The organism is Streptomyces sp. So13.3, assembly GCF_005860785.2.
Lineage (GTDB): Bacteria > Actinomycetota > Actinomycetes > Streptomycetales > Streptomycetaceae > Actinacidiphila > Actinacidiphila fildesensis.
In genome coordinates, this window is record NZ_CP048835.1 from 4,862,769 (window position 1) to 5,093,454 (window position 230,686).

Genomic DNA, 230,686 nt, shown 5'->3' on the forward strand with positions numbered 1-230,686 from the left:
CTTCACCGAGAACGCGAACGTCATGGGCTTCAGCGGGCTGCGCGCCGTCGGCGACATGGCCTGGGCACTGGAGCCCGGCGTCGACCACGAGGAGCTCATCGACTACGAGACGGGGCTCACCCCGCTCTTCGCCGACATCGGCTTCACCGCGATCTGCGAGTACGACCGCCGACTGTTCCCGCCCGAGCTGATGTGCCGGGTCGGCGCCTCCCACCCCACCGAGGTCCTGCAGTCCCTCGACGCCCTGCACATCACCAGGACCGGCACCATCCTGCACCTCGCGGGAAACGCCGACCTCGCCACCCGGGAGCAGTTCGACACGGAGCTGCGCCGGTCGCTGGGCGGGCCGGGCCCGCCGCCGCGCCTCGTCGACCTGACGGCGCTGTCGTTCATCGACGCCCACTGCGCCACCACCCTCATCCGGCTCGCCGCGGGCCTGCCCCCCACCGCCAGGCTCGCCGTCCACTGCCCGGCCACCCATGCCCGCGTACTGCGGCTGTGCGGCGCGGGCGAGGTCCGCCAACTGACGCTCTACGTCGAGGCGGGCTGGTAGCCGGGCCGGTGGGCGTTCTGGTGGGTGGGACGGTGGTCGGGACGGTACCGGTTCAGCGCGAGTCGTAGGTGAGCCGGACGGCGCGCGGCAGCGACGCCACCACCAGGTCGTAGGAGTCCTCGATCATCTCCCGCACCATCCGGACCGGCAGCGACCCGTCGACCGTCACGGTGTTCCAGTGCCGCTTGTTGAGGTGGTAGCCGGGAATGACCGCCGGGTACTCCGCCCGCAGCTGTTCGGCGATCTCCGGATCGCATTTGAGGCTCACTTTGAGCGGTTGGGCCTCCAGCACGCTCAACGCGAAGATCTTCCCGGCCACCTTGAACACCGACAGATCCGGGTTCCGCGGAAACGGGAACTCCTCCTCGGCGCCCGGCATCGCCAGACACGCCGCCTTCAGCCCCCGCGCAGTCATCGCCACCATCCGGCCGACACTAGCGCCTGCCCACGACAGACCCATGGGACGGAACACAGGACGGGAAACACCAGAGGCCCGACACTTTCGTGTCGGGCCTCTGGTCGTAGTAGCGGGGACAGGATTTGAACCTGCGACCTCTGGGTTATGAGCCCAGCGAGCTACCGAGCTGCTCCACCCCGCGCCGTTGAACCGAACACTACGCCATCCGCGGGACCCTCAACTACCAGTCCCGCTCGACGCGGTTTTTCCGGATTGCTCCGAAAAGCAAACCAGGACCCCCTCAGACGATCTCCTCGGGGGCCCTGACCTGAGTGCACTCGGCAGGATTCGAACCTGCAACCTTCTGATCCGTAGTCAGATGCTCTATCCGTTGAGCTACGAGTGCTTGTGCTTTCCGGCGTTTTCTCACCGGTTGGCGTTGCGGGAACAACATTACATGACCTGCGGCTTCAGGTGAAATCCATTGCCCGCACCCCACCTGAGCTGCGAAAACAGCTTCTGACGAGGTACCGGCGAGGGACTTCAGGAGCCCGGGACACGCAACGGAGCCCCGGTCGTCCTGGGACGACCGGGGCTCCGGAAACGAGCGGAGGCTCGGGGATTTGAACCCCGGATGGGATTGAAGTCCCAAACCGCATTAGCAGTGCGGCGCCATAGACCAGACTAGGCGAAGCCTCCAGACACACCCGCGCGAGCGAGGGCGTGTGCAGATGATGGCACAGCCCGGCAGGCTGTCACCAATCGCAGACCAGGGTACAAGCCCGTCGGCGTGCAGGGCAAAGAGGATGCGCGCCCTCCAGCGGTGGCTCGCCCACGTTCGGGTGGGTTGCGGGGAAAGCGGCGCGCGGGACGGTAGGGACTGGGGCATGCGACTCAACGGCCCCGGCCCCCTCGACCGTCCCCTCTCCCGCCCCGTGCCCCACCTCGTGCCCCGTCCCGCGGCCCGCCGCCTACCGGGAGCGCGGCTGCCGCTCGCCGCCGTCCTCGGTGTCGTGCTCGCCGCCGGGCTGCCGCTGCTCCTGGCGACCGACGCCGGCGCGACGCCCTTCGCGCCCGCCGCTTCCGCACTCCTCGCGCCCCCGTCTCCCCCGGAGAACAACCAGCTGACCATCACCGTCGACGACGGAACGGGGAAGGTCACCACGACCAGGCTGGACTGCGGACCCGACCAGGACACGCCGGCCGGGCCCGCGACCTCCGGCGGACCGGTGGCCGCACCGGAGCCCCTCGCCCCTTCCACGCTCCCCGCTCCTCTTCCCGCCCCTTCCACGCTGCCCGCTCCGATCGGGCCGGCCAGGTCCGTGACGGACTCCTGCGATCAGCTGGAGCGGCTGGGCGGTCCCGTGGGTCCCGTTCCGGCCGGGCAGATGTGCTCGATGATCTACGGCGGATCGCAGACCGCGCAGGTCACAGGGACCTGGCACGGAGCGGCCGTCACGGAGAAGTACAGCCGGGCCAACGGCTGCGAGGTCGCCCGGTGGAACCGGATGGCACCGGTTCTGCCCGCCGCCACCGGGGGTGCGTGACGCACGCCACACCAGGGACGATCTCGCACCGCACACGCTCGAACACCGAATCCCACAGGGGTACATGGGCATCCGCGGCCGCTCGGCCAACCGCTGCACGTACACTCGCTCTAGTGACATGCCATGGCGTCAGCGGCAAGATGGGCCGCCGGTGAGAGCCGATCGCGCGGGTTGCGCGGGGCCACCGCAGGAAGTGCGGTAAGTGCGGTAACAGGGAGGACGCGTCTCGTGAGCAGCAGGCCATCCAGAGGCGCTGCTCGCCTCGCCTCAATACTCGACGCCCTCCCCGACGCACTCTTGCTGGTCAACGGCAACGGCACGGTCGTCAACGCCAATGCCATAGCGATCGAGACCTTCGAGTCACCGGGGACGGCGTTGGTCGGGCGGGGCCTGTTCGACCTGCTGCCCGCGTTCGACTCCAAGCGGATCCCCGGATCGATGCGCAGCGCGCAGGACACCGGCGACGACAACGGCCGCACCAAGCCGACCCGGATGGTCGCGCGGCGCACCGACGGCTCGGAGTTCCCCGTCGAGGTGACCAGCGCCAACCTCGAGGACGGCCGCACCCCGTACGACGAGCCGCAGAGCTACACCGGTGACGAGCTGCTGATGCTGGTCGTGCGGGACCTCAGCGGCACGATGGACACCGAGGCGGAACTCGCCCGCCAGCAGCGCCAGACGGAGATGATCCTGCGCGCCGCGGCCGAGGGCGTCGTCGGCGTCGACACCGAGGGCAAGGTCGTCCTCGTCAATCCGTCCGCCGCGCAGATCCTCGGCTACCGGGCGACCGACCTCGGCGGCCAGGAACTGCACCCGCTCGCGCACCACACGCGCGCCGACGGCACACCGCTGCCGTACGAGGAGACCCCGCTCGCCGACACGCTGCGGTCCGGCCGCAAGCACCGGGTCCGCGGCCAGGTGCTGTGGCGCAAGGACGGCCGCGCGGTGCCCGTCGACCTGACGACCGCTCCCGTACGGGACGGCGAGCAGCTGGTCGGCGCGGTCATGACGTTCACCGACCGGACCGCGTTCGACGCCGCCGTCGCCCGCGGCGAGCAGCTGCAGGCCGTGCTGGACGAGGCGCTGCGCGGCCCGCTGGCCGAGCTGCGCGGTGAGCTGTCCGGCCTGGCCGCCGACCCCGCCGGGCAGTTGTGGCCCGAGGCGAACCAGATCCTGCACCACCTGGTGGCCGGCTACGCCCGCATCACCACCCTGATCGACAACGTGCTGGCCTTCCAGCGCCTCGACCGCGGCGAGGACCGGCTGCGGCGCGAGCCCGTCGGGCTCGACAAGGTCGTCGCGGCGGCCGTCGAGGGCGCCATCGAGCTGATCGGCCCGGGGCGCGCGCAGTACGCCGTGCACGCGCCGCCGATCGAGGCGGCGATCGACGGCGAGCGGATGTCCCAGGCGCTCGCGCACCTGATCGCGGACGTCGCGGGTGTGGACGCGGCGGGCAACGCCACCGTCATCACCGGCGGCGGCGACTCGACGATCGTGGTGGCGGCGGCCCAGCGCGGCGACGTCATAAGGATCGACGTGCGGGGCCCGCACGCCGGCGGCAACGCGGTGCACCTGCCGATCGCCCGCGGCATCGTCGAACGGCACGGCGGCGTCCTGCAGACGCACGAAGTGCCGGGCCAGGGCAGCGCGTACGTCCTCGAGGTGCCGCTGGGCTCGGCCGCCATCGCGGCCGCGGGCCGTGCGGCGGCCGCCGCGGCGAAGGACGGGGCTCGCGAGTCCGAGACGACCGTCATGCCGATGCCCGCGAAGCCCGCCCGGGGTACGGGCGGCGCGGCCGGCAACGGCACGGGCGCCAAGGCTCCGGCGCGCGGCGCGGCGACACCTCCCCCGGGCACCGACGGTACGAACGGCCAGGGAGGCCAGGGCGCTCCCGCGGCCGGAACGCCCGCCGGTGGCACGCCCGCGACGGGCTGGGCCGGAAGCGGCGAGCCCGGAGTCGCCGGCACCGAACGTGCGGCGCGGCCGCGCCGGGCCGGGGACGACGGCGGCACCGTGGTCGCGCCGTGGGCGATCCCCACCGCGGGACCGGACGAGCAGCAGGACGGCCGCGGCCGGAACGAGGGACACGGCCAGGCGCAGCCGGGCGAGCACGAGACCCCGACCGGTCGCCGGCGCGCGCTGCGCCGCCCGCTGCCGGACGAGGCGAGCGCGGGGGACACCGCGGGCGGCGCGGCGGCCGACCTGGCGCCGGCCGAGCAGCCGGACCAGCAGAACCACCCGGTGCAGCAGAGCCAGCAGCCCGGCGGTCGCCGGGCCCGCCGGACGCTGTCCGACGGCCAGCAGCCCGCACCCGAACTTCCCGCGGCACCCGTCCAGCACGCCCTTCCGGCGGCCGGCGAGCAGGCCGTGCCGCAGGGACCGCACGAACCGCAGCAGGGGAGCGACGGCAACGGCGCCTCCCTCGCCGGGCAGGAGCCCGGGGCAGGCCGTCGCGCCCGCCGGATCGCACCCCAGCCGGGGGAGTCGGACGGGAACGGCAACGGGAACGGCAGTGGCCCCATCGCCCTGCCCGCACAGCACTCCCACGATGTGCCGGCCCCGATGCCGGCGGAGGAGCGTGCGCCCGGCCGGCCGGTGCCCCCGGTCCCGCCGGTTCCGCACCAGGGCGGGCCGCAGGATCAGAACGGCGCGCCGCAGCCGGTGAGTCCGCAGTGGCCGGACGCCGGCCGGCCGGTGGCGCCCGCGGCCGAACCGGGCGCGCAGCCCCAGGGCCCGGCCCAGGGACAGCACCAGAACCAGAACCAGAACCAGAACCAGAGTCCGTCCCAGGTGATCCCGGGACAGGGCCAGCGCACCCCGATGCCGCCCTCGGGCGGCGTGCCCCAGCCCTACGCCCAGAACCAGGGCCAGAACCAGCACCAGGGCCAGCAGCAGGGCCAGAGCCACGGCCGGGCCATCAGCGTGCGCACGCTCGGCCAGGGCGTCGCCTTCGTCCAGCCGGTCCCGACGCAGGCCCAGCCGCAACCTCAGCCGCAGCCCGAGCCGTTCCCCCAGCAGAACCCCTCCGGGTCCGGCCGCCGGCGCAAGCTCAACGGACCGCAGCAGGACGACGGCCATGACGTGGAGGCCCGCCCGCACCCGCAGGCGGATCCCGACAGCGGCCAGCTCCCGATCGCCCGGCCGCCCGCCACCGACGACCGGAGCGACGGCCAGGGCGTCGAGCACCAGGACACCGACCACCAGACGGCACTGCTCCGTACGGTCGTTCCGGGCCGGGCGTTCGCCATAGGGGCACCCGCCGAGGGCGACGAGGGCCCCGAGCCGCTGGACGGTCCGAACGGCGCCGTCGAGGTCATCGAGGAACTGGCGGGCGAGCCCGGCCAGCTGCTGGCCGAGCCGCGCAGGCTGCTGGTCTGGCCGGAGCCGGATGTCTCGACGCGCCAGGCGCTGACCGACCGCGGCTACCGCCCGGTCATCGTCCGGTCCCGCGCCGAGGTGGACGCGCAGGTCGCCGAGCCGCCCGCCGCGCTCTTCGTCGACCCGCTGACCGGTCCGATCACCCGGACGGCGCTGCAGTCGCTCCGCCAGGCGGCCGCGGAGGCCGAGGTGCCGGTCCTGGTGACCGCCGGGCTCGGACAGGCCACACGCGAGGCCGCCTACGGCGCCGACCCGGCCGTCCTGCTCAAGGCGCTCGCGCCGCGCGACAGCGAGCAGCATCCGCCGCGGGTGCTGCTGATCGAGAGCCACCAGGACATCGCCCAGGCGTTCACCGCGACGCTGGAGCGGCGCGGCATGCAGGTCGCGCACGCCTCCTCCGAGGTCGAGGCGATGACGACGGCCGCGCAGATCAGGCCGAACCTGGTGGTAATGGATCTGATGCTGGTGCGCCACCGCCGGCAGGGGATCATCGACTGGCTGCGCAGCAACGGCCAGTTGAACCGCACCCCGATGGTCGTCTACACGTCCGCGGACATCGACCCGGCGGAACTGCCGCGGCTGGCCTCCGGCGAGACGGTGCTGTTCCTCGCGGAGCGGTCGACGAGTACGGACGTGCAGTCACGCATCGTGGACCTGCTCGGCAAGATCGGGTCCTGGCCGGCGGCCTAGGACCCGACCCGCCGCGGCGATCAGTCCTTCGCCGCCCCGGCGACGTACGTCACGTCGATCTGCTCCAGCCGGTACTGCTCGCGGATCACCTTCTTGTCGAACTTGCCGACCGAGGTCTTCGGCACGGCCGGGATGATCGCCCAGCGCTCCGGCAGCTGCCAGCGCGCGATGCGTCCGGCGAGGAACTCCCGCAGCTCCTCGTACGAGACGGTGGCGCCCTCCTTCAGCACGACGGTGGCCAGCGGCCGCTCGCCCCAGCGCTCGTCGGGCACGGCGACGACCGCGGCCTCGGCGACGTCCGGATGGGCCATGAGCTGGTTCTCCAGGTCGACGGAGGAGATCCATTCGCCGCCGGACTTGATGACGTCCTTGGCCCGGTCGGTGAGGGTGAGGTAGCCGTCCTGCGTGATGACGCCGACGTCGCCGGTGCGCAGCCAGCCGTCCGGGCTGAACTTGTCCTCGGGGCGCAGCGGCTCGGCTCCGGCGCCGCCGAAGTAGGAGTTGGCGATCCAGGGGCCGCGTACCTCCAGCTCGCCCGCGGACTCGCCGTCCCAGGGCATGATCTCGCCCGCCGGGCCGACCAGCCGGGCCTCGACGGAGGCGGGGAAGCGGCCCTGGCTGATGCGGTACGGCCACTCCTGCTCGGCGGTGAGGCCGGCCGGCGGGTGGGCCATGGTGCCGAGCGGGGAGGTCTCCGTCATGCCCCAGGCGTGGCACAGCCGCACGCCGTGCTCCTCGTACGCCTTCATGAGGGAGGGCGGGCAGGCGGAGCCGCCGATGGTGACGGTCGCCATGGAGGAGATGTCGCGCGGCTTGGCCGCGAGCTCGGCGAGCAGGCCCTGCCAGATGGTCGGGACGGCCGCGGCGTGGCTGGGGCGCTCGCTCTCGATCATCTCGGCGAGCGGGGCGGGCTGCAGGAAGCGGTCCGGCATGAGCATGTTGATGCCGGTCATGAAGGTGGCGTGCGGCAGTCCCCAGGCGTTGACGTGGAACATCGGGACGACGACGAGGGTCGTGTCGCGGTCCGTGAGACCCATCGACTCGGTCATGTTGACCTGCATCGAGTGCAGGTAGATCGAGCGGTGGGAGAAGAGGACGCCCTTGGGGTCGCCGGTGGTGCCCGAGGTGTAACACATGGCGGCGGCGTCCCGCTCGTCCAGCTCCGGCCAGTCGTACGTGGTCGGGCGGCCGGCCAGCAGTTCCTCGTAGTCGTGCACGGCGGGGCGACAGCCGTCCAGGAGCGAGCGGTCCCCGGGGCCGACGACCACGATGTGCTCGACGGACTCCAGGGCGGGCAGCAGCGGCGCCAGGAGCGGCAGCAGCGAGCCGTTGACGAGGATGACGCGGTCGGCGGCGTGGTTGACGATGAACGTCAGCTGCTCGGTGGGCAGCCGCAGGTTCAGGGTGTGCAGCACCGAACCCATGGACGGGATCGCGAGGTAGGCCTCGACGTGCTCGGCGTTGTTCCACATGAGGGTCGCGACCCGCTCGTCCCGGGCCACCCCCAGCTCGTCGCGGAGGGCGTTCGCGAGCTGGATCGCCCGGACCCCGATCTCGCGGAAGGAGCGGCGGTGCGGCTCGGCGTCCCCGGTCCAGGTGGTCACCTGGGACCGGCCGTGCACCAGAGCACCATGGACCAGGATGCGGGTGACGGTCAGCGGTACGTCCTGCATCGTGCTCAGCACCGGAAGCCTCCACGGGTTACGTGCGGGTAAGGTCCCGGTGATTCTGCTTCCATACCAGTCGGTATGTCACTACCTGGCGCGCAATTCAGGGTCATCGCGCAATTTCCCGAGGGCCCGGGAGACCGCGCTCTTGACCGTGCCGACCGAGACACCGAGGGCTTCGGCCGTCTGTATCTCGCTCATGTCCTCGTAGTAGCGGAGTACCACCATGGCCCGCTGCCGGGCGGGAAGCCGGGAGATGGCACGCAGCAGCGCGTCGCGCTGGGCCTGCTGCTCGGTGTGGTCGGGGGCGGTGGACAGCGGCTCGGGGACGTCCTCGGTCGCGAATTCGTCGATGCGGCGCTTGCGCCACTGCGAGGTGCGCGTGTTGACCAGCGTGCGGCGGACGTAGCCGTCCAGCGCGCGGTGGTCGTCGATGCGGTCCCATGCCAGGTACGTCTTGGTCAGCGCGGTCTGCAGCAGGTCCTCTGCGTCGCACGGGTTCGCGGTGAGCGAGCGCGCGGTCCGCAGCAGCGTCGGGCCCTTGGCCCGTACGTAGCTGGAGAACTGCATCGTGCTGGTGCTGGTGCACACAGGCGTGGTCATGCACTCAACGCTATGAGCGCCGCCCGCCCGGCGGATCCGCCGGAGGTGCCGAAGCGGGATCACCCTGAAGTCGTAGGACGGGGGCTGTCCCCACCTCCCGTAGGCGGACCCACCCCTGAGGAAGACAGGCCTGTGGGTGGGGTCAGGAGGTGGGGTCAGGGGCGGGGTCGGGGGCGGGGTCCGGGCTTCCGGAGGAACGCGGCCGCGCTAACCGATCACGGCGACCGGGGCGTCGATGAGGTCGCGGTCGATGTTGATCGTCCGGCCCCCGTACTGCTCGGTGACGTTCCCCGTGTACTGGTGGATGCGGCTGTGCGGCGTCCAGGCGTCGCGGGGGAGTACCGGCTCGGACTCCAGGGTGGGCGTGACGTTCCAGCGGGCGTACCAGAGGACGCTCGGCAGGTCGGCGGCGCCGGCGGCGCGGGCCTGCTCCATGTGCATGATGCCGGAGTCCGCGCTGCTGTAGAAGCCCGGGATGTAGCCGAGCCGGCGCACCTCCTTGTCCCAGGCCTGGACGAAGGCGAGCGTCGGCGCCGTGCAGGACGCGGTGCGGATGTCGTACGACTCCATGTCCAGGTACAGGGCGCTGTTCTCGACGAAGCCGAGGTCCTGGGCGCGCTGGACGGCATCCCTGGCCTCGGTCGCACCGCTCCCGCCCGGATTGGCCGTGTCGATCGTGTACGCCTTCTTCGTGCTGCTCGTCGTGCAGGGCGACTGCGAGCCCACATAGATCGGCAGGATGCTCCAGCCCCCGGTGTTCACGGTCCGCACCCAGGAGGGGGTGAGGTTCGGCTGCTGCGCGCAGGCGCGGGCCCGGCCGCCGAAGTAGACGCCGACGGCGCCGTACGGGGAGGTGCCGTGCCAGGCCTGCAACGTGTCGGCGGTCGGGGTCTCGCAGGTCTCGAAGCCGGTGCCCTGGAAGAACCGGGCCCCCTGCAGCGATTCGGCGGAGGGATCGGCCGCCGCGACGCCGCCGCTGACCAGGCAGGCCAGCGTCGCCACCGCCGTCAGGACCGAAAGGACATATCGGGTAATCTGCTTGGTTCCACGCATGGCGCGAGTCAACGCGCCCGTCGGGGCGACCCCGGGCAGACACGCCCGCCCCACCACCCGTTCAGCCGTCTGCCGAGAGCACCAGCCCCGACGTCGGAACGCCTGTTCCGGCGGTGACCAGCACGTTCGAAGCGCCCGCCACCTGGTTGACGCTGCTCCCGCGCAACTGGCGGACGCCCTCGGCGATGCCGTTCATCCCGTGCAGATACGCCTCGCCGAGCTGACCGCCGTGGGTGTTCACCGGCAGCCGGCCGTCGATCTCCAGACCACCGCCGGCGGCGAAGTCCGCCGCCTCCCCCGGTCCGCAGAAGCCGAACTCCTCCAGCTGCATCAGCACGAACGGGGTGAAGTGGTCGTAGAGCACCGCCGTGTCGATGTCGGCCGGCGTCAGCCCGGAGGTCCGCCACAGCTGGCGGGCGACCACCCCCATCTCCGGCAGCCCGGTCAGATCGTCGCGGTAGAAGCTCGTCATCTGCTCCTGCGCGCGGCCGGCGCCCTGCGCGGCGGCGGCGATCACCGCGGGCGCGTGCCGCAGATCGCGGGCCCGCTCCGGCGACGTCACGACGATCGCCTGGCCGCCGTCCGTCTCCTGGCAGCAGTCCAGCAGCCGCAGCGGCTCGACGATCCAGCGCGAGGCGGCATGGTCGGCGAGGGTGATCGGCTTGCCGTGGAAGTACGCGGCGGGGTTGTTCGCGGCATGGCGGCGGTCGGCGACCGCGACCGGGCCGAAAGCCGACGGATCGAGCCGGAAGGCGTGCAGATACCGCTGCGCCGCCATCGCGACCCACGACGCGGGGGTGAGGAGACCGGACGGCAGATTGGCGCCGAGCGCCACCCCTTCGGCGGAGGGGTCCCGCTGCTGCACCCCCGATCCGAACCGCCGGCCCGACCGCTCGTTGAACGCGCGGTAGCAGACGACCACGTCGGCCACCCCGGTCGCCACCGCCATGGCCGCCTGCTGCACGGTCGCGCAGGCCGCCCCGCCGCCGTAGTGGATCCGCGAGAAGAACGACAGCTCACCGATGCCGGCCGCCTGGGCGACCGTGATCTCCGGGCTGGTGTCCATGGTGAACGTGACCATGCCGTCGACGTCGGCGGGCGTCAGCCCGGCATCGTCCAGCGCCGCCTGTACGGCCTCCACGGCGAGCTTCAGCTCGCTGCGGCCCGAGTCCTTGGAGAACTCCGTCGCCCCGATCCCGGCGATCGCGGCACGGCCGCCGAGGCTGTCGCGGTTGCGGACGCTCATACGGCTGCCTCCGGGGTGGGGCTCGGGACCGGGGTCGGGAGCATGACGGTGGCTGTTCCGGTGACGTGATGGCCGAGCTTGTTGACGCCGAGGACGGCGATCTCGACGTTCTCTCCTGACGTGTCGGCTTCGACGGACGTCACCTTGCCGGTCAACACCATCTCGTCACCCGGATAGTTGGGCGCGCCCAGCCGGATCCGCACCGCCCGCAGCACCGCCCCGGGCCCGGCCCATTCGGTGATGTAGCGGCCGACCAGGCCGTTCGTGGTGAGGATGTTCATGAAGATGTCCGGCGAGCCCTTCTCCCGGGCGAGCTCCACGTCGTGGTGCACGTCCTGGAAGTCCCGCGAGGCGATGGCACCCGCGACGATCAGCGTGCGGGTCACCGGGACGCGCAGCGGCGGCAGTCCGTCACCCGCCCGCACGGAGCCGGCCGGCGTCCGGACCGGGGACTGCGTCATACGGCCTCCTCGGTGTCGGGTGCGCCCAGCAGCACACCGAGTTCGGCGAGCACTTCCGCGCCGCCGCCCAGATACGCGTCCAGCTGCCGTCCCCACAGGAAGTGCCGGTGGACGGGGTGTTCGAGGTCCGCGCCGATTCCGCCGTGCAGATGCTGACCGGCGTGGACGACGCGTTTGCCGCCCTCGGACGCCCACCAGGCGGCGGTCAGGGCGTGGGAGGCAGCGGGCAAGTGGTTATCGAGGCGCCAGGCCGCCTCGTAGGCGGTGACGCGGATCGCCTCGGTGTCCATGTGCGCGTCGGCGGCGCGCAGCAGCACGCCCTGGTTCGTGGAGAGCGGACGCCCGAACTGCTCGCGTACGGAGGTGTACGCGACGGCCCGCGCCAGCGACCCGGCGCAGACCCCGGCCTGCAGCCCCGCGAAGGCGGTACGGGCCCGTGCGAGGACCTCCCCGTAGGCGGACGCGTCACCGAGCGGCTCGGCGGGCGTGCCGTCCAGTACGAGCCGGGCGGCCGCCCAGGGGGCGGTGGTGTCGACGGGCTCCGCGCCGGCCGGGACCGGCAGCCAGAACAGCCGCGTCCCGGTACCCGTCGCGGCGGGGACGAGGACGTGCGTGGCCTCGCGCAGCCACGGCACGACGGGGAAGGTGCCGGTCAGGCGCCAGCCGTCACCGCTCGCGACGGCCCGCGCGGACCGGTGCGGGAAGGCGCCCGTGGCGATGTACGAGCCGTCGCGCAGACCGGGCAGCAGCCGGGCGCGCTGCTCGTCCGTACCGTACGCGGCGACCGGCAGCAGACCGTAGGCGCAGGTCGCGGCGAGCGGGATCCCGGCGGTCCTGCGGCCCGCCTCCTCCAGCAGCAGCACCAGGCCCAGCAGCCCGATCTCCTCGACGGCGGCCACCAGCCCGGCCTCGCACAGCGCCTTCCACGGCTCGGCGCTGCGGTCGAGAATCCCGGCCGCCAGATCGCGGGCCGCCTGCTGCTCCTCGGTGGGTGCGAAGTCCATGTCAGTCCTCCACCGACCGGAAGACGGGCAGCGTGAACTCGCCGTCGACCGTCAGGAATTCGAGCGTCACGGGCAGACCCGCGCGCACCTTGTCGTACGGAATTCCCGTGACGTTGCCGAGGATCCGCACACCCTCCGCCAGCTCGACGAGGGCGACGGCGTACGGCGGGTCGAAGGCGGGGAACGGCGGATGGTGCATGACGACATAGCTGAAGACGGTGCCCTCGCCCGCGGCCCGGACGGTGTCCCAGTCCGGTGAGCCGCACGCGTTGCAGCCCGGCAGCCACGGCAGCCGCAGCGTGCCGCAGCCGGAGCAGCGCTGGATGAGCAGCTCGTGCCGCTCCAGGCCCTCCCAGTAAGCGGCGTTGTCGCGGTTGATCACCGGTCGGGGGCGCCGCGCGGCGGGCTTGGCGGTCTTCGCGGTGGTTGCGGTGTTGGAGGTCTTCGCGGTGGTTGCGGTGTTGGAGGTCTTCGCGGTGGTTGCGGGCGCGTACTTGAGGATGCGGAAGCGGTGGGTGCCGGACAGCTCGCCGTTCGCCTGGACGTCCATCCGCGTCGTGACGAAGTGGCCGGTGCCGAGCTTCGTGGTCTTGCGCGGCGAGATGGACTCGATGACGGCGTCGAACGTGATCCGGTCGCCGGGACGCAGCGGCCGGAGGTACTCCTGCTCGCAGTCGGTCGCGACGACCGAGGTGCAGCCGGCCTCGTCGAGGAGCGCGAAGACATCGTCGTAGGCGCTGGAGCGCGCGGTGCCCGCGGTGTGGCCGGAGAGCCCGCCCATGGTCCACACCTGGAGCATGGTGGCGGGCGCGGATCCGTCGGCGGGGACGGGGTGGCCCATCGCCTCGCACCAGTGGCGGATCATCGGCTCGTTGACCGGGTCCTTGCCCTCGCCGCCGGCCGCGGCGGTCCGCCCCACGTAGACCTTGAGCCGCTCGTACAGATCCCCGGCCACTGCCTCGTCCGTCACCGCTTGCTCCTCTTCATCCCGAGCCGCATCGTCGCGACGATCTCCCGCTGGACCTCGCTGACGCCGCCGCCGAAGGTGTTGATCTGCGCGGCCCGGTTCATCCGTTCCAGTTCGCCGTTCTCCCCGCCTCTGACGAGAGCGGTCTCCCCGACCGCTTCCTGGAGCGCGCGGTAGACCTCGATCGCGCTCTCGGTACCGGCGAACTTCACGCCCGACGCGTCGCCCGGGGTGAGGGTGCCGGCGCCGACGTCCTGGACCAGGCGCCAGTTGAGCAGCCGGGTCGCGGAGAGCCGGGCGTGGGCCTCGGCCAGCCGGGACGCGACCCAAGGGGTGTCGATCCGGCGGGTGCCGTCCTCGTCGGGCGTACGGGCGCTCGCGAGGGCCGCGTCGTAGAAGTCCTCGGCCTGCATGCCGATGGCCGCCAGCGCGACCCGCTCGTGGTTGAGCTGGTTGGTGATCAGCGACCAGCCGGCGTTCTCCTCGCCGACGAGGTTCCCGTACGGGACGCGGATCGCGTCGTAGTAGGTGGCGCTGGTGGTCTGGCCGCCGACGGTGTGGATCGGGGTCCAGGAGAAGCCGGGGGCGTCGGTCGGGACGAGGATGATCGAGATGCCCTTGTGCTTGGGGGCCTCGGGGTCGGTGCGGCAGGCGAGCCAGATCCAGTCGGCGCCCTGGGCGTTGCTGGTGAAGGTCTTGCTGCCGTCGATCAGCCACTCACCGGCTCCGCCGGGACCGTCGCTGTCGGCCTTGTCGGGTCCGGTTCTGACGGCGCGGGTGCGGAGGGAGGCGAGGTCGGTGCCGGCGTCCGGTTCGGTGTAACCGATCGCGAAGACGCAGTCGCCGGAGAGGATCCGCGGGAGGAAGTACTCCTTCTGCGCGGGCGTCCCGAACTTCATCAGGGTCGGGCCGACGGTGTTGAGCGTGACCATCGACACGGGAGCACCGGCCCGGTAGGACTCGTCGAAGAACACGAACTGCTCGTCGGGGCCGCGGCCCTGTCCGCCGTACTCGGTGGGCCAGCCGAGGCCCAGCAGGCCGTCGGCGGCGATCCGGCGGAGGAGACCTCGGGCGAGCGGGCCGCCGGGCGGCTCGGCCCGGAGGGCTTCGCGGGTCTCCTCGGGTATCAGACGGCCGAAGTACTCGCGCAGCTCGGCCCGTAGCCGGTGCTGGCGCGGGGTGGGGGCGAGGTGCACGGCGACGGCCTCCACGGGTTCGCAGATTTTCTGACTGACCGTCAGATTCTCCGCCCCGCCCCACCCCTGTCAAGGCATGAGAAGTTGTCCACAGGCTGTGGATGAACGTTCGCGCCCGCCGACAGGCCGGAGGAGCAGCCACCGAGCCATCCTCCCGGGAGAACGCGACCGCGCGACGGCACTGAGCGTGCCGCCGCGCGGTCGTGTCACTGATCCCGGTCGTACGGGCCCGTCACCACCACAGCGGGGTGAAGTGCACGTTCACGTTGCTCTGCTCGATCGCGGTGAACCCGGAACCGTTCACGCTCGCGGTGTTGTTCTGGTTCGAAGCGCCCGATCCGCTCGCGCCCTGCTGGGTGGTGGTCACATTCCCGTGGTTCGAACCACCCACGTTCCCACCGGAGTTGCTCACGATGGTCGCGTTCGAGTGGTCGCCGGCGAAGGCGCCGTTGTCAGCAGCTGCCGATCCCGCGAAGAGCACCGCGGCGAGGGGAAGTGCCGCCACCGCAGCGAGGACGCGGAAGGTACGGATGCTTGCCATGTTGTTCCTCCAGGGAACCGAGAACGGGGGTGTGCGGGACGGTTGGCCGACCGCTCCGCCGACTGACTGGTACGACGTCGCCGGAATCAGAGTTGCCCACACAATCCCCGGCGAACCAGACCGGACGGGCTATTTAGCTCGCAAGCGTGACGATCTGTCGACAAACATTCAAAGTGCCATCGAAATACCCTTCATCGTCTTTTCTCCACCTCCGCCACCACCCCCGCAAGCGCGGAAACGTTCAGGCAGATTTTCGGCCAACCTTCGCGCCGCCCGCCCGCGCCGGGCAATCTCCCACCTGCGCCCTCTCCCTTTTTTCGAACGTGAGTACGAAACTGGATCCATGGCCCCTTCCGTCCTGCACGCCGCCGCGCTCGCCAACGCCCTGGCCGCCGCTTCCCGGCACCTGGCGGTCATCCCGCTGTCCCGCACCAAGCTCCCCGCCGTGCGCTCCCCGCACCGCGGCGAATCCCCGCCCAGCCCACCGCCCGCTTCCTCACCCGGCTCCTCACCCGGCTCCCCGCCCACCTCCCCGCCCGTTCGCTGCCTGGGCGAATGCGGCCGGATCGGCCACGGGGTGCACGACGCCACGACCGAACCCGCCGCCGTCCGCGCGCTGTTCGCCGCCGCCCCTGGGCCACCGGCTACGGCATCGCCTGCGGACGCGCCCCGCACCACCTCATCGGCCTCGACCTGGACGTCAAGCACGGCCTGGACGGCGTCGCAGCCCTCGGCGCCCTGGCGCAAGAGCACGGCTTCGCCGTCCCGGACACCGTCACCGTCCTCACCCCCAGCGGCGGCCGCCACCTGTGGTTCACCGGCCCCGCCGGGACCGCCGTCCCCAACTCCGTCGGCAGGCCCGGCACCGCGCCGGGGCCCGGCATCGACGTCCGGGGCCACGGCGGCTACCTCGTCGGCCCCGGCTCGATCACCAACGCTTACCGCTATCTGCTGGCGCCGCGCTCCCCGGCCTCCCGGCGGCCCCGGTCCCCCGCCCGGCTGCTCCGCCTCCTCACCCCGCCCCCACCGCCCTTACCCCGCCGCACCGCCCCCCGCCACGCGCTCGCCCTCGTCCAGTTCGTCCGCGACTCCCCGCGCGGCCAGCGCAACACGCGCCTCTACTGGGCCGCCTGCCGCGCCTACGAATCCGGCCACGGCGACTCCCTCGCCCCCGCCCTCATCGACGCCGCCACCAGGACCGGTCTCCCCCGCCAGGAAGCCGCCGCCACCATCGCCTCCGCCGCCCGCCAGGCTGCGCCATAATTCGAACACGTGCTTGAATTGCCGAGCCATGACGCGTTCGGGCTCGCGCCCGCAGCTCGCACGGCCCTGCGCCGGCTCGCCGCTCCACGGAGTCCGCCGAGAGATGACCACCCGGGCCACGGCACCGGACCCCACGAGTAGCGTGACGAACGAGAGGGCGCGGCCATGAGCGCGGACGGGCCCCGGTACCTGACCGATCGCCAGGAGCAGATCGCGAAGGTCATCGTCGAGTGGACGGACCTCTACGGCTATCCGCCGACCGTCCGGGAGATCGGCGCGGCCGTCGGCCTGCGCAGCCCCGCGACGGTCGCCCACCATCTGCAGATCATGGAGAGCAAGGGCGTCCTCTCCCGCGTCCCGGGCCGCCACCGCTCCTACCAGGTGCACCGGCTCTGAGAGTTGCTCCCGAGAGACGACGAAGGGGCGCCCGCACCTGCGGACGCCCCTTCGTACTGCGGAGGATGTGAGATTCGAACTCACGGTGACATCGCTGCCACGACGGTTTTCAAGACCGTTCCCTTAGGCCGCTCGGGCAATCCTCCCGTGCCCCGCCCACCTGCGGTGGAGCGGCTACAGCCTAGCGTCTGACGCGCTCCGGGAGGGCCGGTGGCCGGCACCTGGCCCGCTCGCTCCCCGAAAGGGCGGTCGGAGCACCCGCCGACGGGCCCGTCCGGTGAATCTCCACCCGTGGTTCCACCCATGGGTCCAGGTGCGAAAAGCCGTGCGGCAGCAGGCTTGGGGCATGACAACAACCGAGTGGATCACCGACATCGCCCTCGTCCTCGTCGTCTTCCGGCAGCTGCGGGAAGGCCGCCTGGACCTCCGGTCCTTCCTGATTCCGCTGGGGATCGTGAGCTTCGTGGCCTACACGTACCTCGACTCGATCCCCACCGCGGGCAACGACCTGGTGCTGATCGGCGCCCTCGTGGGCGCGGGCGCCGTCCTCGGCATCGCCGGCGGGGTCTACACCCGGATCCGTTCTGTGGGCGGGCACCTCCTGATCAAGGCCGGTCTGGTCTCGGCGGCTCTGTGGGTGCTCGGCATGGGAGCCCGGATGGGCTTCCAGCTGTGGGTCAGTCACGGCGGATCCGACGACGTGGCCCGGTTCAGCATCACCCACCACATCACCAGCGACCAGGCCTGGGTCGCGGCGTTCGTCCTGATGGCACTGACCGAGGTGGTCACCCGCCTCGCCACGATCTTCATACGGAGCCGGATCACGGCCCACCTGAAGCCGGCCCGGACCATGAACCGCGGCAGGTCCACCCTCGAACGCGCCGCCTGACCGTGGGCTATCGTCACGCCGTGCCCATACCCGACAACGCCCCCGGCCCCGGGTCGGCGCCCCACCAGGCGCCGGCCCGCCGGCCGTTTCCCGCGCGGGACCCCTGGGGGCTCTGGCTGGTGGCCGTCGGGGTCATCGTCGCCGGAGTCGTGACGATCCGGCCCATGGGTTTCAGCGGGCGCGGCCTGGCGGTCGCCGTCCTCTTCGTGATCAACTGCGCGGTGCTGCTGGCCCGGACGCTGCCCGAGACCGACGTGCCGCCGCGCTTCGCCCTGTACTGGCTGACGTTCGGCATCATCGCGGCGGCCGCGCTGATCGGCGTCAGCAGCAGCGGATCGGGTTACCTCTTCGCCTTCTTCCTGGCCGGCCACATCGGCTACCGCCTCGAGGCCCGGCCGGCCCTCGTTCTCGCGCTGCTGTGCAGCCTGTTGTGCGCCGGCGCCCTCTACTTCCGCCTCGGTCCGGGCTACCACGTCCTGCCCTGGACCGTCGGCCTGGCCACCGGCATCCCGGTCCTGCCCGGTATCGTCCGCCGCGGCCGGCAGCGGGCGCTCCAGGCGGTGCTCGAGGCGGCGGAGTCCGCCGAGCGTGCTGCCCGGGCCGAGGCCAGGACCGCCGTGCTGACCGAGCGCAGCCGCATCGCCCGCGACGTGCACGACGTCCTGGCGCACTCGCTGGCCGGGATCAACATGCAGCTGGAGCTGGCCGACGCGCTGCTCGACACCGGTGACCTGGCGAAGGTCCGGGAGGCCAACGACAAGGCGCACAGCCTCGTCAAGGAGAGCCTGAAACAGGCGCAGTGGACCGTGCATGCCCTGCGCGAGGACGCGTTGCCGCTGCTGGAGAGCCTGACCGCGATGCTCGCATCGTCCGGGCACCACGACGCCCTCACCGTCACCGGGACCGAGCGGGAGGTGCCGGCCCAGGTGGGCCAGAACCTGCTGCGAATCGCCCAGGAGTCGCTGACCAACGCGGCCCGGCACGCGCCCGGCGGGGAGGTCGCGGTGGAGCTGGCGTTCGCCGTCTCGACGGAGCTGCGGATCCGGAACCGGCCCGCCACCCGTACGGCGCCCGTGAGCGCCGGCAGCGGCATGGGACTGATCGGAATGCGCGAACGCGTCGCCCTGTTGGGTGGCACCATCACCGCGGGGCCGGTCACCGAGGGACCGGACCAGGGCGGCTGGCAGGTGGAGGCAGTGATCCCGTATGAGTGAACGGACCGAGGAACACCAGCCGTTGAGGGTGGTCGTCGCCGACGACCAGGCCGCCGTCCGGGAACCGCTGGCCGCGGTCCTCGCGCTGGCCGAGGACATCGACGTCGTCGCTGCTGCGGCGGACGGCACCGAGGTGCTGACCGCGGTCGCCGCCGGGCCGGTCGACGTGGTGCTGATGGATCTGCGCATGCCGCGCATGGACGGCATCGAGACGACCCGCCGGCTGACCGAGGACCACCCCGAGGTGGCCGTCGTCGTGCTGACCACCTTCGCCGACGACGACTCGATCCTGGCCGCGCTGAGCGCCGGAGCCCGCGGCTATCTGACCAAGAACGCCGGTCGCCAGGACATCGTCCGGGCCATCCGGGCGGCGGCCGCCGGCCAGTCCGTGCTCGACCGCGAGGTCCAGAACCGGCTCCTCGCCTCCGTTCGCACCCAGCCGCCCGCGCCGGAGCAGCCGCTGCCGGCGGACCTCACCCGCCGCGAGCGCGAGGTGCTCACCCTCATCGGCCAGGGCCTGCCGAACCGGGCCATCGCCGAGAATCTGTTCATCAGCGAGGCCACCGTCAAGACCCACATCAACAACCTGTTCGCCAAGGCGGGCATCCGCGACCGGGCCGACGCCGTGCGCCGCGCCATCGCGGGGGGACTCGCCTGAGCGCACGGGAAACGACAGGAGGTGAGGTGCCGGGTCGCCCGGCACCTCACCTCCTGTCGTTCCTGACCGCCAGGGTCAGTTCTTCTCGTCCCCGTCGCGCTTGCCGAGGGTGAGGGTGGCGGTGGAGGTCTTGCCGCCGCGGGTGTAGGTGATGGTGACCTTGTCGCCGGGCTGGCGCTGCCAGATGGCGCCGATCAGGGTCTGGCCGCTGTCGATGACGGTGTCGTCGAACTTGGTGATGATGTCGCCGGCCTTCAGGCCCGCCTTGTCACCGGGGCCGCCGGGGACGATCGCCGGGTTGCCGCTGTTGCCGTTCTCGGTGACCTTGGCGCCCTCGCCGCGGTACTGGGTGTCGAGGGAGACGCCGATCACCGGGTAGACGGGCTGGCCGGTCGCGATGAGGTTGGTGGCGACGCGCTTGGCCTGGTTGATCGGGATGGCGAAGCCGAGGCCGACGCTGCCGGCCTGCGTCTGGCCGTCGCCGCTGCCACCGGCGGACTGGATGGCCGAGTTGATGCCTATCACCGCGCCGTTGGCGTTCAGCAGCGGGCCGCCGGAGTTGCCGGGGTTGATCGAGGCGTCGGTCTGGATGGCGCTCATGTACGAGGCACTGGCGCCCTGGCCGTCGCTGGACGCGACCGGACGGTGCATGGCGCTGACGATGCCGGTGGTGACGGTGCCGGAGAGGCCGAAGGGGGCACCGATGGCGATGGTGGCGTCGCCGACCTTGGTGCTGTCGGAGTCGCCGAGCGGGATCGGGTCGAGCTTGGCGTCGCCGGCGTTCTTCAGCTTGATGACGGCGACGTCGTAGCCCTGGGCTCGGCCCACGACCTCGGCGTCGTACTTCTTGCCGTTGGAGAACGTCGCGGTCAGCTTGCCGCCGTCGGCGGCCGGGGCCACCACGTGGTTGTTGGTGAGGATGTGGCCCTGCTTGTCGAAGACGAAGCCGGTGCCGGTGCCGCTCTCGCTGCCGCCCGACGCCTCGATCGTCACGACGCTCGGCAGCGCCTTCGCGGCGATGCCGGCCACGGAGTTCGGCGCGCGGTCCAGGACCTTCGGGTCCGAGGACGAGCTGACGGTGGTGGAGTTGGAGTTGTCCTCGTGCCGTGCGGCCCAGTAGCCGACGCCACCGCCGACACCACCGGCGACCAGCGCGGCCACCAGCACGGCGGCGACCATCGAACCCATGCCGCGCGGCTTGCGCTCACCGGGCGGCGGTACGGGGACGTGAGTGCCCCACACCGGGCCGCCGGGACCGCCCGGCTGGCCGGGCTGCGGGACGGCACCGGCGTACTGCGGGAACTGCGCCGTCTGCGGGGCGCCCGGGTACGGCTGCTGGGCGTGCGCCTGCGACGGGTCGGGCTGCGACTGGCCGGGCGCCGCGGTCAGCACGGCGGCGGGCGTGGCGTACGGGTCCGCGGCAGGCGTGGCGTACGGGTCCGCGGCGGGCTCGCTGTAGGACGCGGCGGCCTCGGTGTAGGACGCGGCGACCTCGCGGTACGACGCGGGCGCGGCGGTCTCCCCGTAGGACGGGACGGGCTCGCGGTACGACGTGTCGGGCTCGCTGTACGCCGCGGGCGGCGTGGGATCCCCGTGCGACACGGAGGCCGGCACCGGTGCGGGCAGGTCGTCGGCCACCGGCGCGGCGGGCGCGGGGACCTCGGCCGGGGTTACGGGCACCACCGGCAGGACGGCGGTCGGCGGCTCGGCCGGAGGCGCGGGCGGGGCGGCGGGAGCGGCGGGTTCGGCCGGGAGGGGCGCCTTCGAGAGCTCGCCGCGCTCCGGCGCGACCGACTCCGCGCCGGACTCGGGCGCAGCCGGGACCTGGCCGGCCTCGTTCTCGGTGCTCACAGCGGTTCTCCTATGGTCAGAGCGCGGGTGTCGGACTGGACACAGCATTTCCCACTGGGTGTCGGACCGCCGTAAGCGGTAGCTGTGTATGGCCCGCGTATGGAGTCGGGGATTATGGCCCGCGTATGGAGCCGGGGGTGTGGCGGTGCCCAGGCGCGGGCGGTCTGCTTTCCACCGCGACGCGCAGCGATGGCACCATAGCCCGGTGACTTCTGCGCATGCGGTCCGGGATGCGTTCCCGGACGGGAACCCGATCCAGGTCGTCGCCCACCGAGGGGCGTCCGAGGACGTACCCGAACATACGCTCGCGGCCTACCGCAGGGCCATCGAGGACGGTGCCGACGCCCTGGAATGCGACATCCGGCTGACGGCCGACGGCGAACTGGTCTGTGTCCACGACTGGCGCGTGAACCGTACGTCCAACGGCCGCGGCGCCGTCTCGTCGATGGAGCTGGCCGACCTCGCCACGCTCGACTTCGGTTCGTGGAAGGGGCAGCACACCGACGGTGAGGCCCCGGACACCACCGACGACGAGCGCAGCAGCGTGCTGACCCTGGAGCGGCTGCTGGAACTGGTGGCGGACACCGAACGGCGGGTCGAGCTGGCGATCGAGACCAAGCACCCCACCCGCTGGGCCGGCCAGGTCGAGGAGCGGCTGCTGGAACTGCTGCGCCGCTTCGGCCTCGACGCGCCGCCGCCGGGGGAGCGCTCCGCGGTGCGCGTCATGAGCTTCTCGTCCCGTTCGCTGCGCCGCGTGCACACGGCGGCGCCGGCGCTGCCGACCGTCTATCTGATGCAGTACGTCTCGCCGCGGCACCGCGACGGCAGGCTGCCCGCCGGGGTGCGCATCGCCGGTCCGAGCATGCGGATCCTGCGGGCGAATCCGGGGTACGTCGCACGGCTGCACCGGGCCGGGCACCGGGTCCATGTGTGGACGGTGAACGAGCCGGCGGACGTCGACCTGTGTGTGCGGCTCGGGGTCGATGCGATCATCACCAATCGGCCGAAGCTGGTGCTGTCCCAATTGGGGCGGTAAATAACGGTATTACGGGGAGTGCACCGGCGCGTTCGGACCGTGTTCGACCGATGTGAGTGCCCCAATAGATCGCAGTTGGCTTGTTTCCGGTCCAGTCCAAGGGGGCATTCATCCCGTGGCGTGGGGTGAAGGAGGTCTCGGGGGTGGCGTTGGTGGTGGCCCAAGAGGTGCCGACGTCCTCGACCATGGCCCTGTCGCATGGTCCGATGGGCGTGGCGGAGGCACGGCGCAGGCTCCGTAGTGAGCTGTGTGCGCACGAGGTGCCGGAGCCGGTGGTGGACGACGCGGTGCTGATCCTGTCGGAGTTGCTGAGCAACTCCTACCGGCACGCGCGTCCCCTCTGCGACGGCCCGGACGAACGACCCGGCGAGGCGGACGACGCGGCCGACCCCTGCGGCATCCGCGCCGCGTGGCGGATCGGTGACGACGGCCTGCTCAGCGTGGAAGTGACCGACGGCGGCGGCCCGACCCGCCCGCTGCCGGCCAGCCCGTCGCTCACCGCACGGGGCGGCCGCGGACTGGGCATCGTCAGCAACCTGTCGCTGCGCTGGGGCGTGCGGGACGGGCCCGGCGAGGTCACCGTATGGGCCCTGCTGCCGGTCAGAAGCCGCCACGCGCGGCGCGACGACCTGGTGCCGCGGCTGGACATCCCCATCGATTTCGCGGACCCGTTCGACGATCTTCCGTAGCGGTCCCGGGGCGGAGCCCGTCCCGGACAAGGCCGCGAGGCAGCGTTCTGACGGCGATTGTTCGCCGCTCTTTCCCGGATCCGTCGAAGGTTTCCCCCGCGCGTTTCCGGCTGGGGGCCCGGCGAGCGCTAGGCTCACGGCCGAAACGTAGCCGTACCGGGAGAGATCGAGCCATGGCCAAGAAGCGCCCGACGAAGACGAATGCCCCGCAGATCGTCGACGGGGAGATCCCAGTAGTCGGCGCGCGGGAGCCGTGCCCCTGCAACTCCGGCCGCCGGTACAAGGCGTGCCACGGCCGCGAGGCCTCGCACGCGGTGACCGAGCTGGTCCTGCGGCCCTTCGAGGGGCTGCCCGGCGAATGCGACTGGGTGGCGCTCCGCGAGCTGGTGCCGGCCGCCACCGTCGAGCTGACGCTCAAGGGCGGGCTGCCCGCCGACGTGCCGTCGCTGACGCTGGCGACCGTGCTGCCGATGGCGTGGCCGGGGCTGCGCCGCGACAGCGGCAAGGTCCTGCTGGGCCTGCAGAACGACACGGCCTCCGGCGACCTCAGCCGCGGTCTCGCCGACATCCTGCAGCGCGCGCTGACCGCCGAGCCGGGCTCGCCCGTCGAGGGCGCGCGCACCGACGGCGACGGCCCGCGCATGCAGGACCTGCTGGACCTGGACGCGCCGTTCGAGCCCGTGGTGCACACCGGCTTCGAGTTCTGGCTGGAGAACGCCGGTGACGCCTCCGGCGACATCGCGGCCTCGCTGGAACGCGCCAACGCCGCGGCGATCCCGACCGTCCGGCTGTCCGGTGTGGACGCCGCGTACTGGTGCGAGACGCCGGACAAGAACCACCTGCGCTGGGTGATGTCGCACCCGGAGGAGCAGCTCCTCGACGCCATGGCGCGGCTGCACGCCGCCGGGGCGTCCTCGCTCGGCGACAACACCCGCCTGGTCGGCTCGTTCCGTGCGCACGGGCTGGTCGTGCCGGTGTGGGACCTGCCGGTGGGCATGGGCGCGGACGAGGTCGAGAAGCCGGCCGCCGCGTTCGGCGAGCGGCTCCTGGAGGCGCTCGGTGCGACCGCGCCGCTGACCGGGGACGAGCGCCGCGCCCGCAGCGGCTTCATGAACCGGCAGATCACGCTCAGCTGAGCCGGGCGGAACGGAGGCGGCCCGCACTGCGGCGGGCCGCCGCGGAACGAGTGACTCCGGTCACAACTCCGCCTGCCCACCGGCAATTACGGCTTCCGGCTCCTTCTCGCGAATTTGCGTACGGAAGAATTCTTGTTACCGTTTAAACAGCCCGGTCGCTGGTGCATCCCCCGTCGCCAGCGACCGGGTTTTGCCATGCCCGGATCCGCCCCTCACCAGGCGATGTCCGGAAGTTGATCTACATTGGCTGATTTTCTGTTCAGCTATTGCTACCGATTGCTACCGGCCCGTAGCAGCATTCGCTCACTTCCCGCCGAAGCGAACTCCGCAACAGCGCTGTAGATCTCCGCCGTGCCGTCATCCGGCGAAACCGCTTTCACCGTCCGCTCGCGCGGCGTCTCGCACGAACCGGGACCGTTCCCCGCCCCGACGGAGCACTCCACCCGTACCGTCCGGCCGTCGGGGCGCATCAGGGTCAGCACTCCGCCGAGCGGGCCGCCGGTCCCGTTCCGGTAGTACGTACGGGCCCAGGTGTCGCCGCCTACGGCGATGGTGCAGGTCTGCGCCTGGACGCCCTCGGGCGAGGTGAGTTGGGGCCCGCAGGCCGCGACCGGCCGCAGCGCGCCGGAGCCGGCGCCCGGACCCGCAGCCGAGCCCCCGGACGGCCCTGGAGCGTTACCTGCGGCCGAAGAACCGCCGGAGGCCGGCCCGAGCCCCGGGAGCAGGCCGTCGACGGTCCCCGCGCCGGTACCGTCCGCCACCCCTGGCACGGACTGCGGCCTGTCGCTCCGTGCGGCGCGGGCCGGCGGACCCGCGGGGCCGGAGGGACCCGCCGTGGCGGCGGCCAACGGCAGCACCACCGCCAGCGCGATCACACTGGTGAGGGCGATCATGCGCAGATTCGGAGCGCGCTCCATCGGGTTCCACCTGTCAAGGATTGCGGCTGGTGCGGTGCGCCGAACATATCGGGCCCATCACGCAGAAAAGAGGGCCATTGCCCCGTATACCGGGCAACGGCCCCCTGCTGCTACCCGAACGAGTGACGCCGCCGAGAGCCCGCCGGACCGGGCCGACGAGCGCCTCTCCCCGGCCCCCTCATCACGTGGAGGCGTGTCCCGTCAGTACGTGAGGTGCGTTCAGTACGTGAGGTGCGTTCCGTCCGGTGCCGTCCGGCCCGCGCGGACGAGGGTGTCCACGATGAGCGCCACGCTCGGCAGCCACGGCGACGTGGCGCCGTCGTCGACCACCGGCGGCCGGATCCACCGCAGTTGTCCCCCGCTGCTGCTCGACGGCGGCAGCGCCACGTAGCCGCCCTCCCCGTGATAGCGCAATGAGCTGGGCACCCATTCGTGGGAATCGAGCAACTCGCCCAACTCCTCCAGGGAGTACGGGGCGACGAGCAGAACGAAGCGCGTCGGGGTGGCCACCACCGGGCCGAGCCGGACGCCCAGCCGGTCGAGGGTGTCCAGGGCCCGCGCACCGGCCACGGCCGGCAGGCTGACCGCCGAGACGCGGTCGCCCGTCGCGAGCACCACGGGCGCGTCGGGGCGGGCCGTCCACCACCAGCGCACCATGCGCGGGTCGCGGGTGGCCGCCATGAGTCCGGGATCGTGCGGGTGCACGCCGGGGACGGGGCAGTCCGGGCGTGGGCAGGCGCATGGCTGCGCCCCCGCCGCCCGCCAGGAACCGCGGCGGTCGTGCCCGACACCGGGCACCACCGGCCATTTCCACTGTTCCGTGTAGGTGAGAACCGCGCTGAGCAGCGCGGACTGGCCTCTCCACCGGAACGAGAGCTTGCGTCGCCTTCCGAGGATCTCGCGCATAGCGCAAAGTTCCTTTCCGTTAACGCTCAGAGGATCTGCCCATGACACAACGTAATCTCGAGCACACCGCTTACAAGGCAGCGCATCACGCTGCTAGCCGAGCGTGGAACGTGGCGAGGGGTGGCGCACGCATGGCGCTTGCTGTTCTGTCTGCTCTGTATGCCGCGCTGTGCGGTTCCGCTGGGGGTGGGAACACCCCGCCACTCGGGGGTAGGCCGGCCGTCATCTACTAGTAGGACGCTGGAGCCAGACACCGGGTTCCTACCCACCACCGTGAATATGACGCGCTGTTGGACGGCATCAGTCGACCGTCAATTGTCTTCGGGTGTGGTCATTTTCGGCCAAGCTTTCGGAGTACGACACCACTCCTTCTACCAGCACAATCCTGGACATGCCCACGATCAGGCGTGTACAAGTGGAAACCTGGTAGCGGCGCAGCACGATATGGGGGTTTGCGATGCTATTGACGCAATTGACCTGCTTCATCAAGCCCCGCACGCGAGTCGGCAAAAATCCTGAATCGCCGACAAATAGCACTGTTCGTCGCGCAGGCCGTGATCTCACGGGAAGCCGTCGGCCATGAGCACCACCCGGGTGCCAAAAGTGGCCGGAACCAAGCCACCCATTCCCGCCGCGCCACACACTTCCGCCCCTGCGGCCGAATGCCGCCCCGTGGATCGGCTCGCCGCCGTCCAGGACCGGCTGGCCTGTTGGATCTCCGATCTCACCACACTCCATGAGCTCACCGAACGCCTCGCGCGCACCACCGGCCTCGACGAAGCGCTGCGGGAAGTGCTGCGGGCCGGCGCCGCGTTGGTCGGTGCGCGCCGCGGTCTGCTCGTGCTGGAACCCGCCGACCGGCTGGGTCCCGACACCACCGTCGGCCTCGGCCTCGGCCACGCCGACCTGGGCACCATCGAGACCGTGCCGCACGGCGCCGCCTCCTACGGGATCCTGCTCGACGGCACCGACGAGAGCACCGACAGCACCGGCAGCACCGCCGGCGCGGCCATCCCCGGCGGCCCCACCGGCACCGGGGACGGCCCGGACGGGACCGCGCCCGCGGACACCTCGGCGCCCACGACAACGCCCGTGACGACACCCACGACCGCTGCCGCGAACGCGTCCGGCGCCACGGAGAGCGACCGTCCCGCGGGCCGCGACGAGATCATCCACCCCGATCTGCCCCACGAGCCCGGCCTCGACCCGCGGCACCGCGAGGTCGCCGCGCACCTCGGCTTCGACGCCAGCTACGCGCTGCGGCTCACCACCGAGCGGACCGGCCACCTCGGCGCGGCCGTCTGGCTGTACGACGAACCCGCCGCGCCGGTCGAACGCCAGCGCCATCTCGTCGGTCTCTACGGCCGGTACGCCGCCGAACACATCGCCCGCCAGCTGGAACTGAGCCGCGCCCGCGGCACCCTCGCCACCCTCGCCGAGGAGCTGCTGCCCGCCCGGCTGCCGCGGGTCGCCGGCGTACGGATGGCCGTACGCCACGACACCGGGCCGCGGGGCGGCGGCGACTGGTACGACGCGCTGCCACTCCCCGAAGGCGCGCTCGGCCTCGCGGTCGGCGGCGTCACCGGCTCCGGTCCCAGCGCGGTCGCCGCGATGGGCCGGCTGCGGGCGTCGCTGCGGGCCTACGCCGTCATGGAGGGCGAGGACCCGGTCGCCGTCCTGTCCGACCTGGAGCTGCTGCTGCGGCTCACCGAGCCCGCCCGTTCGGCGACCGCGCTGTTCGCGTACGCGGAACCCGATCAGCACAAGCTCGTCCTGGCCGGCGCGGGACACTGCCCGCCGCTGATCATCGGCGACCACCGGATCGAGTACGTCGAGACCTCGCTGTCGGCCCCGCTGGGCATGCTGAGCTGCTGGGAGGCTCCCAGCGTCGAGGTCCGGCCGGAGCCCGGAGAAACGCTGCTGCTCTACACCGACGGCCTGCTGCACCGCACCGGCGAACCGATGGACCGCGCGCTCGCCCGGCTGCACGCCGCCGCCCAGAGCGCGCCGCGCGCCACCCGCGACGACCCGGACCTGCTCGCCGACCACGTGCTGCGCACCGTGCTGCCGGACGGGCTCGACACCCTCGACAGCGCGGAGGACGTCGTCCTGCTCGTCGTCCGCTTCGACTGAGCCCCCCATCCCCCCGAACCCGCTGGACCCCCCTGGACCCGCCAGAACCCGCCAGGTCCGCTTTGCCGCACTTCGTGACCTAAGCCCTCTGTAACCGGCCTTCCGTACGCACATACGATGGATCGGTCTATTGCGAGGAGGCAGGACGTGTCCGAAGAGGTCGAAGCGGCCGAAGAGCAGCCGATCAAGCAGCGTAAGAACGGTCTCTACCCCGAGGTCTCCGACGAGCTCGCCGAGCTGATGAAGTCCGAGTGGGCCGACACCGAACTGCACGACCTGCGGCCGATCGCCCAGGCGCCCCACGCCGCCCGCCGCCGGGCCGCGCTGTCCGCCCGTTTCCCGGGCGAGCGGCTGGTCATCCCGGCGGGCAACCTCAAGACGCGCTCCAACGACACGGAATACCCCTTCCGCGCGTCCAGTGAGTACGTCCACCTCACCGGTGACCAGACGCAGGACGCCGTCCTGGTCCTGGAGCCCGCCAAGGGCGGCCAGGGGCACGACGCGACCGCGTACCTGCTCCCCCGCTCCAGCCGCGAGAACGGCGAGTTCTGGCTCGACGGCCAGGGCGAGCTGTGGACCGGCCGCCGCAACAGCCTCGCCGAGGGCGCCCAGCTGCTCGGCCTGCCGTGCTCGGACGTCCGCGAGGTCGTCGCGAAGCTGGCCGTGGCGACCGGACCCGTACGGGTGGTGCGCGGCTACGACGCGGGCGTCGAGGGCGCGCTGACCGACAAGGTCACCGCCGAGCGCGACGCCGAGCTGAAGGAGTTCCTCTCCGAGCTCCGGCTGGTCAAGGACGAGTGGGAGATCGGCGAGCTGCAGGCGGCGGTCGACTCCACCGCCCGCGGCTTCGAGGACGTCGTCAAGGTGCTGGACAAGGCCGAGGCGACCTCCGAGCGCTACATCGAGGGGACGTTCTTCCTCCGGGCCCGCGTCGAGGGCAACGACATCGGCTACGGCTCGATCTGCGCGGCAGGACCGCACGCCACCACCCTGCACTGGGTGCGCAACGACGGCCCGGTCCGCTCCGGCGAGCTGCTGCTCCTGGACGCCGGTGTGGAGACCCACAGCCTCTACACCGCCGATGTCACCCGGACCCTGCCGATCAACGGCCGGTTCAGCGACATCCAGCGCAAGATCTACGACGCGGTCTACGCGTCGCAGTCGGCGGGCATCGCGGCGGTCAAGCCCGGCGCCGCCTACCGCGACTTCCACGACGCCTCGCAGCGCGTGCTCGCCGAGAAGCTCGTCGAGTGGGGCCTCGTCGAGGGCCCGGTCGAGCGGGTCCTGGAGCTCGCCCTGCAGCGCCGCTGGACCCTGCACGGCACCGGCCACATGCTCGGCCTGGACGTCCACGACTGCGCGCACGCGCGGACCGAGACGTACGTGGACTGCGTGCTGGAGCCCGGCATGGTGCTGACCGTCGAGCCCGGTCTGTACTTCCAGGCGGACGACCTGTCGGTGCCGGCCGAGTACCGCGGCATCGGCGTCCGCATCGAGGACGACATCCTCGTGACCGCCGACGGCAACCGGAACCTGTCGGAAGGGCTGCCGCGCCGCTCCGACGAGGTCGAGGCGTGGATGGCCGGCCTCAAGGGCTGACACGCAGAGCTCGGCATGCGTGACCTGTGTGAACCGCCTCGGGCGCCGCGATACGGCACCCGGGGCGGTTTACTGGCCGCCGTGACGACAACCGACCCCGCGCTGCGCGCCCTGGCCCATCCGGTACGGCTGCGCATGCTGTCGCTGATGTGGGCCGCCCCGCTCTCCGCGGCGGAGCTCTCCCGGGAGCTGGGCATCTCGCACGCGCTGGCCAGCCAGCATCTGCGCCGGCTGGACGCCGCAGGACTCGTCGAGCTCACCGAGGTCCGCTCCCACCGGGGCGGCAGGGAACGGCGCTACCGCACCGTGCACGGCACCCCGCTGTCCAACCGGCAGGACGGCGCCCCGCTGCTCGCCGAGGCGCTCGCGCACAACCTGCGCGACCGGGCCGCCCGCCGGGCACCCGGGCAGGACGGTGTGACCTCCGACGCGGAACTGTGGGTCGCGCCCGAGGCCTGGGACACCTTCCGCACGCGCATGGCGGAGCTCCTCGCCGACCTGCACGAGGCCGCCCGCGCCCCGCACACCCCCGGTTCGGTCCTGCTCGGCGCCACGGTGATGGCGTTCCTCGTGCAGGCCGATGAGGAGGCCGGAGAGCAGGCCGAGGAAGACCCCGCCGCCCCTTAGCGCCGGAGGATCTCCCTCAGCTCAGGACGCCTTGAGCAGCGAGTCGTCCCGCCACTTGAGGACCTTGTCGATCGTCACCACGGCGCCGTGGCCCGGCCGGTTGTGGAAGTGGACGTGGTCCACCAGCGCCTCGATGAGGAACAGTCCCCGTCCGTCCTCGGCATGCCGGCCCTTCAGGGCCAGCGGCCGGGCGAGTTGGTGACGTGGCCGGTCGGGCGCGAAGCCCGGGCCGGAGTCGGCGACCTCGATACGGCAGCGGTCGCCGTCGATGCGCGCCGTCACGCTGTAGTCACCCTCGCCCGCGTGTTCCACCGCGTTCGCACAGGCCTCGGACAGTGCCACCGACAGGTCGTAACAGATCTCCGGGTCCACACCGGCGGTCTGCATCGTCCCCAGCAGCAGTCGTCGGGCGAGCGGAACGCTCGCGGCCTCGCGCCGCAAGTGGAGAGACCACCAGATGCTCATGCTCCAGCCTCCAGGCCGCGGCTCGACTTACGGATACCTATAGCCACGAATTGCGCCCCGTAAGCGTCCTCTTGACGTGATGCCGCTCATTCGGCGGATGTGGGACCCCGGCGTACAGGTGTAAAAGGGCGACTCGCCCGCACCCCCGCAAGCCGGACACCCCCCGTATGCGCCGGTTCCCGGCGGTGAGAGGATGACGCCCGTCATGGCATCCCCATCCTCCGTTTCCCCCGTGCGCGCGGGCGCCGGGCTGCGACTGCTGCGGGCCGCGGTGTTCACCGCGGTCTGTGTCGTGCTGTCCGCGGCCGGGCACGGACTGGCGTCCCGTCACGGGGTGCCGGCCGGCGCGCTGGTGGTGGGGTCCCTCGTGGTCTTCGCCGTGGCCGCGCCGCTGGCCGGGCGGGAACGGTCGCTCCGGGGGATCGCCACGACGCTCACTCTGGGGCAGCTCGCGCTGCACGCCGTGTTCGGCGCCGGACAGGCCTGCACGGACCCCGCGACGGGCCGGGACGGCTCCGCCGGTGTCCTGGCGCTGGCCGGCCGGCTGCTGTGCGGCAGCCACACCTCGTCGGCGGCCCTCACGCAGCAGAGCGCGGAACGGATCGTCCGCGACGCCGGCATCGACCCGGCGTCGGCGATGTCCATGAGCCCCGTCACTCGAACGGGTGACACCGGGATCACCGGAATGCACGCGGCGATGGCGTACTCGCTGCCGATGCTGCTCGCGCACCTGTTCGCCGCGCTGGCCGTCGGATGGCTGCTGCGGCGCGGCGAGGCCGCCCTGTGGCGGCTGGTGAGCCTGTCGGCCGACGTGCTGCGCGGCGTACTCGTCGCGCTGGTGCGCGTCCTGGTAGCCGGAGCGGCCGACGACCGGCTCGCCGCGCTCCGGCCCCGCCGGTTCGCCACCGGGCGGGGATCGGCGCGCAGCGTACGGCTGCGCCACAGCCTGCCGCGGCGCGGGCCACCGGCCTACGCCCTGGCGGTCTGACGCGAGCGGTCTCCACCGGTCCGGTTCCCACCGGTCCACGGGGACGGCGGTCTCGCGCGTTCCGCATACGCGCCGGCCCTTCCCTCACCACTCACCGTGGAGTCCTCTCATGAACAGTTCCCGCATGCGCCGCCTGACCACCGTCGGCGCGCTCACCGGTTCCGCGCTGCTGATGGCCGTCGTTCCGGCCTTCGCCCATGTCTCCGTCACGCCCAGCAGCGCCCCCAAGGGCGGCTACAGCACCGTCGCGTTCAAGGTCCCGAACGAGCGGGACAACGCCTCGACGATCAAGGTCGAAGTGAACCTGCCGGCGGACCACCCGATCGCGTCCGTCTCCACCCAGGCCGTGCCCGGCTGGAAGGTGGAGGTCACCAAGACCAAGCTCGCCAAGCCCATGACCATGCACGGCAAGACGGTGACCGAGGCCGTCACGAAGATCACCTGGAGCGGCGGCACGATCGAGCCCGGCCAGTTCCAGCAGTTCCCCGTCTCGTTCGGGCCGCTGCCCGACGACACGGACCAGCTGGTCTTCAAGGCCCTCCAGACGTACTCGAACAACGAGGTCGTCCGCTGGATCGAGGAGGAGAAGGCCGGCGCGGCCGAGCCGGCCAACCCGGCGCCCGCGCTGAAGCTGACCGCGGCGGCGACGGACGCCCACGGTGCCGCGGCCCCCGCCGCCGACGCCAAGGCGAAGGACACCACGACCGCCGCGGCCGCCGACTCCGACAGCAGTGACTCGACCGCGCGGATCCTGGGCATCACCGGAATCGTCATCGGCGTCATCGGCGTCGCGTTCGGTGTCCTGGCCGGACGCCGCCGCACCTCCGCCTGACGCACCGGCCGGGCGGCCGTAAGGCACGTCGTCGGCACGTCCGATGCTCCGTACGTGGTGCCGGGACCCCGCGAGTCCCGGTACGCCGTCGCATCGGTACGCCGCCGGCCCGTACGGCCGCCCGGCCCCGCCATCGCACTCCCCGGGAAACTTCATGCGTACAACGATCAAGATCGGCGTGGCCCTGGCGGCCGTCGCGGCCCTCGCCGGATGCGGGGCCTCCAGCGGCGACTCCAAGGAACCGCTCGCGGTCGTCTCCGGAGCGGCGTCCAAGCCGGGCACCCTCCTCGACGCCCCCTTCAACAAGCCGCAACTGACCCTCACCGACACCCACGGCAAGCCGTACGACCTGGTCAAGGAGACGGCGGGCCGGCCCGTTCTGCTCTTCTTCGGCTACACCCACTGCCCGGACGTGTGCCCGACGACGATGAGCGACCTCGCCATCGCCAAGTCGCGGATGTCCAAGCCCGACCAGGAGAAACTGCGGGTCGTGTTCGTCAGCACCGACCCCGCACGCGACACCCCGCAGCGCCTCGGCTCGTGGCTGGCCGCCCAGGACAAGGACTTCATCGGCCTGACCGGTGACTTCGGCACGATCCAGAAGGCCGCGAAATCCGTCGGCGTCGGCATCGAGAAGCCGGTGACGGAGAAGGACGGCAGCATCACCGTCACCCACGGCGCCGAGGTCCTGGCCTTCTGGCCGAAGGACGACAAGGGACATGTGCTCTACATGTCGGGCACCACCTCGGACGAGTTCGCCGCCGACCTGCCGAAGCTCATCAGGAGCGAGGCACCGTGAGGCGCCCCAGGCCCGCCCATGCCCTGATCGCCACCGTCGCCCTCGGCGGCTGCCTCGCGCTCGCCGGCTGTTCCTCGGCGTCCGACGCCTCGGCACACGCCGGGACGAAGGGGCCGAAGCTCGCGGTGAGCGGGGCGTACATACCGCAGCCGGTGATGGCCGACATGGCCGCCGGGTATTTCACGGTCACCAACACCGGCGACACCGACGCGGAACTCACCTCGGTCAGCAGCGACCTGGCCGCCGACATCACCCTGCACACCACCACCGACAACCGGATGCGCAAGGTGAACTCCCTGACCGTCCCGGCGGGCGGGCGGCTTACGCTCAGCAGCGGCGGAAATCATCTGATGCTGAGGGAACTCACGCACAAGCCGGTGGCCGGCGACAAGGTGTCCATGGAACTGCACTTCGCCGAGGCGGGCCCGATCGGCGTCACCGTGCCGGTCGAGCCGACCGGCTACCGGCCGAAGGACTGAGGGGAGCAACGATGACCATCAGGCGTGCGCTGGTCGTACTGGGCGCCCTGCTCGCCGTCGTGCTCGGGGCCGCCGCCCCGGCTTCGGCGCATGCCGCGCTGGTGAACACCAACCCCGGGGAGGACTCCGTCGTCAAGACGGCGCCGCAGCAGGTGCTGCTCACCTTCTCCGAAGGCGTGCTGCTGTCCGCCGACTCGCTGCGGGTCCTCGACCCGGCCGGCGGCCGGGTGGACAGCGGCACGCCACAGCACGCCAACGGCAACAGCTCCACCGCCGTGGTCGCGCTGCGCGCCGGACTCGGCGACGGGACCTACACCGTCGCCTGGAAGGCCGTCTCGGAGGACAGCCACCCGGTCGCGGGCGCCTTCACGTTCTCCGTCGGCGCCCCCTCCAAGACCACCGTCGTCCTCGCCGACCAGGACCAGGCCGTCGGCGGCGGCGCCGCGGGCGTCCTCTACGGCATCGGGCGCTACATCGCCTACGCCGGGTACGCGCTGCTCGTCGGCTCCTCCGTCTTCCTCGCCGTGTGCTGGCCGCGCGGCGCGCTGCTGCGCCCCATGCAGCGGATCGCGGTCGGCGGCTGGGTCGCGCTCGTCGCGTCCACCATCGCGCTGCTGATGCTGCGCGGGCCATATGTGAACGGCAGCGGGCTCGGTGACGCGTTCGACCTCGGCGTGATGCGCGACGTCCTCAACACCCGGCCGGGCGCCGCCCTGCTGTCCCGACTGCTGCTGCTCGCCGCCGCCGCCGTCTTCCTGGCGGTCCTGTTCGGCTCGTACGCCAAACGCGGAACGCCCGCCAACGAGAGCGAGCGGGCCGAGCGCGCCGACCTCGCCTGGGGGCTGGGCATCGGCGGCGGCGTCATCGCGACGGGTATCGCCGCGACCTGGGCGATGGCGGAACACGCCTCCGTCGGCATCCAGTCCGCCCTGGCCATGCCGGTCGACGTCGTGCACCTGCTGTCGATGGCGGTGTGGCTGGGCGGCCTGACCGCCCTGCTGACCTCCCTGGTGGCGGGGCTCGGCATCGAACGCGAAGCCGTCCAGCGGTTCTCCCGCATCGGCTTCGCGGCGGTCACGACGCTGGTCGCGACCGGCATCTACCAGTCCTGGCGGCAGCTCGGCTCGTGGGACGCCTTTGTCTCCACCTCCTACGGGCAGCTGCTGCTCGTCAAGATCGGCCTGGTCGTCCTGCTCGTCGAGCTGGCCTGGCTGTCGCGCCGCTGGACCGCGCGGCTCGGCGCGCCCGCCGTCCCCGTCACCGCCGCGGCGGCCGTCAAGCGGCCGGAACGCGTCGTGGCCGGCTCGTCCACCGACCCCGCCCGCCAGGCGCAACTGCGGCTCCAGCGCACCGCGCGGGACAGGACCCAGGCCAAGCGCACCCGCGAGGCCGACCTCGAACGCAGCGGGCTGCGCAAGTCCGTGCTGGCCGAGGTCGTGGTCGCGGTGGTCGTCCTCGCCGTGACGACGCTGCTCACCGGCACCCAGCCGGGCCGCGCGGCGCAGGCGAAGACCGGCTCGGCGCCCGCCCCCGCCACCTCCTCCTCCGGGCTGCCGCTCAGCGTGCGCATCCCGTACGACACGGGCGGCCCCAAGGGGAAGGGCCAGGCCCTGATCACCATCGATCCGGGCCGGGTCGGCCAGAACGAGGTGCACGTCCTGATCTCCGGCGCGGATCCGGTGCCGGTCGACGTGCCCGAGGTGAAGCTCGAATTCACCCTCAAGGCCAAGAACATCGGCCCGCTGCCCGTACCGCTGCAGCACCTCGACGTCGGCCACTGGACCGCGGCCTCGGTGCAGCTGCCGATGGCCGGAACGTGGGAGGTGTCCGTCACCGTGCGGACCTCCGAGATCGACCAGGTGACCGAGACCAAGAACGTAGAGATCACGTCATGACCGAGCAGCGGACGACCGAACACCGGACCACGGACGAGCGCGCCGCCGACGAGCTCCCCGCCGGGCGGCACCTCACCCGGCGACGGCTGCTCGGCACCGCAGGAGCCGCGGGCGCGGCGGGTCTGGTCGTCGGCGGCGCGGGCGGGGCCTTCGGCGCCGCCGCCCTGCGGGACGAGCCGGCGACGCCGGCCTCGGTCGGCGCGACCGGCGTCCCTTTCCGGGACGGCGCGCACCAGGCCGGCATCACCACCCCGCAGCAGGCCCGGGGCCATCTGGTGGCCTTCGATCTCACCGCGGGGCAGACCCGCAAGAACGTCGCGGCGCTGCTCAGGCGCTGGTCGGCGACGGCCGAGCAGCTGATCGGCGGCCGACTGGAGACCGGCGACGACCAGATCGCCTACGACGCGGGCCCGAACTCGCTGACCGTCACCTTCGGGTTCGGCGGTTCGCTGTTCCCGAAGACCGGTCTGGAGGACCGGGCGCCGCAGGCCCTCGCGCCGCTCCCGCCGTTCTCCGCGGACGCGCTGGACCCGGCCCGCAGCAACGGCGACCTGTGGGTGCAGATCGGTTCCGACGACGCGCTCGTCGCCTTCCACGCCCTGCGCGTGCTGCAGAAGGCCGCGGGGGACACCGCCCGGGTGCGCTGGCAGATGAACGGCTTCAACCGCACACCCGGCGCGACCCCGCGGCCGATGACGTCCCGCAATCTCATGGGCCAGGTGGACGGCACCAACAACCCCAAGCCCACCGACCCGGACTTCGACCGCCGGATCTTCGTTCCGGCCGGCGGCACGGCCCGCTCACCGCAGTGGATGGCGGGCGGCTCGTACGCGGTGGTGCGCAGGATCCGGATGCTGCTCGACTCCTGGGACCATCTGTCCGTGGAGCGGCAGGAGAAGGTGATCGGCCGCCGCAAGTCGGACGGCTCACCGCTGTCCGGCGGTACCGGGACGACCCCGGTGGACCTGGACAAGCGGGACGCCCAGGGGGCGCCGGCCATCGCGGGCGACGCGCACATCCGGGTCGCGGCGCCTGCCTCGAACGGCGGAGCGGCGATGCTCCGCCGGCCGTTCTCGTACCACGACGGCATCGGCTCCGACGGGACCCCGGACGCCGGTCTGCTCTTCGTCTGCTGGCAGGCCGATCCGCAGCGGGGATTCGTCCCCGTACAGCGGAAACTGGACCGCGGGGACGGGCTGTCCCGCTTTCTGCGCCATGAGTCGAGCGCCCTGTTCGCGGTCCCCGGCGCGCCGGGCCCCGGTGAGTACGTGGGGCAGCGGCTGCTGGAGTCGTGAACCCGTCCGGCGCATTAGGGTGACGGTATGTCGGCTAGCCGCTACACCTATCTGGGTCCTGAAGGCACTTTCACCGAGGCCGCGCTCAGAACGCTGCCCGAGGCGGCGACCCGGGAGCTGGTCCCGATGGTGTCGGTGCCGGCCGTGCTGGACGCCGTGCGCAACGGCGAGGCCGGCGGGGCGCTGGTGCCCATCGAGAACTCGGTGGAGGGCGGCGTGACCGCCACCCTGGACGAGCTGGCGACCGGCGTGCCGCTGATGATCTACCGCGAGGTCCTGCTGCCGATCGCGTTCGCGCTGCTGGTGCGGCCGGGCACGAAGCTCAAGGACGTGAAGACGGTGACCGGCCACCCGGTCGCCCAGCCGCAGGTGCGCAAGTGGCTGCGGGCCCAGCTGCCGGACGCGCTGTGGGAGTCGTCGGCGTCGAACGCGGACGGGGCGCGGCTGGTGCAGGAGGGCCGGTTCGACGGCGCGTTCGCGGGCGAGTTCGCGGCGTCCACGTACGGTCTCGAACCGCTCGTCACCGAGATCCATGACGCGAAGAACGCGGCGACGCGCTTCGTCCTGGTCGGCCGCCCGGCCCGCCCGGCGGCGCCGACCGGCGCGGACAAGACCTCGGCCGTCTTCTGGCTGGGCGACGACCACCCGGGCGCGCTGCTGGAGCTCCTGCAGGAGTACGCGGTGCGCGGTGTGAACCTGGTGCGCATCGAGTCCCGGCCGACCGGCGAGGGCATCGGCCGGTACTGCTTCTCGGTGGACTGCGAGGGGCACATCACCGACCGGCGGGTCAGCGAGGCGCTGATGGGGCTCAAGCGGATCTGCCCGCAGGTCCGGTTCCTGGGCTCGTACCCGCGGGCCGACGAGGTCCGTCCCCAGGTACGCCCCGGCACGACCGACAGCGAGTTCACCGACGCCGCCGACTGGCTGGGCCGGGCGCTGGACGGGCGGGGCTGAGCTGCCCTCCAAGGCGGCCCGCCGGTGTCCCCGTAGTTGTCCACTGAGTTATCCACAGGCCCGAGGTCCAGCCTGGGGATAACTGGGGATAAGTCGACAGACCAATCTGACCTAGTCGACAAATCGGTACACAGGCACCGAGCCCGTCCACAGTGGCCCAGGTCACCCTTCGTCAGCCCAATTCCTCTGATCAACTCTATAGGGGGAACACTTCTCACTCGAAAGTGAGTGTTAAGAGGGTTTGGACCGGGAATCCTTCGCCGAGCACCGGGCGTCCGGAACGATCAACTCCGTCTTCCACAGTTCGCACACACAACCTGTGGACAAAGGAAAAGAATCCCCATCCACCTGTGGATAACTCGGGTCCGCACCCCCTCCCAACTCCCGTTCTCCACAAGGGCGGTGCCCCGATGGAGGGATGCGGTGAATTCGGTTGACGGCACCCTTTTGTCCGTTATTGCATTTCGCTCCCCTTTTCCCAGAAACGGACATAACGCCACCAAAAGCCCTTAACTTGTCGCGTCGGACCCCGCCGCCCCGGTAGCCTGTAGCCGTGATTGACCTTCGCCTGCTTCGTGAGGACCCCGACCGTGTGCGCGCCTCCCAGCGCGCCCGTGGAGAGGACGTCGCGCTCGTCGACGCCCTCCTCTCCGCCGACGAGCGGCGCAGGTCGTCCAGTCATCGCTTCGACGAACTGCGCGCCGAGCAGCGCCAGCTCGGCAAGCTCATCCCCAAGGCCCAGGGGGACGAGAAGGCCGAACTCCTGAAGAAGACCGGCGTGCTCTCGGCCGCGGTCAAGGCCGCGGACGCGGAGCAGAACGAGGCCGCGCAGGAGGCCCAGAGCCTGCTGCTCAAGCTCGGCAACCTCGTGCACCCGGACGCGCCGATCGGCGGCGAGGAGGACTTCGTCGTCCTCGAGCAGCTCGGTGCGCCGCGCGACTTCGCCGCCGAGGGCTTCGAGCCCAAGGACCACCTGGAACTGGGCGAGATCCTCGGCGCCATCGACGTGGACCGCGGCGCCAAGGTCTCCGGCTCGCGCTTCTACTACCTGACGGGCGTCGGCGCGCTGCTGGAGCTGGCCCTGGTCAACGCGGCGATCGCGCAGGCCACCGCGGCCGGCTTCGTCCCGATCCTGACCCCGACCCTCGTCAAGCCCGCGGCCATGGCCGGCACCGGCTACCTCGGCCAGGTCGACGACGACGTGTACTACCTGGAGAAGGACGACCTGTACCTGGTCGGCACCTCCGAGGTCCCGCTCGCCGCGTACCACATGGACGAGATCATCGACGCGGCCAAGCTGCCGCTGCGGTACGCGGGCTTCTCGCCCTGCTACCGCCGCGAGGCCGGGTCGTACGGCAAGGACACCCGCGGCATCATCCGGGTGCACCAGTTCGACAAGGTCGAGATGTTCGTCTACACCACGCCGGAGGACGCCGAGGCCGAGCACCAGCGGCTCCTGGAGTGGGAGAAGCAGTGGCTCACCGCCCTGGAACTGCCGTTCCAGGTGATCGAGCTGGCCTCGGGCGACCTGGGCTCCTCGGCGTCGCGCAAGTTCGACTGCGAGGCGTGGATCCCGACCCAGGGCAAGTACCGCGAGCTGACCTCGACGTCGAACACCACCGAGTTCCAGTCCCGCAGGCTGTCGATCCGGCTGCGTGACGAGAACGGCACCCGCCCGCTCGCCACGCTCAACGGCACGCTGTGCGCCGTACCGCGCACCATCGTGGCGATCCTGGAGAACCACCAGCAGGCCGACGGCTCGGTCCGGGTCCCGGAGATCCTGCGCCCGTACCTGGGCGGCCGTGAGTTCCTGGAGCCGGTCAGCAAGTGAGCTCCTCCGCGCCCCTCCCGTACCGGCTGATCGCCACCGACCTGGACGGCACGCTGCTGCGCAGCGACCACACCGTCTCGGAACGGTCGCGGACGGCGCTCGCCGCGGCCACCGCGGCGGGCGCCGCGCACATCGTCGTCACCGGCCGTTCCGTGCCCTGGGCCCGGCACATCCTGGACGACCTGGGCTACGAGGGCCTGGCGGTGTGCGGGCAGGGCGCGCAGGTCTACCACGCGGGTGAACACCGGCTGCTGACGTCCGTGACGCTGGACCGCCAGCTCGCCGGACTCGCGCTGGCCAAGATCGAGGCCGAGATCGGCCCGCTCTTCCTGGCCGCGAGCCGGGACGGCCTGGACGGCGAGGTCCTGATCGGCGCGGGGTACCAGCACAACCCCGAGCTGCCGGTCATCCACATGCAGGACGACAGCGAGCTGTGGAGCGCCCCGCTCAACAAGCTCTACCTCCAGCACCCGGGCCTGGGTGACGACGGTCTGGCCCGGGTCGCACGCGAGGTCGCGGGCGATCTGGTCGGGGTGACGATGGCCGGCGAGGGCATCGTCGAACTGCTGCCGCTCGGCCTCAGCAAGGCCACCGGCCTCTCCATCGCCGCCCGCCGGCTGGGCCTGACGGCCGCCGACACCATCGCCTTCGGCGACATGCCGAACGATCTGCCGATGTTCGCGTGGGCCGCGCACGGCGTCGCGATGGCCAACGCGCACGACGAACTGAAGGCCGTCGCGGACGAGGTCACCACCTCGAACGACGAGGACGGCATCGCGGTCGTCCTGGAACGGCTCTTCGCCATCACCTCCTAGGGCGACCGGGAGTAGCGTGCGTTCCCATGACGGTTCGCAGGGTCAATCCGGCGGGTGGGGATGCGCGTGCGGCTGACGGTGCGGGGCCGGGTCCCGACGGGTCCATCGGCAGCGATCTCCATCTGGAGCTGACCGGCCCCGGCGGCCGGCGCGCCTCGCTGATGCGGGCGCTACGCGAGGCGATCCGCACCGGCCGGCTCACCCCCGGCACCCGGCTGCCGCCCTACCGCTCGCTCTCCGCCGACCTCGGCATCGCCCGCAACACCGTGGCGGAGGCGTACGCCGAACTCGTCGCCGAGGGGTGGCTCACCGCCCGCCAGGGCTCCGGCACCCGCGTCGCGCCGCGCACCGCGCCACCGAAGCCGAACCCGGCCCCCGCCGTCGCCGCACCCTCCCCGCGCACCGCGCGGCCCGCGTACAACCTGCTGCAGGGCCAGCCCGACGCCGGCAGCTTCCCCCGCGCCGCCTGGCTCACCTCCGCCCGCCGCGCGCTGACCGCCGCGCCCACCGAGGCGTTCGGTCCCGGTGACCCGCACGGCCGCCCCGAGCTGCGCGAGGCGCTGGCCGAGTACCTCGCCCGCGCCCGCGGGGTGCGTACCGACCCCGCCAGGGTCGTCGTCTGCTCGGGCTTCGCCCATGGTCTGCGGCTGCTGGTCCAGGTGCTGCGCGGCCCGATGGCCGTCGAGGCGTACGGGCTGGCCTTCCACCGCGGCATCCTGGCGGCGGCCCGGATGCGTACGGTGCCGCTGGCCGTCGACGCGGAGGGCGCACGGACCAGGGATCTGGCGGCGAGCGGCGCGAAGTCCGTGCTGCTCACCCCCGCCCATCAGTTCCCGACCGGCGGTCCGCTCGGCCCGGATCGGCGGGCGGCCGTCGTCGACTGGGCCAGGACGACGGGCGGCATCGTCCTGGAGGACGACTACGACGGGGAATTCCGTTACGACCGGCAGCCGGTCGGCGCGGTGCAGGGCCTCGAACCCGAACGCGTCGTCTACCTCGGATCGGTCAGCAAGAGCCTGTCACCGGCGGTGCGGCTGGGCTGGATGGTGCTTCCGGGACCGCTCGTGGAACAGGTGGTGGCGGCCAAGGGCGAGCGGGAGGCCACGGCCGGCGCCCTGGACCAGCTGACCCTCGCGGATTTCATCGCCTCCGGCGCGTACGACCGCCATGTTCGCCGGATGCGGCAGCACTACCGCCTGCGGCGCGACCAGCTCGTCGCCGCGCTGGCCGAGCGCGCCCCGCACATCGGCGTCTCCGGCGTCGCGGCCGGGCTGCACGCCGTGCTGGAACTTCCGCCCGGCACCGAGAGCGCCGCGGTCCGTGCCGCGGCGCGGCACGGTCTCGTCCTGGACGGCCTGGCCGGATACCGGCATCCCGACAGCGCGATGGATGTGCAGGACGGGCTGGTCGTCGGCTACGGCACGCCGTCCGACCATGCGTTCAGCGGCGCTCTGGAAGCGCTGTGCCGGGCGCTTCCGCCGGCCGGCGGTCGCTGACCGGCCGACGGCCGTTACGGGGCTCCGGCCGGTGCGGGCCGTCCGGCTTCCGCGCGGTCGGCGTCAGCCCGTAGCAGGCCAGGCCGATGAGAACGGCCGTGAGATGCCCGAGGTCGGTGAAGGTGCGGCTGGTGAGGACGGGCACGGTGAAGAACGTCAGGATCCCCAGCAGATAGCCCCACCGCCAGGGACGCGGCACCAGGTACGTCAGCACGCCGACGACACCGGCCATCCCGTAGCTGACCCCGACGTCGACGGTGTGGGCGAGGGAACGCGGCAGCCGGTCGTAATGGATGCCGAACAGTACGGCCTTCTGGCTGACGAGCGTGGCCCCGATGTGCGCGGTGGCGACGACGACGAGCCAGCGCCAGGTGCCCATCCAGCGTTCGGCGGGCGCGTGGATCAGCTCGTAGAAGACGAAGTAGATGGCGAAGCCGGACGGGGTCGCCACCCACAGGGCACTGGCGAGCAGCACCCGGACCGGGTGCTGCCGCAGTTCGATGAGGTTGGTGCTGACGTGGTGCAGCAGGTACGCCCGCACGTGGGGTGACACGACGGCGACCACACAGGTCGTGATCGTCAGGATCAGCAGCCAGATGTGGGTCCCGGGGGAGGAACGCACCCAGGAAGCGCCAAAGCGCCCCACACCCTGGAGGGTGATGCGGCGGCGCTCGACGGGGATCGGGGTGTCCTGCTCTGCGGCCATCCCCCACATCATCTGTCAGGGCCGGCTGACCCGGCCAATCGCGTTTCGGACGTTCTTGATCGCGCACACCCGGCAGGGGGTGTCAGGCGCCCTTGATGGCGGAGATGTCGAAGCGCAGCTTGACCTGCTCGCCGATGAGGACGCCACCGGTCTCCAGGGCGGCGTTGTAGTTCAGGCCCCAGTCGGTGCGGTCGATCTTCGCGGTGCCCTCGAAGCCGACGCGCTCGTTGCCGTACAGGTCCTTGGCGGAGCCGTTGTAGGCGAGGTCGAGCGTGACCGGGCGGGTGGTGCCCTTGATGGTGAGGTCGCCCGTCATGCGGTACGAGTCCTCGCCGAGGCGCTCGGCGTCGGTGGAGCGGAAGGTGATCTCCGGGAAGGCCGGGGCGTCGAAGAAGTCACCGGTGCGCAGGTGCTCGTCGCGCTGGGCCTGGTTGGTGTCGATGCTGGCGACCTTGATGACCAGCTCGGCGGTGGACAGGTGCGGGTTGCTGCCGTCGAGGTGCAGCGCGCCCTCGTACTCGGCGAACTGGCCGCGGACGGTGGTGACCATCGCGTGCCGGACGGAGAAGCCGATCTCGCTGTGGGTCGGGTCGACGGTGTACTCGCCGGTGAGGTGCGAGAGGTCGCCGGCGGCGGGGCCGGTCGCCACGGCGACGCCCGCGGTGCTGCCCGTGGTGGTCTTGGTGCGGTTGAAGAGTCCCATGATGTGCTCCTTACGAGTAGTTCAACGTTCAACTTCATTCACCATAACTCCATTCCATTTAACTTTCAACAACCTCACTCGAATGAGTCACGGATGCAGTTGTAGGATGACCGGATGACACTCCACGCAGCCGACCGCAGATCCCTGGTCGACACCGTCGTCGAGCAGCTCCGCGAGCAGCTCGCCGCCGGTACCTGGCAGGTCGGGATGCGCATTCCGACCGAGCACGAGCTCGCCGACCTGCTCGGCGTGGGCCGCAACACGGTCCGCGAGGCGGTCCGGGTGCTCGCGCACGCCGGCCAGCTGGAGTCACGGCAGGGCCAGGGCACCTACGTGATCTCCCGGGCCGACCCCGCCGCCGTGCTCCTGGGCATGCGCAGGGCCGGTATCCGCGACGTGCTGGAGCTGCGGATCGCGATGGAGGCGGAAGGCGCCCGGCTGGCCGCCGCCCGGCGGACGCCGGAGGACCTGGAGCGGATGCGCTCCGCGCTCGGCAGCGTGCACGACCACGGCGCGGAACTGACCGGTGGGGCGCAGGCCGACGACGACGTCCGCTTCCACCAGTACGTCGTGGAGGCCGCGCACAATGCCGCGCTGACCGAGGTCTACCGCTACTTCAGCTCCTCGGTCCGCGAGACACTCCTCGCCGCGGTCGGCGACAGCGACATGCCGCCGATCGACCTGGCGGCGCACACCGCGCTGGTCGACGCCATCGAGGCAGGGGACCCGCAGGCCGCCGACAGCGCCGCGCGGGCGCTGCTGCGGGAGCCGCTGCGTGCGGTCGAAGCCCTCCTCGCCGCGGCACCGGACCACCCGACCAGCTGAATCACCTCGCCACCACCCTTGGAAAGGGGCCCGCCTTGGCACGTCCGACCGCCACCGTCCCGCTCGTCGACGCGGAGCCCGGCCACCCGTCCGGGTCGCCCCGGCTGCTCTCCCACCCCGTACTGCTGCTGGCCGGCATCGTGCTGGCCTCGCTCAACATGCGGGGCGCGCTGGCCAGCATGGCGCCGCTGGTCGGCGACGTCAGCGCGCACTACGGGCTCTCCTCGACGGTGAGCAGCCTGGTCACGTCGGTGCCGGTGCTCTTCCTGGGGCTCGGCTCGATGGTCGCGCCCCGGCTGTCGCAGCGGTTCGGCACCGAACAGGTGCTGTTCGCCGCGCTGGCGGCGCTGGCTGCCGGGATCGTGGTGCGGTCGCTGTCCTCGGTCGTGGCACTGTTCGCCGGCAGCATCCTGCTGGGAACGGCGATAGCCCTGCTGAACGTGCTGATGCCCGGCCTGATCAAGCGCGACTTCCCGCACCGGGCCGCGAGCATGACCTCGCTCTACACCTGCGCGATGGTCATCGGCGCGTCGACGGCCGCCGGGGTGTCCGTCCCCCTGGAGAAGTCGTTCGGCGGCAGCTGGCAGGCCGCCCTGGCGTTCTGGGCCCTCCCGGCGGCCGTCGCCGCGGCGGTCTGGTTCCCGCAGGTGGTGCTGTCCCGCAGGACCCGTTTCGCCGCGGCCGCCGCTCCCCGGACGAACAGCCCGGTTCCGGTCCGGGACGCCGGGCTCCGGCGGGTGCCGCTGGCCTGGCAGGTCACCTGCTTCATGGGCCTGCAGTCGCTGCTCGTCTACGTCGTCATCGCGTGGATGCCGACGATCCTCACCGACCACGGAATGAGCAAGGGCACCGCGGGGGTCGTCTTCGCCGTCAGCAACCTGATCCAGGTGGTGGGCGCGTTCGTCTTCCCGCTGCTCGCGGGCCGGATGCGCAACCAGGGTCCGCTGGTGGCCGTCGCCGTGAGTCTGACCGCCGCCGGATACGTCGGGCTCCTGGTGGACCCGGTCGGCGGCGCCTGGGCGTGGGCCGCCCTGCTCGGCGTCGGCCAGGGCGGCGCCGTCGGGCTGGCGCTGACGATGATCGTGCTCCGCAGCCGGGACGCGTTCACCGCCGCACGGCTGTCGGGCATGGCCCAGGGCGTCGGCTATCTGCTCGCCGCCGCCGGACCGCTGGCGGCCGGCGCGCTCTACCAGAGCAGCGGCGGCTGGACCGCCCCGATCGTGCTGATGCTGCTGCTGTGCGGCGCGCAGCTCGCCGCGGGACTGGGCGCGGGCAGGGACCGCAAGGTCTGACCCCCGGCCCCCGCCCCTCCCGTCCGTCGATGCCCGGCTACTCCTCGCCCGCCAGGGTCAGCGAGCGCAGCCGCTGCGCGGCGAACCAGGTGGCGGCGACGGTCACCGCGACGAGCAGGACGATCGCGACCGGGAGCCCGACGTCGGACTGCACGATGTCGCCGCCCCCGATCTTCTGCGCCAGTGCCAGCGACCACTGCTGGACGCTGAGGGTGCGGGCGCCCGGGACGAGGTTGCCGATGAGGGATTCCCAGACCAGCGCGTAGACGAGCCCCGCCACCACGGCGTGCCGGGTGACGACGCCCAGCAGCAGGAAGACCGCGGCGTAGGCGATCGACGCGACGGCCGCGGCGATGCCGTAGGCGACCGCGAGCTGCTGGCTGTTGCCGTTCAGGATGTAACCGGCGATGAAGGTCGGGATGGCCGAGAACGCCATGGCGACGCCGATCGCGACGGTCAGTTTCGTCAGGATGATCGACGGCCGCTTCAGCGGCTTGGCCAGCAGATAGACGATCGAGCCGTCGTCGATCTCCGGCGCGATGGCGCCGGTACCGGCGATGACGCCGATCAGCGGCACCATCGTCGCGAGCGCGAAGCCGCCCAGCAGGTCGCTGGTGACGTTGTCGTCCACACCGGCCAGGGCGCGCACGGCGACGGAGATGACGATCAGCAGCGCGGGCAGCGCGAAGAGGATGAGTGCGCGGCGCCTGCCGAGCAGCGCCCGGAAGGTGAGCCGGGCCACGGTGGGGTTGTACATCGCTGTGGGCTCCTTAAGGCCGTTGGGCCGCTTACGCCGTGACCAGGTAGGAGAAGACGCTCTCCAGGGACTCGTCGGACGGCGAGACCGTGTACAGCCGGATGCCGTGTTCGCGGGCGACGCGCGGCAGCAGTTCCGTGAAGCCGGAGAAGTCGATCGCCTGGATGCGCAGCGCCTTCTCGGACCAGTCGAGTTCGATCGCGGCCGTCGACGCGTCCGCGATGAGCGCGGCGGCCAGCTGCCGGTCGTCGCTGGACCGTACGAGGTAGCGGTGCGGGCGGTCCGTCATCAGGCGGCGGATCTTGCGGAAGTCACCGGAGGCGGCATGCCGGCCGGCCACCACGACCTCGATGTGGCTCGCGAGCTGCTCGACCTCCTCCAGGATGTGCGAGGAGAACAGCACGGTGCGGCCGTCGGCGCCCATCTGCCGGAGCAGGTCCATGAGATGGAGCCGCTGGCGCGGGTCCATGCCGTTGAAGGGCTCGTCGAGCAGGAGCACCGACGGGTCGTGGACGAGAGCCGAGGCCATCTTCACGCGCTGCCGCATGCCCTTGGAGTACGTGTCGATCTTGCGGTCCTGCGCGTACGCCATCTCGACGGTCGCCAGCGCCCGGTGGGCGGCGGCGCCGGGGTCCGGCAGTCCGTGCAGCTCGGCGTTGGCGAGGACGAACTCCGCGCCGGTGAGGAAGTCGTACATCCCCTCCCGCTCGGGCACGATCCCGATGTGGTGGTACACCTCCTCGTTCCGCCAGATCCGCGTGCCGTCGAGGGTGACGGAGCCGGTGGACGGGGCGAGGAAGCCGGCCATCATGTTGATGAGCGTGGACTTTCCCGCGCCGTTCGGGCCGAGCAGGCCCGTCACGCCGGGGCCGATCGACATGGTGACGTCGTTGACCGCCACCACGTTGCCGAACCAGCGCGAGACGTTGTCGATGGTGATCGTCGTCACGAGAGTCCGACCTTCCGGTAGCGGCGCATCAGCAGGCCGAAGCAGCCGGCGATCACGGCGAGGAGCACGAGCAGGTAGACGATGCCCGCGAAGGCATTGGGCGGGCCGTAGTTGCCCGGGTTCGAGACGGTGGCGCCGAGCCACCAGGACTGTGCGCCGTCCAGCAGGCTGATCGGGGAGAAGAGGCCGAACCAGCCCTCCGCGTCGAAGTTGCCCTGGCTGTAGGCGACGCCCTGGACCGCGCTGACCGCGCCGTACGAGATGGCGATGACCGCGATGATCGCGGCGACGCCGAAGCCGCGGCGCGGCGTGATGGCGGCGATGACCATGCCGATGCCCGCCAGCAGCAGGGAGAGCAGGAGAGCGGCCACGATTCCCTTCCCGAATCCGGCTGTCTGGGAGGCGAAGCCGAACTTCGCCAGCAGCCCGCCGACGTAGAGGATGACCAGCGGCACCGCGGTGAGGATGAACAGCGCGGCCGTCATCGCCGCGAACTTGGCGGCGACGTAGTCGATGCGCTCGATGGGGCGCGAGAAGTACAGCGGTGTCGTCTTGAACCGCAGGTCGCGGGAGACGGACTGCGGGGCCTGGGCCGCGACGAAGAGCGCGATGACCATCTGCAGGAAGATCGTGTACTGCATGTACTGCATGGGCAGCTTGGTCATCTTCGTGCCGATGGCGACCGCGACGATGATCAGCGCCGGAGCGCACATCGCGGCGAACAGCAGCATCGGCAGCACCTTGGACTTCGCCGACCGGCCGAGGCCGTAGGCGCCGCGCAGGCTCTGCGAGAAGAGCGAGACGCGGGCGTAGCCGCGGCCGAGGCGCGGGCCGTCGTAGTGCCGGTAGCCGATGTTGTGGATGACATCGGCGCTGCGCTGGGCCTCCGGCGATGCGGGGGCGGGTACGGGTGCGGGAACGGTGTCAGGCTGCATCTCGGCTGCCTCCCTTCTTCGGTCGGCTGCCGGTGGCGCCTGCGGTCTCGAGGACGTCGGAGTCGTCGTCCGTCGCGTCGTCCGTCGCGTCGTCCGTGCTGAAGACTTCCGCGATCCGGTGCCGTCGCTGTTCCATCCGGACCAGGCCCAGGCCGAGTTCGGCGACCGCGTCCCGGATGAGGTCGTAGGTGGCCTCGCCGTCCATCTCGACCAGCAGGATGTGCCCGATGTTCGCGCCGCCGGATCCAGGGCCTTCGCCCTGCACCGAGACCCCGAGTGCGGTCAGCGCCACGCGCAGCGCGTCGGTGCCGTGCGGGTGCCGGTCGGTGTCGGTGACCTCGACCGCGAGCGAGGCGGTGGCCTGCGTGAAGTCGCTGGTGGAGGAGGAGCGCAGCAGCTTTCCGCCGTCGATGACGACGACGTGGTCGCTGATGCGTTCCAGCTCGCCGAGAAGGTGCGAGGTGACCAGGACGGAGATGCCGAAGTCGCTGTGGACCCGGCGGATCAGTCCGAGCATCTCGTCGCGGCCCGCCGGGTCCAGGCCGTTGGTCGGCTCGTCGAGGAGGACCAGCTTCGGATCGTGCACGAGTGCCTGCGCCAGCTTGACGCGCTGCTTCATGCCCGTGGAGTAGCCGCCCATGGCGCGGTACCGCTCCTCGTACAGCCCGACGTGGCGCAGGGTGTCGGCGGTGCGCTCGCGGGCCGCGGCGGGCGGCAGCCCGGACATCCGCGCCATGTGGACGACGAACTCGGTCGCCGACACATCGGGCGGCAGGCAGTCGTGTTCGGGCATGTACCCGACGAGACTGCGGATGGCCGCGCCTTCGGTGGCCACATCGAGTCCGAGCACGGCGGCACGGCCCTCGGTGGCCGGGGACAGACCCAGCAGAATCTTGATCAGGGTCGACTTGCCGGCCCCGTTGGCACCAACCAGCCCGGTCACGCCGGGGGTGATGTCCACGGAGAGCCGGTCCAGGGCGGTCACCCTTGGGTACCGCTTGCTCAGGCTTTCGGTCACGATCACAGTCACGTTGTCGACGGTAGTGGCGCGGACCACATCGGAGCGTCCCCCTCCGGGGCCCCATCGGGGTAGTCCTGCGGGCTGACCTCCCGTAGGGGATGTCCTCCGAGCGCGGGACGGATGTCAGGGTCATGGCGGTCCGGGACAGCGGTGGCCCGGAGTTTTCCACAGGCGGTGCGGGCACTCTTGACCCTGCCATGAAGTGATGTCACATTCATCGATGTCAGGGTTGGCGCATGCCGTGCTGGGTGCCGTACTGAGGGGTGGGCGGTAGTGATGAGTCATCCATCGGACGGGTCGGACGTACTGGACGGTTCGGACGGGCGGGGCGGGAATCCGGACGGGCTGGACGGGTTCCGGGAGGTGCAGCGGCTGGCGTACGCGTGCGCCGAGGCGGTCGCGGCGCAGCTGAAACCGGGCGTGACCGAGCGGGAGGCCGCCCGCATGATGCGGGAGTGGCTGCGCGAGCGGGGCGTGCGGGACTGGTTCCATCTGCCGTTCGCCTGGTTCGGGGACCGGACGGCCTTCACCGGCTTCAAGATGCCGCTGCAGTTCTTCCCCACGCAGCGCCGGCTGGAGCCGGGGATGCCCTTCATCCTGGACACCGCCCCGATCTACAAGGGGTACACCGCCGACATCGGGTACTCCGGCTGCCTCGGCCTCAACCCGGTCCATGACCGGCTGCTGGCTGATCTGCGCGAGCACCGTGAGCTGATCCTGCGTGAGGTGCGCGAGCGCCGCTCGCTGCGGGCGATCTACGAGGACGTGGACCAGCTGATGGCGAAGCAGGGGTACGCCAACCGCCACCGCGCCTATCCGTTCGGCGTCATAGCGCACAAGGTCGACCGCGTGCGGGAGCGGCGCTGGTCCCCGCAGATCGCCGGCTTCGGCATCCAGAGCCTCAAGGGGCTGGCGAAGGACGCGCTGCACGGCCACCGGGACGGCTGGTCCCCGCTGTGGAGCCCGTACCGGATGTCCGACCACCCGCCGCAGCCCGGACTGTGGGCGGTCGAGCCCCATCTCGGATTCCGCGGGACCGGGGCGAAGTTCGAGGAGATCCTCGTGGTCACCGCGACGGACGCGTACTGGCTGGACGACGAACTGCCGCATGTGAAGCGGTGGAAGGAAGCGGGGCTGGCCGTATGAGCCGGGACGGCGCGGGAGACGGGACCGGGAACGGCAGCGGGCCGGGGGCGGCGCGCGAACGCCGGGTGGCGGGGGACGGGGTGGAGCTGTGCGTCGCCGAGTACGGGGACGCGTCGCTGCCCACCGTGGTGCTGCTGCACGGCTACCCCGACAGCAAGGAGGTCTGGTCCCAGGTCGCCGACCGGCTCGCGGACCGCTTCCATGTGGTGCTCTACGACGTGCGCGGCCACGGCCGCTCGACGGCGCCGGAACCGCTGCGCGGCGGCTTCCGGCTGGAGAAGCTGACCGACGACTTCCTGGCCGTCGCGGACGCCGTCAGCCCGGAACGGCCGGTCCACCTCGTCGGCCACGACTGGGGCTCGGTCCAGGGCTGGGAGTTCGCCACGGTGGGGCGGACCGAGGGCCGGATCGCCACCTTCACCTCCATCTCCGGCCCCTCCCTCGACCACTTCGGCCACTGGATCAAGCAGCGCGTCGCACGGCCCACCCCGCGCCGGCTCGCCCAGCTCCTCGGCCAGGGCGCCAAGTCCTGGTACGTGTACGCCCTGCACACCCCCGTGCTGCCGGAGCTGGCCTGGCGCGGAGTGCTCGGCAGGCAGTGGCCCAAGCTGCTCGCCCGCGCCGAGAAGATCTCCTCGGCGGACTACCCGACGGCCTCGCTGCCCGAGGACGCCGCGCACGGCGCGTGGCTCTACCGGGACAACGTCAGGGACCGGCTGCGCGCGCCGCGCGCGGACGCCTACGCCCATGTGCCGGTGCAGCTGATCACCCCGACCGGTGACCCGTTCCTGTCGGAGAAGCTCTACGACGAGCTGGAGCAGTGGGTCCCCGACCTGCGGCGCCGCACCATTCCGACCAAGCACTGGGTGCCGCGTACCCGCCCGGATCAGATCGCCCAGTGGATCGGTGAGTTCGTGACGTCCAACGAAGAGGGCCGTCCGGCCCGGAAGACCCCGGAGAAGCCCGGCCCGGCCGGTGAGCGGTTCGCAGGCCAGCTGGTGCTGGTGACCGGCGCCGGCAGCGGCATCGGACGAGCCACCGCCTTCGCCTTCGCCGAGGCGGGGGCACGGATCATCGCGGTGGACCGGGACGCGGAGTCCGCGGCCCGCACCGCGGAACTGGCCCGGCTGATCGGCGCGCCGAGCGCCTGGGCCGAGACCGTGGACGTCTCCGACGAGCAGGCCATGGAGAAGCTCGCGGAGAAGACCGCCACCGAGTACGGCGTGCCCGACGTCGTCGTCAACAACGCCGGTATCGGTCTGGCCGGTTCCTTCCTCGACACCACCACCGAGGACTGGAAGCGGGTGCTGGCCGTGAACCTGTGGGGTGTCATCCACGGCTGCCGGCTCTTCGCCCGGCAGATGGTCGACCGCGGCCAGGGCGGCCATATCGTCAACACCGCCTCGGCCGCCGCCTTCCAGCCGTCGCGCGCGCTGCCCGCGTACAGCACCTCCAAAGCGGCCGTGCTGATGCTCAGCGAATGCCTGCGCGCCGAACTGGCCCCGCACGACATCGGGGTGAGCGCCATCTGCCCCGGCATCGTCAACACCAACATCACCTCGACCACCCGCTTCGCCGGGGTCACCGACGCGGAGCAGGAGCGGCGCCGCGCCAGGTCGTCCCGGCTGTACGGGCTGCGCAACTACCCGCCGGAGAAGGTCGCCGAGGCGATCGTGCGCGCGGTGATGCGCAACTCCGCCGTCGTCCCCGTCACCCCTGAGGCGCGCGGCGCCCGGCTGCTGGGCCGACTGTCCCCCAGGGCGCTGCGCGGCCTGGCCCGTCTCGACCCGCCGCTGTAAGCCCCGGCGAGTCGCCGCACACCTCGGTAAGCCCCCGTTAAGCCCCGGTAGGCCCTGTAAGGAGGTCACGACACCATGAGCTACGCGATCAAACCGCGCCGGGTCTCGTTCGACTGGAAGCGGACGCCGCTGCACTGGATCCCGGACGAGCCGACCGCGACCCATGTCATCAATGTGCTGCACCTGCTGCTCCCCGCCGGGGAGAGGTGGTTCGTCAAGGTCTTCAAGGAAGCCCTGCCCCTGGTCACGGACGAGGAACTGCTCAAGGACGTCAAGGGGTTCATGGGCCAGGAGGCCACCCACAGCGTGCAGCACGCCTACGTCCTGGAGCATCTGGCCGAGCAGAACCTCGACACCGACCGCTACACCCGGCATGTGGAGTGGATGTTCGACGTCCTCCTAGGGGAGAAGCCGCCGTTCGGCTCACCGATACCGAGGGCCGAGTGGCTGAAGTTCCGGCTCTCGCTCATCGCCGCGATCGAGCACTTCACGGCGGTGCTCGGGGACTGGATCCTGGCCGCCGAAGCGCTGGACGATGCCGGCACCGACGAGGTGATGCTGGATCTGCTGCGCTGGCACGGCGCCGAGGAGGTCGAGCACCGGGCCGTCGCCTTCGACATGTACCAGCACGTCGCCGGGGAGGGGCTGCCCCGCTATCTGCGCCGCGCGGAGGGCATGGTCATCGCCTGGCCGGCGCTCGCCTATCTCTGGGTGACCGGGGCCCGCTACCTGATGCGGCACGATCCGCAGCTGCCGCACGGCAGGTACCGCTTCCGCGACCACCGCGCGGCGGCCGCCAAGGGGCTGCTGCCCTCCTGGGCCGCGCTGAACATGGCCATGCCCAGATACCTCCGGCGGTCGTACCATCCGTCACAGGAGGGGTCTCTGCGCAGGGCTGTCGAGTACCTGGCGAGTTCCCCGGCGGCACGGATCGCGGCGGGCGCGATAGGCCGCGCGGCCGCCTCGTGAGTCCAGGGAGGACCGTTTGACCGTCTCCGCCGAGCATCGCGCCTACCGGATCGAGGACCTGGCCCACTTCAGCGGCGCCACGGTCCGGACGATCCGGGGCTACCAGGACCGCGGGCTGCTGCCGAAACCTGAACGCCGGGGCCGGGCCAATGTGTACGACGACACGCACCTGGCCCGGCTGCGGCAGATCGCCGACCTCCTGGAGCGCGGCTACACGCTGGCCAGCATCAAGGAGTTGCTGGAGGCGTGGGACGCGGGCACCGGGCTCGGCGGGGTCCTCGGCCTGGTCAACGAGGTGGACCGGCCCTGGTCCGACGAGACTCCGGCGCGGATCACCCGCGCCGAGCTGACCGAGGCGTTCGGCGGGGTCCCCGACCAGGCCGCGATCATCGACGCCCTGGACCTGGGGGTGCTGGAGACGGTCCCCGGCAGCGAGGACGAGTTCCTCGTCCCCAGTCCCCAGGAACTGGCGGTCGCCGCCGAGCTCTACGCGGCGGGCGTCCCGCTGACCGCGATCACCGGTCATCTGCGGGAGCTGCGGATCCAGGTCGAGTACATCTCGGAGCGGTTTCTGCAGTTCACCACCGAGCATGTCTTCCAGCGCTATCTGGACCATCCGCCCACCGACGCGGAGGCCGCGGAGGCGGCGTCCCTCGTCCGGCGGCTGCGGCCGCTCGCCCAGCAGACCATCGACGCGGAACTGGCCCGCGCGATGCGCATGATGGCCACCGAGCAGGTCAGACGGCACCTCGGCGATCTCGCGGCGGACGTGCCGCCCCCGGCGGAGCCGGCCCACGTCCCGGTCTCGCTGCCGACGGACACGGTGGGCGCCGTCCGCGAGCTGGTCGGCCGCCGCAACGTCCCGGCCTTCATCGCCGCCGCCGCCGAACGGGAAGTGCGGGCCCGCACCATGGACACCCTGGCCGGCCTCCCCTCCGAGGACGGCCCGCGGACGGACGGCCCGCAGACCGGCGGCCCGAACGGCCAGGGATGATCATTTCCATGAGCCACCAGCAGCTGCCCACCACCCAGGCCGCCGTCACCGCCGTACGCGAGATCGCGCGGCGGGAGAACCTGGAGATCAGGGTCACCGACGACATCGGCGCCGACCGGTCCGCACGCCGCAGCGGGGCGGGCGCGTTCTCCGTCGCCGATCCGGACGGTTCGCTGCCGCACGAGGCCTACGTCGAACTCGGTGGATCACCCGCGGTGGAGATCGAGCTGTACTCCGAGGGCGACGCAAAGATCATCGTCGACGGGGTGGAGTTCCACGATGTGCCGCGTGACAGCGTCCCCGCGTTCCTGGACTCGGTGTACCGCGGCCTGGTGCGGGTGAAGACCCGGTTTCTGCAGCGCTGGCTGATCGTGTCGCTTCCCGGCGACGAGACCTATCGGGAGCTGGTCCCCGGCACGAACTTCTCACCGTGGCTGGCCCGCCAGGTCGGCCGCTGACCGGACCGCACGAGCCGCTCGTGCCATGGGGGGCCTGCCGCGGCCGTCCGCGGGCGCGGCGCGCCCGTACCTGTGTACGGGTGTCGTGGCCGTATACGGGAGGATGGGGGGTGTGACCTCAGCCCCCGAGCATCCCCAGTCCCCGGACGCCCGCCCGTCGGCCCGCACGCCCCGGCTGATCGCCACCGACCTCGACGGCACGCTGCTGCGTGACGACAAGACGGTCTCGGCCCGGACGATCGCCGCGCTCGCGGACGCCGAAGCGGCCGGTATCGAGGTCTTCTTCGTCACCGGGCGGCCGGCCCGCTGGATGAACGTCGTCGCCGAGCACACCGCCCGGCACGGGATGGCGATCTGCGCGAACGGCGCCGCCGTCTACGACCTGCACCGCAGCACGCTGCTCGCCGCGTACCCGCTCGACACGAAGGACGCTCTCACGGTCGTGGACGCGCTGCGCGCGGCCGTCCCCGGCACGACCTTCGCCGTGGAACGGACGAACGGCTTCTCGTACGAGCCCGCGTACCCGCCGTACGCCCCGATGCCCGACGCGGTGATCGCGCCCGCCGAGGAACTGCTCGCCGACAACGGCGCACCGGTACTGAAACTGCTGGCCAAGCACCCGGACGCCGACCCGGACGCGTTCCTCGCCATGGCGCTGAGCGCCGCCGGGGAGCACGGCGAGATCACCCGCTCCAGCGCGTCCGCGCTGCTGGAGATCAGCGGCCCGGGGGTCAGCAAGGCCACCACCCTCGCCCGGTGCTGCGCGGAGCGCGGTGTGTCGGCCGATGAGGTCGTCGCGTTCGGCGACATGCCGAACGACCTGGCGATGCTCAGCTGGGCGGGCACCTCGTACGCGGTCGCGAACGCGCACCCCGCGGTCCTGGCCGCCACCACACACCGCACCACCGCCAACGAGGACGACGGCGTCGCCCGGATCATCGAGCGGATCCTGGCGGCCCGCAGCAACTGAACCGGCAGGACGGACCCGACGGCACGGAACTCACGGGACAGCCGCCGTTACAGCGGCGCCTCCCAGACGACCGTCGTCCCCACGCCGTCCGGCCCCGGCCCGAAACGGCTCGACCCGCCGAGGGCCTCCGCCCGGCGCGCCAGATTGCTCAGTCCGCTGCGGCGGCCGTCCTCCGGGATGCCCACCCCGTCGTCGGTGACCGTCAGCCGCACTCCGGTCACACCGTCCCCGTCCGCGTCGCCGTCACCGCCGCCCCCGGCGTCGCCCGGAAGGGTGACCGTCGCGTCGATCACCACGTCGATCCGGCTCGCGCCCGCGTGCCGGAAGGCGTTCGACAGCACCTCCCGCAGTGCGGCGATCAGGTTCTTCACGGTCAGCTCACCGACCAGCGCGTCCACCGCCCCGACGAACCGCACGGACGGCTGGAAGCCCAGCGGTACGGCCGCCGTGCCGATCTCCCGCAGCACCCGCGTCCGCAGGCCGGCCGGCGCGTCGGCGGGGGCCTGCTGGAGCGCGAAGATCGCGGTGCGCACCTCCTGGATAGTGGCGTCCAGTTCGTCGACGGCCTTGCCGATCCCGTCCCGCACCTGCGGGACCACCGAGCGGCGCTGGGCGCCCTGCAGCATCAGACCGGTCGCGAACAGCCGCTGGATGACGAGGTCGTGCAGGTCACGGGCGATCCGGTCGCGGTCCTCGTAGACCGCCAGCCGCTCCCGGTCGCGCTGAACGTCGGCCAGCAGCAGCGCCAGCGCGGCCTGCGCGGCGAACTGGGTGGCCAGCGTGCGCTCCACCTCGGTGAAAAGCTTGCCGCCGCGTTCGCGCGGCAGCGCGAGCGTGCCGATCACCCGGCCGTTGCTCTTGAGCGGAAGCATCATGCTGGGCCCGAACCGGGGCGCCAGATGCGTGGTCATCCGCACGTCCATGGAGGAGTCGTCGACGAAGACCGGCTCCCCGTTCAGCAGCAGTTCGGCGACCGGGCTCGCCGCCTCGATGACGGTGCCGAGCATCCCGGCCGGTTCGTCCGCGGAGACCGCGACGACCTCCAGACCGCCCTCCGCGGTCGGCAGCAGCACCAGCCCGGCGGCGGCCTCGGCCAGCTTGCGGGCCTGCTCGGCGACGACGTCCAGCGCGTCCTCGGCCGCGTCGCCCGTCAGCAGTGCGGTGGTGAGGGCGGCCGAGCCGTTGATCCAGCGCTCGCGCTGACGGGTCGCCTCGTACAGCCGCGCGTTGCCGAGCGCGATCCCCGCCTCGGTGGCCAGGATCCGCACCACATGCAGATCCTCCTCGGTGAACTCACCGCCACCGCGCTTCTCGGTCAGGTACAGGTTTCCGAAGACCTCGGTGTGGACGCGGATCGGCACCCCGAGAAAGGCGTGCATCGGGGGGTGGTCCGGCGGGGCCCCCGACGACCGCGGGTCCTTCGTCAGGTCGGCCAGCCGCAACGGCACCGGATGGCGGATGAGCTCGCCGAGCAACCCCGTACGGCCGTCCGGGAGGGCGCCGATGCGGTCGGCGTCCTCCTCGGCGATGCCGTGGGTGACGAAGTCGGCGAGGCCGGTGCCGTCGGCGTTGAGCACACCGAGCGCCGCGTAGCGGGCGGAGGCCAGTTCGGCGGCCGTCTCGACGATCCTGCGCAGCGTCGTGTGCAGCTCGAGGCCGGTACCGACGGAGACGACGGCCTCCAGCAGCTCGGGCAGGCGCACGGTGATCTGGGAGGCCATGCCCTGGAAGCTGAGAGTGGTCGGCGCACTGTCGTCTGCCATGTCCCTCAGCGTATTTGGTCCGCTTTGTCCCCGCCGGTCAGACCGTTACCAGGCCCACCGCGTCCGTCGTTCCGGCCGCGTCCGCCGCCAGGTCCGCGGCGCGCTCCCGTTCGAGGGTGCGGCGGAACGGTCCTTCGACGGCGGCCAGCTCCGCGTACGTACCGCGCTGCACGACGCGGCCCCGGTCGAGGACGACGATCTCGTCGACGGCGTCCCCGGCCAGGCCCGCCAGCCGGTGCGTGATCAGCACGGTCGTACGGCCCCGGGTGGCGTCGAGCAGATCCGCGGTGAGCGCGTCCGCGGTCGGCAGGTCCAGGTGCTCGGCCGGCTCGTCGAGCACCAGGACGGGGAAGTCGGCGAGCAGCGCGCGGGCCAGCGCGAGGCGCTGGCGTTGCCCGCCGGACAGCCGGGCCCCGTGCTCGCCGACGAGCGTGTCCAGGTCCGCGTCCAGCCGGGCCGCGGCAAGGGCCGCGCGCAGCGCGTCGTCATCGGCGGCCGGGCGCGCCAGCCGCAGGTTCTCGCGGACCGAGCTGTCGAAGACATGCGCGTCCTGCGCGCACAGACCGACCAGCCGGCGTACCTCGTCGCCGTCCAGCGCGGCCGCTTCGGTACCGGCGAGAGCGTACGAACCGCTCTCCGCGTCGAGGAAGCGCAGCAGCACCTGCGCCAGGGTCGTCTTGCCCGCACCCGACGGGCCGACCACCGCGATCCTGCGGCCCTGCGTCAGTTCGAGGTCCAGCCCGGCCAGCGCGGGCCGGTCCTGGCCCGGGTAGCGGGCCGTCAGATCCCGGACGACCAGCGGGAACGGCAGCGCCGGCGGCTCGGCCGGCCGCTCCGGCTCCCGGACCGGATCCGGCGCGTCCAGCACCTCGTGCACCCGCAGCGCCGCCGCCCGGCTGCGCTGCCGGTACTGCGCCGCGAGCGGCATCCCCGTGACCGCTTCGAACGCGGCGAGCGGGGTGAGCACCACGACCGCCAGGGCGACCCCGTCGAGCCGGCCGTCCCGTACCGCCTGGATCCCGGCGTAAGCACAGGCCACCACCGTCAGACCGCACACCAGTGCGGCCAGTCCGGCGCCCAGCGCGGTCGTCGCGGCGGACCGGGCGGCGATCCGGGTGAGGATGCGGTCGGAGCGCGCGGCGCGCTCCCGCCGGCCCGGCAGCGCGCCCGCCACGGTCAGCTCGGCGGTACCGGTCAGGAGGTCCACGACCTGCGTCGACAGCTCGCCCTTCGCCGGCGCGAGCCGCCGCTCGGCCCGCCGCGACAGGACGGCGGACAGCGCCGGGACACCCGCGCCCGCGATCAGCAGACCGGCCGCCAGCGCCACGCCCGCCTCGGGCAGCAGCCAGCCGGTGAACGCCGCCGACGCGACACAGACACCCGCCGCAGCACCGGCGGGCAGCAGCCAGCGCAGGAAGTAGTCCTGCAGTCCGTCGACGTCCGCGACCAGCCGGGAGAGCAGATCGCCCCGCCGCGTCTCCCGCAGGCCCGCCGGCGCGAGCCGTTCGATCCGCCGGTAGACGGCCACCCGCAGATCCGCGAGCGAACGGAAGACCGCGTCGTGCGACACCAGCCGCTCCGCGTAGCGGAACACCGCCCGCCCGATCCCGAACGTCCGCGTCGCCGTGACCGCGACCATCAGATACAGCACCGGCGGCTGCTGCGACGCCCGGCTGATCAGCCATCCGGACGTCGCCATCAGACCCACCGCGGACCCGAGCGCCAGCGCCCCCAACAGCAGCGCCAGCGCGAAGCGTCCGCGCAACGGCCCCGCCATCCGGCGCACCCGCCGCAGCGGACGTCCCCCATCGGCGGCGGGCGACGCGTCCACGGGCAGGACGGGCGACGTGGTCGACGTGCCGGCCGACAGCGGTCCCTGACGGGCTGCCAGGGGACTCCGGTCTCTGACGGCGGTCACCTCGACCGCCGCGGGCCGCAGCCGGATCGTGCGGTCGGCCACCGCGAGCAGGGCCGGCCGGTGGACGACGAGCAGGACAGTGCGGCCCACCGCCAGCTGGCGGACGGCGGCCACCACGGCCGCCTCGGTGTCACCGTCGAGGTTGGCGGTCGGCTCGTCGAGCAGCAGCAGCGGACGGTCGGCCAGGAAGGCGCGGGCGAGGGCGAGCCGTTGGCGCTGCCCTGCGGAGATTCCGGAGCCGCCCTCACCGAGCGGAGTGTCCAGGCCGGCGAAGTCGAGGGCGCCCGCGTCACGGAGGGCGGCCCGCACCTGCTCGTCGGTGGCATCCGGCCGGGCCAGGCGGACGTTCTCGGCGACGGTCCCGGCGAAGAGATGCGGCCGCTGCGGGACCCAGGCGATCTGCCGGTGCCAGCTCCTGGGGTCGAGAGACGCCAGATCGGTGCCGTCGACCAGGATCCGGCCGCCGGACGGCTGCGCGAAGCCGAGCAGCGCGGCCAGCAGCGTGGTCTTGCCGACACCGCTGGGACCGACGACGGCGACCGTCTCACCGGGGGAGACAGTGAAGGAGACCTCGGAGAGCGAGGGCCGCTCGCGGCCTTCGTGGTGCACCGTCAGACCGTCCACGGTGATGACCGCGTGCCGCAGATCGGGGGCGGGCAGCGTCCCGGCGGTGGCCGGAGCCGTCTCCAGGACGGCGAAGACCTCGTCCGCGGCGGCCAGCCCCTCGGCGGCCGCGTGGTACTGCGCGCCCACCTGCCGCAGCGGCAGATACGCCTCGGGCGCGAGCACCAGGACGACGAGCCCGGTGTAGAGGTCCAGATCCCCGTGGACCAGCCGCATGCCGATGCCCACGGCGACCAGCGCCACGGAGATCGTCGCGAGGAGTTCCAGGGCGAACGACGACAGGAACGCGATCCGCAGCGTCCGCATGGTCGCGCGCCGGTACTCGTCGGTGATGGTGCGGATGGACTCGGCCTGCGCCTTGGCCCGGCCGAAGACCTTCAGGGTGGGAAGGCCGCCGACGACGTCCAGGAAGTGCCCGGACAGCCGTGCGAGCAGCCGCCACTGACGGTTCATCCGGTCCTGGGTGGCCCAGCCGATCAGCGCCATGAACAGCGGGATGAGGGGGAGGGTCAGCGCGATGGTGAGCGCCGAGACCCAGTCCGAGGTGACGATCCGGGCCAGCACCACGACCGGTACGACCACGGCCAGTCCGAGCTGCGGCACATAGCGGGCGAAGTAGTCGTCGAGCGCGTCGACCCCGCGGGTGGCGAGCGTGGTGAGTTCGCCGGTGCGCTGGGTGGAGAGCCAGGACGGGCCCAGGGCGGTGGCCCGTTCCAGCAGCCGGCCGCGCAGTTCCGACTTGACGGCCGCGCTGGCGCGGTGCGCGCACAGCTCGGTCAGCCAGGCGACGATCCCGCGGCCGGCCGCGACGGCGGCGAGCAGCAGCAGCGGAGTGCGCAGCTCGCCGGCGTCGAGACCGTGCTGGAATCCGCCGACCACGATCTCGGCGATGAGCATCGCCTGGGCGACGACCAGCCCCGCCCCGGCCAGGCCGAGGGCCACGGACGCCACGAGGAAGACGCGGCTGGCGCGGGCGTACCGGAGCAGACGCGGATCGACTGGTTTCACGTGGAACATTCCCTTCGGCGAAGAGCTCGGCCGGCCGCAACGGGCCCCGGACCCTGTCTGACCGTGGCTAGTGGACTTCGGCGATGTGCTGGGTGCCGATCCGCTTGCGGAACACCCAGTACGTCCACCCCTGGTAGATCAGCACGACCGGCGTCGCGACCGCGGCGCACCACGTCATGATCCTCAGCGTGTACGGCGTCGCCGAGGCGTTGGTGACGGTGAGGTTCCACGCGGCGTTCAGCGAGGACGGCATGACGTTCGGGAAGAGCGCCAGGAAGAGCATCGCCACCGACGCCGCGATCGTGATGCCGGAGAAGACGAACGACCATCCCTCACGGCCGATCCAGATCATCCGGACCGCCGCGACCAGCGCCACCACCGCGACGATCAGCGCGCCGAGCGTCGTGCCGTCACCGCTGTCCTTCTGGGTCCAGCCCAGGAAGAGCACCGCGAGCACCGCGGCCGTGATGCCCAGCCGGAAGGCGAGCCTGCGAGCCCGGGTCCGGATGTCGCCGACCGTCTTGAGCGCGGCGAACACCGCGCCGTGGAAGGTGAAGAGCGTGAGGGTGACGAGCCCGCCGAGGATCGAGTAGACGTTCAGCAGATCCCAGAAGGTGCCGACGTACTCCCTGTTCGCGTCGATCTTCACACCGCGCACCATGTTGGCGAACGCGACGCCCCACAGCACGGACGGCAGCAGCGAGGACCAGAAGATCACCTGTTCCCAGCTGGTCTGCCAGCGGTCCTCCGACCGCTTGGAGCGGTACTCGAAGGCGACGACGCGGACGATCAGACAGAGCAGGATGATCAGCAGCGGCAGATAGAAGCCGGAGAAGAGCGTGGCGTACCACTCGGGGAACGCGGCGAACGTCGCGCCGCCCGCGGTGAGCAGCCACACCTCGTTCCCGTCCCAGACCGGGCCGATGGTGTTGATCAGTACGCGGCGCTCGGGGCGGTCGCGGGCCAGCAGCTTGGTGAGGATCCCGATCCCGAAGTCGAAGCCCTCCAGGAAGAAGTAGCCGGTCCACAGGACGGCGATGAGTACGAACCAGACGTCGTGCAGGTGCATGTCGCGCTCCTTCCTCTCAGTACGAGAAGGCCATGGGCCGGTCGGCGTCGGTGGAGTCGCCGCCGATCTTCGTGGGCGGATTCCGGTCGGAATCGGTCAGCTCGGGCGGTCCGGCCTTGGCGTACTTCAGCAGCAGCTTGATCTCGACGACCGCGAGCACCGCGTAGAGCAGGGTGAAGGCGATCAGCGAGCCGAACACCTCGCCGGTGGAGACATTGGGGGAGACCGCGTCGGAGGTGCGGAGCAGCCCGTAGACGGCCCAGGGCTGGCGGCCGGTCTCGGTGAAGATCCAGCCCCACGAGTTGGCCAGCAGCGGGAAGACCATCGTCCACAGCGCGATCCGCCAGTACCAGGCGGCGAACCGGTCGCCGAACGGTGTGTTCCTGGTGAGCATCAGCTTCGGCGCCTCGTCCTCGCCGGTGCGGTGCTCCTCGGCGACCCAGAGCTTGCGGCGGGTGAGCCACAGTCCCGCCAGGCCGACCGCGAAGGATGTCATCCCGAAGCCGATCATCCAGCGGAAGCCCCAGTAGGCGGTGGGGATGTTCGGCCGGTAGTCACCGGGGCCGTACTTCTGCTGCTCGGCCTTGTTGATGTCGTTGATGCCGGGCACGTACGAGGAGAAGTTGCCGTCGGCGAGGAAGGACAGTATCCCGGGGATCTCGACGGCGACCTTGTTGTGGCCCTTGTCGACATCGCCGACGGCGAAGATCGAGAACGGGGCCGGCCCCTCGCCGTCCCACAGCGCCTCGGCGGCGGCCATCTTCATCGGCTGCTGCTTGAACATGACCTTGCCGAGCGAGTCACCGCTGATCGCGGTGAGCAGCCCCGCGACGACGGCGACGGCCAGGCCGAGCCGCAGTGAGGTGCGCATCACGGCGATGTGCTTCTTGCGCGCCAGGTGGTAGGCGGAGATGCCGATCATGAACGCGGCGCCGGTGAGGAAGGCCGCGGTGATGGTGTGGAAGACCACGACCAGGGTGGTGTCCTGGGTGATGACCTTCCAGAAGTCGGTGAGCTCGGCGCGGCCGGTCACCTTGTTGTAGGTGTAGCCGACCGGGTGCTGCATCCAGGAGTTCGCGGCCAGGATGAAGTACGCGGAGAGGATCGTGCCGATCGAGACGATCCAGATGCAGGCGAGGTGGATGCGCTGCGGCAGCTTGTCCCAGCCGAAGATCCACAGCCCGATGAACGTGGACTCGAAGAAGAACGCGATCAGTGCCTCGAAGGCGAGCGGGGCTCCGAAGATGTCCCCGACGAACCGGGAGTAGTCCGACCAGTTCATCCCGAACTGGAACTCCTGGACGATCCCGGTGGCCACGCCCATGGCGATGTTGATCAAGAAGAGCTTGCCCCAGAACTTGGTGGCCCTGAGGTACTTCTCGTTCTTGCTGCGGACCCATGCGGTCTGCAGGACCGCGGTGAGCGCGGAGAGGCTGATCGTCAGCGGGACGAAGAGGAAGTGGTAGACGGTGGTGATGCCGAACTGCCATCGCGCGACGTCGACGGTTTCCAGCGAGAGCTGCACGTCACGACTCCTTACCTGTACCGGTTCACCTGCACCGGTCCAAACTCGAACTTTTCCCCCCAACCCTCGCGTGGAACCCATAGGAAAGGGGGCAAACACGTCCGCTTGTGAAAGTGAACGCATTCACAAGCTAAGTATCGCGCACAGCAGTTCGCCCCCTCCCACCGGGGGGTGGAAGGGGGCGAAAACGGCAGGTGGTAAAGGGAGCTACAGCTCCTTGCGGAACGCGTCCGCCGTGCTCAGCAGCAGGTCGTTGGCCTCGGTCTCGCCGATGGTGATCCGCACGCCCTCGCCCGGGAACGGCCGTACCGCCACCCCGGCCCGCTCGCACGCCGCGGCGAAGTCCAGGGTGCGCTCCCCCAGCCGCAGCCAGACGAAGTTCGCCTGCGTCTCCGCCAGCGCCCAGCCCTGCGCGGCCAGTGCCCCGACGACCCGGTCCCGCTCGGTGACCAGGCCGGCCACCCGCTCCAGCAGGGCCTCCTCGGAGCGCAGCGACGCGACCGCCGCGTCCTGCGCGAGCTGGCTCACACCGAACGGCATCGCGGTCTTGCGCAGCGCGGCCGCGACCGGCTCGTGCGCGATGGCGAAGCCTACCCGCAGACCGGCCAGGCCGTACGCCTTGGAGAAGGTGCGCAGCACCGCGACGTTCGGGCGGTCGCGGTAGATCTCGACACCGTCCGGCACGTCGGCGTCCCGGATGAACTCGCGGTACGCCTCGTCGAGGACCACGAGCACATCGGACGGCACCCGGTCGAGGAAGCGTTCCAGCGCCGCACGGCGTACCGCGGTGCCCGTGGGGTTGTTGGGGTTGCAGATGAAGATCAGCCGGGTCCGGTCGGTGATGGCGTCCGCCATCGCGTCCAGGTCGTGGTCCTCGCCGTCGGTGAGCGGTACCTCCACCGGCGTCGCGCCGCTGATCCGCGTGATGATCGGGTACGCCTCGAAGGAACGCCAGGCGTAGATGACCTCGTCACCCGGCCCCGCGGTCGACTGCAGCAGCTGCTGCGCGACGCCGACCGAGCCGGTGCCGGTCGCGATGTGCGTCTGCGGCACTCCGAAGCGGTGCGCCAGCTCGGCGATCAGCTCGGTGCACGCGGCGTCGGGATAACGGTTGAACGAACCCGCGGCGGCGGTGGCCGCCTCCAGCACGCCGGGCAGCGGCGGGAAGGGGTTCTCGTTGGAGGACAACTTGTAGGCCGGAGCACCCTCGTCCGAGACCGGGGGTCGCCCGGGCTTGTAGGTGGGGATGCCGTCCAGTTCCGCGCGCAGCTTCGGGGTCATGACCACACCATACGAGGGGGCGTGAGGGAGTGGGAAAGTGCCGTGCGCCACACCGTGCGCCGGTGGCGCACGCGGTGGTGCGCATCCCTCGTAGGAGTGAGTTGATACCTCCCCGCAATACGAACCAATGGGCAGGAGATCGTCCCCGCGACGCCGGTACTCACGCGAAGAAAGCGCTTGCGAGCTGCACATTACACCCCACAAGGCACTCTTGATCTTGCAGAAACGTACCGTCTGAATGCCTTTTCGGGGCCCCAGCGGACGGACCAACCCCGCCCTACTATCGGGTCGCCATGACAGCAGCAGGGAACCACCAGGCGAGCCGGCCCATCGGACGCCGGCTCGAGCGGGCAGGCATCAGAGATGTCGCCGCTGCCGCCGGTGTCTCGATCACGACTGTCTCCGACGCACTCAACGGCAAGGGCCGACTGCCCGACGCCACCCGCCGCCATGTCCGGGAGGTCGCCGAACGGCTGGGTTACCGCCCGTCCGCGGCAGCCCGCACACTGCGCACCGGCCGATCGGGCTTAATCGGCCTGACGGTCACCACCTACGGCGAAGAACCGTTCACTTTTACCGAGTTCGCGTACTTCGCCGAAATGGCGAGAGCCGCGACCTCGGCCGCCCTCGCCCGGGGCTACGCCCTGGTCATCCTCCCCGCCTCCTCACGCCATGACGTGTGGAGCAACGTCGCACTCGACGGCACCGTGGTCATCGACCCCTCCGACCACGATCCCGTCGTCATGGAACTCGTCCGCCAGGGCGTACCGGTGGTCAGCGACGGCCGGCCCGCCGGCAGCCTCCCCGTCCACGCCTGGGTCGACAACGACCACGAGGAAGCCGTCCTCGGCATCCTCGACCACCTCGCCGCCGCCGGAGCCCGCCGGATCGGCCTGCTCACCGGTACCAGCACCGACACCTACACCCGGCTCTCCACCACCGCGTACCTGCAATGGTGCGAGCGGGTGGGCCAGGAGCCGGTCTACGAGTCCTACCCCGCCCACGACCCGTGCGCGAGCGCCGTCGCCGCCGACCGGCTGCTCGCCCGTCCCGACCGGCCCGACGCCGTCTACGGTCTCTTCGACCCCAACGGCACCGATCTGCTGGCCGCCGCCCGCCGCTACGGGCTGCGGGTGCCGGACGATCTGCTGCTGGTCTGCTGCAGCGAGAGCAGCGTCTACGCGAGCACCGAACCGCCGATCACCACGCTGTCCCTCAAACCGGGGAAGATCGGCACCGCGGTGGTCCAGCTCCTCATCGACGCGATCGAAGGGGTGGGTGCCACCCATCCCGTCCAGCAGATCATGCAGACCGACCTCATCGTCCGCACCTCGTCCCAGCGCCGTACGCACCGCACCACGGTGAGTCCCCCGCGCAGTCCGGCCGGGGGCTGACGCCTGGCCCGGGAAACCCGAACCGCACCACCGCGCACGAGCCGCCGGGAAGTCCGCGCGGGGATCCGGAACCGGAACCCCGCGCGGAAGTTCGCACCGGACTCCGTGCGGAAACCTGTTCAGGAGTCGGCACAGGAGTCCGAGCAGGAACCCGAATCGGCCGCCGGACCGCCCCAGGACGCCGATTTAGGGGGTGTTTGTCGGCACCGGCCGAAAACCCGGCACCCAGGTATGTCACACCACGACAGCGTCATTCCTATGATGGGCGGATGGCGGCGCGATGGTGGAGGGGTCGATGACACAGGGGGCAGGTCACGGGCCCGTGCTCAAGGCGATGGTGAGCTGGCGTCCGGCAGGTCCGGACGCGGGTCCGGAGGCCGGACCGGAAGGCGGTCGGCAGACCGGTCAGGCAGCCGCGCCCGGCAACGGGTCGTACGGGTTCGCCGACGCTTCCGGTGCTCCCGTCTTGCCAGGCACACCAGGCGTTCTCGGTGCGCCCGGTACCGGTGCCGCGATCGGTGCGGACGGGCCGGCAGGTGCGCCCGCGTCCTTCGCCGCGCCGGCGGCCCCGGTCCAGGTGCCGGCCGCCGCGCCCCCGGCCGGGTACGAGGCGACCCAGCTCGACACCCGTCTGGTGCCGGAGGACTACACCCCCACCGCGCACGACCTCCCGGTGATAGCTCCCGTCGACGCGGACCAGCCCGGTCCGCTCTACGTCGTCGGCGACGTCCACGGGTACATCGACGAGCTGCGTACGGCGCTCCACGCCCAGGGCCTCATCGACGCCGAAGGCCACTGGTCGGCGGGCACCGCCCGGCTGTGGTTCCTCGGTGACTTCACCGACCGCGGTCCGGACGGCATCGGCGTCATCGAGCTCGTCATGCAGCTCTCCGCCGAGGCGGCCGCCGCGGGCGGCTACGCCAAGGCCATCATGGGCAACCATGAGCTGCTGCTGCTCGGCGCCCACCGCTTCGGCGACACCCCCGTCAACTCCACCGGTGGCACCGCGTCGTTCCTCGCCGCCTGGCGGCTCAACGGAGGCCAGCCCTCCGACATGGACCGGCTGGAGGACCGCCATCTGACGTGGATGTCCCGGCTCGACGCGGCGCACCTGACCGACGGTCATCTGCTGCTGCACTCCGACACCACGGCGTACCTCGACTACGGCACCACCATCGACGCGATGAACGACGCCGTCACCGGCATCCTCCAGCGCGGCGACGCGGACGAGTGCTGGGACCTGTTCCGCAAGCTCACCAAGCGCTTCGCCTTCCGCGGCGACAACGGCCCGCAGGCCGCCCGGGAACTCCTCGACACCTACGGCGGCCACCAGGTCGTCCACGGCCACAGCCCCATCCCGTACCTGCTCGGCGAGGTCGGCGGCGAATACACCGCGGACGGGGAGGAACGCACCCCGGTCGTCAATGGCCCGATGGCATATGCCGAGAACTTGGCATTGGCAATGGACGGTGGCGTAACCATGGACGGCCGACTGCTCGTTGCCGAACTCCCACCCCTTTCCTGATCGGCAGATTTCCGGGAAGCACTCTGTCACCCCCTCATCCCGCGCTCTACCATCGCTATATCCGTAAGGCACGCTCTCCTCCGCTTCACCGGCCGACCGGCTCCACATTCAGCGGGGAGGTCCGGAGACGGAGCATCGGGGGATGCACATGAACAGCGCTCCACACCTGCTCAACGAAGACCGCCCGGACTTCGAACGAGTCCTCGACGACGCACTGCACTCCGCGGACACCGGGCACGACGAGCACGGCGGGCACGAAGGCGTGCTCAATAGCGAACAGCTGCGCACCATGGCGCTGAGCGCCGCGGAGGTCATCTCCGCCTGCGCCGCACCGGAGTACCAGCAGTACCTGAAGGTTCGCGAGCAGATCCGCGAGGCCCTCGAGGAGTCCGCGGTCATCCGCCGGACGGAGCCCGTGACGGCCGCGGACAACCGGGCGTTCAGCTACGCCGCCATGGGCGTAGCGGACTCCGCGGGCTCCGGCGCCGGGCTGTTCGCGGTGGTCGCCGTGCTGACACCCCTCCTGGCGGGCACCGCCGCGCTGATCTTCCTGCTGATCGGCTACGTCCTGCACGCGATGACGCCGGAACCCGCCATCGCCGCACCGCTGCGCACCGCCGGCTGGCTCTTCGCGGGCGTCACCGGGTGCGGGATCCTGGTCGGGATGGTCGGCCTGCTCCTCACCGCCCTGCGCGACAGCGCGAGCGCCATCCATGACGACGACTCCGACTCGCTGCCGCCCGAGGTCGCCGCCGCCCGCGAGGCGTGGCGGCGCGCCCTGCGCGACCGCGGCGTCCTGCCCTTCCTCGCCGAGGCCAGAACGAACGCCGCCCTGGCGCCGCATCCGGACTTCGAGCCTCCGCGCTCCAACGGCAGCCAGCCCTCACGAATGCCCCGACTCGGCTATTCCCGCCCGGACTTCACCAGTCCCGGCCCCGAGGAATCCCCAGGACCGGGCCATCGATTCTCCAGCCCCGATTTCTCCAGTCCGGACTTTTCGAGCCCCGACTTCACGGGCCCGGACGAGGGTTCGAGATAGCGCACCCGGTTGTGAGTATGGGCGGAATGCGGAAGTCCGCACCTATAGTGCGAATTTGATGCCATCCGCCCCCATGTGACGCATGAACGCACCTACGGTGCGCGCCGGAGGCGGTACGGCGTAGCCCGTCTCACCCCGGTGTCGAGCGCGTCAGGCACCGGGCCCGGGCGGCGTCCCCGACTACGCGGACAGCGGAAGGGACCTGAAGCCGCGCGAGAAAGCTGCGGCTCCACGCCCAACTGGTTGAAACGTTAACGCAATGCCGCCGCCGGCCCACAAAGTCCAATCCGTGGACAACTTCGCCTTCGAGAGTGTTTCGAATGGGCGCGCCCCCAACGGGACTTCCCGCAGAACCGCAGGTCAGCGGCGCGCCATCGCTCCCGTGGTATTCGATCCGGAGAGTGCCGACGGGACGTTCCCACCTGTCCGCGCATATGCCATGTGCATACTTCGGCGCACACTGCTCGACAACCCGGACGGCCGGAGTCGAACCGCGCGGATCGGGCCCGACTGCATTGCCGCAGACGGCAATTGGCGTGGAACGAGTTGCTCCGGACGACTGGTTTCGATACGAGTTGATGATGAGTAGGGTGTGACCCGCTGCCGATGGATCTACGGAAGGTGCCTGGCTGAATTCAGAGGGTCTGGCTGAATTCAGCATGACCGGAATGTGCGGGTGCGGGTGGTGTCGTCTGCAGGATCTGGAGGGGGATAGTGACTGCTGGCTCGTTCGAGGGGCAGTACGTGTGGCATCCGGCGGCCGATGATCGTCAGTTGGCCCGAGCGTGCATGGATGTGAAGGCCGGGCGGTACCTCAGCGCCAGCGAGATCCTGAAGGAGACCCGCGGGGATTTCGAAGTGCGGGCCCACCGGTCCCTCGTACTGGCCTCCGAGGCAGCGGATTCCGACCTGGCCGAACGCTGGCTGGCCGAGGAACCCAGCGCCGAGTCCGCGCTGCTGTGGGCGCGGGTGGCGATGCTCCGGGCGTTACGGATGGCCGACGCCGGCGATCTCCGCGAGGGCGCGCTGGTCCGCATAGCGCAGGGCGCGTGCGAACGGGCCTCGGAGATGCTGCCGACCGACCCGACTCCCTGGGTGACCCAACTGGCGCTCACCCGGCTCCAGCGACCCCGCGATCCCGCGCCGCGCGGACTGCTGACCGAGCCGACCGGTCCCTGGTACCTCTTCGCCCACATCCTCCGGCTCGACCCCTGGCACCGTGAGGCGCACCACCGGTTCCTGGCCTTCTTCTTCACCCGCAACGGCGGCTCGGCGAGCGCGCGATGGGACGTCGCCTCGTTCCTGAGCCACCGGGCACCGACCTCCTCGCCGCTGCGGCTGCTGCCTCTGGTGGCGCTGGTCGAGGACTACGACCCCTCCGCACTGCTGGCGGACCGCACCTGGGAACAGCCCCAGTGGAAAGCGACCACGATGGGGATCTACACCCATTGGTTTCCCGAGACGGCCAAGTACCGGTTCACCCCGGTGCTCGACCTGGCCTATCTGGCGCATGCCCTGGTCATGGCGAAGCTCGAATTCGAGGCGCGGGAAGTGCTCACGGCGTCAGGACCCTATGCGTCCCGTATGCCCTGGAGTGCGTTCGGAGCGCCCGAGGAACAACTGACCAGGGCCAGAAAGCTGTGCGGACTGCCGATTCCGAGTGCCGCCTGATCCCTATTCCGCTCCACATCGCACGACGAAGTCCTCCCGTCCTCCATGTCTCAGAAAGGCTGCGGTTGTGACCGAGCACAGATCTCTTTCACACTCGAAAACCCTTCGTCCTCCAGCGCCCGTCGCCGCCCTCGACGACGACGCGACGCTGCATGCCATGGGCTATCCGCGGAAACTTACCCGGCGATTTCGCGCGTTTGACAACTTCGCGATCTCTTTCACCATCATCAACATCATCGCCGGTATCTTCTCCTCGTTCGGTTTCGGCATGGCGGCCGGCGGTCCGCGGATTCTCATATTCGGCTGGATAGGCGTGTCCATCATGGTGCTGTTCGTCGGCGCCTCGATGGGAGAGATCGCCTCCGCCTATCCGACCAGCGGCGCGCTGTACTTCTCCGCGGGCAAGCTCGCCAAGCGGCACCGCGGCGCCTGGTCCTGGTACACCGGCTGGCTGAACTTCGTCGGCCAGGTGGGCGGGACGGCCGCCACCGGCTACGCCGCCGCCACGTTCATCCAGGCCTTCATCGCGATGCAGTGGACCGACTACGAGGTGACGGCGCAGCGCACCGTGGGCATCACGGCGGTGATCCTGCTGCTGCAGGCGCTCGCCAACACCTACACGGTGCAGCTGATCGCCCTGCTGAACCGCATATCCGTGTGGTGGCTGTTCATCGGCATGGTCGTGATCGTCGTCTGTCTGACCGTCATACCCGACCACCACCAGTCGGTTTCCTTCGTCACGCATTTCGAGAACAACACCGGCTTCTCCAACGGGATTTACGGCGCGATGCTCGGTCTGCTCGTCACGAGCTGGACCTTCACCGGCTTCGACGGCAGTTTCCACATGTCGGAAGAGACCGTGCAGGCAACGGTCAACGCGCCCAAGGGCATCATGCGGTCGATCGCCTACTCCGCCGGCATCGGCCTGATTCTCATGCTCGCCCTGGTGTACGCGATTCGTGATTACGCCGCCGAGGCGAGCTCCGCCGCACCGCCCGTGCAGATTCTCATCGACGCGCTCGGCATGGGCACCGCCAAGCTGCTGCTGCTGATCGTCATCGGCGCCATGCTGTTCTGCGGTCTGGCCAACATGACCAGCAATACCCGGCAGATCTTCGCGTTCTCCCGTGACGGTGCGATGCCCGGTTCGCGTTGGTGGCATTCCGTGTCCCCGCGCACCCGTACGCCCGTCAAGGCGGTATGGCTCGCGGCGGCCTGCTCCATCGTTCTGGTACTGCCCGGCTGGTGGTCCCACACCGCCTTCACCGCCATTGTGAGCGTCAATGTCGTCGGGCTGTTCCTCGCCTACGGCGTGCCCATCTTCCTGCGGCTGCGCCTGGGCGACGAGTTCGAGTCCGGCCCCTGGAACCTCGGGCGCTACGGCAAGGTCGTCGGATCGGTCGCCGTGACCTGGATCGTCCTCAGCAGCGTGCTGTTCATGCTGCCCCAGGTCTCCCCGATCACCACGACCTCGTTCAACTACGCCCCGATCGCCCTGGGTGTGGTGCTGCTCATCGCCACCGTCTGGTGGTTCGCCACCGCGCGGAAGCGCTTCCAGGGACCGGTCAGCTACGGCCGTCCCGACGAAGTGGCCGCCATGGACCTGATCTGACCCGGCGGTACCCGATCGACCCGATTGACGCGCACGACCCGACGTCGGTGCACCGCAGAGGTCCCGGTGGGATTCCCACCGGGACCTCACGCATGTGCGGTGGTCAGCGGGCCGTCGTCAGTCCGCCAGCGGCAGGTAGACCCGGTTACCGCTCGCCGCGAACTCCTCGGACTTCTGCCGCATCCCGGCCTCCGGGTCCAGCAGCAGGTCCCCGCCGTGCTCCTTGCGGATGTCCTGACTGATCTTCATCGAGCAGAACTTGGGACCGCACATGGAGCAGAAGTGCGCGGTCTTGGCGCCGTCCGCCGGCAGCGTCTCGTCGTGGAAGTCACGCGCGGTGTCCGGGTCCATGGCGAGGTTGAACTGGTCCTCCCAGCGGAACTCGAAGCGGGCGTCGGACAGGGCGTCGTCCCAGTCCTGCGCCCCCGGGTGGCCCTTGGCCAGGTCCGCCGCGTGGGCCGCGATCTTGTACGTGATGACGCCGGTCTTGACGTCGTCGCGGTTGGGCAGGCCCAGGTGCTCCTTGGGCGTGACGTAGCAGAGCATCGCGGTGCCCCACCAGGCGATCATCGCGGCGCCGATGCCCGAGGTGATGTGGTCGTAGGCGGGCGCGACATCGGTGGTGAGCGGGCCGAGCGTGTAGAACGGCGCCTCCTCGCAGATCTCCTGCTGGAGGTCGATGTTCTCCTTGATCTTGTGCATCGGGACGTGCCCGGGGCCCTCGATCATGGTCTGCACGTTGTGCCGCTTGGCGATGGTGTTCAGCTCGCCCAGCGTCCGCAGCTCCGCGAACTGCGCCTCGTCGTTGGCGTCCGCGATGGAGCCGGGGCGCAGGCCGTCGCCGAGCGAGTACGTGACGTCGTAGGAGGCGAGGATGTCGCAGAGCTCCTCGAAGTTCTCGTAGAGGAACGACTCCTTGTGGTGCGCGAGGCACCAGGCCGCCATGATCGAGCCGCCGCGCGAGACGATGCCGGTCTTGCGGCGGGCGGTCATCGGGACGTACCGCAGCAGCACGCCGGCGTGGACCGTCATGTAGTCGACGCCCTGCTCGGCCTGCTCAATGACGGTGTCCTTGTAGACCTCCCAGGTGAGCTCCTCGGCCTTGCCGTCGACCTTCTCCAGTGCCTGGTAGAGGGGGACGGTGCCGATCGGCACGGGGGAGTTGCGCAGCACCCATTCACGGGTGGTGTGGATGTTGCGGCCGGTGGACAGGTCCATGACCGTGTCGGCGCCCCACTTGGTGGCCCAGGTCATCTTGTCCACCTCCTCCTCGATGGAGGACGTGACCGCGGAGTTGCCGATGTTGGCGTTGACCTTCACCAGGAACCGCTTGCCGATGATCATCGGCTCGATCTCGGGATGGTTCACGTTCATCGGCATGACGGCCCGGCCGGCCGCGATCTCCTCGCGCACCACCTCGGGGGAGACATTCTCGCGGATCGCGATGTACTCCATCTCCGGGGTGATGTCGCCGCGGCGGGCGTACGCGAGCTGCGTCACCGCCTGGCCGTCCCGGCCCCTGCGGGGAATCCGGGGGCGGCCGGGGAAGACCGCGTCGAGGTTCCGCAGACCGCCGCGGGGGGAGGTGTGCTTGATCCCGTCGTCCTCGGGGCGGACCGGGCGGCCCGAGTACTCCTCGGTGTCGCCGCGGCCGATGATCCAGTTCTCCCGCAGCGGCGCCAGGCCGCGGCGGACGTCGGTGGTGACGTTCGGATCGGTGTACGGCCCCGACGTGTCGTACAGCGTCACGTCACGGCCGGTGGTGAGGTGCACCTGGCGCACGGGGACCTGGATGTCCGGCCTGGTGCCGGTCAGGTAGCCCTTGTGCCAGCCGGGCTCGCGCTTCTCCGGAGCGACGGACGGCTCCGCCGAAACGGGCTTATCCGTCGAAACGGGCTGAACGGAGACAGGCATGCGTGCATCCTGCGTGGTCATGAGACCCAACTCCCTACGCCGGCATTACCCGGTAACAGGTTCAGCGGTCGGCGCAGTTCTTCAGCGCCCTCTCAGCCCGGTGCTCCGAGCTCCCGCGATTGCAAAGGTGCCCCCACGGTAGCGGGTGCGGACGAACGCACACCAGGGGGTCTTGCGATGATCGGTCCGTGGACACTCCCCAGGCGTCGCCCCACGCGCACTCGCACACCCACGGTCACGGTCCGGTGCCGCCGGTCTCCAAGCATCTCCGCAAGGTCATCGCGGTGGTTCTGGTGCCCTTCACCGCGGCGGTGCTCGCCGGGCTGATCGTGCTGTGGCCGGGTGGGGCGCCCCCGCACGCACGCACCGGGGTCGGTTTCGACCAGCAGACCCAGCAGGCGCGCGTCACCAGGATCGACGACGTCGCCTGCGCCGAGGCGAACACACAGTCACCGGCACAGTCCACGCCCGGCGCCGCCGCCTCCGCGCCGGAACGCTGCGAGAAGGCGACCATCGAGGTCACCACGGGCAAGGACAAGGGCCGGACGTTCACCGAGATCGTGCATCCCGACCAGACCCGCCGCTACACGGCGGGCCAGGGCGTGGTGGTGGCGTACGCACCCGACGCTCCGAAGGAGCTGCAGTACGCGGTGACGGATGTCGACCGCGGCTTCCCGCTCGCACTGCTGGCCGTGATCTTCGCGCTCGCGGTGATCGCCGTCGGCCGGCTGCGCGGTCTGATGGCACTGATCGCGCTGGTCATCAGCTTCGCGATCCTGACGCTCTTCATCCTCCCGGCGATCCTGCACGGCCACGATCCACTGCTGGTGGCGGTGATCGGCGGCAGCGCGATCATGCTGATCGCGCTCTACATGTGCCACGGGCTCAACGCCCGCACGTCGGTGGCGGTGATCGGCACGCTGTGCTCGCTCTTCCTGATCGGGATCCTCGGCTCGGTCTTCATCTCCTGGGCGCATCTGACGGGCAACACCTCGGACGAGACCGGGCTGGTCCACACCCTCTACCCCGGCATCGAGATCAAGGGCCTGCTGCTGGCCGGCATCATCATCGGCTCGCTGGGCGTCCTGGACGATGTGACGGTCACCCAGACCTCGGCGGTGTGGGAGCTCAAGGACGCCGACCCCGGCGCGAGTTGGCGCAAGCTCTACGGCTCCGGCATGCGGATCGGCCGGGACCACATCGCGTCGGTGGTGAACACCCTGGTGATGGCGTACGCGGGTGCGGCGCTGCCGCTCCTGCTGCTGTTCTCGGTGGCGCGCAGCGGGGTGCTGCGGGTCGCCAGCAGCGAACTGGTGGCGGAGGAGATCGTCCGGACGCTGGTCGGCAGCATCGGCCTGGTCGCGTCGGTTCCCCTGACAACGCTGCTGGCGGCGCTCGTTGTCAGTGCCGACCGGCACAATACGAGGACGGGCGGACCGAAGGCGGGGGACACTCTCCCCGCGAGGACCGGCGGCGGCCACCGGCGCCGGGGGAAGTAGCGGCAGGCCGCACCCGCGGGGGCGGGTGGCGGCGGTGAACGGGGGGACGATGGCCGGGATGATCGGGCTGCAGGGCAGGGTGACGGGGCGGATCGGCCCGGGGCTGGTCGGCGAGGTGATCGTCCAAGTACGGGGCGGCGCCGAGGCGTTCCTGGCGTATCCGGTCACACCGGGCGAGCGGATAGAGACCGGGACGCAGATCGTGGTCGTGGAATACCAGGCTCCGCGGACGGTCTACGTGGCCGCGGCCTTCGGCTGAGCGGGCTTCAGACCTCGGCCGGGTGAGCTTCCGGCGGCAGCTGATGTGAGCTTCCGGCTTCGGCCGAGCGGGCTTCGTATCAAGACTGCGCCAAGGTTCCGTCAGGGTGTTCACCGCGGCCTTGCGCGGGAGCACACTCGCGTTCGTCAGGCCCCGCATGGGGGCCGCTGTGAGGGGGGCGTATGCCGATGATCATCGGCGTCGTGGCGGGACTCGTTCTCGCCGCAATCATCATCGTGATCGGGCTGTTCAAGCTGATGTGGCGGGTCGCGGAGCCGAACGAGGCGCTTGTCATCTCCGGTTCCCGGCACCGGACCGAGGGCATCGAGGAGGGCCTGGGATTCCGTATCGTCACGGGGCGCGGGACGTTCGTGGTCCCCGGTGTCCAGGCCGTGCGCAAGCTCTCGCTCGATCTCAACGAGACCGAGCTGCTGGTGGACTGTGTGACGCAGCAGGGCATTCCGCTGAAGGTGCGCGGAGTCGTCATCTTCAAGGTCGGCGACGACTTCGTGTCGATAGCCAACGCCGCCCGCCGTTTCCTGGACCAGCAGAAGTTCATGGGCGACCGGGTGCACAACGTCTTCGCCGGTCATCTTCGGTCGATCGTCGGCGGGTTGACGGTCGAGGACATGATCCGTGACCGCGAGAAGCTCACTGGGCAGACCCGGGCCGCCTCCGGCTCGGAGATGGAGAAGCTCGGCCTGATCATCGACTCGCTGCAGATCCACGAGATCGAGGACCCTACCGGGTACATCAAGAACCTGGCCGCGCCGCACGCCGCGGCCGTCCACCGGGACGCGCGGATCGCCCAGGCCGAGGCGGACCGGCTGGCCACCGAGGCGGAGCAGAAGGCCGCCGCCCGGATGTCTGAGGCGACCCGGGACAGCGAGATCCTGCAGGCCGGCTACCAGGCCGAACGGGACAAGGCGGCCGCGACGTCACGGCAGGCAGGACCGCTGTCGGAGGCCGCGGCCAAGCAGGAGGTCGTGGTCCAGGAGACCCGCGTCGCGGAGCTGGAGGCGCAGCGGCGCGAGCAGCAGCTCCAGGTCGACGTCAGAAAGCCGGCGGACGCGAAGGCGTACGAGAAGCGGACGCTGGCCGAGGCCGAACGCGATGTGCGCATCTCCGCGGCACAGGCCAAGGCGAAGGAGACCGAGCTGGCGGCCATCGCCGAAGCCAACCGGGTCAAGATAGCCGCGGCCGCGCAGGCCGAGATGACGAAGGTCAGCGGGCTGGCCCAGGCGGCGGCCACCCGGGCGACCGGTGAGGCCGAGGCGGCGGCGACGCAGGCCCGCGGGCTCGCGGAGGCCGAGGCGGCGAAGGCCAAGGGCCTGGCCGAGGCCGCGTCGATCCAGGCGCGCGCGGAGGCACTGGCCACCAACCAGGAGGCCGTGGTCGCTCAGCAGCTGGCCGAGAACTGGCCGGAGATCGTGAAGGCGGGCGCCTCGGCGTTCGGCAACGTGGAGCACATGGTGCTGCTCAACGGCGCGGACGGTATGTCCGACATGTTCGCGAAGGCACTCACCATGGGCGGCACCGGGCTCGGACTGGCCCGCCAGCTGCTCGCGTCGATGGGCACGGAGAACGGCGCCGGCACCGTGCCGCCGCCGGCGTCCCCCAACGGATCGACGCCCCGCAGCCATCTGATACCGCTGCAGGACGACGACCAGGTCTGATCCGCGAAGCACGTGTGAGGGCGGGGGCGGGGCGCGTCATCGCGCCGCGCCGCCCCCGCCCGGCGCGGCGGGTGCCGCCTGCGGACGGGATGTACGGGTTCCGGCCCCCCGGGGGATTACCAGTCACGATGCGAGGACGAGGATCCCGAGGTGAACTTCTTCACCAGGAAGATCAGCCCGCCGACCAGCGCCGCGAAGACCAGCACCTTGAACAGCAGCCCGATGACGAAGCCGACCAGGCTCATGATCAAGCCGCCGAAGACGACGAGAGCGATCACCGGGATCGCAACCCACTTGATCCACCAGGGCAGACCCTTGACCAGCTCTTCCATGACTGTTTCCCTCCAGATTCCTTCGTTGTCCCCGTGCTTCGACTCTAGAGCCGACAAGGGGGCCGGCGGAGGGGTCGGAGACCCGATCCTTCCCTGACCGTTCCCCTACGGAACCCCAGGGTCCGACCCTCAGTCGCCGGGGTTCAGGCCTCCGGCGGCGAGAAGACGACCATGACCCGCAGGTCCTCCGTCACGTGGTGGAAGCGGTGCGGCACCCCGGCCGGCACATAGACGACGCTGCCCCGGGCCACCGTGGTCGTCTCCTCCCCCACGGTGATCGCCGCCCGGCCGCTCACCACCAGATAGATCTCGTCCTGCTGGTGCGGGGTCTGCGGATCGAGCTCCCCGGCCTGGAGCGCGTACAGCCCCGCCGACATGTTCCGTTCGCGCAGAAAGCTGAGATAAGCCCCGTTGTTGGCGGCCCGCTCCGCCTCCAGATCGTCCAGCCGGAACACCTTCATCGCAGCTCTCCCTCGTCGCATCTCTTGCCCGGGCGATCAGTTCTGCCACGATCACACCATGAAGAATTTCGTCGTCAAGACACTCGCCAACGCCGGGGCCCTCGGTGTGGCCATCTGGCTGGTCAAGGACATCACCCTCACCGGTGACGACACCTGGCACAAGGTCCTCACCGTCATCCTGGTCGCCGTGGTCTTCGGACTGGTGAACTGGCTGGTCAAGCCGGTCGTCAAACTCCTGTCCTTCCCCCTGTTCATCCTCACCCTGGGCCTCATCACGCTGGTCGTGAACGCTCTGATGCTGCTGCTCACCTCCTGGCTCGCCGGAAAGCTCAGCCTCGACTTCCACGTCGAGGGCTTCTGGGCGGCGCTGATCGGCGGCCTGATCATCAGCATCGTGTCCTGGGCCCTCAACATGCTCCTGCCGGACGAGGACTGAGCACCGAGGAGGACGGCCCGATGCCGTTACGAGCGCCGGAGGTGACCGGGACCGTAGGGGTGGGGGTCCGAAATGCTGCCGTGTATTTGTGGGCCGCCAGGCACGTAAATATACGATTTCGGACCCCCGCCCCGGAGGGCCCGGGCACCGACCCGGGATCGGGTTGACTGAACCCGCGCGCACACGCGCATCAGGTGCGACCCCCAGGTCCCAGGAGGCAGCGATGGCCGAGTACGACAGCCCGAGCGGCAGCGGTGAAAGTACCCGCAGCGTCCACGCCGGACGCCCGCCCGCCCAGCCGTACGAGCCCTCCCTCCCCGGCCCCACCTTCGTCTCACACTTCCACCTGCCCGGCGACGCGACCGGCCCGTACACCTACGGCCGGGAGCAGAACCCGACCTGGACCCTGCTCGAAGACGCGATCTCCGAGCTGGAGTCCCCCGCCGACCCGACCGCCAGGACGACCGTCTTCGCCTCGGGGATGGCCGCGGTCTCCGCCGTGCTCCTGTCGCAGATGCGCGCGGGCGACACCGTCGTCCTGCCCTCCGACTGCTACCAGACGACCCGGGCCCTCCAACAGCGGCTGGAGTCGTACGGAGTCACCGTGCGCCTCGCACCGACCCGCGACGACGCGCAGCGGGCCCTGCTGGACGGCGCGCGCCTGCTGTGGCTGGAGACCCCGTCCAACCCCGTCCTGGACGTCTGTGACATCCGCCGGCTCGCCGACGCCGCGCACGCGGCGGGCGCCCTGGTCGCCGTCGACAACAGCCTGGCCACCCCGCTCGGCCAGCGCCCGCTCGACCTCGGCGCCGACTTCTCGGTCGCCAGCGGCACCAAGGCCCTGACCGGCCACGGCGACCTGCTGCTCGGCTACGTGACCACCCGCGATCCCGAGCTCGCCGAACAGGCCCGGATGTGGCGCGCAACCGTCGGTGCGATCCCCGGCCCGATGGAGGCCTGGCTCGCACACCGTTCGCTGGCCACCCTCTCGCTGCGCGTGGACCGGCAGGCCGCCAACGCCCTGGAGCTGGCCACGGCGCTCGCCGACCGCCCGGAGGTGACCGGGCTGCGCCACCCCGGCCTGTCCACCGACCCGGCGCACGCACTCGCCGCCCGCCAGATGCGCCGTTTCGGCAGCGTCGTCTCCTTCACGCTGCCCGACAAGGAGCACGCCGAGCGCTTCCTCTCCGCGCTCCGGATCACCATCGAGGCGACGAGCTTCGGCAGCGTCCAGTGCACGGCCGAGCGCCGGGCCCGCTGGGGCGGCGACGCGGTTCCGCCCGGCTTCATCCGCTTCTCGGTGGGCGTGGAGGACGCGGGTGACATCGTCGCCGATGTCACCCGCGCCCTGGACGCCGCAAAGTAGGGCCCCTACGCATATATGCAGGGAGCCCTACGCAGAATGGGCGGTTCGAGCCTCCCCCCTCGTGGCTCGAACCGCCCTGGCGCAACGCGCGAAGACGCGCTCGAACAAGGCTAGTTGACTCTGCGTCAGTGTCCAATCACAGTACCTGGTACGACCTATCGATAAATTTATACTTGACGATGCGTCAGGTTCTGTCTGTGAGGAGACCATGGTGGATCTGGCCCTCCTGCGTACCTTCGTCACCGTGCACCGGGCTGGTTCCTTCACCCGGGCCGCCCAGCTCCTGGGCCTGTCCCAGCCCGCCGTCACCGGCCAGATACGCACGCTGGAGCGGCAGGTCGGCCGCCCGCTCTTCCTGCGGCTGCCCCGCGGCGTCGCCCCCACCACCGTGGGCGACGAGCTCGCGCACAAGGTCGCCCCGCACCTCGACGCGCTGCTGGAGATCACCGCCGCGGCTCCCGACGACGACGGCCCCGGCACCCACAGCCTGCATCTGGCGGGCCCGGCCGAGTTCACCGCGCTGCGCATCCTGCCCGCCCTGGCGCCGCTGGTCACCGACGGGCTGCACCTGCGGGTCTCGCTCAGCGGCGACGACGAGGCGCTGGCCGGGCTCGCCGCCGGCCACCACGACCTGGCCGTCGTCAGCGTGCAACCCCGCGACCGGCTGATAGCGGCCGTACCCCTGTGGGACGAGGAGTACGCCCTGGTCGCCGCGCCCGCCTGGCGGGAACGGGCCGGCGGCCCGCACGGAGTGCGCGACCACGGCCCGCAGCTGCTCGACGACCTGCCCGTCGTCACCTCCGACGAGGAATGCCGGTTGCTGTCCCAGTACTGGTCGGCCGTCTTCGACGCCAAGCCCACCCGGGATCCCGCGGTCGTCGTCCCCGACCTGCGCGCCGTCCTGGACTGCGTACGCGACGGCGCCGGGCTGGCCGTCCTGCCCCGCTATCTGTGCGCCGCCGCGCTCGCCGCCGGTGAGATCACGCTGCTGCTGGAGCCTCCCGTGCCACCGCTGCGGACCTACTTCCTGGCCACCCGGGTCGGCACCCTCGCACTGCCCCACCTCGCGCGGGCGCACGATCGGCTGCTGACCGCCGCACAGGGCTGGTAGGCCGCCGGACCACCGGCCATGCCAAGGCTGCCAGGGCCGCCGAGGCCGGATCGAGCGGCCTCGGCACGTGGCCGACGGCGCTCGGCGAGCGCCGGTGACGCGCCAACGGGAATCGAATGCTCCGATTCACTGCTCCCGGTGCGTTTGTCGATCCTTGTGTCGCGGCAGATCTCAACCATGCCCCTGGAGAACGCAACTCCGGCCGAAGCCCCTGCCACCCGCCCGGTGGTCAAGCGCACCGCCCGCGCGATCCTGCTCGACGGCGACTGCATGGTCCTCATCAAGCGCACCAAGCCCGGCCTCGCCCCGTACTGGATCACTCCGGGCGGCGGCGTGGAGGACGACGACCCCTCGGTCGTCGACGCCCTGCACCGTGAGGTGGACGAGGAGCTGGGAGCCAAGATCACCGACGTCGTCCCGGCCTTCGTCGACACCGTCGAGCACATCGCGGAGAACGGCGCCCACGGCGTGAAGGTGCAGTACTTCTTCGTGTGCCGGCTCGCCTCGATGGACCCGGCCCGCCGGCACGGCCCCGAGGTGGACGATCCGTGCGGGACGTACGACGTCGTCCGTGTGCCGTTCAGCCGGGTCGGGCTGGCCTCCGTCGAGGTGGTGCCGCTGACGCTGCGGCACTACCTCGACGCGAACATCGAAGGCGTACTGGGACTGGTCGGCCCCGACCTGGGCTGATCCGGCCGGCGGACCGGCGCCCCGGAAGTCCTCGGTGGGTCAGCCCGCCTGCCGGAGGAACCAGCCGCGGAGCCGCCGCCCGCGCCGGGCGCGCCGCCGCTCCGCAGGACCGGGCGGCGCGGCCGCCACCCGCGCCACGGGCACGGGCACGGGTACGGGTACGGGTTCGGGTACGGACACAGGTACGGGCACGGGCACAGGAGCCTCCGGCACGGACGCCGGCACAGGCTGTACCGGCCTGCGTTCCGCCGCCGCCCCGAAGTGGTCACCGCCCTTGCGGCGTGCGTCGTCGGTCCCCCACGACCGCCCGCCGCCGGTGCCGGAACCTTTCTGCAGCGGCGCGGGGACCAGCCGCGGAATGTGTTTCGAGCAGTGGATGTAGGCCTCCTCGACCTCCACCTCGACCCACATCTGCGGGCGGCGGCCGGGCACCGGATCCTCCGGCAGGTCCGGGTGCTCGGCGCGCATCCGCTCGTCCGGGACCAGCAGCGCGCGGCCGTTGATGTGCAGCCCGATCCGGTCCCGGGCGAAGTCGATCAGCAGGATCCCGACATGCGGGTTCTCGCGGATGTTGCCGAGCGACGCCATGACCCCGTTGCCCCGGTACTCGGGATACGTGAGCGTCCTGTCGTCCAGAATCCGCACGAAACCGGGCGGCCCGGCCCGGAAGGTGCTGTCGCACTCCCCGCGCCGGTCCGCCGTGGACAGGAAGAACATCTCCTGCCGGGCGACGAACTCCCGCATCCGCGGATTGAGCCGGTCCCGCACCTGGTCGTCGTAGAACCGGTCCGCGCGCACACCGGTGCCCAGCTCCGTCTGGAGCAGGTGCTCGCCGTCGCTGCCCGGTCGTTCCACCGGGCTAGTCACCCGCCGCCACCAGTTCCTCCAGAGCGTCGTGCCGTATGCGGTGCGAGGGCATACCCCCGCCGACCAGCGCGTCCATACTGCTGCGGATCATCCCGGGCGGGCCCGAGAGGTAGGCGTCGTACGCCTCCCAGGGGCCGTACTGCCGCACGATGTCCGGCAGCGGACCCGACAGGCTGCTGCTCGGGGTGTCGGCGACCACCGGTCGCACGGAGAGCCAGGAGTGCTCCTCCTGCATACGGAGCATCGTGTCGAGGTCGTACAGGTCGTGGTCGTGGCGCGCACCGTAGAAGACCTCGACCGAGCGCTTGCGGCCGTGCTCGACGACGTCCTCGACCAGCGCCTTGATCGGCGCGATGCCGGTACCGCCCCCGACGCACAGCAGTCCGCTGTCCGTGGTGTGGTCGACGACCATGGAGCCGGCCGGCGGGCCGAGCCGGATGACGTCGCCCGGCCGCGCGCGGTGCACCAGCGCGTTGCTGACCCAGCCGGCCGGGACCGCCTTGACGTGGAAGGACAGCAGACCGTCCGAGCGGGGCGCCGAGGCGAAGGAGTAGTGCCGCCACACCCGCGGCCACCAGGGGGTTTCGAGCGACGTGTACTGGCCGGCCAGGAACGGGTACGGCTGGTCGGGCCGCACGGTCACCACGGCGATGTCCTGGGTGCGGGGCTCGTGCGAGACGATCTCGGCCTGCCACCACGGCGGCGCGTGCCGCTCGTCGGCGGCGGCCGCGTCGATCATCACCTGCGAGATCACCGTGTAGGCGCGTACCCAGGCGGCCTCGGTCAGCGGGTCCCAGACCGCCGCTGCGTACCGGCTGAGCGCCCCGATCAGGGCCTCGCCGACGGCGGGGTAGTGCTCCGGCTGCGTCCCGTACTTGCGGTGGCCGCGGCCGAGGTTGGTCAGGTACTCGACGAGGGTCTCGGTGTTGTCGATGTGCTCGGCCGCGGTGAGCAGGGCCTTCAGGATCCGGTCGCGCTGGGCGTCCATGGCCGCCGGGAAGAGCTCGCGCAGTTCCGGGTGCCGGATGAACAGCAGGGCGTAGAAGTAGCCGGTGGTCCGGTCGGCGACCGGACCGATCTCCGCCATGGTCCGCCGGATCAGCAGCGCGTCCGGCGAGGCCGCGGACGCGGGTGCGGCCTCAAAGGTGGAGCGGGACGGCGCCGCTGCGGGCGCGGGGTCCGCGATGCGGGCCGGGGCGGGTTCCGGGGCGGATATCGGCGCGGCCGCCGGCGGAGGTGTCTGCCGGTCCGGCGGCTGATCCGCCCGGTGGTCCGCCTGCTCCTGCGCTCGTTCCTGTGCCTGCTCCTGCTCCTGCTGGTCCGCCTGTTGCTGGGCCCGCTGCTTGCGGGCTGCGGCCCTGCCGACGGGTCTTATGGCGGCCGGGGATCTGCTGGGTATTTCGGATTCACCGCCGTCCGCCGTGCGTTGATGCGAGTCGGTTTCCCGTTCGGGCGGAGTGAACCAGCCCCGGTTCGGATCCGTCTCGGCCGAGTTGGTGGTCAGAGCGTCCATCGTGAACTTCGCCTCGAACTTCCCCGGTCGATTTCCCGACGTGCGTCACGCGTGGTGAGGTGCGAGCGTGTCACGCTGGGGCGGCGCATCGGACAAATAGCCGGAAGCACAGGAAACGGGGCTGCATTCAGGTTAGGATCCGTCGGCTTGCGGCGGCCCGAGGCGCTCGAACGCAGTCGACCATACCCGGAACGCGCTGTTCGACAACCCCCGTTGGCCGATTCACCGGAGCACGTTGGCCAAATCCCGTGACCCTTCCCACAAAGTCACGGAATTCGGTTTGGACAACGTCAGCCGGGTATCAGTTGTGGCCTCATTCGGTCATTCGCGATCAAATTGATTCACCAGGGCAAAGGCCTCACGCAAGTCGCGACCCGAATAGGCATGAGTGGCCAGATCCCGTACATAGTGGTCACCATTCACCGCCACCGACGTCGGCACCACCCCGAACAGCGCCGCGTCCGACAGCGAGTCCCCGTAGGCCACACAGTCCGCCCGCGTCACCCCGTACTGCGCGCAGAGTTCATCGGCGATGCCCACCTTCGACTCCGGCACCAGGATCCCCGCCAGATCGAGTACCGCCTCGGGCGCGAAGGGCACCGGCGGGAAGACCGACGAGCGCGCCTCGTGCACGCCCCACTCGCGCAGCCGCCCCACGAAGAAGTCCGGCGACAGGGAGATCACCGCGCAGTGGTCACCGCGATCGGCGATCTCCGTCCAGACCTCGCGTATCCCGTCCAGCCACGGCGCACCCTCGAAGGCGGCCTTCAGCCGCTCCTCCGTCAGCGTCGCCCACAGGGCGTACACCCGTTCCGCGAACCCCGGCGGGTCCAGCGTGCCCCGGATCAGGCCGCCTTCCAGTTCCCGGATCTCCTCGACCATGTCCAGCTCCCTGGCCAGCTCCAGGCTCGCCGAGGAGCCGTGCATCAAGGTGCCGTCCATGTCGAAAATGTGCAGCCGTGCCACGCGAGCGTCTCCCTGCTTCGTACCGATCCCGCCTACGCGGAGATACTCCCAGCGTGCGACGGGATCGACCGATCGGGCCACTCGTTTTGTGCGGCGGACCCGCCGCTCCGGCGGCCCCCGCCCTGGCCGCCCAGACACCGCCGCCCGCCGGACCGCACCACGGCTGCGGCCGCGATGTTCCACGTGGAACATCGCGGCTGTGGAACATCATCAGGTGCCGCGGGTGCTGAACGTCATCGGCCCTGGAGCGCCCTCAGCGACGGCTCAGGGCCCCACTCGGCTGACCGTGACATCGCCGGAGCCCGTCTTCGCCTGGATGCGCGCGGTGGCCGACGGGTCGGTCGGCACCGACACGGTCCTGTCGCCGGAACCCGTGCTGACATCGATCGCGTACGGTCCCCCGGGCACCTGGACGGTGACATCGCCCGACGACGCCTTCGTCAGGACCTTCTGCGGCGGTTTGGCGAACGTGAGCCGGATGTTGCCCGACGACGCGGTCGCGCTGACGTCGGCTCCACCGAGTCCGGTGGCGGTCAGATCGCCGGAGCTCGCCGAGGTGGTCAGCGCCCCCGCGATCCCGGAGACGTCGATATCGCCCGAGTGCGTCGTCAGGTCCGCCGACGCGACCCCCTGCACCTCCACCTCCCCGCTGCCCGTGCTCACCTTCACGCTCACCCCGGCGGGCACGGTCAGCTCGTAGTCGATCGAACAGTCGTCGCAGCCGTTGGTGAACGTCAGCCGGCCGTTCTCGACCTTCTGCCCGGGAGTCGGCTTGTCGTCCCCGTGATAGCGCACCGTCCGGTGGATGGTGACCCCGTCACCCGTGCCCGGCCGGATGCGGACATCCCCGCTTCCGGTGCCCACCTCGACGGCACTGACCGGGCCCGCGGCCTTCGCGTCATCGACGGCCTTGTGCTCCGGGCTGCTGTGGATGCTCACCCCGTCGCAGCCCGTGAGCGCGGCCCCCAGGACGAGCGCGGACACGATCAGTACGGCGGAACGCTTGGCTGTCATCACAGTCTCCCCGATCGCCGGAACCCTCGTCCGACGCTCCGCAACCAACCTAAGGTCCGCCACCATCCGGTCCCATGCGGTCTTCAGGTCTCTTGGTACGGGTGCTAGCACTACCTCCAGCCCTCCGGGTCCACACCTCCCGGCACCCCGGCGGCCTCGTCGTACGGCTCCCGGGCGAACACGAAGGACCCCAGGTCGAGATGGCGCACCTCGCCGTCGTCGCCGTGCACCACGCGCAGCGTCTCGCCGGCGTAGTAGCCGTCGAGACCGGTCCAGGTACCGTCCGGCTCCGCCCTGAACCGGGCACCACGGCCCCGCCCGTCCAGTGCCGTCAGCTCCACGTCGCGCTCCGCGCGCAGCCGCAGCACGAACGGGGTGGTGCCCCAGTACCAGGGGCCGGTGAGGGCCAGCAGCGCTGGATCCGCCGCCGACCGCGGGCGCCACGGCTCGGGGAAGCGCGGCTCGTTGTCCGCCACGATCGCCAGCAGGTCGGCCGCGATGGAGGCGACCCGCGGCCCGGAGGTGGCGTTGGTCAGCACCAGTGCTCCCACGCCGTCCTCGACGCTCACCCACAGCGTCGCCAGGAAGCCCGGCATGGACCCGGTGTGTCCCGCCAGCAGCCGGCCGTCACGGCGCAGCAGCTGCATGCCCAGCCCGTAGCCGGCGTCCTGGTCCTCCCCGGCCGGCGCCGCCGCCGGGGTACGCATCTCGGCGACGGTCGCGGCGCTCAGCACCCGCTCGTCGCCCCCGGCCAGGAACACCGCCCAGCGGCACAGATCGTCCGCCGTGGACCAGAGCTGGCCGGCCGGCGCCATCAGCCCCGTGTCGTGCAGCGGTTCCGGCTGCATCACATCGGCCCACGGATGCACCGCCCAGCCACCCGCGTGCGGTGCCTGCGGCAGCAGCGTCGTCCGGGTCATGCCCAGCGGTTCCAGCACCTCCGCCTGCAGCACGTCGCCCCACGGCTTCCCCCGCAGCTTCTCCACGAGCGCGCCCAGCAGGGCGAACCCCGGGTTGGAGTAGTGATGGACGCGGCCGGCCGGATGCTTCATCGGTTCCGCGCCGAGCAGGTCGGCCAGCTCCGGGCGCAGATCGCCGGAGGTGCGCTCCCACCACGGACCGGGCGTCTCGGCCGCCAGTCCTGAGGTGTGCGCGAGGAGTTGGGCGATCGTCGCACGGCCCGGCTCGGTGTCGGGCAGGTGCAGACCGAGCGGGTCCGCCAGGTCCAGCAGGCCCTCGTCCCGCAGCCGCATCACCAGCACCGCCACGAAGGTCTTGGTCAGCGACCCGATCCGGTACTGGGTGTCCCCATCGGGGCCGTGCCCCTCCATCATGCTGCGGCCACTCGTCCAGACCGTGGCCCCGTCCCGCACCACCGCCCCCACCATCGACGGCGTACGGCCCTCGGCCTGTCCTCGGGCGAGCCGGTGCAGCAGGGCACGACGGGTGGTGGGCAGCAGTTCCTCGGCCGCAGGTGCGGCGGGCGGCACTTCAGGTGTCTCGGACATACGGGTCAGCCTCGCAGAAACGGCGCCGGTCGCTCCAAGGGTTTCCGGCGGTCGCGCTTGACTCTGACACTGTGTGAGGGCCTGCACTAGGAGACGTCATGTTCACCATCGGAGACTTCGCCAAGCACGGACGGGTATCGGTCCGCATGCTGCACCACTACGACGCGATCGGGCTGCTGCGGCCCGCCCGCGTCGACCCCGCCAGCGGCTACCGCTTCTACGAAGCCGGCCAGCTGTCCCGGCTCCATCGCGTCATCGCTCTGAAGGACCTCGGCTTCAGCCTCGAACAGGTCCGGTCGATCCTGGACGAGCAGGTGAGCGCCGAGCAGTTGCGCGGCATGCTGCGGCTGCGCCGGGCGGAGCTGGAGGAGGCGATGGCGGCCACCGCCACGCGGCTGACGCATGTCGAGGCGAGGCTCCGGTCGATCGAAAGTGAGGGACGCATGGCTGCCGACGACGTCGTGGTCAAGCGCATTCCAGCGGTCCGGGTGGCCGAGCTGACCGGCACCGCCATCGGGTTCGGCCCCGAGCACATCGGACCGGTCATCGGCCCGCTCTACGACGAGCTGTGCCGCCGGCTGGAGGCCGCGGGTGTGGCCGTCACCGGACCGGGGGTCGCCTACTACGAGGACGCCCCGGAAGGCGACGGTGCGATCACCGTCCACGCCGGACTGACCGTCACCGCCGACCCGGCGGCCGGCCACGACTTCACGATCGTGGACCTGCCGGCGATCGGGAGCGCCGCCACGGTCGTGCACCACGGTTCCATGGACGACATCGTGTCGACGGCCCAGACCCTGGCCCGGTGGATCGACTCCACCGGCGCCCGCTCCACCGGCTATCCCCGCGAGCTCTACCTCGAATGCCCGGAGGACCACGACAAGTGGGTCACCGAGCTCCAGGAACCGATCGCCCAGTCCTGACCCGACGGCACCGGACACGAGGGGATACGGCCGGGGCCCCGGAGCGGCGTGGATCGCCGCCCCGGGGCCCCGGCCCTGGGTCACCTACTGGTGGGTCCTAGTCGTTCTGGTAGTACCCGAAGGCGTCGATGACGAGGTTGACGCTCCCGGTGCCCGAATTCCAGAAGTCGATGATGCCGTACGGGCCGGGGCTCGCCTGGACCAGGTTCGGAACGGTCTGTCCGCGCAGCCAGTTCAGCGTGGACACGCCGGGCCGGGTCGGCCAGCCCGCGCTGCCGCTCTCGTACTGGTACTCCGAGTACGGGTCGGGGGAGACCGTCAGGAAACCGGCCCCCTTGGTGTCCGTCACGGTGGTGTTGAGCGCGAACGCCGTGATGTCGGGCTCGTCAGCGCCGAGGGGGGTGTAGATGTAGCCCCCGGGGTACATCGGGCCGCTGTGCCAGTACGAGGCGCGGGTGTCGAGCACCCGGACCGGATCGACCGGCAGGTAGGCGCTCTTGCTCGCGGCGCTGTAGTAGCCGACGACGTCGACGAGGACGTCGGTGGACCGGGTGCTGCCGTTGAAGACCCGGATCTTGCCGTCGGCACCGACCGGCACGATCACCGCGTTGGCGATGGTCTGGTTCGTGCCGTAGTTGATGTTGGACGCGAGCGGCGTCTTCCCGCCGTCCGGGTAGACGGTGAGGAAGCCGGAGCCCTTGGAGCCGGTCACGGTCACGTTGAGCGCGACCGCGGTGACGCCGGAGGCCGGCAGGTGGCCCTTGCTGTTCCCGGCGATCTGGGCGGCGAACGATCCGTTGGCGCCGATCTGCCCCTTGGCCACCCCGGTGCCGTTCCGGGTGTCGACGAGACGGGCGGGCGACACCGGTGTGTAGCCGCTGGACGCGGACTGGGTGAAGTACCCGGCGACATCGGCGATCAGGTCGACGGTGGCGGAGGCGCCGTTGTACAGATCGACGTAGCCGTTGGCGCCCACCGGGACGATCACCAGGTTCGGAACGGTCTGGCCCGCGGTGAAGTTGACGTTCGAGGTGCTCGGCCGCGCGTCACCGTCGCCGTACGCCGTGATGTAGCCGAAGCCGTCGGCGCGGGTGACCGTGACGTTCAGGACCACCGCGGTCACTCCGGCCGGAATGCCGCCGTTGCCGCCGATCTGCACCTTGGTCACCGCGTGGGCCTTCGCCTTGGCCTTCGGCGCGCCGGTACCGGTCCGGGTGTCGAGCACCCGGGTCGGCCCGTAGGCCGTGTAGGCCGAACCCGCCGTCCTCGCCGTGACGGTGTTGGACACCGTGTTCCCGACGTTGTCGGCGACCGTGACGGTGATCGTGTATGTCCCCAGCTTCGCGTACCGGTGCGGCAGGGTCACCCGCCCGGAACCGTAGACGTCCGGGTTGCTCGTGGTCCCGTCACCCCAGCTGACCTTGGCGGTGATCGGCACGAGCGCGGTCGTGACGTCCGCGTTGAGCGAGATCGCGTACGCGCTCGTGTGCGTCCCGGACAGGGCCACCGCGAGTTGGGCGTTGGGGTTGACGTACTGGACGGCTCCCCGGCTGGTGTACGGGCTCACGCCGTAGAAGTCCGAGCCGAGCCGGCCGGGCGCGTTCGGGTCCGCGGAGTTGATCGCGGCCGAACCCGGCACCAGGAGCATGTCGACGTTGGCGGACTTGTTCGCCCTGAGATAGGCCCCGTTCGCCTTCTTGGTGTCGATCACGTCGTGTGCGCCCTGGGCCGCGCCGGCCTGGAAGGCGGCGAGCGTCGGGTACGTCGTTCCGGACCAGCTGTAGGGCGCGGTCGCGTCATCGCCGTGGATGTAGAAGGCGTTGTAGTCGGCCGTGGTGCCGGCGCTCGACCCTTCGGAGACGGTGATGTCCGGCGCCCAGGTCTGCTGGGCCGCCGTGCACTGCGACTTGAAGCCGCCGAACATGTAGTCCGTGTTCGGGTTGGTGTCCTCCAGCAGGTTGTTCTCCAGGTGAACGCCGGTCGAGGCGCCCTGGATGTCGATGGCGGACGCGCACGCCCGCTGGATCGTGTTGCCGGTGACGTCCAGGCCGGCCACTCCGGTGGCGGTGATGCCGGTCGCCGCCAGGACGTTGCCGGCGAGCGTGATGTCGCTCGCGCCGGAGGCCACGGAAATCCCGCTGGCCGCGGGCCCGGCACCCCAGAAGCCCGCGTCGACATACGTCCGGCTCACGGTCACGTTGCTGGACGCGCCGTCGATGGTGAGAGCGTCCACCCCGTGGGTGTTGGGGTTGAGGTCGACATAGTCGCCGTCCAGCTTGATGTTGGACGAGCCCTTGATCACAACCGCGGGCGTGCCGTACGACTCCAGCATCATGTTGCTGACCGTCACATCGGTGACGCCGTCCAGTTCGAGGGCCGGCCGCTGTCCTGACGAGTTGATCCACGCCTGGCCGCCGATTCCGACGATCCTGATTCCGGAGGTCTTGACCGTCACCGACTCCTGGGAGAAATACCCCGTGCTGCCGGTTATCTGGACGGTGTCACCCCGGACCGCCGCATTCACCGCGTTCTGAATCAGGCAATAGGGGGCATCCTGTGCGCCCGTCCCGGTATCGACATCGCAGGAGATCGCCGATACTGCGTAAATCGTCCTACCAGTGCCCTCGTCCCGCGGCTGCACTCCGCGGGCCAGCGGCCTGCGCTCCCGGACCTGCTTCGCCGCGGGGCTGGAGAAGGTGGTGAAATTCGAGGACGCTGCCCTGGTCAGAGCGGCAGCGGCACTCGGTCCACTGCTATGGGGAACGGCATGCGGTGAATTGTCCGCATAAGCCAATCCCGGTATAAGGGCAACGCCGGCTGCAAGTGCGGCAGCCGTCGTTGCAAGACGACGATGAGACACTGGCCCCCCAGTTTCTCTCAGGCAAATCTCAAAATAGTACCCGGTAAGAATACAGATCCGGATGCCCTCAAGAACACCCGTTTTATCGCCCGCTCATACCCTTTTCAGGACTCAGGTCTGCGCCATGTCCACAAAGCGTGAATAGTGGCCCTGGAAAGCAACGGTGATCGTCGCGGTGGGGCCGTTACGGTGCTTGGCGACGATGAGGTCGGCCTCGCCCGCGCGCGGGGACTCCTTCTCGTAGGCGTCCTCGCGGTGCAGCAGGATGACCATGTCGGCGTCCTGCTCGATGGAGCCGGACTCACGGAGGTCGGAGACCATCGGCTTCTTGTCCGTGCGCTGTTCGGGGCCACGGTTCAGCTGCGAGAGCGCGATGACGGGGACTTCCAGCTCCTTGGCCAGCAGCTTGAGGTTTCGGGACATGTCCGAGACCTCCTGCTGACGGCTCTCGGGACGCCGGGATCCACCGGACTGCATCAGCTGCAGATAGTCGATGACGACCAGCCGCAGATCGTTGCGCTGCTTGAGGCGCCGGCACTTGGCGCGGATCTCCATCATCGACAGGTTCGGCGAATCGTCGATGAAGAGGGGCGCCGCCGACACGTCCGGCATCCGCCGGGCGAGCCGCGTCCAGTCCTCGTCGGTCATGCTGCCGGACCGCATGTGGTGCAGCGCGACCCGTGCCTCCGCCGACAGCAGGCGCATCGCGATCTCGTTGCGGCCCATTTCGAGGGAGAACACGACGCTGGGCATACCGCTGCCGATCGAGCAGGCGCGGGCGAAGTCCAGCGCCAGGGTCGACTTGCCCATGGCGGGGCGGGCCGCGATGACGATCATCTGGCCCGGGTGGAGGCCGTTCGTCAGTGAGTCGAGGTCCGTGAACCCGGTGGGAACGCCGGACATCCCGCCGCTGCGGGACCCGATCGCCTCGATCTCGTCGAGGGCGCCCTCCATGATCTCGGAGAGCGGGAGGTAGTCCTCGGACGTGCGCTGCTCGGTGACCGCGTAGATCTCCGCCTGGGCGGAGTTGACGATCTCGTCCACGTCGCCGTCGGCCGCGTATCCCATCTGGGTGATGCGGGTGCCGGCTTCGACGAGGCGGCGCAGGACGGCGCGCTCGTGCACGATCTCGGCGTAGTACTCGGCGTTGGCCGCGGTGGGGACCGCGTTGACCAGGGTGTGGAGGTACGGGGCGCCGCCGACGCGGGTGATCTCACCGCGCTTGACCAGTTCGGCGGCGGTGGTGATGGGGTCGGCCGGCTCACCCCGGGCGTACAGGTCGAGGATCGCGGTGTAGATGGTCTCGTGGGCCGGACGGTAGAAGTCCTGGCCCTTGAGCACCTCGACGACATCGGCGATGGCGTCCTTGGACAGCAGCATGCCGCCGAGGACGGACTGCTCGGCGTCGAGGTCCTGCGGCGGTACGCGTTCGAAACCGCCGCCGCCCTCGGACCAGTTGCTGCGGTCCTCGCCGTCGTCCTTCTTGTTGCGCTTGCCGCCCTGTCCGGAACGGAAGTGGGTGACCGGCAGCCGGTCACCAGGACCGCTGTCGGGGGGGAACGGCGGTTCGTCCCCCCAGTGGTCGTCCGCGGGTTCGGGTTGGGTCACCCCGCCACCTCCTCCGTCCGACCTGGCGCCATACCGTGCGTCTCTTTCTTACGCCACGGCTCTGACAATTGAGACACCCGGCTCCTCGTACGGCGCGTCGGGCAGGGGGCTCACGGTAGGGCCCAGGAGACCGTTGGCCAAGACGGTTATCCACAGGCCCTGTGGACGGAGGCATCCAACCTGTGGAGAAGCCGCCTCAACCTGTGCACAGGCCTTGGGAAACCGCTGTGGACAAACACACAATCAGCCGACCCGAACTGCCCTGACCTGGCGTTTTATCATCCGCGGGCTGTGCAGAAGAAAAACTTTCGCCCTCGGGCCAAGATCGCGACAAACCACGCGGAGGAGATCACTCTACGCAGTCGCCCGTAATAGCTGATCAGGCCTTGCAGGTATTACTTGTGGATGATTATCCTGAGCGGGTGAACCCGGTCGCCGAGCCTCCCCAGAAGAGCCGCCCCAGCCATCTCTCCAAGGAGACCCGGCGGCGGCACGACCGGGAGATCATCGCACTCGCCGTGCCCGCCTTCGGCGCCCTCGTCGCCGAGCCGCTCTTCGTCATGGTCGACAGCGCGGTCGTGGGCCACCTCGGCACCCCGCAGCTCGCCGGGCTCGGCGTCGCGGCCGCCCTGCTGACCACCGCCGTCAACATCTTCGTCTTCCTCGCCTACGCCACCACCGCCGCCGTGGCCCGCCGGGTCGGCGCGGGCGACCTGCCGGGCGCGATCCGCCAGGGCATGGACGGCATCTGGCTCGCCCTGCTGCTCGGCGTTGCCGTCATCGCGCTCGTCGTCCCCACCGCTCCGGCACTCGTCGGCCTCTTCGGAGCGTCCGACACCGCCGCACCGTTCGCCGTCACCTACCTGCGGATCAGCGCGTTCGGCATCCCCGCCATGCTCGCCGTCCTCGCCGCCACCGGCGTGCTGCGCGGCCTCCAGGACACCAGGACGCCGCTCTACGTGGCGCTCGGCGGCTTCACGGCCAACGCGGGGCTCAACGCGGCCCTGGTCTACGGCGCGGGACTGGGCATCGCCGGCTCGGCCTGGGGAACGGTCATCGCCCAGAACGCCATGGCCGTGGTGTACCTGTACGTCGTCGTCCGCGGAGCGCGCCGGCACGGCGCGTCGCTGCGCCCGGACGCCGCCGGCATCCGGGCCTGCGCCCAGGCGGGCGTTCCACTGCTGATCCGCACACTGAGCCTGCGGGCGGTCCTTCTGATCGCCACCGCGGTCGCCGCAGGCCTGGGCGACACCGAGATCGCCGCCCACCAGATCACGCTCACCCTCTGGTCGCTGCTGGCCTTCGCACTCGATGCCATCGCCATCGCGGGGCAGGCCATCATCGGCCGCTATCTGGGCGCCGACGACCCTGCGGGCGCCCGGGCCGCCTGCCGCCGGATGGTGCAGTGGGGCATCGCCTCCGGCGTGCTGCTGGGCCTGCTGGTGGTCGCGAGCCGCCCGCTGATCGCGACGCTCTTCACCTCCGACCCGTCCGTGCGGAGTGCCCTCATGCCGGTCCTGCTGGTGGTCGCCGTCAGCCAGCCGGTCTCCGGCATCGTCTTCATCCTCGACGGTGTCCTGATGGGCGCCGGCGACGGGCCCTATCTCGCCTGGTCCATGCTCGCCACGCTGGCCGTCTTCGCCCCCGTCGCGCTCGCCGTCCCGGCCCTCGGAGGCGGCCTCACCGCCCTGTGGTGGGCCATGACGCTGATGATGCTGACCCGGCTCGTCGCGCTCCAGCTGCGGGCGCGGTCCGGCCGCTGGATCGTCACCGGTGCGGTGCGGGCGTAGCCGTCCTCTTCCCTGCCGCGGGGGACGCGGCGGTGGTCCGGGACCGGTTCCCCGTTCCGCCGATCCGTGCCGACCGTACCGATGGTCCGGCCGCCCGGCCCGCCCGGAAGACGGCGAGCGGCCGTTCACGGCCTCCCAGGTGCCGCGCCAGCTCCCGTTCCGTCCGCGGGCAGTCGAGGATCTGGCTCAGCGGATGCACGGCGATCCCCCGCTCCGCGAGGCCGTACCAGACCCGCACGAGCTCCTGTCCGGCCTGGACCAGGGCGGCCGGGGGCCCGGCCGCCGCACCGGCGCCGGACGCGGCGGGTCCGGCCGGCGCGGTGAGGACCAGGACGCTGCCCTCGTAGCGCAGCAGCCCGCTCTGCGAAGCGGCCAGCAGCCGGGCCAGCCCGAGGCGCCGCAGCACCCCGTAGACGCCCGGTATGAGCACCACCCGCAGCCCCGCAGCCTCCACGCGAGACATGGCCAGCGCCTCGTACGTCAGACCGTCGGCCGCGTACCGCGGATGGCTCCGGTTCAGCCGTAGCCAGGTGCGCAGTTCCCGCACCACCGGGGCACTGCCGAAGAGCCACCGGTCGGCGCGTACCGCGAGGCCCGCGAGTTCGCGCGCGGGCACTTCCACCAGGCTCGTCCGTTCCAGCCCGGTCCTGGCGGCGCCGAGGTCCGCCGCGGTGAGCCGTCCCCCGGTGTGGACGCCCCTCGCGCAGCCGCGCAGCCCGACGGTCCGCGCGCTGAAAGGCGTCGCGTACAGATCGGGCGCCGGCAACAGCCGGGCGGCCGTTCGCCGTTCCTCGTCGACGGTGATCTCGGCGCGTATCGCGAGGCCGGCGTCCGCCGCGACGATCAGACAGGTCTCCACGAAGGCGCCCAGGGACAGGAACAGATCGCGGCGGCCGGGGTCGCCGTCGGGCAGCTCCCGGGCCGGGTCCCAGCCCACTTCGACGGCGTCGTTGTCGTAGCGCAGCACCCAGGGCTGCGTGTTGTGCGCGCTCGGCGCGCGGCGGCACAGCTCCTCGCGCTCCCGCAGCACCGCCGTCCAGTGGACCGAGTCCCGGTTGCTCACCGCATTGCCCTCTCGTAGAAGGTGTAGCCGTGCAGCGGTCGGCCGCCGACGCGCCGGTACTGCGCGGCCGACGCGGCGTTCCCGTGCTCGACGAAGGTGCTGCGCAACGTCCGGTAGCCGCCGCTGCGCAGATCGCGGTGCAGTTCCCGGGCGAGGAGCGTCAGATAGCCCTTCCCCTGGTGACCCGGCACCGTCCCCTTGATGATCAGTACCGCTTCGCTGCGGTACCGGCCGCGGGTGGCCAGCAGCCGCAGTTGCTGCGGGAGCCCCAGCCGGCCACGGGTCGCCATGACGAATTCCGAGATGTCGGGGACGGCGAGCACGAACGCGACCGGCTCGCCCTCCGCCGTCAGATAGAGCAGCAGCTGCTCGTCGAGGAGATGGGCCAGCCCGTCCGTCTGGGCCGCCAGCTCGGCGGCGGAGATCTCGGTGTAGTAGCCGAGTTGGGCGAAGGAGGCGTTGAGCATGCCGCGCAGCAGCGGCAGTTGCTCCGCCAGCTTCCGCCGCGAGCCGTGGTGGATCCGCAGCCCCTCAGCGGCGATGCGGCTGTCGTCGAACAGGAACGCCTGGCCGGGGTCGACGGCGCCGGGACCGTCGAGGTTCTCGCAGACCCAGGTGTCGGCGCCGAACCGCCGGGTGAAGCCGTGCTGTTCGTAGGCAGCCGGGTAGTACGCCGGGTTCCAGGCGGAGTCGATGAACCCGCGGTCCCCGAACCCCGACGTGATGACACCGCCCGACTGGTTGGGCAGCAGACTGACCGGCCCGAACGCCACCTCCGTTCCCGCACCGGCCCGCTCGGTCAGATCGAAGAGCTCCTTGGCGACGTCCTCCCCGACGTCCTGCGGATCGGCGAACTCGGTGAGCCCGAAGAGCTGGGCGCGCTTGCCGATCCTGCTGTCGAACCCGGGGTAGCGGTGCAGACAGATCCGGCCCACGGGAGTGCCGGCCGTATCGCGCGCGACATGGAGCTCGACGGTCCGTTCCCGGTACCACGTGCGGATCTGGGGCTCCAGGGTCGGCACGTAGCGGTCGCGCGGGTGGAGCCGCAGCGGGAGTTCGCAGAACTCCCGCAGCTCGCTCCGTCCGCCGACCTTGGTGACGGTGATGGTCACGGCCTGCCGTCCAGGTGCTCCGGGCAGCGCGCCGCCGGCGCTGCGCCGCCCGCCGCCGCACGCGGCTCCGCACTGCGCTGCGCACGCCGTTTCTCGTGCCGCACATGCTTGACGGGGCGCGGTGCGCGCCCTGCGGAGAGCTCCGTGCTCAGCGGCTCGAAGGTGTCGACGTGGGACAGCGCACCGTCCTCGGCCCGCCAGACGCCGTTGGTGTACCCGGCCGCGTCCGCCGTGTAGATGCGGATCCAGCCGCCGGTCGCGCGGCCCTTGCCTTCGTCCGTCAGCCAGCACATGAGCTCGTGATGGGCCTTGCCCCGGGCGAACTTCAGCAGTTCGTCGCGGTCGGCGAAGAAGGCGATCGTGCCCAGGGTGAAGGGGAAGCGCCAGTACACCTTGTGCCAGACATAGCCCTTCATCCGCTTCATCTCGCGGACCATCCGCACATAGCCGGGGCCCAGCGTGATGATCGCGCGCAGCCCCGAGTAGCGGGTGGCGCCGACGAACATGGCACCGGCCTGTCCTGGCGCCGGGGTGAGGGAGAAGTCGGTACTGCGCATGGTTCAGGCACCGCCCTTCGCGGTCGCACCGAGCAGGTACTTGTTCTTGATGCCGCGACTGCTGCCACCGGCCGCGGTCCCCGTTCCACCCGCGAACGGCCCCGAGCCGTACGGGTGCACCCGCGCCGCCACCTCGCCGGCCGAGGAGTCCTCCGTCAGCGACTGGGCGAAGTCCCGGCTGCAGGCGGCGAGATGCCGCAGCACGCCCGCCCGGCACACCTCCGCGAGCTTCACGGTCCCGTCGGCGTCCAGCACCGTCCCCTCCCGCAGCTGCACATGGACGACGGGCCGCGCCTCCAGGTCGTCGCCCTCCTCCAGCGCCAGACAGAAGCTCTCGATCCGGTCCGCCATCGGATTGCCCTCGTACAGGCCGTACTCGACGTCCTGCGGGTAGATGTTGGCGCCCATGTAGGAGACGGTCGAGTCGGCCCGCCCGTACAGGAACAGCAGGGGCAGCCGCATCTTCTCGCGCAGGGCGGCGGCCTCCGCGCGCTGCAGCAGGACCGGGCGGTCCGCGAAGAGCTCCCGCAGGATGTCCCAGACCTGGGGGAAGGACATCAACGTGCCCTCATCGCCGATGTTGTAGCGGAGCTTGGCAGCCATGACGGCGGTGGAGTTGATGGTGCAGAGCACCTCGCCGGTCCGGTCGTCGCCGGCGGTCTCCAGATAGGTCTCCAGGGGGTTGTACTGGAAGACCATCGGCAACCGCTGCTCGTCCGGGCCCAGGAAGGCCGCCCTGACGGTGGCGTCCTCGCGCATCATCCGGCGCAGCCAGACACTGAAGGTGGTCTCGCCGCCCATCCCGATGGTGAGGTCGGACGCGCCGTAGCCGGAGCGGACCTTGCCGAACACATCGCCGACGTAGTCGCGCAGCGCCTCGGTCATCCCTTCGCCGCCGACCATCGCCGCGAGCCGGTAGCCCTTCTCCTCGAACCAGGACTCACCAGCCAGCCGGTCCCGCAGATGCTTGAGGAACGGCGGGTAGGCGGTGACCAGGTAGTCGTAGCGCGGCCCGAAGTGCCGCAGCGTGTCGACGATCTTCTCCAGATCGGGCCCGGTGTTCTTCACGGTGGCGATCCGGGCCATGGCGATGCCGGTGTTGGTGCCGGTGGCCCAGGCGCCCATCGAGTAGGCGTTGATCACGAAGAGCCGCTTGGAGGGGAAGACGAGGCTGGTGTAGCCGGCCACATTGCGGTGCACGGTGTTCAACTCGCGGCGGCTGCGCACCCAGTTGTACGGAGTGCCGGACGAGCCCGAGGACTCGTCGACCACGCTGCCGGCGATCTCCACCCGCCCCTTCCAGCAGCGCATCTCCTCCGGGTACGCCTTGACGTACGACTCCTTGTCGGTGGCCGGGTAGGAGTCGAGCCGGAACCAGCGGAACCGCCAGCCGCCGTTCTCCAGGTGCGCGGCGTACGCCGGTACGTCCAGCGCCGCGAACTGGCAGGTCATCCATGCGTGGAGGCGGGCGAAACCGCTCATCCACGGGCGGTAGTTGCGGGCCATCACCCGCCATACGAAGGGGTGCACCCGGTAGAGCCGGTACAGAGCGGTGAGCCCGAAGCTGATGATTCTCAGCAGCCACTGCCGCGCGAAGCTTCCCATTGCCATGCCCACATGGTGGCCGCGCGGCCCCGTCCTCTGTATGGGCTGCGCTACTCACTCCGGGCCCCGTACCTACCTGAGTACGCGCGGCATCCACGAGGGCACTCGGGTGCGATGTTTCACGTGGAACATCCGCCGGCCGATGGGATGTTCCACGTGAAACATCCCGGAACGAACGAAGGACCGGCACCCCCTGCGGGGTACCGGTCCTTCGCGCTGCGCCGAAGCGCGGCAGATCAGGCAGCAACGACCTCAAGGTCGAGCTTGACCTCGACCTCGGGGTGCAGACGCACCGAGATCTTGTGGGCGCCGAGGGTCTTGATCGGCGTACCGACCTCGACACGACGCTTGTCCACGTCCGGGCCACCGGCGGCCTTGATCGCCGCAGCGATGTCGGCCGGCGTGATGGAACCGAACAGTCGGCCGCTGTCACCCGCGCGGGTGGTCAGCTGCACCTTGACGGACTGCAGCTTCGCCTTGACGGCGTTCGCGTCCTCAAGGGTGTGAATCTCACGGATCCGACGCGCACGACGGATCTGCTCTACGTCCTTCTCGCCACCCTTGGTCCAGGCGATCGCGAAACCGCGCGGGACCAGGTAGTTGCGGGCGTAGCCGGACTTGACCTCTACGACATCGCCTGCGGCGCCGAGGCCGGAGACCTCGTTGGTGAGGATGATCTTCATGTTTCGGTCACCCTTCCTTAGCGAGCGGTCGACGTGTAGGGCAGCAGTGCCATCTCACGGCTGTTCTTCACGGCCGTGGCGACGTCACGCTGGTGCTGCGTGCAGTTGCCGGTCACGCGGCGGGCACGGATCTTGCCACGGTCGGAAATGAACTTCCGCAGCATGTTCGTGTCCTTGTAGTCCACGTAAACGGTCTTGTCCTTGCAGAACGCGCAGACCTTCTTCTTAGGCTTGCGCGGAGGCGGCTTCGCCATGATGTCTCTCCTGTTTGATCAAGAAGTTGGTGTCGTGACGCCCTTAGAAGGGCGGCTCGTCCGAGAAGCCGCCGCCGGAGGAGGAACCGGAGTTCCCTCCCCAGCTTCCGCCGCCGCCCTGCTGGGCACCGCCGGCCGGAGCACTGGTCGCCCAGGGGTCGTCGGTAGCAGCACCGCCGCCGCCCTGCTGGCCGCCGCCGGAGCTTCCGCCCCAGTTGCCGCCACCCTGGCCGCCCTGTGCGCCACCGCCACCGCTGTAACCGCCCTGCTGGCCGCTACGGCCGCCGCCGGTCGTCTTGGTGACCTTGGCGGTCGCGGTCTTCAGGCTGGCGCCGACTTCCTCGACGTCCAGTTCGTAGACCGTCCGCTTGACGCCCTCGCGGTCCTCGTAGGACCGCTGCTTCAGCCGGCCCTGCACGATGACGCGCATGCCTCGCTGCAGCGACTCCGCTACGTTCTCCGCCGCCTGACGCCAGACCGAGCACGTGAGGAAGAGGCCATCGCCGTCCTTCCACTCGTTGGTCTGCTTGTCGAAGATGCGGGGTGTGGACGCGACACGGAACTTCGCGACCGCCGCACCGGACGGGGTGAAGCGCAGCTCGGGGTCGTCGACGAGATTGCCGACGACCGTGATGACGGTCTCGCCTGCCATGGTGGTGACCTCTCGGCGGTGTGCTGGCTGCTTCTCGGAACCGGTACTGCTCTAAGCCCGCAGGCTCAGTGCAGTTCCGGGCGGAGGACCTTGGTCCGGAGAACCGACTCGTTCAGGTTGAGCTGACGGTCGAGCTCCTTGACGACCTCGGGCGAAGCCTTGAGGTCGACGACCGAGTAGATACCCTCGGCCTTCTTCTTGATCTCGTACGAGAGGCGACGACGGCCCCAGGTGTCGACCTTCTCCACGCTGCCGCCGCCGTTGCGGACGACAGTGAGGAAGTTCTCGATCAGCGGGGAGACAGCGCGCTCCTCGAGATCGGGGTCGAGAATGAGCATGAGCTCGTAGTGACGCATTGTGGAACCCACCTCCTTTGGACTCAGCGGCCACGGCATTTCCGTGGCAGGAGGGTTTGCATTGCGTCGCAACGGTAGCGCCGACCACTGACAATCACGGTGGATCGTTGTGGACCAGCGCAGACACCGGTGCAGACCGTACAGACTACCCGGACAACCGCCTCCGGTTGAAATCCGGCCGCTAATGCCCTCAATCTGTACACATCGGGTAGGAACGGCGCTACGATGCGCTACGGCTCCGTTACGGAGGTCTCCCATGGCACAGCAAGCGGCTCGGACCCATCGCCTCAGGTTCAACACCGACGGCCAGGCCCATCCCCTGGAGAACACGCTGGTCGCGGTCAGCCTGGTCCTCGGTGGCATCGCCATCGTCACGTCGATCTTCGACAGCCTGCATCTGCTCAGTTCCCTGACCGGCCTGGCCGGGATCATCACCGGGGGATACGGGCAATTCATCTCGGTCACCACCGCCGAACGCTTCGCGCTGATCATCGGGCTCGGCGCGGCCGCGGTCGGCTTCTACCTGGGTATGGCACACGGAGGGTTCTTCGGCGGCTGACCGGAGACTTGTCCACAGGGCTGGCGGGGCGGTTCCCCGATCGCAGTAGGCTTCGGCGCAGATAAGACCGCAGTCGTAGCGATGGGGAGCGCCCCGCATGAGCTTGACCCTGAGGACCATCAGCCGTGAGCAGCATCTGGCATTCATCCAGAGCCTGCCCTCGGCCAGTCACTGCCAGGTTCCGGCATGGGCGGATGTCAAGAACGAATGGCGCTCCGAGAACCTCGGCTGGTTCGACGACAAAACCGGCCAGATCGTCGGCGCCGGCCTGGTGCTGTACCGGCAGATCCCCAAGCTCAAGCGGTACCTCGCGTACCTGCCCGAGGGCCCGGTCATCAACTGGTACGCCCCGAACCTGGACGAGTGGCTCCAGCCGATGCTGGCGCACCTCAAGCAGCAGGGCGCCTTCACGGTGAAGATGGGCCCGCCCGTCGTCATCCGCCGCTGGGACGCGCCCGCCATCAAGGCCGGCATCTCCGACCCGGACGTGAAGCGGCTGCGGGACGTCGAGGCGACGTTCATCGAGCCCCGCGCCTTCGAGGTGGCCGACCGGCTGCGCCGGATGGGCTGGCAGCAGAACGAGGACGGCGGCGCAGGCTTCGGTGATGTGCAGCCGCGCTACGTCTACCAGGTGCCGCTGGAGAACCGTTCGCTGGACGACATCCTCAAGGGCTTCAACCAGCTGTGGCGCCGCAACATCAAGAAGGCCGAGAAGGCCGGCGTCGAGGTCGTGCAGGGCGGCTACGACGACCTCCCGGTCTGGCAGAAGCTGTACGAGGTGACGGCCGAGCGCGACCACTTCCGGCCCCGCCCGCTGTCGTACTTCCAGCGGATGTGGACCTCGCTCAACAACGAGGACCCCAACCGGATGCGGCTGTACCTGGCCGTGCACGAGGGCGAGGCGGTGGCCGCGGCCACCATGCTGATCGTCGGCGGGCACGTCTGGTACTCCTACGGCGCCTCCGCGAACCACAAGCGGGAGGTCCGGCCGTCCAACGCGATGCAGTGGCGGATGCTCAGGGACGCGTACGCCCTCGGGGCGAGCGTGTACGACCTGCGCGGCATCAGTGACTCCCTCGACGAGACGGACCACCTGTTCGGCCTGATCCAGTTCAAGGTGGGCACGGGCGGCCAGGCCGCCGAATACTTGGGCGAGTGGGATTTCCCCCTCAACAAACTGCTCCACAAGGCACTCGACATCTACATGTCCCGCCGCTGACCGGCGAGCAGACGAAGGAAAGGTCCTGACCAGGCCATGGCGCTCACCCTGTATGTCGACACCGCACGCTGGCGTGCGCACCAGCAGTCCGTGGCCGAGCAGTTCCCCGGCATAGTCCCGGTCTGCAAGGGCAACGGCTACGGCTTCGGACACGAGCGGCTCGCCGACGAGGCGACCCGGCTCGGCAGCGACATGCTCGCGGTCGGTACGACCTACGAAGCCGCCAGGATCAAGGACTGGTTCGGCGGCGACCTCCTGGTCCTCACCCCGTACCGGCTCGGCGAGGAGCCGGTACCGCTGCCGGACCGTGCGATCCGGTCGGTGTCCTCCGTCGAGGGCGTGCGCGGGCTGGTGGGCGCGCGGGTCGTCATCGAGGTCATGAGCAGCATGAAGCGCCACGGCGTCGCCGAGGACGACCTGGTCAAGCTGCACGCCGCCATCGACGACGTACGGCTGGAGGGCTTCGCCATCCATCTGCCGCTGGACCGCACCGACGGTTCCGACGCGGTGGAGGAGGTCTTCGGCTGGATGGAGCGGCTGCGCGCCGCCCGGCTGCCGCTGCACACGATGTTCGTCAGCCACCTCAAGGCGCATGAGCTCGGCCAGCTGCAGCAGCAGTTCCCGCAGACCAAGTTCCGTGCCCGGATCGGCACCCGGATGTGGCTCGGCGACCACGAGGCCACCGAGTACCGCGGTGCGGTCCTGGACGTCACGCGCATCGCCAAGGGCGAGCGCTACGGGTACCGCCAGCAGAAGGCCTCCGACGACGGCCACCTGATCGTGGTCGCGGGCGGGACCTCCCACGGGGTCGGGCTCGAAGCGCCCAAGGCCCTGCACGGCCTGATGCCCCGCGCCAAGGGTGTCGCGCGGGCCGGCCTGGCCACCGTCAACCGCAACCTGTCGCCGTTCGTGTGGGCGGGCAAGCAGCGGTGGTTCGCGGAGCCCCCGCACATGCAGGTCTCCATCCTCTTCCTGCCCAACGACGTGGCCCCGCCGGCGGTCGGTGACGAGCTGGTGGCGCACCTGCGGCACACCACCACCCAGTTCGACCGCGTCCTGGACCGCTGAGCCGCAGCAGGACGCCTCTCAGCCGGTCTCAGCCGCTGTCGCGGCACCGCCGCCCTCCACGGGCCGCTGTCCCGCCGGTGCGTGCCGTTCCACGCCCCACTCCACCGGCATCCCGGTGAAGGGGGCCGCGTGCCGCGGTTCATGGGCCCTGCCGAGCACGAACACGTCCGGCGCGCCGTCCAGCACGCCGCCGGACGGGTCGTCCTCGCCGTCCCAGCGCACCACGTCGCGTTCCGGCAGCAGGATGTCCCGCACCACCACGCCGCACAGGTACAGCGTGCCGAGGAGGTGGATGACGATCGCCAGGTGGTAGCCGTCCTGGGGCAGCCCGTGGTGCTTGTTGCCGCCCGTCACATAGGCGAGCTGCATCCAGATGCCCAGGAAGTACAGGACCTGGGAGCCCTGCCACACCAGGAAGTCCCGCCAGCGCGGCCTGGCGAGCACGGCCAGCGGCAGCAGCCACAGCACGTACTGGGGCGAGTAGACCTTGTTGGCGACCACTATGGCGGCCACGACGAGGAAGGCGAGCTGCGCGAAGCGGGGACGCCGGGGCGCGTAGAGCGCGAGGCCCGCGATGGCCGCGCAGAGCAGCAGCATCAGGGCGACGGCGTAGGAGTTGACGCCGTCGAGCGGCTTGCCGGTCTGCTGGCTGATGACGAGCCAGATGGAGCCGTAGTCGATCCGGCGTTCCTGGCTGAACGAGTAGAACTTCGCCCAGCCGTCGCGCGCCAGCAGGATCACCGGCAGGTTCACCACCAGCCACGCGCCCACCGCACCCGCCACGGCCGTCCAGAAGGCCCTCAGCCGGCCCGCCCGCAGGCAGAGCACGAACAGCGCCCCCAGCAGCAGTAGCGGATAGAGCTTGGCGGCAGTGGCCAGGCCGAGCAGGACGCCGGCCGCCAGCGGGCGGCTGCGGGACCACATCAGCATGGCTCCCGCGGTGAGCGCCACCGCGAACAGGTCCCAGTTGATGGTGGCGCTCAGCGCCAGCGCGGGGGAGAGCGCGACGAGCAGGGCGTCCCAGGGCCGGCGCCGGTGGGTGCGCGCGACGCACACCACGAGGGCCACCGCGCAGACCATCAGCATGCCCGCGTTGACCAGCCAGTAGATCTGCTCCCGGTGCTGCTCCGAGCCGCCGTCCGGGGTGAACCAGGACGCGACCTCCATGAAGAGGCCGGTCAGGACCGGGTACTCCAGATAGTGGAAGTCGGTGGAGACCTCGTCCGGGATCCGGTCGAAGTACGGCACGATCCCCGTGGAGAAACCGCGGCCGCCGAACAGGTGCGGGATGTCGGAGTAGCAGGCGTGGATGTACTGCGCGTCACCCGGCTGGAACCAGCCGCTGTTGTAGCAGGGCAGCTTCTGCACCATCCCGAGCGCGAACATGCCGATGACCAGGATCACCAGGACCCGCAGCGGGTTCCACCAGCGGTGGGTGCTGATCTCCGCCCGGCGTCCCAGCGGCCCGCCGATGACCTCGCTGGCGGATGCGGCCAGCGGATCCTCGTCGGTCGGCGGCACGAGGGCCTCCAGCTGGTCGTCTTCGCGCACGCTCGTCATGCCGGACATCCTGCCGCATGGCCCCGGAAGGCAGGAGGCCGCGGAGGGCATTGGCCCTCCGCGGCCCCGGCCGCACTGCTGACGGCTCATCCGTCAGTCGGAGAAACCGTTGTTGTTCCCACCGCCGCCGTTGTTGCGGGGCGGGGTGGTCGAGGGCGTCGGCGAGGTGCTGCCGCCACCACCGGGTGTGTGGTTGCACGGCGGCCAGTCGAGCGGCCCGCAGGACGTCGGCGGCGTACCGCTCGGCGTGTTCGACGGCGACGTGGGCGGCGTCGTCGTGGGCGTCGTCGGAGGCTTGGTCGTCGACGGGGTCTGGCTGGGCGTCGTCTGCGACGGCGTGGGCGTCGGGCTGGTGCCCGGCGCGTACATCACCTCGCCGGGATCGCTCGACGGCTCGTTGAAGGTCTGCTTCGGGGTGCCCTTGAGGGCCTCGGTCATGTAGTCGTGCCAGATCTGCGCCGGGAACGAATTACCGTGCATCTTCGCCTTGCCGGCGGTCCCGTACATCGACAGGAAGGTCTTCTTGCTGGCCTCGGCCTTGTCGTCCAGTCGCCACATACCGATCGAGGTCGACAGCGCCGGCGTGTAGCCGATGAACCAGGCCGACTTGTTGTCGTCGGTGGTACCGGTCTTGCCCGCGGCCTCGCGGCCGTCGTCGAGCTTCGCCGGCTCGCCGGTGCCCTTTTGGACCACGCCCTGCAGCACGTTGGTGACGGTGTCGGCCACGTTCGTCTCGAAGGCGACCTTCGACTTCTTCTCGTGCTTGTAGATCTGTCCGCTCTTGTCCGACACGCTGGTGACCGAGTACGGGTCGTTCTGCGTGCCGTTCGCGGCGAACGTCGCGTACGCCCCGGCCATCCGGATCGCGCTGGGCGACGAGGTGCCGATCGAGTACGTGACGCTGTTCTTGTAGTCGTTCAGACCGTTCGACGAGGAGGGCCGCAGACCCGCCGCGATCGCGGCGTCATGCACCTTGTCGGTGCCCACGTTCATACCGAGCTGGACGTAGGGGGAGTTCATCGACTTTTCCATGGCCTCGCGCAGCGTGACCTTCGCCTCGGACTCGCCGTCGTCGTTCGGCTGGGTCCACTCGTCGCCCTTGTTGTCGTGCCAGGGCTTGCCGTCGTAGGTGTTGATCTTCAGGTCGTTCTTACCGCTGAAGATGCTCTTCGGCGAGACCTTGGTGCGCTCGTCGTCACCCTGCTCCGGCCCCCCCTTGGGGTCACGCGATCCGTGCGTCATCGCGGCCGCCAGGACGAACGGCTTGAAGGTGGACCCGACCTGCGCGCCGGTCTCGTCGGCGTTGTTGGTGAAGTGCTGCGTCGCGTCGGTACCGCCGTAGATGGCGATGATCGCGCCGTCCTTGGGGTTGATCGAGGCGCCACCGAACTGCACGAACTTGTCGACGAACCCGCCGTCCTTGTCCAGGGTGGTGTTCTTCCCCGAGGTGTCCTTACGGGTGTCCGGCTTCAGGTTCTTGTCGCGGACCGCCTTGATCGACGCCTCCAGCTCCGCCACCTTCTTCTTGTTGAAGGTGGTGTGGATCTGGTAGCCGCCCTTGGTCAGCATGTCGGCCGTGACGTTGGTGTTGCTGGTGACGTAGGACTTGGCCAGCCCCACCAGATAGCCGATCTGCCCGGCCATCTGCGCGTTCTTCTTCACCGGGCCCGGCATCGGGTACGCCGTGTACTTCGCGCGATCCGCGGGCTCCAGGCGGCCGTCCTTGACCTCCTCGTCAAGGATCCACTTCCAGCGGTCCATGGACCGTGCCTTGTTGGCCTCGGGGGTGGCGTGCTGGTCGATGTCCACCGCACCGGCCGGGTCGAAGTACGTCGGGCCCTTGAGCAGCGCGGCAAGGAACGCGCACTGGCTCGGGTTGAGCTTGTCGGAGTCGACCCCGAAGTACGTCCGGGCCGCGGCCTGGATCCCGTAGGCACCCCGCCCGTAGTAGGAGGTGTTGAGGTAGCCGGCCATGATGTCCGGCTTCCTCACACTGGCGCCGACCTTTATCGAGATGAACAGTTCCTTGAACTTACGAGTGATCGTCTGCGACTGGTCGAGCCGGGAGTTCTTGACGTACTGCTGGGTGATCGTCGAACCACCCTGCACCTCACCGCCGGTGGCCATGTTCTTCAGGGCTCGCGCGATACCCATGGGGTCGACGCCGCTGTCGCCCTCGAAGCTCTTGTTCTCCGCGGAGATGACCGCGTTCTGCATCGCCTTCGGGATCGACTCGATGGGCACGATCTGGCGGTTGATCTCCCCGCCGGTCGCGATCATCGGGGTGTTGTCGTCCCAGTAGTAGACGTTGTTCTGCGCGGTGGCGGCCAGGTTCACGTTCGGGACCTTCACCATCGCGTACGCGATGCCCGCGATACCGACCAGCGTGCCGAGGAACGCGATGGTCAGCGACGTGACCTGCTTCCAGGACGGCATCCAGTGGCGCCAGCCGGTCTTGCCCCAGCGCGGATAGTCGATGAAGCGCTTCTTCGGGGGACGGCCGGGACCACTGCCACTGCCGCTGCCGCTGCCGCTGCCACCACCGCCGGTCCTGCGGCGCCCGCCGCCACCGGAACCGCCCGCGCCTTCCGCGACACCCGCGCCCTCGGCAGCGTTCGCCGCACGGCGGCGACCGCCCTGCGAAGCACGGCGAGCAGCCGCGCGGCCGGGATAGGAAGGCCCGTCACCGGCGGATCCGCCCGATGACGGTCCCTGGGACGGCGGGTTTGCGGCGCGCCGGCCACCGGACGACGGCGGCGGTTGCTGCTGCGCTCCGCGCCGGGCGGCTGCGCGGCCGCCGCCGGGCGACTGCGGCGGCTTGCGACGGTGATCGCTCATGAACAGCTACTCCTAGAACAGGCGGGATCGCCTGAAGGCGGCAATGAATATCCGTGGGTCCCCCTGAGTGCGGCAGTGTCAGGCCGCACTGCACCCAGGACCAAGACGCTCACGCGCGTCACAGGGTTCCCGGTGCTCTGCATGGCGAACAGAGTACGCAGGCTCAAAAGCCCTGTGACACCAACCTTCGTCACATAACGGGCGGCTGGGCCTTCACAGGTTTCCCGATGTGACACCGGTCACCGCGGGCCGCCTTGCCAGATAGATCAAGCCGTTCTATCGTCGCGATGTATCGAGTCGATACATCGAGTCGGCACAAGCACCACCACACACCGGGGCGGACCCGGGTTCAGCGGTGGCCAGGACGGAGAGGCGGGGGCAGTGAGCAAGCGCTCCGGGATCCTCGAATTCGCTGTTCTCGGCCTGCTGCGCGAATCCCCGATGCACGGTTACGAGCTGCGCAAGCGGCTCAACACCTCGCTCGGTGTGTTCCGCGCGTTCAGCTACGGCAGCCTTTATCCCTGCCTGAAGACGCTGGTCGCCCAGGGCTGGTTGATCGAGGAGACGGTTCCGGACGTGGATCCGCTGGCCGCTCCCCTCGTCGGCCGCCGGGCGAAGATCGTCTACCGGCTGACCACGGCGGGCAAGGAGCACTTCGAGGAGCTCCTCGCCCACTCAGGGCCGGACGCATGGGAGGACGAGCACTTCGCGGCTCGTTTCGCCTTCTTCGGCCAGACGTCACGGGACGTTCGGATGCGCGTCCTCGAGGGGCGGCGCAGCCGCCTCGAGGAACGCCTGGACAAGATGCGCGCCTCGTTGGTGCGCACCCGTGAGCGGCTCGACGACTACACGCTCGAGCTGCAACGGCACGGCATGGAATCGGTGGAGCGCGAGGTCCGCTGGCTCAACGAGCTGATCGAGACCGAGCGCAACGGGCGCACCACGCGCCCGTCGGCCAAGCAGGACGACAACACACAAGACCGCAACACTCAAGAACATGGCGGCCAACCCGGAGACCGGGGAACCGCGTGACGATTACACAGGGAGCAACCGTGGGTTCGGTTCGCGTAGCCATTGTTGGCGTGGGCAACTGCGCCGCGTCGCTGGTGCAGGGTGTCGAGTACTACAAGGACGCCGACCCGAACGGCCGCGTGCCTGGCCTCATGCACGTGCAGTTCGGTGACTACCACGTGCGTGACGTCGAGTTCGTGGCCGCCTTCGATGTCGACGCGAAGAAGGTCGGCCTCGACCTCGCGGACGCCATCGGCGCCAGCGAGAACAACACGATCAAGATCTGCGACGTTCCGCAGAGCGGTGTCACCGTCGAGCGCGGTCACACCCACGACGGTCTCGGCAAGTACTACCGCGAGACCATCGAGGAGTCGGACGCGGCCCCGGTCGACATCGTCAAGATCCTCAAGGACCGTCAGGTCGACGTTCTCGTCTGCTACCTGCCCGTCGGCTCCGAGGTCGCTGCGAAGTTCTACGCGCAGTGCGCCATCGACGCCAAGGTCGCGTTCGTCAACGCCCTCCCGGTCTTCATCGCCGGCACCAAGGAGTGGGCGGACAAGTTCACCGAGGCCGGTGTGCCGATCGTCGGTGACGACATCAAGTCGCAGGTCGGCGCCACGATCACGCACCGTGTGATGGCGAAGCTCTTCGAGGACCGCGGTGTCCTGCTGGAGCGCACCATGCAGCTGAACGTCGGCGGCAACATGGACTTCAAGAACATGCTGGAGCGCGACCGCCTCGAGTCGAAGAAGATCTCGAAGACGCAGGCCGTCACCTCGCAGATCGACCGCGACCTGGGTGCCGACAACGTGCACATCGGCCCGTCGGACTACGTGGCGTGGCTCGACGACCGCAAGTGGGCGTTCGTCCGCCTCGAGGGCCGCGCCTTCGGTGACGTCCCGCTGAGCCTGGAGTACAAGCTCGAGGTCTGGGACTCCCCGAACTCGGCCGGCGTCATCATCGACGCGGTGCGTGCCGCGAAGATCGCCCTGGACCGCGGCATCGGTGGCCCGATCCTCTCGGCGTCCTCGTACTTCATGAAGTCCCCGCCGGTGCAGTACTTCGACGACGAGGCCCGCGACAACGTCGAGAAGTTCATCAAGGGCGAGGTCGAGCGCTGAGCCCAGCCGGCTCTGGCTCACCGGTCGATCGGCACGTAACCGCCGATCGCCATTGATCGCCGCTGAACCGCCGATCACGCACGACGCGTAACCGTCAGGCCCCGGGTGGTGCACCCGGGGCCTGACGCGTCATGTGAGGCTGTGCCCATGGCTGTTGTGCGCGATCTCCGCGTACTGCTGCGGCTGCGCGACTTCCGGCGGCTGCTCGCGGTGCGCCTGCTGTCCCAACTGTCCGACGGCGTCTTCCAGGTCGCGCTCGCCACGTACGTCGTGTTCTCGCCCGAGAAGCAGGCGTCCCCCGCCGCCATCGCCTCAGCGATGGCCGTGCTCCTGCTGCCGTACTCGCTGCTGGGGCCGTTCACCGGGGTGCTGCTGGACCGCTGGCGGCGCCGCCAGGTCCTGCTGTACTGCAACCTGCTGCGCGCGGTGCTGTCCTGCGGCACGGCCGCGCTGATCCTGGCGCATGTCCCGGACTGGCTGTTCTATCTGTCGGCGCTGTCCGTCACCGCCGTCAACCGCTTCGTCCTGGCCGGGCTGTCGGCCGCGCTGCCGCGCGTCGTGGACCGGGAGCGGCTCGTGATGGCCAACTCGCTGTCGCCGACAGCGGGAACGCTGGCCGCGACGGCCGGCGGCGGCCTCGCCTTCCTCGTCCACCTCGGCCTCGCCAAGGGCGCCGGAGCCGACGCGACCGTGGTGCTGCTCGCCGCGTTCGTCTACCTCTGCGCGGGCCTGGCCGCCCTCGCCCTGGACCGCGACCTCCTCGGCCCCGACCCGGACCTCGTCCAACCACGCCTCGGCACAGCGCTGACCGGCACCGTGCACGGCCTCGCGGAGGGGCTGCGCCATCTGCGCAGCCGCCCGGCCGCGGTGCGGGCCATGGCCGCCATGACCGCCCTGCGCTTCTGTTACGGCGCACTCACCGTCGTCCTGCTGATGCTGTGCCGCTACGCCTGGAACACCGCGTCGGACCGGCCGGGCGACGACGGCAGCGGTGGGCTGGCCCTGCTCGGACTCGCGGTGGGGGTCTCGGGTGCGGGCTTCTTCGCCGCCGCCGTCGTCACGCCCTGGGCCACCGCCCGCTTCGGCACCGCCGGCTGGATCACGGTCTGCGCCGGGTCCGCCGCCGTGCTTCTCCCGCCGCTGGCCCTGCCGTTCGACCCCGCGCCCATGCTGGTGGCCGCCTTCGCCCTGGGCATCTGCACCCAGGGCGCCAAGATCGCCACCGACACCGTCGTCCAGTCCTCGGTCGACGACGCGTACCGGGGACGGGTCTTCTCGCTCTACGACGTGGCCTTCAACGTCGCCTTCGTCGGCGCCGCGGCGGTCGCCGCCCTGATGCTTCCGCCGGACGGCCGGTCCGCTCTGCTGATCGCCCTACTGGCCCTGCTGTACGCGGTGGTGGCCCTGGCGATGCTCCGTGTCAGGGGTCTCCAGTAGTGTTCGCCCGTTCTTACGTCGCTCATACATCCCATTCGGGGGACACCCATGACCACTTCACCGCCACCGCAGTACCAGCAGGGCGGCAACCCGTACGGGCAGCCGCAGCCGCCCCAGGGCGGGAACCCGTACGGCCAGCCGCAACCGCCGCAGGGCGGCAACCCGTTCGGGCAGCAGGGAACGCAGCCGTATCCCCAGCAGGGAGCCCAGCCCGGCGCGTGCACCTTCTGCGGTGGCTACCCCGCAGTCCACGCCACGGTCCGCGGTCACCAGGGCTTCCTGGTCATCATGCGATTCCTCAAGCTGAAGGCCAACTACTGCCGCTCCTGCGGCATAGCCACGCACCGCGACATGACCACCAAGACCCTGTGGCAGGGCTGGTGGGGCATCGCCTCGTTCGTCATCACGCCGGTCACCCTGCTCATCAACCTGGGCGCACGCGGCAAGTTCAACAAGCTCCCCGCGCCCACCGGTGGCTGGGGGCCGCCCCGCGAGCCCGGAAAGCCGATCTTCGGGCGGGTGGGTGCCTACGGCATCCTGGTCCCGCTCATCGTGATCGCCGCGATCATCGGGGTGAACGCGCTCGACAAGAGCGCCAGCACGGCCGCCGTCGGCGACTGCATGCACCGCGGTAGCACCAGCAACACCAACCCGGACCTGGAGGTCGTCTCCTGCACGGACGCCAAGGCGCAGTACAAGGTGCTGGCGGTGATTAGTGGCACGTACGGCAGCACCGAGGCCGGAGAGAAGTGCTCGGCGGCAGCACCGGACTTCCGCTACCAGTACACCGAGTCCGGTAGCGGCAGCGACTTCCTGCTCTGCCTGAAGGACAAGTAGTCCCACCTGGTCCCACCCGGTTCACGGACGCACGCAGGGGCGATGTTCCACGTGGAACATCGCCCCTCGCGCCGTCCGGGCCTGTCCGGGCCGTGCCATGTTCCACGTGGAACATCGCATCCGCCGGAGCGGTCAGCCCTGCGTCGCCCACCACTCCTTGAGTGCGGCGATCGCGTCCTCCTCGGCCATCGGGCCGTTCTCCAGCCGCAGCTCCAGCAGGAACTGGTAGGCCTTGCCGATCACCGGACCGGGCGGGACATCCAGGATCTGCATGATCTGGTTGCCGTCCAGGTCCGGGCGGATCGAATCGAGCTCCTCCCGCTCCTGGAGCTCGCCGATCCGCTCCTCCAGCCCGTCATAGGTACGGGAGAGCGCCGCCGCCTTGCGCTTGTTCCGTGTCGTGCAATCGGACCGGGTGAGCTTGTGCAGCCGGCCCAGCAGCGGGCCCGCGTCCCGCACGTAACGCCGGACGGCGGAGTCCGTCCACTCCCCGGTGCCGTACCCGTGGAACCGCAGATGCAGCTCGACGAGCCTCGCGACGTCCTTGATCATGTCGTTGGGGTACTTGAGCTTGGCCATCCTGGACTTGGTCATCTTCGCGCCCACCACCTCGTGGTGGTGGAAGGAGACCCGGCCGTCGGACTCGAAGCGCCGGGTCCGCGGCTTTCCGATGTCGTGCAGCAGCGCGGCCAGCCGCAGCACCAGGTCGGGGCCGTCCGTCTCCAGGTCGATGGCCTGCTCCAGGACGGTCAGCGAGTGCTCGTAGACGTCCTTGTGCCGGTGGTGCTCGTCACGCTCCAGGCGCAGCGCCGAGAGCTCCGGCAGTACCCGCTCCGCCAGCCCGGTGTCGACCAGCAGCCGCAGACCCTTGCGCGGGTTGTCCGAGAGGATGAGCTTGTTCAGTTCGTCCCGGACCCGCTCCGCCGAGACGATCTCGATACGGTCCGCCATCGCCGTCATCGCGGCGACGACCTCGGGAGCGACCTCGAAGTCCAGCTGGGCCGCGAAGCGCGCGGCGCGCATCATCCGCAGCGGGTCGTCGGAGAAGGAGTCCTCCGGCGTACCGGGAGTGCGCAGCAGCCGTCCGGCCAGGTCGTCGAGGCCGCCGTACGGGTCGACGAAGACGCTTCCCGGCAGCGCGACGGCCATCGCGTTGACCGTGAAATCGCGGCGGACCAGATCCTCCTCGATGGTGTCGCCGTAGGAGACCTCGGGCTTGCGGGAGGTCCGGTCGTAAGCCTCGGACCGGTAGGTGGTGACTTCGACCTGGAAGCCGTCCTTCATGCACCCGACGGTGCCGAAGGCGATACCGACCTCCCACACGGCCTCCGCCCAGGGCCGGATGATCTTCAGCACCTGTTCCGGGCGGGCGTCGGTCGTAAAGTCCAGGTCGTTGCCGAGCCTGCCGAGCAGGGTGTCACGGACCGAGCCGCCGACGAGGGCGAGCTTGAAGCCGGCTTCCTGGAAGCGGCGGCCGAGGTCTTCGGCGACCGGCGCGACCGTGTGAGGGGCCTGCTGGATCTGGGGGTCATTGTTGGCATTCGGCACAACGTAAAAGGGTACGTGGCCGCGAGCCTCCTGGCCTCCGCGTTATGTCCCCGGTCCACATGGAGCAGTCCGCAGCACTTTGCCTCTCGCCCGATCGTTAACATGCCAGGACGCACATCCGATTGACGACAGGACGGGCAAACGAGTGGGCGAGGCGGCACAGTCACCCGGTACACCCACGGCTCGTCCGCGGCGGCTACGCCGCGCGGCCGCGCTGATCGCCGGGGCGTCGCTCTTCGCGGGCCTGCTGCAGGTGCACGCCGCACCCGCCTCCTACGCCGCCTCGGCCGGTACCGGATCACGGACCGCCCAGGTGTCCCTGGAATCCGTGGACCCGGTCACCCCGGCCAAGGACGGCACGATCACCGTCGAGGGCACCGTCACCAACACCGGACGGGCCACGATCACCCATGCCGAGGCCGGACTGCGGGTCTCCTCCAGCAGCCCGCTGACCAGCCGCAGCGCGATCAGCTCCGCCGCCGCACGCACCGGGAGCACCGGAGACGACGGCAGCCTGATCACCGAGCACACGGCCAAGCTGGCGGACATCCCGTCCGGCGCGAGCAGCGCCTTCTCCCTGAAGGTGCCCGTGAGCGCCCTGGAGCTGGGTGCTGACGGCGTCTACCAGCTGGGAGTCACCCTCAACGGCCAGACCGCCGACGAGGCCTACAACCACGTCCTGGGGATCCAGCGGACGTTTCTCCCCTGGTATGCGAAGGGTGAGGCCAAGCCGACCCAGTTCACTTTCCTGTGGCCGCTGGCCGACCGGCCGCATCTGGCGGTGCGCAGCGACACCGACGACCAGCAGAGCCCGATCTTCCTGGACGACGACCTCGCGGCGGATCTCGCCCCCGGCGGCCGGCTGCAGGAGCTGGTGGAGCTGGGCAAGACCCTGCCGATCACCTGGGTCGTCGATCCGGACCTGCTCGCCACCGTCGACTTCATGACCCGCAGCTACCGGGTACTGGGTCCGGACGGGGACGTCGCGCACACCACGCCGGGTACGGGCACCGAGAACGCCAAGCAGTGGCTCAACGACCTGAAGTCCGCGACCGCCGGCCATGAGGTGGTGTCGCTGCCCTTCGGTGACACCGACATCGCCTCGATCGCCCATCACGGCAAGGACGTCCCCGCGACCCTCGGCCACCTCAAGACGGCCACGGATCTGGGGGTCAGGACCGTCGACACGATCCTCGGCCTGGAACCGACCTCCAATGTGGCCTGGCCGGCCGACGGCGCCGTCGATCCGTCGATCGTGGACATCGCCACCGCCGGCGGCGCCGACAAGCTGATCGCGCGCAGCGACAGCTTCGGAGAGACCGGCTCGCTCGCCTACACCCCGACGTCCGCCCGGCCGATCAGCGGCGGCACCACGGCGGTGGTCAGCGACGCCGTGCTCTCCAAGGCGTTCACGGGCGACATGACGAGCGCCTCGGCGTCGACCCTCGCGGTCCAGGAGTTCCTCTCCCAGACCCTGATGATCACCATGCAGGCGCCGACCAAGCAGCGCAGCATCGTCGTCGCGCCGCAGCGCATGCCCACCGCGTCCCAGGCCCAGGAGATGGCCCAGGGCATCGCCGCGGTCGGCCACAGCCCCTGGGCGCAGACCATCAGCTTCGACGCGGCCACCAAGGCGCCCGCGGACCCGGCCGCCAACCACAAGGTGCCCGGCACCTCCGCGTACCCCGACTACCTGCGCAAGCAGGAGATCAGCACCAGCGCGTTCCAGGACATCCAGCGGACGCAGGGCCAGCTCAACGGATTCACGGTGATCCTCAGCCGCAAGGACCGGGTCACCGTCCCCTTCACCGCGGCGGTCCTGCGCTCGATGTCCAACGCCTGGCGCGGCGACCCCATCGGCGCCTCGCTGTTCCGTAACTCCATCGGGTCCTACCTCACCGACCTCATGGGCTCGGTGCACATCCTGGACAAGACCAACCTGACGCTGTCCGGGCGCAGTGCCACGATCCCGGTCACCGTGAAGAACGAACTCGGGCAGGCCGTCACCGGTCTGGAACTGCGGCTCACCTCCAGCGCGCAGATCCGGCTGGACGTCGGCGACCCCCAGCCGGTCACCGTCGAGGGCGGCCACACCCGCTCGCTGAAGTTCCCCACCAAGGCGGGCGCGAACGGCCTGGCACAGGTGACCGCCCAGCTCTACACCAAGGACGGCGTCAAGTACGGCGATCCGATCTCGTTCAACGTCAAGGTCACCTCGATCACCGACACCGTGATGCTGGTGATCGCCGGCGGCCTGCTGCTCCTCGCGCTGGCCGGCGTGAAGATGTACAACCAGCGCAAGCGCAAGGCGGCCGCCGGAGCGGGTGGCACCGATGCCGACGGGGACGACGACGGCGACGCGGCCGGTGACGGCGACGACGGCACTGACGGTGCCGATGGTGCGGACGGTACGGGCGGTGCGGACGGCTTGGAAGAGAGCGACGGTGCGGTCGGCGCCGAAGCCGGGCAGCCGGGTGACCCGGCTCCGGACACCGCCCCGGAAAACACGGACCCGTCCCCGCCGGGTGAGAAGGTGGACCGATAGCCAGGCCGGGTCTCGACAGCGGACAATCAATAAGGTGGGGCAGATGAACGCGCCGTACGACGGTGACCGCGACCGGGAGACTCCGGCCGGAGATCCGCGCGCACAGGTACCGCCGCCACCCCCGGGCTCCCACCCGGTCCCGCCGGACCCCTATCTGCAGAACACCTACGCCCACGATCCGTACCAGCAGCAGGATCCGACCGCGCAGGACCCCGTCGGCGAGGCGCTCTACGACCGCGCCGCGCACCCTCCGCCGCCGCCCCCGCCCTACGGGCAGCCGTGGCCCCCGCAGCAACAGCAGTACCAGATGCCGTACGGCGACGACGCCACCACGCAGTACGTCGGGGTGGACGACCTGGTGACCCACGCGGCCGAGGAGCCGCCCCCCTACGACGCGTTCGCGCACCTGTACCGCGACCAGCAGCCCACCGCGGCGCCCGTCGGGCCGCCCGTGGAGCCTGTTGTGCCCGAGCCGGAGCAGCAGGCGGCCCCGGTCCCCGCGCCGCGCTCCGCCGGCCGTGGCGGCAGCATCCTGAAGTCCAGCGCCCTGATGGCGGCCGGCACCCTGGTCTCCCGCCTCACCGGCTTCGTCCGCACCCTGGTCATCGCCGCGGCGATCGGTGTCGCCACCCTCGGCGACTCCTACGCGGTCGCGATGGTCCTGCCCACGATGATCTACATCCTCACCGTCGGCGGCGGCCTCAACTCCGTCTTCGTCCCGCTGCTGGTCCGCGCGATGAAGGACGACGAGGACGGCGGCACCGCGTTCGCGAACCGGCTGCTGACCCTCGTCATGGTCATTCTCGGCGGCATCGTCACGCTCACCGTGATCGCGGCCCCGCTGCTGGTCCGCATGATGTCCACGAAGATCGCGGACAACCCGGCCACCTTCGACGTCGCGGTGACCTTCGCCCGCTACTGCCTGCCCACGATCTTCTTCATGGGTGTGCACGTCGTGATGGGGCAGATCCTCAACGCCCGAGGCAAGTTCGGCGCGATGATGTGGACCCCGGTCCTCAACAACATCGTCGTCATCTTCACCTTCGGCATGTTCATCTGGGTCTACGGCTCCTACGGCACGACCAAGATGGACGCCACCACGATCTCCCCCGAGGGCATCCAGCTGCTCGGCATCGGCACCCTGCTCGGCCTGGCCGTGCAGTCCATCGCGATGCTGCCCTATCTGCGCGAGGCGGGCTTCAAGTTCCGGCTGCGCTTCGACTGGCGCGGCCACGGACTCGGCCACGCCGCGAAGCTGGCCAAGTGGACGTTCTTCTTCGTCCTCGCCAACCAGGCCGGCCTCATCGTCGTCACCCAGCTCGCCACCTGGGCCGGGTCCGAGGCCGACAAGCTCGGTTTCCAGGGCACCGGCATCACCGCCTACAACAACGCACTGCTGATCTGGCAGATGCCGCAGGCGATCATCACGGTCTCCGTCATGGCCGCCGTGCTGCCCCGGATCTCCCGCGCCGCCCACGACGGGGACTCACCTGCGGTCCGCGACGACATCTCCTACGGCCTGCGCACCTCGGCCGTGGCCATCGTCCCGGCCGCCTTCGCCTTCCTCGCCCTCGGCGTCCCGATGTGCAGCCTGCTGTACGCCGGCACCGGAACGGACTCCGCGCGCAACATCGGATTCATCCTGATGGCCTTCGGGATCGGACTGATCCCGTTCTCCGTGCAGTACGTCGTGCTGCGCGGCTTCTACGCCTTCGAGGACACCCGCACCCCCTTCTACAACACGGTGATCGTCGCCGCGGTGAACGCCGTCGCGTCCGCGGTCTGCTTCGTCGTGCTCCCCTCCCGCTGGGCCGTGGTCGGTATGGCCTTCTCCTACGGGCTGGCCTACGCGGTCGGCGTCGGCGTCGCCGTCAGGCGGCTGCGCACCCGGCTGGGCGGCGACCTCGACGGCAAGCGCATCACCCGGACGTACGCACGCCTCACCGGCGCCTGCGTCCCCGCCGCCCTGGCCGCCGGGGTCGCGGTCTACGGCATCACCCGGACCCTGGGCAGCGGGGCTTCCGGCTCGCTGGTCTCCCTGATCGTCGGCGGCGCACTGCTGATCGGCGTCTTCTACATCGCCGCCAAGCGTATGAGGATCGAGGAAATGACCGCGATGGTCGGAATGGTGCGCGGCAGACTCGGCCGCTGATCGAAAGAACACGGCGGGCAACCATCGGCTCCCGCCGTGTGTCGTGCATAGAGCCGGACTGTGGGCACAATTGGCCTTGGCTCTGAAGTGGGATCGCGCAACGGATGGGGAGGCAGGAACGACGGTGGCGGATCGGAGTACGGCTGCCGTCGGAGTGGCCAACGAGAGCGGCGAACCGCCGCCCACCGTCCAGCAGGACGGGGCCACACCCGACGAGACGACGGATCAGGACAACCCCCAGGACGCGCGGGACGAACCGCAGGACGAGGCAGCGGAGCAGCACAAGGGCAAGAGCAAGCCGCCGGAACTCCACAGCGGCCACAAGCTGGCCCGCCGCTACCAGTTGGAGGAGTGCGTCACCCGCCTCGACGGCTTCAGCAGCTGGCGGGCGGTCGACGAGAAGCTACGGCGTGCCGTGGGCATCCATCTCCTGCCCGCCGACCACTCCAGGGCCCGTCAGGTGCTCGCGGCCGCCCGTTCGGCCGCACTCCTGGGTGATCCCCGTTTCGTCCAGGTCCTCGACGCGGTCGAGGAGAACGACCTCGTCTACGTCATCCACGAATGGCTCCCCGACGCCGCCGCGCTCAGTGACAGCCTGGCCGCCGGACCGCTGGAGCCGCACGACGCCTACCAGATGGTCAGCCAGGTCTCCCAGGCCATGGCCGCCGCCCACCGCGAGGGACTGGCGCATCTGCGGCTCAGCCCGGGCTCCGTACTGCGCACCGGTTCCGGGCAGTACCGCATCCGCGGCCTCGCCGTCACCGCCGCGCTGCGCGGCCTGAAGTCCGAGCGCCCGCAGCGCGAGGACACCGAGGCGATCGGCGCGCTGCTCTACGCCTCGCTCACCCGGCGCTGGCCCTACGAGGAGGACGCGTACGGCCTCACCGGCCTGCCCAAGGCCGTCGGGCTCGTCGCCCCCGACCAGGTGCGCGCGGGGGTCCACCGCGGGCTGTCCGAGATCGCTATGCGCGCGCTCGTCAACGAGGGCGCCACCGCCTCCCGCGAGGAATCGCCGTGCACCACTCCGGAGGAGCTGGCTCGAGCGGTCGCCGGCCTGCCCCGGATCAAGCCCCCTGAGCCGGACATCTCGCCGTACCAGCGCACCACGTACCAGCAGGGCCCCTACCGCCAGACGCCCGCCACGCCCCGGCCGGCACCGGCGTCCCCCGCTCCGCCGCCGGCCCTTCCCGGCCGCACCGGCAAGGTACTCAAGTGGGCCGTTTCCGCGCTGCTGATCGCCGCGCTGGGATTGGGCAGCTGGCAGCTCGCGGACACCCTCATGGGCCGCGAGGAACAGAGCAAGGAAGACACCGGCAACTCCCAGCGGGCCGGCCAGGACCCCAGCAGCGCCGCTCCCGGCACACCGCTGGCCATCTCCTCGGCCAGTGAGTTCTCGCCGCTGGCCGCCCCGATAGCGCCCGACAAGGTCGCGTTCGCCGTCGACGGCAAGGCCGACACCTCCTGGATCACCAGCAACTACAAGGGCCAGTCGAACTTCGGCAACCTGCCCAACCGCATCCAGGGCAGTGGCATCATCGTCGACCTGGGCAGCCGGCGTAAGGTCACCGGCATCGACCTCACGATGTGGGTACCCGGCCAGACCGTGGAGGTTCTGGCCGCGGCACCGGACGCTTCCCAGCCCACCACCCTGGCGGCCTTCCCGCAGCGGCTCGCCCCGGCGGCCAAGGCCGGGAGCACCGTTCAGGTGACCGCCGGCCAGCAGGTGGAAACGCGCTACATCCTGATCCACATCACCGACCTGCCGCCCGAGTCCGGTGGTGGCTTCCGTGGCGGCATCACGGAAATAAAGGTCCTCGGCAACAGCTGAGCAGCGGACGGGGAGGCGCTTGTGGACGACGGCAGCAAGCCGGGGGAGGAGGCCAGCGACGCTGATCTCCTCGCCCGGCACGTCGCGGGAGACCCCGACGCCTTCGGGGAGATCGTCCGGCGCCACCGCGACCGCCTCTGGGCGGTCGCTCTGCGCACTCTGGGGGACCGCGAGGAAGCCGCCGACGCCGTCCAGGACGCTCTGGTGTCCGCCTTCCGTGCCGCCCACACCTTCCGGGGCCAGTCCGCGGTGACCACCTGGCTGCACCGGATAACCGTGAACGCGTGCCTGGACCGGGCGCGCAAAACCGTCTCCCGGCGCACTTCCCCCGTCGTCGACGAGGACCGCTTCGAGACGCTCCTCGAACCGCATGAATCCGCCGCCGCCCCCGCCGAGCGCGGCGAGCTCCACCGCGAACTGATCACCGCCCTGGCCACCCTGCCTCCCGATCAGCGCGCCGCCCTTGTCCTGGTGGACATGCAGGGCTACCCCGTCGCCGAGGCCGCCGCCGTACTCGATGTGCCGACCGGCACCGTGAAGAGCAGATGCGCGCGCGGCCGGGCACGGCTCCTTCCACTCCTCACTCATCTGCGCGCCGACCAGGGGAGTAACGCGGACCCAGGCCGGGGAAGGAACCGGACGGAGGGGACATCCGTCCCAGAGACGGCAACGGAAAAGGGCGGAGGTGGCCACCAGTGACTTCGACGACGGGGATGGACGCACACCCCGAGGTCTCGGAGATCTCGGACCTGGCCGAAGGCCTCCTTCCGCCGGGCCGCTCCGCGGACGTACGCGGCCATCTCGACGGCTGCGCGCTCTGCTCCGACGTGCGCACCTCGCTGGACGAGATCCGCAACCTGCTAGGCACACTCCCCGGCCCCCCGCGCATGCCCGCCGACATCGCCGGCCGCATCGATGCCGCACTCGCCGCCGAAGCACTGCTCGACTCGACGGCGCCCCCGGCTGTTCCACGTGAAACAGCCGACGCATCGGTTCCACGTGGAACAGCGGCGGCGGCCGATCGGCCCACCGGCCACTCTCCGGCCTCCACGGGACCCGGACGCGGCCACGCCCGCCCCCGGCGCCGCTGGGCCAGGACACTGCTCGTCACGGCCTCCACGGTCGCGGTCCTGGGTCTCGGCGGCGTCCTGCTGCACTCCGTCGACCTGACGTCGAACAAGACCAACGATTCGGCCAGAAAGGACGCGGGCGTTCACGCCACCGCGCGGCAGCCCGGCGAATCGCCGAATGTCGCCGAGGCCGGCAGCGCCCTGAAAGCGCGCGTCCATGAGCTCCTGGGTCTCCCGGCGCACGTCGTCAGCGGCAAGGATCCGCAGTCCCCGGCGCTCGGCTCCGACACCCCCGCCACCACGCCGCTGCGCACCCAGTCCGTCCCCCTGCCGCCGTGTGTGCAGAACGGCATCCACCGCTCCGAGCAGCCGCTCGCCTCCGCACACGAACCGTACGAGGGCACCGACGCGTATCTGGTGGTCCTTCCGCATCCCGGCGACCCGGCCCATGTCGATCTGTATGTCGTGGACGCCGGCTGCTCCACCAAGCCGGGCCGGGTACTTCGCCAGGACACGTACGCGCGCTGACGGCGTACCACTGCGGGAATGCTGGACCCTTAGGATCCGTTAGGCAGGACGAGAGTCCCGCCAGGGCCCCGCAGTAGTCGGTAGAGACGAGGAAGACACCCGTGAGCGACGTCCGTAACGTGATCATCATCGGATCCGGGCCTGCGGGCTACACCGCCGCGCTGTACACAGCGCGCGCCGCCCTGAAGCCGCTGGTCTTCGAGGGATCGGTCACCGCAGGCGGTGCGCTGATGAACACCACCGAGGTGGAGAACTTCCCCGGCTTCCGCGAGGGCATCCTCGGCCCGGACCTCATGGACAACATGCGCGCCCAGGCCGAGCGCTTCGGCGCCGAGCTCATCCCCGACGACGTGGTCGCGGTGGACCTCAGCGGTGACATCAAGACCGTCACCGACACCGAGGGCACCGTCCACCGGGCGAAGGCCGTCATCGTCACCACCGGCTCCCAGCACCGCAAGCTGAACCTCCCCAACGAGGACCAGCTCTCCGGCCGCGGGGTCTCCTGGTGTGCCACCTGTGACGGCTTCTTCTTCAAGGACCAGGACATCGCCGTCATCGGCGGCGGCGACACGGCGATCGAGGAAGCGACGTTCCTCTCCCGCTTCGCCAAGTCCGTGACGATCGTCCACCGCCGCGACAGCCTGCGTGCCTCGAAGGCCATGCAGGAGCGCGCCTTCGCCGACCCGAAGATCTCGTTCGTGTGGGACAGCGAAGTCGCTGAGATCCACGGCGAGAACAAGCTGTCCGGCCTCACGCTGCGCAGCACCAAGAACGGTGAGAGCTCGGAGCTGCCCGTCACCGGGCTGTTCATCGCCATCGGCCACGACCCGCGCACCGAGCTGTTCAAGGGTGTGCTGGAACTGGACGGCGAGGGATACCTCACGGTCGACGCGCCCAGCACCCGTACCAACATCTCCGGTGTCTTCGCCGCCGGTGACGTCGTGGACCACACCTACCGTCAGGCGATCACGGCGGCCGGCACCGGCTGCTCGGCCGCGCTGGACGCCGAACGCTTCCTCGCCGCCCTCGCGGACGCCGAGAAGACCGCCTGACCCTCACCAACCCTCTCCCCCACACGTATCAAGCCTGAGGAGACTGCCGTGGCCGGCAAGACCAAGATTGTGACCGACGCGACCTTCGCCGAGGAGGTCCTCGCCAGCGACAAGCCCGTGCTGGTCGACTTCTGGGCCGAGTGGTGCGGCCCGTGCCGGCAGATCGCCCCCTCCCTGGAGGCGATCGCCGAGGAGCACGCCGAGGACATCACCATCGTCAAGCTCAACATCGACGAGAACCCGGTCACCGCTGCCAAGTACGGCGTGATGTCGATCCCGACGCTCAACGTCTACAAGGGCGGCGAGGTCGTGAAGACCATCGTCGGCGCCAAGCCGAAGGCCGCCATCAAGCGCGATCTGGCGGACTTCATCGGCGACGCCGTCTGAGACGACGTCGTCCGGTTCCACCGTTCGACCGTTCCACGTGAAACAGGCCCGCTCCTCGAAGGAGCGGGCCTGTTCGCGTTCCGGGGTGTCCACACCTCACAGTGGCCTGAGGACCGGCTCCTTCTGGACGGCTCCCAGCAGCCGGTCGATCGCCATCTCGACGTCTTCCTTCCAGGAGATCGTCGATCGCAGCTCCAGCCGCAGCCGGGGATAACGCGGATGGGCGCGTACCGTCTTGAAGCCCACCGCGAGTAGGTGGTCGGCCGGCAGGACACAGCCCGGCTCGGCCCACTTGGCGTCGCCGAACGCCTCGACCGCTTTGACTCCACGGCGTACCAGGTCCTTGGCGACCGTCTGCACCAATACCCGCCCGATGCCCTGCCCCTGGTACCCGGGCATGATCCTGGCGGTCATCAGCTGCACGGCGTCCGGTGACACCGGACTGGTGGGAAAGGCCATGGAGCGCGGGACATACGCCGGCGGCGCGTAGAGGACGAAGCCGGCCGGGACGTCGTCGACGTACACCACCCGGCCGCACGAGCCCCACTCCAGCAGGACCGCGGAGATCCAGGCCTCCTTCTCCAGCTCCGGCTTGCCCGCCTGCACGGCGGCCTCACCGCTTACCGGATCGAGTTCCCAGAAGACGCACGATCTGCAGCGCTTGGGGAGATCCGAGAGGTTGTCCAACGTGAGCGGAACGAGCCGACGCCCCATACGGCCAGGCCCTCATTTCTGTCGCGAACCAAACTGCCCACGAATCCCCCCACCGCCCCCAAGCCCAGTCCCGCTGCTACGAGAGCGGCCATGTGCCGCTCGTGCTCCAGTCCGACCTTCGACGCACGCATGGGCTTCCCTCCCCAGAGAGGCTCCCTACCCCTACGCATCGTAGTCTCGCCCCCTGTCCCAGGACACTGAGGACAAGCAAAGAGCGGGTGGTGTTCCGGCCGGAACACCACCCGCTCCCCTGAACGGCGGACTCATTCGACGTCGTCGTCGGACTCCTCGTCGAGCCTGCTCTCCAGGACCTTGCCTTCACCGGGGGCCATCGTCCCCAGGATCCGCTCCAGATCCTCTATCGAGGCGAACTCCACCACGATCTTTCCGCGCTTCTGCCCCAGGTCGACCTTCACCCGGGTGTCGAACCGGTCCGACAGCCGGGTGGCGAGATTGGTCAGCGCCGGGGAGACCCGCCGTCCGGCCCTCGGGCCCACCGCCTTCTTCGCGCTCTGCGGCTCGGCGTTCATCAGGGTGACGATCTCTTCGACCGCCCGCACCGACAGCCCCTCGGCCACGATGCGGTGCGCCAGCAGATCCTGATCCTCCCCGTCCTCCAGGGAGAGCAGAGCGCGCGCGTGTCCGAAGGAGATCACTCCGGCCGCGACCCGTCGCTGCACGGGTGCAGAGAGCTTCAGCAGGCGCAGCGTGTTGGAGACCTGGGAGCGTGAGCGCCCGATCCGGTCGGCCAACTGCTCATGCGTGCAGGCGAAGTCGCGCAGCAGCTGGTCGTAGGCCGCCGCCTCTTCCAGCGGGTTCAGCTGGGCGCGGTGCAGGTTCTCCAGGAGCGCGTCCAGGAGAAGCTTCTCGTCCTCGGTCGCCCGGACGATGGCCGGGATGTTCTCCAGACCGGCCTCCCGGCAGGCCCGCCACCGGCGCTCGCCCATGATGAGCTCATAGCGCTCCGGCCCCGCCTGTCGCACGACGACCGGCTGGAGCAGGCCCACTTCCTTGATGGAGGTGATGAGCTCGTTCAGCGCCTCTTCGTCGAACACCTCACGGGGCTGACGCGAGTTCGGCGTGATCGAGTCGATCGGCAGCTCGGCGAAGTAGGCGCTCGGCGCCGGGGGCGCTTCGGCTGCCGGCGGATCCGGCTCTGTTTCACGTGAAACCGGGATGTCCACCGTCGGCGGAGCATCCTGGGCTCTGGAGTTCAGACCGGCGACCTTGGTGGCCGCCAGCAAGCTCCGGTCCGCGGTCAGCAGCGGTACCGCTGACGGCGATGTACCCGCCGATGACGGTGCCGCCGGGATCAGCGCGCCTAGACCACGGCCGAGCCCTCTGCGTCGATCACTCACTGGATCCCCTCCGACATGCTGTGCTGATCATGCTCATTGGTGCCCTCGGCGCCGCGCAACGCCATCTCACGCGCCGCTTCGAGGTAGGACAGTGCCCCGCTGGAGCCCGGGTCGTAGGTCAGCACGGTCTGGCCGTAGCTGGGTGCCTCCGAGATCCGGACCGAGCGCGGGATGCTCGTGCGCAGCACTTCCTTGCCGAAGTGGGTACGCACCTCATCCGCGACCTGCGCGGCGAGCCGGGTCCGGCCGTCGTACATGGTCAACAGGATGGTTGATACATGCAGCTTGGGGTTGAGATGAGCGCGGACCAGATCCACGTTCTTCAGCAGCTGCCCCAGGCCTTCCAGCGCGTAATACTCGCACTGGATCGGGATGACCACCTCGGCGCCGGCCACCAGAGCGTTGACGGTGAGCAGGCCGAGCGACGGCGGGCAGTCGATGAGGACATAGTCCAGCGGCTGCTCATAGGCCTCGATGGCCCGCTGCAGCCGGCTCTCCCGTGCCACCAGGGACACGAGCTCGATCTCGGCACCGGCGAGGTCGATCGTGGCCGGCGCACAGAACAGCCCCTCGACATCGAGGACCGGCTGTACGACCTCGGAGAGCGGTCGGCTCTCCACCAGGACGTCATAGATCGACGGCACATCGGCATGGTGGTCGATGCCCAGCGCCGTGGAGGCGTTGCCCTGGGGATCGAGGTCGATCACCAGCACCCGCGCCCCGTGCAGGGCGAGCGATGCGGCAAGGTTGACCGTGGTCGTGGTCTTCCCGACCCCGCCCTTCTGATTGGCCACCACCATCACTCGGGTCTGAGCCGGCCGAGGGAGCCCCTCGCCGGCCCGACCGAGCGCTTCGACCGCCAACTGGGCGGCGCGACCGATGGGGGTGTCGTCCATCGGGGGCAATGTTTCACGTGAAACATCACCCCCGAATGATTCCGAACGGGGACCGGGGACCGGATCGGTCATCGGCCCCGCGATGTTGGCGTCGGACCGCAAGGATTCACTCTCCTCGACTACAGGCTCGCAATGCACAGAGCCTGCCATGCTTTCGGGGTCGTGAACCAGCGAGGCCCGACTGCCTGTGGATGAATCCACCTCATGGGCCGACTTTGAGGGCTTCTTGGCGCGCGCCTCAGCCGCGGCACGACCGCGGCTGAGGACTCCTGGGAGCAGGGAGCGACGTTTCACGTGGAACACGATGCACAGCGATGTGCCCGTTATCCCGGAGACACTCCGGATTATGTCGTTTTGGCCGTTTGTATGGAGTAGAACGCGCCTCAGTACCGGCGCCGGCCCGAGTTCTTCGCCGCCCGGCTGGCTCGCGCCGCCTTCGCCCTGCGCGTCGCCGCCCGCACGCCGCCGGGGCTCTCCCCGACCACGACCCGCACCACCGTCGACAGCGGATCCACCACGCCCTCGCCGACCTGCACCACCGAGCTCTCCACGGCACCGAGCCGGCCGAGCGCGGCCCGCGCCGCCTTCAGCTCCTCCTCGGCCGTGTCCCCCTTCAGAACGGCCATCTCGCCGTGCGGACGCAGCAGCGGAAGCCCCCAGCCGGCCAGCCGCTCCAGCGGGGCCACCGCGCGGGCCGTCACCACATCCACCGCCGGGAGCTTGCCCACCATCTCCTCGGCACGCCCCCGAACCACGGTCACATTGGACAGCGCCAGTAGCTTGACCACCTCGTCGAGGAACGTGGTCCGCCGCAGCAGCGGCTCCAGCAGGGTGATCTGCAGATCAGGGCGGGCCAGCGCCAGCGGAATCCCGGGCAGTCCCGCCCCGGAGCCCACATCGCACACCGTCATGTCCTGCGGGATCACCTCGGAGAGCACCGCACAGTTCAGCAGATGCCGCTCCCACAGCCGGGGCACCTCACGAGGACCGATCAGCCCCCGGCGCACCCCCGCGTCGGCCAGCAGCTCCGCATAGCGGACCGCATCGGCGAAACGCTCGCCGAACACTGCCTGCGCCTGCTCGGGCGGTGCGGGAAGTTCCGCCGCCGCCTCCGCCGCTGCCTCCGTCACGAGGACTGTCCTTTCCATCGATCCCGTTGCCGCACACCGCGACTTCCAGGCTTACAAGGATCGGCCCCGTCCGCGAGCAGACGGGGCCGACTGAGCCGTACCGGGCCGTGCTCGGCCCGATCAGACCGGAAGCACGACCACCCGGCGCTCGGGCTCCTCGCCCTCGGACTCGCTGCGCAGCCCCGCGGCGGCGACCGCGTCATGCACGACCTTGCGCTCGAACGGCGTCATCGGGTCCAGCTTGACCGGCTGCCCGGTGTCCTTCGCCTCGTCCGCCGCCTTGGCGCCCAGCAGCGCCAGCTCGGTCCGCTTACGGGCCCGGAAGCCACCGATGTCCAGCATCAGCCGACTGCGGTCGCCGGTCTCCCGGTGCACCGCGAGACGCGTCAGCTCCTGCAGTGCCTCAAGCACCTCGCCGTCCCGCCCGACCAGCTTGTTCAGGTCACGGCTGGAGGAGTCGCCGACGATCGAGACAGCAGCTCGCTCGCCCTCGACATCCATGTCGATGTCCCCGTCGAGGTCCGCGATGTCGAGCAGACCCTCCAGGTAGTCGGCTGCGATCTCGCCTTCCTGCTCAAGGCGGGACAGGCGATCGGCGGAGCCGCCGTCGGTCACAGTGGTGCTGTTGCCTTCCGTCACGGATGGGCTCCTCATCAGGTTCTGCACTACTTCTTGGACGGGTGCTTGGGGCGCTGCTGACCCTTGCGCTGTCCGCCCTTGGACGTTCTGGGGGAGCCGGACGCGGTGGAGCCGCCGGACGGCTTGGCGTCCTCGGGCTCCTTCTTCGTCAGGCTCGGCTTGTCACCGGTCTTGTCCGAAGCGGCCGAGGCCGACGATCCGGACGCGGAACCCTGAGCGGCGCCGGCGGCCGTCGTACGGCGCGCCTTGGTCTGCCGCTTCGGCTGCTGGCGGTTGGCGCGGGCGACCTCGACGGCCTCCTTGGCCGCGATCTCCTCGGGCGGCTCCACCAGCTTGCCCTTGGCCCGCAGCCGGTCCTGGCGCTGCTTGAAGGCCAGGCTGCCCGGCGTCGGGTTCCGGCGGATGACGAACATCTGCTGGCCCATGGTCCACAGGTTGGTGGTCAGCCAGTAGACGAGGACACCCACGGGGAAGTTGATACCCATCACGGCGAACATGACGGGGAAGACGTACATCAGCATCTTCTGCTGCTGCATGAACGGCGTCTTGACCGTCATGTCGACGTTCTTCGTCATCAGCTGGCGCTGCGTGTAGAACTGCGACGCCGACATCATGACGATCATGATCGCGGTGACGACCCGGACGTCGGTGATGGAGGCACCCAGCGCCGCGACCTTGTCGGAACTCTCGGTGAACTTGGCCGCCAGCGGAGCACCGAAGATGTGCGCCTTCTTGGCGCTGTCCAGCAGCGGCTGGTTGATCGCACCGATCGTGTCGCCGTTGGCGATGCTGCTCAGCACGCGGTACAGGGCGAAGAAGAACGGCGACTGGGCGATGATCGGCAGGCACGAGGAGAGCGGGTTGGTACCCGTCTCCTTGTACAGCTTCATCATCTCTTCGGACTGTCGCTGCTTGTCGCTCTTGTAGCGCTCCTGGATCGCCTTCATCTTCGGCTGGAGCGCCTGCATGTTGCGGGTCGACTTGATCTGCTTCACGAACAGCGGGATCAGACAGATCCGGATCAGGACCACGAGCGACACGATGGACAGGCCCCAGGCCCAGCCACTGTCGGCGCCGAAGATCTTCCCGTACACCGAGTGGAACTGGACGATGATCCAGGAGACCGGCGTGGTGATAAAACTGAACAGATTCGAGATCGTGTCCACTAATCAGGCTCCTTGAGCATGGGGCGAGGTCTCTGCGGCCGGGCTGGTCTCAGCGACGGCGGAGGGACCGCCCTTGCTGTTGCGCAACAAGTTGCGCAGCCGATCGTGCCACGGGGGGCGTTTACGTGGCGGAACATGATCGACACCACCGGGCGACCACGGATTGCACCGCAGGATGCGCCAGGCGGTCAGTGCCGACCCCTTTACCGCTCCATGCACGTCGATGGCCGTGTACCCGTAGTGCGAGCAGGAGGGGTAGTACCGGCAGACCGGGCCCAGCAAGGGGCTGATGGTCCACTGGTACACCTTGATCAGCGCCAGCAGTGGGTACTTCATCGCGCAACCCCTCCCAGCAGCCGCTGCAGGGCGGCGTCCAGGTCGCGGGCCAGCTGTGCATGGTCAGCACCACCCGCTCCGGGCAGCGCTCGTACGACTACCAGGCTACCGGGGGGCAGCAGGGCCAGCCGCTCGCGTACCAGGTGCCGCAGCCGGCGCTTCACAAGGTTGCGCTGCACGGCTCCGCCGACTGCTTTGCTCACGACGAAACCCGCACGTGCCGGGGGAGTGATCCCCCCCGATACGTGCGGGTCCATGGTCTCTGCCTGCAGATGGACAACCAGAAGCGGGCGACCCGCTCGGCGTCCTCGGCGTACCGCTGCCGCGAAGTCCTGGCGCCGCCTCAGCCGATTCTCGGTGGGCAGCACGGCATGTGACCTGTTGCGATCAGGCGGACAGGCGGGCGCGGCCCTTGACGCGGCGCGTCGCCAGGATGGCGCGGCCTGCACGCGTGCGCATCCGCAGACGGAAGCCGTGGGTCTTGGCGCGGCGGCGGTTGTTCGGCTGGAAGGTGCGCTTGCTCACTCGGGGGCTCCAGGGAAAATCGGATGAGGCGGGACGTCGCCTGGCTGTCACCGTGCGCCCACGAAAAACTCGCGGACCATTTAGGTGCACCGCTTGACGATCTTCCAGGGGGTCCCGGTAGATCCTCGCCCATCGGTAGGCAGGCGGCAGCAGCCATCGACAACTCGACCTCGATACGGTACGTGCGGTTGACCCATCCGGTCAAACCGGGGTCACCTGGGGCTCCGTTTGTGCACAGCCTGTGGACAACGACTTGAACCACTGGGCCTGCGCTGACTACCGTGGCCGAACTCGGGCATCTACCGCACACCCGACCCGACATCCTTCCCGTCCGTCCCAAGAACCACACCTTCGTGGGATTCCTCGGCACCACCAGCGACTGAGAGAGCGTGCACTGTGGCTGACGTATCTGCCGATCTAGCCGCAGTGTGGCCCCGCGTACTCCAGAAGATCCTGGTGGAGAGCGAGGACCTCAAGCCGAAGGACGCGGAGTGGCTCAAGCGCACCCAGCCGCTCGCCCTCGTCGCGGGCACCGCGGTGCTGTCCGCCCCGAACGAGTTCGCCAAGAGCGTCCTCGAAGGGCGCCTGCTGCCACTGATCACCGAAGTCCTCAGCCGTGAGTTCGGACACCCGGTCGGCATCGCCATCGCCGTCGCGTCCGGCGGCGACCAGGACGGTCCGGCGCCGGCCCCGCAGGAGCCGGTCCAGGAGCCCGCTCCGTACGGCCAGCACCGGCGGGAGTACGACGAGTCCTACGACCGGCCGCAGTCCGACCGCCCGTCCCACGACGACGGCCCCCGGATGCGCCGGGCCTACCCCGACCACCCGCCAGGACGCCCGGGCACCGACGAGTGGCCGCCCCGGCCCGCCGCCGACGACCCCTGGCAGCAGCCGCGGCTCGGCGGCTTCCAGGAGCGCGACAGCTACCAGAGCGACCGGGACCGCTACCCGGCGGACCGCGACCGTGAGTCCTATCCGCCGGCGCCGCAGTCCGGCTACCGGTCGCAGCCGCCGGAGCGCGACCGGCACGACTCGGGGCGCCACGACTCCGGACCCCGGGACGGACACCGCGACCAGCAGGGCCGCCACGACCAGGCGCCCCCCGGCCGCAGCAGCCAGGGCAGTGCCCCGAACGAGCCGACCGCCCGGCTGAACCCGAAGTACCTCTTCGACACCTTCGTCATCGGCTCGTCGAACCGGTTCGCGCACGCGGCGGCCGTGGCGGTCGCCGAGGCGCCGGCCAAGGCCTACAACCCGCTCTTCATCTACGGGGAGTCCGGGCTCGGCAAGACCCACCTGCTGCACGCCATCGGGCACTACGCGCGGAGCCTCTACCCCGGCACCCGGGTGCGGTACGTGAGCTCGGAGGAGTTCACCAACGAGTTCATCAACTCCATCCGCGACGGGAAGGGCGACACCTTCCGCAAGCGGTACCGGGAGATGGACATCCTGCTGGTCGACGACATCCAGTTCCTCGCGAGCAAGGAGTCGACGCAGGAGGAGTTCTTCCACACCTTCAACACCCTGCACAACGCGAACAAGCAGATCGTGCTCTCCTCCGACCGGCCGCCCAAGCAGCTGGTCACCCTCGAGGACCGGCTGCGCAACCGCTTCGAGTGGGGCCTGATCACGGACGTCCAGCCGCCCGAGCTGGAGACCCGGATCGCGATCCTGCGCAAGAAAGCGGTGCAGGAGCAGCTCAACGCCCCGCCCGAGGTGCTGGAGTTCATCGCCTCGCGTATCTCGCGGAACATCCGCGAGCTGGAGGGCGCGCTGATCCGCGTCACCGCGTTCGCGAGCCTGAACCGGCAGCCGGTGGACCTGCAGCTCACCGAGATCGTCCTCAAGGACCTGATCCCGGGCGGCGAGGACTCGGTGCCGGACATCACCGGGCCCGCGATCATGGCGGAGACCGCGGCGTACTTCGGTCTGGCCGTGGACGACCTGTGCGGATCCTCGCGCAGCCGGGTGCTGGTCACCGCCCGTCAGATCGCGATGTACCTGTGCCGTGAGCTGACGGACCTGTCGCTGCCGAAGATCGGCGCGCTGTTCGGCGGCCGCGACCACACGACGGTGATGCACGCGGACCGCAAGATCCGGGCGCTGATGGCCGAACGGCGGTCCATCTACAACCAGGTGACCGAGCTGACGAACCGCATCAAGAGCTGATCCTGAGCGCGTCCAGGGCCCGTCCAGGGCTCGGACAACGGCCTCAATCACGGCCTCAATGACAGCTGAAGCACGGTGGAAACGTTCAGCGCCCCGGGAGTCGAACTCCCGGGGCGCTTCTTTTTGTTCGAATCCCGGGTCCTGACCGGGGCTTCTCCACAGGTTGGGCCGGAAACGGCCGTCCACACCCTGGGGACTGGGAAGTTGTCCCAACTGCCTCCACAGGCAGGCCCGCTGCATACTCATCAGGCGAGGTCAGTGGGTTGTGGATTTGTGGGAAACCTTCGTCCACAGCCTGTGGACAGAGATTGTGGTTACCGGTCGGTCCGGAGGTTGTCCACCGGCCGCCCACAGCCTGAAGGGGGTTGTACACAGCTTCTCCACACGTTTGTCCACTGTTCGGCAACAAAACGGCGTCTGTCCCCGGGGAGAGTGAACCGCGTCACACCAAGGGGGTGGATTGGGCTGGGGAGAACCCGGGTATTTCTGGGGACAGTGCTGGGGAGAAGTGGGGGTCCCCTGTGTATGCGGTGTGCACAACTTCTGGCTGTCCACAGAAGCGGGTGGTTATGCACCGCCTCCGCCCACAGGCGCGGTGGATAAAAAACGTGCTCTGACCTGCGCAGGAACCACTTATCCACGGTATCCACAACACCTATTACTACGACTACGTATAGATAACTGGGAACCTGCTTGGAAGCATGGGCTGTGAACAACTCGGGCCGGAGCCGCCCGACACCGCCCTGCCCGGCTTGACCTCAACCCGCACCGACTGTCGGCGGCGGCTGTCAGACTGTTCACCGACAGCCAGCAACAAGCAGGAGGCGGTTCCGGTGAAGATCCGGGTGGAGCGCGACGTACTCGCCGAGGCAGTGGCTTGGGCAGCCCGCAGCCTTCCGGCCCGTCCCCCGGTACCGGTCCTCGCCGGACTGCTGCTGAAGGCGGAGGAGGGCAGGCTCAGCCTCTCCGGCTTCGACTACGAGGTCTCGGCCCGGGTCGCGGTCGACGCGGAGGTCGAGGAGGACGGCACGGTCCTCGTTTCCGGCCGCCTGCTCGCCGACATCACGCGGGCACTTCCCAACAGGCCTGTGGAGATCTCCACCGAGGGCTCCCGGGTCACCGTGGTCTGCGGCAGCTCGCGATTCACACTCCACACCCTGCCTGTGGAGGAGTACCCGGCACTGCCCGCGATGCCGGTCGCCTCCGGCACGGTGCCCGGTGAGGTCTTCGCCGCCGCGGCCGCCCAGGTGGCCATCGCCGCCGGCCGTGACGACACCCTCCCGGTGCTGACCGGTGTGCGGATCGAGATCGAGGGCGACACGGTCACCCTCGCCGCCACCGACCGCTACCGCTTCGCGGTCCGCGAGTTCATGTGGAAGCCCGAGCAGGCGGACATCTCCGCGGTCGCCCTGGTGCCCGCCAAGACCCTGCTGGACACCGCCAAGTCCCTGACCAGCGGAGACACCGTCTCCATCGCGCTGGCGGGCTCCGGCGCCGGTGAGGGCCTGATCGGCTTCGAGGGCGCCGGGCGCCGCACCACCACCCGGTTGCTCGAAGGCGACCTGCCCAAATACCGCACGCTCTTCCCGACCGAGTTCGCCTCGGTCGCCGTCATCGAGACCGCGCCCTTCGTCGAGGCCGTCAAGCGCGTCGCGCTGGTCGCCGAGCGGAACACCCCGGTGCGGCTGAGCTTCGAGCAGGGCGTCCTCACCCTGGAAGCCGGCTCCAGCGACGATGCACAGGCTGTGGAGCGGGTCGACTCCAAGCTCGACGGCGACGACATCTCGATCGCCTTCAACCCGACGTTCCTGCTGGACGGGCTCAGCGCGATCGACTCGCCGGTCGCCCAGCTCTCCTTCACCACCTCCACCAAGCCCGCGCTGCTCAGCGGCCGCCCGGCGGTGGACGCGGAGGCGGACGACGCGTACAAGTACCTGATCATGCCGGTGCGCCTCTCCGGCTGAGCCGGTCGCGCGGGGCCGTCGTAGGCTCGGTCTAGGTCAGGCACGCTTCGAACGAAGGATCTGTGATGGAGCTCGGTCTCATCGGTCTCGGCAAGATGGGCGGCAACATGCGCGAGCGCATCCGCCGCGCGGGCCACACCGTCATCGGCTACGACCGGAACCCGGACGTCGCCGATGTCCACAGCCTCAAGGAGCTTGTGGACACCCTCAAGGGTCCGCGGGTCGTGTGGGTGATGGTCCCGTCCGGTGCGGCCACCCAGTCGACCATCGACGAGCTGGCCGGCCTGCTCTCCCCCGGCGACATCGTCGTCGACGGCGGGAACTCCCGCTGGACCGACGACGAGAAGCACGGCGAGGAGCTGAAGGCCAAGGGCGTCGGCTTCGTCGACTGCGGCGTCTCCGGCGGTGTCTGGGGCCTGGAGAACGGCTACGCGCTGATGTACGGCGGCTCCGCCGAGGACGTCGCCAAGGTGCAGCCGATCTTCGACGCGCTCAAGCCCGAGGGTGAGTTCGGCTCGGTCCACGCGGGCAAGATCGGCGCCGGCCACTTCGCGAAGATGGTTCACAACGGCATCGAGTACGCGATGATGCAGGCCTACGCCGAGGGCTGGGAGCTGCTGGAGGCCGTGGACTCCGTCACCGACGTCCGCGAGGTCTTCCGCTCCTGGCAGGAGGGCACCGTCATCCGCTCCTGGCTGCTCGATCTGGCGGTCAACGCGCTGGACGACGACGAGCACCTGGAGAAACTGCGCGGCTTCGCGCAGGACTCGGGCGAGGGCCGCTGGACGGTGGAGGCCGCGATCGACAACGCGGTGCCGCTGCCGGCGATCACCGCATCGCTGTTCGCCCGTTTCGCGTCCCGCCAGGACGACTCCCCGCAGATGAAGATGATCGCGGCGCTGCGTAACCAGTTCGGCGGCCACGCGGTCGAGAACAAGTAGTAGTCATTACCGGGGAGGCCGGCGCACAGCCATGCACGTAGCGCACCTGTCGCTAGCCGACTTCCGTTCTTACGCCCGGGTCGAGGTACCGCTCGACCCGGGCGTCACCGCTTTCGTGGGCCCCAACGGGCAGGGCAAGACGAACCTCGTCGAGGCGGTCGGGTACCTGGCCACGCTGGGCAGCCACCGGGTGGCCTCCGACGCGCCGCTGGTGCGGTCGGGGGCGGAGCGCGCGGTGGTCAGGGCCCAGGTGGTGCAGGGCGACCGCCAGCAGCTCATCGAGCTGGAGATCAATCCGGGCCGGGCGAACCGGGCCCGGATCAACCGTTCGAACCAGGTCCGGCCGCGCGATGTGCTGGGCATTCTGCGGTCCGTGCTGTTCGCGCCCGAGGACCTCGCCCTGGTGAAGGGCGACCCCGGAGAGCGCCGCCGGTTCCTCGACGAACTGCTCACGACCCGCACCCCGCGGCTGGCGGGTACCCGTTCGGACTACGAGCGGGTGCTGAAACAGCGCAACACGCTGCTGAAGAGCGCGGCGATGGCCCGCAGGCACGGCGGCAAGGGCGGGGACCTGTCGACGCTGGACGTCTGGGACCAGCATCTGGCGGGCGTCGGCGCGGAGCTGCTCGCGCAGCGCCTGGACCTGACGGCCGCGCTGCAGCCGCTGGCCGACAAGGCGTACGAGCAGCTGGCTCCCGGGGGCGGTCCTGTCGCGTTGGAGTACCGCAGTTCGATCGGCGAACGACTCGCCGGAGCGAGCGGCCGGGAGGAGTTGTCCGGGCTGCTGCTGGAGGCACTGGGCGAGTCCCGCAAGCAGGAGATCGAGCGGGGGGTGACGCTCGTCGGCCCGCACCGTGACGATCTGCTGCTGAACCTTGGCCGGCTGCCGGCGAAGGGCTACGCGAGCCACGGCGAGTCCTGGTCGTACGCGCTGGCGCTGCGGCTGGCGTCGTACGAGCTGCTGAGCGCGGACGGCAGGGAGCCGGTGCTGATCCTGGACGACGTCTTCGCCGAGCTCGACGCCAAGCGCCGCCGGCGGCTGGCCGAGCTGGTGGCGCCGGGCGAACAGGTACTGGTCACCGCGGCTGTGGAGGACGATGTGCCGGATCTGCTGGTAGGGGCGCGATTCGCCGTCGAGCAGGGCGCAGCGGAGCGTGTGTCATGAGCGGGCAGCTGCCGGCGGACGGCCGGGACGCGGGAAAACCGGCCGCACCAGGAGCACCGGACGCGGACACCCCGGGCGACGGGCTGTCCGGCGTCGACCTGGCGCGGGTCGCGCTGCGCGCCGCCAAGGAGCAGGCGCGGGCGCGGGGCGCGGCGACGCAGCAGAAGAAGCAGGCGCGCCGCGGGGGCCTGCGCAGCGGTGCGCGCGCCGACGGCCGGGATCCGCTGCCGCTGGGTGCCGCGATCAGCCGGTTGATCACCGAGCGCGGCTGGGAGGCGCCGGCCGCGGTGGGCGGGGTGATGGGCCGCTGGCCGCAGATCGTCGGTGAGGACATCGCGCAGCACTGCGAGCCGGCGAAGTACGACGAGGAGGAGTGTGTCCTGACGGTGCAGTGCGACTCGACGGCGTGGGCGACGCAGCTGCGGCTGCTGGCTCCGACGCTGGTGGCGCGGCTGAACAGCGATCTGGGCCATGGCACGGTGAAGTTGATCAAGGTGCTGGGCCCGATGGGGCCGCCGCGTACCTACGGCCGGCTGCGCGCGCCGGGCAGCAAGGGCCCGGGCGACACATACGGGTGAGAGCCGTGGGTCCGCTGAGACCCTGCTCACCGTAGTCGAGGGTTGACAGCCGGAAGCCCTGGACGCCTGCGTGAGCCGTTTCTGGCCCTGGTCCACGTGTAGGGAGTCGGGTGAGTGCGGTTCAGGACGGCACGTGGGAACTCAGGTACCGGCAAACACCCATTCATGTCGGCGCTACCGGTAGACTGATACGTAAGCCGCCCAGTCGCGGTACATGTCGAACGACGCAGCCGATCCCGCTCGGCGGGAGACGGCTCGTGCTGTGCCAGAAAGGGCGCTTCGTGGCCGATTCCGGCAACCCCAACGAGAACTCCAGTCCGGTCTACGACGGCAGCGCGATCACCGTGCTCGAGGGCCTCGACGCGGTCCGTAAGCGTCCGGGCATGTACATCGGCTCCACCGGTGAGCGCGGCCTGCACCACCTCGTCCAAGAGGTGGTCGACAACTCGGTCGACGAGGCCCTCGCCGGGCACGCGGACACCATCGACGTGACGATCCTGGCGGACGGCGGCGTGCGCTGCGTCGACAACGGCCGCGGTATCCCCGTGGACATCGTCGCGTCCGAGGGCAAGCCCGCCATCGAGGTCGTCATGACCGTGCTGCACGCGGGCGGCAAGTTCGGCGGCGGCGGCTACGCCGTCTCCGGCGGTCTGCACGGCGTCGGCGTCTCGGTCGTCAACGCGCTGTCGACGAAGGTCACCGTCGAGGTCAACCGCGACGGCTTCCGCTGGACGCAGGACTACAAGCTGGGTGTTCCGACCGCTCCGCTGGCGAAGAACGAGCCGTCGTCCACCACGGGCACCACGGTGACGTTCTGGGCCGACCCGGACATCTTCGAGACCACCGAGTACTCCTTCGAGACGCTGTCCCGGCGGCTGCAGGAGATGGCCTTCCTCAACAAGGGCCTGACGATCACGCTGACCGACGAGCGGGAGTCGGCGAAGGCCACCGTCGGCGCCGAGACGGTCGAGGAGCCGGAGGACGCGCCCCGGGTGCGTGCGGTGAAGTACTACTACCCCGGCGGCATCGTCGACTTCGTGAATCACCTCAACTCCCGCAAGGGCGAGCTGATCCACCCGACCGTGATCGACATCGAGGCGGAGGACAAGGAGCGGCTGCTCTCCGTCGAGGTGGCGATGCAGTGGAACACCCAGTACACCGAGGGTGTCTACAGCTTCGCGAACACGATCCACACCCATGAGGGCGGTACGCACGAGGAGGGCTTCCGTGCGGCGCTCACCGGGCTGGTCAACCGCTACGCGCGCGAGAAGAAGTTCCTTCGCGAGAAGGACGACAACCTCGCCGGCGAGGACATCCGCGAGGGTCTGACGGCGATCATCTCGGTCAAGCTGGGCGAACCCCAGTTCGAGGGCCAGACGAAGACCAAGCTGGGCAACACCGAGGCGAAGACCTTCGTGCAGAAGGCCGTGCACGAGCACCTCACGGACTGGCTGGACCGCAACCCGAACGAGGCCGCGGACATCATCCGCAAGTCGATCAACGCGGCCACCGCGCGGGTCGCGGCCCGCAAGGCGCGTGACCTGACCCGTCGCAAGGGGCTGCTGGAGAGCGCGTCGCTGCCGGGCAAGCTGAGCGACTGCCAGTCGAACGACCCGACGAAGTGCGAGATCTTCATCGTCGAGGGTGACTCGGCCGGTGGTTCCGCGAAGTCGGGCCGTAACCCGCAGTACCAGGCGATCCTCCCGATCCGCGGCAAGATCCTCAACGTCGAGAAGGCGCGGATCGACAAGATCCTGCAGAACACCGAGGTCCAGGCGCTGATCTCGGCGTTCGGCACCGGTGTGCACGAGGACTTCGACATCTCGAAGCTCCGCTATCACAAGATCATCCTGATGGCGGACGCCGACGTCGACGGTCAGCACATCAACACCCTGCTGCTGACGTTCCTCTTCCGCTTCATGCGCCCGCTGGTCGAGGCCGGCCATGTGTACCTGTCGCGCCCGCCGCTCTACAAGATCAAGTGGAGCCGGGACGACTTCGGGTACGCGTACTCGGACCGCGAGCGCGACGCGATGATGGAGATCGGCCGCCAGCAGGGCAAGCGGGTCCGGGAAGACGCGATCCAGCGCTTCAAGGGCCTCGGCGAGATGAACGCCGAGGAGCTGCGGATCACCACCATGGACATCGACCACCGTGTGCTCGGCCAGGTCACCCTGGACGACGCCGCGCAGGCCGACGACCTGTTCTCGGTGCTGATGGGTGAGGACGTCGAGGCGCGGCGCTCGTTCATCCAGCGCAACGCCAAGGACGTCCGCTTCCTCGACATCTGAGTCGGCCCCACCGCCGCCGCCCGAAAGGACTTTGACCAGCAATGGCCGACGAGAATCCCCCTGTGACGCCCGACGACGAGGCGGCCGTGCCCGCCGATGCCGAGATCTCCACCGTGCGCATCGAGCCGGTGGGCCTCGAAACGGAGATGCAGCGCAGCTACCTCGACTACGCGATGTCCGTCATCGTGTCGCGTGCGCTGCCCGACGTCCGTGACGGCCTCAAGCCGGTGCACCGCCGGGTGCTGTACGCGATGTACGACGGCGGCTACCGGCCCGAGAAGGGCTTCTACAAGTGCGCCCGTGTCGTCGGTGACGTCATGGGTACGTACCACCCGCACGGCGACTCCTCGATCTACGACGCCCTGGTCCGCCTCGCCCAGCACTGGTCGATGCGCATGCCGCTCGTGGACTCCAACGGCAACTTCGGTTCCCCGGGCAACGACCCGGCCGCCGCCATGCGGTACACCGAGTGCAAGATGATGCCGCTGTCGATGGAGATGGTCCGCGACATTGACGAGGACACCGTCAATTTCCAGGACAACTACGACGGCCGTAACCAGGAGCCGACCGTCCTCCCGGCGCGCTTCCCGAACCTGCTGGTCAACGGCTCCGCGGGCATCGCGGTCGGCATGGCCACCAACATCCCGCCGCACAACCTCCGCGAGGTCGCGGCCGGTGCGCAGTGGTACCTGGAGAACCCCGAGGCCTCGCACGAGGAGCTGCTGGACGCGCTCCTGGAGCGGATCAAGGGCCCGGACTTCCCGACCGGCGCGCTGGTCGTGGGCCGCAGCGGCATCGAGGACGCGTACCGCACGGGCCGCGGCTCGATCACGATGCGCGCCATCGTCAATGTCGAGGAGATCCAGGGCCGCCAGTGCCTGGTGGTCACGGAGCTTCCGTACCAGGTCAACCCGGACAACCTCGCGCAGAAGATCGCCGACCTGGTGAAGGACGGCAAGGTCGCCGGCATCGCCGACGTCCGCGACGAGACGAGCTCGCGCACCGGGCAGCGCCTGGTCGTGGTGCTCAAGCGCGACGCGGTCGCCAAGGTCGTGCTGAACAACCTGTACAAGCACACCGACCTGCAGACCAACTTCGGCGCGAACATGCTGGCGCTGGTCGACGGCGTGCCGCGCACCCTGTCGATCGACGCGTTCATCCGGCACTGGGTGACGCACCAGGTCGAGGTCATCGTCCGCCGTACGCGTTTCCGGCTGCGGAAGGCCGAGGAGCGGGCGCACATCCTGCGCGGTCTGCTCAAGGCGCTGGACGCGATCGACGAGGTCATCGCGCTGATCCGGCGCAGCAACACGGTCGAGATCGCCCGTGAGGGCCTGATGGGCCTGCTGTCGATCGACGAGATCCAGGCCAACGCGATCCTGGAGATGCAGCTGCGGCGCCTCGCGGCCCTGGAGCGGCAGAAGATCGTCGCGGAGCACGACGAGCTGCAGGCCAAGATCAACGAGTACAACGCGATCCTGGCCTCGCCCGAGCGGCAGCGGCAGATCATCAGCGAGGAGCTGGCGGTCATCGTCGACAAGTTCGGCGACGACCGGCGCAGCAAGCTGATCCCCTTCGACGGTGACATGTCCATCGAGGACCTGATCGCCGAAGAGGACATCGTCGTCACGATCACGCACGGCGGTTACGTCAAGCGCACCAAGACCGAGGACTACCGGTCGCAGAAGCGCGGCGGCAAGGGCGTACGCGGCGCGAAGCTGAAGCAGGACGACATCGTCGACCACTTCTTCGTCTCCACCACGCACCACTGGCTGCTGTTCTTCACCAACAAGGGCCGCGTCTACCGGGCGAAGGCGTACGAGCTGCCGGACGCCGGGCGGGACGCCCGCGGCCAGCACGTCGCGAACCTGCTGGCGTTCCAGCCGGACGAGAAGATCGCCCAGATCCTCGCGATCCGGGACTACGCGGCCGTGCCGTACCTGGTGCTCGCCACCAAGGCGGGCCTGGTCAAGAAGACCGCGCTCAAGGACTACGACTCCCCGCGGGCCGGCGGCGTCATCGCCATCAACCTGCGCGAGGCCGCGGACGGTTCGGACGACGAGCTGATCGGTGCCGAGCTGGTGTCGGCGGAGGACGATCTGCTGCTGGTGAGCCGCAAGGCCCAGTGCATCCGGTTCACCGCGACGGACGACGCGCTGCGCCCGATGGGCCGTGCCACGTCGGGCGTGAAGGGCATGAGTTTCCGAGAGGGCGACGAACTGCTCTCGATGAATGTGGTCCGGCCGGGTACGTTCGTCTTCACCGCCACGGACGGCGGGTACGCCAAGCGCACCAAGGTGGACGAATACCGCGTCCAGGGGCGTGGCGGACTCGGTATCAAGGCGGCGAAGATCGTCGAGGACCGCGGTTCCCTCGTCGGGGCGCTGGTGGTCGAGGAGACGGATGAGATCCTCGCCATCAGCCTCAGCGGTGGAGTGATTCGTACGCGGGTCAACGAGGTCAGGGAGACGGGCCGTGACACCATGGGCGTCCAACTGATCAACCTTGGCAAGCGGGATGCCGTCGTCGGTATCGCCCGCAATGCCGAGGCTGGGGCAGAGGCCGATGAGGTCGACGCCGAAGAGGCCGAGGGCGACCAGCCCGTGGCCGCTGAAATCGAGGAGTAGGCCGTGAGTGGAGCCACGGGCGCCGCTGCTGGTGGGACGACAGGCCCGGACCGGCCGCAGGCGGCCGCCCAGGCCGGTGCCGGCGGTGCCCCTGGCTCCTCCACGGACAGCGGCCCGCATCAGGGGGGATCCACCGTGACCGACACACGTCCGCCGCACCATGCGGGCCCGCTTCAAACGTATGGCGCGGGGGTGCCCGGTGCGCCGGAGCAGCCTCCGCACCAGCCCGCGCAGGCGTACGCGCCGCCGGCCGCTCAGGGGGCCGGCGTGGGGGCGCCGGCCGCCGCGGGCGTCCGCAGGCCGCGTCCCGCCGCCCGTACCGTCCCGCGGACGCGCAAGGCGCGGCTGCGGGTCGCCAGGGCCGACCCCTGGTCGGTGATGAAGGTCAGTTTCCTGCTCTCCATCGCGCTGGGCATCTGCACGATCGTGGCCGTGGCGGTGCTGTGGATGGTGCTGGACGCGATCGGCGTCTTCAGCACCGTCGGCAGCACGATCAGCGACGCGACGACGGCGGAGGGCGGTGGCAGTGGCAGCGGTGGTTTCGACCTGGTGTCCTTCCTGTCGCTGTCCCGCGTCCTGGTCATCACCACGGTCATCGCGGTGATCGATGTGGTCCTCGCGACGGCGCTGGCCACCCTCGGTGCCTTCATCTACAACATGTCCGCGGGCTTCGTCGGGGGCGTCGAGCTGACCCTCGCCGAGGACGAGTAGCCGGGCGCCGGATTCCGATTTTGGGACATGGCCTGTGGTGCGCTAATCTTTCGTTGCAGCGCGGGCCTATAGCTCAGACGGTTAGAGCGCTTCCCTGATAAGGAAGAGGCCACAGGTTCAAGTCCTGTTAGGCCCACCGCGTTGAACGGCCCGTACGGATCCTGATCCGTACGGGCCGTTTGCTGTCTCCGGCGGGCTGTCCGGCTGCTGTCCGGTACGGCAGTTGGAGCGGGTGCAGGTCACCGTTCGGTATCGGCCGGTGTGTATAGTCGGGCGCGTCAGGGCTCTCCCAATCCAAGAAGGACGAGGTCGCGCGGTGAAGAAGTTTCTCCTGGTGGCACTGGCCGCCATCGGCGGGCTCCTCGTGTACCGCCAGATCCAGGCGGACCGCGCCGAGCAGGATCTGTGGACGGAAGCGACCGACTCCGTACCGGCAGGTTCCGGCGCGAGCGTCTGAGACGCCGAAGTGCTCCGAGGCCCCGACCGCACAGCGGTCGGGGCCTCTTGCTGTGCCGGCCGCCCGCTCCGTGAGGGGTCGCCCGCTGTTGCGGGACCGTGACGGGAAACATCTTGAGTTTGCTCACGCAAATCAATACCTTCGCGGTAGCAAACAAAGCCGGGTCCGGTCGAGGGGGAGCACAGCATGCAACGACCACAGTGGCGCGTGGCTGCCGGGGCGGTGAGCGGCGGACTGCTGATCTCCGTCCTCGCGGTGCTCGGCGGGCCGGCGGCCGCGCAGGCCGCCGTACCGGCCGCGGACGACAGCCTGATCATGGTGTTGGACTCGTCCGGATCGATGGCGGGGCCCGACGGCTCGGGCGGCACCCGGATCGAGTCGGCCCGCAAGGCCGTCAACACCGTCGTGGACACCCTGCCGGACGGTCACAGGACCGGGCTGCGGGTCTACGGCGCCGGAAAGCCGCACGGCTGCGACGACACCCAGCTCGCCGAGCCCGTCGTCCCGCTGGACCGGGACGCGATGAAGCGGGCCGTGGCGGCCGTCCAGCCCAAGGGGGACACCCCGACCGCCCTGGCGCTGACCCGGGCCGCGGGCGACCTGCCCAAGGACGGCCGGCGCACGATCCTGCTGATCTCCGACGGCGAGTCCAACTGCGGGGCGCCCAAGCCCTGCGAGGTGGCGGCCCAGTTGGCCGGGGACGGGATCGGTCTGCGGATCGACACCATCGGCTTCCAGGTGAAGGGCGCCGCCCGCGAGGAGCTGGAGTGCGTCGCCCGGGCCGGACACGGCGCCTACTACGACGCCCCCGACGCCGCGGCGCTCGCCCGGCAGCTGGTGCGCGCGTCCCAGCTCAGCGCCGACGCGTACCGCTTCGACGGCACCCGCATCACGGGCGGCGCGACGGCGGCGTGGGCGGCCGCCATCGGGCCGGGGCAGTACCTGGACACCATCGGGCCGGGAGAGACCCGCTGGTACGCGGCAGGCCTGGACGCCACCGCCACCGCGGACCTCGCGGTGACCGCGGTTCCGCAACCGGGCGTGAAGGTCGGCTACGGCGACGGCATCGAGCTGAAGGCGGCGTCGGCCGGCCAGTACGCGTTCACCTGCGACACCGGATCCGCGCACTTCGGGCAGGACGAGGGCGCGATGATCGTCACGGCGGCGGTGAGCCGGGTGCCCACCGCCAAGGGCGACGGCAGCTGCGACAAGGCCGGTCAGTACCTGCTCTCGGTGCACCGGACGAGCGCCCCTGGCTCCGACCAGGGCCGGTGGCCGATCGAGATCCGGTACGGGAGCGAGGCACCGCTCAAGGCCGGGACCACGCCCGCGGCCGCCGAGACCGAGTACGGCGACAAGCCCGCGCCGCTCGCCGGCGCCCCGAAGGACATCACGGGCGGCACCGGCTTCAACGACGCGGCCGCGCTCACCAAGGGCGTCTGGCGCGACAAGCTGCTGCCCGCGCAGACGCGCTTCTACAAGGTGCGGCTGGGCTGGGGACAACAGCTCAGCTATGCGGCCGAGTTCGCCAACGAACCGGTGCTGGACGACGCGTCCGCGGCCTCCGTCTGGAGCTACGTCGAGACGGGGACGTACGGGCCGGGCCGGCAGCCGGTGCGCGACGCCTCCGGCGGCGACGACCACCGCAGCTACACCGGCAAACCCCTGTCCGTGGGGCTCGGGACGGTGCCGGTGACCTGGACCAACCGCTGGGTCGTCGGCGGCTCGGCCGCCGCGGTGCACAGCGCCGGGGACTACTACATCGCCGTGTCGCTCGGCCCGAAGGCCGCGCGGCTGGCGAGGAACGCGGCGGTCGGCGTCGTCCTGCGGGTCAATGTGACGGGCGACGAACTGGCCGGGCCGCAGTACCAGGCACCGGCGCTGGCCAAGGGCCAGGCCAAGGACGATGCCGCAGCTTCCGACAAGGGCGGCGATTCGGCCGCGGGCCGCGACAGCGGCGGCTCGGACGGGGGAGGATTCATGACCGGATTCATGACCGGCAAGGACATGATCGCGGCAGCAGCGGGCGGGGCGGTCGCGCTCGCGGCCGTCGGCGGGGTGGCGCTGGTGCGCCGGACGAAGAAGGGCGGAGCGTAATGCGCGGACGCGGACTGTGGGTGGCGGTGGCGGTGGCCGGCGTGACGCTCGCCGGGCTGCAGGGCACGGCACTGGCGGACGCCGCCGTGCCCGTGTGGCAGCCGCAGGGCACGGCGGTGAAGGGCGCGGCCACGACGGCCGAGGCCCAGGCGCTCACCCCGGGCGGCACCTACAAGGACACCCTCAAGGTGGGTGACACCAAGTACTACGGCGTGGACCTGGACGCGAAGTCCTCGGCGTACCTGTCGGCGTTCGCCATTCCGAAGCCGGGCGCCAAGGTCGCCTACGGCGACGGCATCGACCTCAAGCTGCAGAGCGCCGACGGCACCGACTGCGACAGTTTCGACGCGCACTTCGACAACGACGGGGCTGCGCGGCCGGTCGGCGGCTACACGGCGCGGACCATCGAGAAGGACGGGCGGTGCCAGGAGGCCAACCGCTACACCCTGGAGATCAAGCGGGAGAGCGCCGGGACGTCGGACCCGGCCGAGTGGCCCGTCGAGATCCGTTTCATGTCGGAGCCGGCCCTCAAGGCCGACGCCAAGCCCGCGCCCGCCTCCAGCGCCACGGAGGCGTCTCCGACGCCGGTGACCGGTACCCCCAAGCCGGCGCAGGGCGGCACGAGCTTCGACAATGCGGCGGCCATCAAGAGCGGCATCTGGAACGACAAGGTGCTGCCCGGCGAGACCCGCTTCTACAAGGTGCCGGTGGACTGGGGCCAGCACGCGGTGCTCTTCGCCGACTTCGCGAACGCGCCCGCGGCCAAGGAGAACGGCTTCCAGAGCGCCGGAGTGCGGGTCGACGCGTACAACCCCGCCCGCGGCCACATCGACGACGACACGGAGTCCTACGCCGGCAAGCAGACGTCGATCACCGGCCAGACCGTACCGGTCTCGTACGCCAACCGGTTCGAGAGCGGCAGCAAGGTCTCGGCCACCCGGTTCGCCGGCTGGTACTACTTCGCGGTCAGCGTGCACCCGGGCGTCAAGGACGCCGTGAACGGGCCGATCGGCGTCACCCTGCGGCTGGACGTCAAGGGCGCGGTGGCCCCTTCGCCGGGGTACGACGGGGACGCGGCCAAGGCCGGGTTCGGCATCGGCGGGGACGACCTGGCGAAGGCCGACGGGACGGCGACGGGTGGCGGTTCGAGCTCCTCCACGATGCGGCTGGTGGCGTTCGCGGCGCTCGGGGCGGGCACGGTGCTTCTGCTGAGTCTGGCGGTGTGGGTGGTGGCGGCGCGGCGGCGGCCGCGCGTTGCGGCTGCGGCTCAGTCGCCGCAGCCGCCGCAGTCGGGGTACGGGCCGCCGCCTGCTTGGTAGCTGAACTCAGGCCGCTGTCAGCGCCCAGATGCCGACCGCGAAGCAGAGCGCGGCGACGATGAGGATCGGGATCACCAGCTTTGCCGGTGGTCCCGGTCGGCGTGTCTGCGGAACCGGGTGCAAAGCGGCGGGCGGGGTGGGGTGTGCTGCCGCTGTGTACGGGCGGGTGGGCTCCGATAGCTGGGGTGCGCCTGTGGGGGCCTCTGCTGGGGGCTGGGACAGGCCGTCTGTGTGGGGCTGGGTCTGGGGTGCTACTGCCGTCGTGTACGGGTTGTGGACGGGGGGCGGCGGGGTCTGGGGGGCCGGGAGGTGGAAGCTGCTGGTTTCCTCGGGGCGTGCCCGACGCCGCTTCCGGTGCGGGCCCTGGGCGTCGAAGCCCTCGGGCAGCGGGCCGATCTGGTCGAAGACCTCGACCGGCTCGTCGTCCAGGCCGGGTACCGACAGGAGTTCGACCGCGGCGGAGAGCGCCTTGCGGGCGCCGGTGGCGGTGCGGAAGCGGGCGTCCGGGTCGGGTTGCAGCAGATTGCCGATGACCTGCCACATCGGCTCGGGCACACCCTGCGGGGCGCGCGGGACGCCCTCGTTCAGGTAGCGCTCGTAGATCGCCTGGGCGTCCGGCTTCTGCCCGCTGAGCAGGTAGAGAGCGACCAGGCCGACCGCGTACAGATCGGCCGGGAAGTCCGGTTCCGCGCCCATCATCTGCTCGGGCGCGAAGTATCCCGGGGTGCCGACGACGTAGTTGACCTCGGTCAGCCGCGGCTCGCCCTTGCGCATGGCGATGCCGAAGTCCGACAGCCGCAGGTGCGGCTGTCCGGTGCCGGTGGCCTCCAGCAGGATGTTGGCGGGCTTGATGTCCCGGTGCACGACGCCTTCGGCGTGGACGGCCGTCAGCCCGGAGAGCAGCTGGTCGAGCAGGGCGCACACGAAGTGCGGGGGCAGCGGCCCGTAGTCGCCGATCAGGTGCGAGAGCGATCCGCCCCGGACCAGGTCCATGGTGAACAGGACCTTGTCGTCGTCGGCGGCCCAACTGGCGGGTGCCAGGACGTGCGGATGGTCGATCCGCATCGCCTGCTCGCGGACGAAGCGCAGCAGGGCGTGCGCGTCGCTCTGCTGGAGCACCTTCGCCGCCACATAGCGTCCCCGCCGGTGGTCCCAGGAGCGCCAGACCGCGCCCGAGCCGCCGCGTCCGATCGGGTCGACCAGCTCGTACCGGCCTGCGAAGACCTCACCCATGGTCTGCGACCCGCCCCCTGCTATTCCGGTCAGCCCTGGTGCGCCTCGTAGTGGGCGATCGCTTCCGCGGTCCGCCCGGCGCCGTACACATGGAGGAACTCTGCCAGTTGTGGATGGCTGGAGGCGAGGGTGTTCGCCGCTTCCGCAATCTCCTCGGCGGACGCGACGGCCCGCAGCAGCGACTGGATGTCCCGTACGACATGCCGGGCGGCGCCGGCGGCGGAGCCCGAGGAGGAGCTGTGGGTGGTGCCGGTGAGGACGGAGGAGCCGGACGACTGCCGGATGTCGTCCATCCGCGAGGTCGCCTCGGAGGACGTGACGCTGCCGTCCGCGACATGCCCGGCGAGATCCTGGAGTGCCTGCAGCCGCTGGACGACGGCCGGGTTGCCGATCTTCGCGCGCTGACCGCTCATCAGCTGCGAGAGCATCGGTGCTGAGAGCCCCAGCACGCCCGCCAGCCGCGCCTGGTTCAGCCCGAGATCGCCGATGAGGCGGCGGAAGAGGTCGCCCAGCGGTTCGCCGTACCAATTGCGCTGCAGCTCCTGCGCGCGGCTGGCGGCGTCGTGCGGAGAGGGGTCCATACGCACTCCTGTTTGCGGCCGTGAATCCTGCAAAGCATCCTACGGACCGGGATACTGGGTCGGGGTCGCGTCCCGGAACAGGTACGCTGTTCTGCGAAGAGGGGCCTTAGCTCAGTTGGTAGAGCGCTGCCTTTGCAAGGCAGATGTCAGGAGTTCGAATCTCCTAGGCTCCACAGTGTTGATCAGCGCGGGACCGTCAGCGGTCCCGCGCTGATTTGCGTATCGGATCATCAGCCGGTGCTGCACAATCGGGGGCGTGATGTTCGGCATCCTTGGCGCGACGCAGGTCTGGAACGCGGACGGCAGCGCGGTCGCGCTGGGTGGGCCGCGGCGCCGGGCGCTGCTGGCGCTGCTGTTGCTCGACGCGGGCCGGGTGGTGACGCCCGAACGGCTGATCGACGGCCTGTACGGGGAGGATCCGCCGGCCGGGGTCGCGAACGCCCTCCAGTCGCAGGTGTCCCGGCTGCGCCAGGTGCTGCCGCAGAAGATCGAGTTCCATCCGGCGGGCTACCGGCTCGCGATCGACCCCGACGACGTCGACTCGCACCGTTTCCAGCGGCTCAGCGCGGAGGGCCGGGAGGCGCTGGCGGCGGGCGATCCCGCGCGTGCCGCTGTTCTGCTGCGGGAGGCGCTGGAGCTGTGGCGCGGGCCCGCGCTGGCCGATGTGGACGGCGCCCCGTTCGCGCAGGTGCAGGTGACGCGGCTGGAGGAGCTGCGGATCTCGGCCGCCGAGGACCGGATGGAGGCCGAACTGGCGCTCGGCGGGCACCGGGAGCTGGTCGCCGGGCTGCGGGAGCTCGTCGACGCGCATCCGTTGCGTGAGCGGCTGCGTGGCCAGCTGATGCGGGCGCTGTACGGCAGCGGGCGGCAGAGCGAGGCGCTGGAGGCGTACGAGGCGGCTCGCAGCGAGCTCGCCGACACGCTGGGGGCGGACCCGGGACCGGAGCTGGCCGCCGTTCACCTGGCGGTGCTGCGCGGGGATCCGGAGCTGACGCCCGCCGCGCACGCGCATGTTCCACGTGGAACATCGCCCACGACGCCCACGGCTTCCGCATCGCCGACGGTCTCCGAGCCGGCCCGACCGCGCTTCGTGCTGCCCACGCAGCTCACCAGTTTCGTCGGCCGTGACGAGGAGCTGGACCGGATCGGTGCCCAGCTGTCCGAAGGCCGGCTCGTCACCCTCATCGGCCCGGGTGGTGCGGGTAAGACCCGGATCGCGATCGAGGCGGCCGGGCGGTACGGCGGTGAGGCCTGTTTCGTCGAGCTCGCCGGCCTCGCCGATGCCGCCGAGGTGCCGCACGCGATCCAGGGCGCGCTCGGACTGCGCGAGGCCGGGGTGATGCCTGGTGCCGGTCCGGCGCCCGATCCGGTCGACCGGGTCACCGCGGCCCTGGCCGACCGCCCGCTGCTGCTCGTGCTGGACAACTGCGAACATGTCGTCGGCGAGATCGCCAAGATCGTCGGCCGGCTGCTCGGGGACTGCGGAGAGCTGCGGGTGCTGGCCACCACCCGCGAACCGCTGGGGATCCCCGGCGAGACGCTCTGCCCGATCCCCCCGCTGCGGCTGCCGCCGCCCGGCACGGACCATGTCCGCGCGCTCGCGTTCCCGGCGGTGCGACTGTTCACCGAGCGGGCCGTCGCCGTGCAGCCCGATTTCGAGCTGGCCGCCGATCTCGATGCCGTCCTGCGGGTGTGCACGGCGCTCGACGGACTGCCGCTGGCCATCGAACTGGCCGCCGCCCGGCTGCGCTCGATGTCCGCGTCCGAGATCGCCTCCCGGCTCGGCGTGGTCTCCGCGGCGCCGGAGCAGAGTGAGTACGGGCCCGGGATCCGGCCCGACGAACGGTTCCGGCTGCTGTCCCGCGGCAGCCGGACCGCCCAGCCCCGTCAGAAGACGCTGCGCGGGGTCGTCGACTGGAGCTGGGACCTGCTCACGGAGCCCGAACGCGCCGTCCTGCGCCGGGTCTCGGTCTTCGCCGGTGGCTGGACGCTGGAGGCGGCCGAGGCCGTCTGCGCGGACCGCACGACGGACGACGACGTGGCGGACGGCGGCGGTACGGACGGCGGCGGGACGCGGGAGGCCGGGGTCGACGCGTTCGACGTGCTCGATCTGATCGACTCGCTCGTCGACAAGTCCCTGGTCGTCGCCCATCGTCCCGAGGGCGCCGACGGCGTCCGCTACCGGATGCTGGAGACGATCCGCGCCTATGGCGCCGAGCGGCTCGCGGAAGCCGGTGAGACGGCGGCCCTGCGCCGCGCCCACGCCCGGTACTTCCTCGCTTTGGTCGGCGAGGCGGAGCCCCGTCTGCGGCGCGCGGAGCAGCTCGACTGGCTGCGGCGGCTCTCCGTCGACCAGGACAACCTGCACACCGCGCTCCGCCGGCGGGTGGAGGACGGCGACACCGGGACGGCGTTGCGGCTGCTGGCCCCGCTGTCCACGTACTGGCTGCTGCGCGGCGTGCGGCTGGAGGGCGCGGGCCCGGCCCGCGAGCTGCTGGACCTCATCGGGCCGCAGGCGCCCGAGGGGCTCGACGAGGAGTACGTGCTGTGCGTGCTCGCGGCGGCCAACGGCGTCTCCGACAACCGGGAACTGGGCGCGCATACCGCGGCCGCCGACGCGGTCATGGCCTCCCTCGGCTACATTCCGCAGCGCTTCCCCAGCCTCACCGTCATCTGGGCGATGGCCATGGGCGCGCCCACCGCTGACGCCGCCGAGCTGATCTCGCTCACCCTGGACGATCCGGGCCGTGACCCCTGGGCCGTGGCGCTGCTGCATCTGGGCCAGGGCTACGCGCACTGGATGGTGCGGGGCGACACCGCCCTCGCGGAGCGGGAGTTCAGCGCCGGGCTGGCCGGCTTCCGGGTGCTCGGCGACCGCTGGGCGATGGCCAACGCGCTCGACGTACTGGCGCAGCTCGCCGACTGGCAGGGCGACAACGAGCGGGCCGCGGCGCTGGCCGACGAGGCGCTCGGCTATGTCGAACCGCTCGGCGCGATCGAGGACATGGCGCAACTGCTGTGCCGACGGGCCGAACGCAGCGCGCGGGACGGAGACACCGAGGCGGCCCGCGCCGACTACGAGCGGGTGGTCGAGCTGTCCGGCCGGGCCGGTGCGCCCGACTGCATGGCGATGGCCCACCTCGGCCTGGGCGAGGTCGCCCGGGCGCGTGGTGAGCTGGCCGGGGCCCGCGCCCTCTGCGAGCTGGCCCTCGGCGAGAGCGGTACCGGGTGGGCCGGTCTCGACATGAACCGATCGCTGATCCTGATCGGGCTGGCCAGGATCGCCGAGGCCGAGGGGGACCCGGAGCGGGCCCGCGGCTACTACCGCCAGGTTCCCGAGGCCGAGTTGGTGAGCCGCAACGGCCCGGTCGCCGCGAGCTTCGCCGAGGCGCTGGCCGGCCTGGCGCTGCTGGAGGGCGGCCCGGAGCGGGCCGCGCTGCTGCTCGGCGTCGCCCGGACGCTGCGCGGCGCCGAGGTGCCGCCCGACCGGGACACCGCCCGGGTCGGCGCCGCCGCCCGCGCCGCGCTCGGCGAAGCGGCCTTCGCCGCGGCGCACGCCCGCGGTGTCGCGCTCTCCCGTGAACAGACGGTCGTGGCGCTGACGGACTTCGACGCTGCGCGGTAAGCGAACGGTCAGTGACCGGTCAGAACGCTCTGACACAGTCACCGGCATGACGAAGAATCAGCAGGTGGCGCCGAGTGCGCAGACCTCCACGACCCCCTCGGACCCCCGGCGTTGGGCCGTACTGGCGATCTGCTGCGTGGCGGCGGCGCTGCTCGGTATCGACACCAGCGTGCTCAACTACGCGATCCCCTCGCTCGTCACCGACCTGAAGCCGTCGGGCACCGAGATCCTGTGGATCGCGGACATCTACGGGTTCGCCCTCGGCGGCCTGCTGGTGGTGATGGGCAACCTCGGTGACCGGATAGGCCGCAAGAAGCTGCTGCTGCTGGGCGCCGGCGCCTTCGGGGTGGCCTCGGTCCTCACCGCGTACGCCACCAGCCCGGAGATGCTCATCGGTGCCCGCGCGCTGCTGGGTGTGGCCGGCGCGACGATCATGCCGTCGACGTTGTCGATCGTCCGCAACGTGTTCACCGACCCCCGCGAGCGCACCACGGCCGTGGGCATCTCCGGCGGCGTCGGGGCGGGCAGCTTCGCGCTCGGCCCGGTCGTCGGCGGCGCGCTGCTGGACCACTTCTGGTGGGGTTCGGTCTTCCTGATCAACGTCCCGGTCCTGCTGGCGGTCGTGATCGCCGGTGCGATCGTGCTCCCTGAGTCCCGTAACCCCGACCCGGGACGGCTGGACTGGATCAGCGTCCCGCTCTCGATCGCCGGTCTGCTGGGTGTCATCTTCGCCATCAAGACGGCCACCCGTGACGGTGTGCACGAGCCGTCGGTGTGGATGGCCGCCGCGATCGGTGTCGGCTGCCTGATCGTCTTCGTCCGGCGCCAGACCCGCATCGCCTCACCGCTGCTGGACATCAGGCTCTTCCGCAACCCGGCCTTCACCGGCTCCATCAGCGCCAACCTGGTCGCGATCTTCGCCTCGGCCTCGCTCTCGCTGGCCTTCTCGCTCTACTTCCAGGTCGTCCGCGGCTGGTCCCCGCTGATGGCGGGCCTGGCGCTGCTCCCCGGCCCGCTGTCGGCCGCCTTCGCCGCGCCGCTGTCCTCCGCCCTGGTGCCCAGGATCGGCCGGGCCAAGGTGGTGGCCCTGGGCCTGGTCCTGATGTCGGTCAGCATGGTCGGTCTCGGCCTGGTCACCCCGGACTCCAGCTACTGGCTGCTGCTGCCCGCTCTGATCGTCAACGGTGCGGGCATCACGCTGACGTTCACCGTCACCTTCGACACGGCGATGGCGAGCGTGCCGAAGGAGCGGGCGGGCGCCGCGGCGGCGATCTCCGAGACGGCGATGGAGCTCGGCGGGGCGCTGGGCATCGCGGTCCTCGGCTCGGTACTGACCGGCGTCTACCGCAACGGTCTCGACCTGCCGGCGGGCGTTCCGGCCGGTGCGGCCCAGGCCGCCAGGGAATCGGTCGGCGGGGCGGTCGGGCCCGGCGCGCAGCTGTCAGGCCCGATGGGGCGGCAGGTCGCCGAGACGGCGAGCCAGGCCTTCACCCACAGCATGCACGTCACCACCCTGGCGGGCGCCGTCCTGATCGCCGTCGCGGCGGTGATCGCGTTCCACACCCTGCGGGGCGTCCCGGCGGTGATCGACGAACCGACCGACGAGAAGGACGGCGGGAAGGACGGCGGGACGGCCGACGACGTGGCCGACGTGGCCGACGGGACCGACGGCACCGACGGCACCGACGGCATCAGGGAACTGGTCGGACGCTGACCCGTATCCCCGCGCATGCCGGAGGGCGGGAGACCGTACTGGTCCCCCGCCCTCCGGCATGTGGTGCGTACGCGCTGTATCGATAGGAGGTCCAGGACCCCGGCGCCACTGGTTGCCGAGTCGGACCGAGCTCAGGGCCGGACCGTGGGTCAGGGGCGGTGCGAGGTCAGGATTCGTCGCCGTGATCCGGGCGATCGACCCGGTCCGCCTCGGCCTGCTTCGCCTGTACCTCGGGGTCGAGGGGCTCCACGGGCGAGCCGTCGACCTTGTCGAGCGGGTCGGCCTTGTCCGTACGGTCCATGCCGACGAGGGTCGGGCCGCTGCCGTTGAGCGTGGCCCGGTCCGCGACCTCGGTCGGCGGGGCGGGCTCGACCAGCCAGTCCGGGTTGGTCTGCTTGCTCCACCACTTCCACGCGGCGTAACCGGCCCCGCTGATCATGCCGAGCACCACAAGGCGCTTGAAGGCCTTGCCCGCCTTGGCACGACGACGGTGCTGCCGGCCCAGCTTGTCGATCTCGGCGACGGACACCCTGCCCTGCAGTGCGGCCAGGGCGGCCGCGCCACGTGCCAGGGCCTCGTCACGGGCGGGGCCCGCGGCGGCACGGGTGACCTCCACCGCGTGTCCGACCCGGGGGGCCGCGTACTCATTGGCCTGGCGTGCGGTCAGCGCGGCCTTCACGGCCGCGGTGTCCACAGCCGAAGCGACCTTGGGCGGTAGTGCGGCGTGTGCCTTCTGCGCGGCGGTCGCCACTCGGGGCGTCAGCCAGATCTTCGCCTCGTCCGCGTAGTGCGCGGCGTTGTCCTTGGCGGTGACGGCGTATGGAGCGACCACCTCAGCGGCGTGCTGCATGCTGTCCTTGGTCTGCCCGGCTGCGTTGCGCACGCTGTCGATGCGGGTCACAGGAACCTCCTCCTCGGTGGCGTACGGTTTTCGCCTATCCACCCGATTTGAAATCATGCCTGTTTAGGGCCGGTCCGGCATGTGCGACCGGGCATATGGGTCAAGGCGGGGCACACGGAGAGCTCCCACAGACGATGCCACGATGCGCGCCGGTACGCGATAGAGCCGGGGAAGCCGACGGCCACTCCCCGTCCGTGCGAGGATTTGTCCCTGTCAGCGAAGACTATGGAAGGTAGATCGTGGCCGAGCAGCTCTATGCGACCCTGAAGACCAACCACGGGGACATCGAGGTCCGGCTCCTGCCGAACCACGCACCGAAGACGGTGAAGAACTTCGTCGAGCTCGCCGAGGGCACGCGTGAGTGGACCGACCCGAAGACCGGCAAGCCGACCAACGCGAAGCTGTACGACGGCACGGTGTTCCACCGTGTGATCACCGGCTTCATGATCCAGGGCGGCGACCCGCTGGGCAACGGCACCGGCGGTCCGGGCTACGAGTTCGCGGACGAGTTCCACCCCGACCTCGGGTTCGACAAGCCCTACCTGCTGGCGATGGCCAACGCCGGCCCGGGCACCAACGGCTCCCAGTTCTTCATCACGGTCTCCCCGACCACGTGGCTGACCCGCAAGCACAGCATCTTCGGCGAGGTCGCCGACGTGGCCAGCCAGAAGGTCGTGGACGCGATCATCGCCACCCCGACCAACCCGCGCACCGACCGCCCGGTGCAGGACGTCGTGATCGAGTCGGTCGTGATCGAGACCCGCGAGGGCTGATCGCGCCGTACTCTTCGGGAACACTGCGCCCTGCCCGTCCGTATGGAGGGGCAGGGCGACGCGCGTCCCCAGGAAGAGGACCTCATGGACCAGGCGGTCTGCTGCTACCGGCACCCCGATCGCGAGACCGGCATCCGCTGCACCCGTTGCGAGCGGCCGATCTGCCCGGAGTGCATGGTCAGCGCCTCGGTGGGCTTCCAGTGCCCGGAGTGCCTGGGCGAGGCCCGGCGGACGACACCCGCGCCGCGTACGGTCGTGGGCGGCACGGTGGCCGCCGACCCGCACCTGGTCACGAAGATCCTCATCGGGCTGAACCTGGCGGTCTTCGTGCTGGTGCAGGCGCTCGGCGACCGGCTCGCCGGTGACCTGTCGCTGTACGCGTACTGCGACCCCGTGGTGCGGCAGTACTGCATCGGCGTGTCCGAGGGCCCCGACCAGTGGTACCGCCTGATCAGCTCGGTCTTCGCGCACCAGGAGTACTGGCACATCGGCTTCAACATGCTGACGCTGTGGTGGATCGGTGCGCCGCTGGAGGCCACGCTCGGCCGGGCCCGCTATCTGGCGCTGTATCTGATCTCGGGGCTCGGCGGCAGCGCTCTGGTCCTGCTGCTCGCCCCGTACCCGGGCGCGCTGGGGGCCTCCGGGGCGATCTTCGGCCTCTTCGGGGCCACCGCCGTCTTCATGCGGCGCAGCCGGATGGACATGCGGCCGATCCTGATCCTGCTCGGGCTGAACCTGTTCTTCAGTTTCACCTGGTCGAACGTCAGCTGGCAGGGCCACCTCGGCGGCCTCGCGGCCGGCACGGTGATCGCGATCGGGATGGCGTACGCACCGCGCGAGCGGCGCGATCTGGTGCAGTGGGGGACCTGTGCGGCGGTGCTGGCGGCCACCCTCGTGGCCAGCTGGATCGCCGTGGCTCAGATCACCGCCTGAAGGGCGTTACCACTGGCGTTGATCAGACGTTATCCACAACGAGTACCCGATCCTGTGCACCCTGTGGGGAACGTGTGTGCGTGCGGTCACCGCATCGTGTTTTCCCTGCAAGATCAACGAAAGACCGGTGGCCGACACATCGGCCACCGGTCACACCGGCGTCAACCTCGTAGAGGTTATCCACAGATCTTCCGACCTTTTCCCCACTGTGGATAACCGTGTGGACAACTCTGGGGAGAACCGTCCGGGCCAGCTCGGGAGCCGGCTACTTCCACTGCGTGGAGACCACGAATCCGCCCGCGATGAAGCCGAAGCCCACCACGATGTTCCAGTTCCCCAGCGCGTCGACCGGCAGGCTGCCCTGCGTGACGTAGAAGAGGACGATCCAGGCCAGGCCGATGACGAAGAGCGCCAGCATCAGGGGCGCGACCCAGTTGAAGCCGGACTTGAGCTTTATCGACTGCGTCTTCTCCGGCGGCGGAGTGAAGTCGGCCTTCTTGCGGATCCGTGACTTCGGCACGAGGGACTCTCCTGTCGATGCGCTGCGTAACCGCGCGGGGATGTCGGGGATGTGAGGCTGGCCGGGCGGGTGGGGGCACCACCGCGGACGGGCGTCCGTTAGCGTAGTGCTTCCTCGGGTGTGAAGGAGACAAGGGTACGGTGACCGATTCCGGCGACGCGCCCTCCTCCCGTCCTTCTCCCGCTCGTCCTTCCACCCGCACCGTAGTACTGCGGACGCTCAGTGCGGGAGTCTTCGCGCTCGCCGGACTGATCTTCTGGATGAGCTTCGACACGGCCAAGGGCGTCAACATCCGCAGCGACGACCCGCTGCCCAAGCTCTCGGACAACGTGCGCAAGCAGAGCAGCCGGAACCAGGAGCTGGAGAAGCAGCTCACCGCGGTCCGGAACGATGTCGACACCCTCACCCGCCAGGGCATCGGCGCCACCGACGCGAACCGCAAGCAGCTCGATGCGCTCGAAGAGGAAGCCGGCACGAAGGCGCTGACCGGCCCGGCGCTGAACGTCACCCTCAACGACGCCCCGCCGAACGCCACCGCGCTCGTCCCCGGCGTGCCCGACCCGGAGCCCAACGACCTGGTCATCCACCAGCAGGACCTGCAGGCCGTGGTCAACGCGCTGTGGGAGGGCGGAGCGGTGGGCATCCGGGTCATGGACCAGCGGCTGATCTCCACCAGCGCGGTCCGCTGCGTCGGCAACACCCTGATCCTCCAGGGCCGCGTCTACTCCCCGCCGTACAGAATCACCGCTGTGGGTGACCAGAAGAAGCTGCGCGCCGCCATCGACCGGAACGCGACCATCCAGAACTACCTCCAGTACGTCAACGCCTACGGGCTCGGCTGGAAAGTGGGGGCGGACAACCGGGTGACTCTTCCCGGCTACTCCGGCACAGTGGATCTCCACTACGCGAAGCCCGTCTCCTGACCGGATTCGCGACCGGCGGCGGGGCGAGGGGGCGGGGGCGCCGATGGCGATCCGGCTGGTGGTGCGGACGCTGAGCGAACTGTGCGTCACCGCGGGTGCGTTGATCGTCCTCTTCGTCGTCTACATCCTGTTCTGGACCGGCGTGCGCGCGGACAGCGCGATGAACGGCGAGCTCGACCGGCTGCAGAACACCTGGGCCACCGGATCCCTGGCCCCCGCGGAACCCACCCCCGCCCCGACCGCGACGGGCGGCACACCGTCCGCCGCCCCGCCTGCGGCGGCCCCGGCGCCGTACCGGAACGGCACGTCGTTCGCCGTCATGTACATACCCCGGCTCGGCTCCGGCTGGCACAAGCCCGTCCTGCAGGGCACCGGCTCCGGCGTGCTGAAGAAGGGGCTGGGGCACTACACGGACACCGCGCGGCTCGGGGAGACCGGCAACTTCTCGGTGGCCGGCCACCGGCGCACCTACGGCGATCCCTTCAAGGACTTCCCCAAGCTGCGCAAGGGCGACCGCGTCTACCTCTTCGACGGCACGTCCTGGTACACGTACGTCCTGGACCGCGACCCCTTCCGTACCGTCCCCACCGACGTCGGCGTCATCGACCCGGTGCCGAGGGAGTCCGGCTGGACCGCGCCGGGCCGCTATCTGACGCTGACGACCTGCGACCCCGAGTGGGGCCACAGCCACCGGCTCATCGCCTGGGCGCACCTGGAGACGGTGAGCCCCGCCGAGCAGGGCCGGCCGAAGGGTTTGTCCGGGTAGGCCACCGGTCCCGCCGATCTCCCCTTACTCTGTTCCGGGGAACCGGGAAGGAAGGCAGCGCATGTACGGCTGGATCTGGCGGCATCTGCCGGGCAACGTGTGGCTCAGAGCGCTGATCTCGCTCGTGCTGGCCCTGGCTGTCGTGTACGTCCTGTTCCAGTACGTCTTCCCGTGGGCCGAACCGCTGCTGCCGTTCAACGATGTGACCGTGGACAACGGTATGAACGCGACGAACGGGATGGCCGCCGTCCGATGACCGCTCGCATCCTCGTCGTGGACAACTACGACAGCTTCGTCTTCAACCTGGTCCAGTACCTCTACCAGCTCGGTGCCGAGTGCGAGGTGCTGCGCAACGACGAGGTCGAGCTCGCGCACGCGCAGGACGGCTTCGACGGGGTGCTGCTCTCCCCCGGCCCCGGCGCGCCGGAGCAGGCCGGGGTCTGTATCGACATGGTCCGGCACTGCGCGGAGACCGGGGTACCGGTCTTCGGCGTCTGCCTGGGCCTGCAGTCCATGGCCGTCGCCTACGGCGGCGTGGTCGACCGGGCGCCCGAGCTGCTGCACGGCAAGACCTCGGCCGTGACGCACACCGGGACCGGGGTGTTCGCCGGGCTGCCGTCGCCCTTCACCGCGACGCGCTACCACTCACTGGCGGTCGAACGGGACACCGTGCCGCCGGAGTTCGAGGTCACGGCCTGGACCGACAGCGGCATCATCATGGGGCTGCGGCACCGTGACGCGGCTGTCGAGGGCGTCCAGTTCCACCCCGAGTCGGTGCTCACCGAATGGGGCCATCTGATGCTCGCCAACTGGCTGGTGGCGTGCGGAGACGAAGGCGCCCCCGACCGTTCGACGGGACTGGCGCCCGTGGTCGGCAGGGCCGGGGCGTGACCGGGCTCCGCCCGGACGAGCCCCCGTCCTACGAGGACACGGGGCAGTTCGCGGTGGCGGTCGGACAGCTCGCGGACCCGCTCAGCGACCCCCTTCCGGGCCGCGGGCCGCTTCGGGCGCCGGCCGAAGCGGCGGAACCCCCTCCCACACCCGCAGCACCGTCAACACCCGCACCACCGGCACCTGCCGACGCCTCCGACGCGGGCCAGGAGGTCATCGGCTCCCCCTGGTTCCGCCCGCACGAGATGCCGCACCAGGCGTCCCACCAGGCGTCCCAGCAGGCGCCGCAGCAGACGTCCGTATCGCCGGAGCAGCAGGCGCCCGCGCCGCCGCCCGCGTACGACGAGGCGCCCGCCGCGTACGACGAGGGATACGGCAGGACGTACGAGGGCGGGTACGCCAGCGGTTACGACGCGGGGCCCGCCGTATCCACTCCGGCGCCCGCGCCGGTACCGGCGCCCACCCCCGCGCCCGCGCCCCCCAGGGTCCGGCGCAGGGGCGTGCCCGGCGAGACGGAGCAGTTCCCGGCCGTGCGCCCGGACGGAACGCCGGACGAGCCGGCCGGGACCGGAGCACCCGGCGCGACCGGCGCCGCGGAGGAAACCGCGGCCACGCCGACGGGCACTCCCACGACGGGTGCTCCGGCGCCCGGCGGCCGTGCCGAGCGCCGTAAGGCGGCCAAGCAGGGCGCTGGGCACCGCGCCAGGGGCCGGGCGGCTTCCGGGGCCTCCACCGCCTCCACGGCCTCCGAGAGCGCCCAGGCGGCTCCGGCGGTCCCCATGACCCGCCTGGAGGCCCGACGGGCGGAGCGGGCGGCCAAGGACAGCGCCGCGGTGATCCTCAGCCGGGTGATCGGCGAGGTGTTCATCTCGGTCGGCGTGCTGATGCTGCTCTTCGTGACGTACCAGCTCTGGTGGACCAACATCCGCGCCCATCAGCAGGCCAGCGGTGCGACCAGCGCGCTGCAGAACCAGTGGAACAACGACAAGAGCGCGAAGAAGAACGACGACCGCAAGGCCGACGCCTTCTCCCCCGGCCAGGGCTTCGCGATCATGTACATACCCAAACTGGATGTGAAGGCCCCGATCGCCGAGGGCGTCTCCAAGCACAGTGTCCTGGACAAGGGCATGATCGGCCACTACACGGGTGCGCTGAAGACGGCGATGCCGTGGGACAAGCAGGGCAACTTCGCGCTCGCGGCCCACCGCAACACCCATGGAGAACCGTTCCGTTACATCAACAAGCTGGTGCCGGGCGACAAGATCGTGGTCGAGACCGAGAGCACGTACTACACGTACGAGATGACGAGTGTGCTGCCGAGCACCTCCCCCTCGAACGTCAAGGTGATCCAGCCGGTCCCGCAGGGCTCCGGATTCACCAAGCCGGGCCGCTACATCACCCTGACCACCTGCACCCCGGAGTTCACCAGCACCTACCGGATGATCGTCTGGGGCAAGATGGTCGAGGAACGGCCGCGCAGTCAGGGCAAGCCTGCCGCGCTGCCCGACTGACCGGCCCCGGCCGGACAACGGACTGCCACAGAACGGAACAGCGGTGACGACGACCAATCGCGGCGGGCGGGGCCCGGTCGCGGCCATCATCAGTGTGATCGGTGAACTGCTGATCACCGCAGGGCTGGTGCTCGCCCTGTTCGTCGTCTACTCGCTGTGGTGGACGAACGTGATAGCCGATCGCCACGCGAAGCGGGACGGCGACAAGGTCCGGCAGGGCTGGGCCGCCCCCGGCCCCCGCGGCCTCGACACCAAGGACGGCATCGGGTTCCTCCATGTCCCCGCGATGGGCAGGAACTTCGAGGTCCTGGTCAAGAAGGGCACCGACACCGACATCCTCAACGAGGGCGTCGCCGGCTACTACGACCAGCCCGTCAAGTCGGCCATGCCGTGGGACAAGCAGGGCAACTTCACCCTCGCCGCCCACCGGGACGGCCACGGCGCCAAGTTCCACAACATCGACAAGCTCAGGAACGGCGATCCGGTCGTCTTCGAGGACAAGGACACCTGGTACGTCTACAAGGTCTACTCGGTCCTCGACGAGACCTCGAAGTACAACGTCGGCGTCATCGACCAGATCCCGGCGGACTCCGGCAGGAAGAAGCCGGGCCGCTACATCACCCTGACCACCTGCACCCCCGTCTACACCTCCCGGTACCGCTACGTGGTCTGGGCCGAACTGGTCCGCACCGACAAGGTCGACGCGAACCGCACCCCGCCCGCCGAACTGGGCTGACAGACGGAGCAGCAGCACGAAGGGGCCACGGACGCGGTGTCCGTGGCCCCCTCGTTGTGCTCGTGCTCCGGTTGCTGCCCGGTCCGGCGCTGTCAGTTGCCGAACAGGCCGCCGTTGTCCCCGCCGCCGGTTCCACCGGTGGTGAAGAGCTGGACCGTGCCGCCCTGCTGGACGGGCTGGTTCGCCTGCGGGAAGGACTGGGCGACGACCGCGTCGTCCTTCTTGGGGCCGAGGACCTGGACCTTCAGGCCCATGCCCTCCAGCTGGTTCTTGGCGTCCTTCAGCGTCTTGCCGACCAGGTCACCGGGGACGGTGAGGTTCTGCTGCTGCGGCGCCTTGGCGATGAACAGGGTGACCGTCTGGTCCGGTTGGGCCGTGCTGCCGCCCGCCGGGTCCTGCCGGATGATGGAGCCCACCGGCTTGTCGGCCGACTCCTCGTCCTGGGTCCGCACCTTCAGACCCTGGTCGATGAGCGTCTGCTTCGCCTGGGCGAGGGGCATCTGCGTGACGTCCTTGACCGTGATCTCCTCGGGCTTCTTGGCGACGGTCAGCGTGACGACCGTGTCCTTCGGCTTGAGGGTGCCGCCCGCGGGGTCCTGCTTGGTGACCGTGCCGTCGTCCTTGGTGTTGGACGTCTCGGTCACCTCCTTGACCTGGAATCCCTTGTCCTCAAGGGTCTTCTTGGCGTCCTCGAACTTGTCGTTGACGACGTCCGGGACGGAGGTCGGGGCGACGCCCTTGGAGATGGAGACCGTGATCGTCTTGTCGGCCGCGAGCGGGTCGTTGGCCTTCGGCAGCTGGTCGCAGACCGAGTTCGCCGGCTGGGCGTCGCAGAACTTGGTCTCGCCCTTGACGACCTTGATGGCCGGGTCGAGGTTGGCGGCCGCGCTCTGGGCGTCGGCGAAGGACTTGCCGACGAGGTTCGGGGCCGTCAGGGAATCCGGCGCGCCCTTCTTGTTGAACAGCGCCTGGCCCAGGAAGATCGCGCCGACCAGGACGAGGATGCCGGCCAGCACCAGCAGCACGGTCGAGGTGTGGTTCTTCTTCTGCCGGCGGCGGTCGGGACGGTCGTCGTAGCCGTAGCCCCCGTCGTCGTCGCGGACCGGGGGAAGCATGGAGGTCGCGGGGTTCTGCGAGGGCAGCGCCGTGGTCGCCGCGCCGTCCCCGTACCCGCCGTAGCCGACGGATCCCATGGCGGCGGTCGCCCCCACGGGCTGGCCGTCGAGGTACGACTCGATGTCCGCGCGCATCTCGTCGGCGGACTGGTACCGGTAGTCCGGGTCCTTCGCCAGCGCCTTGAGGACGATGGCGTCCATCTCGGGGGTGATCTCGGGATCCCAGACCGACGGGGGCTGCGGGTCCTCGCGCACGTGCTGGTACGCCACGGCCACCGGGGAGTCGCCGACGAACGGCGGGCGCACGGTCAGCAGCTCGTACAGCAGGCAGCCGGCCGAGTAGAGGTCGGAGCGGGCGTCGACCTGCTCGCCCTTGGCCTGCTCGGGAGAGAGGTACTGGGCGGTGCCGATGACGGCGGAGGTCTGCGTCATCGTCATGCCGGAGTCGCCCATGGCGCGGGCGATGCCGAAGTCCATGACCTTGACCTGGCCGTTGCGGGTGAGCATCACGTTCGCGGGCTTGATGTCACGGTGCACGATGCCGGCGCGGTGCGAGTACTCCAGGGCCTGCAGGATGCCGACGGTCATCTCCAGCGAGCGCTCGGGCAGCAGCTTGCGCCCGGAGTGCAGCAGTTCGCGGAGGGTGGAGCCGTCGACGTACTCCATGACGATGTAAGGGATCGAGATACCGTCGACGTAGTCCTCGCCGGTGTCGTACACGGCGACGATCGACGGATGGTTCAGGGAGGCGGCCGACTGGGCCTCACGGCGGAACCGGGCCTGGAAGGACGGGTCGCGGGCGAGATCCACCCGGAGCGTCTTCACAGCGACGGAGCGGCCGAGCCGGGTGTCGTGGGCGAGGTACACCTCGGCCATACCACCGCGGCCGAGCACCGAACCCAGCTCGTACCGGCCGCCGAGGCGACGCGGCTCTTCCATAGCTCTTGCCCTTCCCTAACCGTGCCCTGTGGATGCTCGGGCATACGGTACCCGGCACGCTCGATGGATCCGGGACGTGACCGGGTCCCGATATCCGACCGGTATCGCCACGTGCGGCGATGGGGTGGTTATGGGGTGGAAACTGCCCGGTGGGTGACGTGCGTCACGTTCCCCGCGTCACTTGTTCAGTACGGCCTCCATGACCTTCTTGGCGATCGGCGCGGCCAGGCCGCCACCGGAGATGTCGCCACGGGAGGCGTCGGAGTCCTCAACGACGACGGCGACGGCGACCGGGGAGCCGTCGGCGGTCTTGGCGTACGAGATGAACCAGGCGTACGGGTTCTTGCTGTTGCCGACACCGTTCTGCGCGGTGCCGGTCTTGCCGCCGACGGTGACGCCGTCGATCTGGGCGTTCGTGCCGGTGCCCTCCTTGACCACGGTCTCCATCATCTGCTGGAGCTTCTGGGCGTTGGCGGCCGACACCGGCTGCGAGTACGTCTCGGGCTTCGTCTGCTCGATCACGTTCAGGTTCGGCGCCTGCAGCTTGTCCACCATGTACGGCTGCATGAGCTTGCCGTCGTTGGCGATGGCGGCGGCGACCATGGCCATCTGCAGCGGGGTGGCCGCGGTGTTGTACTGGCCGATCGCGGAGAGCACGTTGGACGGCTCGTCCATGTTCTTGGAGTAGACGCTGGCGTCGGCGCGGACCGGGGTCAGGATCTCCTTGTTGAAGCCGAACTTCTCGGCCTCCTCGCGCATCTTGTCCTTACCGAGGTCCTGACCGATGCGGCCGAAGACGGTGTTGCAGGACACCTTCAGGGCCACCCGCAGCGAGGCGTTCTTGCACGGCAGGTCGCCCTCGTTCTCCAGGTTCCGCGAGCTCTGCGGCAGCTTGTAGGGCAGTGGCGACCTGGTCTCGGCGTCGACGTCGGTGTAGAGGCCGTTCTCCAGCGCCGCGGCGGCGGTGACGACCTTGAACGTCGAGCCGGGCGGGTAGACCTGGCGCAGCGCCCGGTTGAGCATCGGGTCGTCGGGGTTGTTGGCCTTCTGCAGGGCCAGCCAGTTCTTCTCGTCGGTCTTCTTGGAGGTGCCGGCGATGGACGACGGGTCGTACGAGGGCGTGCTGGCCAGCGCCAGGATCGCGCCGGTACGGGGGTCGAGCGCGGCGACCGCGCCCTTCTTGTTGCCGAGGCCGGTGAACGCGGCGAGCTGGGCCTTGGCGTTCAGGGTCGTGATGACCTTGCCGCCCTGCTTCTCCTTGCCGGTCAGCATGTCGATGGTGCGGTTGAAGAAGAGCCGGTCGTCGTTGCCGGTGAGGAACTTGTCGTAGACGCCTTCGAGGAACGACGTCTGGTAGGCCTGCGAGGCGTAGCCGGTGACGGGGGCCCACATGGGGCCGTCCTTGAAGGTCGCCTTGTACTTGAAGTCGCTGCCGGGCGTCTCGACGCTGCCGGTGAGCGACTTGTCGCCGACGACGATGTCGCCGCGCGGCTGGGCGAACTGGTTGATGCTCACGCGCCGGTTGTGCTTGTCGTTCGCCAGTTCGTCACCCGTGACGAACTGCACATAGTTGACGCGGATCAGCAGGGCGAGGACGAGCAGGCCGCAGAAGACTGCGACCCGTCGCAGGGGCTTGTTCACTGGGTGCGCACCACCTGGGTCGGTTCGGCATCGGTTGACGGGGCGGGGCTGGGTGCCGGGCGTCGCGCGGTGTCGCTGATGCGCAGCAGGATGGCCACGAGGGCCCAGTTCGCGATGACGGACGAACCGCCCTGGGCGAGGAACGGCATGGTCATACCGGTCAGCGGGATGAGGCCGGTGACGCCGCCGGCGACCACGAAGACCTGCAGCGCGAAGGCGCCCGACAGGCCGATCGCGAGCAGCTTGCCGAACGGGTCGCGGGCCGCGAGGGCGGTGCGGACACCGCGCTCGATGAGCAGCCCGTAGAGCAGCAGGACGCCCATCAGGCCGGCCAGGCCGAGCTCCTCGCCGACGGTGGCGAGGATGTAGTCGCTCTTCGGGGCGATACCGCCGATGAGCCGGGAGTACCCCTGGCCCAGTCCTGAGCCGAACATGCCGCCGGAGCCGAACGCGTACATCGTCTGGGCGGTCTCGGTGACCCCGCCGTTGACCAGCGCGAGCGGGTTCAGCCAGTTGTCGACGCGGTCCTTGACGTGGTGCTCGAAGGTGGAGACGAAGACCGCGCCGGCGGCCGACAGCACCAGGCCGAAGACGATCCAGCTGGTGCGCTCGGTGGCGACGTACAGCATGATCACGAACAGGCCGAAGAAGAGCAGCGAGGTGCCGAGGTCGGTCTCGAAGACCAGGATCAGCAGGCTGAGCACCCACAGCACCAGGATCGGGCCGAGGTCGCGGCCGCGCGGCAGGTACAGGCCCATGAAGCGGCGGCTGGCGAGCGCCAGCGCGTCCCGCTTGACCATCAGGTAGCCGGCGAAGAAGACGGTGATGATGATCTTCGCGAACTCACCGGGCTGCAGCGAACCCACACCCGGGATGGTGACCCAGATCTTGGCGCCGTTGATGCCGGGGAAGAACACCGGCATGATCAGCAGGACCAGCGCCACCACCATGGAGATGTAGGTGTAGCGCTGCAGGATCCGGTGGTCCTTGAGCACGACCAGCACGGCGACGAAGAGCGCGACGCCGAGCGTGGACCACATCAGCTGGGTCGGCGCCATCGCCTTGCCCAGCGAGGGCTCCAGGTCCAGCCGCCAGATGAACACCAGACCCATGCCGTTGAGCAGCGTCGCGATCGGCAGCATCAGCGGGTCCGCGTACGGCGCGAACTTCCGCACGATGAGGTGCGCGATGCCCGCGAGCAGGCCGAGGCCGAGGCCGTAGGCGAGCAGGCCGGCGGGCAGCGAGCCGTCCTTGGCCAGGCCGACGTTGGCGTACGCGAAGACCGGGATCAGAACGGCGAAGACGAGCAGTGCGAGCTCGGTGTTGCGCCGGCTGGGTGCGCCGACGGAAGAGATGGTGCTGGTGTTGCTGGCACTCATGAAGAGCTGCCCCCTCCTCGTACTACTGCTGGGTGCCGCACTGCGGGGCCAGCTTCTGTTCGTCGGGCGAGAGGGTGGGGCCAGTGGGGCCAGGTGTCGGGACGGTGCCGGTCGGCTTGTTCAGCTTGTCCTGAGCCGCCTTCGCGGCGGCCTTGGCCTTCGCGGCGTTGGTCTTGCTCGTTTCGACCTTCTTGCAGACGTCGGCCTGCTTGGCCAGCTCGTCGGCCTTGTCGGTGGCCTGGCCGAGGCTGCTCAGCGCGATCGTGGCCTCGACCTGGTCGCGCTGGTAGGCCGGCAGGTACTTGAGTTCGATCTCGGGGCGGTCCTGATGGACCTTCGACAGGCTGATCCACGCCAGCTTCTGGTCGATGCCCTGGTAGACGGCGACGTGCTGGTCCTTGGCGCCGACGTAGTACTGGGTCTGCGTCCAGCGGTAGCCGGCGTACAGGCCGCCGCCGATGACGCCGAGGATGACGACCAGGATCACCGAGCGCTTCAGCCACTTGCGCTTCTTGACCGGCTTGTCGAGGTCCGCGTCGTCGAACGAGCCGAAGGAGCCCATCGGCGCCGCGCCGGCCATCGTCGGATCGCCGCTGCCGGGCGGGCCGAAGGAGCCCGCGGGGCCCGTCTGCTGCGGCGGGGGCGTGCGGCCCAGCTCCGAGGCGCGGCCGGCCGGGGTCTGCAGATGCCGCGGGTCGGAGAGCGGCAGCTGGCTGTCGGCGACGGCGCCCACGACCACCGGGGTGTCGTTCAGTTGTCCGGCCAGCGTGTCGCTGTCGTCCACGTCCAGGACGTCGGCGACGATGCAGGTGATGTTGTCGGGGCCGCCACCGCGCAGCGCGAGCTGGATCAGCTCCTGCACGGTCTCGTTGGGTGCCTGGTACCCCGCGAGGGTGTCCTCGAGCGTCTGGTGGCTGACGACACCCGAGAGCCCGTCGGAGCAGATCAGATACCGGTCGCCGACCCGCACCTCGCGGATCGACAGGTCCGGCTCCACGTGCTCGCCACTGCCCAGCGCGCGCATCAGCAGGGAGCGCTGCGGGTGGGTGGTGGCCTCCTCCTCGGTGATCCGGCCCTCGTCGACGAGCCGCTGCACCCAGGTGTGGTCCTGCGTGATCTGCGTGAGCAGACCGTCGCGGAGCAGGTACGCGCGGGAGTCGCCGACGTGGACGAGACCGAGCCGCTGCCCGGTCCACAGCAGAGCGGTGAGCGTGGTGCCCATGCCCTCCAGCTGTGGGTCCTCCTCGACCATGACGCGCAGCTGGTCGTTGGCGCGCCGCACGGCGGTGCCGAGCGACGTCAGGATGTCGGAACCGGGAATGTCGTCGTCGAGCGTGACGATGGTGGAGATCACCTCGGACGAGGCGACCTCACCGGCCGCCTGGCCGCCCATGCCGTCGGCGATCGCGAGCAGGCGCGGACCGGCATAGCCGGAGTCCTCGTTGCCCTCCCGGATCATGCCCTTGTGCGAACCGGCGGCGAAACGCAGGCTCAGAGTCATGCGCACCTCGCCCGTCGGCTCCGGGTACATCCGCACGCTGCCCACCCTCTCGCTCGCTGGCTCCGCTCGCCCATTGTGCGACTACTTCCGCAGCTCGATGACGGTCTTCCCGATGCGGATCGGCGCGCCGATCGGCACCGGGGTCGGCGTGGTCAGCCGATTCCGGTCCAGATAAGTGCCGTTGGTGGATCCGAGGTCCTCGACGATCCACTGGCCGTCCCGGTCCGGGTAGATCCTGGCATGCCGACTGGACGCGTAGTCGTCGTCGAGCACGATTGTTGAGTCGTGCGCCCGGCCGAGCGTGATGGTCTGGCCCTGCAACGCGACCGTGGTACCCGTCAGCGAGCCCTCGGCGACGACCAGCTTGGTCGGGGCGCCACGGCGCTGTCGGTTGTTCTGCGGCTGTTGCCGCTGGTTCTGCGCCTGTTGTTGGCGCTGCTGCGGCGGGCGGGACTGGTCGGCCCCGCGCCGTGCCGCGCGCTGGGTCACCCGGGTCCCGAACAGGTCACTTCTGATGACCTGTACCGCGACGATGACGAACAGCCACAGTACGGCGAGGAAACCCAACCGCATGACCGTCAGGGTCAGCTCTGACATTGCCCCCGCTTCACCCTTCGGCTTGCCGGTACACGATGGTGGTGCTCCCGACGACGATGCGAGAGCCGTCGCGGAGCGTAGCGCGCTGGGTGTGCTGCCCGTCCACCACAATGCCGTTTGTTGATCCGAGGTCTTGGACCACGGAAGGCGATCCGACCCTGATTTCGCAGTGCCGGCGCGAGACGCCGGGGTCGTCGACCCTGACATCAGCCTCGGTGCTGCGGCCGAGAACGAGCGTCGGCCGGGAAATCTGGTGCCGGTTGCCGTTGATCTCGATCCAGCGCCGCACCGCGCCGCCGCCGGGACCGCCCGAGGGCGATCCGGCGCCGGGCAGCCGCGTCACGGGTGCCGGTCCGCCGGCACGTCCGCCCGGAGGCGGTCCCGCCGGCATCGGGGGCGGTCCCGAGGGACGATACGGCGCCGCGGTGCGCGGCGGCTCGTGCCGCTGCATCGGCTGCGGCTGCTGTTGCTGGTGGGGCTGCGGTTGCTGGGACTCGCTGGACGCGAGCGTGCGGCTGCGCACCCGGTACAGGCCGGTGTCGAGGTCGTCGGCCTTCTCCAGGTGGACCTTGATGCCGCCCATGAAGGTGTAGCGCTGCTGCTTGGCGTAGTCCTTCACCATGCCGGCGAGTTCCTCGCCGAGCTGCACGGAGTACGGACTGAGTCGCTCGAAGTCGGGCGTGCTCAGCTCGACGATGAAGTCGTTGGGCACCACAGTGCGGTCGCGGTTCCAGATCGTGGCGTTGTTGTCGCACTCACGCTGGAGCGCGCCCGCGATCTCGACCGGTTGGACCTCGCTCTTGAACACCTTGGCGAAGGTGCCGTTCACAAAGCCCTCGAGACGCTGCTCGAAGCGCTTCATTACTCCCATGGGGCACCTCCCTCCTCGGGCTCTTCCGATACTGCTTACTGATCGTATCCACGCGCCGGGAAAACGGCTGGTTCCCCGATCCCGTGGGACGGAGCAGTGTCAACCCTCACACGGTCCACTCGGATGGTAGATGCGGCTCCTGTCCAGTGTCCCGCAACCGGGGGCGCGGCCGTACAGCGCGGTGCTCTCCGGACAACCCTGCCCGGTGGGAGCCGGGGTACACGGCGCGGACGCCTTCGGAGCCCGACACCCGGACGGGCTCCGGCCCCGGGCCGTGTCCGCCCCGGTGGGCGGGCGGAAACGGGTGTGATTCCACCCCTGCCGCCGTGCTAATCTTCTCGAGTCGGAAGGCGCTCCCGCACTGCCCGGACCACGGTCCGGAGAGTGAAGGAGCATCGACCGGCGCCACTTATTGCGCGAGTGGCGGAACGGCAGACGCGCTGGCTTCAGGTGCCAGTGTCCTTCGGGACGTGGGGGTTCAAATCCCCCCTCGCGCACAGAGTAGAACCGTTGAACGGTCTCTCCGGAGTGACGAAAGTCGCTCGGAGGGGCCGTTTTTCGTTGTCCGGGTGGTTCGGTGTCCTGTGCTCCGGCCGGTGTGCGGCGGGTCGGTGTGATGTGCGGCACTTGTTCGTGCCGCACATCACCGTCGGCGGGTCGTCAGATGGTGTCGAAGTCGCCGTGGCGGCCGAGGCCGGAGGTGAAGCGGTGGGCGCCTTCGGTGATTCCGGCGAGGGCGGCGGAGGCGTTGTGGAGTTCTTGGCGGAGGGCTTCGGGTTCGGGGAGGCCGGCTTGGGTGCGGGTGGACTCTCGGTCGGCGCGCATGCAGGCGGCGGGGTAGCGGGCGATGTCGGCGGCGAGTTCGCGGGCGGCCCGCAGGGCTTCGCCGGGGGGTACCAGGCGGTTGACGAGGCCGATGGCGTGGGCCTCGGGGGCGGGTACCGGGCGGCCGGTGAGGATCAGGTCCGTCGCCCGGCTCTCGCCGATGAGGCGGGGCAGCCGGACGGTGCCGCCGTCGATCAGCGGAACGCCCCAGCGGCGGCAGAAGACGCCGAGGACGGCGTCCTCCTCGGCGACCCGCAGATCGCACCACAGGGCGAGTTCCAGTCCGCCCGCGACGGCGTGGCCGCTGATCGCGGCGATGACGGGTTTGGAGAGCCGCAGCCGGGTGGGTCCCATCGGGCCGTCGCCGTCCTCGGCGACCCGGTTGCCGCGGGCGGTGCCGACGGCCTTGAGGTCCGCGCCGGCGCAGAACGTGCCGCCCCGGCCCCACAGGACGGCGACGGCGGCGTCGGGGTCGGCGTCGAAGTCCCGGAAGGCTGCGGCGAGGGCGGCGGCGGTGGGGCCGTCGACGGCGTTGCGCGCCCCGGGGCGGTTCAGGACGACGGTGGTGACGGGGCCGTCGCGCTCGACCTGGACCGGGGCGTCGGCGGGGTCTTCCGGCGCGTCGTCGGGGGCGGTCACAGGAGGTGGCGGGCGCGGTCGATGAGGGGTGCGGTGTCGGTGCCGGCGGGGAGGGTGCCGAAGGCGCGGCCGTGGTCGCCGCCGAGCCGGGAGGCGCAGAAGGCGTCGGCCGCGGGGCTGCCGTACCGGACGAGCAGCGAGCCCTGCAGGACCAGCGCCATCGACTCCACGATGCGGCGGGTGCGGAATTCGAGGTCGGTGAGGTCGCCGAGCTCCTTCTTGAGCTCCGCCACGGACGCGTCCAGCCGCCGGTCGGCGCCCGCCGCCAGGTCGATCTCGGCGAAGAACGCCTCGACGGAGTCGGGCTGACGGGCCATCGCGCGCAGTGCGTCGAGCGCGGAGACGTTGCCCGAGCCCTCCCAGACCGACAGCAGCGGTGCCTCGCGGTAGAGGCGGGGCATGCCCGATTCCTCGATGTAGCCGTTGCCGCCGAGGCATTCGAGGGCTTCCGCGGCGTGCACAGGGCCGCGTTTGCACACCCAGTACTTGGTGACGGCGAGCGCCAGCCGGCGGAAGGACTCCTCGGCGGCGTCGCCGCGCGCCGCGCGGTCGGTGGCGCCGGCCAGCCGGAACGCCACGGTGGTGGCGGCCTCGGACTCGACGGCGAGGTCCGACAGGACGTTGCGCATCAGCGGCTGGTCGATGAGCGGGGCACCGAACGCCGAGCGGTGCGCGGTGTGGTGGACGGCCCGGATCAGCCCGGCACGCATGGCGGTGGCGGTGCCCAGGACGCAGTCCAGACGGGTCAGGTTGACCATGTCGATGATGGTGCGGACCCCGCGGCCCTCCTCGCCGACGAGATACCCGAGGGCGCCGTCGTACTCGATCTCGGCGGAGGCGTTGGAGCGGTTGCCGAGCTTGTCCTTGAGGCGCTGCAGCTGGATGCGGTTGCGGGTGCCGTCGGGGAGGACGCGCGGCAGCAGGAAGCAGGAGAGGCCGCCGGGGGCCTGCGCGAGGGTCAGGAACAGGTCCGACATGGGCGCGGACGTGAACCACTTGTGGCCGGTCAGCGTGTACGTGCCGGCCTCGCCACCGGCCGGAACGGCCCGGGTGGTGTTGCTGCGGACGTCCGAGCCGCCCTGCTTCTCGGTCATCGACATACCGGCGATGAGACCGCGCTTGCCGGCCGGGGCGCGGAGCCCGAAGTCGTACTCGCGGGCGGCGAGCAGCGGCTCGTACGCGGCGGCGAGCGTGGGGTTGGCGCGCAGGGCGGGGACGACGGCGTACGTCATGGAGACCGGGCAGATGTGGCCGGCTTCGACCTGGCCCCAGACGTAGAGCTTGGCGGCGCGGGCGACATGGGCGCCGGGCCGGTCGTCGCGCCAGGGGGCCGCGTGCAGGCCGTGGCTGACGGCGGTGTCCATCAGTTCGTGCCACGCGGGGTGGAACTCGACCTCGTCGATGCGGTTGCCGTACCGGTCGTGGGTGCGCAGCACCGGTTCGTTCTCGTTGGCCAACCGGCCCAGTTCCTGGGCGTGTTCGGTGCCGGCGAGCGTTCCCAGGGTGTGCAGCGAGTCCTCGGACCAGCCGGCGCCCTGGCGGTGCAGGCCCTCGATGAGGGTGGCGTCGGCGGCGACATCGTGGCCGGTCAGGGGCGGTGCTTGGTTGGTGACCTCATGAGTCTGCGGCATTGCGTCCTCCCAGAGCGCGTAGGGCGAAGGAGACGAGGGCGGGGATCAGGTCGTCGGGTGCGCCGCCGTCGGCGAGCGGGCCGACGAGGGCTTCTCCGACGGCCCCCACCAGGGCGGCGGCGGTGAGCTGGGGGTCCTGGGCCGGCAGTCGTCCGGAGGCGACTCCGGCGGCGATCTGTTCCGCGATCACATCGCGGAACGCGCGGCGGAAGACGAGCCGTTCGGCGTCGACGGCGGCGTCGACCGGCTCGGCGAGCAGGGCGTAGGCCAGCCGCGGTGACTTCAGGGCCCGTCCGGCGAAGGTCTCGATGATCGCGGCGACCCGGTCGGGCAGGTCGGCGGGCCGGTTGGCGGCGGCCCGGACGGCCTCGACCTCCCGGCTGCAGACCACCCGGAACAGCTCCGCGACGAGCTCGGCCTTGCTGGGGAACGAGCGGTACACGCTGCCGGCCGCGATACCCGCCCGTTCGGCGACCGCGGCCACCGAGCAGGCGGCGTATCCGCGTTCGGCGAGCAGCTCGACCGCTCCGTGGAGTACGGCGTCGCGCTGGGCGTCGAGGCGCGCCTGGATGGTGGGGGTCCTGCGGTAGGGCATGCGTAGAAGTGAAGCAGTGATTCAGTTCTTCATCAAGACCCGGTCCTGGCTGCCACGGGGGCTCCCTCAGGGCTTCTTCGGGGTGAAGAGCGCGGTGGCCAGGGCCAGTCCGAGGACGGCTCCGGTCAGCTGGGCGGCGATGAAGCCGGGCAGTGATCCGGGGGCGATGCCGGTGAATGTGTCGCTGAAGGAGCGGCCGACGGTGGCGGCGGGGTTGGCGAACGAGCTGGAGGAGGTGAACCAGCAGGCGGCGCCGATATAGGTCGCGACGGCGACGGGTGCCAGCTGCGTACGGCCGCTGCGGACCAGGCCGGTGACGAGCAGGACGAGTCCGGTGGTGGCGACGACTTCGCCCAGCAGCAGATGCCCGGCCGACAGGTCGTGGGTGGACCAGCTGATCAGCGGGCGGTCGAACATGGCGTCCGCGAGCACCGATCCGGCGATGGCGCCAGTGGTCTGCGCGAGGACGTAGAGGGCCACGGTCCGGGCGCCGTACGCGGTCGGGCCGCCGCGTGCGGTCCACCAGTCGGCGAGGGTGACCACGGGGTTGAGATGCGCGCCGGAGACCGGGGCGAGGAGGGTGATCAGCACCCAGAGTCCCAGGGCGGTGGCCAGCACATTGGCCAGCAGCTGCACCCCGACGTCGTGGCTGAGGCGGGTGGCCTGGATGCCGGAGCCGACCACGACGGCCACCAGGGCGGCGGTGCCGACCAGTTCGGCGGCGGCTTTCCTGAGCGGCGGGACAGCTGGCGGGGTGGCTTCCCGCGCCGGCACGGCCTGTGTCTGCATACCCAGATTCTGCGGCCTATTTCGGAATATTGTTTCCGTATCTTGGAAATGAGACAGGTTCGGTATCGCCATCGGCCGGTTCCAGAGGGCCGCTCACTGGTCGGGAAGCCAGTTGCCATGGAATCCGTAGGGCACCCGCTGGGGCAGGTGGATGGTCGCGACCGGCGGGGCGGCGAGGTGCTCGGCGTCCAGAATCACCAGGTCACTGGTACCGGTGCCGGCGTCGTACACATAGGTGAGCAGCCAGCCGGGGCCGCCCGCGAGGTCGTCCGCCGGGGCGAAGGCGGCTTCGCCGGGGGTGCGGCCGGGCGCGAACTCATGGCTGGTGACGCCGCCGGTCCGCAGGTCGTAGCGGACCAGGGCGCCGGCCACCGGCCCGCGTCCCAGACCCTCGGCCGTGGTGACATGGCCGAACCGGGCCGGCTGTCCGGCGAGCCGGTCGTCGACCCGGGGGAACTCGCACGGCCGGTCGTCGATCTGCTCCTCGGCGACGGTGCCCGTCACGAGGTCCAGCGTCCAGCGCCACAAGGTGGCGGGCCGGTGGACCAGATCCGGCGCGTAGTGGTGCGGATAGCGCGTGACGTGCAGGACGATCCGGTCACCGTCGCCCTCGTCGTACGCGTTGAGCCCGTGGAAGACGTAGCAGGGGTCGATCGGGAACCAGCGGACGACGCCGTACGGATCGTCCCTGCGCAGCACGCCGAGCCGGGCGCCGTAGGCCGGGTCCCACTGGTACGGCATGCCGCCGCCGGGGCGCATGGCCTCCTGGAGGTTGAAGACCACGGGCAGATCCATGAACACCACGTGGGAGGCGGTGAGATGGAAGTCGTGCATCATCGTGTGCGCCGGGACGTCCACGGGGCGGCTGACGACCAACTCGCCGGAGGCGTCGGCCCGGTGGTACGTGAGGTACGGCGCGGTGAGCCCGCCGTAACCGAAGAAGTGCAGCTCCCCGGTGGTCGGGCAGGTCTTGGGGTGGGCGGTCATCGGGGTCTCGAGCCGGCCGCCGAAGTCGTGCGGTCCGACGGTCTCCAGCTCATGCCCCGGGCGGCAGTCGATCTCGTACGGGAACGAGGCCTCGACCAGGGCGAGGGTGCGGCCCGCGTGCCGGACGATGTGGGTGTTGGCGGGGCCGGCCGTGAGATCCAGATTGCCCTGGTCGTCATAGATCCGGGCGCCGTGGGTGAAGGTCGAGGTACGGACCCAGCGGTTGCGGTACGAGGTGGCGCGGCCGCCTTCCAGACGGACGCCGTGCACCATCCCGGCGCCGAAGAACCAGTGCGGGGAGGCGGCGTCCTGCGGGTTGGGGCCGTTGCGCAAGTACCAGCCGGTCAGCTCGGGTGGGATCGATCCGGTGACCGGCAGGTCGTAGGCGGTCAGTTCCTCCGCGACGGGGGCGAAGTTGCCGGACAGGTGCGGGGCGACGGCGGGCTGCTGGGTCATGCGGGGTCAGCCTTCCTGCGTGCCGGGCTCGGAGAGGCGGGCCCGGACGCGGTCCGGGTAACGGGCGGTGAAGAGCGCGGGGACCACGAAGCCGGCGACCTGGACCGGGATCGAGACACCGCTGCCCAGGTCCGCGGCGTAGATGGGGATCAGTACGGCGGCGGTCACGGTGAAGGCGGCGGCCCAGGCGGCGGTGATCACCACGTTGATCCGGCGGAAGACCGGGGTGTTCCACACCTCGGGCGGCGCCTGGCGCTTGGCGATGCCGGTGGTGAAGGGGCGGCGGACGGCGAGGGTGGCCCAGGCGGTGACGGCCAGCCAGCCGAGCGAGAGCGCCCCGCTGTAGTCCTCCAGGCCGGAGTCCGGACGGGAGAAGGCGACCACGCTGAGGACCGCGAAGAACGCGATCGTGCTGAACTCCAGGATCTGGGACTCGGCGGCGATGCCCGCCTTGCGGTCCTGGATCAGCAGCCAGATGCCGAGGACAAGACCGGTGAGGGCTCCCCACTGCCAGCCGGCCGAGGAGACGGCGGCGAAGGCGATCCAGGGGATGAAGCCGCGCAGGTAGTTCATGACAAGCCTTCCAGTGGTCCGGTCTGGTGTCCGGGTTTCCGGTATTCCATTTCCGACGTGTCAAAAGTAGAACGTCCAGCATTGACGTGTCAAGAGTGGAAGGTAGGATGGACCACATGAGCCTCCGCCACGCACTGCTGGGCCTCTTGGTCGAACGTCCGGCCAGCGGCTACGACCTGATGAAACTGTTCGAGACCTCCCTCGCCAATGTCTGGCCCGCGACCCAGAGCCAGGTCTACGGCGAGCTGGGGCGTCTCGCCGATACGGGCCTGCTGGAAGTGGCCGCGGAAGGACCGCGCGGCCGCAAGGAGTACGCCCTCACCGACGAAGGCCTCGCCGAGCTGCGGCACTGGCTCACCGAGACGGAACCCGACCGGGTGCGCCGCAGCGAAACGTTGCTGCGGGTCTTCTTCCTGGGCGTGCTCACTCCGGTGGAGGCGTGCGCGTACCTCGGGAACGAGGCCTCCCGCGCGGCCGATCACCGGGCCTCGCTGAAGGAGCTGGAGGCGGCGGTGGACTGGGGCGACGACCAGCCGTCCGTCTACGGCCGGCTGGCCCTGGAGTACGGGCTGCGCTTCACCGCCATGCAGGAGGAATGGGCCCGCTGGGCCGCCGACCAGGTCGCGGGCCGCGCGCGCTGAACCGCGTGCCGGTGCCGGGTGCCCGGCGCCGGCACGCGGAGCCGCTGGATCGGCACCGATCGGCCGAGTGGCGGAGCGGCCGGTGCGGACCGGCCGCGCAAGGGTGGCAGGCCGGCGGGAACCGGGGCAGGGTGGTGTCCGTTGGAGCTATTGGGCAAAGGAATCGTCAAGCGGCGCGGCCCGCGCCGGATTGAGCAGGGAGTCCATCATGGGTGTCAGCCTCTCCAAAGGCGGCAATGTCTCGCTGACGAAGGAGGCCCCCGGACTGACGGCGGTCACCGTCGGCCTGGGCTGGGACGTGCGCACGACGACCGGCACCGACTTCGACCTGGACGCGAGTGCGCTGCTGGTCGATACGACCGGCAAGGTTGTCTCGGACAAGCACTTCATCTTCTTCAACAACCTCAAGAGCCCGGACGGTTCTGTCGAGCACACCGGCGACAACCTCACGGGTGAGGGCGAGGGCGACGACGAGGCCGTCAAGGTCAGCCTCGCGACCGTTCCGCCCGAGGTCGACAAGATCGTGTTCCCGGTCTCGATCTATGAGGGCGAGAGCCGTCAGCAGAGCTTCGGCCAGGTCCGCAACGCGTTCATCCGTGTGGTGAACCAGGCGGACAACAACGAACTGGCTCGTTACGACCTCACCGAGGACGCCTCCACCGAGACCGCGATGGTCTTCGGCGAGCTGTACCGCAACGGCGCGGAGTGGAAGTTCCGGGCCGTCGGCCAGGGCTACGCCTCGGGGCTGCGCGGTATCGCGCAGGACTTCGGCGTCAACCTCTGACCTCGGCGTCACCTGCGGAAGGGCCGCGCGACGACTGTCGCGCGGCCCTTCTGTGTCTGCCGTGTCTTCGGCGTCTGCTCCGTCTGCAGCGTTCGCCGTGTCCGCGGTGTTCGCCGGTGGACTCCTAGGCGGGCTGGTCGGCGGGCGCGTTGACCGTGGCCGGGCCGGAAGCCGCGAGCTGCGGCCGGGTGTGGCGGGCCGGGATGAAGGCCGCGATCAGCAGGGCGGCGAGGCCGGCCCCGCAGGCGATCGCGAACGCGACGCGGAAACCGTTCAGCGTGGGCAGCGGCATGCCGCCGAACGGATGCGTCATATGGGCGAGCACCACACCGACGACCGCGCTGGAGACCGAGGTGCCGATCGACCGCATCAGGGTGTTGAGGCCGTTGGCGGCCGCGGTCTCCGACAGCGGCACGGCGCCCATGATCAGTGCGGGCATGGCGGCGTAGGCGAGCGCGATGCCGGTGCCGATCACCGCCGATACCAGGATGACCTCCCAGACGGTGTCCATCAGGAACAGCCCCATGGCGTAACCGGCGGCGACCACCGTCACGCCCAGCATCAGCGAGGTCTTCGGGCCGCGGGCGGCCGAGATCCGCGCCGACAGCGGGGAGATCACGATCATCACCAGCCCGGCGGGCGCCAGGCACAGCCCGGCCGCGACCATCGACTGGCCGAGACCGTAACCGGTCGCCTTGGGCAACTGCAGGAGCTGCGGAAGCACGATCGACATCGCGAAGAGGGCGAACCCGACCAGGACCGACGCGAGGTTGGTGAGCAGCACCTGGGGGCGGGCGGTGGTCCGCAGATCCACCAGCGGCGCGGTGGTCCGCAGCTCGAAGGTGCCCCAGCCGAGCAGGATCAGCACGGCGGCGCCGAGCAGTCCGAGGGTGGTGCCGCTGCCCCAGCCCCAGTCGCCGCCCTTGGACACCGCCAGCAGCAGGCAGACCAGCCCCGCCGAGAGCCCGACCGCACCGGGGAAGTCGAACCGTGCGGGGGTGCGCACCGTCGACTCGGGGACCAGGAAGAAGATGAGCGCGGCGGCCGCCGCCCCGAGCCCGGCCGAGCACAGGAACAGCGAGTGCCAGTCGAAGTGCTGGGCGATCGCCGCGGCACCCGGCATGCCGAGCGCCCCGCCGATGCCGAGCGAGGAGCTCATCAGGGCCATCGCGGAGCCCATCCGCTCCTTGGGCAGCTCGTCACGCATGATGCTGATGCCGAGCGGGATGACGCCCATCGCGCCGCCCTGGAAGGCCCGGCCGACCACCATCGGGAGCAGCGAGGTGGTGAAGGCGCAGATCAGCGAGCCGATGATCAGCAGGCCGAGGCTGAAGAGCAGGATCCGCCGCTTGCCGTACATGTCGCCGAGCCGGCCCATGACGGGGGTGGCGACCGCGCCGGCCAGCAGGGTGGCGGTGATCACCCATGAGGCGTCGGAGGCGGAGGCGTGCAGCAGCTTGGGGAGTTCGGGGATCAGCGGGACCACGAGGGTCTGCATGACCGCCACGACGATGCCCGCGAACGCGAGCACCACGACGATGGAGCTGCCCCGGTCGCGGGCCACTGGATCGGATATCTGGGGCACGTGTACCGCCTCCGGGTGAAGTTGTTGATGTGCACGATACACAGGCTGTGTATCGTGCACATTGCGTCCCTCGTGGGTACGCGCGGCGCGCAGGACGCGGTGACATAGGAGGCAGTGTGCTGGAGCGACTCGAACGGGAGTTGATGCTTGTCGCCCGGCACCAGGTGATGGCCCGCCGGGACCCGGCGGGCGGGCGGCTGGAGAAGTCCGCCTATCTGCTGCTGACCAGGATCGAAGCGGACGGCGCGATGTCCATCGGACAGCTCGCGGAGGCCTTCGGCCTCGACACCTCGACGGTCAACCGGCAGACGGCGGCGCTGCTGCGGGCCGGGCTGGCGGAGCGCGTCGCGGATCCGGACGGCGGAATGGCGCGGAAGCTGCGGATCACCAGTGCCGGCAAGGACCGGCTGACAGCCGACCGGGCGGTCCATCTGGAAGGCCTGGGCTGGGTGCTCGCGGACTGGACGCCGCGGGAGATCGGGCAGTTCGAGGACGTACTCACCCGGTTCAACCGCAGCATCGAGGCGCTGGAGGGACGCGAATGGCCCCGCCCGGAATCGGGCGGGGCCAGCGGCGCGTAACGGGTGACACGTAACGCAGACGGCAGGGCGAGGGGCCTCAGGCTGCCAGGCGGACGGCGAGTGCCTTGGCCTTGGAGACCGCTTCCTCGTGGGCGCGGGTGCGCGACGCGTCGGCCAGGTCCCGGAGGTCGGCCATCTCCGGCTTCACATGAGCGAGCGTCAGCTCAGGGACGATGAAGTCGACTTCGAGGCCGAGCATGCCGGTGAGGACCTTCTCCAGGTAGTTCGAGGCGAACTCGAAGCTCTCCCGCGGGGTGCCGGCGGCGTACGAACCGCCGCGGGCGGTCACGACCGTGACCGGGGTGCCGGCCACCGTGGACCCCTCGCCGCCGGTGCGGCCGATGATGATCACCTGGTCCAGCCATGCCTTGAGGCTGGAGGGGATCGTGAAGTTGTACATCGGGGTGCCGATCAGCACCGCGTCGGCCCGCTCCAGCTCCTCGGCGAGGGTCTCCCGCAGAGCGTGGGCGGCCCGCTGCTCGGGGGTGTGGTCGGCCGCCGGGACGAAGGACGCCGTGATGGCGTCGGCGGTGAGATGGGGGAGCGGATCGGCCGCGAGGTCGCGGTAGATCACGGTGCCGTCCGGGTGCTGCGCCTCCCATTCCTTGCGGAAGGTCGCGGCGACCTCGCGGGAGACGGAGCCCTCGTGGAAGGCGGAGGAGTCGATGTGCAGCAAGGTGGGCATGGGAATGCCTCCACTCTCGGAAGACGGGGCGAACGTCGCGCCACCGTGGGCGTCTGCGTTCTTTCGTATGTAGCTATTGATATCACAGTAGCTTACTTTTCTGCAGTAGCAAGTGGGACGGCAGTACGCTGTACCCATGCAACGGGGACAGCAGGCGCAGGCAGAGCTCGGGGCCGAGGTGTGTACGGGCGTCGACATCGCGCTCACGCGCGTCTTCGAGCTGCTGGGAAAACGGTGGACCGGGCTGATCGTGGCCGTCCTCACCCAGCGGGCGGCGTACTACGCCGACCTGCGGAGAGCCCTCCCCAAGATCAGCGAGCGCATGCTGTCGGACCGGTTGAGCGAGCTGGTCGACGCCGGACTGGTCGTCCGTGAGGTCGACGAAGGCCCGCCGCTGCGCGTGACCTACCGGCTCACCGAGGCCGGCCTCGGTCTCGGCCCGGCCCTGCACGAGCTGGGCCAGTGGGCCGAGACGTATCTGCTGGGCGGCATCGACGCAGCGGGCGACCCGGCCGGGCCGTGCGCGGGCGCGCACGCCAGCCCCTCCCGGCCCCAGCAGCCCGAGATCTGCTGAACGACCCGGCGCGGTCGCACCGGTCCGGGAGTCGAAGTCCCGTCCCGAAGCCGAAGTTCTAGCCCGGCAGCGGGAGTTCGAACCAGACGACCTTGCCGACCGCCTTGCGGCTCGTACCCCAGCGCCGCGACAGATGCGAGACGAGCGCGAGGCCGCGCCCCTCCTCGTCGTCCGCGTCGGCCCGCCGCAACTGCGGCAGGTTGTGATCGTCGTCGCTGACCTCGACCAGCAGCTTGCCGACGTTCATCAGCCGCAGCTGGACGTCGTGCGACGCCACCCGCAGCGCATTGGTGACCAGCTCGCTGACCAGCAGTTCCGTGACGTCCATGAGCCGGTCGAGACCCCAGATGCCGAGCTGCTGCCGGGTGAGCTCACGCGCGGTGCGGACCTCCGCGTCGTCCATGCGCAGCGTCCACTGGGCGACGTCCTTGGAGGCGATGCCCTCGAACCGGGCGACGAGCAGGGCGACATCGTCCCGCCGGTCCTCGGAGTGCAGCCGGCTGAGGATCTGCGCGCACACGTCCTCGGGGGTCTGCTGCGGCTCGATGACATTGGCACACAGGGCGGCAAGACCCGCGTCTATCCCCTGGCCGCGGACCTCGACCAGGCCGTCCGTGCACAGCACCAGCCAACTGCCGTCCGGCACCGGGATCTCGACCGTCTCGAACGGCACGCCCCCGACGCCGATCGGCGCTCCCTTGGGGATCTGCAGCAGCTCGCTGACCCCGTCGTGGCGGGCCAGGACGGGCGGGATGTGACCGGCGTTGGCGAGGGTCAGATTGCGGTGGATCGGGTCGTAGACCGCGTAGACGCAGGTGGCGAGGTGTTCGGGGCCCAGCCGGTGCGCGAGGTTGTCGAGGTGCCGCAGCAGCTGCGCCGGCGGCAGGTCGAGGGCGGCCATGGTGATGACGGACGTGCGGAACTGGCCCATGACGGCGGCGCTGATCAGGCCGTGCCCCATCACATCGCCGACGATGAGCGCGACACGGCCGCCCGGGAGCTGGATCGCGTCGAACCAGTCGCCGCCGACCTGCGCCTGGCGGTCGCCCGGCATGTAGTGGTGCGCGATGCGCACGCCGGGGATCTTGGGCGGCCGGGTCGGCATCATGCTGCGCTGCAGCGTCGCGGCGGCCCGGGACTCGAAGCGGTGCAGCCGGGCGTTGTCGAGGTGGACGGCGCCGCGGGTGACGATCTCGCCGGCGGTCGCGGCGTCCTTGGCGTCGAACGGGCGCCGGTTCGGCTGGCGCAGGAAGCACATCCGGCCGAGGACCGTACCGCGCGCGGTGAGCGGGACCACGACCATGGAACGGCCGGGCAGCAGCGGGCCGAGGGCCGGCACGCCCAGGTCGAGCGCGAGGTCCTGGGCGAGCCCCGGTTCGATGACGGGGACGAGCAGCGGCTCGCTCAGGCGGGGGGTGATGTCGTCGGCGGAGAGGGTGATCAACTCGCCCTCCGGGACGGCGCTGTCCCAGGCGCCGGGCGGCCCGTGCAGGGCGACGGCGACCCGGCGGAGCAGGACGGTGTCGGACGGCCGGTCGTCCTTCGGCAGCTCGGTGTCGGAGAACAGCTGGTCGACGATGAGGATCGCCGCGAAGTCCGCGAAGCGCGGGACGGTCACGGCGCACAGCTCGCGTGCGGTGGTGTCGAGATCGAGGGTGCTGCCGACCTTGGTGCCGGTCTCACGGAGTAACGCGAGCTGTTCGTCCAGCACATGGCCGGGAGCGGGCGTCGCGAAGACCGGTACGGCGGGGAGGGCGGTCAGGCCGTCGGCGCCGGTGCGTACCCCGGTGGTCCGGCCCATGGCGGAGTTGCCGGCCGAGTTCCCGGCGGCCGGTGCGACTGTCGTCTCGACGGACGTTCCGGAGCCCGAACGGGGTGCGGGGAGCAGCTCCCGGCGGTTGGTGCGGGCCGGGCGCAACGTTCCGCCATCGGCCTCGTACTCCCTGGGCAGGACCGGGAGTTCCGTGCTGCCGTCCACCCGCAGGACGGGGTAGCCGAGCGGGACGACCTGCCGCATGATCCGTTCGAGGCGGCCGGCGCTCACCCGGGGCAGCACGATGCCGAGCCGGTTGGTCAGCTGCCGGGCGTGCGCCAGGTCGGGGACGGGCGCGAGCTGGGCGGAGACCGAGATGCCCTCGCGGGCCTCGCGCGCCGGCTCCTCCGCGGCGTACGGCAGCAGGCGGTCGCCGAGGGCGATCCGCAGCGAACCAGCGCGCAGTGGCTTGGCGTTGGCGGCGATGGCCAGCAGGCTGCGGCCGGCGGGTTCCATGATCCGGTACGTCCACCACAGCACGTCGCGAACGGTGCCGTCCCGGTCGGTGGTGGCGAGCGAACCGGCCCAGGCGGGGTGGGTGAGGTCGTCCAGCAGATCGAGGGTGTCCTCGTGCGGAGCGCCGGAGGCGGTCAGCAGCCCGGAGGCACGATGGCCGAAAACGCCTTCCCAGCGGTGGCCGAAGAGCTCCTCGGAGCCGCGGTTCCAGTAGGAGACGCGGCCGTCGGGATCCACGCAGATGACGGCGAGCCGCAGGAGCGCGGCCACCCCGGTGGTGGCCAGCGGCGCCGCGGCGGAGCCGTTGCCGGCCGCGGTGCCGGCTGTGCTGCCGCTGCCGTTTCCGGAGGCAGAGTCGACGGACACGTCCATCTCCGTCTTCGCTTCCGCGCCGGCGGCCGAACCCTTGGACGGGCTTTTGGCCGTATCGGCGGACTGGGAAAGCCGGGTCATCTCGTTCAACGTCGTGCACCTGCGGTTCGGCGCTGAGTAGGGTCCTGGCTCAAGGCAAGCACGAAACTTCGGGCGGGGTCGACCAAATGGCCAGATTGCCCCCAGTGGTGGGGTAAGTGGCATCGGGGCGTCCGCTCGCTGACGGGGAGAGCGCATGAGCGAGTTGAGGGTGCCGCGGACCACGGGGTTCGCGCGCTGGCCGCACGAGGCCACGGCGAGGACCGCGGGCAAGGCGCTGCGGGGCCGGGTGCCCCGGTCGGCACACGACCAGCTGCCGGCCGGCGGTGACCGGCCGGGCCCGCTGGGGGCGCTGGAGGCGTCGAATTCCGGCCGGATCGAAGCGCTGATACCGCTCCGCGTCGGACGGATGGCGGCGAGCCCGTTCTCCTTCCTGCGCGGTTCCGCGGGGCTGATGGCGGCCGATCTCGTCGACACCCCGGTGACCGGTGTCGGCGCCCAGATCTGCGGTGACGCGCACGCCGCGAACTTCGGCCTCTACGGCGACGCCCGCGGCCGGCTGGTCATGGACATCAACGATTTCGACGAGACGCTGCTCGGCCCGTGGGAATGGGATGTGAAGCGGCTCGCGGCCTCGCTGGTGCTCGCCGGGCGGGAGGCGGGCGCGTCCGAGGACATCTGCCGGTCGGCGGCGTACGACGCGGTCGGCGCGTACCGGCGCACCATGCGGCTGCTGGCCAAGCTGCCGGTGCTGGACGCGTGGAACGCCATCGCGCACGAGGAGCTGGTCGCGCACGCGGACGCGCGCGATCTGCTGGGCACGCTGGAACAGGTGTCGGCCAAGGCGCGGAAGAACACCAGCGCGAAGTTCGTCGCGCGGTCGACCGAGCTGCTGGAAGACGGCGGACGGCGCTTCGTCGACGCGCTGCCCGTGCTGCGGCGGGTGCCGGACGCGGAGGCCGCGGCGGTCGCCGGAGCGCTGGACGGCTATCTGCGGACGGTGTCGGAGGACCGGCTGCCGCTGCTCGCGCGCTACGCGGTGCACGATGTGGCGTTCCGGGTGGTGGGGACCGGCAGCGTGGGGACCAGGTCGTACGTGGTGCTGCTGCTCGACCACCTCGGGGAGCCGCTGGTGCTCCAGGTGAAGGAGGCGCGGGCGTCCGCGCTGCGGCCGTACGTGGCGAAGGCCGGATTCGACACCGCGGAGGCGGATGCCGCCTCCAGCTCCGCGCGCGGCTCGCACGATGCGCACGGCTCGCACGGTGCGCACGAGGGCCGGCGGGTGGTGCTCGGGCAGAAGCGGATGCAGGTGGTCAGCGACATCCTGCTGGGGTGGACGTCCGTGGACGGGCTGCCCTACCAGGTGCGCCAGTTCCGGAACCGGAAGGGGAGCGTGGATCCGGCGTCGCTGGAGGCGGGGCTGATCGACGACTACGCGCGCATGACCGGGGCGCTGCTCGCGCGGGCGCACTCGCACAGCGCGGATCCGCGGCTGATCGCCGGGTACTGCGGCAAGAACGAGGAGCTGGACACGGCGATCACGTCCTTCGCGGTGGCGTACGCGGACCGCACGGAGGCCGATCACGCGGAGCTGCTCGGCGCGATCAGGACGGGGAAGGTCGCGGCGGAACTCGGAATCTAGGGCGTCGGTCCTGGCTCGGTCCTGGCTCGGACCTGCCTCGGTTGCGGTCCGATCCGGTCCGAGCCGGTCTTGATCCGGTGCGAAACGGAATCTTTCGGGGGCGCGGAAGGGGTGTGGGGCCCGGCGGTACGGCTCCGGGGCATGGCTTCGGTGCCGGGCCCCGGGACGGGGGGCCGCCGGAATCCGTACGCTGTGCGGGTGACGAACCCGGAAGCGGAACAGGTGGATCAAGCGGCCTCCCAGCGGTTGGCGAAGGCGGTGCGCGCCGCTGAGCAGGCGCTCATCGAGTTCGAGATCGCGGTGGAGACCTTCCGGGTCGAGGTGGACAACTTCTCCCGGCTGCATCACCAGCGGCTCGGCCCGATGTATGCCCGGCTGGACGAGCTGGACGCCCTGATCGCGGAGGCGGTGGCGGCGAACAGCGGCGACCGTGAGGACATCGAGCGGGCCTGGGAGGCCCGCGCCCTCGTCATGCCCATGCCGGGCATAGAGGAGCTCTTCGAGGGGATGCTCGGCCAGGACGGTGTGCGGCCGGTCGAGGACCCCAATCCGCCGCGCCGGGTGCGGCCGGGCAAGGAGGCGCAGCGGCTCTACCGCGAGCTCGCCCGCAAGGCGCACCCGGACCTGGCGCAGGACGAGGCGGAGAAGGAGCGGCGCAGCGTCTTCATCGCACGGGTCAACGAGGCCTACGCGGACGCCGACGAGGACCGGCTGCGCGAGCTGGGGGCGGAGTGGGAGGCCGGGCCGGTGCTCGAGGAGGAGCTGCCGACCGAGGCGGAGGTGCTCTACGCCCGGCTGGAGTGGCTGGCCGAACGCAAGGAGGCGCTGTCCGTGATCGCCACGGATCTGGACGGCAGCGCGATCGGGCAGATGATGAAGCTGTCCCCCGACGATCCTGACGGGCTGCTCAACGAGATCGCCGAGCAGCTGCTGGAACAGGTCGGGGCGCGGGAGGCACGGCTCGCCGAGCTGGTCCGGCCCGCTGAGGGCTGAGGTAGTTTTCTCAGGTCCGCTGTGTGTGTCGTGCGCGCTGAGCCCGCTGAACGCGAGCTGAGCCCGCGCCGAGCCCGTGCTGAGCTCGTTGTGCCGAGGAGGCCCTTCCCATGTTCAACTCCCAGCTGCCCGCCGTCGACGCCGCCGGTGTTCCGGCCGATGGCATCCTGCTGGACGTCCGGGAGAACGACGAGTGGGCGGCCGGGCACGCGCAGCACGCCCTCCACATCCCCATGGGCGAGGTCGTGAGCCGGATCGCCGAGGTGCCGGACGGCGGCACGGTGCATGTGGTCTGCCGGGTCGGCGGACGGTCGGCGCAGGTCGCCCAGTACCTGATCGCCCAGGGCGTCGACGCGGTGAACGTGGACGGCGGGATGCTCGGCTGGGAAGCGGCCGGGCGGCCGCTGGTGTCGGACGGCGGCGGCCCGGCCTTCGTCCTGTAGCAGGCCCCCAGGCCTCAGCCGAGCGGGTGGGCGGCGATCAGGTCGCCCAGGACCTCCTCGTGGGCGGCGGCGGGACCGAGCGACAGCTCCAGCTGCTTGGCCCAGGCGTGGTAGCGGTGCAGCGCGTAGTCGGTGTCCGCGCCGAAGCCGCCGTGCAGGTGCTGCGCGGTCTGCACGACCCGCCGTACGCCCTCCGACGCCCAGATCTTCGCGACCGCGACATCGCCGGTGAAGGGCAGCGCGCCGGGGGTGTCGATGCTCAGCCGCCAGGCGGCCTGCCAGAGGGTGGCCTCCATCGCCCGCAGGTCGATGTAGCGGTCGGCGGCCTGCACCGCGACCGCCTGGAAGGTCGCGATGGGGTACCCGAACTGCTCACGCTTGCCGGCGTAGGAGCTGGTCATGCCGAGGACCGCCTCGCCGAGGCCCAGAGCCAGGGCGCAGGTGCCGGTGGCGAGCACATTGCGCAGCCACTCCCAGCTGCCGTCCGCGGTGATGACGTCATCGGCCGGGATCCGTACCCCGTCGAACGTGATCTCGGCGAACCGCTCACCGCTGGTGGAGACCTGCTCGGCGAGCGTGACGCCCTCGTGGAGCCGGGGGACCACCGCGATGACCGGCCGGCCCTCGGTGGTGTGGGCCGGCACCAGGATGTGATCGGCCTGCTGCGCCCATGGGACGGCCGTCTGCACCCCGTCGAGCAGCCACTGGCCCGGCTCCTCGGTCCCGTCGTCCTGGTGCTGCCGCGCCTGAACGGAGAGCTCGGCCCCGTCATGGCCGGTGCGGCCGTTGGCGGCGACGGTGAGGACGACCCCGCCGCTGCCCGCCGCCGGAAGCAGCCGGGCGCGCAGCGCCGCGGAGCCGTAGGTCTGTACGGCGAGCCCGGCGGCGTAGGTCTCCAGCAGCGGCACCCGGGCGAGCACCTTGCCGGCCTCACGCAGCACGAGGCACAGCGCCATCGGGTCGAGACCGGCGCCGCCGTAGGTGCCGGCCAGGGCGAGGCTCAGCAGATCGCTGTCCGCGAGCTTGCGCCAGAGGGCGCGGTCGAAGTCCTCGGCGACGGCCCCCTGGGTCAGCGCGGGGCTGGGGACCGAGTCCGGCGCGACTCCCGAGAACACGGCCCGCGCCGCCTCGACCGCCGCCAGTTGCTCCTCGGTGAAGCTGAAGTCCACTGCTAGCCCCTCCCACCGCTACGGTCCCTGACAGTGCGTCAGGTTAGAACACGTTCTAGTGAGAGGGAATAGCGGGGGACCACCGTTACGCGTCGAAGTCCAGCTCCACCCGGTCGGTGAGCGGATGCGACTGACAGGCCAGCACATAGCCGGCCTCGGTCTCGTCGGGCTCCAGCGCGAAGTTCCGGTCCATCCGCACCTCGCCCGACACCAGCCGGGCCCGGCAGGTCCCGCACACCCCGCCCTTGCAGGCGTACGGGGCGTCCGAGCGGTTGCGCAGCACCGTCTCCAGGACGGACTCGCCGCCCTCGGACGGCCAGCTCCCGCCGCGCCCGTCGAGCGTCGCGGCGACCACACTGCCGACCGCGGCCGGGGTCCGGGCGGGGCCGGTCACCGGGCCGTCGTCCACATGGAAGATCTCCTGGTGGATCCGGGACCGGTCCACCCCGAGTCCGCGCAGCGCCTGCTCGGCTCCCCGCACCAGCCCGAAGGGGCCGCACAGGTACCACCCGTCCACCGTCTCCACCGACAGCAGCGCGGGCAGCAGGGCGGTCAGCCGCTCCTGGTCCAGCCGGCCGGACGGCAGCCCGGCCTGCTGGTCCTCGCGGGACAGCACGTTCACCAGCTGGAGCCGGTCCGGATAGCGGTCCTTGAGGTCGGCGATCTCCTCCAGGAACATCGTCGAAGCGGCCGTCCGGTCGCTGCGCACCAGACAGAAGCGGGCCGACGGCTCCCGCCCGAGCACGGTGGCGATGTGGGAGAGCACCGGCGTGATGCCGCTGCCGCCGACCACGGCCGCGAAGTAGCCGGGGCGCGGATCGAGGATGAACCGGCCCATCGGCGGCATGACGTCCACCAGGTCGCCCACCGCCAGCTCCTTGTGGGCGTACACCGAGAACTCACCGTCCTCGACCAGCCGCACGCCGACCCGCAGGCTCTCCGGCCCCCCGGGCCCGGGAGCCGGGTCGCAGACCGAGTACGTCCGCCGGATCTCGGAGCCGTCCACGAACCGGCGCACCGCGAGGTGCTGGCCTGCCGCGAAGCGGTACGTCTCGCGCAGGGGGGCCGGCACGTCGAAGGTCACGGTCACCGAATCGTCCGTGAGCCGCTCGATCCCGGTGACCCGGAGCGGATGGAACATTCACAACTCCTTGAAGTGGTCGAACGGTTCGCGGCAGCTCTCGCAACGGCGCAGGGACTTGCACGCGGTGGAGGAGAACCGGCTCAGCACGGTGGTGTCCACCGAGCCGCAGTGCGGGCAGCGCACCGACAGCTCGAGCGGCACCGGGCCGCCGCTGCCGACCGGGCGCGGCGGCGCTATGCCGTGCTCGGCGAGCTTGCGGCGCCCCTCGGCGCTGATCGCGTCGGTCGACCAGGCAGGCGACAGCACCGTACGGACGGACACCTCGGCCATACCGTGCTCGCGCAGGACCTGGGTGATGTCGGTGACCATCGTGTCGATGGCCGGGCAGCCGGTGTAGGTCGGCGTCAGCTGCACCTCGACGCGGCCGGGGCCGACCAGCTGCAGACCGCGCAGCACTCCCAGCTCGGCGAGGGAGAGCACCGGCAGCTCCGGGTCCGGGACCGAGCCCGCGAGCCGCAGCAGCTCCGCCTCCAGCACGCCGTCCGGCGTGCCCGCGGCTATCTCGTCGGCCGGAGCGCCGCCCGGAGCGCCGTCGGTCACTGTGCCGCCGCCGGTCACCATGTCGCACCCGGGTGGGCACGGTGCAGGTGCTGCATCTCGGCGAGCATCCGGCCGAACGACTCGGTGTGGATGCCCTGTCTGCCGGCGCCCGCCGACCAGGACGTCACGTCCGGTCCTTCCGGCATCGTCAGCGTGGCCTGCCGGACGACGGCCGATACCCGCTCCAGCCAGGGCTCGCGCAGCGCGCCGAGGTCGGTGCCCAGCCCCTCCACGGGCTGGAACAGTTCGCCGGTGAACCGCCACAGGGCGTCCAGCCCGCGCTGCATGCGCTCATGGCTCTCGGCCGTGCCGTCGCCGAGCCGCAGCGTCCACTGCCGGGCGTGATCATGGTGGTAGGCGACCTCCTTCACCGCCTTCGCGGCCAGCGGCGCCAGCTCGCTGTCGCCCTGGGCCAGCTCCGTGTAGAGCAGCTCCTGGTACGTCGAGAAGTACAGCTGGCGGGCGATGGTGTGCGCGAAGTCGCCGTTCGGCTGCTCGACGAGCTGGACGTTGCGGAAGGCGCGTTCCTCCCGGCCGAAGGCCAGCTCGTCCTCGTCGCCGACGAGGGAGAGCAGCACCCGGGCCTGGCCCAGCAGGTCCAGCGCGATGTTGGCGAGCGCGACGTCCTCCTCGAGGACCGGTGCGTGTCCGGCCCACTCCCCCAGTCGCTGGGCGAGCACCAGGGCGTCGTCACCGAGAGGCAGCGCCGTGCTGACGAGTACCGGGTTCACAGGTGCCGCACCCCTTCCGGGATCTTGTAGAAGGTCGGGTGCCGGTACGGCTTGTCCCCCGCCGGCTCGAAGAACGAGTCCTTCTCGTCCGGCGACGAGGCGGTGATCTGCGTGGACGGGACCACCCAGATCGACACGCCTTCGGCACGCCGGGTGTAGAGGTCTCGTGCGTTGCGCAGCGCCATCTCCGCGTCGGGCGCGTGGAGGCTGCCCGCGTGGCTGTGGCTGAGCCCGCGCCGGCTGCGGACGAAGACCTCCCACAGCGGCCAGTCGTTGGCAGTCATCAGCGCACCTCTCCGTGCTCGGTTCCCTGCTTGGCCGCGTATGCCGTGGCCGCTTCCCTGACCCAGGCGCCCTGCTCATGGGCGGTGCGGCGCTGGGTTATCCGCTGTTCGTTGCACGGCCCGTTGCCGCGCAGCACCTCGTGGAACTCGGTCCAGTCGATGTCCCCGAAGTCATGGGCGCCGCGCTCCTCGTTCCACCGCAGGTCGGGGTCGGGGAGGGTGAGCCCGAGCACCTCGGCCTGCGGGACGCAGATGTCGACGAAGCGCTGCCGCAGCTCATCGTTGGAGTGCCGCTTGATCTTCCAGGCCATGGACTGCTCGGAGTGCCCGGACTCGGTGTCCGGCGGGCCGAACATCATCAGCGACGGCCACCACCAGCGGTCCACCGCGTCCTGCGCCATGGCGTGCTGCGCTTCGGTGCCCCGGCTGAGCGCCAGCAGCAGCTCGTACCCCTGCCGCTGGTGGAAGGACTCCTCCTTGCAGATCCGCACCATGGCCCGTGCGTAGGGCCCGTACGAGCAGCGGCACAGCGGCACCTGGTTGGTGATCGCGGCGCCGTCCACGAGCCAGCCGACCGCTCCGACATCGGCCCAGGTCAAGGTGGGGTAGTTGAAGATCGACGAGTACCGCTGGCGGCCGGCGTGCAGTTTGTCGAGCAGCTCGTCACGGCCGACGCCGAGGGTTTCCGCGGCGCTGTAGAGATACAGCCCGTGCCCGGCCTCGTCCTGCACCTTGGCCATCAGGATCGCCTTGCGGCGCAGCGAGGGCGCGCGGCTTATCCAGTTCGCCTCGGGCTGCATTCCGATGATCTCGGAATGGGCGTGCTGCGCCATTTGGCGGATAAGCGTGGCGCGGTACGCGTCGGGCATCCAGTCACGCGGCTCGATCCGCGAGTCTTCGGCGAGTGCCGACTCGAAAGCGGCGAGAAGACCGGCCTGCGGTGCCGCCTCCTCGACCGTGGCTGCCGTGGTCATGTGTGCCCCCTACGTTGTCCCGCTCCGGCTCAACCGACCGACCGATCGTTCGGTTCAATGGTCGGTCGAGCGCCTTAGGGTGTCAAGGCCATCCCGGCGGCTGTGGATAACCCAGTACGGTCACCGGTGGCGCGAGGGCATGAGTAGCGTTCCGTGCGGAAGCGGAGCGCGGTGAGGAACGGGGAGACCATGGAGCCACCTGAGAGGCCGGAACCGGGGACGGGACCGGGCACGGATCCGGGAGCGGGCGCCGGTCCGGTGGCGGCGGCCGGGGCCGGCGACAGGGCCGTCGACAGCTCCGGAGACGCGGCCGGGACCCGGACGGACGGCGAGGCCGGAGCGGACGCGGGTACGGACGCGGAAGAGGCCTCCGACGAGGCTGCCGAAACGGGGCAGCTGCCGTCCTTGTCCACCGGATCCTGGGTCGTGGTCTCGCTCGCCGTCGCGGCTGTCGCGGTCGGCGTCGTCTTCCACCTCGCCATGGTGTTCCTGCACGTCGCGCCGTCGAACACGGCCAGCAAGGAGTACCAGTCCACGGTCGACTCGTACATCTACCCCGAGTTCGAGCAGAACTGGAAGCTCTTCGCGCCCGACCCGCTGCAGCAGAACATCCACGTGCAGGCGCGCGCCGAGGTGCGCAGCCCCGGCGGCCGGCTGCAGACGACCGGCTGGGTCGACCTCACCGCGGTCGATCTGACCGGCATCCGGCACACCGTCGCCCCCAGCCACACCCGGCAGAACGAGCTGCGCCGCGCCTGGAGCTTCTACACCTCCTCGCACGGCGCCAACAACACACCCACCGGTGTGCGCGGCCAGCTCAGCCAGGAGTACGTGCAGCGGATCGTGGAGAACCGGTTCGGTCCCCAGCTGAACGGCGGTGACGTCGTCCGCGTGCAGGCCCGCTCCGCGACCGTGTGGGTCGCTCCGCCGTCGTGGACCGACGCGAAGCCCAACAACGAGACGCAGTACCAGGAGACGCTCTGGTGGTCGGTGGCCACCTCCGGACAGGAGAAGGCCTCGTGAGCGCTCGCAAGGATCTGCCGCCCTCCCCCTTCGCGGGGCTCGGCGGCACGCTCGACACCGGGCTGACCCGTGGTCTGGCCCGGATCACCAATACCGCTGTGGGGCCGTACCAGAGCGCGGTCGTCCGGATCGGCTTCTCGCTGACCTGGCTGCTCTTCCTGCTGCGTGAGTGGCCGCACCGGGCGGAGCTGTACGGCCCCGACGGCGTGTGGACCTGGGGCATGGCCCAGCGGCTGATGGCCGACAACGGCACCGGCGCGTTCAGCGTGCTGATGTGGACCGACAGCCAGCTCTGGTTCGAGGTGGTCTACGCGGGCTCGATCATCGCGAGCCTGCTGCTGCTGCTCGGCTGGCGGACCCGTACGGCCTCGCTGCTGTTCATGGTCGGGGTGCTGTCGCTGCAGAACCGCAGCATCTTCATGGGCGACGGCGGCGACAACGTCATCCACCTGATGGCGATCTACCTCGTGCTGACCCGCTGCGGCCAGGTCTGGTCCCTCGACAAGCGACGGGCCGACCGGCTGCTGGAGCGGACGAAGGACCGGACGCGGGACCTGACCCCGGAACGCGCCGAGAAGCCGGACCCGGACCTGACCGGCGTGGTCCTGTGGTCGCTGCTCGGCGCCGCGCTCGTCGTCATCACCCTGCTGGGGAAGCTCGGCCAGTTCTGGGGGCCGGCCTTCTGGGGCTTCTGGCTGGCGCAGGCGGCCTGGTGGGCGGTGCGGCGCTACGCGGCCGGCGAGCCCCGCAAGGTGCTGGACATCCTCGCCAACATCGTCCACAACGGCGGCATGCTCGTGATCGTCGTCGAGGTCTGCCTGATCTACGCGACGGCCGGCTGGTACAAGATCCAGGGCTCCCGCTGGCAAGACGGTACCGCGCTGTACTACCCGCTGCACCTGGACGACTTCACCCCCTGGCCCGAGCTCTCGCACGCCCTCGCCGGTGCCGGTCTCATCGTCATGGCGATCACCTACGGCACGGTGATCGTGCAGGTCGCCTTCCCCTTCACGCTCTTCAACCGCCGGGTGAAGAACGTGCTGCTCGTCGCGATGATCATCGAGCACGCCTCGATCGCGATCGTGCTCGGCCTGCCGTTCTTCTCCCTCGCGATGATCGCCGCCGACGCGGTCTTCCTGCCGACGAACTTCCTGCGCTGGGCGGGCAGCCGGATCGCCGGTCTGGTGCCGAGCGGTCTGCGCGGCCAGGCCGGCCCCCGCACCGGTGACCCGCGTGACCAGGATCAGGACCAGGTACGGGAGTTGGGTACGACGATCGGGCGGCCCGCCACCGAGCCGCAGCTGGCTCATGGCGAACCCGGTGGTGCGGGAGACGGCTACCGCGTCTAGGGCCGGACAGGCCCTGGATACGTCCTGGATACGTCCTGGGACAAGCCCTGGATACGGCCGGTGCCCGGGGCGGGCAGCCAGTGGTAGAGCGCCATCGCCACCGTGGTGGCCAGGTTGAAGCTGGAGACGTGCGGGCGCATGGGTACCGCGATCAGTTCGGTCGCCCGCCCGCGCATCTCCGGCGAGATCCCGTGCCGCTCCGAGCCGAACGCGAGCAGCGCGTCGTCCGGGATCACCGTCGACCGGATGTCCTTCCCCTCCGGATCCAGGACATAGAGCGGCCCGGCCGGCAGGTCGGGGAGGTCCAGCCGTTCGACGGCGGTGGCGAAGTGCAGGCCGGCGCTCGCGCGCACGACGTTCGGGTGCCAGGGGTCGATGTCCCCGGTGGTGACCACCCCGGTCGCACCGAACCCGGCGGCCAGCCGGATCACGGCCCCGATGTTGCCGAGGTTCCGCGGATTGTCCAGGACGACGACGGGTGACTGCCGGGGAGCCGCGTTCAGCGCGGCGAGGTTGGAGCCGGCGCTGGGCCTGACGGCGAGCGCGGCCACACCGGTCGGATGGATCCTCGGCAGCAGCTCGCGCAGCACCTGGCCGGGAACCTCGACGAGGATCGCGCGGAGCCGGTCGGTCACATCGTCCGCGAGCTCCTCGGCGAGCGCCAGGGCGGCGGCCCGGTCACTGGTCAGTGCCAGCCGTACCTCGGCGCCGAAGCGCAGTGCGTGCTTGAGGGCGTGGAAGCCGTCGAGCAGAACGGCACCGGGGGCCGCCTCGCGCCACTGTCGCGCCGCGCGCCCGGCCTCGTCTTCCGCTTCCGTCATGGCCTCAGCGTACGGCTCCGGGAGGGCTGCCCCGCCAGGGCGCTGAGCTGGGCCGGAACCGGTGCTGAACGGGCGGGGGAGCCCCGTCCGGAGTGACAGGGCAACTCGGGACGGGGCCGGATGGGGAGAGGCTCGCGCTATGCGGGCCTGCGCACCTCGATGACCCGGAAGCGCCCGGCCACGAATGCCCCGTCACACAGCGCCGCGTTGGCCGCCGGGTTGCCGCCGGAACCATGGAAGTCGGAGAAGGCCGACGTCTGGTTGACGTACACCCCGCCGGTCAGGTTCAGGGAGAGCTGGGCGCATTCCTCCCAGCACGCCTCCTCCAGCAGCCGCTCGACGTCGGCCGAGGTGGTGTAGCCGCCGACCGTCATGGCGCCCTTCTCCCGGACCGTACGGCGCAGCAGCTCCACCGCGTCGGCCGTGGAGTCGACCGCGACGGCGAACGACACCGGTCCGAAGCACTCCGTCAGATACGCGGCCTGGTCGTCGGGCTTGGCCCCGTCCAGCTTCACCAGCACCGGTGTACGGACCGTCGCGTCCGGGAAGTCCGGGTGGGTGACCGCCCGGGAGGCGAGTGCCACCTCACCGATCGAGGGTGCCGCCTCCAGGCGTGTCTTCACATCCGGGTTGACCAGCGCGCCCAGCAGGGCGTTGGCCCGCGCGTCGTCACCGAGCAGCCCTTCGACGGACGCGGCCAGATCGGCCACCACCTCGTCGTAGCTCCGGTGGCCCGCGTCGGTGGTGATGCCGTCGCGGGGGATGAGCAGGTTCTGCGGGGTGGTGCACATCTGGCCGCTGTACAGGGACAGCGAGAAGGCCAGGTTGCTGAGCATCCCCTTGTAGTTGTCCGTCGAGTCGATGACGACGGTGTTGACGCCGGCCTTCTCGGTGTAGACCTGCGCCTGGCGGGCGTTGGTCTCCAGCCAGTCGCCGAAGGCGGTGGAGCCGGTGTAGTCGATGATGCGGATCTCGGGCCGCACGGCGAGGGTCTTGGCCAGCCCTTCACCGGGCCGCTCGGCGGCCAGCGCGACCAGGTTCGGGTCGAAGCCCGCCTCGGCCAGCACCTCGCGGGCGACCGTGACGGTCAGCGCGAGCGGCAGAACGGCACGGGGGTGCGGCTTGACCAGCACGGGGTTACCGGTCGCCAGGGAGGCGAAGATGCCCGGGTAGCCGTTCCACGTCGGGAAGGTGTTGCAGCCGACCACCAGGGCGACGCCGCGCGGGACGGCCGTGAAGGCCTTCTGCAGCCGCAGCGGGTCCCGCTTGCCCTGCGGTTTGACCCACTCCGCCGAATCCGGGGTGCGGACCTGCTCGGCGTACGCGTAGGTCACGGCCTCCAGGCCGCGGTCCTGCGCATGGGGCCCACCGGCCTGGAACGCCATCGTGAAGGCCTGGCCCGAGGTGTGCATCACCGCATGGGCGAATTCGTTGGTCCTGGCATTGATCCGCGCCAGGATCTCCAGGCACACCATCGCCCGCAGCTCGGGGCCCGCGTCCCGCCACGCGGGGATGCCCGCCCGCATCGCCGGCAGCAGCACCTCGATGTCCGGGTGCGGGTAGTCGACCCCGAGCTCGATCCCGTAGGGCGAGGTCTCGCGTCCGGTCCAGTCGTCGGTGCCGGGCTGGTCGAGCGCGAAGCGCTGCCCCAGGAGAGCGTCGAACGCGGCCTTGCCGTCGGCTCCGTCTCCGTAAGCCTTCGGATGTTCGGGGTACGGCGACCAGAACTCGCGGGTCCTGATCGCTTCGAGTGCCTTGTCGAGAGTGCCGCGATGCCGTTCGATCAACGGGACAGCGGTGAGATCGGCGGCCATGGGGACCAACTCCTCGTCGAGCTGGGCTGGATATGGGAACACCGCTAGATTAACCGAATGTTCGGTCGGTTCAAGAGGGCGGCCGGACCTGTGGACAACTTGGCGAGGAGCAGTCGGCATCATGATCGCGCTTGATCGAACCCGCACCGTTGCTGTCATCGGCGCCGGCACGATGGGCCAGGGAATCGCCCAGGTCGCACTGGTCGCGGGCCATCGCGTGCGGCTCTACGACGCCGCTCCCGGCAGCGCCGAGCGCGGTGCGTCGGCGGTGGCAGCACGGATCGCCCGGCTGGCTGAAAAGGGCCGGATGGACGCGGCCGAACGTGATGCCGCGCTGGCCCGGCTCGCTCCCGCCGCCACCCTCGGCGAGCTCGCCGACGCCGCTCTCGTCATCGAGGCGATCATCGAGGACCTGCCGGCCAAGCAGCGGCTCTTCAGCGAGCTGGAGGACGTCGTCGACGACGCGTGCCTGCTCGCCACCAACACCTCCTCGCTCTCCGTGACCGCCGTCGCCGGCGCTCTGCGCCGTCCCGGACGCTTCGTCGGCCTGCACTTCTTCAACCCGGCGCCTCTCCTCCCCCTCGTGGAGGTGGTCTCCGCCGCCACCACCGACGAGGACGCGGCGGCCACCGTGTACGCGACCGCCGCCGCCTGGGGAAAGTCGCCGGTGCGCTGCACCGACACTCCCGGCTTCATCGTCAACCGGATCGCCCGACCCTTCTACGCCGAGGCGTTCCGCCTCCACGAGGAGGGGGCCGCCGATCCCGCCACCATCGACGCGGTCCTGCGCGAGTGCGGCGGATTCGCGATGGGCCCCTTCGAGCTGACCGACCTGATCGGCCAGGACGTGAACGAGGCCGTCACCCGGTCCGTCTGGGAGTCGTTCTTCCACGACCCCAAGTTCACGCCGTCCCTCGCCCAGCGCCGCCTCGTCGAATCCGGACTGCTCGGCCGCAAGTCGGGGCGCGGCTGGTTCCGGTACGGGGACGAGGACCGGCCGCTCGCGGCGACGGCGGCTCCCGCGCCCGCGCCCGAGCAGGTGACGGTCCTCGGCGCCCTGGGGCCGGCGGCGGAACTCGTCGCCCTCATGGAGGAGGCGGGTATCCACGTCGACCACGAGGAGGGCGGCCCCGGGGCGATCCTCCTGGGTGACGACGACTGGCTCTTCCTCGCCGACGGCTCCTACGCCACCGAGCGCGGCGACAGCGTCATCCACTTCGACCTCGCGCTGGACTACCGGGCCGCCACCCGGATCGCGCTGGCACCCGGCGACACCGCACGGCCCGAAGCGGTCCTGGCGGCCGTCGGGCTGTTCCAGGCGCTGGGCAAGCAGGTCAGCGTGATCGAGGACGTCCCCGGCATGATCGTCGCCCGGACGGTGGCGATGCTCGTGGACCTCGCCGCCGACGCGGTGGCCAAGGCGGTCGCCTCGCCCGCCGACATCGACACCGCGATGCGGCTCGGCGTGAACTATCCGCTCGGTCCGCTGGAGTGGGGCGACCGCCTCGGCGCGCACTGGGTGTGCGAAGTCCTGTCCGAGCTGCACGATTCGTGCCCCGGTGGTCGCTACGCCCCGTCGGCGCTGCTGCGCCGCCGTACGGCGGCCGAGGGGAAGCTGTTCTAATCGTGACCATGGCCGAGCCCCCCAGTCCCCGCGTCAAACGGGACACGTACACCCCCGACACGCTGCTTGCCGTCGCCGTCGAGGTGTTCAACGAGCGCGGCTACGACGGCACCTCCATGGAGGACCTCTCCCGCGCCGCCGGAATCTCCAAGTCCTCGATCTACCACCATGTGCGCGGCAAGGAGGAACTGCTCCACCGCGCCGTCGGGCGGGCCCTGGACGGCCTGTTCGGCATTCTGGAGGAGCCGCGGGCACGCCAGGGGCGGGCGATCGAGCGGCTGGAGTACGTCACCCGGCGCACCGCCGAGGTGCTCATGGAGGAGCTGCCCTACGTCACCCTGCTGCTGCGGGTGCGCGGGAACACCAGCACCGAACGCTGGGCGATGGAGCGGCGCCGGGAGTTCGACCAGCGGGTGTCCGACCTGCTGAAGGCCGCCGCGAGCGAGGGTGATCTCCGCTCCGACATGGACATCCGGCTGGCGACGCGACTGCTCTTCGGCATGATCAACTCCATCGTGGAGTGGTACCGGCCGGACGCCAAGGGTGCGATCGACGGGGAACACGTCGCGGACGCCGCGGTACGCCTGGCCTTCGAGGGGCTGCGCACGTAGCCGAACCGTGAGGTCCAGACCATTGACCTCCGAACGGGGGCGCCGACACCGTCCAGCCATGTATTCAGCTGGACGCACCCGGACCTTCCGCGCGATCGCCGCCACGGCTCTGGCCACCGCGCTTCCCCTGTTCCTGACGGCCTGTGGCGACGACGGCGGCAGCGGTGGCAAGGCGACGGCGGAGCCGTCCCCGACGGTCACGGTGAAGACGTTCGACTGTCTGACCGAGGCCCAGGCCAAGGCCGGCTCGATCACCTTCAAGGACACCGGCGGCAACGCGCTGGACGGCTATCTGGCGGGCACGGGCACCACCGGGATCGTGCTCGCACACCAGTCGGACGGAAACGTCTGCCAGTGGGTCCCCAAGGCGCTCGAACTGGTCAAGAGCGGCTACCGGGTGCTGGCGATCGACTCCAACGGTGACGAGGTGCCCGAGGTCGTCGCGGGTGCCCAGCTGCTGCGCGGCAAGGGGGCGACGAAACTGGTGCTCATGGGCGCCTCCAAGGGCGGCACCTCGGTGCTGACCGCCGCCGCGAAGGTCCAGCCGCCGGCGGACGCCGTCGTCTCGCTCTCCGCGCCCGAGCAGTACGGGCAGATGGACGCGGCGGCCGCGGTCCCGGGGCTGACCGCGCCGGTCTTCTACATGGCGGCGGACGGGGACACCGCGTTCGCGGATTCCACCAAGGCGCTCAGCAAGGCCTCGGTGAAGGCCAAGGAGAACTCGCTGTACATCGTGACCGGGATCCACCACGGCGTCTCGATGCTGGACGACGCCGAGAACTGGGCGAAGGTCACCGCTTTCCTGAAGAAGTACGGCGGCTGAGAGACGCACGGCGGCCACGCGCAGTGGCTGTGTGCAGCGCGCCGATGGACGAGCCGGCCGGGGAGATCCCCGGCCGGCTCAGTCGTCGACCACGAGGTCCGTCTCCTCGAAGACCAGGAGGGTCCGGCTGCCGAGGACCTCCGGTATGGCCTGGATGCGGGTCAGCACGAGCTCGCGGAGGCTGCGGTTGTCCGCCGTGTGCACCAGCATCAACACATCGAAATCTCCGCTTACCAGGGCAATGTGGGCTACACCCGGAAGAGTGAGAAGTGTTTCCCGGACCGTCCGCCAGGAGTTCTGAACGATCTTGAGGGTGATGTACGCCGACGCGCCCTGCCCGGCGCGTTCATGGTCCACCCGGGCGGTGAACCCGCGGATGACGCCGTCCTCGATGAGGCGGTTGATCCGGGCGTAGGCGTTCGCCCGCGAAACGTGCACGCGCTCGGCCACAGAGCGGATCGAGGCACGTCCGTCCTCCTGCAGCAGTCGCAGAATCGTCCGGTCGATGGGATCGAGGGGACGGTTCTGCGGATCGGGCTCGGCCATCTGTTCTCGCGGCATGCCCCCGGACCTCCCTACCATGGACGGACTGGCTCCATTCCAGGCTGTGCAGAACCGTTTGTCCACAGGCTGAACGTACCTGTGGCCAAAATGCCTCCAACAACCGAACAATCGGTTGGGAGGACGCGATCCGTCCTCCAACCTACGAGGAGGTGCTCGCGATGACCGTCATGGACCAGAAACCCGCCCCTGGCCACAGGCATGGGGGACCCCAGCGCCCCCCCATCGACGCCACGCCGCTGCTGCCCGAGACGGAACCGTTCCGGCTGCTGGGCACCCCCGACGCCGCCAAGATCGACCCGGCGCTGCTCACCGAGCTCTACGGCCAGCTCGTGCGCGGCCGTCGGTACAACCGGCAGGCCACCGCGCTGACCCGGCAGGGCCGGCTGGCGGTCTACCCCTCCAGCACCGGTCAGGAGGCCTGTGAGGTCGCCGCCGCCATGGCGCTGCGCCCCCAGGACTGGCTCTTCCCGAGCTACCGCGACACGCTCGCCGTGATCGCCCGCGGTGTGGACCCGGTCGAGGCGCTCACCCTGCTGCGCGGCGACTGGCACACGGGCTACGACCCGCGCGAACACCATGTGGCACCGCTCAGCACCCCGCTGGCCACCCAGCTGCCGCACGCGGTCGGCCTCGCGCACGCCGCCCGCCTCCAGGGCGACGACGTGGTCGCGCTCGCCATGGTCGGCGACGGCGGCACCAGCGAGGGCGATTTCCACGAGGCGCTGAACTTCGCGGCTGTCTGGAACGCGCCGGTGGTCTTCCTCGTGCAGAACAACGGCTTCGCCATCTCCGTACCGCTCGACAAGCAGAGCGCCGCCCCCTCGCTCGCCCACAAGGCGGTCGGCTACGGCATGCCCGGCCGGCTCGTGGACGGGAACGACGCGCCCGCCGTGCACCAGGTGCTCACCGAAGCCGTCGAGCGGGCCCGTTCGGGCGGCGGACCGACCCTCGTCGAGGCGGTCACGTACCGCATGGAGGCGCACACCAACGCCGACGACGCCACCCGCTACCGGGAGGACGCCGAGGTCGAGGCCTGGCGCGAACACGACCCGATCACCCTGCTGGAGCGGGAGCTGAACGGGCGCGGGCTGCTCGACGACACCACGCGGCACGCCGCGGAGGAGGCCGCCGAGAAGATGGCCGCGGACCTGCGCGAGCGGATGAACGCCGAACCGCTGCTGGACCCGATGGACCTCTTCGCCCACGTCTACGCCGAACAGACCCCCCAACTGCGTGAGCAGGCGACCATGCTGCGCGCCGAGCTCGATGCCGAACACGACGGCGGGCAGACCGACCACACCGAGCACGCCGGAGCCGGTTCATGAGCACCGCGACCGCCCCCGCCCCCACCACCGCGCGCAAGCCCGCCACCATGGCGCAGGCGCTCAACCGGGCACTGCGGGACGCCATGGCCGAGGATCCGGCCGTCCATGTACTCGGTGAGGACGTCGGCGCTCTCGGCGGCGTCTTCCGGATCACGGACGGCCTCACCAAGGAGTTCGGCGAGACCCGCTGTACGGACACCCCGCTCGCCGAGGCGGGAATCCTCGGCGCGGCGGTCGGCATGGCGATGTACGGGCTGCGGCCGGTCGTCGAGATGCAGTTCGACGCCTTCGCCTACCCCTCCTTCGAGCAGCTGATCAGCCACGTGGCCAAGATGCGCAACCGCACGCGCGGCGCGCTGCCGCTGCCGATCACGATCCGGGTGCCCTACGGCGGCGGCATCGGCGGTGTGGAGCACCACAGCGACTCCTCGGAGGCGTACTACCTGCACACACCCGGCCTGCACGTGGTCACCCCGGCGACGGTCGGCGACGCGTACGGGCTGCTGCGGGCCGCCATCGCCTCGGACGACCCGGTGGTCTTCCTGGAGCCGAAGCGGCTCTACTGGTCCAAGGACGACTGGAACGCCGACGAGCCGGCGGCGGTGGAGCCCATAGGGCGCGCCGTCGTGCGGCGCCCGGGGCGCAGCGCCACCCTCATCACCTACGGCCCCTCCCTGCCGGTCTGCCTCGAAGCCGCGGAAGCCGCGAAGGAGGAGGGCTGGGACCTCGAAGTCCTCGACCTGCGCAGCCTGGTGCCCTTCGACGACGAGACGGTCGCCGCAGCGGTGCGCAGGACGGGCCGGGCCGTCGTCGTGCACGAGTCCGCCGGATTCGGCGGCGCCGGTGCGGAGATCGCGGCCCGGGTCACCGAGCGCTGCTTCCACCACCTCGAAGCACCGGTCCTGCGGGTCGCCGGCTTCGACATCCCGTATCCGCCGCCGATGCTGGAGCGGCACCATCTGCCCAGCGTCGACCGGATCCTGGACGCGGTCGGCCGGCTCCAGTGGGAGGCGCGCTGATGGCCGTCGTGAAGGAGTTCACCCTCCCGGACCTGGGAGAAGGGCTGACCGAGGCGGAGATCGTCCGCTGGCTGGTGCAGGTCGGCGAGGTCGTCGCCATCGACCAGCCGGTCGTCGAGGTCGAGACGGCCAAGGCCGTGGTCGAGGTCCCGTGCCCCTACGGCGGCGTCGTCACGGCCCGGTACGGCGCGGAGGGCGAATCGCTGGCGGTGGGCCGTCCCCTGATCACGGTGGCGGTCGGAACCGCGGTGAGCTCCGACGCCTCCGGCGCTCCCGCGTCCGGTGACGCCGGCGCAGGTGAGGGATCCGGCAACGTCCTGGTCGGCTACGGCACGACCGCGCCGGGCGCACGCCGCCGCCGGGTCCGGCCGGTCGCGGCTGCCAGCCTGGCTCCGGCTCCGGCTCCGGCTCCGGCACCGGCACCGGCAGCTGTTGTTGAGACCGTGCCGGTCGGTCCGGTGGCGGTCATCTCGCCGCTGGTGCGGCGGATCGCGCGGGAGAACCGGCTCGACCTGCGGTCGCTGACCGGCTCGGGGCCGGACGGGCTGATTCTGCGCGCGGACGTGGAACGGGCGGTCGCCGCGGCGGGTGCCGGCACGGCAGCGGCACCGGTCGCGACAGCACCGGCGGCTACGGCCGGCCCGGCTGCCGACGTGGTGGGGGAGCGGGTGCCGTTGCGCGGGATCCGGGGAGCGGTGGCCGAGAAGCTCAGCCGCAGCCGCCGGGAGATACCCGACGCCACCTGCTGGGTCGACGCCGATGCCACCGAACTGCTCGCGGCCAGGGCGGCCATGAACGCGGGTGGCGGGCCGAAGGTCTCCGTGCTCGCGCTGCTCGCGCGGATCTGCACCGCGGCACTGGCGCGGTACCCGGAACTCAACGCCACCGTCGACACCGAGCGGAACGAGATCGTGCGGCTGCCCGCCGTGCACATCGGCTTCGCCGCGCAGACGGAACGCGGGCTGATGGTCCCGGTCGTCAAGGACGCTCAGGCACGCACCACCTCAGGCCTGTCGGCGGAGATCGGCCGGCTCACCGAGGCGGCCCGCACCGGGCGGCTCACGCCCGCGGATCTCACCGGCGGCACGTTCACCCTCAACAACTACGGAGTGTTCGGTGTCGACGGTTCGACGCCGATCATCAACCATCCCGAGGCCGCGATGCTCGGAGTCGGCCGCATAGCCGCCAAACCCTGGGTCCACCAGGGGGAACTGGCGGTACGGCAGGTCGTCCAGCTGTCGTTCACCTTCGACCACCGGGTGTGCGACGGCGGTACGGCGGGCGGCTTCCTGCGGTTCGTCGCCGACTGCGTGGAGCAGCCGGCCGTGCTGCTCGCCGCGGTCTGAGCGGGCCAGGGCCCCGGCAGCGCCAGGGTCCGGCGGGCCGGGCAGCGCCGTGCGGGACCGCAGGACCCGGCCTCACGGCATACTGCGCGGTATGAGTGCACATGACGCCGTGGTGCTGGCGGGCGGCGCCGCCAGGCGCCTGGGCGGGGCGGACAAGCCGGGACTGGAGGTCGCGGGGCGGCCGCTGCTCGACCGGGTGCTGGAGGCCTGCGAGGGCGCCGTCGACACGGTGGTCGTCGGTCCGCGCAGGCCCACCCGGCGGCCGGTGCTGTGGGCCCGGGAGGATCCGCCGGGCGGCGGACCGCTGCCCGCCCTCGCCGCCGGTCTGGCGCGGGCCGGTTCCGACACGGTGCTGGTGTTCGCCGCCGACATGCCGTTCCTGACGCGGACGGCGGCGGACGCCCTGCGGGAGTCGCTGGGGCGGGAGGCGGACGCGGACGGCGTCGTGCTGACCGATCCGTCCGGCCGGGACCAGCCGCTGGCCGCGGCCTACCGTACGGAGGCGCTGCGCCGGGGGCTGGCGCTGATCGCCACCGAGCACGGCACGCTCGCCGGGCTGCCGCTGCGCCTGCTCACCGAGGAGCTGCGGCTGCACCGGCTGCCGGACCCCTCGGGCTCGGATTCCTTCGACTGCGACACCTGGGACGATGTCGCCGCCGCACGGGCGCGACTGGAACAGGGGTGAGCCTGCGCGGCGATGTGCCCCGCATCGGGGACGATGGGCCTGTGTTGGATGAATGGATCGCCGCAGCCAAGGCCGAACTGGGGATCGAGCTCGAGGTCGACACCGAAGTCCTCCTCGACCTCGCCCGTGATGCCGCGCATGGTGTCGCCCGCCCCGCCGCACCGCTGACCACCTTTCTGGTCGGCTACGCCGCCGCCCAGTCCGGCGGCGGCCCCGAGGAAGTGCGCAACGCTGCCCGCAAGGCGGCCGAACTTGCCGAACGCTGGTCCGCGGAGGCCGCCAGGGCCGGCGAGGCCGCCGGGAACAGCGATCCCGGGCCTTCCGAGGCAGGGAAGCCGGCCGGATGACCGGCCGGACGACAGGGCCCGCGGACCAGGAGGCGGCCGCCCTCAACGCGATGGGCGAGGCACTGCTGCTCGCCAACGAGGGCCGGACCGCCAACGCGTACGCGACCGGTGGACCGGCCGGGCCTGGCTCCCTCGGCCTGGGCGGCAGCGCCGACGGCGGGACGGGCCGAAGCGCCACCCCCAACCCGGACCCCCATCCCGGACCCAGCCTCGATCCGCTCGCCATCGCGGGGCTCGACACCGGCAGCGCGCAAGCCTCCGAACCCGAACCGGCACACGAACCCGAACCCGCAGGCGAACCTGAACCGGCACACGAAACCGAGCCTCCGTCCCGACACCGGCAGCACGACCTCACCTGGCCCGAGGCCCGCAGGGCCGCGCGCGCCGCGGGCCGGCGGCTGCCCGCCGTCAGCCGGCCGCTCGCCGGAGCGCTCGGTCACGCGCTCGCCGCCCCGCTCACCGCGCTGACGGATCTGCCGTCCTTCGACACGTCGGCAATGGACGGCTGGGCCGTAGCGGGCCCCGGCCCGTGGATGCTGGAGACCCGGCAGCTCCTCGCCGGCCAGCGGCCCGGAGTGGCGCTGCTCGACGGCCACGCCATCGCGATCGCGACCGGCGCGGCCCTCCCGCCCGGTGCCACCGCGATCATCCGGCACGAGCACGGCCGCACCGAAAGGCGCACCGACGGCGGGCTGCTGCACGCCACCCATGGCGCGCCCACCCCCGGCCAGGACGTACGCCCGCGCGCCCAGGAGTGCCGAGGGGGAGAGGAACTGCTCTCCCCCGGCGTCGTCGTCACCCCTGCGGTGCTCGGTCTCGCGGCGGCCGCCGGGTATGACGAGCTGCGCGTCATCACCCGCCCCCGGGTGGAGGTGCTGGTCCTCGGCGATGAACTGCTCGACCACGGACTCCCCCACGCCGGATTCGTCCGGGACGCCCTCGGCCCGATGCTGGCGCCGTGGCTGGAGGCGCTCGGCGCCGAGGTGACCGGTACCCGGCGCGTCGTCGACGAGGTCGACGCCCTCATGAGCGCGATCGGCGAGACCACCGCCGACCTGCTGATCACCACAGGCGGAACGGCGGCCGGTCCGGTCGACCACGTCCACCCCGTCCTGCACACGCTGGGCGCGAAACTGCTCGTCGACGGGGTCGCCGTGCGCCCCGGCCACCCCATGCTGCTGGCCGAACTCCCCGGGGGCGGACACCTCGTGGGGCTGCCGGGCAATCCGCTGGCCGCGGTCTCCGGCGTCATCACCCTCGTCGCTCCCCTGCTGCGCACGCTCGCGGGCCGTCCGGTCCCGGCCCCGTACACCGCGGAGCTCACCGCGGCTGTGCCCGGCCATCCGACCGACACCCGCCTGGTGCCGGTGGTCTTCGACGACGAATCGGCCGTCGTCCCGCTGCACTTCCACGGCCCCGCCATGCTGCGCGGCCTGGCCACCGCCGACGGGCTGGCGGTCATTCCGCCCGGCGGCGCGGCGGCCGGTCAGGAGACGGCCGTGCTCGACCTGGCATGGGGGACCGCCGGTTGCTGATGCCGGTTCCGAAGCCGGGAGGGCAACGCGACCGATGCGAGCCACCGGAGCCGAGAACCACGAGAACCACGAGAGCGACGAGGTGAAGTCCGTTGAAACTGCCGCGCCACGACGCTGCCGCGGGCCGGGCGGACAGCGGCGCCGACGACCACCACAGCAACGACCACCACAGCAATGACCACAGCAACGACCACCCCAATGACCATGCCGGGAGCGGCCACCGCGGCAGCCATCCCGCCGACCACGACAGCCCGGGCAGCCTCGCCTACAAGGTGATGTTCCCCCGGCAGGCCATCGGCCCGCTGCTCCAGGTGTCCCGCCGGCTGGCGATGGCGCTGCTCGTGCTGCTCGCCACGGTCCTCATCGTCTATCTGGACCGCGGCGGGTACCACGACAACTCCGACGACGCCGTCTCGTTCCTCGACTCGCTCTACTACGCGACGGTCACGCTCTCGACGACCGGCTACGGCGACATCGTCCCGTACAGCGTCAGCGCGCGGCTGTGCAATGTCTTCCTGGTGACGCCGCTGCGCGTCCTCTTCCTGATCATCCTGGTCGGCACCACCCTCGAAGTGCTCACCGAGCGCACCCGCGAGCAATGGCGGCTCAAACGCTGGAGGTCCACCTTGCGCGACCACATCGTCATCGTCGGATACGGCACCAAGGGCCGGTCCGCCGCGCAGACGCTGCTCGGCCGCGGGATCCCGGTCGAGAAGATCGTGATCGTCGACCCCAGCCCCAAGGTGATCCAGGCGGCCACCGCCGAGGGCTTCGTCGGGGTGGTGGGCGACGCGACGCGCAATGACGTGCTGCTGCGCGCCGAGGCCGAGCGCGCCAAGGAGATCGTGATCGCGGCGCAGCGCGACGACACCGCCGTGCTGGTCACCCTGACCGCGCGGCAGCTCAACAAGCGGGCGAACATCGTCGCTTCGGTGCGCGAGGAGGAGAACGCGCCGCTGCTGCGCCAGTCGGGTGCCAACGCGGTGATCACGAGCTCCAGTGCCGCCGGCCGGCTGCTGGGCCTGTCGATGCTCAGCCCGAGCGTCGGACAGGTGATGGACGACCTGATCACGTACGGCAGCGGTCTCGATCTCATCGAGCGTCCGGTCACCAAGGCCGAGGTGGGCAAGGCGCCGCGGGACGTGTCCGATCTGGTCGTCTCCGTCAAGCGCGGCCACCGGCTGCTGGGCTTCGACGATCCGGAAGCGGCCACGCTGCAGTTCGCCGACCGCCTTATCGCCATTCACCGAGCGGGTCCCGATCTGCCGTCCGGAGGGTAGCCTCGCGCTCATGTATGCGATCACCATCCCCGAAGCCGGCGGACCCGAGGCGCTCGTCTGGGCCGAGGTCGCGGACCCCGAACCCGCCGCGGGTGAGGTCCTGGTCGAGGTCGTGGCCAGCGCCGTCAACCGTGCCGATCTGCTGCAACGCCAGGGTTTCTACGATCCGCCGCCCGGCTCGTCCCCCTACCCGGGCCTGGAGTGTTCCGGCCGGATCTCCGCGCTCGGCCCCGGTGTGTCAGGCTGGGCGGTCGGCGACGAGGTGTGCGCGCTGGTGACGGGCGGCGGCTACGCGCAGAAGGTCGTCGTGCCGGTCGGTCAGCTGCTGCCGGTGCCCAAGGGGGTCGATCTGGTGTCGGCCGCCGCACTGCCCGAGGTCGTCTGCACGGTCTGGTCCAACGTGTTCATGGTCGGGCACCTGCGCCCCGGCGAAACGCTGCTGGTCCACGGCGGTTCGAGCGGTATCGGCACCATGGCGATCCAGCTCGCGAAGGCGGTCGGCGCCAAGGTCGCGGTGACGGCCGGCAGCGCGGAGAAGCTGGAGGCCTGCCGGAAGCTGGGCGCGGACATCCTGGTCAACTACCGCGAGCAGGACTTCACGGAGCTGGTCAGGGCGGACGTGATCCTCGACATCATGGGCGCGAAGTACCTCGAGCGGAACGTCGACGCGCTGGCGGTCAACGGCCGGCTCGTCATCATCGGTCTGCAGGGCGGCGTCAAGGGCGAGCTGAACCTCGCCACGATGCTGGTCAAGCGGGTGGCGGTCGTGGCGACCTCGCTGCGCGGCCGCCCGCTGGGTGAGAAGGCCGCGATCGTGGCGGCGGTGCGCGAACACGTCTGGCCGCTGCTGGAGGCCGGTACGGTGCGGCCGGTCGTCGACCGTACGATCCCGATCACCGACGCCGCCGAGGCCCACCGAGTGGTGGAAGCCAGCGCGCACATCGGCAAGGTCGTCCTGACGCTCTGAGATCGTCCTGGCCTGACGGTCCTGGGGTCCCTGACGGTCCTGGGGTCCTGACGGTCCTGACGGTCCGGCTGCGTGGCCGCGTGGCTGCGTAGCCCCCGTAATCGTCGTGAGAATCCTCGACGCCCGCCCAAGATGCCGCAATTGGCACTTTATGTGAGGCTTGTCCCACATATGAAGTCGGCGGCTGAGAGGGGCGGGCGTCTTGCGTTCGGCATCCGGTGGGCGAGTGGCGGCGGCGGCCGTACTGACCGGAGCGCTTCTGCTCCTGCCGGTGGCGCCCGGGTGGGCGGCGCAGGGCCGCGCGACGGCGTCGGCAGGGGTCGTGTTCGCGGTGCCGCCGCCCGCAACGCCCCGGATGCCGGAGCTGCCGAAGCTGCCCGAACTACCGAAGCTGCCGGCACTGCCCAAGCCTCCCGTGCCGCCCATGCCGCCCCTCCCCGGGATACCCGCGCCTCCCGTGACACCGGAGCAGCCGCCGCGACCGGGCAAGCCCCCGGCGCCGCCGAAGCCGACAACACCCGGACCGGCGACGCCGAAGCCCAGTACACCGAAGCCCGTCACGCCCAAGCCGGCCACGACGAAACCGCCCACGGCGAAGCCCTCGCCGACGAAGCACGCCGGCAAGAAGAAGGGCTCGTGGCACAAGGGATGGGCGCACGGGATGTCGGCCCAGGACAGCGCGGAGGACGCCGCGTCCGACGAGGACCTGAGCGCAGCGGAATACGGTGCTCCGGATTCGGTTCAGCCGGAGGGTTCTGATGGCGCCGAGGCGTACGAGCTCCCGATGCAGCAGCCGTCCGCCGCGGTCGTCGTCCCGGTTCCGGCGCTGCCGAAGGCGCCCGCTCCGGCAGGTCCGAGCGTTGCTCCCACCGTCAGCGACGATGCCGGGGGTCCCGTCGGCCGCGCGGTGAGCGTGCTGCCGCTCGGCGCGGGGATGGCCCTGGTCGGACTGGGCCTCGGCTTCCTGGGTCTGCGCCTCCGCAGAAGCTGATCCGTCAGCGGCCTCGGTCCCGGTTCGCGGCCACCTGACCCCTGTTCGCGCCCCTGTTCACGCCTCCGTTCGCGCCTCCGTCCCCGGCTCACCCTCCTCCGCCCGACCTTGCTCTCTGTGACCATACTCGGTATACATACTCAGTATGTCGATCCGTCATGGCCTCCTGGCCCTCCTCGATCGCGGTCCCCGCTACGGGTTCCAGCTGCGTACCGAGTTCGAGTCCCGTACCGGTTCCACCTGGCCGCTGAACGTCGGCCAGGTCTACACGACCCTTGGACGGCTGGAGCGCGACGGCCTGGTCGTGCCGGCGGGGGAGGACGACGGCGGCCACGCGCTGTATGCCATCACCGATGAGGGACGCAGCGAACTGCGCACCTGGTTCTCCACACCTGTGGACCGGGCGAATCCACCCCGCAACGAGCTGGCGATCAAGCTGGCGATGGCCGTGGGCTCGTCCGACATAGACATCCGTGCCGTCATCCAGGCGCAGCGGCACCACACCCTCCAGGCCCTGCAGGACTACACCCGGCTGAAGGCCCAGGCGCTCGTCGCGCTGGAGCAGGACCAGAACCGTGACGACGTCGCGTGGCTGCTCGTCATCGAGCAGCTGATCTTCCAGGCGGAGGCCGAGGCCCGCTGGCTGGACCACGCGGAGACCCGGCTCGTACGGCTGGCCGACGCGGTCGCCGCCGACAAAGGCGGCGTGAACGACGCGAAGCCGACCCCGAACCCGAACCCGAACCAGGCTCCGAACCCGAACCAGGCTCCGAAGCAGGAAGCCGCGCACGACAAGGGACTGCGTGCCGCCCTGGCGCGTTCGAGGCCCGGCCGGCGCTGACCCGTACGTCGCGATAACCGTTCCGACCTGACCACAGACCTGATCACAGGGGGATCAACCCATGTCTGCCCAAGAGCATCAGCCCGTCCTGCAGTTGCAGGAGCTGACCCGAGTTCATGGCAGCGGCACCACGGAAGTGCACGCGCTGCGCGGCATCGACCTGTCCGTCTTCCCCGGTGAACTCGTCGCCGTCATGGGCCCGTCCGGCTCCGGCAAGTCCACACTGCTGACCATCGCGGGCGGACTCGACCTCCCCACCTCGGGCCGGGTGCTCGTCGAGGGTACCGATCTCACCACCGCGAACCGTAAGCAGATGGCCGCGCTGCGCCGCCGCAGCATCGGCTACGTCTTCCAGGACTACAACCTCATACCGGCGCTGACCGCCGTCGAGAACGTCGCCCTGCCCCGTGAGCTCGACGGCACCTCCGCCCGCAAGGCCCGCCGTGAGGCGCTGGCTTCGCTGCAGGAGATGGACCTCGACCACCTCGCCGACCGCTTCCCGGACGAGATGTCCGGCGGTCAGCAGCAGCGGGTGGCCATCGCCCGCGCGCTGGTCGGCGACCGCCGGCTGGTGCTGGCCGACGAGCCGACGGGTGCGCTGGACTCCGAGACCGGCGAGTCGGTACTCGCGCTGCTGCGGGCCCGCTGTGACGCGGGTGCGGCCGGCGTCCTGGTCACCCATGAGCCGCGGTTCGCGGCCTGGGCGGACCGGGTGGTCTTCCTGCGGGACGGTTCCGTCGTCGACACGACGCTGCGCTCGAACGCCGAGTCGCTGCTCACCGGCGGTGTGGCTCAGTGAACGGCTGGCTCAATTCCTGGCGTGCCGCGGTGCGGATCGCGCGGCGTGACGCCTGGCGCTTCAAGGGACGCAGCATCCTCGTCCTGGCCATGATCGCGTTGCCGATCCTGGGCGTGAGCGCCGCTGACATCACCATCCGCAGCTCGCAGTTGACCGCAGAACAGTCGCTGACCCGCGACCTCGGTGCAGCCGACGCCGTGCTCTCCGACGCCGCGTACGACGGTCTGCCGATCTACCAGTCCCCGGACGGCAGGAACAAGTCGCTGGTCAACGACAACGCCTCGGGGCAGATGATCCCGGGCGGCAACGGTCCCGGCGTCAACATCCCGGCCGTCATCCCCGCCGGGGCGAAGACGCTGAAGGACTCCGTCGGCACGGGCAAGGTCCACACGAAGTACGGCCTGCTGGACGTCGACATCCGTGAACTGAAGGCCTCCGACCCGATGGCCGCCGGGATCATGGAGCTGGACCGCGGTCACTTCCCGGACGCGCCGGACGAGGTCATGGCGACCAACGCGTTCCTCAAGACGAGCGGCCTCCACGTCGGCTCGTCGGTCTCCGCCCGCGACCTGGCCACCAAGTACAAGATCGTCGGCGCCTACGACCTGCCAGGAGAGCTGAAGACGGCGCAGATCAACGCCCTGCCGGACGCCTTCCTGGCGCCGCTGGCCAAGGCCCTCAAGGCGGCCGGACGCGATGGGCCGGGCATCACATCCAAGTACTTCGTGGCCGTGGACGGTGGTTTCACGTGGAACATGGTGAAGGAGGTCAACGCCAAGAGCGTTGTCGCCCACTCCCGCGCGGTGTCGCTCGACCCGCCGGCCGATTCCGAGGTGCCGCTGTTCGTCAAGTACCCGGACTGGAACCAGAACTACGGCGGCAGCACCGCTGAGAAGGCCGCGCTGCTCGCCGTGGGCGCGACGATCGTCGGCCTGGCGATGCTGGAGATCTGCCTGCTCGCAGGACCGGCCTTCGCGGTCGGCGCCCGCCGCTCGCGCCGCCAGCTCGGGCTGGTCGGGGCCAACGGCGGCGACCGCCGCCACATCCGCGCGATCGTGCTGTCCGGCGGCCTGGTGATCGGTGTGGTCGCCGCCGTCGTCGGCACGGTGCTCGGTCTCGCGCTGACCTTCGCCCTCCGTGAGCCGCTGGAGCAGTACACCGGTGCGCGCTTCGGCGGTATCTCGGTGCATCCGCTCGAACTCCTCGGCATCGGGCTGCTCGCGATTCTCACCGGACTGCTGGCCGCCATCGTCCCGGCGGTCGTCGCGTCCCGGCAGAGCGTGCTGGCGGCGCTGACCGGTCGGCGCGGCGTCCGGCACGCCAACCGGGTGCTGCCGGTGCTCGGCCTCGCCGCCGTCTGTCTCGGCGTCGGTATCGCGGTCTTCGGCTCGATGAAGACCGACAACGTGCTCGCGGTCGGCGGCGGCTCCGCCATCGCCGAACTCGGCATCGTCGCGCTGACCCCAACCCTGGTCGGGCTCTTCGGACGGCTCGGCGGCTGGCTGCCGCTCTCCCCGCGGCTCGCCCTGCGGGACGCGGTGCGCAACCGGGGTCGTACGGCCCCGGCCGTCGCCGCCGTCCTCGCGGCCGTCGCGGGCACGGTCGCGGTGGCGACGTACACCGCCAGCAGCGACCTGGAGAGTCGCAACGGGTACGAGGCGCGGGCGCCCTACGGTGTCGCGTCGATCAGCATCGAACGGGAGCAGGGCCGTGACCTGGACGCGGTCCGGGCGGCCGTCGAGAAGCGCTTCCCGGTCTCGTCCCGCGCGGATGTCTCACGGGTGGTCGTCGGCAAGAAGACCTGCTCGATGTACAGCAGCAGCCCCGGCTGCGGCCGGGCGGAGATGGTCCTGCCCCCGGCGAACGCCTGCCCCACGGACGGGCCGGACACCGACAAGAAGTTCAGCGTGGCCGAGCGCCGCAAGCTGTCGAAGGACTGGCGCTGCGAACGTACCTACCACAGCAGTGCCATCAGCACGGATTCCGAGGTGCTGATAGGTGACGCCGGGCTGCTCCACGCGCTCGGCATCAAGGACCCGGGCGCCGAGCAGGCGCTCGCGGCCGGCCACACGGTGCTCTTCGACAAGCACTACGTCGAGAAGAACCGGCTCACCTTCCGGATCATCGAGGACTCCTCGAAGCCGATCGCCGAAGGCCAGGAGGCCACCGGACCGCTGAAGTCGTTCCCCACGTACGTCGCCCAGGACGGCACGGAGTCCTACGGCGTCCGCGCCATCATGACGCCCGCCACGGCCAAGGCCGCCGGACTGCAGACCCTTCCCTTCGGTTCGTACTTCGTGAACGAGAACGCGCCCAGCAGCAAGGAGCAGCAGGCGCTGGAGGACGATCTCTCCAAGCTGGGTGCCGATCCGAACCTGTATGTCGAGGAGGGCTATGTCAGCGACAACAACGTCATCCTGCTGGCGCTGACCGTCTTCGCCGGCCTGGTCACCATCGGCGCCGCGGGCATCGCCACCGGTCTGGCCCAGGCGGACGCCGAGCCCGACCTGAAGACCCTGGCGGCGATCGGCGCCGATCCCCGGGTGCGGCGGACCCTGTCCGGCTTCCAGTGCGGGGTGGTGGCCGTGATGGGCGTGATCCTCGGCTCGGCCGCGGGCGTCCTGCCCGCGATCGGGCTGCGCAAGGCCGAGGAACGTCAGCAGCTGAAGTTCTACCAGGAGGCGATGGACCGGGGCTGGGGCGGCATGGGCGGTGTTCCGCACGTCCCGATCGTCATTCCCTGGTCGACCCTGGCGGCCCTGATCGTCGCCGTCCCGCTGGGCGCGGCGCTGCTGGCGGCCCTGGTCACCCGGTCCCGCACCTCGCTGTCCCGCCGCGAGGCGTCGTAGCGGGGAACACCGCCTGACCAGCCGAACGTGTGCCCTCTGACGTGGTGGATCAGCCGCATCAGGGGGCACACCTTCAGGAGAACGCAGTGTGCGAGAGAATGGCGGCATGGAGATGCCGATGAACGAACGGTCGCAGGAGAGCCCGCAGGTCCTGATCGTGGGACCGGACGGAATGGCGCTCGGCGGCACCCCTGGCGGCGGCGAGGAATCGCGCGAGGTCCCGGTGACAGACATGGTGGAACAGCCGGCGAAGGTCATGCGTATCGGCAGCATGATCAAGCAGCTTCTGGAAGAAGTGCGGCAGGCGCCGCTCGACGAGGCGAGCCGCGTTCGTCTCAAGGAGATCCACGCCAGTTCCGTCAAGGAACTGGAGGACGGTCTCGCGCCCGAGCTGGTGGAGGAGCTGGAACGGCTCTCGCTGCCTTTCAACGACGACTCGATCCCGACCGAGGCCGAGCTGCGCATCGCCCAGGCGCAGCTGGTGGGCTGGCTGGAGGGCCTCTTCCACGGCATCCAGACGGCGCTGTTCGCCCAGCAGATGGCAGCCAGGGCTCAGCTGGAGCAGATGCGCCGTGCCCTCCCGCCGGGCGTGGGCGGGCACGAGGAGGACGAGGGCGGCCACCCGGGCGCCCGCTCCGGCCCGTACCTCTAGGAACCCGAACCTCGAGGAACCCGTGCCTCCGGGAACCCGTACCTCTAGGAACCCGGGAATCACCGACAGGTAACCGCGGAGGGCCCGGCACACATCATGTGTGCCGGGCCCTCCGCGTACTGCCGCTACGGCCGGATCAGCTGGCGCCCTTGCCGGTGGAGACCCAGATGGTGATCTTGCTGGCGTCGTTCTTCCACGTGACGTTGTAGTCGGCCAGCGCCTTGGGCGTCTGGTCGACGACGGCGCCCTTGCCCCACTGCTGCTCGTTCGTGTACTTCACCGTGTACTTCCAGCCGGCGGCCTTCAGGCAGGCCTCGACGGAGTCCCGGTACTTGGTGTTGAACTGCGGGAACAGGACCATGTTCGGGTCCGTGTTGGTGAAGCCCTGGGTGGCCCCGGTGCACGCCGACGACTCCAGCGTCCGGGTCTTGTCGCCTTCGACGACTCCGCCGGGGTTCGCGGTCGACGGCGAGGTCCCGCCGCTGGAGGCACCCGGCGCGTACTGGCTGGAGGACGTGGACGGGGAGGCGGTGTCGTTGCCCTTGCCGGCGGTGTCGTCCGAGCCGCCCCCCTTCATCTTGACGATCAGGCCGACGATCAGGCAGACGGCGACCACCGCCACCGCGGCGCCGATCAGGACGGTCCGGCTCGACCGGCCGCCGCCGTTGCCCCCGCCACCGGGTCCGCCGGAGACCGTGCCGGGCTGCATCGGGTACCCGGCCGTCGGAGCCGGCGTCCGGTACTGCGGCGCCTGCTGCTGGACCTGCTGCGGGTAGCCGTAAGCGGCCGGGGTCGCGGGCGCCGGGGTGCTCGGGCCGTAGGCGCTGTGCTGCGGCGAAGGCGTCTGGTACGGGCTGTGGACGTTCGGCGGCGGGGTGTGCAGCGCGCCCTGGGCGGGCGGGAAGACCGTCGCGGAGACGCCCTCGCCGCGGCCGCGGGCGTGCGGGCCCTCGCCGATGATCAGCGGGGTGGCGCCGGCCTGCGTCGAGGCGCCGACCCGCTCCAGCTCGTCGTGCATCGCGTCCGCGGTCGGGAAGCGCTCCGCCGGGTTCTTCTTCAGGGCCCGCGCGATCAGCGCGTCGATGCCGGGGGTGATCGCCCGGTTGAACTGGGACGGTGCGGGCGGGATCTCCTGCACGTGCTGGTACGCCATGCCCAGCGGCGAGTCCGACTCGAAGGGGATCCGGCCGGTCGTCAGCTCGAAGAGCATGCAGCCGACGGAGTACAGGTCGGACCGCTCGTCGACGCCGCGGCCCAGCGCCTGCTCGGGCGACAGGTACTGCGGGGTGCCGACGACCATGCCGGTCTGCGTCATCGACGTCACGCCGGACTGCATGGCCCGGGCGATGCCGAAGTCCATGACCTTGACCACGCCACGCTTGGTCACCATCACGTTGCCGGGCTTGATGTCGCGGTGCACCAGGCCCATCTCGTGACTGACCGCGAGGGCCGCCAGCACATCGCCGGTGATCTTCAGTGCCTTCTCGGCCGGCATCGCGCCGTACTGCGCGATGTCCTCGGCCAGCACCACGTTGAGCGGCTTGCCCTCGACGTACTCCATGACGATGTACGGGACCATCGCGCCGTCGAGGGTGTCCTCGCCGGAGTCGAAGACCGAGACGATGTTGGTGTGGTTCAGTTTGGCCACAGCTTGCGCCTCGCGGCGGAACCGCTCACGGAAGGACTGTTCGTTCCCCAGGCTCGTGTGCAGTGTCTTGACGGCGACCGGGCGGTCCAGCACCGTGTCGTGTCCCAGGTGCACCGATGCCATGCCGCCCTCGCCGAGGAGATCGCGCAGCACATAGCGACCGCCTCCGACCGAGCGACCCGCGTAATCGGTCTGCGCGCCGTCCCCGCTGCTCATCTGTACCGCTTCCCCCTAGAGAGGGCCCATCGGCCCGCCGGCTTGCCCGCCAAGTCTGGCTTATCGCGCGGGCACGTCAAGTTCGTTGACCATCTCGTCACCTGATGCGCATCGGGCCCATACATGAGCGGCCCGGCACCGTCCCCGGAGACGGTAGCGTGGCCGACCAGAAAACCTGTAAGGCGAGGCACCAAGCGACGGCGAGGACTGATGGTCGACCCCCATGAGACGACCGCAGGAACCGGAGCGTCCGATTCGCCCGAATTGTGGGGCGCGCAAGGGATGGTCGGTGACGGCCGTTACCGGCTGACCTACCGGCTGGGACGCGGCGGAATGGCCGAGGTCTTCGCGGCCGAGGACGTACGGCTGGGCCGGATCGTGGCGATCAAGCTGCTGCGCTCCGATCTGGCGGAGGACCCGGTCTCCAAGGCGCGCTTCACCCGCGAGGCACAGTCGGTCGCCGGGCTGAACCACCATGCCGTGGTCGCGGTGTACGACTCGGGCGAGGACCGCACCCCCACCGGCACGGTCCCCTACATCGTCATGGAGCTGGTCGACGGGCACACCATCCGCGACCTGCTGACCGGCGCCGAGGCGCCGCCCATCGACCAGGCGCTGATCATCATCTCCGGTGTGCTGGAGGCGCTCGCCTACAGCCACCAGCACGGCATCGTGCACCGTGACATCAAGCCGGCCAACGTCATCATCACCAACGCCGGCGCCGTCAAGGTCATGGACTTCGGCATCGCCCGCGCGCTGCACGGCGCGGCCAGCACCATGACGCAGACCGGCATGGTCATGGGCACCCCGCAGTACCTCTCCCCCGAGCAGGCGCTCGGCAAGGCGGTCGACTACCGCTCCGACCTGTACGCGACCGGCTGCATGCTCTACGAGCTGCTGGCGCTGCGGCCGCCCTTCACCGGTGAGACGCCGCTGTCCGTGGTCTACCAGCACGTGCAGGACGAACCGCAGGTGCCGTCCACGGTCAGCGACCGGGTGCCGCCGGAGCTCGACGGTATGGTGCTGCGCGCGCTCGCCAAGCACCCGGACGACCGGTTCCAGAGCGCCGAGGAGATGCGCGGCGTCGTGCAGTACGCGCTGCACATGCTCCAGGAGCAGGGCGGCTGGAACAACGTCTGGGACACCGGCGTCGTGCCGCACTCGGCCCCGGTCACCCCGCCGGCGGGCACCGGCATGGGCTCCGGCCCGACGATCGGGCGGCAGGGCAACAGCACCACGGCGGAGTTCAGCCGGCCGGTGATGCTGGGCGCGTCCGGTGGCGGAGCGGACGAGACGCGCGGCTACCACGAGCCGCAGCACGGTGGCGGCGGCCGGGGCAACAAGTGGCTCAAGCCGGTGCTCTTCGTGCTGGCCGCGGTGCTGGCCGTCTCGATGGGCGTGTACTTCGCCGTCGGGCAGGCGGGGAACAAGAAGGACCCGGGCCAGGACGTGGCGCCGCCGAGCTCACAGAGCTCGCAGGACCAGAGCTCCGCGCCGAGCCAGGACACCTCCACGGATCCGAACCAGGGCGACGGGGGCATCACGCAGCCGCCAACGACGACGCCGTCCCACCGGCCGACGCGCACCACCTCACCGACGCCCACGGAGACGCAGACCGAGACGCAGACGGAGTCTCCGTCCGAGTCCCCGTCCGAGTCCCCCTCGGCGTCGTCCGACCCGCCGACGAAGGACCCGACGACGCCTCAGGGCACCCCGTCGACCGCCCCCGGCGGCAACAACAACGGCAAGCCCGGCACCGGCTGACCGGGCCGCGTTCACCGGCCCCGGCCCCGCGGCCGGTCAGCCGGTGAACGCGTCGCTGACCGCCTCGTACTCGCGGGTCCACCACACCGCGAGCGCGGAGGACGCCGGGAAGAGCGGGTCGGAGCGCCGGTCGCGCTCCTGGTAGCGCCAGCGCAGCATCCAGAAGTCGTTCAGGCGCTCCCACCAGACCCGGTGCACCGCCGCGGCCATCTCCTGGGCGGCCGTCCCGGCCGCGAGCCGGTAGGCGCGCGCGTAGGGCCGCACCTTCGCCAGGTCGAGCTTCCCGTCACCCGGCCGGACGAAGAAGATCGCGGCGGCCCGTACCGCCTCCTCCGCGCGCGGCTGCACGCCGAGCCGGTCCCAGTCGACGATGGCGACGGGTTCGTCCCCGCGGTAGAGCAGGTTCAGCGGGTGGAAGTCGCCGTGCACCCAGCCGGTGGCGGGCCCGTCCGGGGCGGGCGGGCGGCGATGGGCGTGCCGTTCCAGCAGGGTGCGGCGCTCCAGCAGCCGGTGCTCGGCCAGCTCGTCGAAGGTCTCGCGCGGCTCGTGCGCGTGGGCGAGGTCCAGCAGCTCGTCGATGAGCGCGTACGTCCGCCCGGGGTCGGCGCTGGGATGCGCGACCCGGTCCGCCTCCGGCGGGGGCTGTACGCGGGCCAGGCCGGCGTGCACATGGCCGAGGAGAGCGCCGAGGCGCCGGGACTGGGCGGCGGTCAGCTCGGTGCCCTCCCGGTGCCGGCCCTCGACCCACGGGTAGAGCGCGTAGCAGCGCCCGCCGACGACGGCGACGGTCCGGCCCTCGGTGTCGGCGACCGGGGCGGCGACGGGCAGCCCGAGGCCGTCCAGGAGCAGGGTCGCGCGGTGCTGGCGGGCGATGACGGCGGCGTCCGCGGTGTCCGGCGCGACGTAGTGCTTGAGGAAGAACCGGCCGCGGGTGGTCGCCAGCCGGTAGCCGCGGTTCAGCAGTCCCTGGGGGACCGGATGGCAGGCCAGTGGGGTGCCGGCGCCCTCGTAACGGCGCAGCAGTGTGCCGAGCGTGCGCTCAGCGAGCAGCTCCGTCGCCGTGCCCGTCACCCGGGAAATCGTAGATCACGCGGCGTGCAGCTCCGGCCACCCTGCGACACCCTTCACGAACTGGACGTCCACGAACTGCGGGTCGATCCGCAGATGGACCGGATCGAAGGCCTGCTCGTCCACGAACGAGGGAAGCGGTCCGAAGATCTCGTCCGCGCTGTCGGGTGCCGGGATGACGCGGGCGGTGCCGGTGAGGTGCACGGCCCAGATGGAGTCCGTGGCCGTGTTCAGGTTGTCGGCCTGGTAGCCGACGACGGAGCCGTCGCAGGCGCCGTGTATGTCCCAGCCGCGGTGTACGCGGATCAGCACGTGGTCGTCCACCACGACGTGCCGGGCGACGGCGATGTACGGCATGGCGTGGCGCGAGAGGGCCAGGCGTCCGTAGCGGACGGCGGCCACGAGCTCGAGCGTGCGTCGTTCTTGGGGGGGACATCTCTCCACTGTGGCGTTCGGCGGGCGGGACGGGACAGGGGCGGCGGCCCCCGATCGGCAGGGTCCTTGGTCCCTGGCGCCGCGGGGGCGGCTGCGCGGGTCCTGGAGCGCCGGCCGGGCGCCCCGGGCGGCCTCAGCGCTGCTGGTTCTCCTCCGCGTGCATCCTGGCGACGTAGGCGGCCGCCTGGGTCCTGCGCTCCATGCCGAGCTTGGAGAGCAGCGAGGAGACGTAGTTCTTGACCGTCTTCTCCGCGAGGTGCAGCTTCTCGCCGATCTGCCGGTTGGTGTGGCCCTCGCCGATCAGGTCGAGGATCTTCTTCTCCTGCTCGGTCAGGCCGGCGAGCCGGTCGTCGCCCTTGTCCGCGCCGTGCCGCAGCCGCTCCAGCACCCGGGCGGTCGCGACGGGGTCCAGCAGCGACTTCCCGGCGGCGACGTCACGGACGGCGCTGACCAGGTCCGTCCCCCGGATGGCCTTGAGGACGTAACCCGCCGCGCCGGCCATGATCGCGTCGAACAGCGCCTCGTCGTCGGCGAACGAGGTCAGCATCAGGCACGTGATGTGCGGATCGCCGGACCGGACCTCCCGGCAGACCTCGACGCCGCTGCCGTCGGGCAGCCGGACGTCCAGGACCGCGACGTCGGGGCGGGTGGCGGGGATCCGGGTGAGGGCCTCGGCGGCCGTGCCGGCCTCACCGACGATCTGGATATCGGTCTCTATGGAGAGCAGCTCATGGACGCCCCGACGGACCACTTCGTGGTCATCGAGGAGGAAAACGCGGATTTTTCCGTCTTCGATCACGAATCGAGCATCGCACACGATTCGATCTCCAGACCTCTTACGCCATTTCGATCCGCGAGATACCGTTCCTCTGTCCCGGTGGCCTGCGACAACGCCTATTTACTAGGTAATCCAAGCAAAACCGCAGGTAGGACGCCTTCGCGCGATTGCGGATGTAGTAGGTAACGTCTTTCTTGCAGGCCACTTGCCGGGGCACTGTCACGCCTGGCTCGGCCATGCCGCACATACCCCGTGCGCCGCGTCGACACCAGGTGAGCCGCAACTGGCCTCCCGGCGGATCCCGGGGGCCGGACAGACGGAGGAGCGAACGTGAGCGTGAAGAGCACTGCCGCGCGGAGGACTACCCGCGGCGGCGCGAAGCGCCGTGGGGGCGAGCCCGAGCTCGTACAGCTGTTGACCCCCGAGGGCAAGCGCGTCGAGCACAGCGAGTACTCCATCGACCTGACCCCGGACGAGCTGCGTGGCCTGTACCGCGACATGGTGCTGACCCGCCGCTTCGATGCCGAGGCGATCACACTGCAGCGGCAGGGCGAGCTGGGCCTGTGGGCCTCGCTCCTCGGCCAGGAGGCGGCACAGATCGGATCGGGACGGGCCACCCGTCCGGACGACTACGTCTTCCCGACCTACCGTGAACACGGTGTGGCCTGGACCCGCGATGTGGACCCGCTGAACCTGCTGGGCATGTTCCGCGGGGTCAATCACGGTGGATGGGACCCCAACGAGAACAATTTCCACCTGTACACGATCGTCATCGGCTCGCAGACGCTGCACGCGACCGGTTACGCGATGGGTGTCGCCAAGGACGGCGCGGACTCCGCCGTCATCGCCTATTTCGGCGACGGCGCCTCCAGCCAGGGCGATGTCGCGGAGGCCTTCACCTTCGCGGCCGTCTACAACGCCCCCGTGGTGTTCTTCTGCCAGAACAACCAGTGGGCGATCTCCGAGCCGACCGAGAAGCAGAGCCGGGTGCCGATCTACCAGCGCTCGGCCGGTTTCGGCTTCCCGGGCGTCCGGGTCGACGGCAATGACGTGCTGGCCGTGCTGGCCGTCACCAAGGCCGCCCTGGAGCGGGCCCGCACCGGCCAGGGGCCGATGCTCGTGGAGGCGTTCACCTACCGGATGGGCGCGCACACCACGACCGACGACCCCACCCGCTACCGCGCCGACGAGGAGCGCGAGCAGTGGGAGCTGAAGGACCCGATCCTGCGGCTGAAGACGTACCTGGAGGCCGAGGGCTTCGCCGACGAGGCGTACTACGCCTCGATCGACAAGGAGAGCGACGCGCTCGCCAAGCGGGTGCGGGACGGTGTGCGCACCATGCCGAACCCCGACACCATGGCGATCTTCGAGAACGTCTACGCGGACGGGCACGCGCTCGTCGACGAGGAGCGCGCGCAGTTCGCCGAGTACCTCGCGTCGTTCGCCGACGAGACTGAGGGGCACTGACCATGACCATGACCACGTTGACCATGGCCAAGGCCCTCAACGAGGCGCTGCGCCAGTCGCTGGACACCGATCCCAAGGTCCTGCTCATGGGCGAGGACATCGGGAAGCTCGGCGGCGTCTTCCGCATCACCGACGGCCTGCAGAAGGACTTCGGCGAGGAGCGGGTCATCGACACCCCGCTGGCCGAGTCCGGCATCGTCGGTACCGCGATCGGCCTGGCGCTGCGCGGCTACCGGCCGGTCGTCGAGATCCAGTTCGACGGCTTCGTCTTCCCCGCGTACGACCAGATCGTCACGCAGCTCGCCAAGATGCACGCGCGGGCGCTGGGCAAGGTCAAGATGCCCGTCGTCATCCGCATCCCGTACGCGGGCGGCATCGGCGCGGTCGAGCACCACAGCGAGTCCCCGGAGACGCTCTTCGCGCACATCCCGGGCCTGAAGGTGGTCTCGCCGTCCAACCCGCAGGACGCCTACTGGATGCTGCGGCAGTCCATCGACTGCGACGACCCGGTGATCTTCTTCGAGCCGAAGCGCCGTTACTGGGACAAGGGCGAGGTCGACACCGAGGCCATTCCGGGCCCGCTGCACAAGGCCCGGGTGACCCGCACCGGCACGGATCTCACCCTGGCGGCGTACGGTCCCATGGTGAAGGTCTGCATGGAGGCCGCCGCGGCTGCCGCCAAGGAGGGTCGTAGCCTGGAAGTGGTGGACCTGCGGTCCTTGTCGCCGATGGACTTCGACACGATCCAGGCGTCGGTCGAGAAGACCCGCCGGCTGGTGATCGTGCACGAGGCTCCCGTCTTCCTGGGGACCGGCGCGGAGATCGCCGCCCGGATCACCGAGCGGTGCTTCTACCACCTCGAGGCTCCCGTGCTGAGGGTCGGCGGCTTCCACGCCCCGTACCCGCCGGCCCGGCTCGAGGAGGAGTACCTGCCCGGCCTGGACCGCGTACTCGACGCCGTCGACCGCGCGCTGGCGTACTGAGAGGCGAGGAGAGCGTGACTGTGACCGACATTGCGCAGCGCTTCCGCGAGTTCAAGATGCCCGATGTGGGCGAGGGACTCACCGAGGCCGAGATCCTCAAGTGGTACGTCAAGCCGGGTGACACCGTCACCGACGGGCAGGTCGTGTGCGAGGTCGAGACGGCGAAGGCGGCTGTCGAGCTGCCGATCCCGTTCGACGGCGTCGTGCACGAGATCCGTTTCCCCGAGGGGGAGACGGTCGACGTGGGCACCGCCATCATCTCGGTGGACACCACCCCGGGCGCCCCGGACGAGGCTCCGGCCGCCGCCGCGGCCCCGGCCGCGGCCGTGCCGGCCGAAGCGGCACCCGCCGCACCCGCCGAGCCGGCGAAGCGGCAGGCGGTGCTGGTGGGCTACGGCGTCTCCGAGGCGTCGACCGTCCGCCGGGCCCGCAGGACGCCCGGCCCGGTGCCGGCCCAGCCCAAGGGCCGGCCGGCGGCGGAGCTGAACGGCCACGGCGCGACCGGGGCCACCGGCCTCGCCGCTCCCGCCGGGGACCGGCCGCTGGCCAAGCCCCCGGTGCGCAAGCTCGCGAAGGACCTCGGCATCGATCTGAGCTCCGTCGTCCCGAGCGGCCGGGACGGGACCATCACCCGTGAGGACGTGCACGCGGCGCTCGCGCCCGCGCCGGCCGAGCCCGCCGTGGTGGCGGCGCCCGCCGCTGCCGCCGCGAGCCCCGCGGTCGTCGCGGAGCCGGGTGCCCGGGAGATCCGTACGCCGATCAAGGGCGTCCGCAAGGCCACCGCGCAGGCGATGGTCGCGAGCGCCTTCACCGCGCCGCACGTCACGGAGTTCGTGACCTTCGACATCACGCGGACGATGAAGCTGGTCCAGGAGCTCAAGCTGGACCCGGCGTTCGAGGGCCGCAAGGTCAGCCCGCTGCTGCTGGTGGCGAAGGCGCTGCTGGTGGCGATCCGGCGGAACCCCGAGGTGAACGCGACCTGGGACGAGGCCGGCCAGGAGATCGTCCGCAAGGACTATGTGAACCTGGGCATCGCCGCGGCGACCCCGCGCGGGCTGATCGTGCCGAACATCAAGGACGCCGGCGCGAAGACGCTGCCCGAACTGGCCACCGCGCTCGGTGAGCTGGTGGCGACCGCACGCGAGGGCAAGACCTCTCCCGCGCAGATGCAGGGCGGCACGGTGACCATCACCAACGTCGGCGTCTTCGGCGTCGACACCGGAACGCCGATCCTGAACCCGGGGGAGTCCGCGATCCTCGCCTTCGGCGCGGTCAAGGACATGCCCTGGGTACACAAGGGCAAGGTGAAGGTCCGCAAGGTCACCACGCTGGCCCTGTCGTTCGACCACCGGGTGGTCGACGGCGAGCTGGGCTCGAAGGTGCTCGCGGATGTCGCGGCGCTCCTGGAGCAGCCGAAGCGCCTGCTGACCTGGGCGTAGTTCACCGGCGCAGCCGAGCATCACGCGAAAGAGGCCCGGACGTACAAACGTCCGGGCCTCTTTGCCGTGTCCATCCGTCATGAAAAGCCGGATCTGTGGCGATATTAGGGGGAAACCCAGCTTCCGCCCGGAGGGACACCGTGGCCGTATCCGTATCCGCGATCCTGCTGCTCCTGATCATGACGGTCGTCTTCCTGCGCAGCGGATCACTGAAGGTCTCGCACGCACTGGTCTGCGTCTTCCTCGGCTTCTACCTCGCGGGCTCGAGCGTCGCCCCGAGCATCCAGAACGGGCTCACGGCGACGGCCAACGTGGTGAGCAGCCTGCACCCCTGACGGGTCCGCACGGGCCGGCCGGTCCGTATCGCGGACGCGGGTTTCTCGTGGATACGTGATGTATCTATGATGCGTCCATCATGCTTCCCGCCCCCGTGGTGGCCCCCGCCGCCAAGCCGCCGCCCGCCGCCGAGCGGGTCTATGTCCACATCAAACAGGGCGTCCTCGACCGCAGTTACGAGGGCGGCACGCTGCTCACCGAAGGTGATCTCGCCGAGGCCGTCGGGGTGTCCCGTACGCCGGTGCGCGAGGCGCTGCTCCGCCTGGAGGCGGAGGGGCTGATCAAGCTCTATCCGAAGAAGGGCGCGCTCGTCCTGCCGGTCTCCCTGCAGGAGATCGCCGATGTCGTGGAGACCCGGCTGCTCGTCGAGCAGCACGCGGTCGCCCGGCTGGTGCCCGCCGCGCCGCCCGCGCTGCTGGCCCGGCTGGAGGAGCTGCTCGCCGAGCAGCAGGGGCACGCCGACGCGGGTGACCTCGCGGCGTTCGCGGTCGCCGACCGCTGCTTCCACGCCGAGATTGTCCGGGCGGCGGGCAACCGCATCCTCGCCCACCTCTACGACCAGCTGCGCGACCGGCAGTTGCGGATGGGTGTGGCCACGATGCACGCCGAGCCCAGCCGCGTCGCGAAGAACCTGGTGGAGCACGGCGAGATCCTCGCGGCGCTCAGGGACGGTGACGGCGTCCGCGCCGCCGCCCTGGTGCACCGCCATGTCTCGTGGGTGAAGGTCATGGCCCGGGGGGACGCATGAGCATGAACGGCGAACCGCCCGGCGGGCGGCGTGCCGCCACGGTGTGGGGCATCGGCACGCTCGTCTACATGGTCGCCGTGGTGCACCGCACCAGCCTCGGCGTGGCCGGGATCGACGCCGCGGAGCGTTTCCACATCGGGGCGTCCGCGCTCTCCACCTTCTCGATCCTCCAGGTGCTGGTCTACGCGGGGCTGCAGATACCCGTCGGGCTGATGGTCGACCGGCTCGGCACCAAGAAGGTGCTGACCATCGGCATCGTGCTGTTCACCGCCGGCCAGCTCGCGTTCGCGCTGTCGCACTCGTACGGAATGGCCCTCGCCGCCCGCGCGGTGCTCGGCTGCGGTGACGCGATGACGTTCGTCAGCGTGCTGCGGCTCGGCTCCCGCTGGTTCCCGGCCCGCCGGGGCCCGATGATCGCGCAGGCCGCCGCGCTCTTCGGCGTCGCGGGCAATCTGATCAGTACGGTCGCGCTCTCCCGGATCCTGCACTCGGCGGGCTGGACCGCCACGTTCACCGGCACCGCGATCGGCGGCGCGTTCGTCCTCGTCCTGGTGCTGCTGTTCCTCAAGGACCACCCCGACGGCTACGAGCCGGCCCCCGCCGAGCACGCGGGCTTCGGCTATGTGCGCCACCAGATCGTCTCCGCCTGGCGCGAGCCCGGCACTCGGCTCGGGATGTGGGTGCACTTCACGACGCAGTTCTCCGGGATGGTCTTCCTGCTGCTGTGGGGGCTGCCGTACCTGGTGGAGGACCAGGGCATGTCACGCGGGGCGGCGGGGTCGATGCTCACCCTCGTGGTGCTCGCCAACATGGTCTTCGGCACGCTCTTCGGCCAGCTGATCGCCCGTCACCACGGCGCGCGGATGCCGATCACGCTGACCGCGATCGGGGCCAGCACCGTCGCCTGGGCGGCCGTGCTGTCCTGGCCCGGCGGCCACGTCCCGCTGTGGATGCTGATCTGCCTGTGTGTCGCGCTGGGCGCCTGCGGCCCCGCGTCGATGATCGGCTTCGACTTCGCCCGCCCGGCCAACCCGCCGGAGCGCTTCGGCACCGCCTCCGGCATCGTCAACGTCGGCGGCTTCACCGCCTCGATGATCACGCTGCTGGCGATCGGCGTGCTGCTGGACGCGACGGGCGACAACTACCGGATCGCCTGGTGCAGTGTCTTCGTGCTCCAGGCGATCGGCACCTTCCAGATCCTGCGGCTGCGCGGCCGCGCGACCCGGCTGGAGAAGGACCGGATCGCGGTCAGCCGCGTCGAGAGCGTGCACGTGCCGGTGTAGCGGGTGGGAGCGGGACGCTCTACGGGGTGAGGGCGATGTGCGCCAGGATCGCGTTCGCCAGCCCCTGGTCGCCCTCCACCTTCACCCGGTCCGCGACGGCCGCCGGGCGCACCCGCCCGCAGACCAGCCGCAGGAACGTCTCCCAGTCGGTGCTGAAGGTCACGGCGGGGCCCAGGGAGACCGCGGAGTCGATCGTGCCGCGCCCCTCCTGGTCGATCCGGACCGTCCGCATGAACTCCAGCGGGCCGTGGATGTCGAAGACCACCGCGGAACCCGGCTGCGCCCCGGCGTCCTTGGCGATCATCTTCGGCAGCCCGCGGAGCAGGAAGTCCCGCGCGTACACGGCCGCGGGCGACGCCAGGTTCCCCGGGGTGGCCAGCGCGCGCCGCAGATCCTGCTCGTGGACCCAGACGTCGAAGGTCCGCATCCACAGCAGGTGTTCGAGGGTCATCTCCTGGCCCATCGGACCGCGCATGCTCTGCTCGGGCCCGCGCGACTCGTTCCGCAGCTGGCGGGAGCGCCGGATGATCGTGTACTCGAGCTCGGAGGTCATCTCCGGGGCCGTGTGATGGCGCCGGGTGTCCACCGGCACCTCGATGTAGCGGGCGAACTCGCTGGTGATGTGCCGCAGATCACTCGGCAGGGTGTGGATCGGGCGCGGATCCCCGAGCATCTCGCACTCGTAGCCGATGACGTGTGACACGACGTCGCGCACCGACCAGTACGGGCACTCGGTCGGCCGGTTCCATTCACCCTCGACGAGGGGGGCGACCAATTCGTTGATGGATTCTATGGAGTGGGTCCAGGCGTCGATGTACGGCTGGATCTTACTGTGGACGGTCACGGGACCCCTCGACGGATCGATGCGCGGTCGTGGTGGTGTGCGCCTAAGTTACGCTCCGCGCGGGTACCCACGCAGTGCTTTCGAGTGACGATGGTAGGCCCGACTTGACGACCAAACGTATGGGCGGTGGGTGTATGCGCGCTTCTTTGCTGCAGATCGACGTCGACTTGAACGAAACGGTCGCCGACCGGCGGGACCGGGTGGCCGCGCTGGTGCGCGCCCAGGGCGGGACGGATCTGGTCGTACTGCCGGAACTGTGGCCGGTCGGGGCCTTCGCGTCGGACACCTTCGCGGCGGAGGCGGAGCCGCTCGACGGGCCGACGGCCGACGCGATGTCAGCGGCGGCGCGGGACGCGGGAGTCTGGCTGCACGCCGGTTCCATCGTCGAGCGCGACCCTGACGGGCCGCTCTACAACACCTCGCTCGTCTTCGGGCCCGACGGGGAGCTGCGGCACACCTACCGCAAGATCCACCGGTTCGGCTTCGACCAGGGCGAGGCGGCGCTGATGGCGCCCGGCGAGGAGATCGTCACGGTCGCGCTCCCGGACACCGTGCTGGGCCTGGCGACCTGTTACGACCTGCGCTTCCCCGAGCAGTTCCGGCTGCTCGTCGACGCCGGCGCCCAGATGCTGGTCATCCCGGCCGGCTGGCCGGCGAAGCGGCGGGAGCACTGGCGGCTGCTCGCGCGGGCCCGCGCGGTCGAGTCCCAGACCTACGTTCTGGCCTGCGGGACGGCGGGCACTCACGCGGGTGTCGAGCTCGCGGGTCACAGCATGGTCGTCGACCCGTGGGGCGACATCGTCGCCGAGGCCGGCACCGGCGAGGAGATCCTCACCGTCGACCTCGACCCCGCCCTCGTCACGAAGACCCGCCACGACTTCCCGGTACTGCGGGACCGCCGCCTCGGCTGAGCGGGGTCGCTGCGCGCTCGTCGTGGGGGCGGGGCCGCCGCGCGGCGGCCGGGGCGGTGCTTGACTCGCACGCGGCGCGACAACACGATCACGCACAGTAGTGATCGTGTTGTCCAGCGTCAGGAAGCTCTCCGTGTCCCAGACCCTGTCCCGAGCCGCCGCCCTCCTCACCGCCCTCGCGGCGGCCGCCCTGATCGGCGTACCCGCCGCCGGGGCGTCGGCTCCCCCGCCGTCCGTCCGCTACGCCGCTCTCGGCGACTCCGCCGCCTCCGCGCCCGGCGTGCCGGACGAGGCGGACGCGAGCTGTATGCGCTCCACGCACAACTACCCGCACCTGGTGGCCGCGCGCCTCACGTCGGCCGTCCTCACGGACGTCACCTGCGCGGGAGCGGACACCGGCACCCTCGCCTCCGAGGGCCAGTTCGACGCGCTCACCAAGGACACCGGCCTGGTGACGCTCACCATCGGCGGCAACGACGTCGGGTTCACCGGGATCATCGTCAAGTGCAGCGCCCTGGGCCTGCTCGACCCGTCGGGCAAGCCCTGCGCCAACAGCTACGGCAGCGGGCTCGACGACCGGATCAGGGCGGCCGAGCCGAAGGTCGCCGCCGCGCTCCGGACGATCCATCAGCGCTCCCCGGGCGCCCGGGTGCTGCTCGTCGGCTACCTCAACCTCATCCCGGACGACGCCAGGACCTGCCGCCCGCGCGTGCTGTTCACCGGCGGTGACATGGCCTTCCTGAACGATTTCGAGAACAGCCTCAACGCGATGCTGGCCCGTGTCGCCGACGCCGGGGGCGCCGATTTCGTCGACAACCACCCGGCCAGCGCGGACCGTGACATCTGCCGCGACGACGCCACCCGCTGGACCGAGGGCCTCATCCCGACCAACCGGTCGATCCCGTTCCACCCCAACGCCCGGGGCGAGCAGGCGATGGCCGACGCGGTGCTGGCGGCCGCCGCGCGGTAGCCCGGTCGGGGGAGGGCTCAGGCCCTCCCCCTCAGCCGGCTCAGTCGTCCCCGTGCTCCTTGTCGACCATCCGGTCCACGCACACCGCGATGGCGATGA

Annotated in this window: 202 protein-coding genes, 7 tRNA genes, 1 pseudogene and 1 riboswitch (2 of these 211 only partly in view); of the genes and pseudogenes, 117 read left to right on the plus strand and 93 right to left on the minus strand. The window is 70.6% G+C overall.

Annotated features, from left to right (window positions below; all coding sequences use genetic code 11):
* Positions 1 to 553 carry the 3' portion of an MEDS domain-containing protein gene (locus C8250_RS21865; protein ID WP_138356288.1) on the plus strand. Its footprint begins 323 nt before the window's first position, so 553 of the gene's 876 nt are visible here — the last part of the coding sequence; its start codon lies beyond the left edge, outside the window; the stop codon is at positions 551 to 553.
* Positions 554 to 605: 52 nt separating this feature from the next.
* On the opposite strand, the gene C8250_RS21870 is transcribed toward C8250_RS21865, so the two are convergent.
* The 4 genes from C8250_RS21870 to C8250_RS21885 form a co-directional block, all read right to left on the minus strand.
* Positions 606 to 977: an MmcQ/YjbR family DNA-binding protein gene (locus C8250_RS21870; protein WP_187144939.1), complete on the minus strand. Its 372-nt coding sequence runs from the start codon at positions 975 to 977 to the stop codon at positions 606 to 608.
* Between the two features lie 101 nt (positions 978 to 1,078).
* Positions 1,079 to 1,152 (minus strand) — tRNA-Met (locus tag C8250_RS21875).
* A 131-nt stretch (positions 1,153 to 1,283) separates the two neighbouring features.
* Positions 1,284 to 1,356, minus strand: a tRNA-Arg gene (locus C8250_RS21880).
* A 202-nt stretch (positions 1,357 to 1,558) separates the two neighbouring features.
* Positions 1,559 to 1,649: transfer RNA gene (locus C8250_RS21885), tRNA-Ser, on the minus strand.
* A gap of 188 nt (positions 1,650 to 1,837) precedes the next feature.
* Between C8250_RS21885 and C8250_RS43630 the strand changes: the two genes are divergently transcribed.
* Both C8250_RS43630 and C8250_RS21895 read left to right on the plus strand, forming a co-directional pair.
* Complete coding sequence (locus C8250_RS43630) at positions 1,838 to 2,497, plus strand: hypothetical protein (RefSeq protein WP_244809273.1); 660 nt, start codon at positions 1,838 to 1,840, stop codon at positions 2,495 to 2,497.
* Positions 2,498 to 2,725: 228 nt separating this feature from the next.
* The gene (locus C8250_RS21895; protein WP_138359157.1) at positions 2,726 to 6,565 is read left to right on the plus strand and encodes a PAS domain-containing protein; all 3,840 of its coding nucleotides are present in this window, start codon (positions 2,726 to 2,728) and stop codon (positions 6,563 to 6,565) included.
* 20 nt (positions 6,566 to 6,585) lie between these two features.
* Here the strand turns inward: C8250_RS21895 and C8250_RS21900 are convergent, their stop codons facing one another.
* The 9 genes from C8250_RS21900 to C8250_RS21940 form a co-directional block, all read right to left on the minus strand.
* Entirely contained in the window at positions 6,586 to 8,250 is a 1,665-nt protein-coding gene (locus tag C8250_RS21900; RefSeq protein ID WP_138359155.1) for a long-chain fatty acid--CoA ligase, read from the minus strand.
* Positions 8,251 to 8,319: 69 nt separating this feature from the next.
* A complete protein-coding gene (locus C8250_RS21905) occupies positions 8,320 to 8,835 on the minus strand; it encodes a SigE family RNA polymerase sigma factor (protein ID WP_138359153.1) in 516 nt (171 codons plus the stop codon).
* 207 nt (positions 8,836 to 9,042) lie between these two features.
* Positions 9,043 to 9,888, minus strand: coding sequence for a DUF1906 domain-containing protein (locus C8250_RS21910; protein WP_138359151.1), 846 nt, complete (start codon positions 9,886 to 9,888; stop codon positions 9,043 to 9,045).
* Positions 9,889 to 9,949: 61 nt separating this feature from the next.
* Positions 9,950 to 11,134, minus strand: coding sequence for a lipid-transfer protein (locus tag C8250_RS21915; RefSeq protein ID WP_138359149.1), 1,185 nt, complete (start codon positions 11,132 to 11,134; stop codon positions 9,950 to 9,952).
* Positions 11,131 to 11,595 carry a MaoC family dehydratase gene (locus C8250_RS21920; RefSeq protein ID WP_138359147.1) on the minus strand — a complete coding sequence of 155 codons (465 nt, stop codon included), beginning with the start codon at positions 11,593 to 11,595 and terminating at the stop codon, positions 11,131 to 11,133. Before C8250_RS21920 ends, C8250_RS21915 begins: the two co-directional genes overlap by 4 nt.
* Entirely contained in the window at positions 11,592 to 12,599 is a 1,008-nt protein-coding gene (locus C8250_RS21925; protein ID WP_138359145.1) for an acyl-CoA dehydrogenase family protein, read from the minus strand. The genes C8250_RS21920 and C8250_RS21925 overlap by 4 nt, the downstream gene beginning before the upstream one ends.
* 1 nt (position 12,600) lies before the next feature.
* Positions 12,601 to 13,569, minus strand: coding sequence for an OB-fold domain-containing protein (locus C8250_RS21930; RefSeq protein WP_244809276.1), 969 nt, complete (start codon positions 13,567 to 13,569; stop codon positions 12,601 to 12,603).
* Positions 13,566 to 14,762, minus strand: coding sequence for an acyl-CoA dehydrogenase family protein (locus C8250_RS21935; RefSeq protein WP_138359161.1), 1,197 nt, complete (start codon positions 14,760 to 14,762; stop codon positions 13,566 to 13,568). Before C8250_RS21935 ends, C8250_RS21930 begins: the two co-directional genes overlap by 4 nt.
* Before the next feature lie 232 nt (positions 14,763 to 14,994).
* Entirely contained in the window at positions 14,995 to 15,303 is a 309-nt protein-coding gene (locus C8250_RS21940) for a hypothetical protein (protein WP_138359143.1), read from the minus strand.
* Positions 15,304 to 15,858: 555 nt separating this feature from the next.
* On the opposite strand from C8250_RS21940, the gene C8250_RS21945 reads away from it, so the two are divergent.
* Both C8250_RS21945 and C8250_RS21950 read left to right on the plus strand, forming a co-directional pair.
* The gene (locus C8250_RS21945; protein ID WP_187144940.1) at positions 15,859 to 16,566 is read left to right on the plus strand and encodes a bifunctional DNA primase/polymerase; all 708 of its coding nucleotides are present in this window, start codon (positions 15,859 to 15,861) and stop codon (positions 16,564 to 16,566) included.
* 165 nt (positions 16,567 to 16,731) lie between these two features.
* On the plus strand, positions 16,732 to 16,962 hold the full coding sequence (locus tag C8250_RS21950) for a hypothetical protein (protein ID WP_138359511.1): 231 nt from the start codon (positions 16,732 to 16,734) through the stop codon (positions 16,960 to 16,962).
* A 59-nt stretch (positions 16,963 to 17,021) separates the two neighbouring features.
* Here the strand turns inward: C8250_RS21950 and C8250_RS21955 are convergent.
* A tRNA-Ser gene (locus tag C8250_RS21955) sits at positions 17,022 to 17,108 on the minus strand.
* A gap of 200 nt (positions 17,109 to 17,308) precedes the next feature.
* Between C8250_RS21955 and C8250_RS21960 the strand changes: the two genes are divergently transcribed.
* The 3 genes from C8250_RS21960 to C8250_RS21970 all read left to right on the plus strand — a co-directional run bounded on the left by C8250_RS21960 (position 17,309) and on the right by C8250_RS21970 (position 19,723).
* Positions 17,309 to 17,851, plus strand: a complete 543-nt coding sequence (locus C8250_RS21960; RefSeq protein ID WP_138359513.1) for a hypothetical protein — start codon at positions 17,309 to 17,311, stop codon at positions 17,849 to 17,851.
* A gap of 164 nt (positions 17,852 to 18,015) precedes the next feature.
* Entirely contained in the window at positions 18,016 to 19,065 is a 1,050-nt protein-coding gene (locus C8250_RS21965; protein WP_138359517.1) for a histidine kinase, read from the plus strand.
* Positions 19,058 to 19,723 (plus strand): response regulator transcription factor, encoded by a 666-nt coding sequence (locus C8250_RS21970; protein WP_138359515.1) that lies wholly within the window; start codon positions 19,058 to 19,060, stop codon positions 19,721 to 19,723. The genes C8250_RS21965 and C8250_RS21970 overlap by 8 nt, the downstream gene beginning before the upstream one ends.
* Before the next feature lie 75 nt (positions 19,724 to 19,798).
* Here C8250_RS21970 and C8250_RS21975 read toward each other — a convergent pair whose 3' ends face one another.
* Positions 19,799 to 21,574 (minus strand): trypsin-like peptidase domain-containing protein, encoded by a 1,776-nt coding sequence (locus C8250_RS21975; RefSeq protein ID WP_244809278.1) that lies wholly within the window; start codon positions 21,572 to 21,574, stop codon positions 19,799 to 19,801.
* A 205-nt stretch (positions 21,575 to 21,779) separates the two neighbouring features.
* Between C8250_RS21975 and C8250_RS21980 the strand changes: the two genes are divergently transcribed.
* The 3 genes from C8250_RS21980 (at position 21,780) to C8250_RS21990 (ending at position 24,435) form a co-directional block, all read left to right on the plus strand.
* On the plus strand, positions 21,780 to 22,610 hold the full coding sequence (locus C8250_RS21980) for a glycerophosphodiester phosphodiesterase (protein ID WP_244809280.1): 831 nt from the start codon (positions 21,780 to 21,782) through the stop codon (positions 22,608 to 22,610).
* A gap of 143 nt (positions 22,611 to 22,753) precedes the next feature.
* Entirely contained in the window at positions 22,754 to 23,299 is a 546-nt protein-coding gene (locus C8250_RS21985; protein WP_138351095.1) for an ATP-binding protein, read from the plus strand.
* A gap of 173 nt (positions 23,300 to 23,472) precedes the next feature.
* Positions 23,473 to 24,435, plus strand: a complete 963-nt coding sequence (locus tag C8250_RS21990; RefSeq protein WP_138351096.1) for a DUF5926 family protein — start codon at positions 23,473 to 23,475, stop codon at positions 24,433 to 24,435.
* Between the two features lie 269 nt (positions 24,436 to 24,704).
* Here the strand turns inward: C8250_RS21990 and C8250_RS21995 are convergent, their stop codons facing one another.
* Both C8250_RS21995 and C8250_RS22000 read right to left on the minus strand, forming a co-directional pair.
* Complete coding sequence (locus C8250_RS21995; protein ID WP_138351097.1) at positions 24,705 to 25,352, minus strand: hypothetical protein; 648 nt, start codon at positions 25,350 to 25,352, stop codon at positions 24,705 to 24,707.
* A gap of 219 nt (positions 25,353 to 25,571) precedes the next feature.
* The gene (locus C8250_RS22000) at positions 25,572 to 26,258 is read right to left on the minus strand and encodes a bifunctional DNA primase/polymerase (protein WP_138351098.1); all 687 of its coding nucleotides are present in this window, start codon (positions 26,256 to 26,258) and stop codon (positions 25,572 to 25,574) included.
* A 579-nt stretch (positions 26,259 to 26,837) separates the two neighbouring features.
* On the opposite strand from C8250_RS22000, the gene C8250_RS22005 reads away from it, so the two are divergent.
* The 3 genes from C8250_RS22005 to C8250_RS22015 all read left to right on the plus strand — a co-directional run bounded on the left by C8250_RS22005 (position 26,838) and on the right by C8250_RS22015 (position 30,617).
* On the plus strand, positions 26,838 to 28,391 hold the full coding sequence (locus C8250_RS22005; RefSeq protein ID WP_138351099.1) for a PP2C family protein-serine/threonine phosphatase: 1,554 nt from the start codon (positions 26,838 to 26,840) through the stop codon (positions 28,389 to 28,391).
* 117 nt (positions 28,392 to 28,508) lie between these two features.
* Positions 28,509 to 29,990 (plus strand): aminopeptidase P family protein, encoded by a 1,482-nt coding sequence (locus C8250_RS22010; RefSeq protein WP_138351100.1) that lies wholly within the window; start codon positions 28,509 to 28,511, stop codon positions 29,988 to 29,990.
* Positions 29,991 to 30,071: 81 nt separating this feature from the next.
* Positions 30,072 to 30,617 (plus strand): winged helix-turn-helix domain-containing protein, encoded by a 546-nt coding sequence (locus tag C8250_RS22015; protein WP_187144942.1) that lies wholly within the window; start codon positions 30,072 to 30,074, stop codon positions 30,615 to 30,617.
* 21 nt (positions 30,618 to 30,638) lie between these two features.
* Here the strand turns inward: C8250_RS22015 and C8250_RS22020 are convergent, their stop codons facing one another.
* Positions 30,639 to 31,082, minus strand: coding sequence for an ATP-binding protein (locus C8250_RS22020; RefSeq protein ID WP_138351102.1), 444 nt, complete (start codon positions 31,080 to 31,082; stop codon positions 30,639 to 30,641).
* Between the two features lie 205 nt (positions 31,083 to 31,287).
* Between C8250_RS22020 and C8250_RS22025 the strand changes: the two genes are divergently transcribed.
* The 10 genes from C8250_RS22025 (at position 31,288) to C8250_RS22070 (ending at position 42,466) form a co-directional block, all read left to right on the plus strand.
* A complete protein-coding gene (locus tag C8250_RS22025; protein WP_232484877.1) occupies positions 31,288 to 32,070 on the plus strand; it encodes a hypothetical protein in 783 nt (260 codons plus the stop codon).
* A 109-nt stretch (positions 32,071 to 32,179) separates the two neighbouring features.
* The gene (locus C8250_RS22030) at positions 32,180 to 32,902 is read left to right on the plus strand and encodes a YcnI family protein (RefSeq protein ID WP_138351104.1); all 723 of its coding nucleotides are present in this window, start codon (positions 32,180 to 32,182) and stop codon (positions 32,900 to 32,902) included.
* A 154-nt stretch (positions 32,903 to 33,056) separates the two neighbouring features.
* On the plus strand, positions 33,057 to 33,701 hold the full coding sequence (locus C8250_RS22035; protein WP_138351105.1) for an SCO family protein: 645 nt from the start codon (positions 33,057 to 33,059) through the stop codon (positions 33,699 to 33,701).
* On the plus strand, positions 33,698 to 34,180 hold the full coding sequence (locus C8250_RS22040) for a copper chaperone PCu(A)C (RefSeq protein WP_138351106.1): 483 nt from the start codon (positions 33,698 to 33,700) through the stop codon (positions 34,178 to 34,180). Before C8250_RS22035 ends, C8250_RS22040 begins: the two co-directional genes overlap by 4 nt.
* 11 nt (positions 34,181 to 34,191) lie before the next feature.
* Positions 34,192 to 36,075: a copper resistance protein CopC gene (locus C8250_RS22045; protein ID WP_138351107.1), complete on the plus strand. Its 1,884-nt coding sequence runs from the start codon at positions 34,192 to 34,194 to the stop codon at positions 36,073 to 36,075.
* Positions 36,072 to 37,370, plus strand: a complete 1,299-nt coding sequence (gene efeB / locus C8250_RS22050) for an iron uptake transporter deferrochelatase/peroxidase subunit (protein ID WP_138351108.1) — start codon at positions 36,072 to 36,074, stop codon at positions 37,368 to 37,370. The genes C8250_RS22045 and efeB overlap by 4 nt, the downstream gene beginning before the upstream one ends.
* A gap of 27 nt (positions 37,371 to 37,397) precedes the next feature.
* Positions 37,398 to 38,324: a prephenate dehydratase gene (pheA, locus tag C8250_RS22055; RefSeq protein ID WP_138351109.1), complete on the plus strand. Its 927-nt coding sequence runs from the start codon at positions 37,398 to 37,400 to the stop codon at positions 38,322 to 38,324.
* Between the two features lie 553 nt (positions 38,325 to 38,877).
* On the plus strand, positions 38,878 to 40,155 hold the full coding sequence (gene serS, locus C8250_RS22060) for a serine--tRNA ligase (protein ID WP_138351110.1): 1,278 nt from the start codon (positions 38,878 to 38,880) through the stop codon (positions 40,153 to 40,155).
* Entirely contained in the window at positions 40,152 to 40,970 is an 819-nt protein-coding gene (locus C8250_RS22065) for an HAD family hydrolase (protein WP_138351111.1), read from the plus strand. Before serS ends, C8250_RS22065 begins: the two co-directional genes overlap by 4 nt.
* A gap of 161 nt (positions 40,971 to 41,131) precedes the next feature.
* A complete protein-coding gene (locus tag C8250_RS22070; RefSeq protein WP_138351329.1) occupies positions 41,132 to 42,466 on the plus strand; it encodes a PLP-dependent aminotransferase family protein in 1,335 nt (444 codons plus the stop codon).
* Here the strand turns inward: C8250_RS22070 and C8250_RS22075 are convergent.
* The gene (locus C8250_RS22075; RefSeq protein ID WP_187144943.1) at positions 42,411 to 43,172 is read right to left on the minus strand and encodes a rhomboid-like protein; all 762 of its coding nucleotides are present in this window, start codon (positions 43,170 to 43,172) and stop codon (positions 42,411 to 42,413) included. The two genes, C8250_RS22070 and C8250_RS22075, sit on opposite strands and share 56 nt — an antisense overlap.
* A gap of 82 nt (positions 43,173 to 43,254) precedes the next feature.
* On the minus strand, positions 43,255 to 43,875 hold the full coding sequence (locus C8250_RS22080; protein WP_138351112.1) for a YceI family protein: 621 nt from the start codon (positions 43,873 to 43,875) through the stop codon (positions 43,255 to 43,257).
* Between the two features lie 114 nt (positions 43,876 to 43,989).
* Here C8250_RS22080 and C8250_RS22085 point away from each other — a divergent pair, with 114 nt between their 5' ends.
* A complete protein-coding gene (locus tag C8250_RS22085; RefSeq protein WP_138351113.1) occupies positions 43,990 to 44,700 on the plus strand; it encodes a FadR/GntR family transcriptional regulator in 711 nt (236 codons plus the stop codon).
* A 104-nt stretch (positions 44,701 to 44,804) separates the two neighbouring features.
* Complete coding sequence (locus C8250_RS22090) at positions 44,805 to 45,992, plus strand: MFS transporter (protein ID WP_232484907.1); 1,188 nt, start codon at positions 44,805 to 44,807, stop codon at positions 45,990 to 45,992.
* A gap of 37 nt (positions 45,993 to 46,029) precedes the next feature.
* Here C8250_RS22090 and C8250_RS22095 read toward each other — a convergent pair whose 3' ends face one another.
* The 4 genes from C8250_RS22095 to C8250_RS22110 are packed head-to-tail and all read right to left on the minus strand — an operon-like array spanning position 46,030 to position 49,690.
* Positions 46,030 to 46,749: an ABC transporter permease subunit gene (locus C8250_RS22095; protein WP_138351114.1), complete on the minus strand. Its 720-nt coding sequence runs from the start codon at positions 46,747 to 46,749 to the stop codon at positions 46,030 to 46,032.
* 31 nt (positions 46,750 to 46,780) lie between these two features.
* Positions 46,781 to 47,698 carry an ABC transporter ATP-binding protein gene (locus C8250_RS22100; protein WP_138351115.1) on the minus strand — a complete coding sequence of 306 codons (918 nt, stop codon included), beginning with the start codon at positions 47,696 to 47,698 and terminating at the stop codon, positions 46,781 to 46,783.
* Positions 47,695 to 48,633 carry an ABC transporter permease subunit gene (locus tag C8250_RS22105; protein ID WP_138351116.1) on the minus strand — a complete coding sequence of 313 codons (939 nt, stop codon included), beginning with the start codon at positions 48,631 to 48,633 and terminating at the stop codon, positions 47,695 to 47,697. Before C8250_RS22105 ends, C8250_RS22100 begins: the two co-directional genes overlap by 4 nt.
* Positions 48,623 to 49,690, minus strand: coding sequence for an ABC transporter ATP-binding protein (locus tag C8250_RS22110; protein ID WP_138351117.1), 1,068 nt, complete (start codon positions 49,688 to 49,690; stop codon positions 48,623 to 48,625). The genes C8250_RS22105 and C8250_RS22110 overlap by 11 nt, the downstream gene beginning before the upstream one ends.
* 240 nt (positions 49,691 to 49,930) lie before the next feature.
* On the opposite strand from C8250_RS22110, the gene C8250_RS22115 reads away from it, so the two are divergent.
* The 6 genes from C8250_RS22115 (at position 49,931) to C8250_RS22140 (ending at position 55,990) form a co-directional block, all read left to right on the plus strand.
* The gene (locus tag C8250_RS22115) at positions 49,931 to 50,800 is read left to right on the plus strand and encodes a M24 family metallopeptidase (RefSeq protein ID WP_138351118.1); all 870 of its coding nucleotides are present in this window, start codon (positions 49,931 to 49,933) and stop codon (positions 50,798 to 50,800) included.
* Positions 50,797 to 52,599, plus strand: coding sequence for an SDR family oxidoreductase (locus tag C8250_RS22120; RefSeq protein WP_138351119.1), 1,803 nt, complete (start codon positions 50,797 to 50,799; stop codon positions 52,597 to 52,599). The genes C8250_RS22115 and C8250_RS22120 overlap by 4 nt, the downstream gene beginning before the upstream one ends.
* A 75-nt stretch (positions 52,600 to 52,674) precedes the next feature.
* Positions 52,675 to 53,568: a metal-dependent hydrolase gene (locus C8250_RS22125; RefSeq protein WP_138351120.1), complete on the plus strand. Its 894-nt coding sequence runs from the start codon at positions 52,675 to 52,677 to the stop codon at positions 53,566 to 53,568.
* Positions 53,569 to 53,584: 16 nt separating this feature from the next.
* The gene (locus tag C8250_RS22130; RefSeq protein WP_138351121.1) at positions 53,585 to 54,562 is read left to right on the plus strand and encodes a MerR family transcriptional regulator; all 978 of its coding nucleotides are present in this window, start codon (positions 53,585 to 53,587) and stop codon (positions 54,560 to 54,562) included.
* Between the two features lie 8 nt (positions 54,563 to 54,570).
* Positions 54,571 to 55,020 carry a hypothetical protein gene (locus tag C8250_RS22135; protein WP_138351122.1) on the plus strand — a complete coding sequence of 150 codons (450 nt, stop codon included), beginning with the start codon at positions 54,571 to 54,573 and terminating at the stop codon, positions 55,018 to 55,020.
* A 103-nt stretch (positions 55,021 to 55,123) separates the two neighbouring features.
* Positions 55,124 to 55,990: a Cof-type HAD-IIB family hydrolase gene (locus tag C8250_RS22140; protein WP_138351123.1), complete on the plus strand. Its 867-nt coding sequence runs from the start codon at positions 55,124 to 55,126 to the stop codon at positions 55,988 to 55,990.
* A gap of 47 nt (positions 55,991 to 56,037) precedes the next feature.
* On the opposite strand, the gene C8250_RS22145 is transcribed toward C8250_RS22140, so the two are convergent.
* The 5 genes from C8250_RS22145 to hisC form a co-directional block, all read right to left on the minus strand.
* Positions 56,038 to 57,753 (minus strand): GAF domain-containing protein, encoded by a 1,716-nt coding sequence (locus C8250_RS22145; RefSeq protein ID WP_138351124.1) that lies wholly within the window; start codon positions 57,751 to 57,753, stop codon positions 56,038 to 56,040.
* A 37-nt stretch (positions 57,754 to 57,790) separates the two neighbouring features.
* Positions 57,791 to 61,303, minus strand: a complete 3,513-nt coding sequence (cydD, locus tag C8250_RS22150) for a thiol reductant ABC exporter subunit CydD (RefSeq protein ID WP_138351125.1) — start codon at positions 61,301 to 61,303, stop codon at positions 57,791 to 57,793.
* A gap of 67 nt (positions 61,304 to 61,370) precedes the next feature.
* Positions 61,371 to 62,372: a cytochrome d ubiquinol oxidase subunit II gene (cydB, locus tag C8250_RS22155; protein WP_138351126.1), complete on the minus strand. Its 1,002-nt coding sequence runs from the start codon at positions 62,370 to 62,372 to the stop codon at positions 61,371 to 61,373.
* Between the two features lie 16 nt (positions 62,373 to 62,388).
* Positions 62,389 to 63,897: a cytochrome ubiquinol oxidase subunit I gene (locus C8250_RS22160; protein WP_244809282.1), complete on the minus strand. Its 1,509-nt coding sequence runs from the start codon at positions 63,895 to 63,897 to the stop codon at positions 62,389 to 62,391.
* 207 nt (positions 63,898 to 64,104) lie between these two features.
* Positions 64,105 to 65,178, minus strand: coding sequence for a histidinol-phosphate transaminase (hisC, locus tag C8250_RS22165; RefSeq protein ID WP_138351128.1), 1,074 nt, complete (start codon positions 65,176 to 65,178; stop codon positions 64,105 to 64,107).
* Between the two features lie 293 nt (positions 65,179 to 65,471).
* Here hisC and C8250_RS22170 point away from each other — a divergent pair, with 293 nt between their 5' ends.
* The 5 genes from C8250_RS22170 (at position 65,472) to C8250_RS22190 (ending at position 72,419) form a co-directional block, all read left to right on the plus strand.
* Positions 65,472 to 66,572 carry a LacI family DNA-binding transcriptional regulator gene (locus tag C8250_RS22170; protein WP_138351129.1) on the plus strand — a complete coding sequence of 367 codons (1,101 nt, stop codon included), beginning with the start codon at positions 65,472 to 65,474 and terminating at the stop codon, positions 66,570 to 66,572.
* 280 nt (positions 66,573 to 66,852) lie between these two features.
* A complete protein-coding gene (locus tag C8250_RS22175) occupies positions 66,853 to 68,097 on the plus strand; it encodes a metallophosphoesterase (protein WP_138351130.1) in 1,245 nt (414 codons plus the stop codon).
* A 148-nt stretch (positions 68,098 to 68,245) separates the two neighbouring features.
* On the plus strand, positions 68,246 to 69,136 hold the full coding sequence (locus C8250_RS22180; protein WP_306664950.1) for a hypothetical protein: 891 nt from the start codon (positions 68,246 to 68,248) through the stop codon (positions 69,134 to 69,136).
* A gap of 714 nt (positions 69,137 to 69,850) precedes the next feature.
* Positions 69,851 to 70,807: a hypothetical protein gene (locus tag C8250_RS22185; RefSeq protein WP_138351132.1), complete on the plus strand. Its 957-nt coding sequence runs from the start codon at positions 69,851 to 69,853 to the stop codon at positions 70,805 to 70,807.
* Positions 70,808 to 70,964: 157 nt separating this feature from the next.
* Positions 70,965 to 72,419: an amino acid permease gene (locus tag C8250_RS22190; protein ID WP_138351133.1), complete on the plus strand. Its 1,455-nt coding sequence runs from the start codon at positions 70,965 to 70,967 to the stop codon at positions 72,417 to 72,419.
* 117 nt (positions 72,420 to 72,536) lie between these two features.
* Here the strand turns inward: C8250_RS22190 and thiC are convergent, their stop codons facing one another.
* Entirely contained in the window at positions 72,537 to 74,354 is a 1,818-nt protein-coding gene (thiC, locus tag C8250_RS22195) for a phosphomethylpyrimidine synthase ThiC (RefSeq protein WP_138351134.1), read from the minus strand.
* A riboswitch (TPP riboswitch) is annotated at positions 74,348 to 74,460 on the minus strand. (Overlaps the previous gene by 7 nt.)
* 61 nt (positions 74,461 to 74,521) lie before the next feature.
* Here thiC and C8250_RS22200 point away from each other — a divergent pair.
* The 3 genes from C8250_RS22200 (at position 74,522) to C8250_RS22210 (ending at position 77,767) form a co-directional block, all read left to right on the plus strand.
* Positions 74,522 to 75,832: a YibE/F family protein gene (locus C8250_RS22200; protein WP_138351135.1), complete on the plus strand. Its 1,311-nt coding sequence runs from the start codon at positions 74,522 to 74,524 to the stop codon at positions 75,830 to 75,832.
* A 58-nt stretch (positions 75,833 to 75,890) separates the two neighbouring features.
* Positions 75,891 to 76,091 (plus strand): hypothetical protein, encoded by a 201-nt coding sequence (locus C8250_RS22205; protein WP_138351136.1) that lies wholly within the window; start codon positions 75,891 to 75,893, stop codon positions 76,089 to 76,091.
* Positions 76,092 to 76,273: 182 nt separating this feature from the next.
* On the plus strand, positions 76,274 to 77,767 hold the full coding sequence (locus tag C8250_RS22210) for a flotillin family protein (protein WP_187144944.1): 1,494 nt from the start codon (positions 76,274 to 76,276) through the stop codon (positions 77,765 to 77,767).
* A gap of 116 nt (positions 77,768 to 77,883) precedes the next feature.
* Here the strand turns inward: C8250_RS22210 and C8250_RS22215 are convergent, their stop codons facing one another.
* Complete coding sequence (locus C8250_RS22215; protein WP_138351137.1) at positions 77,884 to 78,099, minus strand: DUF5326 family protein; 216 nt, start codon at positions 78,097 to 78,099, stop codon at positions 77,884 to 77,886.
* Between the two features lie 143 nt (positions 78,100 to 78,242).
* Positions 78,243 to 78,560 (minus strand): cupin domain-containing protein, encoded by a 318-nt coding sequence (locus C8250_RS22220; protein ID WP_138351138.1) that lies wholly within the window; start codon positions 78,558 to 78,560, stop codon positions 78,243 to 78,245.
* Between the two features lie 58 nt (positions 78,561 to 78,618).
* On the opposite strand from C8250_RS22220, the gene C8250_RS22225 reads away from it, so the two are divergent.
* The 4 genes from C8250_RS22225 to C8250_RS22240 all read left to right on the plus strand — a co-directional run bounded on the left by C8250_RS22225 (position 78,619) and on the right by C8250_RS22240 (position 82,163).
* The gene (locus C8250_RS22225) at positions 78,619 to 78,996 is read left to right on the plus strand and encodes a phage holin family protein (RefSeq protein WP_138351139.1); all 378 of its coding nucleotides are present in this window, start codon (positions 78,619 to 78,621) and stop codon (positions 78,994 to 78,996) included.
* 223 nt (positions 78,997 to 79,219) lie between these two features.
* The gene (locus tag C8250_RS22230; RefSeq protein ID WP_138351140.1) at positions 79,220 to 80,362 is read left to right on the plus strand and encodes a cystathionine gamma-lyase; all 1,143 of its coding nucleotides are present in this window, start codon (positions 79,220 to 79,222) and stop codon (positions 80,360 to 80,362) included.
* Between the two features lie 211 nt (positions 80,363 to 80,573).
* On the plus strand, positions 80,574 to 81,473 hold the full coding sequence (locus tag C8250_RS22235) for a LysR family transcriptional regulator (RefSeq protein WP_138351332.1): 900 nt from the start codon (positions 80,574 to 80,576) through the stop codon (positions 81,471 to 81,473).
* A 177-nt stretch (positions 81,474 to 81,650) separates the two neighbouring features.
* Positions 81,651 to 82,163, plus strand: a complete 513-nt coding sequence (locus C8250_RS22240) for an NUDIX hydrolase (RefSeq protein WP_138351141.1) — start codon at positions 81,651 to 81,653, stop codon at positions 82,161 to 82,163.
* Positions 82,164 to 82,202: 39 nt separating this feature from the next.
* On the opposite strand, the gene C8250_RS22245 is transcribed toward C8250_RS22240, so the two are convergent.
* From C8250_RS22245 to C8250_RS22265, 5 genes are all read right to left on the minus strand, one after another.
* Complete coding sequence (locus C8250_RS22245) at positions 82,203 to 83,030, minus strand: pyridoxamine 5'-phosphate oxidase family protein (RefSeq protein ID WP_244809284.1); 828 nt, start codon at positions 83,028 to 83,030, stop codon at positions 82,203 to 82,205.
* Positions 83,023 to 84,543: a globin domain-containing protein gene (locus C8250_RS22250; protein WP_138351142.1), complete on the minus strand. Its 1,521-nt coding sequence runs from the start codon at positions 84,541 to 84,543 to the stop codon at positions 83,023 to 83,025. The genes C8250_RS22245 and C8250_RS22250 overlap by 8 nt, the downstream gene beginning before the upstream one ends.
* 321 nt (positions 84,544 to 84,864) lie before the next feature.
* Positions 84,865 to 85,509, minus strand: a complete 645-nt coding sequence (locus C8250_RS22255; RefSeq protein ID WP_138351143.1) for an HAD-IB family phosphatase — start codon at positions 85,507 to 85,509, stop codon at positions 84,865 to 84,867.
* 264 nt (positions 85,510 to 85,773) lie between these two features.
* Complete coding sequence (locus C8250_RS22260; RefSeq protein ID WP_138351144.1) at positions 85,774 to 86,523, minus strand: DUF4097 family beta strand repeat-containing protein; 750 nt, start codon at positions 86,521 to 86,523, stop codon at positions 85,774 to 85,776.
* A 110-nt stretch (positions 86,524 to 86,633) separates the two neighbouring features.
* Positions 86,634 to 88,031, minus strand: a complete 1,398-nt coding sequence (locus tag C8250_RS22265) for a serine hydrolase domain-containing protein (RefSeq protein ID WP_138351145.1) — start codon at positions 88,029 to 88,031, stop codon at positions 86,634 to 86,636.
* A gap of 98 nt (positions 88,032 to 88,129) precedes the next feature.
* Here C8250_RS22265 and C8250_RS22270 point away from each other — a divergent pair, with 98 nt between their 5' ends.
* Positions 88,130 to 88,954 carry a MerR family transcriptional regulator gene (locus tag C8250_RS22270; RefSeq protein ID WP_138351146.1) on the plus strand — a complete coding sequence of 275 codons (825 nt, stop codon included), beginning with the start codon at positions 88,130 to 88,132 and terminating at the stop codon, positions 88,952 to 88,954.
* A gap of 97 nt (positions 88,955 to 89,051) precedes the next feature.
* Here the strand turns inward: C8250_RS22270 and C8250_RS22275 are convergent, their stop codons facing one another.
* Together C8250_RS22275 and dnaB are read right to left on the minus strand one after the other, a co-directional pair.
* The gene (locus C8250_RS22275) at positions 89,052 to 91,478 is read right to left on the minus strand and encodes a PKD domain-containing protein (RefSeq protein ID WP_138351147.1); all 2,427 of its coding nucleotides are present in this window, start codon (positions 91,476 to 91,478) and stop codon (positions 89,052 to 89,054) included.
* A 447-nt stretch (positions 91,479 to 91,925) separates the two neighbouring features.
* A complete protein-coding gene (dnaB, locus tag C8250_RS22280) occupies positions 91,926 to 93,422 on the minus strand; it encodes a replicative DNA helicase (RefSeq protein WP_187144945.1) in 1,497 nt (498 codons plus the stop codon).
* Between the two features lie 503 nt (positions 93,423 to 93,925).
* Between dnaB and C8250_RS22285 the strand changes: the two genes are divergently transcribed.
* A complete protein-coding gene (locus C8250_RS22285; RefSeq protein WP_244809837.1) occupies positions 93,926 to 95,212 on the plus strand; it encodes an MATE family efflux transporter in 1,287 nt (428 codons plus the stop codon).
* Here the strand turns inward: C8250_RS22285 and C8250_RS22290 are convergent.
* The 8 genes from C8250_RS22290 to rpsF all read right to left on the minus strand — a co-directional run bounded on the left by C8250_RS22290 (position 95,190) and on the right by rpsF (position 101,494).
* Positions 95,190 to 96,275, minus strand: coding sequence for a hypothetical protein (locus tag C8250_RS22290; RefSeq protein WP_187144946.1), 1,086 nt, complete (start codon positions 96,273 to 96,275; stop codon positions 95,190 to 95,192). The genes C8250_RS22285 and C8250_RS22290 overlap by 23 nt on opposite strands.
* The gene (locus C8250_RS22295) at positions 96,272 to 97,387 is read right to left on the minus strand and encodes a hypothetical protein (protein WP_138351149.1); all 1,116 of its coding nucleotides are present in this window, start codon (positions 97,385 to 97,387) and stop codon (positions 96,272 to 96,274) included. The genes C8250_RS22290 and C8250_RS22295 overlap by 4 nt, the downstream gene beginning before the upstream one ends.
* On the minus strand, positions 97,384 to 97,944 hold the full coding sequence (locus tag C8250_RS22300) for a DUF4188 domain-containing protein (protein WP_198357235.1): 561 nt from the start codon (positions 97,942 to 97,944) through the stop codon (positions 97,384 to 97,386). Before C8250_RS22300 ends, C8250_RS22295 begins: the two co-directional genes overlap by 4 nt.
* Positions 97,945 to 97,947: 3 nt before the next feature.
* Positions 97,948 to 99,555, minus strand: coding sequence for a phenylacetate--CoA ligase family protein (locus tag C8250_RS22305; RefSeq protein ID WP_203218439.1), 1,608 nt, complete (start codon positions 99,553 to 99,555; stop codon positions 97,948 to 97,950).
* Between the two features lie 230 nt (positions 99,556 to 99,785).
* Positions 99,786 to 100,232 (minus strand): 50S ribosomal protein L9, encoded by a 447-nt coding sequence (rplI, locus tag C8250_RS22310; protein ID WP_138351150.1) that lies wholly within the window; start codon positions 100,230 to 100,232, stop codon positions 99,786 to 99,788.
* Positions 100,233 to 100,249: 17 nt separating this feature from the next.
* Positions 100,250 to 100,486, minus strand: coding sequence for a 30S ribosomal protein S18 (gene rpsR / locus C8250_RS22315; RefSeq protein ID WP_031512678.1), 237 nt, complete (start codon positions 100,484 to 100,486; stop codon positions 100,250 to 100,252).
* 43 nt (positions 100,487 to 100,529) lie between these two features.
* The gene (locus C8250_RS22320) at positions 100,530 to 101,138 is read right to left on the minus strand and encodes a single-stranded DNA-binding protein (protein WP_138351151.1); all 609 of its coding nucleotides are present in this window, start codon (positions 101,136 to 101,138) and stop codon (positions 100,530 to 100,532) included.
* Positions 101,139 to 101,203: 65 nt separating this feature from the next.
* A complete protein-coding gene (rpsF, locus tag C8250_RS22325) occupies positions 101,204 to 101,494 on the minus strand; it encodes a 30S ribosomal protein S6 (protein WP_138351152.1) in 291 nt (96 codons plus the stop codon).
* A 256-nt stretch (positions 101,495 to 101,750) separates the two neighbouring features.
* On the opposite strand from rpsF, the gene C8250_RS22330 reads away from it, so the two are divergent.
* The 3 genes from C8250_RS22330 (at position 101,751) to C8250_RS22340 (ending at position 104,340) form a co-directional block, all read left to right on the plus strand.
* Positions 101,751 to 102,053 carry a hypothetical protein gene (locus C8250_RS22330; RefSeq protein ID WP_138351153.1) on the plus strand — a complete coding sequence of 101 codons (303 nt, stop codon included), beginning with the start codon at positions 101,751 to 101,753 and terminating at the stop codon, positions 102,051 to 102,053.
* A 97-nt stretch (positions 102,054 to 102,150) separates the two neighbouring features.
* Positions 102,151 to 103,272, plus strand: coding sequence for a peptidoglycan bridge formation glycyltransferase FemA/FemB family protein (locus C8250_RS22335; RefSeq protein WP_138351154.1), 1,122 nt, complete (start codon positions 102,151 to 102,153; stop codon positions 103,270 to 103,272).
* A 36-nt stretch (positions 103,273 to 103,308) separates the two neighbouring features.
* Positions 103,309 to 104,340: an alanine racemase gene (locus C8250_RS22340; RefSeq protein ID WP_138351155.1), complete on the plus strand. Its 1,032-nt coding sequence runs from the start codon at positions 103,309 to 103,311 to the stop codon at positions 104,338 to 104,340.
* Between the two features lie 18 nt (positions 104,341 to 104,358).
* Here C8250_RS22340 and C8250_RS22345 read toward each other — a convergent pair whose 3' ends face one another.
* On the minus strand, positions 104,359 to 105,900 hold the full coding sequence (locus C8250_RS22345; RefSeq protein ID WP_138351156.1) for a glycosyltransferase 87 family protein: 1,542 nt from the start codon (positions 105,898 to 105,900) through the stop codon (positions 104,359 to 104,361).
* 93 nt (positions 105,901 to 105,993) lie between these two features.
* Positions 105,994 to 108,738 carry a transglycosylase domain-containing protein gene (locus C8250_RS22350; RefSeq protein WP_138351157.1) on the minus strand — a complete coding sequence of 915 codons (2,745 nt, stop codon included), beginning with the start codon at positions 108,736 to 108,738 and terminating at the stop codon, positions 105,994 to 105,996.
* 381 nt (positions 108,739 to 109,119) lie between these two features.
* On the opposite strand from C8250_RS22350, the gene C8250_RS22355 reads away from it, so the two are divergent.
* From C8250_RS22355 to C8250_RS22370, 4 genes are all read left to right on the plus strand, one after another.
* Positions 109,120 to 109,770, plus strand: a complete 651-nt coding sequence (locus C8250_RS22355) for a PadR family transcriptional regulator (protein ID WP_138351158.1) — start codon at positions 109,120 to 109,122, stop codon at positions 109,768 to 109,770.
* 20 nt (positions 109,771 to 109,790) lie between these two features.
* Positions 109,791 to 110,870, plus strand: a complete 1,080-nt coding sequence (locus C8250_RS22360) for an inositol-3-phosphate synthase (protein WP_138351159.1) — start codon at positions 109,791 to 109,793, stop codon at positions 110,868 to 110,870.
* Positions 110,871 to 111,017: 147 nt separating this feature from the next.
* Positions 111,018 to 112,307, plus strand: coding sequence for an MFS transporter (locus C8250_RS22365; protein WP_138351160.1), 1,290 nt, complete (start codon positions 111,018 to 111,020; stop codon positions 112,305 to 112,307).
* A gap of 48 nt (positions 112,308 to 112,355) precedes the next feature.
* On the plus strand, positions 112,356 to 113,144 hold the full coding sequence (locus tag C8250_RS22370) for a toxin-antitoxin system, toxin component (RefSeq protein WP_187144947.1): 789 nt from the start codon (positions 112,356 to 112,358) through the stop codon (positions 113,142 to 113,144).
* Between the two features lie 132 nt (positions 113,145 to 113,276).
* On the opposite strand, the gene C8250_RS22375 is transcribed toward C8250_RS22370, so the two are convergent.
* Positions 113,277 to 114,692 carry a CCA tRNA nucleotidyltransferase gene (locus C8250_RS22375; RefSeq protein ID WP_138351161.1) on the minus strand — a complete coding sequence of 472 codons (1,416 nt, stop codon included), beginning with the start codon at positions 114,690 to 114,692 and terminating at the stop codon, positions 113,277 to 113,279.
* A gap of 145 nt (positions 114,693 to 114,837) precedes the next feature.
* Between C8250_RS22375 and C8250_RS22380 the strand changes: the two genes are divergently transcribed.
* The 7 genes from C8250_RS22380 (at position 114,838) to trxA (ending at position 124,254) form a co-directional block, all read left to right on the plus strand.
* A complete protein-coding gene (locus tag C8250_RS22380) occupies positions 114,838 to 117,237 on the plus strand; it encodes a DUF6049 family protein (protein ID WP_138351162.1) in 2,400 nt (799 codons plus the stop codon).
* Between the two features lie 43 nt (positions 117,238 to 117,280).
* Positions 117,281 to 119,389, plus strand: a complete 2,109-nt coding sequence (gene murJ / locus C8250_RS22385; protein ID WP_138351163.1) for a murein biosynthesis integral membrane protein MurJ — start codon at positions 117,281 to 117,283, stop codon at positions 119,387 to 119,389.
* Between the two features lie 124 nt (positions 119,390 to 119,513).
* Entirely contained in the window at positions 119,514 to 121,217 is a 1,704-nt protein-coding gene (locus tag C8250_RS22390) for a protein kinase family protein (RefSeq protein WP_138351164.1), read from the plus strand.
* 21 nt (positions 121,218 to 121,238) lie between these two features.
* Positions 121,239 to 121,916, plus strand: a complete 678-nt coding sequence (gene sigM, locus C8250_RS22395; protein ID WP_138351165.1) for an RNA polymerase sigma factor SigM — start codon at positions 121,239 to 121,241, stop codon at positions 121,914 to 121,916.
* Positions 121,913 to 122,815: a hypothetical protein gene (locus C8250_RS22400; RefSeq protein ID WP_244809287.1), complete on the plus strand. Its 903-nt coding sequence runs from the start codon at positions 121,913 to 121,915 to the stop codon at positions 122,813 to 122,815. Before sigM ends, C8250_RS22400 begins: the two co-directional genes overlap by 4 nt.
* 101 nt (positions 122,816 to 122,916) lie before the next feature.
* Entirely contained in the window at positions 122,917 to 123,867 is a 951-nt protein-coding gene (gene trxB, locus C8250_RS22405; protein ID WP_138351166.1) for a thioredoxin-disulfide reductase, read from the plus strand.
* A 48-nt stretch (positions 123,868 to 123,915) separates the two neighbouring features.
* Positions 123,916 to 124,254, plus strand: coding sequence for a thioredoxin (gene trxA, locus C8250_RS22410; protein WP_138351167.1), 339 nt, complete (start codon positions 123,916 to 123,918; stop codon positions 124,252 to 124,254).
* 96 nt (positions 124,255 to 124,350) lie between these two features.
* On the opposite strand, the gene C8250_RS22415 is transcribed toward trxA, so the two are convergent.
* The 9 genes from C8250_RS22415 to rpmH form a co-directional block, all read right to left on the minus strand.
* Complete coding sequence (locus tag C8250_RS22415; RefSeq protein WP_138351168.1) at positions 124,351 to 124,968, minus strand: GNAT family N-acetyltransferase; 618 nt, start codon at positions 124,966 to 124,968, stop codon at positions 124,351 to 124,353.
* Between the two features lie 263 nt (positions 124,969 to 125,231).
* Complete coding sequence (locus C8250_RS22420; protein ID WP_138351169.1) at positions 125,232 to 126,326, minus strand: ParB/RepB/Spo0J family partition protein; 1,095 nt, start codon at positions 126,324 to 126,326, stop codon at positions 125,232 to 125,234.
* Positions 126,323 to 127,372: a ParA family protein gene (locus tag C8250_RS22425; protein ID WP_138351170.1), complete on the minus strand. Its 1,050-nt coding sequence runs from the start codon at positions 127,370 to 127,372 to the stop codon at positions 126,323 to 126,325. Before C8250_RS22425 ends, C8250_RS22420 begins: the two co-directional genes overlap by 4 nt.
* Before the next feature lie 233 nt (positions 127,373 to 127,605).
* Positions 127,606 to 128,370: a 16S rRNA (guanine(527)-N(7))-methyltransferase RsmG gene (gene rsmG / locus C8250_RS22430; protein WP_138351171.1), complete on the minus strand. Its 765-nt coding sequence runs from the start codon at positions 128,368 to 128,370 to the stop codon at positions 127,606 to 127,608.
* Between the two features lie 102 nt (positions 128,371 to 128,472).
* Positions 128,473 to 128,991, minus strand: coding sequence for a R3H domain-containing nucleic acid-binding protein (locus tag C8250_RS22435; RefSeq protein WP_138351172.1), 519 nt, complete (start codon positions 128,989 to 128,991; stop codon positions 128,473 to 128,475).
* Between the two features lie 26 nt (positions 128,992 to 129,017).
* Positions 129,018 to 130,157: a membrane protein insertase YidC gene (gene yidC / locus C8250_RS22440; RefSeq protein WP_138351173.1), complete on the minus strand. Its 1,140-nt coding sequence runs from the start codon at positions 130,155 to 130,157 to the stop codon at positions 129,018 to 129,020.
* A 3-nt stretch (positions 130,158 to 130,160) separates the two neighbouring features.
* A complete protein-coding gene (gene yidD / locus C8250_RS22445; RefSeq protein WP_138351174.1) occupies positions 130,161 to 130,493 on the minus strand; it encodes a membrane protein insertion efficiency factor YidD in 333 nt (110 codons plus the stop codon).
* Positions 130,490 to 130,861, minus strand: a complete 372-nt coding sequence (rnpA, locus tag C8250_RS22450; RefSeq protein ID WP_138351175.1) for a ribonuclease P protein component — start codon at positions 130,859 to 130,861, stop codon at positions 130,490 to 130,492. Before rnpA ends, yidD begins: the two co-directional genes overlap by 4 nt.
* A gap of 19 nt (positions 130,862 to 130,880) precedes the next feature.
* A complete protein-coding gene (rpmH, locus tag C8250_RS22455; RefSeq protein ID WP_138351176.1) occupies positions 130,881 to 131,018 on the minus strand; it encodes a 50S ribosomal protein L34 in 138 nt (45 codons plus the stop codon).
* A gap of 396 nt (positions 131,019 to 131,414) precedes the next feature.
* Between rpmH and dnaA the strand changes: the two genes are divergently transcribed.
* From dnaA to C8250_RS22515, 12 genes are all read left to right on the plus strand, one after another.
* Positions 131,415 to 133,187 carry a chromosomal replication initiator protein DnaA gene (gene dnaA / locus C8250_RS22460; RefSeq protein WP_138351177.1) on the plus strand — a complete coding sequence of 591 codons (1,773 nt, stop codon included), beginning with the start codon at positions 131,415 to 131,417 and terminating at the stop codon, positions 133,185 to 133,187.
* Positions 133,188 to 134,020: 833 nt separating this feature from the next.
* Positions 134,021 to 135,151: a DNA polymerase III subunit beta gene (dnaN, locus tag C8250_RS22465; protein WP_138351178.1), complete on the plus strand. Its 1,131-nt coding sequence runs from the start codon at positions 134,021 to 134,023 to the stop codon at positions 135,149 to 135,151.
* 65 nt (positions 135,152 to 135,216) lie between these two features.
* A complete protein-coding gene (gene gnd / locus C8250_RS22470; RefSeq protein WP_138351179.1) occupies positions 135,217 to 136,092 on the plus strand; it encodes a phosphogluconate dehydrogenase (NAD(+)-dependent, decarboxylating) in 876 nt (291 codons plus the stop codon).
* 31 nt (positions 136,093 to 136,123) lie between these two features.
* On the plus strand, positions 136,124 to 137,257 hold the full coding sequence (gene recF, locus C8250_RS22475; protein WP_138351180.1) for a DNA replication/repair protein RecF: 1,134 nt from the start codon (positions 136,124 to 136,126) through the stop codon (positions 137,255 to 137,257).
* Complete coding sequence (locus C8250_RS22480; protein WP_138351181.1) at positions 137,254 to 137,835, plus strand: DciA family protein; 582 nt, start codon at positions 137,254 to 137,256, stop codon at positions 137,833 to 137,835. The genes recF and C8250_RS22480 overlap by 4 nt, the downstream gene beginning before the upstream one ends.
* Before the next feature lie 257 nt (positions 137,836 to 138,092).
* Complete coding sequence (gene gyrB / locus C8250_RS22485; RefSeq protein ID WP_138351182.1) at positions 138,093 to 140,126, plus strand: DNA topoisomerase (ATP-hydrolyzing) subunit B; 2,034 nt, start codon at positions 138,093 to 138,095, stop codon at positions 140,124 to 140,126.
* A 41-nt stretch (positions 140,127 to 140,167) separates the two neighbouring features.
* On the plus strand, positions 140,168 to 142,753 hold the full coding sequence (gyrA, locus tag C8250_RS22490) for a DNA gyrase subunit A (RefSeq protein WP_138351183.1): 2,586 nt from the start codon (positions 140,168 to 140,170) through the stop codon (positions 142,751 to 142,753).
* A 3-nt stretch (positions 142,754 to 142,756) separates the two neighbouring features.
* Positions 142,757 to 143,464 carry a DUF3566 domain-containing protein gene (locus tag C8250_RS22495; RefSeq protein WP_138351184.1) on the plus strand — a complete coding sequence of 236 codons (708 nt, stop codon included), beginning with the start codon at positions 142,757 to 142,759 and terminating at the stop codon, positions 143,462 to 143,464.
* Positions 143,465 to 143,526: 62 nt separating this feature from the next.
* A tRNA-Ile gene (locus tag C8250_RS22500) sits at positions 143,527 to 143,600 on the plus strand.
* A 180-nt stretch (positions 143,601 to 143,780) separates the two neighbouring features.
* A complete protein-coding gene (locus C8250_RS43070) occupies positions 143,781 to 143,921 on the plus strand; it encodes a DLW-39 family protein (RefSeq protein WP_018559211.1) in 141 nt (46 codons plus the stop codon).
* A 186-nt stretch (positions 143,922 to 144,107) separates the two neighbouring features.
* Positions 144,108 to 146,018: a VWA domain-containing protein gene (locus C8250_RS22510; protein ID WP_138351185.1), complete on the plus strand. Its 1,911-nt coding sequence runs from the start codon at positions 144,108 to 144,110 to the stop codon at positions 146,016 to 146,018.
* Positions 146,018 to 147,337 carry a hypothetical protein gene (locus tag C8250_RS22515; protein WP_138351186.1) on the plus strand — a complete coding sequence of 440 codons (1,320 nt, stop codon included), beginning with the start codon at positions 146,018 to 146,020 and terminating at the stop codon, positions 147,335 to 147,337. Before C8250_RS22510 ends, C8250_RS22515 begins: the two co-directional genes overlap by 1 nt.
* A 6-nt stretch (positions 147,338 to 147,343) precedes the next feature.
* Here C8250_RS22515 and C8250_RS22520 read toward each other — a convergent pair whose 3' ends face one another.
* Both C8250_RS22520 and C8250_RS22525 read right to left on the minus strand, forming a co-directional pair.
* Positions 147,344 to 148,570: a serine/threonine-protein kinase gene (locus tag C8250_RS22520; RefSeq protein ID WP_138351187.1), complete on the minus strand. Its 1,227-nt coding sequence runs from the start codon at positions 148,568 to 148,570 to the stop codon at positions 147,344 to 147,346.
* Positions 148,571 to 148,599: 29 nt separating this feature from the next.
* A complete protein-coding gene (locus tag C8250_RS22525) occupies positions 148,600 to 149,151 on the minus strand; it encodes a DNA-binding protein (RefSeq protein WP_138351188.1) in 552 nt (183 codons plus the stop codon).
* 100 nt (positions 149,152 to 149,251) lie between these two features.
* On the opposite strand from C8250_RS22525, the gene C8250_RS22530 reads away from it, so the two are divergent.
* The 3 genes from C8250_RS22530 (at position 149,252) to C8250_RS22540 (ending at position 154,490) form a co-directional block, all read left to right on the plus strand.
* Positions 149,252 to 149,324, plus strand: a tRNA-Ala gene (locus C8250_RS22530).
* Positions 149,325 to 149,410: 86 nt separating this feature from the next.
* A complete protein-coding gene (locus C8250_RS22535; protein WP_138351336.1) occupies positions 149,411 to 152,776 on the plus strand; it encodes a BTAD domain-containing putative transcriptional regulator in 3,366 nt (1,121 codons plus the stop codon).
* 46 nt (positions 152,777 to 152,822) lie between these two features.
* A complete protein-coding gene (locus C8250_RS22540; RefSeq protein WP_138351189.1) occupies positions 152,823 to 154,490 on the plus strand; it encodes an MFS transporter in 1,668 nt (555 codons plus the stop codon).
* A gap of 166 nt (positions 154,491 to 154,656) precedes the next feature.
* Here the strand turns inward: C8250_RS22540 and C8250_RS22545 are convergent, their stop codons facing one another.
* On the minus strand, positions 154,657 to 155,391 hold the full coding sequence (locus tag C8250_RS22545) for a DUF5324 family protein (RefSeq protein ID WP_138351190.1): 735 nt from the start codon (positions 155,389 to 155,391) through the stop codon (positions 154,657 to 154,659).
* A 239-nt stretch (positions 155,392 to 155,630) separates the two neighbouring features.
* Between C8250_RS22545 and C8250_RS22550 the strand changes: the two genes are divergently transcribed.
* On the plus strand, positions 155,631 to 156,164 hold the full coding sequence (locus C8250_RS22550; RefSeq protein WP_138351191.1) for a peptidylprolyl isomerase: 534 nt from the start codon (positions 155,631 to 155,633) through the stop codon (positions 156,162 to 156,164).
* An 84-nt stretch (positions 156,165 to 156,248) separates the two neighbouring features.
* Positions 156,249 to 157,097, plus strand: coding sequence for a rhomboid family intramembrane serine protease (locus C8250_RS22555; protein WP_138351192.1), 849 nt, complete (start codon positions 156,249 to 156,251; stop codon positions 157,095 to 157,097).
* 265 nt (positions 157,098 to 157,362) lie between these two features.
* On the opposite strand, the gene crgA is transcribed toward C8250_RS22555, so the two are convergent.
* Positions 157,363 to 157,617 carry a cell division protein CrgA gene (gene crgA / locus C8250_RS22560; RefSeq protein ID WP_138351193.1) on the minus strand — a complete coding sequence of 85 codons (255 nt, stop codon included), beginning with the start codon at positions 157,615 to 157,617 and terminating at the stop codon, positions 157,363 to 157,365.
* A 140-nt stretch (positions 157,618 to 157,757) separates the two neighbouring features.
* Between crgA and C8250_RS22565 the strand changes: the two genes are divergently transcribed.
* From C8250_RS22565 to C8250_RS22590, 6 genes are all read left to right on the plus strand, one after another.
* The gene (locus tag C8250_RS22565) at positions 157,758 to 158,540 is read left to right on the plus strand and encodes a DUF881 domain-containing protein (RefSeq protein WP_244809289.1); all 783 of its coding nucleotides are present in this window, start codon (positions 157,758 to 157,760) and stop codon (positions 158,538 to 158,540) included.
* 43 nt (positions 158,541 to 158,583) lie between these two features.
* A complete protein-coding gene (locus C8250_RS22570; protein WP_138351194.1) occupies positions 158,584 to 159,306 on the plus strand; it encodes a class E sortase in 723 nt (240 codons plus the stop codon).
* A 61-nt stretch (positions 159,307 to 159,367) separates the two neighbouring features.
* Positions 159,368 to 159,562, plus strand: a complete 195-nt coding sequence (locus C8250_RS22575) for a hypothetical protein (RefSeq protein WP_138351195.1) — start codon at positions 159,368 to 159,370, stop codon at positions 159,560 to 159,562.
* Positions 159,559 to 160,197: an aminodeoxychorismate/anthranilate synthase component II gene (locus tag C8250_RS22580; protein ID WP_138351196.1), complete on the plus strand. Its 639-nt coding sequence runs from the start codon at positions 159,559 to 159,561 to the stop codon at positions 160,195 to 160,197. The genes C8250_RS22575 and C8250_RS22580 overlap by 4 nt, the downstream gene beginning before the upstream one ends.
* Positions 160,194 to 161,708, plus strand: a complete 1,515-nt coding sequence (locus C8250_RS22585; protein ID WP_244809291.1) for a class E sortase — start codon at positions 160,194 to 160,196, stop codon at positions 161,706 to 161,708. Before C8250_RS22580 ends, C8250_RS22585 begins: the two co-directional genes overlap by 4 nt.
* 43 nt (positions 161,709 to 161,751) lie before the next feature.
* Positions 161,752 to 162,444 carry a class E sortase gene (locus C8250_RS22590; RefSeq protein WP_244809293.1) on the plus strand — a complete coding sequence of 231 codons (693 nt, stop codon included), beginning with the start codon at positions 161,752 to 161,754 and terminating at the stop codon, positions 162,442 to 162,444.
* Positions 162,445 to 162,536: 92 nt separating this feature from the next.
* On the opposite strand, the gene pknB is transcribed toward C8250_RS22590, so the two are convergent.
* The 6 genes from pknB to C8250_RS22620 form a co-directional block, all read right to left on the minus strand.
* Positions 162,537 to 164,498, minus strand: a complete 1,962-nt coding sequence (gene pknB / locus C8250_RS22595) for a Stk1 family PASTA domain-containing Ser/Thr kinase (RefSeq protein WP_138351199.1) — start codon at positions 164,496 to 164,498, stop codon at positions 162,537 to 162,539.
* 177 nt (positions 164,499 to 164,675) lie between these two features.
* Positions 164,676 to 166,139: a penicillin-binding protein 2 gene (locus C8250_RS22600; RefSeq protein ID WP_138351200.1), complete on the minus strand. Its 1,464-nt coding sequence runs from the start codon at positions 166,137 to 166,139 to the stop codon at positions 164,676 to 164,678.
* Positions 166,136 to 167,518: an FtsW/RodA/SpoVE family cell cycle protein gene (locus C8250_RS22605; protein ID WP_138351201.1), complete on the minus strand. Its 1,383-nt coding sequence runs from the start codon at positions 167,516 to 167,518 to the stop codon at positions 166,136 to 166,138. Before C8250_RS22605 ends, C8250_RS22600 begins: the two co-directional genes overlap by 4 nt.
* Positions 167,519 to 167,540: 22 nt before the next feature.
* A complete protein-coding gene (locus C8250_RS22610; protein ID WP_269283049.1) occupies positions 167,541 to 169,049 on the minus strand; it encodes a PP2C family serine/threonine-protein phosphatase in 1,509 nt (502 codons plus the stop codon).
* Positions 169,050 to 169,100: 51 nt separating this feature from the next.
* On the minus strand, positions 169,101 to 169,616 hold the full coding sequence (locus C8250_RS22615; RefSeq protein ID WP_138351203.1) for an FHA domain-containing protein: 516 nt from the start codon (positions 169,614 to 169,616) through the stop codon (positions 169,101 to 169,103).
* Positions 169,617 to 169,626: 10 nt separating this feature from the next.
* A complete protein-coding gene (locus C8250_RS22620) occupies positions 169,627 to 170,487 on the minus strand; it encodes a DUF3662 and FHA domain-containing protein (RefSeq protein ID WP_138351204.1) in 861 nt (286 codons plus the stop codon).
* A 414-nt stretch (positions 170,488 to 170,901) separates the two neighbouring features.
* Here C8250_RS22620 and C8250_RS22625 point away from each other — a divergent pair.
* Positions 170,902 to 170,984: transfer RNA gene (locus C8250_RS22625), tRNA-Leu, on the plus strand.
* Between the two features lie 163 nt (positions 170,985 to 171,147).
* On the opposite strand, the gene C8250_RS22630 is transcribed toward C8250_RS22625, so the two are convergent.
* The 6 genes from C8250_RS22630 to C8250_RS22655 all read right to left on the minus strand — a co-directional run bounded on the left by C8250_RS22630 (position 171,148) and on the right by C8250_RS22655 (position 176,982).
* Positions 171,148 to 171,951, minus strand: a complete 804-nt coding sequence (locus C8250_RS22630; protein ID WP_138351205.1) for a crotonase/enoyl-CoA hydratase family protein — start codon at positions 171,949 to 171,951, stop codon at positions 171,148 to 171,150.
* Positions 171,948 to 173,582 (minus strand): acyl-CoA dehydrogenase family protein, encoded by a 1,635-nt coding sequence (locus tag C8250_RS22635; protein ID WP_138351206.1) that lies wholly within the window; start codon positions 173,580 to 173,582, stop codon positions 171,948 to 171,950. Before C8250_RS22635 ends, C8250_RS22630 begins: the two co-directional genes overlap by 4 nt.
* A complete protein-coding gene (locus tag C8250_RS22640; RefSeq protein ID WP_138351207.1) occupies positions 173,566 to 174,177 on the minus strand; it encodes a TetR/AcrR family transcriptional regulator in 612 nt (203 codons plus the stop codon). Before C8250_RS22640 ends, C8250_RS22635 begins: the two co-directional genes overlap by 17 nt.
* A 66-nt stretch (positions 174,178 to 174,243) precedes the next feature.
* Entirely contained in the window at positions 174,244 to 174,966 is a 723-nt protein-coding gene (locus C8250_RS22645; protein ID WP_187144949.1) for an MIP/aquaporin family protein, read from the minus strand.
* A 93-nt stretch (positions 174,967 to 175,059) separates the two neighbouring features.
* Positions 175,060 to 176,409, minus strand: a complete 1,350-nt coding sequence (locus tag C8250_RS22650; RefSeq protein WP_138351209.1) for a carotenoid oxygenase family protein — start codon at positions 176,407 to 176,409, stop codon at positions 175,060 to 175,062.
* Positions 176,410 to 176,415: 6 nt separating this feature from the next.
* Positions 176,416 to 176,982, minus strand: a complete 567-nt coding sequence (locus C8250_RS22655; protein WP_138351210.1) for a hypothetical protein — start codon at positions 176,980 to 176,982, stop codon at positions 176,416 to 176,418.
* Positions 176,983 to 177,098: 116 nt separating this feature from the next.
* Between C8250_RS22655 and C8250_RS22660 the strand changes: the two genes are divergently transcribed.
* Entirely contained in the window at positions 177,099 to 177,623 is a 525-nt protein-coding gene (locus C8250_RS22660; RefSeq protein ID WP_138351211.1) for a PadR family transcriptional regulator, read from the plus strand.
* Positions 177,624 to 177,831: 208 nt separating this feature from the next.
* Positions 177,832 to 178,407 carry a TerD family protein gene (locus tag C8250_RS22665; protein WP_138351212.1) on the plus strand — a complete coding sequence of 192 codons (576 nt, stop codon included), beginning with the start codon at positions 177,832 to 177,834 and terminating at the stop codon, positions 178,405 to 178,407.
* Positions 178,408 to 178,531: 124 nt separating this feature from the next.
* Here C8250_RS22665 and C8250_RS22670 read toward each other — a convergent pair whose 3' ends face one another.
* Positions 178,532 to 179,938 carry an MFS transporter gene (locus C8250_RS22670; RefSeq protein WP_138351338.1) on the minus strand — a complete coding sequence of 469 codons (1,407 nt, stop codon included), beginning with the start codon at positions 179,936 to 179,938 and terminating at the stop codon, positions 178,532 to 178,534.
* Between the two features lie 197 nt (positions 179,939 to 180,135).
* On the opposite strand from C8250_RS22670, the gene C8250_RS22675 reads away from it, so the two are divergent.
* The gene (locus C8250_RS22675) at positions 180,136 to 180,573 is read left to right on the plus strand and encodes a MarR family transcriptional regulator (RefSeq protein WP_138351339.1); all 438 of its coding nucleotides are present in this window, start codon (positions 180,136 to 180,138) and stop codon (positions 180,571 to 180,573) included.
* A 37-nt stretch (positions 180,574 to 180,610) separates the two neighbouring features.
* Here the strand turns inward: C8250_RS22675 and C8250_RS22680 are convergent, their stop codons facing one another.
* The gene (locus C8250_RS22680; protein ID WP_138351213.1) at positions 180,611 to 181,258 is read right to left on the minus strand and encodes an NAD(P)H-dependent oxidoreductase; all 648 of its coding nucleotides are present in this window, start codon (positions 181,256 to 181,258) and stop codon (positions 180,611 to 180,613) included.
* Between the two features lie 136 nt (positions 181,259 to 181,394).
* On the opposite strand from C8250_RS22680, the gene C8250_RS22685 reads away from it, so the two are divergent.
* A complete protein-coding gene (locus C8250_RS22685; protein ID WP_138351214.1) occupies positions 181,395 to 181,832 on the plus strand; it encodes a helix-turn-helix domain-containing protein in 438 nt (145 codons plus the stop codon).
* Positions 181,833 to 181,890: 58 nt separating this feature from the next.
* Here C8250_RS22685 and C8250_RS22690 read toward each other — a convergent pair whose 3' ends face one another.
* Positions 181,891 to 184,467: a SpoIIE family protein phosphatase gene (locus C8250_RS22690; RefSeq protein ID WP_244809295.1), complete on the minus strand. Its 2,577-nt coding sequence runs from the start codon at positions 184,465 to 184,467 to the stop codon at positions 181,891 to 181,893.
* 241 nt (positions 184,468 to 184,708) lie between these two features.
* Here C8250_RS22690 and C8250_RS22695 point away from each other — a divergent pair, with 241 nt between their 5' ends.
* From C8250_RS22695 to C8250_RS22705, 3 genes are all read left to right on the plus strand, one after another.
* On the plus strand, positions 184,709 to 186,154 hold the full coding sequence (locus tag C8250_RS22695) for a DUF2252 domain-containing protein (protein WP_138351215.1): 1,446 nt from the start codon (positions 184,709 to 184,711) through the stop codon (positions 186,152 to 186,154).
* Between the two features lie 198 nt (positions 186,155 to 186,352).
* Positions 186,353 to 187,147, plus strand: coding sequence for a hypothetical protein (locus C8250_RS22700; RefSeq protein WP_138351216.1), 795 nt, complete (start codon positions 186,353 to 186,355; stop codon positions 187,145 to 187,147).
* A 110-nt stretch (positions 187,148 to 187,257) separates the two neighbouring features.
* Complete coding sequence (locus C8250_RS22705; RefSeq protein WP_138351217.1) at positions 187,258 to 187,590, plus strand: rhodanese-like domain-containing protein; 333 nt, start codon at positions 187,258 to 187,260, stop codon at positions 187,588 to 187,590.
* A gap of 14 nt (positions 187,591 to 187,604) precedes the next feature.
* Here C8250_RS22705 and C8250_RS22710 read toward each other — a convergent pair whose 3' ends face one another.
* From C8250_RS22710 to paaA, 6 genes are all read right to left on the minus strand, one after another.
* A complete protein-coding gene (locus tag C8250_RS22710) occupies positions 187,605 to 188,759 on the minus strand; it encodes an acyl-CoA dehydrogenase family protein (RefSeq protein ID WP_138351218.1) in 1,155 nt (384 codons plus the stop codon).
* An 85-nt stretch (positions 188,760 to 188,844) separates the two neighbouring features.
* The gene (locus tag C8250_RS22715; RefSeq protein ID WP_164295651.1) at positions 188,845 to 189,900 is read right to left on the minus strand and encodes a 2Fe-2S iron-sulfur cluster-binding protein; all 1,056 of its coding nucleotides are present in this window, start codon (positions 189,898 to 189,900) and stop codon (positions 188,845 to 188,847) included.
* The gene (gene paaD, locus C8250_RS22720; protein WP_187144950.1) at positions 189,901 to 190,464 is read right to left on the minus strand and encodes a 1,2-phenylacetyl-CoA epoxidase subunit PaaD; all 564 of its coding nucleotides are present in this window, start codon (positions 190,462 to 190,464) and stop codon (positions 189,901 to 189,903) included.
* Positions 190,458 to 191,174, minus strand: coding sequence for a 1,2-phenylacetyl-CoA epoxidase subunit PaaC (gene paaC / locus C8250_RS22725; RefSeq protein ID WP_138351219.1), 717 nt, complete (start codon positions 191,172 to 191,174; stop codon positions 190,458 to 190,460). The genes paaD and paaC overlap by 7 nt, the downstream gene beginning before the upstream one ends.
* The gene (gene paaB / locus C8250_RS22730) at positions 191,171 to 191,461 is read right to left on the minus strand and encodes a 1,2-phenylacetyl-CoA epoxidase subunit PaaB (protein WP_138351220.1); all 291 of its coding nucleotides are present in this window, start codon (positions 191,459 to 191,461) and stop codon (positions 191,171 to 191,173) included. The genes paaC and paaB overlap by 4 nt, the downstream gene beginning before the upstream one ends.
* A complete protein-coding gene (paaA, locus tag C8250_RS22735) occupies positions 191,458 to 192,432 on the minus strand; it encodes a 1,2-phenylacetyl-CoA epoxidase subunit PaaA (RefSeq protein WP_138351221.1) in 975 nt (324 codons plus the stop codon). Before paaA ends, paaB begins: the two co-directional genes overlap by 4 nt.
* Positions 192,433 to 192,621: 189 nt before the next feature.
* On the opposite strand from paaA, the gene C8250_RS22740 reads away from it, so the two are divergent.
* Positions 192,622 to 193,455 (plus strand): DUF5819 family protein, encoded by an 834-nt coding sequence (locus C8250_RS22740; RefSeq protein WP_232484882.1) that lies wholly within the window; start codon positions 192,622 to 192,624, stop codon positions 193,453 to 193,455.
* Between the two features lie 62 nt (positions 193,456 to 193,517).
* Entirely contained in the window at positions 193,518 to 194,804 is a 1,287-nt protein-coding gene (locus C8250_RS22745; protein WP_138351342.1) for an HTTM domain-containing protein, read from the plus strand.
* Here C8250_RS22745 and C8250_RS22750 read toward each other — a convergent pair.
* Both C8250_RS22750 and paaN read right to left on the minus strand, forming a co-directional pair.
* The gene (locus C8250_RS22750; protein WP_138351222.1) at positions 194,801 to 195,625 is read right to left on the minus strand and encodes an RNA methyltransferase; all 825 of its coding nucleotides are present in this window, start codon (positions 195,623 to 195,625) and stop codon (positions 194,801 to 194,803) included. The genes C8250_RS22745 and C8250_RS22750 overlap by 4 nt on opposite strands.
* 137 nt (positions 195,626 to 195,762) lie before the next feature.
* Positions 195,763 to 197,439: a phenylacetic acid degradation protein PaaN gene (paaN, locus tag C8250_RS22755; RefSeq protein WP_138351223.1), complete on the minus strand. Its 1,677-nt coding sequence runs from the start codon at positions 197,437 to 197,439 to the stop codon at positions 195,763 to 195,765.
* A gap of 121 nt (positions 197,440 to 197,560) precedes the next feature.
* On the opposite strand from paaN, the gene C8250_RS22760 reads away from it, so the two are divergent.
* Genes C8250_RS22760 through C8250_RS22770 form a run of 3 tightly spaced genes read left to right on the plus strand, consistent with a single transcriptional unit; the run spans position 197,561 to position 200,497 of the window.
* Positions 197,561 to 199,063 carry a 3-hydroxyacyl-CoA dehydrogenase gene (locus tag C8250_RS22760; protein ID WP_138351224.1) on the plus strand — a complete coding sequence of 501 codons (1,503 nt, stop codon included), beginning with the start codon at positions 197,561 to 197,563 and terminating at the stop codon, positions 199,061 to 199,063.
* Positions 199,064 to 199,071: 8 nt separating this feature from the next.
* Entirely contained in the window at positions 199,072 to 199,674 is a 603-nt protein-coding gene (locus tag C8250_RS22765) for a TetR/AcrR family transcriptional regulator (RefSeq protein ID WP_138351225.1), read from the plus strand.
* A 58-nt stretch (positions 199,675 to 199,732) separates the two neighbouring features.
* Positions 199,733 to 200,497, plus strand: coding sequence for an alpha/beta hydrolase (locus C8250_RS22770; protein WP_138351226.1), 765 nt, complete (start codon positions 199,733 to 199,735; stop codon positions 200,495 to 200,497).
* A gap of 78 nt (positions 200,498 to 200,575) precedes the next feature.
* Here C8250_RS22770 and C8250_RS22775 read toward each other — a convergent pair whose 3' ends face one another.
* Positions 200,576 to 201,058 carry an Lrp/AsnC family transcriptional regulator gene (locus tag C8250_RS22775; protein ID WP_138351227.1) on the minus strand — a complete coding sequence of 161 codons (483 nt, stop codon included), beginning with the start codon at positions 201,056 to 201,058 and terminating at the stop codon, positions 200,576 to 200,578.
* A 161-nt stretch (positions 201,059 to 201,219) separates the two neighbouring features.
* Here C8250_RS22775 and pdhA (C8250_RS22780) point away from each other — a divergent pair, with 161 nt between their 5' ends.
* The 12 genes and pseudogenes from pdhA (C8250_RS22780) to C8250_RS22835 all read left to right on the plus strand — a co-directional run bounded on the left by pdhA (C8250_RS22780) (position 201,220) and on the right by C8250_RS22835 (position 215,697).
* Positions 201,220 to 202,386, plus strand: a complete 1,167-nt coding sequence (gene pdhA, locus C8250_RS22780; protein WP_138351228.1) for a pyruvate dehydrogenase (acetyl-transferring) E1 component subunit alpha — start codon at positions 201,220 to 201,222, stop codon at positions 202,384 to 202,386.
* The gene (locus C8250_RS22785; protein WP_138351229.1) at positions 202,383 to 203,405 is read left to right on the plus strand and encodes an alpha-ketoacid dehydrogenase subunit beta; all 1,023 of its coding nucleotides are present in this window, start codon (positions 202,383 to 202,385) and stop codon (positions 203,403 to 203,405) included. Before pdhA (C8250_RS22780) ends, C8250_RS22785 begins: the two co-directional genes overlap by 4 nt.
* On the plus strand, positions 203,405 to 204,751 hold the full coding sequence (locus C8250_RS22790; RefSeq protein WP_138351230.1) for a dihydrolipoamide acetyltransferase family protein: 1,347 nt from the start codon (positions 203,405 to 203,407) through the stop codon (positions 204,749 to 204,751). The genes C8250_RS22785 and C8250_RS22790 overlap by 1 nt, the downstream gene beginning before the upstream one ends.
* A 91-nt stretch (positions 204,752 to 204,842) precedes the next feature.
* Positions 204,843 to 205,783 (plus strand): annotated as a pseudogene (locus tag C8250_RS22795) (NTP transferase domain-containing protein).
* Positions 205,780 to 207,318, plus strand: a complete 1,539-nt coding sequence (locus C8250_RS22800) for a molybdopterin molybdotransferase MoeA (protein ID WP_232484883.1) — start codon at positions 205,780 to 205,782, stop codon at positions 207,316 to 207,318. The pseudogene C8250_RS22795 and the gene C8250_RS22800 overlap by 4 nt, the downstream one beginning before the upstream one ends.
* A gap of 275 nt (positions 207,319 to 207,593) precedes the next feature.
* Positions 207,594 to 208,598: a potassium channel family protein gene (locus tag C8250_RS22805; RefSeq protein WP_138351344.1), complete on the plus strand. Its 1,005-nt coding sequence runs from the start codon at positions 207,594 to 207,596 to the stop codon at positions 208,596 to 208,598.
* A 10-nt stretch (positions 208,599 to 208,608) separates the two neighbouring features.
* Positions 208,609 to 209,565, plus strand: a complete 957-nt coding sequence (locus C8250_RS22810; protein ID WP_138351231.1) for an NAD(P)H-quinone oxidoreductase — start codon at positions 208,609 to 208,611, stop codon at positions 209,563 to 209,565.
* Positions 209,566 to 209,767: 202 nt separating this feature from the next.
* The gene (locus C8250_RS22815) at positions 209,768 to 210,556 is read left to right on the plus strand and encodes a hypothetical protein (protein ID WP_187144951.1); all 789 of its coding nucleotides are present in this window, start codon (positions 209,768 to 209,770) and stop codon (positions 210,554 to 210,556) included.
* A gap of 145 nt (positions 210,557 to 210,701) precedes the next feature.
* Positions 210,702 to 211,397 carry a PadR family transcriptional regulator gene (locus C8250_RS22820; RefSeq protein WP_138351232.1) on the plus strand — a complete coding sequence of 232 codons (696 nt, stop codon included), beginning with the start codon at positions 210,702 to 210,704 and terminating at the stop codon, positions 211,395 to 211,397.
* A gap of 61 nt (positions 211,398 to 211,458) precedes the next feature.
* Positions 211,459 to 212,196, plus strand: a complete 738-nt coding sequence (locus C8250_RS22825) for an ABC transporter ATP-binding protein (RefSeq protein WP_138351233.1) — start codon at positions 211,459 to 211,461, stop codon at positions 212,194 to 212,196.
* Positions 212,193 to 215,045, plus strand: a complete 2,853-nt coding sequence (locus C8250_RS22830; protein ID WP_138351234.1) for an FtsX-like permease family protein — start codon at positions 212,193 to 212,195, stop codon at positions 215,043 to 215,045. Before C8250_RS22825 ends, C8250_RS22830 begins: the two co-directional genes overlap by 4 nt.
* 106 nt (positions 215,046 to 215,151) lie before the next feature.
* Complete coding sequence (locus C8250_RS22835; protein WP_138351235.1) at positions 215,152 to 215,697, plus strand: bacterial proteasome activator family protein; 546 nt, start codon at positions 215,152 to 215,154, stop codon at positions 215,695 to 215,697.
* Positions 215,698 to 215,833: 136 nt separating this feature from the next.
* Here C8250_RS22835 and C8250_RS22840 read toward each other — a convergent pair whose 3' ends face one another.
* Positions 215,834 to 217,561 carry a protein kinase gene (locus C8250_RS22840; RefSeq protein ID WP_138351236.1) on the minus strand — a complete coding sequence of 576 codons (1,728 nt, stop codon included), beginning with the start codon at positions 217,559 to 217,561 and terminating at the stop codon, positions 215,834 to 215,836.
* A gap of 282 nt (positions 217,562 to 217,843) precedes the next feature.
* Between C8250_RS22840 and C8250_RS22845 the strand changes: the two genes are divergently transcribed.
* Positions 217,844 to 219,325, plus strand: a complete 1,482-nt coding sequence (locus C8250_RS22845; protein ID WP_232484931.1) for a protein kinase — start codon at positions 217,844 to 217,846, stop codon at positions 219,323 to 219,325.
* Between the two features lie 36 nt (positions 219,326 to 219,361).
* Here C8250_RS22845 and C8250_RS22850 read toward each other — a convergent pair whose 3' ends face one another.
* The 3 genes from C8250_RS22850 to C8250_RS22860 form a co-directional block, all read right to left on the minus strand.
* Positions 219,362 to 220,396, minus strand: coding sequence for a phosphotransferase (locus C8250_RS22850; RefSeq protein ID WP_244809296.1), 1,035 nt, complete (start codon positions 220,394 to 220,396; stop codon positions 219,362 to 219,364).
* 15 nt (positions 220,397 to 220,411) lie between these two features.
* A complete protein-coding gene (locus tag C8250_RS22855; protein ID WP_138351238.1) occupies positions 220,412 to 220,837 on the minus strand; it encodes a pyridoxamine 5'-phosphate oxidase family protein in 426 nt (141 codons plus the stop codon).
* A 124-nt stretch (positions 220,838 to 220,961) separates the two neighbouring features.
* Positions 220,962 to 221,627, minus strand: coding sequence for a response regulator transcription factor (locus C8250_RS22860; protein WP_138351239.1), 666 nt, complete (start codon positions 221,625 to 221,627; stop codon positions 220,962 to 220,964).
* A 309-nt stretch (positions 221,628 to 221,936) separates the two neighbouring features.
* On the opposite strand from C8250_RS22860, the gene pdhA (C8250_RS22865) reads away from it, so the two are divergent.
* The 6 genes from pdhA (C8250_RS22865) to C8250_RS22890 all read left to right on the plus strand — a co-directional run bounded on the left by pdhA (C8250_RS22865) (position 221,937) and on the right by C8250_RS22890 (position 227,862).
* Entirely contained in the window at positions 221,937 to 223,073 is a 1,137-nt protein-coding gene (gene pdhA, locus C8250_RS22865; protein ID WP_138351240.1) for a pyruvate dehydrogenase (acetyl-transferring) E1 component subunit alpha, read from the plus strand.
* An 8-nt stretch (positions 223,074 to 223,081) separates the two neighbouring features.
* Positions 223,082 to 224,056 carry an alpha-ketoacid dehydrogenase subunit beta gene (locus C8250_RS22870; protein ID WP_138351346.1) on the plus strand — a complete coding sequence of 325 codons (975 nt, stop codon included), beginning with the start codon at positions 223,082 to 223,084 and terminating at the stop codon, positions 224,054 to 224,056.
* Positions 224,057 to 224,112: 56 nt separating this feature from the next.
* Entirely contained in the window at positions 224,113 to 225,495 is a 1,383-nt protein-coding gene (locus C8250_RS22875) for a dihydrolipoamide acetyltransferase family protein (protein ID WP_138351347.1), read from the plus strand.
* 140 nt (positions 225,496 to 225,635) lie between these two features.
* A complete protein-coding gene (locus C8250_RS22880) occupies positions 225,636 to 225,830 on the plus strand; it encodes a hypothetical protein (RefSeq protein ID WP_138351241.1) in 195 nt (64 codons plus the stop codon).
* Positions 225,831 to 225,910: 80 nt separating this feature from the next.
* On the plus strand, positions 225,911 to 226,579 hold the full coding sequence (locus C8250_RS22885) for a GntR family transcriptional regulator (protein WP_138351242.1): 669 nt from the start codon (positions 225,911 to 225,913) through the stop codon (positions 226,577 to 226,579).
* Positions 226,576 to 227,862: an MFS transporter gene (locus C8250_RS22890; RefSeq protein WP_138351243.1), complete on the plus strand. Its 1,287-nt coding sequence runs from the start codon at positions 226,576 to 226,578 to the stop codon at positions 227,860 to 227,862. The genes C8250_RS22885 and C8250_RS22890 overlap by 4 nt, the downstream gene beginning before the upstream one ends.
* Before the next feature lie 19 nt (positions 227,863 to 227,881).
* Here C8250_RS22890 and C8250_RS22895 read toward each other — a convergent pair whose 3' ends face one another.
* Positions 227,882 to 228,706 carry a maleylpyruvate isomerase family mycothiol-dependent enzyme gene (locus C8250_RS22895; protein WP_138351244.1) on the minus strand — a complete coding sequence of 275 codons (825 nt, stop codon included), beginning with the start codon at positions 228,704 to 228,706 and terminating at the stop codon, positions 227,882 to 227,884.
* A 134-nt stretch (positions 228,707 to 228,840) separates the two neighbouring features.
* Here C8250_RS22895 and C8250_RS22900 point away from each other — a divergent pair, with 134 nt between their 5' ends.
* Together C8250_RS22900 and C8250_RS22905 are read left to right on the plus strand one after the other, a co-directional pair.
* Entirely contained in the window at positions 228,841 to 229,617 is a 777-nt protein-coding gene (locus tag C8250_RS22900) for a carbon-nitrogen family hydrolase (RefSeq protein WP_138351245.1), read from the plus strand.
* 133 nt (positions 229,618 to 229,750) lie between these two features.
* Positions 229,751 to 230,587 carry an SGNH/GDSL hydrolase family protein gene (locus tag C8250_RS22905; protein ID WP_138351246.1) on the plus strand — a complete coding sequence of 279 codons (837 nt, stop codon included), beginning with the start codon at positions 229,751 to 229,753 and terminating at the stop codon, positions 230,585 to 230,587.
* Positions 230,588 to 230,627: 40 nt separating this feature from the next.
* Here C8250_RS22905 and C8250_RS22910 read toward each other — a convergent pair whose 3' ends face one another.
* A protein-coding gene (locus C8250_RS22910; RefSeq protein WP_138351247.1) for an LURP-one-related family protein crosses the window boundary here: on the minus strand, positions 230,628 to 230,686 show its 3' end. It continues 436 nt past the right edge of the window; 59 of the gene's 495 nt are visible here — the last part of the coding sequence; its start codon lies off the right edge, out of view; its stop codon occupies positions 230,628 to 230,630.

Coding starts and splice junctions, on each gene's coding strand:
- paaA (WP_138351221.1), bottom strand. CDS start 192,432: ATGACCACGGCAGCCACGGTCGAGGAGGCGGCACCGCAGGCCGGTCTT.
- C8250_RS22415 (WP_138351168.1), bottom strand. CDS start 124,968: ATGGGGCGTCGGCTCGTTCCGCTCACGTTGGACAACCTCTCGGATCTC.
- C8250_RS22350 (WP_138351157.1), bottom strand. CDS start 108,738: ATGAGCGATCACCGTCGCAAGCCGCCGCAGTCGCCCGGCGGCGGCCGC.
- C8250_RS21925 (WP_138359145.1), bottom strand. CDS start 12,599: ATGGACTTCGCACCCACCGAGGAGCAGCAGGCGGCCCGCGATCTGGCG.
- C8250_RS22890 (WP_138351243.1), top strand. CDS start 226,576: ATGAGCATGAACGGCGAACCGCCCGGCGGGCGGCGTGCCGCCACGGTG.
- C8250_RS22095 (WP_138351114.1), bottom strand. CDS start 46,749: ATGTACAACCCCACCGTGGCCCGGCTCACCTTCCGGGCGCTGCTCGGC.
- C8250_RS22300 (WP_198357235.1), bottom strand. CDS start 97,944: ATGCGCAGTACCGACTTCTCCCTCACCCCGGCGCCAGGACAGGCCGGT.
- C8250_RS21995 (WP_138351097.1), bottom strand. CDS start 25,352: ATGGAGCGCGCTCCGAATCTGCGCATGATCGCCCTCACCAGTGTGATC.
- C8250_RS21915 (WP_138359149.1), bottom strand. CDS start 11,134: ATGAGCGTCCGCAACCGCGACAGCCTCGGCGGCCGTGCCGCGATCGCC.
- C8250_RS22515 (WP_138351186.1), top strand. CDS start 146,018: ATGCGCGGACGCGGACTGTGGGTGGCGGTGGCGGTGGCCGGCGTGACG.
- C8250_RS22335 (WP_138351154.1), top strand. CDS start 102,151: ATGAGCTTGACCCTGAGGACCATCAGCCGTGAGCAGCATCTGGCATTC.
- C8250_RS22640 (WP_138351207.1), bottom strand. CDS start 174,177: ATGCCCTACCGCAGGACCCCCACCATCCAGGCGCGCCTCGACGCCCAG.
- C8250_RS43630 (WP_244809273.1), top strand. CDS start 1,838: ATGCGACTCAACGGCCCCGGCCCCCTCGACCGTCCCCTCTCCCGCCCC.
- C8250_RS22425 (WP_138351170.1), bottom strand. CDS start 127,372: ATGGCAGGCTCTGTGCATTGCGAGCCTGTAGTCGAGGAGAGTGAATCC.
- C8250_RS22765 (WP_138351225.1), top strand. CDS start 199,072: ATGGCCGAGCCCCCCAGTCCCCGCGTCAAACGGGACACGTACACCCCC.
- C8250_RS22070 (WP_138351329.1), top strand. CDS start 41,132: ATGCGGGCGCTACGCGAGGCGATCCGCACCGGCCGGCTCACCCCCGGC.
- gyrA (WP_138351183.1), top strand. CDS start 140,168: ATGGCCGACGAGAATCCCCCTGTGACGCCCGACGACGAGGCGGCCGTG.
- C8250_RS22785 (WP_138351229.1), top strand. CDS start 202,383: ATGAGCACCGCGACCGCCCCCGCCCCCACCACCGCGCGCAAGCCCGCC.
- murJ (WP_138351163.1), top strand. CDS start 117,281: ATGAACGCGCCGTACGACGGTGACCGCGACCGGGAGACTCCGGCCGGA.
- C8250_RS22370 (WP_187144947.1), top strand. CDS start 112,356: ATGACCACTTCACCGCCACCGCAGTACCAGCAGGGCGGCAACCCGTAC.
- C8250_RS22660 (WP_138351211.1), top strand. CDS start 177,099: ATGAGCCTCCGCCACGCACTGCTGGGCCTCTTGGTCGAACGTCCGGCC.
- C8250_RS22740 (WP_232484882.1), top strand. CDS start 192,622: ATGGAGCCACCTGAGAGGCCGGAACCGGGGACGGGACCGGGCACGGAT.
- C8250_RS22655 (WP_138351210.1), bottom strand. CDS start 176,982: ATGAACTACCTGCGCGGCTTCATCCCCTGGATCGCCTTCGCCGCCGTC.
- C8250_RS22570 (WP_138351194.1), top strand. CDS start 158,584: ATGGCGATCCGGCTGGTGGTGCGGACGCTGAGCGAACTGTGCGTCACC.
- C8250_RS22480 (WP_138351181.1), top strand. CDS start 137,254: ATGAGCGGGCAGCTGCCGGCGGACGGCCGGGACGCGGGAAAACCGGCC.
- C8250_RS22180 (WP_306664950.1), top strand. CDS start 68,246: ATGAACAGCGCTCCACACCTGCTCAACGAAGACCGCCCGGACTTCGAA.
- C8250_RS22620 (WP_138351204.1), bottom strand. CDS start 170,487: ATGGGAGTAATGAAGCGCTTCGAGCAGCGTCTCGAGGGCTTTGTGAAC.
- C8250_RS22085 (WP_138351113.1), top strand. CDS start 43,990: ATGACACTCCACGCAGCCGACCGCAGATCCCTGGTCGACACCGTCGTC.
- C8250_RS22005 (WP_138351099.1), top strand. CDS start 26,838: ATGAGCACCACCCGGGTGCCAAAAGTGGCCGGAACCAAGCCACCCATT.
- C8250_RS22115 (WP_138351118.1), top strand. CDS start 49,931: ATGAGTCATCCATCGGACGGGTCGGACGTACTGGACGGTTCGGACGGG.
- rpsR (WP_031512678.1), bottom strand. CDS start 100,486: ATGGCGAAGCCGCCTCCGCGCAAGCCTAAGAAGAAGGTCTGCGCGTTC.
- C8250_RS22900 (WP_138351245.1), top strand. CDS start 228,841: ATGCGCGCTTCTTTGCTGCAGATCGACGTCGACTTGAACGAAACGGTC.
- C8250_RS22875 (WP_138351347.1), top strand. CDS start 224,113: ATGCCCGATGTGGGCGAGGGACTCACCGAGGCCGAGATCCTCAAGTGG.
- C8250_RS22800 (WP_232484883.1), top strand. CDS start 205,780: ATGACCGGCCGGACGACAGGGCCCGCGGACCAGGAGGCGGCCGCCCTC.
- C8250_RS22870 (WP_138351346.1), top strand. CDS start 223,082: ATGACCACGTTGACCATGGCCAAGGCCCTCAACGAGGCGCTGCGCCAG.
- yidD (WP_138351174.1), bottom strand. CDS start 130,493: ATGAAGTACCCACTGCTGGCGCTGATCAAGGTGTACCAGTGGACCATC.
- hisC (WP_138351128.1), bottom strand. CDS start 65,178: ATGACCCCGAAGCTGCGCGCGGAACTGGACGGCATCCCCACCTACAAG.
- C8250_RS22760 (WP_138351224.1), top strand. CDS start 197,561: ATGATCGCGCTTGATCGAACCCGCACCGTTGCTGTCATCGGCGCCGGC.
- C8250_RS22230 (WP_138351140.1), top strand. CDS start 79,220: ATGGCCGAGTACGACAGCCCGAGCGGCAGCGGTGAAAGTACCCGCAGC.
- C8250_RS22145 (WP_138351124.1), bottom strand. CDS start 57,753: ATGGCAGACGACAGTGCGCCGACCACTCTCAGCTTCCAGGGCATGGCC.
- C8250_RS22010 (WP_138351100.1), top strand. CDS start 28,509: ATGGATCGGTCTATTGCGAGGAGGCAGGACGTGTCCGAAGAGGTCGAA.
- C8250_RS22805 (WP_138351344.1), top strand. CDS start 207,594: ATGTTCCCCCGGCAGGCCATCGGCCCGCTGCTCCAGGTGTCCCGCCGG.
- C8250_RS22215 (WP_138351137.1), bottom strand. CDS start 78,099: ATGGAAGAGCTGGTCAAGGGTCTGCCCTGGTGGATCAAGTGGGTTGCG.
- pdhA (WP_138351228.1), top strand. CDS start 201,220: ATGACCGTCATGGACCAGAAACCCGCCCCTGGCCACAGGCATGGGGGA.
- C8250_RS22250 (WP_138351142.1), bottom strand. CDS start 84,543: ATGGACGCTCTGACCACCAACTCGGCCGAGACGGATCCGAACCGGGGC.
- C8250_RS22675 (WP_138351339.1), top strand. CDS start 180,136: ATGCTTGTCGCCCGGCACCAGGTGATGGCCCGCCGGGACCCGGCGGGC.
- C8250_RS22750 (WP_138351222.1), bottom strand. CDS start 195,625: ATGACGGAAGCGGAAGACGAGGCCGGGCGCGCGGCGCGACAGTGGCGC.
- C8250_RS22125 (WP_138351120.1), top strand. CDS start 52,675: ATGAGCTACGCGATCAAACCGCGCCGGGTCTCGTTCGACTGGAAGCGG.
- C8250_RS22270 (WP_138351146.1), top strand. CDS start 88,130: ATGTTCACCATCGGAGACTTCGCCAAGCACGGACGGGTATCGGTCCGC.
- C8250_RS22340 (WP_138351155.1), top strand. CDS start 103,309: ATGGCGCTCACCCTGTATGTCGACACCGCACGCTGGCGTGCGCACCAG.
- C8250_RS22190 (WP_138351133.1), top strand. CDS start 70,965: ATGGGCTATCCGCGGAAACTTACCCGGCGATTTCGCGCGTTTGACAAC.
- C8250_RS21960 (WP_138359513.1), top strand. CDS start 17,309: ATGACAACAACCGAGTGGATCACCGACATCGCCCTCGTCCTCGTCGTC.
- thiC (WP_138351134.1), bottom strand. CDS start 74,354: ATGACCACGCAGGATGCACGCATGCCTGTCTCCGTTCAGCCCGTTTCG.
- C8250_RS22835 (WP_138351235.1), top strand. CDS start 215,152: ATGGAGATGCCGATGAACGAACGGTCGCAGGAGAGCCCGCAGGTCCTG.
- C8250_RS21950 (WP_138359511.1), top strand. CDS start 16,732: ATGAGCGCGGACGGGCCCCGGTACCTGACCGATCGCCAGGAGCAGATC.
- C8250_RS22305 (WP_203218439.1), bottom strand. CDS start 99,555: ATGGCAATGGGAAGCTTCGCGCGGCAGTGGCTGCTGAGAATCATCAGC.
- C8250_RS21905 (WP_138359153.1), bottom strand. CDS start 8,835: ATGACCACGCCTGTGTGCACCAGCACCAGCACGATGCAGTTCTCCAGC.
- C8250_RS22140 (WP_138351123.1), top strand. CDS start 55,124: ATGGGGGGTGTGACCTCAGCCCCCGAGCATCCCCAGTCCCCGGACGCC.
- C8250_RS22705 (WP_138351217.1), top strand. CDS start 187,258: ATGTTCAACTCCCAGCTGCCCGCCGTCGACGCCGCCGGTGTTCCGGCC.
- C8250_RS22265 (WP_138351145.1), bottom strand. CDS start 88,031: ATGTCCGAGACACCTGAAGTGCCGCCCGCCGCACCTGCGGCCGAGGAA.
- recF (WP_138351180.1), top strand. CDS start 136,124: ATGCACGTAGCGCACCTGTCGCTAGCCGACTTCCGTTCTTACGCCCGG.
- C8250_RS21990 (WP_138351096.1), top strand. CDS start 23,473: ATGGCCAAGAAGCGCCCGACGAAGACGAATGCCCCGCAGATCGTCGAC.
- C8250_RS21910 (WP_138359151.1), bottom strand. CDS start 9,888: ATGCGTGGAACCAAGCAGATTACCCGATATGTCCTTTCGGTCCTGACG.
- C8250_RS22845 (WP_232484931.1), top strand. CDS start 217,844: ATGGTCGGTGACGGCCGTTACCGGCTGACCTACCGGCTGGGACGCGGC.
- C8250_RS22045 (WP_138351107.1), top strand. CDS start 34,192: ATGACCATCAGGCGTGCGCTGGTCGTACTGGGCGCCCTGCTCGCCGTC.
- C8250_RS22030 (WP_138351104.1), top strand. CDS start 32,180: ATGAACAGTTCCCGCATGCGCCGCCTGACCACCGTCGGCGCGCTCACC.
- C8250_RS22810 (WP_138351231.1), top strand. CDS start 208,609: ATGTATGCGATCACCATCCCCGAAGCCGGCGGACCCGAGGCGCTCGTC.
- C8250_RS22520 (WP_138351187.1), bottom strand. CDS start 148,570: ATGGGTGAGGTCTTCGCAGGCCGGTACGAGCTGGTCGACCCGATCGGA.
- C8250_RS21940 (WP_138359143.1), bottom strand. CDS start 15,303: ATGGCAAGCATCCGTACCTTCCGCGTCCTCGCTGCGGTGGCGGCACTT.
- gnd (WP_138351179.1), top strand. CDS start 135,217: ATGGAGCTCGGTCTCATCGGTCTCGGCAAGATGGGCGGCAACATGCGC.
- rsmG (WP_138351171.1), bottom strand. CDS start 128,370: ATGGAAAGGACAGTCCTCGTGACGGAGGCAGCGGCGGAGGCGGCGGCG.
- C8250_RS22680 (WP_138351213.1), bottom strand. CDS start 181,258: ATGCCCACCTTGCTGCACATCGACTCCTCCGCCTTCCACGAGGGCTCC.
- C8250_RS22605 (WP_138351201.1), bottom strand. CDS start 167,518: ATGAGTGCCAGCAACACCAGCACCATCTCTTCCGTCGGCGCACCCAGC.
- C8250_RS22525 (WP_138351188.1), bottom strand. CDS start 149,151: ATGGACCCCTCTCCGCACGACGCCGCCAGCCGCGCGCAGGAGCTGCAG.
- C8250_RS22685 (WP_138351214.1), top strand. CDS start 181,395: ATGCAACGGGGACAGCAGGCGCAGGCAGAGCTCGGGGCCGAGGTGTGT.
- C8250_RS22345 (WP_138351156.1), bottom strand. CDS start 105,900: ATGACGAGCGTGCGCGAAGACGACCAGCTGGAGGCCCTCGTGCCGCCG.
- C8250_RS22225 (WP_138351139.1), top strand. CDS start 78,619: ATGAAGAATTTCGTCGTCAAGACACTCGCCAACGCCGGGGCCCTCGGT.
- paaD (WP_187144950.1), bottom strand. CDS start 190,464: ATGGTGACCGGCGGCGGCACAGTGACCGACGGCGCTCCGGGCGGCGCT.
- C8250_RS21945 (WP_187144940.1), top strand. CDS start 15,859: ATGCGGCCGGATCGGCCACGGGGTGCACGACGCCACGACCGAACCCGC.
- C8250_RS22330 (WP_138351153.1), top strand. CDS start 101,751: ATGGCACAGCAAGCGGCTCGGACCCATCGCCTCAGGTTCAACACCGAC.
- C8250_RS22790 (WP_138351230.1), top strand. CDS start 203,405: ATGGCCGTCGTGAAGGAGTTCACCCTCCCGGACCTGGGAGAAGGGCTG.
- C8250_RS22210 (WP_187144944.1), top strand. CDS start 76,274: ATGCCGATGATCATCGGCGTCGTGGCGGGACTCGTTCTCGCCGCAATC.
- C8250_RS22020 (WP_138351102.1), bottom strand. CDS start 31,082: ATGAGCATCTGGTGGTCTCTCCACTTGCGGCGCGAGGCCGCGAGCGTT.
- C8250_RS21970 (WP_138359515.1), top strand. CDS start 19,058: ATGAGTGAACGGACCGAGGAACACCAGCCGTTGAGGGTGGTCGTCGCC.
- C8250_RS22695 (WP_138351215.1), top strand. CDS start 184,709: ATGAGCGAGTTGAGGGTGCCGCGGACCACGGGGTTCGCGCGCTGGCCG.
- C8250_RS22555 (WP_138351192.1), top strand. CDS start 156,249: ATGGACCAGGCGGTCTGCTGCTACCGGCACCCCGATCGCGAGACCGGC.
- C8250_RS22535 (WP_138351336.1), top strand. CDS start 149,411: ATGTTCGGCATCCTTGGCGCGACGCAGGTCTGGAACGCGGACGGCAGC.
- C8250_RS22135 (WP_138351122.1), top strand. CDS start 54,571: ATGAGCCACCAGCAGCTGCCCACCACCCAGGCCGCCGTCACCGCCGTA.
- C8250_RS21920 (WP_138359147.1), bottom strand. CDS start 11,595: ATGACGCAGTCCCCGGTCCGGACGCCGGCCGGCTCCGTGCGGGCGGGT.
- C8250_RS22170 (WP_138351129.1), top strand. CDS start 65,472: ATGACAGCAGCAGGGAACCACCAGGCGAGCCGGCCCATCGGACGCCGG.
- C8250_RS22580 (WP_138351196.1), top strand. CDS start 159,559: ATGACCGCTCGCATCCTCGTCGTGGACAACTACGACAGCTTCGTCTTC.
- C8250_RS22035 (WP_138351105.1), top strand. CDS start 33,057: ATGCGTACAACGATCAAGATCGGCGTGGCCCTGGCGGCCGTCGCGGCC.
- C8250_RS22025 (WP_232484877.1), top strand. CDS start 31,288: ATGGCATCCCCATCCTCCGTTTCCCCCGTGCGCGCGGGCGCCGGGCTG.
- C8250_RS22650 (WP_138351209.1), bottom strand. CDS start 176,409: ATGACCCAGCAGCCCGCCGTCGCCCCGCACCTGTCCGGCAACTTCGCC.
- C8250_RS22610 (WP_269283049.1), bottom strand. CDS start 169,049: ATGTACCCGGAGCCGACGGGCGAGGTGCGCATGACTCTGAGCCTGCGT.
- C8250_RS22615 (WP_138351203.1), bottom strand. CDS start 169,616: ATGTCAGAGCTGACCCTGACGGTCATGCGGTTGGGTTTCCTCGCCGTA.
- C8250_RS22885 (WP_138351242.1), top strand. CDS start 225,911: ATGCTTCCCGCCCCCGTGGTGGCCCCCGCCGCCAAGCCGCCGCCCGCC.
- paaN (WP_138351223.1), bottom strand. CDS start 197,439: ATGGCCGCCGATCTCACCGCTGTCCCGTTGATCGAACGGCATCGCGGC.
- rpsF (WP_138351152.1), bottom strand. CDS start 101,494: ATGCGTCACTACGAGCTCATGCTCATTCTCGACCCCGATCTCGAGGAG.
- C8250_RS22075 (WP_187144943.1), bottom strand. CDS start 43,172: ATGGCCGCAGAGCAGGACACCCCGATCCCCGTCGAGCGCCGCCGCATC.
- cydB (WP_138351126.1), bottom strand. CDS start 62,372: ATGCACCTGCACGACGTCTGGTTCGTACTCATCGCCGTCCTGTGGACC.
- C8250_RS22645 (WP_187144949.1), bottom strand. CDS start 174,966: ATGCAGACACAGGCCGTGCCGGCGCGGGAAGCCACCCCGCCAGCTGTC.
- C8250_RS22635 (WP_138351206.1), bottom strand. CDS start 173,582: ATGCCGCAGACTCATGAGGTCACCAACCAAGCACCGCCCCTGACCGGC.
- C8250_RS22510 (WP_138351185.1), top strand. CDS start 144,108: ATGCAACGACCACAGTGGCGCGTGGCTGCCGGGGCGGTGAGCGGCGGA.
- C8250_RS22775 (WP_138351227.1), bottom strand. CDS start 201,058: ATGCCGCGAGAACAGATGGCCGAGCCCGATCCGCAGAACCGTCCCCTC.
- C8250_RS22320 (WP_138351151.1), bottom strand. CDS start 101,138: ATGGCAGGCGAGACCGTCATCACGGTCGTCGGCAATCTCGTCGACGAC.
- C8250_RS22120 (WP_138351119.1), top strand. CDS start 50,797: ATGAGCCGGGACGGCGCGGGAGACGGGACCGGGAACGGCAGCGGGCCG.
- C8250_RS22220 (WP_138351138.1), bottom strand. CDS start 78,560: ATGAAGGTGTTCCGGCTGGACGATCTGGAGGCGGAGCGGGCCGCCAAC.
- C8250_RS22240 (WP_138351141.1), top strand. CDS start 81,651: ATGCCCCTGGAGAACGCAACTCCGGCCGAAGCCCCTGCCACCCGCCCG.
- C8250_RS22770 (WP_138351226.1), top strand. CDS start 199,733: ATGTATTCAGCTGGACGCACCCGGACCTTCCGCGCGATCGCCGCCACG.
- pheA (WP_138351109.1), top strand. CDS start 37,398: ATGTCGGCTAGCCGCTACACCTATCTGGGTCCTGAAGGCACTTTCACC.
- C8250_RS22105 (WP_138351116.1), bottom strand. CDS start 48,633: ATGCAGCCTGACACCGTTCCCGCACCCGTACCCGCCCCCGCATCGCCG.
- C8250_RS22840 (WP_138351236.1), bottom strand. CDS start 217,561: ATGAGCAGCGGGGACGGCGCGCAGACCGATTACGCGGGTCGCTCGGTC.
- C8250_RS22205 (WP_138351136.1), top strand. CDS start 75,891: ATGATCGGGCTGCAGGGCAGGGTGACGGGGCGGATCGGCCCGGGGCTG.
- C8250_RS22000 (WP_138351098.1), bottom strand. CDS start 26,258: ATGCGCGAGATCCTCGGAAGGCGACGCAAGCTCTCGTTCCGGTGGAGA.
- C8250_RS22665 (WP_138351212.1), top strand. CDS start 177,832: ATGGGTGTCAGCCTCTCCAAAGGCGGCAATGTCTCGCTGACGAAGGAG.
- C8250_RS22575 (WP_138351195.1), top strand. CDS start 159,368: ATGTACGGCTGGATCTGGCGGCATCTGCCGGGCAACGTGTGGCTCAGA.
- C8250_RS22260 (WP_138351144.1), bottom strand. CDS start 86,523: ATGACAGCCAAGCGTTCCGCCGTACTGATCGTGTCCGCGCTCGTCCTG.
- pknB (WP_138351199.1), bottom strand. CDS start 164,498: ATGGAAGAGCCGCGTCGCCTCGGCGGCCGGTACGAGCTGGGTTCGGTG.
- rplI (WP_138351150.1), bottom strand. CDS start 100,232: ATGAAGATCATCCTCACCAACGAGGTCTCCGGCCTCGGCGCCGCAGGC.
- C8250_RS22080 (WP_138351112.1), bottom strand. CDS start 43,875: ATGGGACTCTTCAACCGCACCAAGACCACCACGGGCAGCACCGCGGGC.
- C8250_RS21965 (WP_138359517.1), top strand. CDS start 18,016: ATGGGTTTCAGCGGGCGCGGCCTGGCGGTCGCCGTCCTCTTCGTGATC.
- efeB (WP_138351108.1), top strand. CDS start 36,072: ATGACCGAGCAGCGGACGACCGAACACCGGACCACGGACGAGCGCGCC.
- C8250_RS22540 (WP_138351189.1), top strand. CDS start 152,823: ATGACGAAGAATCAGCAGGTGGCGCCGAGTGCGCAGACCTCCACGACC.
- C8250_RS22175 (WP_138351130.1), top strand. CDS start 66,853: ATGGTGGAGGGGTCGATGACACAGGGGGCAGGTCACGGGCCCGTGCTC.
- C8250_RS22820 (WP_138351232.1), top strand. CDS start 210,702: ATGTCGATCCGTCATGGCCTCCTGGCCCTCCTCGATCGCGGTCCCCGC.
- C8250_RS22715 (WP_164295651.1), bottom strand. CDS start 189,900: ATGTTCCATCCGCTCCGGGTCACCGGGATCGAGCGGCTCACGGACGAT.
- C8250_RS22365 (WP_138351160.1), top strand. CDS start 111,018: ATGGCTGTTGTGCGCGATCTCCGCGTACTGCTGCGGCTGCGCGACTTC.
- C8250_RS22825 (WP_138351233.1), top strand. CDS start 211,459: ATGTCTGCCCAAGAGCATCAGCCCGTCCTGCAGTTGCAGGAGCTGACC.
- C8250_RS21870 (WP_187144939.1), bottom strand. CDS start 977: ATGGTGGCGATGACTGCGCGGGGGCTGAAGGCGGCGTGTCTGGCGATG.